The sequence below is a fragment of the Shewanella sp. AC34-MNA-CIBAN-0136 genome (assembly GCF_040309945.1).
In the GTDB taxonomy this organism is placed as follows: Bacteria; Pseudomonadota; Gammaproteobacteria; order Enterobacterales; family Shewanellaceae; genus Shewanella.
In genome coordinates, this window is sequence record NZ_JBEOPJ010000006.1 from 115,344 (window position 1) to 285,505 (window position 170,162).

The 170,162-nt window shown below is 41.7% G+C and carries 135 protein-coding genes, 1 rRNA gene, 2 pseudogenes and 1 riboswitch (1 of these 139 only partly in view); of the genes and pseudogenes, 81 read left to right on the forward strand and 57 right to left on the reverse strand.

Going from position 1 to position 170,162, the window contains the following annotated elements; translation table 11 throughout:
* The 5 genes in view from AAEY94_RS07885 to AAEY94_RS07905 are tightly spaced (at most 17 nt apart) and all read right to left on the reverse strand, a layout consistent with a single transcriptional unit that may run on beyond the window.
* A protein-coding gene (locus AAEY94_RS07885; RefSeq protein ID WP_350978278.1) for a bifunctional molybdopterin-guanine dinucleotide biosynthesis adaptor protein MobB/molybdopterin molybdotransferase MoeA crosses the window boundary here: on the reverse strand, positions 1-758 show its 5' end (the start). 1,060 nt of this gene lie to the left of the window's left edge; the window shows 758 of its 1,818 coding nt (coding positions 1-758); the start codon lies at positions 756-758; its stop codon lies off the left edge, out of view.
* 17 nt (positions 759-775) lie between these two features.
* Entirely contained in the window at positions 776-1,366 is a 591-nt protein-coding gene (mobA, locus tag AAEY94_RS07890) for a molybdenum cofactor guanylyltransferase MobA (RefSeq protein ID WP_011639329.1), read from the reverse strand.
* Complete coding sequence (locus tag AAEY94_RS07895) at positions 1,350-2,099, reverse strand: energy-coupling factor ABC transporter ATP-binding protein (protein ID WP_101088590.1); 750 nt, start codon at positions 2,097-2,099, stop codon at positions 1,350-1,352. Before AAEY94_RS07895 ends, mobA begins: the two co-directional genes overlap by 17 nt.
* Before the next feature lies 1 nt (position 2,100).
* Positions 2,101-2,808 (reverse strand): ABC transporter permease, encoded by a 708-nt coding sequence (locus AAEY94_RS07900; RefSeq protein WP_350978280.1) that lies wholly within the window; start codon positions 2,806-2,808, stop codon positions 2,101-2,103.
* Positions 2,805-3,569 (reverse strand): ABC transporter substrate-binding protein, encoded by a 765-nt coding sequence (locus AAEY94_RS07905; RefSeq protein ID WP_502959390.1) that lies wholly within the window; start codon positions 3,567-3,569, stop codon positions 2,805-2,807. The genes AAEY94_RS07900 and AAEY94_RS07905 overlap by 4 nt, the downstream gene beginning before the upstream one ends.
* Positions 3,570-3,922: 353 nt before the next feature.
* Here AAEY94_RS07905 and AAEY94_RS07910 point away from each other — a divergent pair, with 353 nt between their 5' ends.
* The gene (locus tag AAEY94_RS07910) at positions 3,923-5,311 is read left to right on the forward strand and encodes a sigma-54-dependent transcriptional regulator (protein WP_350978282.1); all 1,389 of its coding nucleotides are present in this window, start codon (positions 3,923-3,925) and stop codon (positions 5,309-5,311) included.
* 56 nt (positions 5,312-5,367) lie between these two features.
* The gene (locus AAEY94_RS07915) at positions 5,368-7,458 is read left to right on the forward strand and encodes a sensor histidine kinase (RefSeq protein WP_350978409.1); all 2,091 of its coding nucleotides are present in this window, start codon (positions 5,368-5,370) and stop codon (positions 7,456-7,458) included.
* A gap of 718 nt (positions 7,459-8,176) precedes the next feature.
* On the opposite strand, the pseudogene AAEY94_RS07920 reads toward AAEY94_RS07915, so the two are convergent.
* Together AAEY94_RS07920 and AAEY94_RS07925 are read right to left on the reverse strand one after the other, a co-directional pair.
* A pseudogene (locus AAEY94_RS07920) lies at positions 8,177-8,858 on the reverse strand (7-cyano-7-deazaguanine/7-aminomethyl-7-deazaguanine transporter).
* A 306-nt stretch (positions 8,859-9,164) separates the two neighbouring features.
* Positions 9,165-10,547 carry an isochorismate synthase gene (locus AAEY94_RS07925; protein WP_101088585.1) on the reverse strand — a complete coding sequence of 461 codons (1,383 nt, stop codon included), beginning with the start codon at positions 10,545-10,547 and terminating at the stop codon, positions 9,165-9,167.
* A 318-nt stretch (positions 10,548-10,865) separates the two neighbouring features.
* On the opposite strand from AAEY94_RS07925, the gene AAEY94_RS07930 reads away from it, so the two are divergent.
* Positions 10,866-12,059 carry a cyclic di-GMP phosphodiesterase gene (locus tag AAEY94_RS07930; protein WP_350978284.1) on the forward strand — a complete coding sequence of 398 codons (1,194 nt, stop codon included), beginning with the start codon at positions 10,866-10,868 and terminating at the stop codon, positions 12,057-12,059.
* Between the two features lie 28 nt (positions 12,060-12,087).
* Here the strand turns inward: AAEY94_RS07930 and AAEY94_RS07935 are convergent, their stop codons facing one another.
* The 4 genes from AAEY94_RS07935 to AAEY94_RS07950 are packed head-to-tail and all read right to left on the reverse strand — an operon-like array spanning position 12,088 to position 16,364.
* Complete coding sequence (locus tag AAEY94_RS07935; protein WP_350978286.1) at positions 12,088-12,519, reverse strand: group I truncated hemoglobin; 432 nt, start codon at positions 12,517-12,519, stop codon at positions 12,088-12,090.
* On the reverse strand, positions 12,519-13,361 hold the full coding sequence (locus AAEY94_RS07940; protein ID WP_502959388.1) for a DUF3034 family protein: 843 nt from the start codon (positions 13,359-13,361) through the stop codon (positions 12,519-12,521). Before AAEY94_RS07940 ends, AAEY94_RS07935 begins: the two co-directional genes overlap by 1 nt.
* Positions 13,361-15,691 (reverse strand): putative bifunctional diguanylate cyclase/phosphodiesterase, encoded by a 2,331-nt coding sequence (locus AAEY94_RS07945; RefSeq protein ID WP_350978288.1) that lies wholly within the window; start codon positions 15,689-15,691, stop codon positions 13,361-13,363. Before AAEY94_RS07945 ends, AAEY94_RS07940 begins: the two co-directional genes overlap by 1 nt.
* Position 15,692: 1 nt before the next feature.
* Positions 15,693-16,364, reverse strand: coding sequence for a methylamine utilization protein (locus tag AAEY94_RS07950; RefSeq protein ID WP_350978290.1), 672 nt, complete (start codon positions 16,362-16,364; stop codon positions 15,693-15,695).
* A 154-nt stretch (positions 16,365-16,518) separates the two neighbouring features.
* Here AAEY94_RS07950 and AAEY94_RS07955 point away from each other — a divergent pair, with 154 nt between their 5' ends.
* From AAEY94_RS07955 to ccoG, 3 genes are all read left to right on the forward strand, one after another.
* Positions 16,519-17,157 carry a paraquat-inducible protein A gene (locus tag AAEY94_RS07955; protein ID WP_350978292.1) on the forward strand — a complete coding sequence of 213 codons (639 nt, stop codon included), beginning with the start codon at positions 16,519-16,521 and terminating at the stop codon, positions 17,155-17,157.
* A 208-nt stretch (positions 17,158-17,365) separates the two neighbouring features.
* Positions 17,366-18,808 (forward strand): sigma-54 interaction domain-containing protein, encoded by a 1,443-nt coding sequence (locus tag AAEY94_RS07960; RefSeq protein ID WP_162024141.1) that lies wholly within the window; start codon positions 17,366-17,368, stop codon positions 18,806-18,808.
* 172 nt (positions 18,809-18,980) lie between these two features.
* Positions 18,981-20,444: a cytochrome c oxidase accessory protein CcoG gene (gene ccoG, locus AAEY94_RS07965; RefSeq protein WP_350978293.1), complete on the forward strand. Its 1,464-nt coding sequence runs from the start codon at positions 18,981-18,983 to the stop codon at positions 20,442-20,444.
* A gap of 148 nt (positions 20,445-20,592) precedes the next feature.
* On the opposite strand, the gene AAEY94_RS07970 is transcribed toward ccoG, so the two are convergent.
* A complete protein-coding gene (locus AAEY94_RS07970; protein WP_049763561.1) occupies positions 20,593-21,105 on the reverse strand; it encodes an aldolase/citrate lyase/malate synthase family protein in 513 nt (170 codons plus the stop codon).
* Positions 21,106-21,258: 153 nt separating this feature from the next.
* Here AAEY94_RS07970 and AAEY94_RS07975 point away from each other — a divergent pair, with 153 nt between their 5' ends.
* Complete coding sequence (locus AAEY94_RS07975; RefSeq protein WP_101088576.1) at positions 21,259-22,794, forward strand: DUF3612 domain-containing protein; 1,536 nt, start codon at positions 21,259-21,261, stop codon at positions 22,792-22,794.
* 76 nt (positions 22,795-22,870) lie between these two features.
* On the opposite strand, the gene AAEY94_RS07980 is transcribed toward AAEY94_RS07975, so the two are convergent.
* From AAEY94_RS07980 to AAEY94_RS08005, 6 genes are all read right to left on the reverse strand, one after another.
* Entirely contained in the window at positions 22,871-24,211 is a 1,341-nt protein-coding gene (locus AAEY94_RS07980) for a sensor histidine kinase (protein ID WP_350978295.1), read from the reverse strand.
* Positions 24,175-24,852 carry a response regulator transcription factor gene (locus tag AAEY94_RS07985; RefSeq protein WP_350978297.1) on the reverse strand — a complete coding sequence of 226 codons (678 nt, stop codon included), beginning with the start codon at positions 24,850-24,852 and terminating at the stop codon, positions 24,175-24,177. Before AAEY94_RS07985 ends, AAEY94_RS07980 begins: the two co-directional genes overlap by 37 nt.
* Before the next feature lie 43 nt (positions 24,853-24,895).
* Entirely contained in the window at positions 24,896-25,654 is a 759-nt protein-coding gene (locus AAEY94_RS07990; protein ID WP_350978299.1) for a COG4705 family protein, read from the reverse strand.
* Between the two features lie 25 nt (positions 25,655-25,679).
* Positions 25,680-26,489, reverse strand: coding sequence for a COG4705 family protein (locus AAEY94_RS07995; protein ID WP_335691784.1), 810 nt, complete (start codon positions 26,487-26,489; stop codon positions 25,680-25,682).
* A 287-nt stretch (positions 26,490-26,776) separates the two neighbouring features.
* On the reverse strand, positions 26,777-27,409 hold the full coding sequence (locus tag AAEY94_RS08000) for a type 1 glutamine amidotransferase (protein WP_182744920.1): 633 nt from the start codon (positions 27,407-27,409) through the stop codon (positions 26,777-26,779).
* Entirely contained in the window at positions 27,406-28,263 is an 858-nt protein-coding gene (locus tag AAEY94_RS08005) for a hypothetical protein (RefSeq protein WP_350978301.1), read from the reverse strand. The genes AAEY94_RS08000 and AAEY94_RS08005 overlap by 4 nt, the downstream gene beginning before the upstream one ends.
* A gap of 331 nt (positions 28,264-28,594) precedes the next feature.
* Here AAEY94_RS08005 and ardA point away from each other — a divergent pair, with 331 nt between their 5' ends.
* The 5 genes from ardA (at position 28,595) to AAEY94_RS08030 (ending at position 34,846) form a co-directional block, all read left to right on the forward strand.
* Complete coding sequence (gene ardA, locus AAEY94_RS08010) at positions 28,595-30,115, forward strand: acrylate reductase flavoprotein subunit ArdA (RefSeq protein ID WP_101088569.1); 1,521 nt, start codon at positions 28,595-28,597, stop codon at positions 30,113-30,115.
* A gap of 28 nt (positions 30,116-30,143) precedes the next feature.
* Positions 30,144-30,497 (forward strand): acrylate reductase cytochrome subunit ArdB, encoded by a 354-nt coding sequence (gene ardB, locus AAEY94_RS08015; protein WP_011639305.1) that lies wholly within the window; start codon positions 30,144-30,146, stop codon positions 30,495-30,497.
* Positions 30,498-30,828: 331 nt separating this feature from the next.
* On the forward strand, positions 30,829-32,073 hold the full coding sequence (gene dddY / locus AAEY94_RS08020) for a dimethylsulfoniopropionate lyase DddY (RefSeq protein ID WP_350978303.1): 1,245 nt from the start codon (positions 30,829-30,831) through the stop codon (positions 32,071-32,073).
* 40 nt (positions 32,074-32,113) lie between these two features.
* Complete coding sequence (locus tag AAEY94_RS08025) at positions 32,114-33,241, forward strand: hypothetical protein (RefSeq protein ID WP_350978305.1); 1,128 nt, start codon at positions 32,114-32,116, stop codon at positions 33,239-33,241.
* A 303-nt stretch (positions 33,242-33,544) separates the two neighbouring features.
* Positions 33,545-34,846, forward strand: coding sequence for an anaerobic C4-dicarboxylate transporter (locus AAEY94_RS08030; RefSeq protein WP_350978306.1), 1,302 nt, complete (start codon positions 33,545-33,547; stop codon positions 34,844-34,846).
* Positions 34,847-34,912: 66 nt separating this feature from the next.
* Here AAEY94_RS08030 and AAEY94_RS08035 read toward each other — a convergent pair whose 3' ends face one another.
* Complete coding sequence (locus AAEY94_RS08035) at positions 34,913-35,779, reverse strand: LysR family transcriptional regulator (RefSeq protein WP_162024128.1); 867 nt, start codon at positions 35,777-35,779, stop codon at positions 34,913-34,915.
* A 121-nt stretch (positions 35,780-35,900) separates the two neighbouring features.
* Between AAEY94_RS08035 and AAEY94_RS08040 the strand changes: the two genes are divergently transcribed.
* Positions 35,901-36,533 (forward strand): TetR/AcrR family transcriptional regulator, encoded by a 633-nt coding sequence (locus AAEY94_RS08040; protein ID WP_162024127.1) that lies wholly within the window; start codon positions 35,901-35,903, stop codon positions 36,531-36,533.
* A 60-nt stretch (positions 36,534-36,593) separates the two neighbouring features.
* Here the strand turns inward: AAEY94_RS08040 and gorA are convergent, their stop codons facing one another.
* The 3 genes from gorA to AAEY94_RS08055 form a co-directional block, all read right to left on the reverse strand.
* The gene (gene gorA / locus AAEY94_RS08045; protein ID WP_192116183.1) at positions 36,594-37,949 is read right to left on the reverse strand and encodes a glutathione-disulfide reductase; all 1,356 of its coding nucleotides are present in this window, start codon (positions 37,947-37,949) and stop codon (positions 36,594-36,596) included.
* 76 nt (positions 37,950-38,025) lie between these two features.
* Positions 38,026-38,571, reverse strand: coding sequence for a hypothetical protein (locus tag AAEY94_RS08050; protein WP_350978309.1), 546 nt, complete (start codon positions 38,569-38,571; stop codon positions 38,026-38,028).
* Positions 38,572-38,649: 78 nt separating this feature from the next.
* Complete coding sequence (locus AAEY94_RS08055) at positions 38,650-39,414, reverse strand: hypothetical protein (RefSeq protein ID WP_350978311.1); 765 nt, start codon at positions 39,412-39,414, stop codon at positions 38,650-38,652.
* Positions 39,415-39,781: 367 nt separating this feature from the next.
* Here AAEY94_RS08055 and prlC point away from each other — a divergent pair, with 367 nt between their 5' ends.
* The 4 genes from prlC (at position 39,782) to AAEY94_RS08075 (ending at position 43,766) form a co-directional block, all read left to right on the forward strand.
* Entirely contained in the window at positions 39,782-41,821 is a 2,040-nt protein-coding gene (gene prlC, locus AAEY94_RS08060; protein ID WP_192116180.1) for an oligopeptidase A, read from the forward strand.
* 281 nt (positions 41,822-42,102) lie between these two features.
* Positions 42,103-42,678 (forward strand): DUF2975 domain-containing protein, encoded by a 576-nt coding sequence (locus AAEY94_RS08065; RefSeq protein WP_350978313.1) that lies wholly within the window; start codon positions 42,103-42,105, stop codon positions 42,676-42,678.
* Positions 42,678-42,887: a helix-turn-helix domain-containing protein gene (locus AAEY94_RS08070; protein WP_011639279.1), complete on the forward strand. Its 210-nt coding sequence runs from the start codon at positions 42,678-42,680 to the stop codon at positions 42,885-42,887. The genes AAEY94_RS08065 and AAEY94_RS08070 overlap by 1 nt, the downstream gene beginning before the upstream one ends.
* A 15-nt stretch (positions 42,888-42,902) precedes the next feature.
* Positions 42,903-43,766, forward strand: a complete 864-nt coding sequence (locus AAEY94_RS08075; RefSeq protein ID WP_350978315.1) for an alpha/beta hydrolase — start codon at positions 42,903-42,905, stop codon at positions 43,764-43,766.
* A 63-nt stretch (positions 43,767-43,829) separates the two neighbouring features.
* On the opposite strand, the gene AAEY94_RS08080 is transcribed toward AAEY94_RS08075, so the two are convergent.
* The 4 genes from AAEY94_RS08080 to ribB all read right to left on the reverse strand — a co-directional run bounded on the left by AAEY94_RS08080 (position 43,830) and on the right by ribB (position 45,975).
* Positions 43,830-44,216 (reverse strand): VOC family protein, encoded by a 387-nt coding sequence (locus AAEY94_RS08080; RefSeq protein WP_350978317.1) that lies wholly within the window; start codon positions 44,214-44,216, stop codon positions 43,830-43,832.
* A 103-nt stretch (positions 44,217-44,319) separates the two neighbouring features.
* Positions 44,320-44,694 (reverse strand): DUF3703 domain-containing protein, encoded by a 375-nt coding sequence (locus tag AAEY94_RS08085; RefSeq protein ID WP_162024120.1) that lies wholly within the window; start codon positions 44,692-44,694, stop codon positions 44,320-44,322.
* A gap of 2 nt (positions 44,695-44,696) precedes the next feature.
* The gene (locus tag AAEY94_RS08090) at positions 44,697-44,960 is read right to left on the reverse strand and encodes a hypothetical protein (RefSeq protein WP_350978320.1); all 264 of its coding nucleotides are present in this window, start codon (positions 44,958-44,960) and stop codon (positions 44,697-44,699) included.
* A gap of 358 nt (positions 44,961-45,318) precedes the next feature.
* Positions 45,319-45,975 (reverse strand): 3,4-dihydroxy-2-butanone-4-phosphate synthase, encoded by a 657-nt coding sequence (gene ribB, locus AAEY94_RS08095; protein ID WP_182744069.1) that lies wholly within the window; start codon positions 45,973-45,975, stop codon positions 45,319-45,321.
* A 94-nt stretch (positions 45,976-46,069) separates the two neighbouring features.
* Positions 46,070-46,240: riboswitch (FMN riboswitch) on the reverse strand.
* A 275-nt stretch (positions 46,241-46,515) separates the two neighbouring features.
* On the opposite strand from ribB, the gene AAEY94_RS08100 reads away from it, so the two are divergent.
* Positions 46,516-47,046, forward strand: coding sequence for a thioesterase family protein (locus AAEY94_RS08100; protein ID WP_101088556.1), 531 nt, complete (start codon positions 46,516-46,518; stop codon positions 47,044-47,046).
* Positions 47,047-47,143: 97 nt separating this feature from the next.
* Positions 47,144-47,830 carry a DNA-3-methyladenine glycosylase I gene (locus AAEY94_RS08105; protein ID WP_350978322.1) on the forward strand — a complete coding sequence of 229 codons (687 nt, stop codon included), beginning with the start codon at positions 47,144-47,146 and terminating at the stop codon, positions 47,828-47,830.
* 17 nt (positions 47,831-47,847) lie between these two features.
* Here AAEY94_RS08105 and AAEY94_RS08110 read toward each other — a convergent pair whose 3' ends face one another.
* Positions 47,848-48,465, reverse strand: coding sequence for a TetR/AcrR family transcriptional regulator (locus AAEY94_RS08110; protein WP_350978324.1), 618 nt, complete (start codon positions 48,463-48,465; stop codon positions 47,848-47,850).
* A 96-nt stretch (positions 48,466-48,561) separates the two neighbouring features.
* Between AAEY94_RS08110 and AAEY94_RS08115 the strand changes: the two genes are divergently transcribed.
* From AAEY94_RS08115 to AAEY94_RS08140, 6 genes are all read left to right on the forward strand, one after another.
* The gene (locus tag AAEY94_RS08115; protein WP_350978325.1) at positions 48,562-49,671 is read left to right on the forward strand and encodes an MBL fold metallo-hydrolase; all 1,110 of its coding nucleotides are present in this window, start codon (positions 48,562-48,564) and stop codon (positions 49,669-49,671) included.
* 327 nt (positions 49,672-49,998) lie between these two features.
* Positions 49,999-51,147 carry an efflux RND transporter periplasmic adaptor subunit gene (locus AAEY94_RS08120; RefSeq protein ID WP_101088552.1) on the forward strand — a complete coding sequence of 383 codons (1,149 nt, stop codon included), beginning with the start codon at positions 49,999-50,001 and terminating at the stop codon, positions 51,145-51,147.
* A 9-nt stretch (positions 51,148-51,156) separates the two neighbouring features.
* Entirely contained in the window at positions 51,157-54,312 is a 3,156-nt protein-coding gene (locus AAEY94_RS08125; RefSeq protein WP_350978328.1) for an efflux RND transporter permease subunit, read from the forward strand.
* Between the two features lie 418 nt (positions 54,313-54,730).
* Positions 54,731-55,270, forward strand: a complete 540-nt coding sequence (locus tag AAEY94_RS08130; RefSeq protein WP_162024116.1) for a hypothetical protein — start codon at positions 54,731-54,733, stop codon at positions 55,268-55,270.
* Between the two features lie 304 nt (positions 55,271-55,574).
* Positions 55,575-56,270: a lytic transglycosylase domain-containing protein gene (locus AAEY94_RS08135; RefSeq protein ID WP_502959391.1), complete on the forward strand. Its 696-nt coding sequence runs from the start codon at positions 55,575-55,577 to the stop codon at positions 56,268-56,270.
* A gap of 91 nt (positions 56,271-56,361) precedes the next feature.
* Complete coding sequence (locus tag AAEY94_RS08140) at positions 56,362-57,723, forward strand: M28 family peptidase (protein ID WP_392341773.1); 1,362 nt, start codon at positions 56,362-56,364, stop codon at positions 57,721-57,723.
* A 150-nt stretch (positions 57,724-57,873) separates the two neighbouring features.
* Here the strand turns inward: AAEY94_RS08140 and AAEY94_RS08145 are convergent, their stop codons facing one another.
* Complete coding sequence (locus AAEY94_RS08145; RefSeq protein ID WP_101088548.1) at positions 57,874-58,719, reverse strand: 23S rRNA (adenine(2030)-N(6))-methyltransferase RlmJ; 846 nt, start codon at positions 58,717-58,719, stop codon at positions 57,874-57,876.
* A 130-nt stretch (positions 58,720-58,849) separates the two neighbouring features.
* On the opposite strand from AAEY94_RS08145, the gene AAEY94_RS08150 reads away from it, so the two are divergent.
* From AAEY94_RS08150 to AAEY94_RS08165, 4 genes are all read left to right on the forward strand, one after another.
* Positions 58,850-59,626, forward strand: coding sequence for a class I SAM-dependent methyltransferase (locus AAEY94_RS08150; RefSeq protein ID WP_335691895.1), 777 nt, complete (start codon positions 58,850-58,852; stop codon positions 59,624-59,626).
* A gap of 320 nt (positions 59,627-59,946) precedes the next feature.
* On the forward strand, positions 59,947-60,495 hold the full coding sequence (locus AAEY94_RS08155; RefSeq protein ID WP_350978332.1) for a TnsA endonuclease N-terminal domain-containing protein: 549 nt from the start codon (positions 59,947-59,949) through the stop codon (positions 60,493-60,495).
* A 338-nt stretch (positions 60,496-60,833) separates the two neighbouring features.
* Complete coding sequence (locus tag AAEY94_RS08160; protein ID WP_350978334.1) at positions 60,834-62,345, forward strand: TnsB C-terminal domain-containing protein; 1,512 nt, start codon at positions 60,834-60,836, stop codon at positions 62,343-62,345.
* Complete coding sequence (locus AAEY94_RS08165; RefSeq protein WP_350978335.1) at positions 62,342-63,379, forward strand: TniB family NTP-binding protein; 1,038 nt, start codon at positions 62,342-62,344, stop codon at positions 63,377-63,379. Before AAEY94_RS08160 ends, AAEY94_RS08165 begins: the two co-directional genes overlap by 4 nt.
* An 11-nt stretch (positions 63,380-63,390) precedes the next feature.
* Here the strand turns inward: AAEY94_RS08165 and AAEY94_RS08170 are convergent, their stop codons facing one another.
* On the reverse strand, positions 63,391-63,927 hold the full coding sequence (locus AAEY94_RS08170) for a VspR family transcription factor (RefSeq protein WP_350978337.1): 537 nt from the start codon (positions 63,925-63,927) through the stop codon (positions 63,391-63,393).
* A 221-nt stretch (positions 63,928-64,148) separates the two neighbouring features.
* On the opposite strand from AAEY94_RS08170, the gene AAEY94_RS08175 reads away from it, so the two are divergent.
* A complete protein-coding gene (locus AAEY94_RS08175; protein WP_350978339.1) occupies positions 64,149-64,460 on the forward strand; it encodes a helix-turn-helix domain-containing protein in 312 nt (103 codons plus the stop codon).
* Between the two features lie 66 nt (positions 64,461-64,526).
* Here AAEY94_RS08175 and AAEY94_RS08180 read toward each other — a convergent pair whose 3' ends face one another.
* The 7 genes from AAEY94_RS08180 to AAEY94_RS08210 all read right to left on the reverse strand — a co-directional run bounded on the left by AAEY94_RS08180 (position 64,527) and on the right by AAEY94_RS08210 (position 78,532).
* The gene (locus tag AAEY94_RS08180) at positions 64,527-65,600 is read right to left on the reverse strand and encodes a patatin-like phospholipase family protein (protein WP_350978341.1); all 1,074 of its coding nucleotides are present in this window, start codon (positions 65,598-65,600) and stop codon (positions 64,527-64,529) included.
* Complete coding sequence (locus tag AAEY94_RS08185) at positions 65,600-66,487, reverse strand: diguanylate cyclase regulator RdcB family protein (RefSeq protein WP_350978343.1); 888 nt, start codon at positions 66,485-66,487, stop codon at positions 65,600-65,602. Before AAEY94_RS08185 ends, AAEY94_RS08180 begins: the two co-directional genes overlap by 1 nt.
* On the reverse strand, positions 66,487-68,874 hold the full coding sequence (locus tag AAEY94_RS08190; protein ID WP_350978345.1) for a dynamin family protein: 2,388 nt from the start codon (positions 68,872-68,874) through the stop codon (positions 66,487-66,489). The genes AAEY94_RS08185 and AAEY94_RS08190 overlap by 1 nt, the downstream gene beginning before the upstream one ends.
* 117 nt (positions 68,875-68,991) lie before the next feature.
* On the reverse strand, positions 68,992-72,657 hold the full coding sequence (locus tag AAEY94_RS08195; protein ID WP_350978347.1) for a DEAD/DEAH box helicase family protein: 3,666 nt from the start codon (positions 72,655-72,657) through the stop codon (positions 68,992-68,994).
* 11 nt (positions 72,658-72,668) lie between these two features.
* Complete coding sequence (locus AAEY94_RS08200) at positions 72,669-73,871, reverse strand: restriction endonuclease subunit S (RefSeq protein ID WP_350978349.1); 1,203 nt, start codon at positions 73,869-73,871, stop codon at positions 72,669-72,671.
* Positions 73,868-75,475, reverse strand: coding sequence for a type I restriction-modification system subunit M (locus AAEY94_RS08205; RefSeq protein WP_350978350.1), 1,608 nt, complete (start codon positions 75,473-75,475; stop codon positions 73,868-73,870). Before AAEY94_RS08205 ends, AAEY94_RS08200 begins: the two co-directional genes overlap by 4 nt.
* Positions 75,476-75,745: 270 nt before the next feature.
* Positions 75,746-78,532 carry a UvrD-helicase domain-containing protein gene (locus tag AAEY94_RS08210; RefSeq protein WP_350978352.1) on the reverse strand — a complete coding sequence of 929 codons (2,787 nt, stop codon included), beginning with the start codon at positions 78,530-78,532 and terminating at the stop codon, positions 75,746-75,748.
* Between the two features lie 233 nt (positions 78,533-78,765).
* Here AAEY94_RS08210 and AAEY94_RS08215 point away from each other — a divergent pair, with 233 nt between their 5' ends.
* The 4 genes from AAEY94_RS08215 to cas6f are packed head-to-tail and all read left to right on the forward strand — an operon-like array spanning position 78,766 to position 83,754.
* Entirely contained in the window at positions 78,766-79,992 is a 1,227-nt protein-coding gene (locus AAEY94_RS08215) for a TniQ family protein (protein WP_350978353.1), read from the forward strand.
* Complete coding sequence (locus AAEY94_RS08220) at positions 79,986-82,082, forward strand: type I-F CRISPR-associated protein Csy2 (RefSeq protein ID WP_350978354.1); 2,097 nt, start codon at positions 79,986-79,988, stop codon at positions 82,080-82,082. The genes AAEY94_RS08215 and AAEY94_RS08220 overlap by 7 nt, the downstream gene beginning before the upstream one ends.
* 9 nt (positions 82,083-82,091) lie before the next feature.
* On the forward strand, positions 82,092-83,141 hold the full coding sequence (gene csy3 / locus AAEY94_RS08225) for a type I-F CRISPR-associated protein Csy3 (protein ID WP_350978356.1): 1,050 nt from the start codon (positions 82,092-82,094) through the stop codon (positions 83,139-83,141).
* 19 nt (positions 83,142-83,160) lie between these two features.
* Positions 83,161-83,754, forward strand: coding sequence for a type I-F CRISPR-associated endoribonuclease Cas6/Csy4 (gene cas6f, locus AAEY94_RS08230; protein WP_350978358.1), 594 nt, complete (start codon positions 83,161-83,163; stop codon positions 83,752-83,754).
* A gap of 432 nt (positions 83,755-84,186) precedes the next feature.
* On the opposite strand, the gene AAEY94_RS08235 is transcribed toward cas6f, so the two are convergent.
* A complete protein-coding gene (locus AAEY94_RS08235; RefSeq protein WP_350978360.1) occupies positions 84,187-84,960 on the reverse strand; it encodes a hypothetical protein in 774 nt (257 codons plus the stop codon).
* Positions 84,961-84,977: 17 nt separating this feature from the next.
* Positions 84,978-85,859: a BrxR family transcriptional regulator gene (locus AAEY94_RS08240; RefSeq protein ID WP_188923199.1), complete on the reverse strand. Its 882-nt coding sequence runs from the start codon at positions 85,857-85,859 to the stop codon at positions 84,978-84,980.
* A gap of 209 nt (positions 85,860-86,068) precedes the next feature.
* On the opposite strand from AAEY94_RS08240, the gene AAEY94_RS08245 reads away from it, so the two are divergent.
* The 7 genes from AAEY94_RS08245 to AAEY94_RS08275 all read left to right on the forward strand — a co-directional run bounded on the left by AAEY94_RS08245 (position 86,069) and on the right by AAEY94_RS08275 (position 93,467).
* Entirely contained in the window at positions 86,069-86,242 is a 174-nt protein-coding gene (locus tag AAEY94_RS08245; RefSeq protein WP_188923198.1) for a hypothetical protein, read from the forward strand.
* Between the two features lie 510 nt (positions 86,243-86,752).
* Entirely contained in the window at positions 86,753-87,670 is a 918-nt protein-coding gene (locus AAEY94_RS08250; RefSeq protein ID WP_350978361.1) for a zinc dependent phospholipase C family protein, read from the forward strand.
* A 3-nt stretch (positions 87,671-87,673) separates the two neighbouring features.
* Positions 87,674-88,072, forward strand: coding sequence for a hypothetical protein (locus AAEY94_RS08255; protein ID WP_350978363.1), 399 nt, complete (start codon positions 87,674-87,676; stop codon positions 88,070-88,072).
* A gap of 172 nt (positions 88,073-88,244) precedes the next feature.
* On the forward strand, positions 88,245-89,072 hold the full coding sequence (locus tag AAEY94_RS08260) for a nuclease-related domain-containing protein (protein WP_350978365.1): 828 nt from the start codon (positions 88,245-88,247) through the stop codon (positions 89,070-89,072).
* Positions 89,073-89,198: 126 nt separating this feature from the next.
* A complete protein-coding gene (locus AAEY94_RS08265; RefSeq protein WP_350978367.1) occupies positions 89,199-91,547 on the forward strand; it encodes a P-loop NTPase fold protein in 2,349 nt (782 codons plus the stop codon).
* A 274-nt stretch (positions 91,548-91,821) separates the two neighbouring features.
* Entirely contained in the window at positions 91,822-92,742 is a 921-nt protein-coding gene (gene yddG, locus AAEY94_RS08270) for an aromatic amino acid DMT transporter YddG (protein ID WP_350978369.1), read from the forward strand.
* A gap of 176 nt (positions 92,743-92,918) precedes the next feature.
* Positions 92,919-93,467: an HPP family protein gene (locus AAEY94_RS08275; RefSeq protein ID WP_101088546.1), complete on the forward strand. Its 549-nt coding sequence runs from the start codon at positions 92,919-92,921 to the stop codon at positions 93,465-93,467.
* Between the two features lie 184 nt (positions 93,468-93,651).
* Here the strand turns inward: AAEY94_RS08275 and AAEY94_RS08280 are convergent, their stop codons facing one another.
* On the reverse strand, positions 93,652-94,860 hold the full coding sequence (locus tag AAEY94_RS08280) for an MFS transporter (protein WP_350978371.1): 1,209 nt from the start codon (positions 94,858-94,860) through the stop codon (positions 93,652-93,654).
* Between the two features lie 103 nt (positions 94,861-94,963).
* Between AAEY94_RS08280 and AAEY94_RS08285 the strand changes: the two genes are divergently transcribed.
* On the forward strand, positions 94,964-95,752 hold the full coding sequence (locus AAEY94_RS08285) for an AraC family transcriptional regulator (RefSeq protein ID WP_350978372.1): 789 nt from the start codon (positions 94,964-94,966) through the stop codon (positions 95,750-95,752).
* Positions 95,753-96,111: 359 nt separating this feature from the next.
* Positions 96,112-97,515, forward strand: a complete 1,404-nt coding sequence (locus tag AAEY94_RS08290) for a methyl-accepting chemotaxis protein (protein ID WP_350978373.1) — start codon at positions 96,112-96,114, stop codon at positions 97,513-97,515.
* Positions 97,516-97,793: 278 nt separating this feature from the next.
* Here the strand turns inward: AAEY94_RS08290 and AAEY94_RS08295 are convergent, their stop codons facing one another.
* Positions 97,794-99,929, reverse strand: coding sequence for a TonB-dependent receptor family protein (locus AAEY94_RS08295; RefSeq protein ID WP_350978374.1), 2,136 nt, complete (start codon positions 99,927-99,929; stop codon positions 97,794-97,796).
* 886 nt (positions 99,930-100,815) lie between these two features.
* On the opposite strand from AAEY94_RS08295, the gene AAEY94_RS08300 reads away from it, so the two are divergent.
* Together AAEY94_RS08300 and mdoH are read left to right on the forward strand one after the other, a co-directional pair.
* On the forward strand, positions 100,816-102,495 hold the full coding sequence (locus AAEY94_RS08300) for a glucan biosynthesis protein G (RefSeq protein ID WP_350978376.1): 1,680 nt from the start codon (positions 100,816-100,818) through the stop codon (positions 102,493-102,495).
* A gap of 11 nt (positions 102,496-102,506) precedes the next feature.
* Positions 102,507-104,690 (forward strand): glucans biosynthesis glucosyltransferase MdoH, encoded by a 2,184-nt coding sequence (mdoH, locus tag AAEY94_RS08305; protein WP_350978413.1) that lies wholly within the window; start codon positions 102,507-102,509, stop codon positions 104,688-104,690.
* Positions 104,691-105,091: 401 nt separating this feature from the next.
* On the opposite strand, the gene AAEY94_RS08310 is transcribed toward mdoH, so the two are convergent.
* Complete coding sequence (locus AAEY94_RS08310; RefSeq protein ID WP_350978378.1) at positions 105,092-106,501, reverse strand: FAD-binding oxidoreductase; 1,410 nt, start codon at positions 106,499-106,501, stop codon at positions 105,092-105,094.
* 432 nt (positions 106,502-106,933) lie between these two features.
* Between AAEY94_RS08310 and AAEY94_RS08315 the strand changes: the two genes are divergently transcribed.
* Positions 106,934-107,923 (forward strand): AraC family transcriptional regulator, encoded by a 990-nt coding sequence (locus AAEY94_RS08315; protein ID WP_350978380.1) that lies wholly within the window; start codon positions 106,934-106,936, stop codon positions 107,921-107,923.
* 195 nt (positions 107,924-108,118) lie between these two features.
* Here the strand turns inward: AAEY94_RS08315 and AAEY94_RS08320 are convergent, their stop codons facing one another.
* Positions 108,119-109,006: a hypothetical protein gene (locus AAEY94_RS08320; RefSeq protein WP_350978382.1), complete on the reverse strand. Its 888-nt coding sequence runs from the start codon at positions 109,004-109,006 to the stop codon at positions 108,119-108,121.
* Positions 109,007-109,504: 498 nt separating this feature from the next.
* On the opposite strand from AAEY94_RS08320, the gene AAEY94_RS08325 reads away from it, so the two are divergent.
* A complete protein-coding gene (locus AAEY94_RS08325) occupies positions 109,505-110,938 on the forward strand; it encodes an MFS transporter (RefSeq protein WP_350978383.1) in 1,434 nt (477 codons plus the stop codon).
* Between the two features lie 19 nt (positions 110,939-110,957).
* Here AAEY94_RS08325 and AAEY94_RS08330 read toward each other — a convergent pair whose 3' ends face one another.
* Entirely contained in the window at positions 110,958-111,761 is an 804-nt protein-coding gene (locus AAEY94_RS08330; RefSeq protein ID WP_350978384.1) for a sulfotransferase family protein, read from the reverse strand.
* Positions 111,762-111,994: 233 nt separating this feature from the next.
* Between AAEY94_RS08330 and AAEY94_RS08335 the strand changes: the two genes are divergently transcribed.
* The 3 genes from AAEY94_RS08335 (at position 111,995) to AAEY94_RS08345 (ending at position 115,396) form a co-directional block, all read left to right on the forward strand.
* Positions 111,995-113,101: a Fic family protein gene (locus AAEY94_RS08335; RefSeq protein ID WP_350978385.1), complete on the forward strand. Its 1,107-nt coding sequence runs from the start codon at positions 111,995-111,997 to the stop codon at positions 113,099-113,101.
* 97 nt (positions 113,102-113,198) lie between these two features.
* Complete coding sequence (locus AAEY94_RS08340) at positions 113,199-113,423, forward strand: helix-turn-helix domain-containing protein (RefSeq protein WP_124018418.1); 225 nt, start codon at positions 113,199-113,201, stop codon at positions 113,421-113,423.
* Positions 113,424-113,425: 2 nt separating this feature from the next.
* Positions 113,426-115,396 (forward strand): DUF2075 domain-containing protein, encoded by a 1,971-nt coding sequence (locus AAEY94_RS08345; RefSeq protein ID WP_350978386.1) that lies wholly within the window; start codon positions 113,426-113,428, stop codon positions 115,394-115,396.
* A 341-nt stretch (positions 115,397-115,737) separates the two neighbouring features.
* On the opposite strand, the gene AAEY94_RS08350 is transcribed toward AAEY94_RS08345, so the two are convergent.
* From AAEY94_RS08350 to AAEY94_RS08360, 3 genes and pseudogenes are all read right to left on the reverse strand, one after another.
* The gene (locus tag AAEY94_RS08350) at positions 115,738-117,054 is read right to left on the reverse strand and encodes an anaerobic C4-dicarboxylate transporter (RefSeq protein WP_011639250.1); all 1,317 of its coding nucleotides are present in this window, start codon (positions 117,052-117,054) and stop codon (positions 115,738-115,740) included.
* Positions 117,055-117,275: 221 nt separating this feature from the next.
* Positions 117,276-118,484 (reverse strand): annotated as a pseudogene (locus AAEY94_RS08355) (winged helix-turn-helix domain-containing protein).
* A 330-nt stretch (positions 118,485-118,814) separates the two neighbouring features.
* Complete coding sequence (locus tag AAEY94_RS08360; protein ID WP_350978388.1) at positions 118,815-119,678, reverse strand: YicC/YloC family endoribonuclease; 864 nt, start codon at positions 119,676-119,678, stop codon at positions 118,815-118,817.
* Between the two features lie 177 nt (positions 119,679-119,855).
* Between AAEY94_RS08360 and rph the strand changes: the two genes are divergently transcribed.
* Complete coding sequence (gene rph, locus AAEY94_RS08365) at positions 119,856-120,569, forward strand: ribonuclease PH (protein ID WP_011639245.1); 714 nt, start codon at positions 119,856-119,858, stop codon at positions 120,567-120,569.
* 72 nt (positions 120,570-120,641) lie between these two features.
* Positions 120,642-121,283, forward strand: coding sequence for an orotate phosphoribosyltransferase (gene pyrE, locus AAEY94_RS08370; RefSeq protein ID WP_350978390.1), 642 nt, complete (start codon positions 120,642-120,644; stop codon positions 121,281-121,283).
* A gap of 84 nt (positions 121,284-121,367) precedes the next feature.
* Here the strand turns inward: pyrE and folE are convergent, their stop codons facing one another.
* From folE to coaBC, 6 genes are all read right to left on the reverse strand, one after another.
* Positions 121,368-122,018, reverse strand: coding sequence for a GTP cyclohydrolase I FolE (gene folE / locus AAEY94_RS08375; protein ID WP_101088524.1), 651 nt, complete (start codon positions 122,016-122,018; stop codon positions 121,368-121,370).
* Between the two features lie 178 nt (positions 122,019-122,196).
* Positions 122,197-124,173 (reverse strand): alpha/beta hydrolase family protein, encoded by a 1,977-nt coding sequence (locus AAEY94_RS08380; protein ID WP_350978391.1) that lies wholly within the window; start codon positions 124,171-124,173, stop codon positions 122,197-122,199.
* A gap of 439 nt (positions 124,174-124,612) precedes the next feature.
* Entirely contained in the window at positions 124,613-126,565 is a 1,953-nt protein-coding gene (locus tag AAEY94_RS08385) for an alpha/beta hydrolase family protein (RefSeq protein WP_259395427.1), read from the reverse strand.
* Positions 126,566-126,733: 168 nt separating this feature from the next.
* Positions 126,734-127,327: a nucleoid occlusion factor SlmA gene (slmA, locus tag AAEY94_RS08390; protein WP_011639240.1), complete on the reverse strand. Its 594-nt coding sequence runs from the start codon at positions 127,325-127,327 to the stop codon at positions 126,734-126,736.
* Positions 127,328-127,362: 35 nt separating this feature from the next.
* Complete coding sequence (gene dut, locus AAEY94_RS08395; RefSeq protein WP_162024098.1) at positions 127,363-127,821, reverse strand: dUTP diphosphatase; 459 nt, start codon at positions 127,819-127,821, stop codon at positions 127,363-127,365.
* Entirely contained in the window at positions 127,818-129,014 is a 1,197-nt protein-coding gene (coaBC, locus tag AAEY94_RS08400) for a bifunctional phosphopantothenoylcysteine decarboxylase/phosphopantothenate--cysteine ligase CoaBC (protein WP_101088684.1), read from the reverse strand. The genes dut and coaBC overlap by 4 nt, the downstream gene beginning before the upstream one ends.
* Positions 129,015-129,516: 502 nt before the next feature.
* Here coaBC and radC point away from each other — a divergent pair.
* From radC to argA, 4 genes are all read left to right on the forward strand, one after another.
* Complete coding sequence (gene radC / locus AAEY94_RS08405; RefSeq protein ID WP_101088520.1) at positions 129,517-130,194, forward strand: RadC family protein; 678 nt, start codon at positions 129,517-129,519, stop codon at positions 130,192-130,194.
* Between the two features lie 121 nt (positions 130,195-130,315).
* Positions 130,316-130,552 (forward strand): 50S ribosomal protein L28, encoded by a 237-nt coding sequence (gene rpmB, locus AAEY94_RS08410; protein WP_011639236.1) that lies wholly within the window; start codon positions 130,316-130,318, stop codon positions 130,550-130,552.
* Between the two features lie 6 nt (positions 130,553-130,558).
* Positions 130,559-130,732, forward strand: coding sequence for a 50S ribosomal protein L33 (gene rpmG, locus AAEY94_RS08415; protein WP_011494790.1), 174 nt, complete (start codon positions 130,559-130,561; stop codon positions 130,730-130,732).
* 478 nt (positions 130,733-131,210) lie between these two features.
* Positions 131,211-132,530: an amino-acid N-acetyltransferase gene (gene argA / locus AAEY94_RS08420; RefSeq protein WP_011639235.1), complete on the forward strand. Its 1,320-nt coding sequence runs from the start codon at positions 131,211-131,213 to the stop codon at positions 132,528-132,530.
* Between the two features lie 114 nt (positions 132,531-132,644).
* Here the strand turns inward: argA and rarD are convergent, their stop codons facing one another.
* On the reverse strand, positions 132,645-133,553 hold the full coding sequence (gene rarD, locus AAEY94_RS08425) for an EamA family transporter RarD (RefSeq protein ID WP_101088519.1): 909 nt from the start codon (positions 133,551-133,553) through the stop codon (positions 132,645-132,647).
* Between the two features lie 125 nt (positions 133,554-133,678).
* Positions 133,679-134,143, reverse strand: a complete 465-nt coding sequence (locus AAEY94_RS08430) for a thioesterase family protein (RefSeq protein WP_101088518.1) — start codon at positions 134,141-134,143, stop codon at positions 133,679-133,681.
* 199 nt (positions 134,144-134,342) lie between these two features.
* Here AAEY94_RS08430 and recQ point away from each other — a divergent pair, with 199 nt between their 5' ends.
* The gene (gene recQ / locus AAEY94_RS08435; RefSeq protein WP_350978415.1) at positions 134,343-136,190 is read left to right on the forward strand and encodes a DNA helicase RecQ; all 1,848 of its coding nucleotides are present in this window, start codon (positions 134,343-134,345) and stop codon (positions 136,188-136,190) included.
* A 4-nt stretch (positions 136,191-136,194) separates the two neighbouring features.
* Here the strand turns inward: recQ and AAEY94_RS08440 are convergent, their stop codons facing one another.
* Entirely contained in the window at positions 136,195-138,042 is a 1,848-nt protein-coding gene (locus AAEY94_RS08440) for a hypothetical protein (protein WP_192116153.1), read from the reverse strand.
* Positions 138,043-138,563: 521 nt separating this feature from the next.
* Here AAEY94_RS08440 and leuA point away from each other — a divergent pair.
* The 6 genes from leuA (at position 138,564) to glpK (ending at position 146,792) form a co-directional block, all read left to right on the forward strand.
* Positions 138,564-140,132, forward strand: coding sequence for a 2-isopropylmalate synthase (gene leuA / locus AAEY94_RS08445; protein ID WP_162024095.1), 1,569 nt, complete (start codon positions 138,564-138,566; stop codon positions 140,130-140,132).
* Positions 140,129-141,223 carry a 3-isopropylmalate dehydrogenase gene (gene leuB / locus AAEY94_RS08450; RefSeq protein ID WP_162024094.1) on the forward strand — a complete coding sequence of 365 codons (1,095 nt, stop codon included), beginning with the start codon at positions 140,129-140,131 and terminating at the stop codon, positions 141,221-141,223. Before leuA ends, leuB begins: the two co-directional genes overlap by 4 nt.
* On the forward strand, positions 141,223-142,635 hold the full coding sequence (gene leuC / locus AAEY94_RS08455; RefSeq protein WP_182744049.1) for a 3-isopropylmalate dehydratase large subunit: 1,413 nt from the start codon (positions 141,223-141,225) through the stop codon (positions 142,633-142,635). Before leuB ends, leuC begins: the two co-directional genes overlap by 1 nt.
* A 19-nt stretch (positions 142,636-142,654) precedes the next feature.
* Positions 142,655-143,260: a 3-isopropylmalate dehydratase small subunit gene (gene leuD, locus AAEY94_RS08460; RefSeq protein ID WP_182744048.1), complete on the forward strand. Its 606-nt coding sequence runs from the start codon at positions 142,655-142,657 to the stop codon at positions 143,258-143,260.
* 480 nt (positions 143,261-143,740) lie between these two features.
* Positions 143,741-145,093: an outer membrane protein transport protein gene (locus tag AAEY94_RS08465; protein WP_350978394.1), complete on the forward strand. Its 1,353-nt coding sequence runs from the start codon at positions 143,741-143,743 to the stop codon at positions 145,091-145,093.
* Between the two features lie 202 nt (positions 145,094-145,295).
* Positions 145,296-146,792 carry a glycerol kinase GlpK gene (gene glpK, locus AAEY94_RS08470; protein ID WP_192116152.1) on the forward strand — a complete coding sequence of 499 codons (1,497 nt, stop codon included), beginning with the start codon at positions 145,296-145,298 and terminating at the stop codon, positions 146,790-146,792.
* 12 nt (positions 146,793-146,804) lie between these two features.
* Here glpK and AAEY94_RS08475 read toward each other — a convergent pair whose 3' ends face one another.
* Positions 146,805-147,125, reverse strand: a complete 321-nt coding sequence (locus tag AAEY94_RS08475; RefSeq protein ID WP_101088510.1) for a hypothetical protein — start codon at positions 147,123-147,125, stop codon at positions 146,805-146,807.
* A 1,139-nt stretch (positions 147,126-148,264) separates the two neighbouring features.
* Between AAEY94_RS08475 and mraZ the strand changes: the two genes are divergently transcribed.
* The 15 genes from mraZ to lpxC all read left to right on the forward strand — a co-directional run bounded on the left by mraZ (position 148,265) and on the right by lpxC (position 165,283).
* Positions 148,265-148,723: a division/cell wall cluster transcriptional repressor MraZ gene (mraZ, locus tag AAEY94_RS08480; protein ID WP_059746825.1), complete on the forward strand. Its 459-nt coding sequence runs from the start codon at positions 148,265-148,267 to the stop codon at positions 148,721-148,723.
* A gap of 25 nt (positions 148,724-148,748) precedes the next feature.
* Positions 148,749-149,690 (forward strand): 16S rRNA (cytosine(1402)-N(4))-methyltransferase RsmH, encoded by a 942-nt coding sequence (gene rsmH / locus AAEY94_RS08485; RefSeq protein ID WP_350978396.1) that lies wholly within the window; start codon positions 148,749-148,751, stop codon positions 149,688-149,690.
* A gap of 14 nt (positions 149,691-149,704) precedes the next feature.
* The gene (gene ftsL / locus AAEY94_RS08490) at positions 149,705-150,019 is read left to right on the forward strand and encodes a cell division protein FtsL (RefSeq protein ID WP_101088508.1); all 315 of its coding nucleotides are present in this window, start codon (positions 149,705-149,707) and stop codon (positions 150,017-150,019) included.
* 11 nt (positions 150,020-150,030) lie between these two features.
* The gene (locus AAEY94_RS08495) at positions 150,031-151,779 is read left to right on the forward strand and encodes a penicillin-binding transpeptidase domain-containing protein (protein WP_101088507.1); all 1,749 of its coding nucleotides are present in this window, start codon (positions 150,031-150,033) and stop codon (positions 151,777-151,779) included.
* Complete coding sequence (gene murE, locus AAEY94_RS08500; protein ID WP_350978417.1) at positions 151,763-153,256, forward strand: UDP-N-acetylmuramoyl-L-alanyl-D-glutamate--2,6-diaminopimelate ligase; 1,494 nt, start codon at positions 151,763-151,765, stop codon at positions 153,254-153,256. The genes AAEY94_RS08495 and murE overlap by 17 nt, the downstream gene beginning before the upstream one ends.
* Positions 153,253-154,641, forward strand: coding sequence for a UDP-N-acetylmuramoyl-tripeptide--D-alanyl-D-alanine ligase (locus AAEY94_RS08505; RefSeq protein WP_350978399.1), 1,389 nt, complete (start codon positions 153,253-153,255; stop codon positions 154,639-154,641). The genes murE and AAEY94_RS08505 overlap by 4 nt, the downstream gene beginning before the upstream one ends.
* Positions 154,642-155,724: a phospho-N-acetylmuramoyl-pentapeptide-transferase gene (gene mraY / locus AAEY94_RS08510; protein WP_011639217.1), complete on the forward strand. Its 1,083-nt coding sequence runs from the start codon at positions 154,642-154,644 to the stop codon at positions 155,722-155,724. It begins immediately after the preceding gene.
* 22 nt (positions 155,725-155,746) lie between these two features.
* Positions 155,747-157,069 carry a UDP-N-acetylmuramoyl-L-alanine--D-glutamate ligase gene (gene murD, locus AAEY94_RS08515; protein ID WP_101088504.1) on the forward strand — a complete coding sequence of 441 codons (1,323 nt, stop codon included), beginning with the start codon at positions 155,747-155,749 and terminating at the stop codon, positions 157,067-157,069.
* Positions 157,059-158,273: a cell division protein FtsW gene (gene ftsW / locus AAEY94_RS08520; RefSeq protein WP_101088503.1), complete on the forward strand. Its 1,215-nt coding sequence runs from the start codon at positions 157,059-157,061 to the stop codon at positions 158,271-158,273. Before murD ends, ftsW begins: the two co-directional genes overlap by 11 nt.
* Positions 158,273-159,376, forward strand: a complete 1,104-nt coding sequence (gene murG / locus AAEY94_RS08525; protein ID WP_101088502.1) for an undecaprenyldiphospho-muramoylpentapeptide beta-N-acetylglucosaminyltransferase — start codon at positions 158,273-158,275, stop codon at positions 159,374-159,376. The genes ftsW and murG overlap by 1 nt, the downstream gene beginning before the upstream one ends.
* 1 nt (position 159,377) lies before the next feature.
* Positions 159,378-160,835 (forward strand): UDP-N-acetylmuramate--L-alanine ligase, encoded by a 1,458-nt coding sequence (murC, locus tag AAEY94_RS08530; protein ID WP_101088501.1) that lies wholly within the window; start codon positions 159,378-159,380, stop codon positions 160,833-160,835.
* A 121-nt stretch (positions 160,836-160,956) separates the two neighbouring features.
* Positions 160,957-161,727 carry a cell division protein FtsQ/DivIB gene (locus AAEY94_RS08535; RefSeq protein ID WP_101088500.1) on the forward strand — a complete coding sequence of 257 codons (771 nt, stop codon included), beginning with the start codon at positions 160,957-160,959 and terminating at the stop codon, positions 161,725-161,727.
* Positions 161,724-162,959 carry a cell division protein FtsA gene (ftsA, locus tag AAEY94_RS08540; RefSeq protein WP_101088499.1) on the forward strand — a complete coding sequence of 412 codons (1,236 nt, stop codon included), beginning with the start codon at positions 161,724-161,726 and terminating at the stop codon, positions 162,957-162,959. Before AAEY94_RS08535 ends, ftsA begins: the two co-directional genes overlap by 4 nt.
* 26 nt (positions 162,960-162,985) lie before the next feature.
* On the forward strand, positions 162,986-164,152 hold the full coding sequence (gene ftsZ / locus AAEY94_RS08545; protein WP_101088498.1) for a cell division protein FtsZ: 1,167 nt from the start codon (positions 162,986-162,988) through the stop codon (positions 164,150-164,152).
* A gap of 210 nt (positions 164,153-164,362) precedes the next feature.
* Positions 164,363-165,283: a UDP-3-O-acyl-N-acetylglucosamine deacetylase gene (gene lpxC, locus AAEY94_RS08550; RefSeq protein ID WP_011639209.1), complete on the forward strand. Its 921-nt coding sequence runs from the start codon at positions 164,363-164,365 to the stop codon at positions 165,281-165,283.
* A 4-nt stretch (positions 165,284-165,287) separates the two neighbouring features.
* Here the strand turns inward: lpxC and AAEY94_RS08555 are convergent, their stop codons facing one another.
* Complete coding sequence (locus AAEY94_RS08555) at positions 165,288-165,740, reverse strand: DUF721 domain-containing protein (RefSeq protein WP_101088497.1); 453 nt, start codon at positions 165,738-165,740, stop codon at positions 165,288-165,290.
* 27 nt (positions 165,741-165,767) lie between these two features.
* Between AAEY94_RS08555 and AAEY94_RS08560 the strand changes: the two genes are divergently transcribed.
* The 3 genes from AAEY94_RS08560 to AAEY94_RS08570 all read left to right on the forward strand — a co-directional run.
* On the forward strand, positions 165,768-166,667 hold the full coding sequence (locus AAEY94_RS08560) for a M23 family metallopeptidase (RefSeq protein ID WP_101088496.1): 900 nt from the start codon (positions 165,768-165,770) through the stop codon (positions 166,665-166,667).
* 58 nt (positions 166,668-166,725) lie between these two features.
* Positions 166,726-169,446 carry a preprotein translocase subunit SecA gene (gene secA, locus AAEY94_RS08565; protein WP_162024087.1) on the forward strand — a complete coding sequence of 907 codons (2,721 nt, stop codon included), beginning with the start codon at positions 166,726-166,728 and terminating at the stop codon, positions 169,444-169,446.
* A 652-nt stretch (positions 169,447-170,098) separates the two neighbouring features.
* Positions 170,099-170,162: ribosomal RNA gene (locus tag AAEY94_RS08570) — 16S ribosomal RNA — on the forward strand; the annotation flags it as partial.

Sequence of the window (170,162 nt, forward strand, 5' to 3'; positions counted from 1 at the left end):
GAGTTAGTTTGTTGAGGTACGTTTATTTCAGAAATAATATCATGTGCCAGTACGCGATTATCAATATCGAAAAGACTGACTAATTCAGTGTCCACAATAGGGGTAACTTGACTTAATACCGCCGCAACGCCTTGGGATACACTAATGCCATGTGGACTGTTTTCCGTATCGTCCATTTGAGCTGCTTTGCTCGCATCAATCGGCAAGCGGACCTCTTCTGCCTGCCAATTTTGTTGATAGTGTTGTACAAAATCAGCAATTTGCGCCACGTTGTTTAAATCTAAGCGCGTTAATGAATCAGGTACTGTGGTTTCATCACAACAGGCAATCGCAACGATATTGTCATCATGTATATGAATCAAAGGTTTATTATGTGCTGCACGGTGTAATTCAATTTTAGGTAATGCCAGTTTTTTAAAGCCTTCTACCAGTACGATATCGACTTTTTCTGCTTCAATTTGACGCAGTAAATGTTGTAATTGTGGGTCGTCATCAACAGGATCTTCAGTCATTAATGCCCAGCGTATATGAGACGCTACCAATACTTGCCTTGCCCCAGCTTTGCGCATTTCGAAACTGTCTTTACCCGGAACATCAACATCAAAATTATGATGTGCGTGCTTAATAACGGCTAAACGTAAACCGCGTTCAATTAAGGCCGGAATAAGCTGTTTAAGTAGAGTGGTTTTACCTGTGCCACTGTATGCACAAAATCCCAAAACGGGAATGGACAATGGATTAGAAAATAATGCTGTCATGAAGTACCTCTACTGAATTACTTGGCAATTTGCGTTGCTAACTGCTGTTTTTGTTCTGGTGTATTGATGTTAACGAATGCATTGGGTTGGTCAGCAAAACTTTCTACTGCCACTTTATGTTGGCGATACCAAAAATCAATTTTGCGCTCTCCCGCATCTAAAAAAGCCTGCATCGATGCTGCCAGATGTGGTTTTAGCAATAACACTACGGGTTGTTCATATTCACCATCACTAGCAACAGCAAGGTCGGCTTGTTGTTGCTCTAAAGCCGCTAATAACCTTGCTGTTAAGTCGGTTGGCAGCATAGGACAGTCACAAGGGACCACAAGTAAATAATCAGCTTGAGTCTGTTTTAAGGCGGTAACCATTCCAGCTAAAGGGCCTAAATAACCGCTGTCTTGATCGCTGAAAACGGTGTAACCCCATTGCTCATATTGAGCTTGGTTTCGATTTGCGTTAATCAGGATCTGATCCACTTGAGTCGACAGCTTATTAATGGTATGACAAATCATCGCTTGGCCATTGAGATCCACTAAGCCTTTGTCATTGCCGCCCATTCGTCTTGCCATGCCGCCAGCTAAAATCACCGCATCAATTTGTGGTGCCATAATGTAATTCCGTTGTGTGGGTATCATGTAAATCATCTGTTTGGGGTACATGAATACTGGTATGAATTGTGCGTTGCTTTATATGCCAATGTTGTTGACACAACGCGGTCAGGCCACAGGTTTGATGACTGCTAATTAGCAGTCCTGTGCCGTCTTGTTTGAGTTGATTAATCATCGCGAGCACTAAGCGCTGTGAGTGTTTATCCATATTCGAAATCGGTTCATCAAGCATTAACAGTTTAGGTTGTGCTATCCAAGCTCTGGCAATGGCAAGACGTTGTCTCTCGCCCCCCGATAGATCGCTAGCATTATGATTCAGTAAATCGGTGAGTTGAGCCATATGAATGGCCTGTTGGATCCGTTTTTTACGTTGTTCAGGCGCTAAAGCCCGCTGATCCAAGGCGTAGGTTAAGTTGTACTTTACTGTGCCTTCAAAAAGATAAGGATGTTGATGTAAATAAACCGCTTTACCTAAAAGAGATGACGGTCGCCACCACGTTTGAGGCGCAAAACCCTGGCTGGTGATCTGGCCTTGGTTTGGTTTAATCAATCCAGCGAGGAGTTTCATTAAGGTCGATTTACCCGAGCCATTGTCACCTTGCAGGTAAATGACATCACCTTGGCTAAAATGTAAATCAGTTGCGCTAAAGAGTCTCTGCTGATTAAAGGTTACCAGTAGGTTAGTTGCATGAATACTGGCCAAAGAGGTGTCTGAGTCATGTGATAATGTCATCTTAATGACTCCTTGGGAGGGCTTTGCCTCGCAATGAACCTAAGATGAAGTTTAACACTACCGCTAATATTAATAAGACTAATCCTAGCGCGATAGCTTGTGCAAAATCGCCTTTGCTCGTTTCAAGTGCTATTGCGGTGGGAATATTACGGGTGACATTCATAATATTACCCCCTACCATCATCGAGCAACCTACTTCAGTTAAAATGCGACTAAACGCTGCAATAATGGCGAGTAGTAAGGGGCCCCGCAGTTCACGACATAAGGTCCAAACCGCGCGTAGCCATGAGGCTCCTAATGTACGAGATGTTTCCCACGCTCTACGATCTACACTGGCAAAAGCGGCTTGCGACAATGCGATTAATACTGGAGCACAAATTAACATCTGTCCTAAAATCATTCCTTTTTGGGTGAATAGCCACTTTAAATCGCCTAAGACACCATTGCGAGTTAACAATAAATATACTAATAAACCAATCACGACAGTGGGAATGGATTGCAATGTTTGCACTAAATTAGTGACGATCCAACGGCCTTTGAAATGACTAAACGCGAGGATAAAACCTAACATCATCGACGGAACAATGGTGATCAACAGCGCGGCAAAAGACACCGAAAATGAGATGTTAATAATTGCCCACACATGTGGGTCAAAAGATAGCAGCAAACTAAATGCTTGCTGCAATAGGGCTAACCAGCCGTCACTCATTTTTTATAAGTTGCCTTAAACAATTGCTCTCCTTGCACTTTATAATTATTGATCATAGTTTGCGTTGCAGGGCTAATAAACCAATCGCTTAATGCTCTTGCCCCTTTATGATTCAAGTCTGGGTATTTTGTAGGGTTGATCAAAATAATTTGGTAAGGGTTAGCTAATTCCGCGCCACCTTCAAAACTAATATTAAGGTCTAGCTTAGCTTTATAAGCAATAAACGTACCGCGATCCGCTAATGTATAAGCCTGAAACTCATTGGCCATTAATAAGGTTTTACCCATGCCTTGCCCAACGGAGGTATAGCCGCTAAATTCAGGTTTAACGCCCGCATCTTTCCAAATGGCTAACTCTTTCATATTAGTACCAGAGTTATCACCACGAGAAATAAATTTACTTGGCTTATGAGCTATTTTGCTAAATGCTTCAATGGCATCTTTGCTCGACTTGAGCCCAGCCGGATCATTTTTAGGCCCTAATACAATAAAATCATTTTCCATAATTCCGCGAGGCTCAATACCATAACCGTCAGCAACAAACTGTGCTTCGGCTTCTGGAGCATGAGTCATAACAACATCAACATCTCCCTGACTTGCCAGCTTCAATGCTTTACCTGTACCCGTAGCAATCACTTGTACACTATAGCCTGATTCCGCTTCAAATTTTGGCAACAGCGCCCCAAGTAATCCTGAGTTTTCAGTACTGGTTGTGGTCGCTAACTTGATCACTTCATTTGCGAGTGCAGTTTGGCTGAACATTGCTCCACTGAGTACCGATGCCGCCAACAGAATACTAACGCTTGCTTTGAGTTTTAACATTGCCGCTCCTTGATATATTAATAATCATGATGTTCATACTGAAAACTTGTACAAAACATTAAGCCGTTTTGCTTAATTACTAATGCAATAAGCAAGTTAGATGCCAAGCAGTGTTAATGCAAATACAGTTCACGCATAAAATCGAAACTGTGAACTTGCTCCCAAGCTTTAATCATTTATCTTAGACAAATTGTCCCACGATCACTTTTCTGTGGTTCATAGTGACCAAGTGTTGTGATTTCGATGATACAGTAGTGAAAAGCGCGTCAAAATGTCCAAATAAGAGTCCATTTATGAGTCCAAATGAACATATTTCCCCAGTAAGCAAGACCACTATGTCGGTTCTTATCGTTGATGATGAGCCTGGCATGCGTAGTTTTTTGATGAAAGCCTTGGCAAAGAAGTTTGCCTTGGTAGAAACCGCCTCCACAATTGCCCAAGCAGAAGAATTACGCAGTCACGGCCATTTCGATTTATTGATTGTTGATATTCGATTGCCCGATCGTTCAGGTATCGAGTGGCATGAAGCGCTAGATGATCCAGATCGTCAATCAGATATCATTTTTATGACCGGTTATGCTGATATGGATGTGGCAATCAAAGCATTACGTGCTGGCGCCTCTGATTTCATTATGAAACCGTTTCACTTAGAACAAATGATTACCGCCGTTGACCGCTGTATCGAGAAACGATTGCTAAAGCGTGAAAATTTTATGCTAAGGCGAGAACTATCGCACGGACAGTCATCCACCATTATCGGCAACAGTGAAGCTATCCGTGATGTGAAAGAGGTCATTGAACGCATCGCACCGACTAACGCAGTTGTACTAATTGAGGGCGAATCAGGCACAGGTAAAGAGCTGGTGGCCAGACAATTACATCTACAGAGTGGCCGAAGTGGTGCATTTGTCCCAGTAAACTGTGGTGCCATCGCCCCTGAATTGTTAGCCAGTGAACTATTTGGCCATACAGCGGGCGCATTTACCGGGGCTAAAGGTAATCGTGAAGGGTTATTTAGTTATGCCTCTGGTGGCACGATATTTTTGGACGAAATTGGCGAAATGCCGATGAACATGCAAACCGCTTTACTCAGAGTGCTTGAGCAACGTGCTATTCGTCCTGTAGGAAGTGAAAAAGAAATCGATATTAATGTGCGCGTTGTCGCGGCCACTAATCGTTTATTAATTGATGAAGTTGAAGCGGGTCGTTTCAGACGTGATTTATTTTATCGTTTGAATGTATTGAACATTGTTATTCCATCTTTGCGCTCTCGGCCAGAAGATGTTGTTGAGCTGACTCATTACTTTACCTTGCAGTTGTCACAAGAGCTGGGTATTAAAGATGTTATTTGGAGTCACGAAGACCTACAAGTACTGCAACAGCATGATTGGCCCGGTAACATTCGTGAACTGCGTAATATGATTGAACGTTGCATCTTATTAGGCAAACCGCCTGCGGAATATTGGAAAAAACCAGTGTCAGTTATGGTGAATGATGCGATGGGCTACCCGTTAAATTGGCCATTAAAAGAAGTTGAAAAACAACATGTGACCAAAGTGGTCGATAGCCATAGTGGTAATAAATCTGCTGCCGCGCGAGATTTAGGAGTGTCACGAAAAACATTAGATAGAAAATTTAAAGATTGGCTAACCCATGAAAAACAAGGCCTTGAGGAAGAATAATAGTGGTGCATTCTACTGGTGTTTTTACGCGAGTTTTCGGTATTAGTTGGCTGCAAATGCAAGCCAAAGTGCGTTATCGGATTTTGTTTTTGACATCATTACCCATCTTATTAACCTTAATTAGCTTAGTATTTATTACCATTTACTGGAATGTTATATACACAGGTAAGCAATTGTTTATGAAGGTAAAGGCTGACTTGGTTGTCGCTAATAGTACCTTGGTGCAAGTGCAGGAACGCCAACAAGACAAGCTCGACTCGATAAGTGAATCATGGGATTTTCAACATGCATTTAGGCTAATAAAACACAGTGAGCAACAACCTAATCCAAGTGCGATAAGTGCATTAAATATTCTTTTGGCACAACAGAAAAAAGAGTTAGGGTTAGACTTTTTACGTTTAATTAGTGTTGCCGATGCCGCTGGAGATCCTGATTTACGTTTGATGTTACATCAAACCAAACAGAAGGTTTTTTCGGGTTTAATGGTATTGCCAGCCAAACGTCTCGAAAGAATTAACTCAGGTTTAGCAAAACAAGCTCAAATTACATTGATCCCGACATTACATGCTAAAAACCCTAAACAAACCATGGAAACCCGAGGTTTATTAAGTCGAACGCTACTGCCAATAGCCGATCAGTCGGGAAATGTATTTTGGTATTTAGATGGTGGGATGTTGTTTAACCACAATACCGACATAGTCGATAGTATTCGTGACTTAGTATACGGCAAAGGCACTTTGCCTGAACGTTCAATCGGTACCGTAACCCTTTTTTTGGATAATATTCGCATTAGCACCAACGTGCCTATGGAGTTGTTTCCAAAAGACAGCAATAAATCCAATAGAGCCATGGGGACCTTAGTGTCTGATGAGGTTTATCAGCAAGTACTGATGGAAGGTCAAACGTGGATAAATCGTGCCTTTGTACTTAATGATTGGTATATCTCGGGTTATCTACCTTTACTCGATGTTCGTGGCAAAAGGGTTGGGATGGTGTATGCGGGCTTCTCTGAGTCGCCTTTTTTACATAATTATTTACTCAATATTATCGAGCTCGGCACTATTTTAGTTTTCGTGTTATTGATTTCAGGGTTTTTAGTTTATCGCGCTGCTAATAGTTTACTTCAACCTATTGAATATATTCACCAAGTTGTTACCGCAGTACAGTCTGGTCGAAATGTCAGAATTGGTAAATTAGACATCAACGGTGATAACGAGTTGGCGCATTTGGCCGAGCAATTTGACCGAATGTTAGATCAGTTGCAGCGACGTAATACTCAAATTCAAGCGGCAGCAGAGCAGTTGGAAATAAAAGTAGAACAACGTACCCGCAGCTTGCAAGATAAAACAGAAGAGCTCGAACGCAATGTTGCGTTGTTGCATGCCACCAGACAGCAATTAGTGACTAACGAAAAACTGACCGCACTGGGCGAACTGATTGCCGGTATTGCCCACGAAATTAATAATCCTACTGCCGTTATCTTGGGGAACATGGAGCTATTAAAATATGAGCTGGGTGACAATGCTGCGATAGTCGAAGAAGAAATTGAATTGGTTATTCAACAAGTCGGTAGGATAACGACTATCATCCGTAGCCTGCTGCAATATAGCCGTCCTGGTGAGTTTAATGCGCCGATAACATTACAACCTGTGACGCCAATTGTTGAAGAGATGCTGTTATTAGCGCGTCACTCTATTGAGCAACAAGAAGTGAAGTTGATCAAGGAGTTTACGGCTACAGGTTCAGTAGAAGTCAATCGACCTCAGCTATTACAAGTGCTGATTAACTTAATGGTTAATGCTGCCCATGCGATTGAGAATAAAGGACGGATTTGGCTACGAACCTACGACTGGCTAGAAGACGGAATCGCTATTGGGGTAAAAATTGAAGTTGAAGATGAAGGGATGGGGATTTCGAAACAAGATTTGAGTCGTATCTTTGATCCATTTTATACCACCCGTAAAGATGGTACTGGTTTAGGGTTATCTCTGAGTTATGGGATTATTAAACGACTTGGCGGGATGATCGAAGTGAATTCGACGGTAGGCACTGGCACGATATTTACCATTGGGCTTTACCATAAAGCCAAAGATGATCAGCAGCTTGGGCCTTATGAAGGCCTACATTTTGGTGACAGTACACAGTAAAATACTTTACTAAATAGGCAAGAAATAGGCAAAAAATAGGCAAAAAAAAGCCGGGTGATTAACCCGGCCACAAAGAGTGTGTGAGCAATGTCGTGCTTGCGAACTCTGCAGACTAATTAAAGGTGATGAAGTCTCTATTTAGCAAACCGAGCTTTGGAACGCAAGTTAATAATAATCATTCTCATTTGTATTTGCAAGTGTTTATCGTCATAAATTTCATTTTTATATATAACTTCTTAAAATTATTAGGTTAGTCATTGATTAATAAGGAAAATATTTTCTCTATTAGCCTTTTGCCATTATATTTAGATGGGTTTATTAAATGAAACTATTTTTATGTGGATTTCAGCGTTGTTTAGCGTAATGGCAAATGGGTTTGTGCTGTCGGAATATACTATTAGCCTTACTAGAGCTACTGCGCAGAGATATAGAGTGAAGTTCTGTGTAAATCCGCTTTAATCTACACTATTTAGTTATATAGCCTCAGGTGAGAATCAAAACGGAATGTCGTCATCCCAGCTGTCGAAAACATTGTAAACGCCGCATCAATGTCGCTTACTGTCGGCATAATTAATTAAGCCGACAGTCGCTTTTATTGATTAACTGCTTATGTAAATCAAGCAATCATTTAAATAAACCTATTATCTAAATTAAACCTATTATCTAAATTAAACCTATCATCTAGATTAAACGTTTACGCAAATACTATGATGCTCACTTACTTGCTTACTTGGATAACTACGTTGTCATTATCGTTGCTGTTATTAAGTAGAATCTTGTCTTGCAGCACTTTTAGTAACACACCATAAGCGGGCAAAAACAAACCTAGGCTCACTATCAGCTTAAAGGCGTAATCCACAGTGGCTATTTCTGGCCAGTGTGTTGCCATAAACGCATCGTTTGAGGCATAAAACGCTACACTGAAAAATACTAAGGTGTCGACTAAATTACCGATTAATGTCGATGCTGCAGGTGCGACCCACCAAGCTTTGGCCTGACGTAATTTTGCAAATACAGTGATATCCATGAGCTGGCCAATTAAGTAAGCCACAAAGCTGGCAAAAGCGATACGAAATACAAAATTATTCCACTCAGCTAAAGCGCTAAACGTTTGCAATTGACCTTGATGAAACAATACGCCGACTAAATACGACACGACAAGTGCCGGTATCATGGCTTTGAGGATAATGCCTCTAGCGGCTTGCTGACCAAAAACTCTCACGGTTAAATCAGTCGCTAGATATACAAATGGAAAGCTAAAAGCACCCCCAAGTGGTGTGGTAGCTAAATAGCTGAAATGGCAGTTGGACAAGGTAGTTGCTTGCGCAAATAATTAAGATATGAAAACTGACTAATAGCATCAGTGCTCGGCGATATTTCGCCTGGGTTAACGTCAACATATTGTGGCCTTTTTAATTGGGTTAGCGCGGGGTGAGGGAACCCGCTATGAATTTAGTTAGCAGTAAGTACTTATGCTAACGAGGCTATTTAGCCGCCGTTAAAAAAATAAGCTTACGTCTGTTATAGAGATTATTATTATTGTAGTTTATTGGCCGAGTTTACGTTACACACATCCATTAGTTAGGCCATATTGAAGGCAATACCAAGGTGTTGGCAAACGCGGGGGCGGGATAATAGCATGTGCTTTGCACAAGCGAAAGATTTCGTCGAGGATAACGCTATTGGTTTTAGTTCGCTGAGGAAGATTAAAAGTCGATTAAAATAGACAGAACTGTGGCTAACTTATTTTCCAGTTCTTGCCATTCAGCTTCAGGATCTGAGCCTGCAACAATGCCTGCGCCAGCAAATAAATTGATTCTTCTCGGCTCTATCAGTGCACTTCTAATTGCGACTGAAAACTCTGATTCATGATGATTTAAATAACCACAAGCTCCAGCATACCAACCTCTTGCATAACCTTCACGCTGGCGAATAAAGTTCAGTGCAGCCTCGCGCGGTAATCCACCCACTGCGGGAGTTGGGTGCAGTGCGCGTAGTAATTCAAAATCACTAACACCTGGCTTTAACTGCGCTCGAATAGCACGGTGCAAATGTTGAATATGATTAAGCTTGAAAATTTTAGGTTGCTCATCAGCACCTACATATTGGCTTAACGGTGTGAGCACATCGACAATATGTTTTCTGACCAACTGATTTTCATGGCTATTTTTAATGTCATCTAATAATGCCTGTGCCAGTACATTATCTTCTTCTGGATTGAGCCCTCGGACAGTTGTTCCTGCTAATGCTTCGGTAAACAGTTCCTGTTGACGACGTAAATATAACCGTTCTGGTGAGCAAGAAATAAATGCGCGTTCAGGGCTAAATTGGAATCCAAATTGAAAACTATTCGGATTACGGCCTTGCCAACATGCTAGTACTGTCCACGGGTCAATATTGTCATCTACATCTATTTGGCTGTGGCGTGATAATACGACTTTAGGTGTTGAGTTGATAAAATTTGCTTGAGTGACTTGTTCAACTAACTCTTTCCAACGTGAAAAATTAGGTAAATCACTTCGACCCATTAATGTGAGTTTATTCGGCGGCGACAAAGGACGTGGCTTTTGCACCATTGCGATAGCATTTAGGGCAGATTGTATTTCGTCTTCAGGCTCACCATTTTCAAAATTAAGATTCACTAATACTCTGACGTGATTACCGCTACGGCGTAATTCAATTCTGGGTAATATAAAGTGCGCACGACCAAACTCAGGCCAACATTCTACAGTGCGATCAAACGCTAAACCGCCATAATAACGAATATCTTGATGATTGGTTTTATTGCGTTGCTGTTGATAAATTTGCGCTAGGGCATTGTCGTCAACTTGGTCGGCAAAATAAAACGTTTTGCATGAGCCTATGGCGGCGACATCTTCGTTTCTATCGCGGCCGTGCCAATAGATTTTTGGGTATATGGTTTGAGCGCTTAACCAGGATATTAATGGCAGCGCAGCAGTCTCTACAGATAACTGCACGATAGGGTCACAGATCGGCACATTGCGAAGTTGTTCGAGCTTAGTAATTAACTCGCTAAATTGTGATGAAAAAAAGTGACCAGCCAATCTATACCTCTCGTATAACAACATAAGAGTTAACGTTAATAAACCTATTAAATTGTGTCAATTGGCAAGATGAAAGCGTGTGATCTGAATTGCTAATATAGCGTACTCTTTACCAGCATCTTTGTACTGTAAATGATGCGGCAGCAAGTTACTCAATATCATCAACAACAGCTTGATTGTTTCTCGTTGAGGTTTTTTACAAAGATCGTGAATCGGAATGTGACCATACGGTAATATTTCCCTAAAAGAAGTAGGCGAACGAGCTAAAGTAGTTCAAAATATAGCTAGTATTATGTGAGCTAGATCCCGTTATTAAAGTTCTCTTTCGGAGTAATTGTTACAATGAATGATTCTGTGGAATCAAGCAATGTCATTAAAATCCCCATCGATAAACTTGCTTTAGGCATGTTTGTGACGGCAATAGATCATCAGCAAAGTAAGGTGGCTATTCGTAATCCCGGACAAATCAAACATCGTGATGCAATTTTAAAGCTGAAAAAAAATAACATTCTGCTTGTGTGGGTTGATGTTGATCGATCTTCAGATACTTGCGGGCTAAAAACAGCAGGTAAATCGAGCTCTGCTAGCAGTTTATTGGTACGTAAAGCGACCGTCACTCGAGATGGTCAACAAGTGCAGGCAAAAAAGCTACTTGCTGAAGCAAAAGGCTTAATTCAAAAAGTGATGTCGGAAACCTTCAACGGTAAAGCCATTGAAGTCAGTCAATTTGAAGATGTTGCCGACAAAATGATTGAGTCTGTTATGGACGATGCGGATGCATTTAAGTGTATTTCTGCACTGCGTACCAAAGATGCTTATTTGCTTGAACATTCTATTAATGTTGCCTTTTTATTGGTGACTTTTGGTAAACATCTTAAGCTTGATCGTGAACTGCTAAAGCAGATGGCTGTGGGGGGGATTTTGCATGATATTGGCAAAATCCAGGTCGATAACGAAATTTTGCACAAACCAGGTAAGCTAACCCCAGAAGAATTTGAGCACATGAAATTGCATCAGTTTTATGCAATTGAAATCATGAATGAAACAAAAGGCTTATCGCAAGTGAGTAAAGATGTGTGCTTAATGCATCATGAAAAACTCGATGGCCGTGGTTACCCTAATGGTTTAAAAGATGAACAAATTCCTCAACATGGGCGTATGAGCTGTATTGTTGATATTTTTGATGCATTAACTGCTTCGCGTTGCTACAAAGAAGCCATGAGCCCGGCGGCAGCGTTTAAAATTTTGATAAGCTTGACCCCATTTCATCTTGATCAAAAGCTTGTTTATGAGTTCATTCGCTGTGTGGGAATATATCCAGTCGGTTCATTGGTGCAGCTATCGGATGAACGAGTCGGAATAGTATGGGACTCTAAAGGGCGTGATGCGTTGCATCCTATTGTTAAGTGTTTTTATTTGATTAAACATAAGCGCTACACTGAAGTGACTATGGTTGATTTGCTTAAATCGGAATTGCATATTGAACGTGGCGTATCACCAAGTATGCTTGATGTCGATCCCAGCCAGTTTTACTAATCGGTTATCATCATAAACGGTTGCACAACTAATGTTCGATAATATCTTGATACAGTGGTGCTAATTTAGCCAGTAATGCATTGCGGGTTGCTAGTGGGATATGCTGTTGTTTAAGTGCTTCGATTAAATGACCCACAACGGCATCAAAGTCAGCTTGGCTAATGTGTAATCCAATATGTGCATCAAACATGGATGCACCTTGGTACACGCATTCACCGCCACTGATTGCACATAAATGCTCAATAAGCCGTTGGCGGAAAATCTGAATATCAGTTTGTTCAAAATGATGCAGAATGCGTTTGTCTTGGGATAAATGGGCTAGAAAGTCATCGGTAATCATACTGACGCCTTTATCTCCTCCCAGTTGCTGATATAGAGTTGTGGGTTGGCTTGCACAGGCAACAGACAGGAATAACAATGCGCCCAAAACGACGATATGATGTTTAATAATATTAACCATTACAGCGTTCCCTCTACAGATAAATACCACCCTTGCTGTTGCTCAAATCCGGCAATGCTGCCTAAATCAACATAAGCGCCTACAACAGAAAGGTGTTTATTAACAAACCAAGCCATAAAAATATCCTGCCAATCATTTTCTTCTGCAAAACCAAGTTGATCAGGCTTTTGTTTGTATTCATAACCCAGTGCAATATTATCGGTTAATAACACTGCAATAGAGGCTTCAGCTTGCAGTTGGTAATCGTTGTTCGTCGCAGTACCAAAACCAAGCAAACCAGTTTGGTTAGCTTTGGTTGCTCTGAGGGTTAAGTTAGTCACCAGATTACGGCCAGCAATGGCATCAAAATAGACTTTACTGGCAGCTAAATAGATATCAACTCCCCAGTCATCCCTTGCCCCAACAGCTTGCGGTAATGCAAAGTCGTCCACCCGTTTATATTGTAGCCCTAAGCTAATTTGTGGCATGGCGGTGTATAGCACTTCACCGGCTAGTTTGTATTTTACGCCAACAATATCTTGGACCAGTTTGCCGCCTAGGGTGTCTAGATCAAAAGTTTGCTTAGCAATACTGAGTTCAAAGCGGTTATCAATGCTTAAGGATGCGCCAATAGAATGTAAGGTAAAATCGTCAACATAGACGGCAGTATTCATTGCTGTGAAAGACCATTGGTCTGAGCTTGCATAACCATTAATGACTGCCCAAGGTACTATTCCTCCCCCAGCACTACCCTCAATAGTTGTGGCGCCACCAGTAGCGATTACTTTACTTGTCTCAGCGTGAGCAGAAGCACTGATGAGGCTTAATAGCACCGATAATAGAATGCACATTGGTTGATACATTAACGTGGCGTATCCTTAACTGGGGGCTGATTGTTAGATTGATTAAATTGCTGGAACCACACAATAAAATCATCTGCGTTAAGCGGTTTTGAATACACATAACCTTGAATTATATCGCAATTTAGCCCGCGCAGAATATTGATGCCTTCTACAGATTCAACGCCTTCAGCCACGACGGATAAATTAAGTCCTTTAATCAGTCTAATGCTGCTATCGACAATCATTAAATCAGTTGCATCAGTATGAATATCTTTAATAAAACTGCGATCAATCTTCACTTCATTAACGGGCAGTAACTTTAAGTAAGCTAATGAAGAGTGCCCGGTACCAAAGTCATCGATGGCAATGGCTAAGCCGATATTTCTAAACTGCTGTAAAACAGCAATCACCGTTTGTGCATCTTTCATCACAGCACCTTCGGTCACCTCTATCGACAGAGCGTTAATCGGTAAATTATTGCTAATCAGTAACAGTTCAATGTCTAACGGCAGCTGAGGATTAGTGAGATCATGGGCAGATAAATTAATCGCCACCGTCAGCGAAATACCTTGTTGCTGCCATTTAGCTAGCTGCTTAATGGTAGTATTTAATACCCAGTCGCTGATCATCGAGATATTACCTGAGTTTTCCGCTAAACGAATGAACTCATCCGGCGGGATAAACCCCAGTTCAGGATGCTGCCAGCGGATCAGGGTTTCTGCGCCATGGCAATGATTGCTCTGAATATTCACTTTAGGTTGAAACACCAAATGCAACTGCCCTTGTGCTAAGGCAATCGGTAAATCACGGATAATCATTAATTCACGTAAATAGCGTTCATCTTCACCTTGTTGATAAGTGGCTATGCCTAGGGATTCCACTCGGGCTTGATTTAATGCAATTTCAGCATGGCGAATTAAAGTATCAATATCATTACAGTCATAGTCACTGGATAAATCAACAATCCCTACCCGCACATTGACACTTATTTTTGAGCCCTGAATAGAAAATGGATTAGTTAATTGTCGTAGATAGTTATCAAGCTTTTCAAGCGGAATACTCGGTTGGAATAGCAACAAAAACGAGTCGCCATCCAAGCGCGATATTAGTTGGGCCGTTGGGGATAAGCTTTCTAAACGGCTGGCAAACAACACCAATAAATCGTCGGCATTGGCAAATCCAATGATGTTATTTAAATGGCGAAAGTTTTTAATGTCTATCATCACTAAGCTGCCATGCATTTTACTGAGCAGCAGGCTGAGTTGTTGTTTAGCGGCCAAGCGATTATATAAACCCGTGAGGTTATCGTGTTGTGATTGATAAACTAAATCGTTTTCGCGCGATTCAATATTTTCACGCATTATCGATAAGGTGTTGGCTAATACTTGTAACTCAGCGGGTGCACCTTTAATCGGCGGAGGGTTTTCACCTTGGCCGACTTTGCGAGCAAAATTAACTAATGCATAAATGGGTTTCGTTAAGCCGCCAGAAAACCAAGCGGCAATCATAAACGCCAGTAAACACGTTATCGCGAATATAATTAACATGTTATTGCGCAGGGCATCGTAATTTTGCTGCCACTTAACATTTGATTGATGTAGTACCGCCCACTGATGACCACTATTTTTATCTAACGCAATGGTGGTCGATAAGTAGTTTGATGGTATGTCATCGCTGACCTTATCCACTGTTTTTGCTAATAGGTTAATACGCGCTAAAACATCTTGTTGTTGAGCTTGGGCTAGGGTCGAGACAATTTCAATTCTGCCAGCGGACTGGTTGATAAAACTGATATCAATTCCGGTAATGGTTTTGGCTTGGTCTGCGACATTCTTGTCCATAGTGAAGCCCATGCCGACCCAAGCTATTAATGTTGGCGCTTTGACGGGTTGCAACACAAATTGGTAACTACTGTGGTCATAATTGAAAATTTCGAACGTGGTTGAGCGATTCTTGGTTAATGCAAATAACTCATCTACATTAGCTGCAGTGAGCCCTTGCAAGCTTGATGACAGTAGTTTTCCCTGTGGAGATAATAAAATAGCAGCGTCAGCATTAATGCGCCTGCCATGGTTGGCTAACACTGACGATATTGTATCTTGCTCGCCAGTGGCAACGGCGCGTTTAAAACCAAAGTCCGCACTGAGTAACGACAAACTTTGATTTAGCTGATCGCTTCGGTTCGATAACATTTCGACAAAAATATTGGAACCAATATTAAGGTTTTGAGTTTGCTGTTGGCGAAAATCTCGCTGAGTTGCGCTTAATACAAACAAGGCAGTGGTTAACTGCATTAAGGTCAGTATTAATAGGAAAGCTATTATCAGCCGGTTGCGAAAACTAGTAGGCATGCTATCCCGTGACATCGCTTGCTTGAGGGTAACTACCAAAGCCGCTAGGTGGCGACGATGGTTTATCTTGGTGTTCAACATCAATGCTAAACGTTAACTGATTATCGTCATTGCTTACAATGACCAAAGATGAAGGTGTTGCCGTTATTTGCCAAGGATGCCAAATTTTGGCCTGGTATTCGCCTGCAGGTAAATCTGTTAATTGGAGTTTACCTTGTGTATCACTCACCGAAAAATAAGGACTGCTGGCCACATAAATAAAGGCCTGCATGTAATCATGAATATTGCAGCCTATGGCAACTAAACCAGGTTTATCAAATGTAATCGGGTCTTCAGTTGTGCCTACATACAATTTTAACTCAAATTGTTTGGCTTCAGAAAATGAATAAACATGGTGCCGAGTGCGATCTAAATTAGGAAAATCAACCTTGGCACCTTGCGGCACTGCCAATACAAAAGGTGAGAACACTCGATTTTGTTGGCGCATTTGGTAAGGAGCTAAGGTCGATGGCGTTGTATTAGATGGTGACATAGAAATTAACTCTACCACGCTATCGCTTAGCATCACGCCTTGCGCATCGGTAACATTAATCGTCAAAGTAGCCGCAGTCACTGCCGCTGAAAAAAAATACGTTAAACACAACAAACATGTCGTAAATGGATTTATTGGCATGTATTGGCCTCATTATTAAGAGTGTAGCAAGAGTGCCGCGTAGTGGTTAATGGTCTACGTAATATGGCATCATAACCTACAAGAATCAAAATACAGCATCATCACAGCTTAATGCGACTATTTGTTTCGGTATACATCAGCAAACGAGGTGTTCATGAAAATGTATGTATCCATCAGTTTAGTACTGATATCGTTAATCCTGCTTATTCCCGGCGTGACAGAACCGATGTTAACGATAACAGGCACCATTGAAAAGTCGCAGTTAGTGGATACGGGTAAGGATATGTTAATCCAAGATTTAACGGAAGACTCTCGTGCTAATACCCGTGGAATATTGGATATTGCCGCCAGTATGTTAGGGCTAGATAAGCTAGACGGTGAAGTAGAGGTTTTTCGTAATAGCCGCAGTATCATTGATACCATTTCAGCACTATATCAGTCACATCATTTTGTCGTGGCCATGTTGGTCGGGTTATTCAGTATTGTGATCCCTGCCGTTAAGTTAATCACCATGCTCATATTACTGCTGCCAGTGCCACCCTTAATTAAGCAAAGATTGAGCAAAATGATCAGTGGTATCGGCAAATGGTCTATGGCCGATGTGTTTGTGGTCGCAATTATTGTGACTTACATGGCAGGTAATGCGTCAGCTGGAATGGGCGACATGCTTAAGACTCAATCTCAGTTTGAAATCGGTTTCTATTATTTTTTAGGTTACTGTATTTTTTCAATCGCCAGCCAGATGATGGTCGACATGACACAAATGCAAAAGTCGCAGAATACCGCTCGCTAATATAGACAACCGAGGCTACTAGATTTGTGAGCTGGCGACATTGAAATTCGACGTTAACGTAAAAAAGGCTTAAATCAGCTTATTATTTTGATGATTCATGGGAATCACGATAACAAGTCATTATGGTTAAGCGAAGTCGCGATATTTCGCGACTTATGTTTTACAATGGTTATAATGAGTCTATGTACTAGTAACCTTAAGATTGGCTATGACTGACTCTACAACCCCTGAATATATTGGCTCCGATCATTTTTTGCCTAAAAATACTCTGTTGCTTAATGCCATGACAGAGGGTGTGTATGGTTTTGATTTAGCCGGTAATGCGGTGTTCATTAACCCCGCAGCAGAGCAAATGACAGGCTGGAAAAGTGCCGAATTAATTGGCCGAAATATTCACGACTGCCATCATCATAGTCATGCAGATGGTAGTCATTATCCTCAACATGACTGCCCCATTTATCGCACCTTACAAGATGCTATTCCTCGGCAAGTGAACGAAGATGTATTTTGGCGCAAAGATGGCAGCAGCTTTCCGGTGTATTACAGCTCAACCCCAGTATATGATCAGCAACAACTCGTCGGTGTTATCGCGATATTTCGTGATGTAAGCATGCAAAAACATACCGAGCAATCATTGAGACAAGCATTAGCGCAAGTGCAGGCTTTGTCAGAACGGTTAGCATCAGAAAATCAATACTTACTCACTGAGCTACAAGGTCAGCAAGGCGCGTCAGGAATATCGGGTAACAGCCAACCTATCAATCAACTCATGCAACAGATTCACTTGGTCGCTAATACCGACAGTACCGTACTCATTTGCGGTGAAAACGGCACCGGCAAAGAGTTAGTTGCGCGTAACTTACACAGGCTAAGTCATCGTAAAGACCAGCCGATGGTGAGTGTTAACTGCGCCGCATTTTCGACCGCATTGCTGGAAAGTGAGCTGTTTGGTCATGAAAAAGGCGCATTTACTGGTGCTACAGCGCGACGCAAAGGCCGATTTGAATTGGCCAATAATGGCACCTTATTTTTAGATGAAATTGCCGAGTTGAGCTTATCGGCACAATCTAAATTGTTACGGGTGATTCAAGAGCAAAGCTTCGAGCGCGTTGGCAGTAGTGAAACCATTAAGGTCAATATTCGCTTAGTGGCTGCCACCCATCACGATTTAACCGCGCGAGTAGAGCAAGGCTTGTTTCGCATGGACTTATATTACCGCTTGAACGTATTTCCAATTACCGTGCCGCCGTTACGAGAGCGCCGCGAAGATATTCCGCAATTAGTCAGTGATTTAGTCGCATCACTGAGCAAAAAACTCGGTAAAAAAATCACTAAGGTGAGTGCTAAAGGACTGAAGAACTTACAGCAATATGCTTGGCCTGGTAACGTGCGTGAGTTGCAAAACCTAATCGAGCGAGAAATGATTTTATCGCAAAGTGGCCATTTACTGTTTAATACTTTACCTGTAGCGGTTGCCACACCGTTAGCTACCAGCACGTTAACCATGGCACAAGCCGAAGCCGCACATATTATTGCGGTATTAAATGCTAGCCACTGGCGTATTTCTGGCCCGTTTGGTGCTGCTGCAATGCTAGATATGCCGGCGAGTACCTTACGATCTCGAATGAAAAAGTTAGCCATTACACGCTAATTTTTATAATTGGTTTTATTAGGTCGCGATATATCGTGTAAAAAGTGATATATCGTGACATTATGCTATAAGTATTTTATTTTAATCTTTTTAAATCAAATAATTACAATTATATCTAAGTTGGCTTAGTCTTTGCTATAACAGGGCAATATTGTGTTATAGGAATACATTTATGCCCAAATCATCATCTCAAACTCCGGCAGCGACTGTGCCAGTTGATAAAGCTGCCGTTTCACAACGGATTCCAGTGGTGCAAATTGCTACGCCGTCGACAAAAATTCAGGTTCGAGAACAGAAGGGTGTATTTCAACGGCTGCGTCAGCACAGTAATACGTTACTGATTGCGATTTTTTTCATGATCCCATTTATCAATTACCAAGGCCGGCAAGCCATTCTGTTTGATGTCACCGAACAGCAATTCTTTTTCTTCAATATCACCCTGTGGCCACAAGATTTTACCGTTTTAGCGTGGTTTTTTATGGCCGCGGCTTTTGCATTGTTTTTTGTCACGGTTTACTGGGGCCGAGTTTGGTGTGGTTTTTTGTGTCCGCAAACCGCGTGGACTTTTATATATATGTGGGTAGAAGCCAAGGTAGAGGGCAATCATCATCATCGAGCGGCATTAGACAAAGCACCATGGTCACTGAATAAAGTGCGTAAACGAGTGACGAAGCATGCGGTGTGGATGGTGTTTGCCTTGCTAACTGGCTGCGGGTTTATTGGTTATTTTATGCCTGCACGCGAGTTGTATGTTGATATTTTTAGCATGAGTAGTGGTTTTTGGACTGGCACCTGGGTGTGGTTTTTTGCCATATGCACTTATTTAAATGCCGGCTGGATGCGTGAAATGATGTGTTTGCATTGCTGTCCTTACTCGCGTTTTCAAGCGGTGATGTTTGACGCCAACACTAAAACAGTGAGCTATGATGCTGATAGAGGGGAATCTCGTGGGCCACGTAAGCGCTCACAAAAAACAGAACTAGGTGACTGTGTAGATTGTAATTTGTGTGTTGACGTTTGCCCCACTGGGATTGATATTCGTAATGGCTTGCAATACGAATGTATTAACTGCGGTGCCTGTGTTGATGCATGTAATCAAACCATGGAAAAGTTTGGCTATGCACCCAATTTAATCAGCTTTACCAGCGAAAATGCCTTAAAAGGACAACCAAAAGCCAGCCTGTTGTCGCTAAAATCGCTTGGTTACGCCAGTGCATTACTGATCATGATTGTGCTGATTATTAGCGATTTAAGTCACTTAAGTCATATACAGCTCAATGTAATCCGCGACCGCCAAACCTTGTATCGTCAAGTGGGTATCGATAAAGTTGAAAACAGTTATCAACTTAAAATTCGCAATAAAACTCAACAAATGGCTTTTTATCAAATAAGTATCAGCAATGACGATCCCCAAAAGCAAACATTGCAAATAGTCACCGACAGTTTGATTGCGATAAAACCTGCAGAACAACTGGATTATCCGTTGACCCTCAGTGGCCGCCTGAGTAACCGCACGAGTGATAGCACCCAACAAACAGTGCAATTTAAGGTGACCCAAATTCAAAGTTTGGAAAATCCAACGCCAACGGAACCTGTAAATGAGATCTCGCAAACATCACGCTTCTTTTGGCCGTAATCTCAGTATCTCAGTATGGCGGCATAAACGCGTGTCGGCATTATTGGATGCTACGCAGCAAAATGGTTAAGTAACAAAAAGGCTTGTCGCATTATTAATGGGACAAGCCTTTTTTGCTAAACGTTCGCAGTGTAATCGCGATAAGCCATTAACGCTGATGTAACGCGTAGTCGCTACCATCTTTAGCGGTAAACACTTTACAGTTGCCTTCAGTTGGCTGACAGCCTGTGTGGATTAAGCTAATCCATTGCTTGTATGGCGTCGGCAAATTCTTAATTGGAATCGCAACTTGAATGTCTTCAATATTAGCCTGGTCTGTGGTGCCCATTTGTCCTTGGCGGTCGAAACAAATCTCAACATGGGTATCATTATTCTTTAATACAACAGATGTTGGTTCACTTTTGTGACCAGTCAGTGCCACAAATTGACATGGATTTTGTAAACCACACTGAGAGCCGTCTTTTAAAAATGCCAATAAGTGCGTGTAGTAAACTACATAGCTGCTGACATCTTGGTGCGAGCCTTCAGTTAATGGAAATTGTGCATCCAAAAAGTCTTTGGCGTTTGTGGTGCGATCCTGTTGATTCGTCGTTGCCACAAATTGCTCACCAATGAAGCGGTTAAGGTTTTGGGTGGCTGTTGCGCTTGCTTGAGTAGACATATTCATCGCCTTATTCCTCTTCGTATTGTTGTAGGTCACAAAACCTTTTTCAGTATTGTTTATCATTAAGCCTTGTTCGCAGCTTGATTTTTAGTCTATGCTATTTTTACAAACAATTTCACAATAAAAATTTTACAGTGTGAATTATACAAAATGAGAAATGATAAAAGCTTAATGCGAAAGACCCATTTTTTGGGCACAAAGATAAGAAACTTGCGTAAACGCAATAACTTAACCATGGAAGACTTGTCTGCTCGTTGTATGCGTGTTGACTCAGGTAACTCGCCGTCAGTGTCATACTTGTCAATGATCGAGCGCGGAAAACGTGTTCCAAGCGCTGATATGTTGGCGGTAATTGCAGTGGTTTTTCAAAAAGAAGTGGAATGGTTTCTTGATGATGTGCCAGAAGATGAAGCGATTACGCCTGAAAAAGGCAATAAAGGCGGCATAAGTGGTATGCCGCTAGAGCCGAGTTTTTTGTTCTCCAATGACATTCTGCAAATTGCCATCCCTGAAATGTTGTCGCAAACCGGCACCAGTGGCCGCCAATTTGCTCATTTACTGATCCGCGCGCACCAAGAGCATCATCAAAACCATTTTCCTGATTTAGAGCGTGCGGCCGAAGAAGTTGGCTTAAAACGTATGCCGCTTGCCACCGAAGATATTATCGATATTGCCAAGGGCATGGGCTTAAAAATTAAATGGATCGACCGTGCGCCTAAAGAAGTTATCAACGAAATGGGCTTGAGTTCTAAACAGTTGGTTACCTCATTTTTTGAGCCACCGGGAACCATTTATATCAGTAATATTCTGAAAAATAGACCCAGCAGATTGAGATATGACTTGGCCGTGCACATAGGTCATTGTGTGTTGCACAATAAAGACGGCTTAAAAAGTGTGATGATGTCTGGTCGCCGTGATGACTTTGATGATGCGCTGGTCCCTCAGTCAAACACCTTGAATGCACAAGATATTTTGCATGCGTGGCGTGATTTTGAATCAAGCTTTTTTGCGGGTGCTTTGCTGTGTCCTAAAGTGCCGTATCGGCAGTTACTTGACCGACATGGCTATGAGATTAGCGTGCATAAACAACTGCAAGTGTCAGCGTCTGTTGCTATGCGCCGCATGACGGTAGTGTCGCCTTATCCGCACTGGCATTACTTTGATGCCTACGCACCGGGTAAGCTAAAAGCGGTTTATCGTGGTAATGGCATTCCTTTGCCTTGGGGTAACATGCGCCTGGTAGAAGACCCTTGTCAGCACTGGGCTGTGTTTAGAATGATTAACGAGCCAGTCGCAGGCACGTCTGCGCAAATATCAATTTTAAATGTCGGTAATGAACCGCGTATTTATTGCTGTGAATCGATTAAGGTTGATGACTCGGCAGGTAATCCGCATGTGTTATGTGCGGGTATTGATTTAAATCCGGCGATTGAAGCGCAAGGCAAAGATGCGCAGTCGATTGCACATGAATTAAAACAAGCTTGCTCAACGGGCGGCGGCTCAATCATTATCCCCAAACATATCCAAAAGGATCTCATCAGTGTGGCGAAAATCCTTAATATTAACTGGATTGAGCGTGGGATTAAAAAAGATGCACAGCTAATTTGCTCGCGTGGAGCAGTGTGCCCACGTCAGCCAAGCTGTTATGCCGCAGGGCGTAATTTATGCGAGGGAGATCAAGGCTAATTTGACCTTTGTTGATGCCGCATCAGCATAAGTTGATGCGGTATAACAGGCGTGATTAAACGGCACCTCAATCCTGTTAAAGAGGAAACCGCACCGTAATACAAAGCCCGCAGTTATTGACAGGATCGGTTGGCGCTAAGCTAATTTTTGCGTCCATTTGCTGCACAATACTCGCCACAATCGCTAATCCTAAACCTGAGCCATATTCGTTACTGCCCAAGACTCGATAAAAGGGTTCAAACACTTTTTGAGCTTCATCTGTGGCGATACCTGGACCAGTGTCTTTGATGGTCATCTCAATGTATTGATCTGTTTTAGTAATGCTTAAATCAATTTTACCGCCATTTGGGGTGTAGCGAATCGCATTGTCGATAAGGTTGTGAATTAAGGTTTTTAAACGGACAGGATTGGCATTGAGTTCGGCGTCGTTATCTTGGCTAAAGCCCAAATCAATCTCTTTCGCTTCTGCAAGTGGGTACAGATCTTCAATCACCTCAACGAACACCATTTTTAACGATATTGTTTGAGGTTGTTGGACGCTGTTGTCTTGTTGACGCGCCATCGACAATAGTTGTTCTAGTAGATGAATACTGCGACCTATTCCGGCTTGTAGTGCATTAAGCTTCTGGCGCGCATCGTCCGTTAACTCTGTTTGCTGAAGACGTTGTGCCTGTAACGACAGTGCAGTTATGGGCGATCTTAATTCATGGGCGGCATCGGCAATAAAACGCTTTTGGCTAGCAATAACCTGGCTATTTTTGCTGAGTAAACGATTAATTGCCTCAACAAAGGGCACAATTTCACTCGGCAATTGAGTGGTGGGAATTAGCTGTAGGTCATGCTCAGTTTGACGGTCAACTTCGTGGGCTAAAATACTAATCGGGCCAAGAATTTTACCTAGAATATACCCCAGTAATAACAGTAAAAGCGGAATTAATACTAACAATGGCATCAGAGTATGCAGCGCGGTTTCAAACGCAATATCGTCACGAATAGCAGTATCTTGGGCGATGGCGATACGTTGAGTGGATGACAAGGTGCGAACAAACACTCGCCAAGATTGGGTGGCTAAATTAACCGTATGAAATCCATCGGTTAAATTGCTCGGCAAGGCTAGGGTATTTTGGTCTAAGGCATTACTTGCTGAGTTGCTACCCAATAACTGCACTGAAACCTGAAACTCCAACTGATCTTGGCTTAACGGGGTGAGTGTTCCGTTGTTTAGCGTAAGCGAGTAATGGTCAAACAGCACGGCCATTTGTTGCAATACATCATCTTGGAGCTCATGGGCTTCTTCAAAGGCACTGCTAAAGGTAAAGCTGGCGGCTATGATCGCAACAGACAAAATGGCTGCTGAAATCCAATAAGATAAGCGTGTTTTTAACGAATTACTGGGGCGTTTTTTGACACCATCCATCCTACACCTCTGACATTTTTAATGGTTTCTGTACCCAATTTTTTACGCAAACAATGAATTAAAAACTCTACCGCATTACTTTCTACCTCTTCACCCCAGCCATAAATTCGTTCTTCTAAATCACTTTTTGAATGAATCGAACCGGGTCGAATAAGCAATGTTTGCAGTAGGGCGAACTCGCGGTTAGACAGTAAAATATTATCTTGAGTGAGGGTTTTGGCTTCATGTGTGGCTGGATTTAGCCAAACAATATTATTGGTTAATTCTGATGTATGTTGGTTGGCATTGCGCCTTGTTACTGCACGAATGCGTGCCAGTAGTTCGGTTATATCGAAGGGCTTAACGAGATAATCATCGGCACCTAAATCGAGCCCTTTGACTCGGTCTTCTAGGTTGTCTCTGGCGGTAATAATGATCACCGCCAGTGCGGGATGCTGAGCTCGAATATATTGCATTACTTGTAAACCATCCAGTTTAGGTAAGCCAAGGTCGAGCAACACCACATCGTATTGCTGGCAACGTAAACTGTGCAGTGCCGCTTCACCATCGCATATCCAATCAACCGCATAGGCGACATCTTTTAAGGCGCTTTGCATGGCATCGCCAATCATTTTATCGTCTTCTACTAATAAAATACGCATAGCACCTCAATCGGACACAATGACACAAAGTGAAAAGTCTTGATTAATGATGTGTTGTCGCGGCTTGCTGCTTAAATAACATTAAACACAACACCATACCAAAGAGTAATGCGGCCGACGCACTAAAGCGACTAAATTCTAATCCACCATGACTAATGGGTTTATCTAAAAAGTCACCCACCACGGCACCTAAAGGTCTGGTTAAAATAAAGCTTAGCCAAAACAACAGAGTGCGAGATATTGAGCTCCAAAGATAGGCAGCTAATAACACTAATAACAGGCTACCAAAGATTAACGCACTGGCATCATAACCAAGGCCTGCACTGTCTACTGTCCAGTCGCCTAACGCTGTACCTAAGGTTTGTGACAGTAAAATCGTCACCCAATAAAAACATTCGGTTTTGGTATTGTTTATCGACTGATTAGACAGGCTACCTGCACTGACGTACCAAATTGAAAATGATACGCACAATAAGCTCACCAGTAATAATGTGCCGCCAGTATAGCCAATGCCTAAAGAGCGGTCGGCAAAGTCAGCCATCGTTGTGCCAGCCGTCGTTGTAGCGATAATGGTGGCCCAATAAATACTCGAAGAATACTGTTTACTGCGAATTTGTATTGCTACCGCTATCGCGAATAAACCGATAAAAATAACTGAGCTAACTAAATAGCCGAGGTTAAGCGACATCGATAACGCATCTCCTGCCGTTTCGCCTAAGGTGGTGGCCAGTATTTTTACCAACCAAAATATTAAGGTGACTTGTGGCACTTTAGTCAGCGCCTGCTTTTGTAGTGTGTCCATATCGATGCTCACTTATGTTGATAGATTATTGGCTTTTTTGCTGTTTGGTGCGAACGGTTAGGTATGCCACAAGTGCAATAATAATCACTAAAAACACAATGCTGGTGCTGGTGGTACCAAACCCTAGGCCGCCTTTACGAATGGGTTGTGACAGTAAGTCGCCGATAGATGCACCCAGTGGACGAGTTAATATATAAGCTAGCCAAAAGCACAATACGGCATTCGCCTTGAAGCGATAAAAGACTAGGCTTATCAGCGTAATTAACCCACCAAATACGATTGCCGACATGCCATAACCGACATTCATATCTTCCGACACCCAATCGCCCACAGCAGTACCAAGTGCGAAGGTAAATAGAATGGCCAACCAATAAAATAGCTCACGTTTAAGAGTGACAATGGAGTGGATGGATAAGGTGCGTTCTTTACTGAACCAGTATGCAAATGTTGCCGCTAATAATGCGCTAAACACCGCTGTCGATACCGGTAGAGGCACATCGAGTTTGTCTGTGAGAATGTCGGTGACTAAGGTGCCAAAAATACTGATAAGCACCACAACACTCCAATATGCACCTGGGCGATATTGGCTTTGTTTAAGTTGCACCAATAAGACGACAAGTAAAAATACTCCCATGATGATGCTGGTATTAATCATGCCTACGTGAAGATGGAAGCTAAGATAATCTGCTGCGGTTTCACCAACGGTGGTCGACATCATTTTGATGACCCAAAAAATCAACGTGATTTCAGGTACTTTGTTGAGCCAACCGTGTTGCGATGTATTGCTGCTACTTGGGGCATGACGGGTTACTGGTGTTATGACTATTGGTTTCATGTGGACTCCTGATCCAGTAGTGAAACATGCTGTAGTCATATAATGCCGAGCAATACTTAGCCCAAACATAGGGCTAAGTATAGAGCGACTTTTTTCGGTTATTTTTTAGCGATAGCGTTTGGCTAAGTTATTAGACTAAGACATTTAGATAAACCATTTCGTTAAGCACTTACGGAGGTACTTTCATCAAATACTTTTGTGAACCATTACGGCGCATTGATAATTTTTATGCAGTTCTAGGCGCCATATATTGCGCCATATATTGCGCTATAGATTACACCTAATTTTCAACAAAAGTGCTCAGTAAGTAGCTTAAAAAAGAACGGTTCGAGAGTATCTTGCATAGCGTGAGTGTGCGGTGTGTTAGTTACAGGGCACTCATCACCAAAATGACTGACGAGTTGCCCTATTTGCGCGGAATTCCATTCAGGATGAAACTGCAAACCAATAGCCTGTTGGTGGTGATACATTTGCACATTACACTGTGCTGAACGAGCCAGCGACACAATACTGTCAGGTAAGTTGATGGCTTGATAATGCCACTGCGGCACAGCCATTATCGTACCATCAGCAAAGGTTACCTCATGCCAACCCAGTTCAGGATTAGGCATATCAATGACTTGGCCACCAAGTTCAATTGCCAATAACTGCGCGCCCAAACAAATGGCCAATAAAGGGACTTGTTGAGTTAATGCCTGTTTAATTAATCTTGACTCGGTTTGCATCCAAACAGGGTTATCCACCACATTCATCGGCCCACCTAAAATAATTAATCCTCGGTAAGCATCGAGATTTTCGGGCAAAGATTCTGGTGCATAAAAACACTCAAGTTCGATACTGTGTTGTTTAGCCCACAGTGCCATTCTACCGACGCCTTCGGCAGGGTGATGCTGAAATACTGCAATAGTTTTGTGGATCATTTCAGTTCATCCAACTCTATATACACTCTTGAAACCGTAGTCATTGGACGAGTGATGTTTGGCTTTGTGTTTGGGGCCACTAGAGAAGTGTTTTTAGGTGTTGTGTCGGGCAATGCAGCACGAAGTTGGGCTTCATTGTTAAATAAGTTTGCCGTATCAATAGGAATAACAATTTCTGCGGGTAAGCTATTGCCGACATTATCGAGGCGTACAATGTGATCGGCATCGGGTCGAGTCGTCAGGCGTTTAACGAGAAACTGTACCTTATCGTCAGGGGTATTATTAACCTTAAGATAAGTATTGTTGCTGGTTTTTTGTTGCTCGAACTGAGTATCTAATTCATTGAATACTAACACCCTAGTCACGGTTAGCCCTTGGTTCTTCCATTGCATTTCACCGCCGCGTTCAAAATGGCCTTTAACAATATCAACGTTTAAATGTTCAATATGACTTGGATGAGCGGGAGATAGCATCGATAGGTCAAATTGTTGCGGCACTATGGTCCAAATCGGATATCCGCTAGCTGCCGATAACGTTAAGCCGTTGATTACCGCTGTGTTGATTTGAGGATCATCAAAAGTTAGCTGCAACACGACTTGGGCATTATGTGGGAGGTGAAACATCGGTAAATGCGAGGCAAATAAACCATATTCACTGCCAAACAATAGCATGCCGTGAAGTCCAACTCGAACTTGTGGCGTTACAGGGCTATTCGATGAGGTATCTACTTGTGTCGCGTTGGTAGTCAGTGGCAGTAGCATCAAAATGGCCAATAAACCCCGACTGAAATACTTGTAAACGCGGCGTATGGATAATGGCGAAAATAGTGTGGTGATATAGCGATTTAATAGCATATTAGCGGCTCTTCTGTGTAGATGGCAGATGGGGCCGTCCCCGATGTGAATACCTGTCGATGAAAAGTGGTGAATGTCAGGCTGAGGTCGTCCTCAATGGGTTAATCATATCGATTAAATATAGAATAAACCAGCTGTTATGCGGGGCGGTTCACAATGTGGACTCAATTCCAAAAGCAAGCTTATGCAGTAATTTCCTTGAAAGTCCTACCTACAATTGATTAGTCGATATTCGCTGTTATTTTCACCAAACATTAACAATAGTTCCCGTTTTGGAATTGATTCCATCGATATGATGAAGCGTCAATAATATAAAAAGGGGTGATAACCTATGAGCAATATAGATCTATTAGGGCGCCGTAAGTTTATTGCAGGTCTAGGTATTGCTGCTGGTGCAGCGATGGTAGCACCAGCAATGGCAGTGTCTGAAAAGGCAGATGGTGTTAAATGGGACAAAGAAGTTGAAATCGTCATTATTGGTTCTGGTTTTGCGGGGTTAGCTGCCGCAATCGAAGCCACCAAACATGGTGCAAAAGACGTTCATATATTTGAAAAAATGTCCTATTTTGGTGGTAACTCGGCGATTAACGGTGGGCTTTTTGCCGCACCAGGCACGCCGATGCAAAAGAAAGAAGGTGTTGAAGACTCGGTAGACAGAATGGTTAATGACCAATTATTGTCTGGCCGTGGCATTGCCGATGAAGGGTTATTGCGTCATGTCGCATCTCATGCGGTTGAAGCGTTACAAATGACCTTAGATGCAGGTTCTGAATACCATCCTTACTTACAACAACTAGGTGGTCACTCGGTTGCACGTACTTACCAAACCTCAGTAAGTTGTGGTGCTGGTATCACCCAACCATTGTACAAAGAGTGTAAACGTATTGGTGTAAACACCCACAATCGTTCAAAATTTGAAGGATTCCTCGTTGGTAATAAAGGCGAAGTTGTTGGTGTTAAAATGCGTCAAAATTATCACTTTGGCGAAGACCAGCCTGGTAAAGTCCTCAATATTCGCGCCAAACGTGGTGTGATTATGGCTACCGGTGGCTTTGCGCAAAACGTTGATTTACGTATGGCGCAAGATCCAACCTTAACTGCAGACGTTGGTTGTACCAACGCACCAGGTGCAACAGGCGAGGGTATGTTCGAAATGTTCCGTTTAGGAGCTATTCCTGTGCATTTGGCTCACATTCAATCAGGCCCTTGGGCTTCACCTGATGAAGGTGGCTTTGGTTATGTGTCTAACTATTCAATTTTCAACTTACCTCATTCAATTGCTGTTAGCCGCACAACCGGTAAGCGTTTCATGAATGAAATTGCCGATCGTAAAACACGTGCTGATGCTGAATTAAGTAACCGTGATGAAAAAGGCAATCCTGTACCACCACTGTTGATTTCAAGCTTTAAAGACTCTAAAGCACATCCAAATACCGAAAAAGTGATTAAGTACAATGTCGGTTGGAAGTTTGAAAGTCTTGAAGAGTTGGCAACACACTTTGGTGTCCCTCTAGCTGGGTTAAAAGCACAAATCGCTGAATACAATGGCTATGTAAAATCTGGCGAAGATAAGCAGTTTGGCAAAGATATGACGTTGGCGAAAAACAAAATGATCGAAGCGCCATTTACTGTCGTTCGCTTGTGGCCAAAAGTGCATTACTGCCAAGGTGGTGTAAAAGTTAATACCAAAGCCGAAGTAACAGATAGCTTTACTGGTAAGTCTATTACTGGTCTTTATGCCGCTGGTGAAGTGTGTGGTGGTATTCATGGCGTTAGCCGTTTAGGCAGTTGTTCTATCCCAGAATGTATGGTGATGGGCATGACTGCTGCTAGAAGTCTCATGAACGTTTAACCAGACCAGTGAACAAGAGGAATCATTAATGAAAAACTTTAATATTATACTTGGGCTGGTACTACTTGGATTAACCAGCTTATCAGTACAGTCAGCAGAGATCCGTGACTACCATAAAGAGGTTATCGGTAAAGACTGTAAAACTTGTCATGATAATGGCATCAAGCAGTTTCCATCTGATCAGTCCTGTTTGCAGTGTCATGATGTTGATGACTTAGCAAAGAAAACCGCCAGAAGTGAAGAAGACAAGTGGCAGAACCCACACAATAACCTTCACTATGGTAAAGATGTACCTTGCCAAGAGTGTCACAGCGAACATAAAACCAAACAACCATTATGCAGCAATTGTCATACGTTTAAGTTTGATAAGCATAAAGGGTAAACTAATTTAAATTGATATTAGTTTTAAAAGCCGCATATTAATGTATTAATATGCGGCTTTTATATTATATGTGATTGTTTTTTTCATTATTCATTATTAATTATTAATTTAGATTTTAACTTATTAGGTGTTAAGTTATTAGGTTTTAAGTTATTAGGTTTTAAGTTATTAGAAATTTAAGGTTGAACGCCTACAGTTTTTTAATCACTTTTTAAGTATTAATTGTATTTTTGTTGTTTATATTTGTTGTAAGTATGTTGAATGTAATTTTTTGGAATTAATTCCAAGGGTAATATCCATCCGTCTTAAATAATAAAGAAAGATGGATGATATGAAATATAATACCTTGTTAGTTATGATGTTGTTATCTAGTTCTGCTATGGCGAGTGAAATACCTAGTTTTTTAGATAAGAACGATGTTGATAATGCTGAGTTCACTTGTTTAGGAGCAGAATCTCAGTACGATAAAAATGATCAAAAATATGTCGATATTTTATGGAATGAAACACTGCAATATTTACAATCTTACGCGGTAGCATTAACCAATAGTGAAAATGGTCCATGTTTAAATTCAGACCAAGCAATGTACGATTCTACCGAAGGTGGTAAGAATATGTGCATCATGGATCGCAGAGACATGAAGCTATTAGTTAAAAACATTTATCAAGTTATTAATAATTCAGATAAAGCGAAAAAGTGTTTTGGCGCACGCCAAGACGTCGATTGGATTTACAGTCCTGGTGGTCAATTAGCTGAAAAATCCCCAGTAGCTAAATGGCTTAAACGTGCAACATTCGATTCCTTTTTTGACACAAAAGTCACTAATAAAGACGTGCGTAAACTCGGCAAAGAGTTTACTAAAAACTTTACTAAAATGGTAACGGGCGATGAAGTGAAAATGCCCTCAGCTTTCCCAACAGATATTAGTGCCAACGCATTACCTAACTTATGGGCAGCAGCAGGTTGGTACCCAATGTATGCTGAAGAAAGTAAACGCAATGATAAAAACTTCAACAACATTCGTGGTGGTTATGCCTATGCCGAAATTTTTGGTCACTGGGGACTATTACGCATAGACGAAATTAACGGAGAAAAGGTTGGTGCAGAAGTCGGTATGACAGTGCAATCAGTCGATACCTTATATCCCTATCATAACCATGCAATATCTGAAATTTATTACAACATGCGCGTGCCTGCGTGTGCGAATGAGTTTAAGAGCTTTGCCGTGCGTGAAGATTCACCGTTAATTAACACCGTTAAAGAAGACGACAACGTTAGACAAGTTCAGTTTGATGCAGGTCAACACAATGGGCAGACCATGTGGCTGTCGAGCAGTGCTGATATCGATCCGCTAATGTATTTTCATCAAAATACTATCCATGCCTTTGAAGTCGATGGCAGCTGCGAAGCTAAGCCAGAAGAGCGCGCTATAGTGTCTGTTTGGGCAAGAAGCAATGCCAACGACAAGCGTAATGACTATGGCACCACGCTACTTTGTGAGTCAGCTAAAAACCCCGGTACACCTGCTCATAAAGATGAAGTTATTCAATGTGACTTAACAAAAATCAAATGGTAACGGCCAAGTTATTAATTATCGAATTGGGAAATACAATAAAATGAAATTATTAAAGTTATCTTTATTATCTACTTTAGTATCGCTATGCATGGTTTCTTTTTACTCTACAGCACAAGATGTTGAAGATGGAATTAACGTATCCGGTACCTTAAGAGCTAATTATTCATATAAGCAATATAGTGATAGTTCTAAAGATAAATCAGGTGATTTAACCTTTGAGATGGCATCCGTTAAATTCAACGGTAAATTAGATAACTGGGGGTTATCATCTGAATATCGTTTTTATGATGGATGGGAAGCACTACGTTATGGTTATGCCTTTTATGATTACTCAGAACAATTGCAAATTCAATTTGGTATAAATCAAGTACCATTTGGTAACCCGGGTTTTATTTCAAATAGTTTTTGGTTTGGCGTACCGTATTATTTAGGTTTTGAAGATGATTATGATACAGGTATTAAAACGGTTTATTCAAATAATGGTTGGGGAACTGAGTTTGCGTTTTATAAAGGCGCTGAATATGGTGCCAGTCGTAATGAACGATATTCAACAGACTTATATTCTGGCCAAGTCAACGGCACTGACTATTACAATGAAGAAACTAACCAATTAAATTTACGCCAAACCTATGCGATGGAGTATGAAGGCGGTAAAACCGTGGTGGGTGCTTCGGTCGAGGTAGGGCAGATTTATAATAGTAATACTGGCAATAATGGTGACCGATATGCCGTCGCGTTACATCTCGACAGTAGTTATAAAGGTTGGGCGCTGCAGTTACAGGCAATGCAATATGAGTACAATGCTGCTGATGCGTTAGACGATAACAAGCTTGCGGTATCGGCTTACGATTGGCAGTACGAAATTGCGTCTAAAGCGCAAGCTTATAGCATAAACATTGCTAAAACGATCACTACCAGCTGGGGCAGTGCAAAAATCTATAATGACTTCGGCGTGGTAACCCCCGATGTTGACAATGAAGACTATGACAACAGCTATCAAAATGTTACTGGTGTTGCGTTATCTTCAGGACCAACATACACCATGATTGATTTTATTATGGGTAAAAATATGTATGCCTCTACGCGTGATAATGGTCATGTTGGCTTACCTGAAATGGGTGATAGCTGGGACCACCGCATCAATATCAATTTTGGTTACTATTTCTAATCGCTGGTTTTCATCGATAGTTCTATCGTTAGATAGTTACGTTTCACTTTTATCTCCCCTTAAATGCCAATCATTGATTGGCATTTTTATATTTCTACCCACATTAGCATCTAAGCGAAATTACATCATTGCAAGTTAACTGGCCAATAAACCTGCAGACAAAACACCTCTTTTGGCTTGCAATGCAGTTAATTGATCCACGTCTACATTCGTAAAATCTCAACAGAGTACTATCACGATCTCTAAAGCAGTAATCCCTGCTATTTCATTCAAGACATTTAGGTTTTAAATAGAGTTAACACTATGATGATATTAGAAATAATTATTGTGCTTGGGGCGATTTACCTCGGCGCAAGAATGGGCAGTATAGGGATAGGTTTTGCTGGAGGTGTAGGGGTATTAATTCTTACCGTTGGATTAGGGTTAACGCCAGGTGCTATCCCCATCGATGTAATGCTGATTATTATGTCGGTTATTACCGCCATAGCTGCGATGCAAGAAGCGGGTGGCATGGACTATTTGGTATCTATTGCTGAAAAATTACTACGTAAGCACCCGAAACACATTACTTTTTTAGCACCAATAGTGACTTACACTATGACCTTATTTGCAGGTACTGGTCATACAGCATTTTCGACGCTGCCTGTGATTGCTGAAGTAGCAAAAGAGCAAGGTATTCGTCCATCTCGGCCGTTATCTATCGCAGTTGTCGCCTCACAAGTGGCCATTACAGCATCACCCATTTCTGCCGCTGTGGTGTTTTTTTCGGGTATTTTAGAACCGTTCGGAGTTGATTATTTAGTGTTGTTGGCTGTGTGTATTCCATCGACGCTTATTGCTTGTTTAATCGGTGCTGCAGTTGCGTCGATACTTGGTAAGCCGCTAGCACAAGATCCTATTTATCAGCAGCGTTTAGCCTGCGGATTGGTGAAAACTCGTGGTGAAACTCAAGTGACGTTATTACCGGGTGCTAAGCGATCGGTAGGTATATTCTTAATTGCGATAGTGGCGGTAATGTCTTATGCCACTGCCATTTCTGACAAGGTCGGCTTAATTGTTAACCCTGTGCTGTCGCGCGATGTGGCGATTATGCTGTTTATGCTATCTGCAGCGGCTGCAATAACGTGGTTTTGCCGTTTAGATGCCAGCAAGATTTCTAATGCATCAACATTTAAGTCAGGCATGTCGGCGTGTATTTGTGTGTTAGGGGTTGCATGGTTGGGCGACACTTTTGTGTCTAACCATATTGACGAAATTAAAAACGTTGCAGGAACCTTACTTCAAAGTCAGCCTTGGCTGTTATCGGTAGCGTTATTTTTTGCCTCAATGTTGTTGTATTCACAAGGGGCAACCACTAAAGCGTTAATGCCTGCTGCATTGGCGATTGGAGTGAGTCCATTAACGGCAATAGCCTCATTTGCAGCGGTGAGCGCGTTATTTGTATTACCTACTTACCCAACGTTGTTGGCTGCCGTAGAGATGGATGACACAGGCTCAACGCGGATTGGCAAGGCGGTTTTTAACCACCCATTTTTGATTCCTGGCGTGGTGACAATTACATCGAGCGTGTTATTGGCCTTTTTGTTTGGCAGCCTAATGCTGTAAAGCATAGTGGAAACGATAGTAGATAGTAGATATGTAGAGCAGGCAGAGTGGTTGGCATGAGAACGGCTAGTCGAGTTGATAGCCCTTGTGCTCGACATTGGCTTTAATCAAATTAATCAGCTGTAACGTAGCGTAGGTTTGCGTATCTGGGTTGAGATAAAGCGATTCATTAAACATGGGCAGTATAGGTAATCCATGTTCAATCGGGTCTAGCACCTGCATTTGGTCAGTGATTCTAAATTCGGCTATTGGCGCAATCACTAAGTCATTCTCAACTGCCATGCATAAGGCTTGTGGTGATGGGGTCGACAGCAACACATTAATGGGCCGCATCGAGAGTCGATGGTTAGCAAACACTTGCGCTCTAATCGGGCAATTTTCTGGATACAAACCCATCAGGATCGTCTTGCGCTTATGAGCGTTGCCTTCGACCGCCGCAACCCACTTAAAGCGACGAGTAAAGAGTAATTCGCCGTTAGTCGGTAGTTGCCAATGGGTTGCGACAATGACGTCAAATTCCCCTTGGTGTAAGCGTTTGTATAAGTTACCACTTACGTCAGTGTCGATAACAAGCTCTATGTTAGTAAATTCGCGGATAAATTCTAATAAGCAGCTGCTTAAGTAGCACTTTATAAAGTCGGTGGGTACACCAAGGCGGATCACTTCACGGTTTTGGCAATCTTTTAACTCATCAATAGCCTGTGAATTAAGTTGCATCATTTTATAGGCGTAGTTAAGCAGCGTTTCACCAGACTCGGTCAAGGTCACGCCTTTGTTGTCTCTAATCAGCAAGGTTTGGCCGACACTTTCTTCAAGTTTTTTAACTTGTAGGCTAAGTGTTGATTGGGTTCGGCAAATTTTATCGGCTGCTTTAGACAAGTTGCCACATTCAGCAACAGCAATAAAACTTTCTAATAATTCTATTTTTAACATGGGCTATTGAATAAGTTCATAGTGGTATCAGTATTACTCAATAAAGGGTATCCACAAAGCTTGCTATAGTGTAAATGTGAACTGTTAACGCTTTATTAACCCAAATAAGATGAGGCCCGAAATGAGCAGCTGGGAACAACGTGGCAACTATCTGATAGAAGTATCACAACGTTGTTTAAAAGGGCATAAAACCTTTGATTTATGCCGCTCGCATTTAGTTCAAGCTAGCCAGATATCCAAAGGCACCATCTACAATCACTTTACTTCAGAGGCCGACTTAATTATTGCCGTTGCCTGTGCGGACTACCGTAATTGGCTGATGCAAGCTGAACAAGACACGCAGCAGTATAGCGATCCTTATTTACGGTTTATTTTTCATCATTGCCAACGTTTGTATCGTATTTTGTCTGAGCAAGCATTTGTCATTGCCCGAGTAGTTCCTAACGAGGCCGTTTTATCACAAGCGAGTGATTACTATCGTGAGCGCTTTGATCGCGTGCTTGAGCAATATAAACAGTGGAATGCACAAACCTTAACGGAAATTGGTGAGGTCAGTGGTTTTAACCGTAGTGAGTTACTGTGTGACTACTTACGCGGTGCGATGATCAATAGTGATGATGCGCAAAAGCACTATAACGATGCGGAAATGTACTATCAACATAGTTTTGCTATGACGCAACTTATGGGGCATTCACAAAAGCGTCCACCTAATATTAAGGTGTTTGTACAGTGGTTGGCTGACAAGGAGGCATAAAAAAACCGTGTTTAATAACACGGCTTTTTATTAACTATTAGTAACTTAACGCATAGTAACTTAACGCATGGTAACAAACTCTTCTGCGCCAGTAGGATGTATCGCAACAACTGAGTCAAAGTCTGCTTTGGTTGCGCCCATTTTCATTGCCACGCCAAAACCTTGCAGTATTTCATCCATGCCAAAACCGATACCGTGAATACCGACAACCACTTCATTATCACCCGCACAAACCAGTTTCATTTTGCAGGCTTGGCGATGTGCTGTAACAGCTGAGTACATAGAGGTAAACGTTGAGGCGTAAACCTTAATATTGTCTTGGCCATACTTTTCAGCGGCTTCTGGTTCAGTTAAGCCCATGGTGCCGATGGGTGGATGGCTAAATACCACTGTCGGAATTAAGCTATAATCCATTTTGGCATCAGGTATGTTGCCGAATAAACGTTCTGACAATAAACGACCCGCTTTAATCGCGACGGGAGTTAATTCAACACCGCCCGCCATAATGTCGCCAACACAATAAACACCTTTCGCGGTGGTATTTTGCTGCTCATCAGTAATGACATAGCCTTTAGCATCTAACTGCACATCGGTATTTTCTAAGCCGATATTGCCCGTTGATGGTGAACGACCAATAGCCCAAATTAGGCAGTCAATCGTTAAGCTTTGGTCATTTTCTAATAGTAACGTCAGACTACCATCAGCATTTTTGGTGACCGATTTAGGTACGCTGTGAGTATGAAGCGTTGGGCCATCGGCGGCCATAGCATCAACTAATGCGTCGGTCAAAATTGGGTCAAAGTTACGAAGTGGTGCATGCTTACGTACTAATAAATGTGTTTCGCTGCCTAGTGCATGTAATACACCCGCCACTTCAACAGCTATATAACCGGCACCCACAACGGCTACACGCTTAGGTTGTTCACGTAATGCGAAGAAACCGTCTGAGTCGATACCGTATTGTGCACCAGGAATGTTAGGAATTGTTGGTGCTCCGCCAGTGGCAACCACAATATGGTCGGCAGTGTAGTGCTCGCCATCAACTTCAATGGTGTTGTTATTAATAAAGCGACCATAGCCATTTAATAAGGTGACCTTATTGCTCGCAAATCCACGGCTATAAGCATCATGAATGCGACTAATGTAGGCTTCACGATTGTCGACTAGTGTACTCCAATCGAATTTATTGACGGTAACATCAAAACCATAGTCTTTGGCGTAGAGGTTCAGCGCTTCAGCGACATGAGCGCCATACCACATGACTTTCTTAGGGACACAGCCGACGTTAACGCAAGTGCCGCCAACGTGTTTTGCTTCAATAATTAATACTTTTGCGCCACGCATTGCTGCACGGTTTGCTGAGGCGATGCCGCCACTGCCTGCGCCAAGCGCGATATAGTCAAAATGTTGAGCCATGATGATCTCCACTAGTTTAATGTATCCATTGTAGGGGGGATTGTGTTTGCAATCTAGTCGTTAAACCAATGCATTGTTAACGTTTATGTTGGCATTCACCACGGTCAACGTTATTAGGGCCGCTGGTTGCACACTTAAGGCAAGCCCATTCATCTTCCCTAATATCAATTTCATCTTGATAATGACTAAATTGACTGTTTTGGGTCTGACGTTGTTTTTTCTGAAGATGTTTTATGCGGTTATTGAGCCAGCGACAACTTGGATCATTGGCGATTGTTTTACTGGCTATAGCCGTGTTGGTTATGGTGGAGTGCTTTGAGATTGATGAGCGCGTGTTGTTTTGTTTGGTTGTTGGTTTTTTGTGGCTTGGTTTAAGGTAAATATCGTCGGCTCGATATTCTAACGCTGAGCGGTGCTCGGTGGGGATAATAATCACATTACCTTGATGATCGGTCGCGTATTGCGACGGGAGTGAGTTGGCATTGTCATTGGTTAATGGGGGGCGTTTATCGGGCTCTTTGATAATTAGTTTGGTGAGCTCGCTGGCAAGTAATGAGGTACTGAGTAGCATCATCAAAACCGCAAATAATACAAATAGTATATTGATAAGTCGAGTTAACATAAGCTTCCTTGCTTGAGTTGAGGTGGCATCCTGTAGCCCCTTTAGTCTAGCCTTGGATTGCTAAAATGCTAGCAAAGCTTAAAAACTCAGTTTGAAATGCACCCCTGCATAGGTTTGATCTAAGCTGTCTTGAATATCGTCGGCACTGGCTTGTTGCTTAATGTCTCCTTGAGCGATGCTGTGGCTAATGTGCGCAGACAATGCCATTGAATCATTAAGTTTCTGTTCGGCTTCTAGTCCAAATTGGAAATGGTTAGCACCGTTGTGTTCTTCACTGCTGTATTGAAAATCAAACCCCTGAACAATGTAAGGTGTCAAAGTGAAGTGTTGAGTGATTTCCCATGGACTATGTATGCTCAGTTCAATGAAATAGCCGCCAGCTTCGGTTGCATAAGTGTAGTTAACCGCGGGTACAAACCACGTTAATCCATTAACCGTCAACGCGCCGAAAAATTCATTATCAGAACAGCGCTCATCGCCATAAAATTCTAAGCGCTGATAGCCTACTGTGGCATCAATATTATTAGTGAGATGTAAGGTATATTCTAACCCTAGGTTCCATTCCACATAGTTCACCTGGTCTGCTCGACCTACAATGGCATAAACAGCGAGGTCGTTTTGTTCAATATTGCCCACTGCCCATGCAATACCGCCATGATCTAAATTGTCACGACCTTGAGTGACGTAATTATTTTCCCAAGCAACATCAAACCCTGCAGTCGGCTGGTATTCTGCCGTGGCGAATGCTGACGAGGTTGTCAGTAAACACATCATCGTAGCCATTGCACAACAAAAGGCGCGGGCATAATGGTTGCGGTTTGATAGGCAAAAATCAAATTTCATGTTTATTGAGCTCATATCGAAAAATGGAACAGTGCTTTTAATAAAGCGAATGGTAGCCCTTTTAGTGGGAAAATAAATGATAATCAGTCTCGTTTGGGATCTGTCTGTCAATATTGATTGTGTAAATGAAGTGTAAAATTAAATTGGGATCTGAGTCACTCTATTTATTGAATAAACCAGCTAGGTAGTAGAGCTGGTTATACGTTGAATCAACGATAACATAGTCAAATTTGGCGATAAGAAGGTCAGATTATCGCCTCGAAACCGAGGTTATATTTATTAGGATAAATTGTTTTTACGCTTGAAAACGGCAACATTTAACCCAATATAGGCTAAATACTCACGCGACATATTTCGAGGAATCTTTATGAGCAATCCATTGCTAAGTAGCGCAGAATTACCAGAATTTTCAAAAATTAAACCTGAACACATTCAGCCTGCAGTTGAGCAAGCCATTGCCAAATGTCGTGAGACTATTGAAGTACTATTAGCAAAAAATAGCCAATACACTTGGGACAATCTCATTGAGCCTCTTGAAGACGTTGACGATGAGTTAAGTAAAATGTGGTCGCCGGTGTCACACATGAACTCGGTGATCAGTAGTGATGAATTACGTGATGCTCACGATGCTTGTTTGCCGTTGTTGTCAGATTACGGCACCTATGTTGGCCAGCATCAAGGTTTGTACGAGGCGTATAAATCGATTCATGAATCGACAGACTTTGCCCAGTTAACTCAAGCGCAAAAAATGGTGATAGAGCAGAGCTTACGTGATTTTGAATTGTCGGGTATCGGTTTGGATGACAGTCAAAAAGCGCGCTATGGCGAAATGGTTAAACGCTTATCTGAACTCACCAGCAACTTTTCTAATCAACTGTTAGATGCCACCGAAGCGTGGACTAAGCTTATTACCGACGAAGCAGATTTAGCGGGTTTACCTGAGTCAGCCATCGCCGCAGCTAAAGCTATGGCCGACGCTAAAGAGCAAAAAGGTTGGTTATTCACCTTAGACTTTCCGTCTTATTTACCCGTAATGACCTATAGCGAAAACCGTGAGTTACGCGAAGAGTGTTACCGTGCATTTGTCACTCGCGCATCTGACCAGGGCCCGAATGCCGGTGAGTTTGATAACACCAATAACATGAATGAAATTGTGGCATTGCGTCATGAGTTAGCCAATTTACTCGGTTTTGCCAGCTACGCAGATAAATCGTTAGCCACCAAAATGGCAGAAAATCCAGCACAAGTATTGGGCTTTTTAAATGAGTTAGGCGAACGGTCTAAAGACCAAGCGTCAACTGAATTAGCCGAACTGCGTGCCTTTGCCAAAGACCATTACAACGTGACCGAAATGGCCTCATGGGATTTGAGTTTTTACGCTGAAAAACTGCAGCAACACAAGTACGAAGTGTCGCAAGAAATATTGCGTCCGTATTTTCCAGAAGACAAAGTCTTGTCAGGCTTGTTCTATACCGTGAATCGCTTATTTGGTTTAACCATTAGCGAACAAAAAGGCGTAGACACTTGGCACAAAGATGTTCGTTTCTTCCATATTCATGACGCCGATAAAGTACATCGTGGCAGCTTCTACCTAGATTTGTATGCTCGTAGCGGTAAACGTGGCGGCGCATGGATGGACGATTGTCGTGGTCGCCGGGTTACCTCTACTGGTTTGCAAAAGCCGGTAGCGTATTTAACCTGTAACTTTAATGGTCCTGTCGATGGCAAACCGGCATTGTTTACCCATGACGAAGTCACCACAATGTTCCATGAGTTTGGCCACGGCATTCACCACATGTTAACCAAAGTGGATGTGGGCGGAGTGTCGGGTATCAATGGTGTACCTTGGGATGCAGTAGAGCTGCCAAGTCAGTTTATGGAAAACTGGTGCTGGCAAGAAGAAGCATTAGCGGAAATTTCTGGCCACTATGAAACGGGCGAACCATTACCAAAAGCATTGTTAGACAAAATGCTAGCGGCGAAAAACTTCCAATCGGGCATGATGATGGTGCGCCAACTTGAGTTTTCACTGTTCGATTTTAGAATGCACCACGAGTTTGACCCCGCTAAAGGCGTCGATATTCAAGGTATTTTAGACCAAGTTCGCAGCCAAATTGCGGTATTAACCCCGCCAAGCTTTAATCGTTTTCAACACGGTTTTGCCCACATTTTTGCGGGTGGTTATGCCGCGGGTTATTACAGCTATAAATGGGCCGAAGTATTATCGGCAGATGCGTTCTCGCGTTTTGAAGCCGAAGGTATTTTTAATGCTGAAACAGGTAAAAGCTTCTTAAATAACATTCTTGAAATGGGTGGAAGTGAAGAGCCAATGGAGCTATTTAAACGCTTCATGGGCCGTGAACCCAATACAGATGCTTTATTGCGTCACTGTGGTATTGCTGTGTAAACCAAGCAAAATACATGGTTAAAAAATTAACAGCATAAACGCGAGTTTATGCTTTTTTTTTGCTGTTCAATCGACAATAAGTATACCCATTTCGCACTAAATTCATCACAGCCAGTAAACTACAGCATCTACTTTAGGTATTAAATTCAACAAACTGATCTTGCTGTTCACGTTATATATATCGTTACGGCAAACTTAAAAATATCGTTTATCGATAATTTATTGCTGATAAAAGGTTTGTGTGTTAACTTCAGTTTAACATTAACCAGCTTAGAATGATCATGGATAGAATTGTCTCGTTAAGTAAATGGATTAAATTGCTGATTGTATTTTTAGCTTTATTACAAGTCACTAGTTATAGCAGCACTATGGTGTTCGGAGAATTCCAAGCGGGTGAATATGTGTTAACCATTGATTGGTGGGGTTGGTTTAGCAGCTATCTAGCTGTCGACTTTGGTACACCTTGGCAAGCTCTCGCTCAAAGCCTTTATGATGCGGGATTTCATCCTGGGATCATTCTGGGCAGTGTTGAAATTCTACCTTACCTGTTTATTTACTCTTTTCTCTACCAACTTTTTGGTCTGTATCAGCAAGGTCATGTGTTTACTCCACGTAACTTCCGCTGCTTGAGCCGTATTGCCTTAGTATTTTTAGTCTGGATTTTACTCAGCCTTTTCTACCCGATGATCATCGCATTTACATTGCACTTTAGTGGTACATCTAGTGCGGTACCTGTTTATTTTAGCCTTGGCAGTCAAGAATTAAAGTATGCACTTTTCGGAATGATTTTTTACTGTGTGGCATGGGTAATGAAGCATGCAACTGAGCTTCAAGAAGAGGCGGAGTTGACAATTTAATGGCCATAATTATTGAGCTGGATGTGATGTTGGCAAGGCGAAAAATGAAGTCCACTGAACTAGCTGAATTGATAGGTATAACCCCTCAAAATTTGTCGGTGCTTAGAAGTGGCCGCGCAAAAGCGATTCGGTTTTCGACACTAGACGCTATTTGCCAGCATTTACAATGCTCGCCAGGTGACATTTTAGTCCACAAGGACGATGAATAAATTAAGGACAATAATATGCAAAATTTGCTTAAAAAAATAACCACAGTAGCAATGTTAGGCACCACAATGCTGGTTACTTCAGGGTGTACTATGCGCCTAAGTGAAAGCACCTTTATTGCCAGCGATGAAGTCCCCACAGCCTTTACCGCTGAGTTTACTCAACAATTACAGCAGGCGATGCCTAATCATTTGATTACCCCAGTCAGCTTAGAGTCAATTGATCACGTTAAGTTAAATGGTTTTTATATCGATAACCCCAATAGCCTTACAACCTTGGTCTTTTATCAAGGCAACGGCATGAAAATCGAACCACATGGCCTGTCGGTACTGACCACATTATCAACGCTCAATACCGATATTTTAGTAATGGATCGTCGTGGATTAGGGGCAAGTGAAGGCCAACCAAACATTAACAATATTATTGCAGATGCACAGCAACAACTGGATTATTTACATCAGCAATATCAGCCTGAAAAAGTGATATTGCACGGTTACTCTCTAGGCAGTTTTATTGCCGCTGATTTAGCAAAAAATAATAAAATAGATGCGCTGGTTTTACACGGTTCAGCAACTAATGCAGACGACTGGGTTGATGAAAAAACACCGTGGTATATGGCACCGTTTATGACTTTGGAAATGTCAGAAGATTTTCGTAAAACAGATAATAAGCAAGTGGTCGCGCAATATTATCAAGGGCCATTATTAGTCATTGCGGCAGAAGATGATGAAGAAGTCCCGCCTGAACTGTCTGAAAAACTGTTTGTCGCTAGTCAGTCAGCCAATAAGCAGTTAATTATGGTGCCCAACGTTGGCCATCAAGGCATGTTAGACGATGCCAATACCATGAGTCAGTATCAAACGTTTATTACGGCATTGTGATTTAGTTTGTCTCCAAGTTAATTTCACATGGATGTGAACAGATTCATTAAGCCACAATAGTTGCTATTGACCTAAAGGCGGCTGCCATAATTCGACTTTATTACCTTCAGGATCGATGACCCACGCAAACTTGCCGTATTCAGATTCATCTATTTTATCGAGGACATTACAGCCTTCTGCTTTGAGGGCTGCGATGACAGCGTGAAGGTCTTCAACGCGATAGTTGATCATAAATGAGGCTTGGCTTGGGGAGAATTGGTCGCTTTTCTCTGAACTCACCGCCCAGATAGTGGTTCCACCTAAGGGCTTGTTATTTGAGTCGCTCCAAGAAAAAGCCGCGCCGCCCCATTCTTGAACATCAATGCCCAGATGACGCTTGTACCAAGCCTGCAATGCAGGTGCATCTTTTGCTTTAAAAAATATGCCGCCGATACCAGTGACGCGTTTCATGTGAACCTCCATATATCATGTTTAAAGCTGAAAACTAGTGATGGATTTAATATTCTTTAGGTCGTTATACCGGATGATTCAACTAAGGCATCTGTAAATCTTTCTAGCTCGTTGATATATCGTTTTTTACTTTCGCTATAATTACGGCATGCTCTGGCTTAATGGGCATAACTTTTACTGGGCTAACATTGCTACCGCCAGTATTTCCCGTTGGTACGCCTTTTATTGCAGTTAATAAAGCCGCCCCAATGATACGAATAATTTGACCGATGGCTTCGTTAATATCACGCTGTTTTATTGCCCAACGCAGCATTAAATAATGCACTTTTACATGCCAATAGGTTGATTCCTGCCCAAGCACGTGAGCATTCTCAAGGTATACAAATGAATCTGCAACATTACCTAAACGGTCGGATCGATCTGCTTCAGATAACTGCTCTTGCACGTATGGGGTGATGTTTTTGGTAAAATTATTCAATGTTATTTGCCCAACTTATTATCCTCAGTCGAATTTCTGTCGCTATTTTGTTGAACTTCAGGGTACAACCAGTTAAAAAATTGAGCAAAAAAATAATAAAGCGCTGTCATTAGGGCGGCATAAATACCGATATCAACAATACCCGGTAAGTCCGATAAACCAGTGAAGCTATCTTCCAAAGAATATTGCAGAAAACCTGCTACTGCACTGGAGCAAATTAGCGTTAAGTAAAGAGATAGTGTGCTAGTCGTATTCCATTTACTCATAATCGTCCTTTATTTCATGTTGACTAATTCTCAAGGGAATCCGTGAGGCAAATCTATTGCGGTTATTTATCCTGCTTTTTTTAGTCTGTAATGTAAAGTGTTGCATGCCCTAAGCATACTAGTTGAGTTCAAATGAGAGTGGGTGCAGCGATGACTCCTGGATAGTGACAGGGGCAACAGGGCGGTTATGGATGGCGAATATCGAGTCAAAAAAGTATTAACCCGCATGGTTTTATTGTCTACAACCAGCATGATTTCAAGCATAAAAAAAGAGGTGCTTTGCACCTCTTAATCGTGTTATTTCATATTCATTCACAACAGATAAGTGGCTGGTTATGAATGACGTATTAGTAACATATTACGCCAGCTTTAAATCATACTGGTTACGGTACATCACCATGTCTTCGATGGTGAGTACAGGCATGTTGTGCTTAAGGCCAAAGGCGATAATTTCTGGTGTTTTGGCCATGCTGCCATCTTCGTTGGCCAGTTCGCATAATACGCCAGCTGGCATTAAGCCTGCCATTTGCATTAAGTCGACAGTGCCTTCGGTATGACCGCGACGAGACATCACTCCGCCAGCGCGAGCACGTAATGGGAATACGTGTCCAGGATGAGCCAAGTCAGATGCTTTGGCATCGCGGTTTGCGGCAGTTTTAATGGTGGTCACGCGATCTTGAGCGGAAACGCCAGTGGTAACACCGTGCTTTGCTTCAATAGAGATGGTAAACGCAGTTTGATTGGCGCTGTTGTTATTAATAACCATCGGCGGCAATTGTAATTTGTTGGCGTGTTCGTCAGTTAAGCATAAACACACAATACCGCTGCATTCGCGGATCATTAATGCCATTTGGGCTGTGGTTAAGTGCTCGACAGAATAAATTATGTCGCCTTCATTTTCACGATCTTCATCGTCTAGCAATAATACGCCTCGGCCTTCTCTTAGCGCGGCTAGTGCGAGTTCTACTCGGGTGATTGGATCGCCAAATTCGGCAAGTAGTGATAACTGATTCATGGTTGTACTCCTAAAATGACCAGAATCAGGGCTTGTAAAGAGGGATATAAATCCAAAACAAATTGCATCAACAAGCCGGGGCTAATTGATGTATCTCTATTCTCTCTCATCCGGACTGTAACCGTCGGCTCTGGACTGTTAGACATTACTCATGAGTAAATACCTAAGTCACCAGATCTGCTGACCTCGACGAATCGAGCGCTCGCGGGCTCACTTTTTCAAGTTTACCGCCGGTGGGGAATTGCGCCCCGCCCTGAGAATTATAAACAATGTGTTTGCGCTGATTTGGCTGTAATCGACTCAACGACTACGGCGTTATTGTTAGTAAGTTACGTGAAACTCAGTTAACTCACTGTCAATTTAATCAAAACGCCTCGCTATGTTAATCAGTTAAGCCACAGATGAAAAGGGGGATAAGTCTCAAAAAGAGTAACAAATAAAGTGTAATGCCAATTTTGTGCTACCAAATACAGCTAAAGCCGCTTGCTCGCTGGTATGACCTTTGTTAGCCTGTCGCGCTTACATTAGGAGTAACCGTGCATGAATCTGTATTTTCGTATTATTTTGTTGTTTTTATGGCGAATAGGTCATTGTAAAAGTATTGGTTTTTTAGGCACTAGCCGAATTGATTATCGTGCTTTACCGTTAGATTGCGATATCAATATGCATTTAACTAACTCGCGTTATCCTGCTTTTATGGATTTAGCGCGCACCTATTTGATTGCCGAAATGGGTTTGATGAAACAGTTTCTAAAAAACAAATGGTTACCGATAGTGAATGCGGCAGAGTTTACTTATATCCGCGATATTAAGCCGTTTGAAAAGTTTACCATTGAAACTAAAATCGTTGGTTGGGACGAAAAATACTTTTATATTGAGCATCGTATGGTTACCGCCCGTGGTTTACATTGCATTGCGCATGTTCGTGGTGTGTTTGTATGTCGAGGTAAACAAGTGCCTATTGAAACCTTAATTGCTGCTGCCGGTTACACAGGTGACACACCTGAAATGCCTGCTGAAGTGGTTAAATGGAAACAGTTTTTACAACTTAAAAAAGAACGTAATATATAGCGTTAGTTGTTTTTGGTATCAATGTTAATGTTTAAAGATCAACAAGCCTTTATCTGCCGTATTGGCAGATTATTGCTTGGGTTAAAGGAGCTACGCGGTGGCATTAGAAAAGTTCAGTAATATTTGGGCGCGAGCATGTGAGCGTAAAGGCGGGCCAGCGGCAGTTAAGTCATTGCTGCCTGGCACTCTCGATGCCGATGAAATCAGCGAATATACTGATGCGCAGTTATTGTCTGTTATGAGTAAACGCGTGTTTCAAAGCGGCTTTGTGTGGCGAGTGGTTGACAATAAATGGCCTGCTTATGAAAAAGCCTTTTTTGACTTTGAACCAATGAAAGTGCTGATGCTGTCACCCGATCAAATTCAACAGCGAGCAACCGACCCAGTGCTTATTCGGCATCAAAAGAAAACTCAGGCGATTGTTGATAATGCTTATATGATCCAGCAGATTAATGCAGAACACGGCAGTTTTGCGGAATTTATTGCTCATTGGCCAAGCGATGACATTACTGGTTTGTGGCAAGTGCTTAAAAAGCGCGGCACCCGTTTAGGTGGCAATACTGGGCCTTATTTTTTACGTGCAATAGGTAAAGATACCTTTTTATTAAGCCAAGATGTGCAGTCATATTTAACTGCTCATAACGTCGTTGATGCTGGCTTTACATCGCAAACCGCTTTACGCCAAACCCAAGCTGCATTCAATCATTGGCAACAAGAATCTGGCATGAGTTTAGCGCATATCAGCCGTATTATTTCATTCGGTGTGGGTGATAACCGAGTGTAGAGTAGCCAACAATGTGCTTATGCCTGATAACGACATAAAAACATGGTAACGATGCTTGCGGCAATGTCATCTTTTTGTTGTTCGTTTAATGGCTCTTCGACTTGAAATATTAATGGCCAAAAACATTGGCCTTTAATCAAGCTTTGCACTTCTGTTTGGGCCCGTGCCACATTTTTTACTGTTAAGCGTCCGTCCAGCGTTGCTGCTTTAATCCAGCGCAAAATAGCCGTTTCTTCTTTAATTACCTTTTGTAATTCTTCTTGCATTTCAGTGGTATAAAACAGATGCCCAATCACCATTCGCGATACTTCAACGTGCTCTTCTGATTGAATGTAATCCATATCAAAACGCACCAACTGTTGCAGTTGTTCAGCCAAAGGTTGATGTGAGTCATATACCACAGAGGGTTGAGATAATGCTTGTTGCCATAAATCAGTCATCAAGGTCATCACCAAAGCTTCTTTGGTGGCAAAGTGGTTGTACACTGTTCGCTTAGACACTCCAGCTACTTCGGCTAATTTATCCATACTCGTTGCCGCAACCCCTAATTCTTTAAAGGTTGTTCTAGCTGCTTCAATAATCGCGGCGCGTTTAATCTGGCTGCGTGTTTGCTTTTCTGTGTTCATTGGTTTCATCTAATCAATCTTATTGTAATATTTTACACTGAGTAGTTTACTTTTCAATAAGGGATTATTAAACTACACCGTGTAGTTTACTTTTGGAAGCGATAGATGAAAATATTAATGAGTCTTTTAGTCGCGCTTGGTGCATTGATTGTGATTATTTTGATCAATAAATATTGGACTGAATCGCGTGGACATAAGACACAAATCTTCAGCAATACCGATAAAGTCTATCAAGCGGGTATTAGCAGCTTATGGCCAATTGCCAAAGCCTATTGGTCGACAAAGCGTCAAGCGCCCATTCCCCAAGGTGTGATCCCATTAGAAACATTAACCCCAGAGATATTGGCTCAATCGACACAAGATACCGTTTATCGTTTAGGTCATTCGACGTTATTGATGCGTCTTGATGGCGAATATTTATTGATTGATCCGGTATTTAGCGAGCGAGCATCACCGGTGCAGTGGGCAGGACCGAAACGTTTTCATCAATCGCCAATCAGTATTGCTGATTTACCGGCAATAAAGGCGGTGATTATTAGCCATGATCATTACGATCACCTCGATAGCGCTGCCATTGAGCAATTGGCTACCAAGGTGCAACATTTTGTTACCCCACTTAAAGTGGGTAAGTACTTAACGGCTTGGGGCGTTGATCCTATTCAAGTGACCGAACTGGAATGGTGGCAGTCTGTTGAATTAAATGGCTTGAGTATTACCGCGACACCAGCGCAACATTTTTCAGGCCGTGGCTTGCTTGATCGGAACCAAACCTTATGGGCGAGTTGGGTTATTCAAGGTTTACAACATAAGGTGTTTTTTAGCGGAGACAGCGGCTATTTTAATGGATTTAAAGAAATTGGTGAGCGTTATGGGCCATTTGATCTCAGCATGATTGAAACGGGCGCCTATAATGAATTGTGGAGTGATATTCATATGTTGCCAGAGCAAAGCCTACAGGCGCATATTGATGTTAAAGCAAAGGCAATGATGCCAGTACACAATGGCACTTTTGATTTAGCGTTACATGATTGGTTTGAGCCTTTTGAACGTATCAACCTGTTAGCTAAACAGCAAAATGTCACCTTGTTAACGCCAAAATTTGGTCAAGCGGTGATGTTAGCCAATCCGCAAGCTAGCGAGTTGTGGTGGCGTGCCATTATGCTTGAGCCACAAAAAACAGATGAATTAAATAAGGTTGTCATCAACAATAACTAAGTTAATGTATTAACAGCGAACGTAGGCATGGATAGTTAATCCATAAATTGACTTTACCAGCATGTTACCAGGTAGTGTATTTAATGACTTAATAGGTAATGTTTGTTTGATTACCTGCGTATCGATTACAGTTTGATAACATATTCAATATATTTAACTGAAACTTATTATTTATTTACAATTTATTCGCATTAGCTTAGTTGTTTGAATTTTATACCTATGCGATAAAGTACACAGAAAATTTAACAGTTTAATTTTAGCTATTTTCAAATGAAATTCCTCAAGACTGAGGTGTCATATTGAAAATAAATTGGAGTAGGAGCACTCATGCACAAAGCATTGAAAGTCGCCGCAGTTATTTCTGCTGCATTATGGATTACCGCATGTGGTCAAGGGGATGAAAATGCCCAGTCACAGCAACCGCGACCACCTACACCCGTTGGCGTGATGACAGTTGAAGCAATTTCGCAAGCGATTAAGGTTGAATTACCGGGTCGAAGCCGTGCCTTTTTAGAAGCTGAAGTGCGTCCACAAGTGTCAGGTATTATCACTAAGCGTGCTTTTACCGAAGGCACCGAAGTTAAACAAGGTCAATCTCTGTATCAAATTGATGCAGCCACTTATAAAGCGGCATTAGTGAGTGCAGAAGCCGATCTTGCTAGCGCAAATGCGGGTTTAGCCTCAGCAAAAGCCAAAGCGGCGCGTTATGCCAAATTAGTCAAAACCAATGCAGTCAGTAAGCAAGATTTTGACGAGACGGAAGCGTTATTTAAAGAAGCACAAGCTTCAGTAGCGGTAGCTAAAGCCGCTATTAATACCGCGACCATCAACACCGAATATACTGAAGTTAAAGCACCGATCTCTGGTCGTATTGGTAAGTCATCTGTTACTGCTGGCGCGTTAGTGACCGCTAATCAAAGTAATACCTTAGCGACAATTCAACAGCTTGATCCGATTAACATCGACATCGTTCAGTCAAGTGCACAATTATTGCGTTTAAAAGCCAATTTACGTTCAGGCCAGTTATTGAAAAGTGACAATGCTAAAGTGACCTTAATTCTTGAAGACGGCAGAACATACGATCAACAAGGTATATTACAATTTGCTGAAGTGAATGTAGACGAAACTACCGGTTCAGTGACGTTACGTGCCGAGTTCCCTAACCCTGACGGTACCTTGTTACCCGGTATGTATGTGCGTGCGCTATTAAATGCTGGCCAAGACCCACAAGCTATTTTAGTGCCTCAACGTGCCATTACCCGTAATTCCAAAGGCCAAGCGGTTGCAATGATAGTAAACCAAGACAGTAATGTTGAAATGCGCGTGGTACAAACCGCTGAAGTGATTGGTCATCAATGGCGTATTGTCGATGGTTTGTCTGTTGGCGATAAGTTAATTGTCGAAGGATTACAAAAAATCCGCCCTGGTGCACCGGTTTCTGCACAGGTGTTAACGGCTGACCAACCACAAAAGTAGGGAATCATTATGGCTCGTTTTTTTATTGATCGCCCTATTTTTGCGTGGGTGATTGCACTATTAATTATGCTTGCAGGTGTGTTAGCCATCAGAGGCTTACCCATTGCACAGTATCCAAGTATTGCACCGCCAACCGTAGTGATCAGTGCTTTCTATCCTGGTGCGTCTGCCAAAACCATGGAAGACACAGTCACTCAGGTGATTGAGCAGCGCATGACTGGGCTTGATCACTTACGCTATATTTCTTCAACCAGTGACAGTTTTGGTAATGCGAAGATTACCCTAACGTTTAATGCAGAGGCTGATCCAGATATTGCTCAAGTACAAGTTCAGAATAAGCTGCAAGCGGCTACGCCATTGTTGCCTACTGAAGTTCAACAGCAAGGTGTACAAGTTAACAAGTCCAGTTCTGGATTTTTAATGGTACTTGGTTTTGTGTCTTCTGACGGTTCGATGGGCAAAAGCGATATTTCTGATTATGTTGCTGCCAACGTTCAAGACCCAATGAGCCGTGTACCTGGTGTGGGTGAACTCACGCTTTTTGGTGCGCAGTATGCGATGCGTATTTGGTTAGACCCGTTTAAGTTAACTCAATACAAATTAACCAGTATTGATATTATTGCGGCAATACGTGAGCAAAATGCCCAGATATCAGCAGGACAATTAGGTGGTGCCCCCTCGGTTGCAGGTCAAGAACTTAACGCGACCGTATCAGCACAGAGCCGCTTACAAACCCCTGAGCAATTTAAGCAAATTATTGTTAAATCTGACTCATCAGGTGCCAATGTTTATTTAGGCGATGTCGCCAGAGTGGAGTTAGGTGCAGAAAGCTACGCAGTAGACTCATATTACAATGGTAAACCAGCGTCGGGCCTTGCATTCAAGCTGGCTACAGGCGCGAATGCGTTAGACACTGCAGAAGGCATTAAAGCCAAAGTTAATGAGATGAAAGAGTTTTTTCCTCAGGGACTTGAAGTCGTTTATCCCTATGATACAACGCCATTCGTAGAGCAATCGATAGAAGGTGTTGTGCACACATTGATAGAAGCCATTGTGTTGGTATTCTTGATTATGTATCTGTTCTTACAAAATTTTAGAGCAACGCTTATTCCTACCATCGCTGTACCAGTAGTATTGCTAGGTACGTTTGCGGTGCTATCAGCAGCAGGTTTCACCATCAACACCTTAACCATGTTTGCCATGGTGTTGGCCATTGGTTTGCTGGTGGACGATGCGATTGTGGTGGTGGAAAACGTCGAACGCGTGATGTCGGAAGAAGGCTTAAGTCCGCTGGAAGCCACCCGTAAATCGATGGACCAAATTACCAGTGCGTTAGTGGGTATTGGTTTGACCCTGTCAGCTGTATTTGTACCAATGGCATTTATGTCTGGGTCGACAGGGGTTATTTATCGTCAGTTCTCGATCACCATTGTATCGGCTATGGCCTTGTCGGTGTTTGTGGCAATTGTACTAACGCCTGCGTTATGTGCCACCATGCTAAAGCCTGTTAAAAAAGGCCATACTCATGCAGATACCGGTTTCTTCGGTTGGTTTAACCGTAAATTTGATGCCATGACATCACGTTATGAATCAAGTGTTGGCAGTATTTTAAAGCGTTCATTCCGTGTCATGTTGATCTACGTTGGTTTGGTTATCGCAGTGGCCTGGATTTTCTTACGCATGCCAACTGCATTTTTACCCGATGAAGACCAAGGTATCTTGTTTACCCAAGCTATTTTGCCAACCAACTCAACCCAAGAAAGCACGGTTAAGGTCTTAAAAGAGGTATCCGACTATTACCTTACCGAAGAGAAAGACCTCGTAAATTCAGTGTTTACTGTGGCGGGCTTTAGTTTTGCGGGTTCTGGTCAAAACATGGGTATTGCGTTTGTGAGCCTAAAAGATTGGTCCACACGTGAAGCGCCGGGTGAAGATGTTAAGTCGTTAGCGGGTCGAGCTATGGGTCGCTTTATGCAAATTAAAGAAGCCTTAGTGTTTGCCTTTGTGCCGCCATCAGTGATTGAACTTGGTACCGCAAATGGTTTTGACGTTTACTTAAAAGACTTAAACGGTCAAGGACATGCCAAGTTAATTGAGGCGCGTAATCAATTATTGGGCATGGCTGCGCAAAACGCTAACCTTGTAGGGGTTCGTCCAAATGGCCAAGAAGATGCGCCTATCTATAAAATTAATGTTAATCACGCCAAATTACGTGCTTTAGACATTGATATTAATAGTGTGAACAGTGTTTTGGGTACCGCGTGGGGTGGGTCGTATGTGAATGACTTTATCGACCGTGGCCGAGTTAAGAAAGTTTATGTTCAGGGTGAGGCTAAATACCGTATGCAACCTGGCGACTTAGACTCTTGGTATGTGCGTAACAATAATGGTGAAATGGTGCCGTTTTCGGCATTCGCATCAGGTTCCTGGGAGTTTGGTTCACCTCAGTTACAACGTTTTAACGGTGTGCCTGCGGTTAACATTCAGGGCGCTACAGTCCCGGGCTACAGTACCGGTGCGGCGATGGATGCACTTGAGAAAATGGCTGAGAAGCTTCCACCTGGCTATGGCTTAGAGTGGAATGGTTTGTCGTACGAAGAGCGTTTGTCGGGTAACCAAGCGCCTAGCTTATATGCGTTATCTATTTTAATCGTATTTTTAGTGTTAGCGGCATTGTATGAAAGCTGGTCGGTACCATTATCGGTCATTTTAGTTGTTCCACTCGGGATTATTGGTGCCTTACTGGCAATGAGTGCTCGTGGTCTGCCTAATGACGTATTTTTCCAAGTAGGCTTGCTAACCACGGTGGGCTTGGCGACTAAAAATGCCATTCTAATTGTCGAGTTTGCTAAGGAATACTACGAGAAAGGCTCAGGCTTAATTGAGGCAACCTTGCATGCTGTTAGAGTACGTTTACGCCCAATTCTAATGACCTCTTTAGCATTTGGTCTAGGTGTTGTGCCATTAGCGATTAGCTCAGGAGTAGGCTCTGGTAGCCAAAATGCCATCGGTACTGCGGTATTGGGCGGTATGATGACCTCCACCTTCTTAGGTATCTTCTTTGTGCCGTTATTCTTTGTGGTGGTTGAACGCATTTTCAGTAAGCGTGAAAAACCGACTGAAGAGGAAAATGAAAAAGTGGATAATGATAGAAAAGATATTTAATTTTTTACATTATTGATTGTCAAAAGCCCAGTTTTGCTGGGCTTTTTTGTGACTATTGTTTCTCGATAGATGCAGCTGCTAATAAATAGCCTTAATGGTGTTAAGTCAGCATTATTAAACGATATTTTGATTATTTGTGCAGGGGAAACTGTAAATGTGTTTAAAAAACACTCTTGTGCGAATGGTTTTAGGTAGTTGATAAAACTAAAGATTAAAATTTTAACTGTATAGTATTCAACCGTGCTAGTACTATTTTTTGTGTTATAGTTAAGATCTGAATCAAAACAGTTTATTAACATCTATTGGTGTTTGGCTTACTCTTTTGTGGTTTATTTTTAGTAAAGGTATCGCCAATAAAGATGAACTTTTGATTAAATAATGATTATGATAGTGAATAACAATAATAAAGGATGTCACCATGCAGGCGCTGTTTATAAGCCTCACTTTAGCCGCTATTCTGGCTTATCTTTGGTATGCCAGTTTACTTAAAAAACGCACTTCAGCCATTGAAGCGCTGAAAGTGATCGACTCAAAAATTGATAAAAGACTGACATTGTTTACCGAGCTATGTCAGGAAAAACCATCTTATCCACGCCCTTTAACAGATGACCAACAAGCCCAGTTGGAGCAACTAAAACTGTTACAGCCCGAACATGATTGGGAACAACCGATTGAAGAGTCAAATATGGCTGGTGGCTCTTTGTCGGTATCGATAGCCGCTTGGCAGCAGATTGATCAAGGTTTAGAAGCGCTATTAGCTACAGTGAATAAAGACAAACTGAGTGCGGATCAGCTCGCTGAATATATACAGCTAGAGCTCGACTTTGTGCACGCAGAAGACTTTTACCGTAAAGCCGTAGATGAGTTAAACAGTGGGGTTAAAATTTTCCCAGGTTCGGCGGTGGCAAAATTCGCCCGTATCGCGCCGATGCCTATATTCGATCAAGTGCAGGAATAGTCACATGACATGGCGTAATCGGCAGACGCTATTGGGTATCGCTACCTTGTTGGCTTGTGTTTGCATACCTGTGCAGGTACAAGCCAAGCAAGTGGTTTATCCTGCCGTGGAAGACGTTGAAAAGCCGCAAATCAAAGCTAAGTATATTCCTGAGCAAGCCGCAGCAAAAAAGCAGTTATCGTTACAGCAATCTCAAACTACCACAGCTGAAAATCACCCAGCGCCGACTATAGAAACATATAACGTGTTGAGTCGCCGCAACACTAAGCCTGTTGATGAGCAATCAATTAATGATCAGCTGTCGTTGAATGCAGGCTATGTAGGAAACAAACAGAAACCGCGTACCTTAACCAATAATTATGCGTTAACGAAAGCGGGCACAGTATCGAGTAAGCCTCGTGTTAAAGCCAGTTACTCCGAAAATGGTATTGTCAGTGATTTAGGCGTTGAAAAGCGTAAAGTGTTTCAATACAAACAAACCAATGGGGTGATGGTGTTTAGCGACCAACAACCGCTGGATGCAGACTATCAAGTGTTATTGTATGAATGTTTTGCATGTCGGGTCGATTCGGTTATCGATTGGTATAAGATCCCATTATTTCCCTCACATTTCGCCGCCGACGTCGCTTTAGCCGCGCGGCAGTATCAGCTTGATCCTGCACTTATTCGAGCAGTGATCCATGCAGAATCAGCGTTTAAAATTGGCGCATTATCCAAAGCAGGTGCCAAAGGCCTAATGCAATTAATGCCAGGTACTGCTAGCGATATGGACGTCGATGATCCTTTCAATGCTCAACAGAATATTCGTGGGGGCAGTCGTTATCTTGCGCAGCTATTAAGCCAATTTAACGGCGACATTGACCTTGCGTGTGCGGCATACAATGCCGGCCCAACGACGGTGATGCAATACCGCGGTATACCGCCCTATCCTGAAACACAAGCTTATGTGAAGCGCGTAAAAATATTATTAAAACGCTACCAAAAAGCATTAGCCAGTTAATTTAAGGTATTTATTAATGAACCATGTAATTCATAAAGTACAACCTAAGCGGGTCAAACTCAGTCGTAACAACGGTTATTGTTTAGCGGGTATGGCCGGGTTGCTGATATTGGGTGCTGTAACCGTGCCAGCATTTGCTGCCGACAAATCAACGTTTGTTGCCCCATCACAAGAAGATGTGCGTTTATACGACATTGCTACCGCACCACAAGCTAAGCGGATTGAACAAGATATTCGTACTTTAGTTGGCTTCGGGACCCGTCATACCTTGTCGGATACCCAATCTGATACCCAAGGTATTGGTGCCGCTAGGCGCTGGATTGAAGCTGAGTTTAATCGTATATCCAAAGAGTGTGGTGGCTGTTTAGAAGTGGTAACGGTTAGTGACACTGTTCAAGGTAAACGAATCGAAAATCCAACCGAAGTGGTTAACGTTATCGCGATTCAGCGTGGTAAAACGGATCCTAAGCGTGTGGTGATGATGAGTGGCGACATTGATTCTCGCGTTAGCGATGTGTTGGATGCCACCTCAATTTCTCCTGGTGCTAACGACAATGCATCGGGTGTGGCTGGGGCGCTAGAAGCTGCACGAGTATTATCAAAATATCAATTTAACGGCACTATCGTTTATGCTGCATTGTCGGGCGAAGAGCAAGGTTTGTATGGCGGCAATATTTTAGCTGACTATGCCAAAACGCAAAATTGGCAGGTTCAAGCAGTATTAAATAATGACATGATTGGCAATATATCTGGCATTAATGGCGTGGTGAATAACAGCAGTGTACGGGTGTTTTCTGAAGGCGTACGTTTTGCCGAAACCGCAGATGAAGCCAAAGAACGCTATTTTAGTGGCGGCGAAAATGATTCTGCTTCACGCAATTTAGCTCGTAAAATTAAATCGCTAGCCGACCAGTACATGACTAATTTAGAGGTGATGTTGGTGTATCGACTCGATCGTTTTGGTCGTGGTGGGCATCATTTACCGTTTAATCAGGCTGGTTTGCCTGCCGTGCGGATTATGGAAACCAACGAGAACTATAATCGTCAGCATCAAGATATACGGGTAGAAAATGGTATCGCGTATGGTGATGTGATTGAAGGTGTTGATTTTGGATTTACCGCCAAACTGACCGCACTTAATGCGCTAAGTTTAGCGTCACAAGCATGGGCACCCGCGCCACCAACCAAGGTGACCATTGCAGGGCAAGTATCGCCGAGTACCACCTTAAGTTGGGCCAGTAGTGACGATAAAACTGTTGTCGGTTATCGCGTATATTGGCGCTCAACAACGGTAGCGGAATGGACTCATAGCCGCTATGTCGGCAAGGTTAATCAGTTCACGTTAGATAATATGGTTATCGACAATTATTTGTATGGTGTTGCGAGTGTTGCCGCGAATGGCAATGTTAGCCCGGTGGTGTTTCCGGGTGCAGCAGGTGCATTCTTTAAATAACGCTCTGTAACAGCAATTAAAGATAACCAACAAAAATGCCCAAACCGTTGCAGCGGTTTGGGCATTTTGCGGTTTGGGCATTTTTATATAATCAATAATCAGCAATCATTCTTCACATAGCACAGCAACATAAACCCTGCGGAGGGTAAATTATTCGTCCACTTCCCACTTCACAGTAGTATGACCGTCAGCACGGCCTAATAGTGGCGTCAAATAATCTAATGCCTCTTTAGCCAATACATCCAATTGCCAAGGTGGGTTTATTACCCATAAACCCGCGGCCGTCATACCAAACTCGTCACTGTCAGCACTCACCGCTTGTTCAATACGCAGTTGTCTCTTAATGCCACTATTTTTTAGTAGCGTTAACATTGCTTCTGTTTGCTCACGTTTAACCACTGGGTACCATAAAAGAAATGTCCCAGTTGCAAAGCGTTTGTGGGCTTTAATGATGGCTTGAGCAACATCTTGATAGTCGGTTTTCATTTCATAGCTAGGGTCGATTAATATCACTCCACGACGTTCTAATGGAGGTACCGCGGCAATTAATCCCTGTAAACCATCACCTTTAATGACTTTGACTTGTTTGTCTTCCACAAAATAATCTGCTAGTAACTCATGGTCAGTACCGTGGAGTTCGTGTAACACCATACGATCTTGCGGACGAAGCTCAACATCTACAATAGCGGGTGAGCCAGGGTACACGGTTAACTCGCCATCAAACTCAGCGTTAAAGTGCTGCACAGTTTCAACATAGTTGGCCAATGCGGTGGGTAAATTAGCGTGGTCCCATAGCTTGGCAACACCCTCTAGATACTCTCCGGTTTTTTGGGCGAACTCATCGGTTAATGAGTAGGCACCAGCGCCTGCATGAGTATCGATATACACATAAGGTTTATCTTTTTTCTGCATGGCTTTTAATACTTGAATAAGCATAGAGTGCTTAAGTACATCGGCATAATTGCCTGCATGATAACCGTGGCGATAACTGAGCATGGGCATTTCCATTTACTAAATGAGACAGCAAAAACTGTGTAATAGCGACATTATAAGTTTTCTAGCGCGCGAGGTATAGGTGTTCACTGGTGATGGCTTTTGGCATAATGGCGTAGTTTCTTACATTGGCATGGTAATCATCTTGTTGCAGACACCTATCTTCTTTAATCAGCAGTATCCCTCATTAGTCGATATAGCCCAGCGCTGGCAGTTGGTGTGGGACAAAGACGCCGCTTTTGAATTGCGTTTCGAGCAAAACTGCTTGAGTTTACATAAGCGAGATGAGCCTAAGCTTGACGGCATTAGCGTTGACTTTGTGTCTGGTGCTGTGGCGCATCGACGTAAGTTTGGTGGTGGACGCGGTCAATCGATTGCTAAAGCTGTCGGGCTAAAGCAAGGCGTAACGCCCATCGTAGTTGATGGCACCGCAGGGCTTGGTCGAGATGCTTTTGTGCTGGCCAGCCTTGGCTGTAAAGTGATTATGGTTGAGCGTCATCCTGTAGTGGCTGCATTACTTGAAGATGGTTTACGCCGCGCTTATGAAGACGCCGAAATAGGCGAGTGGATGCGCGATTTGATGAGCTTATTTCACGGCTCAAGTATCAGCGCGTTAGCCGACGCCGCGAAGTCGTCTGGCACTGAGATCGATGTTGTTTATCTTGACCCTATGTACCCACACCGCGAAAAATCAGCCCTGGTTAAAAAAGAAATGCGCGTGTTTCAAACTCTGGTCGGCGCAGACTTAGATGCAGATGGACTGTTAGCACCCGCTATGGCACTCGCCACTAAGCGTGTGGTAGTAAAGCGTCCTGATTACGCAGAAGACTTGAATGGTGTTAAACCGAGTATGGTGTTAGCGCAGAAAAAAAACCGCTTTGATGTCTACGTAAAATCCGCGATGAAATAACGGTGGGTTTGGTGTCTTATATTCGCGACAATAAGTATGTCGCTGAACCCATACATTGACATAATGTACCCATAGTTTGACAAATTTAACCCATTCAATGACATAAAAATGGTTTTTGTAATTACATTACAAAAACCATCTTCTTTAATATCAGTGTCTTGAGCGATTAATAACCCATACATTGACAATTTTTTGCATATTAGTACACTAAACGTACTTTATTCGTGCGAATTTAACTCATGTATATAAGAAGCTTACGCAAACCATCACCGAACAAAAACGTATTTAAATTCGCTAGCGCAAAAGTTAGTGAAACGATAATGTGTGAGAGTTCATTAGAGTTCGATGCGTGCTTTCATCATGAATACAATGATTGTATAAAGGTGTTTGGTAGTCAGCCTGAAGGGTTTTATTACGATTTTGAGGGCAAAAAATTGCCTTATACACCTGATGCGATAGTTCACTTTATCGATGAGACTGTAAAGTTCCATGAATACAAACCTTATAGCAAAACATTCGATCCAATCTTTAGAGCTAAATTTGTAGCCAAGAAAGAGGCTGCTCAGGCCTTGGGAGCAGATCTTATTTTGGTAACAGAACGTCAAATCCGCGTAAATCCTATTCTAAATAACCTTAAAATATTGCACCGATATTCGGGTATATATGGCTTAAATACTATTCAAATTGAATTGCTTAAGCTTATAAAAAGAACAGGAAAAATAAGTATAAATGATGTCGCAATAAAACAGTCATTGTCATTAGGTGAGGCTAGGTCATATCTTTATTCTCTGATGCATAAAGGATTAATCAAGACCAACTTAAACCAGGACGATCTTACTTGTAACCCTTCGGTATGGTGCATTGAGTGATGGACTTCGAGGATGAATTCAGTGCATCTGAATTAGTTAAAAAGCCCGATACCCCCATTCAATATGTGAAACTAGAAGATGCAGCATTAGTCAAAAGAGACTTAGATACCTTTCCTGACTTTTTAAAAAACAAAGCGCTCGATAAATATCAGCTCATTGCCTTCATCGAAAAAAAAATCACTGGTGGATGGACTCAAAAAAATTTAGACCCAATTCTTGATACACTTTTTACTGCAAACATGGGCAAGCGACCTAACTGGCGAACGTTAGTCCGTTGGCGTAAAAGCTACATTGACAGTAATGGCGATCTTGCATCATTAGTCGCTAAGCGACACAAAATGGGCAACAGAACAAGTAGAGTTCAGGGGGATGAAGCATTTTTTGAGCAAGCACTGACTCGTTTTTTAGATGCTAAAAGACCTCGAGTATCTACAGCATATCAATACTATAAAGACGCGATAACCATTGAGAATGAAAACATTGTTGATGGACAAATTCCTATCATTTCTTACAAAAGCTTTAACCAAAGAGTAAAGTCACTACCTCCTTATCCTATTGCAGTGGCGCGGCATGGTAAATTTAAAGCAGATCAATGGTTTGCTTATTGCTCATCACATATACCCCCAACACGAATATTAGAGCGTGTAGAAATTGATCACACACCACTTGATCTAATCCTGCTTGATGATGAGTTATCTATCCCACTAGGCAGGCCTTATTTAACTTTAATCGTCGATGTTTTTAGTGGTTGTGTTTTGGGGTTCCACTTAAGTTATCGCTCGCCCTCATATGTTTCAGCAGCCAAAGCAATCGTGCATGCAATAAAACCAAAATCATTTGAAGGTCTTAATATCGAACTTAAAAATGAGTGGCCTTGCTTTGGTAAATTTGAAAACCTCGTTGTGGATAATGGGGCTGAATTTTGGTCAAAAAGTTTAGAGCATGCCTGTAAAGAAGCCGGTATAAACATTCAATATAACCCCGTTCGCAAACCTTGGTTGAAGCCATTTGTAGAGCGTTTCTTCGGGATGATAAACGAATGCTTTTTAACTGAGTTACCTGGTAAGACTTTCTCGAATATCCTTGCAAAAGAGGACTATAAACCTGAAAAAGACGCCATTATGCGCTTCTCTACTTTTGTTGAAGAATTCCATCGTTGGATTGTGGATATATATCATCAAGATTCAAACTCACGCGAAACGCGTATCCCCATCAAACAGTGGCAACATGGCTTTGATATTTACCCGCCATTAAAAATGAGTACAGAGGACGAACAGCTATTCACTGTTTTAATGGGCATTTCAGATGAGCGAACTTTAACCAGAAATGGCTTTAAATTTGCAGATCTAATGTATGACTCAACGGCATTGGCTGATTATCGTAAACGCTACCCACAAACTAAAGACACAATAAAAAAACTGATTAAAATCGACCCTGATGATCTATCAAGTATCCATGTATATCTTGAGGAATTAGGCGGTTATCTTAAAGTCCCCTGTACTGACAATAGTGGTTATACCAATGGCTTGAGCCTCCATGAGCATAAGGTGATTAAGCAAATTAATCGTGAGGTGATTCGGGAAGGCAAAGATATTTTGGGGCTAGCTAAAGCCCGTATGGCAATTCATGCGCGAGTTAAACAAGAGCAAGAAGCATTTATTGCATCCAAAACAAAAGCTAAAATTTCAGCAGTAAAAAAACAGGCTCAGTTAGCCGATATCAGCAATACAGGTCAAGGGACGATTAATTTAAATACAGAGGAACTAAACTCATTTTTACCTAATAAATCAGAAACTAAACAAATCAATGTTTTCGATAATTGGGATGATGATTTAGAGGCTTTTGAATGAAGACCTTGAGTTCTGCTCAGATTGAGCAATTACAAATATTTAGTGACTGCATTGTGCTTCATCCACAAGTTAAAACCATTTTTAACGATTTTGATGAATTAAGATTAAATCGTCATTTTCAATCTGATCAACAATGCATGCTATTAACGGGTGATACCGGTGTAGGCAAAAGCCATCTGATAAATCACTACAAAAAACGTGTCTTCGCTAGCCAGAATTACAGTCGTCAATCCATTCCTGTATTAGTGAGCCGTATATCCAATGGAAAAGGGTTAGATGCAACCTTAACTCAAATATTAATGGATCTTGAGTTGTTTGGTAGCCACCAAAGAAAAAAGCGTGGTTATGAGACTGACTTGACCAAAAAACTTGTCGGTAGTTTGGTTAGGGCAGAGGTTGAGCTGCTTATCATCAATGAGTTTCAAGAATTGATAGAGTTTAAAACCGTTCAAGAACGGCAATTAATTGCCAATGCATTGAAGTATATAAGCGAAGAAGCCAAGGTGCCTATTGTGTTAGTGGGTATGCCATGGGCAGTGCAAATTGCAGAAGAGCCGCAATGGTCATCTCGGTTAATACGCCGAAGAAAACTTGAATATTTTAGCCTTCAAAAGGACAGTAAGTATTTTCGTCAATATCTTATGGGATTGGCGAAATACATGCCTTTTAATGAGCCGCCAAAACTTGAAGCTACACATACCACAGTCGCATTATTTGCTGCATGTAGGGGTGAAAATAGAGCGTTAAAACACCTATTAACTGAATCATTAAAAATAGCTTTAATGGATAATGCTATAACTCTGGATAATCAATATTTAGTAGCAGCATTCAATAAATTGTGCTTATTTGATGACGTCGGTAATGAGCAAATACAGTTGAAAGATAATCCATTCACTCTGCCGATAGAGCAAATCAAAATATCTGAAATAACACGATATTCCACTTACAATCAAAACGCATTAGTGAGTAACGAGATGCTATCTGCAAGGCTATTTTCAGTCCCGGTTGCCCTAACTAAGTTACTGAGTAAATAAGCCATTCAGAACTAGTGCTGCCCATCATTCTTTAAGGCGCTTAAACAAGCCTCTACCGCTTTAATCTTTCCTATAAACATATAACTTTGATTTCGAGCTTCGACAATTCGTGGGTAAATTTTTTGCTCCATATTGGGTAGTTTATTGAGCAGCTTTTTTAGCTCTTCAGCTTCACTGGTTGAGCTAATGAGATCGAATTGGTATTGATGAAGAGTAGTATTGAGCAGATTGGAATGACTTGACACCGTATTAGTCCTTGGGCGGCCTATTGATTTAATATTATTATTTGTTGCTTGCAGGCGCGTTTTATCGAAAAAGCAGGTTTTATGATAAGTCGCTATTTTATCTTGATTATTTCTATGTAAAAAATTCTGCTTACACAGTTTACGTAATGTTCTATGAATCAACTGTCCCGCATCTCTATTACTGACTTGCGGACAAAAAATTAGATATCTTTTTTTTAAGTCATTAACCGTTGTTTGTTCAAAATTATCATCGATTAAAACGTTAAATAATACTTCATTAATACAGATCATTGACTTAGACACAATACTTACCAATTGTTAGTTATTTCAATAGTTAACATAATTTCTCATGACTTAAATTGTCATAAAATCTTATCTTTCATCTTCAGGGAAACAGCGAGTTATAGCCAATGTATTGGTTATAACTTGACAACAAGACCTAAAAGACTAAGGATTACTTAGTATACCTTAAGGGGAAAAACTAAGACAATCTAAGTTATCTAGGAATCAATAATAATGAACTCGTGTCAGAAAAACAGATCAACCCGCTGCCGCATAGGCTCAAGCAAGCTCGAACAGCTAAAGGCATCAGCCAGAAGCAACTTGGCATTCAATTAGGAATGGAACCAGGTACGGCAAGTGCACGCATGAATCATTACGAAAAAGGCAAGCATACCCCTGACTACACCACCTTAAAGGCCATGGCCGATGAGCTAGGTGTACCAGTGGCTTACTTTTTTTGTGAGTCAGAGAGTACGGCGGAGTTGCTGTGCTTGCTTGAAAAGATGACAGAAGAAGAAAGGGTTGTACTCGTGAAAAAAATTAAGGCCGATTAATTTGAATATATAAAGCAAAGGGAGTCTTTGAATTATTTTTGGGAGTCACCAGCAAGCATTCCTGCTTTAACTCTTGCTTTTCATTGTGTTTAAAGCCGACATTGAGTCAGAGAGTCGTCTATCGACAGCTTCACTAGCTTTATCGCTTTCTATAAGCAACTGTTTCGAAGACTTTAGATTATGCCTAGATTGGCTCAGTTCCAACACTTTTATTACACAAGCCTTAGCATCAACATAACCTTGCTCCATCCATGAGTTTATTTTCTCACTGTTAAAGCCAAGAATATCTTTCAAGGCCCCCGTAGTTCCTTTATCTCGGCCAAGTGAAGTTTGAGGGCGAATTTCCAAAATGGTTGTATCTGGGAAATCATGACGACTCCACAACGAACCATCATTTAAGTGAGTGACGATCACCATATTACAACCGGCATCTATAAGTGGTTGAATAGGCGTATTACCATGTTGTTTACTCCAGGTTCCTTGGCCTCCATCAGTGTAAACAGCATCATCAATTTCATGATTGCTAAATAAAATAGGAATAGCTGCTGATGCCATTAACATTTTGTGTTGCTGTTCTAGCGGTAAACTTTGGAGGTGATAGTACTCCGAATCTGGATTTTCAGTAATTCCAAACTCAGCACCAAGAATCCCCCCAAAGTCCATCAGTAAACCGCGACTTTTGAATACAGACACATAGAATGGTAAACCTGTACTTAATTTATCTAAGCAAAGGTATTTATCTAAAAGCTTCTTAAGTTGCTGATTACTTAATATTGATGGCTGTAAGCAGTCTTGTTCAGGGAAAAAGTGCCTAGTCGCTTTAGGCAATGCAGCAAGTAGTCCAGCAAACACTGGATTAAAACGAATACCGGCTGAAGCCAGTAAATATGGATAGACGTAAAACTTCATTTCAAGTGGTGAGTTATCAGCAAGATACTGCCAAATCTCTTCCAAATTAGCGATACCATCATCTAAAGTGTCAGCTGAAGCTAAAATAGCACCGTTTAGTGCACCAATACTTGCACCAGATATCGCATGTATGTCTATTTTTAGCTCTTTTAGTGCCTTCAATACACCAACCTGATAGGCTCCTTTTGCTCCCCCACCAGAAAGAACTAAACCAACTTTCATTTGATTCATTACGTTGTCCTCAATACTTCATCAATTAAAGCATCGGTAAATCGCTCTGCAGTACATATTCTGGGAACAGCCAAAGGTAATTCTTGGCTACCCACGAACAAACTACAAACGAATGGTGCACTGGTATTTTGGTAATCCTCTGCTAAATATTCGATAGCATGTTGATAATCTTGAGTCAGTAAGCTTACCGGACTCAGCCATCTCTGATAATCAACCCGAACATTTTTACATAGTTCAGTATCCTTGCGTATCTGAATGACCAGGCGATTACTTAAGTCGTCCAGCATTTGATCCACTTGATGTCGATCAGCTGTGCGGATTAATACGCCATAATCGCTCCAGTTCAATTCTTCCAAAGCTGCGTAAGTTCTTCCTGCAATGGATAAATGTTGGAAGTGACCTGCTTCCCATTGATTGAACACTTTGTTAACTTTTTGTGTCGCGGCAGCATCCAGCTCCACCTTGGCAATCCTTTGTTCTAATTGAAGGCATCGCTCTGAAAATTGGTGGTTTAATTGTTCTAGAGCTTTACGTGTATTAACTGCAAAGTCTGCTATATTTGCAACATTAACGGTCAGCTCATTCAATCTATTAGTAACTTTGCTAATAGCTTTAAAACCCAGTGCCACACTGTTATTTAAATCAGTTAACATATTCAATTGAGACTCAGCAATTTTGATGAGACTAGAATTAACTTCATGTTGACGTTGCCAGTCTTGCCCAGTAAAACCGTTATATAAGCGTTGATAAAAGTTTTTATGAGAGCGTTGAATACGTTCATGATCCTGAGCTACCGTAATGTTATTGGCAAAATCAACCACAAAACTTTCAGGTATCGCAGACAGTGTCTTACACACTTCGCTATTAATCGTAATTTTATCTTCCACTAGTGTCCTCCTTTGCTATGGGAGATACCAAGTAACTCGTTCACATCTTCTGCCAGTCCTTCACTATCTATATGTATTACATGAGCCTGCTTGCTATGTTTAACCAACCAAGACAACAATTCTTCCTGCTCAACTTTAGATTTTTTATGATCAGTAACACTTTGCATTAAATCCTGGCGAATCCTCTCTATGATGGAACTTAATTCACTGAATAGCTTTTTGACTTCAAGTTTGAGGGGGGCAACAATCACCAGAGAAACATTTGCGGATGTTTCTTTTAGTTTTTGATTCAATACATTCCTAATATGGCCTTTAACTTCTTCAATATCGATTTCAAAGTATTTTTCTTCTCTTTGATAACTCTCCCACCCCCAATCATCGGTATCGAACCAACTACACACTGTCCCCCAAGCACCACTTTTTCGACGCTGCCTAGTAACTGTTTTTGACTGCTTTTTAACATCTCCTAACTCTGTAGCGCTGAGTAAATCAATCGAACTAAGGATCTGAATATCTGGCATTCGGATATCCAACTTGAAATTACCGCTCTGTAGGTTATGTTGAATACTCTGAAGTAACTCTTCGCAATCCGTTTTAACTTGATTGTTCAGATAAGATTCGAAGTCACTAATTTTGGTTTGCAGTAGCTGGAATTGGTTTGCTGTAGAATCACTAACGATAGCATCCAAACTCCTACGAATTTTGCTAAGTAATTCTTTAGCATCGTCTTCATTATCAAACTGTATCTTTGGGCTGTTTGGGTCAAAGTCATTATTCTCTGTACTATCTTTTGCTTGTCCTAAAAGACTCAGGAGTCCCCATGTACCTTTTGTAGGCTTAGATTTCGAATTTTTAGCTTCAGCCTGAGTTTTTTCTTTCGCTTTTCCTTCTTTAAAGTAAAAGGTAATATCTCCCATAACCTTTTGTTTAATCGTTGCAAAAACATCAATGTAAGACTGTTCAAGATCGTTGGCAGATCTTTTTAATTTCAGATCTGTGTGTTCAGCTAAGCTAGTTAAGCGTTCGATATCCAGATTTAGATTTTTAATAAGCTCATTCAATTCATCTGTACTTGTTCTCAAGCCTGTATTACGAAGCTCTAAAAAGTTTTCCAAATCTCGAGCTGTACTATCAAGCTTACTTGCTGCAGCTATTAACGAAAGCACTCCTGCTTTTTTGTAGGAGTTCTGAATAACATGTTGTAAAGGCAATTCAAAGCCTGCTTTTTTCCATATCCCATCAGCCTTTTTTAGTACACTATCGCTATCATCTATATCGTCTAGCCAATCTTCACCAAACGCGATTTTACCAAAATCCTCTACCCAAGATTGCTTGATATCTAGGCTCTGGTTTAGTTTAACCTCCATCTTTGCTCGTGATGCTAAATAAGCACGACTTGCTGATACTGGATATACAGCTTCGTGTGCGACGGCTCCCGCCATTAAATTCTCAGACACATAGTGTTGAATTTGTTCTGCAGAATCAGCATTGCGGTCTCGCTGATCAAATTTGTTAACTAAAACAAATAAGCGATCGCCACAAGTTTCAGCAATATCTTGAAGTTCTTGTCTTACAACACCATCTGCATCTGATTTTAACTGGGTGTAGTCCAACACAGCGAGGATCGCGGAAGCTTTTTTAAGTTGGTCACGTAACATTGGTTTTAGATGTTCTTGACCAGCCTCATTTGGACCTGGTGTGTCTAGCAATGTTAATTTACCAACCTGCTCGGTGTAATTGCTTAAATGAGAGAACTCAATCTCAATAACAGGTAGCTCATCAATTTTGTTATAATGTACGAAGGGGAAATCGGTATTCGAGACAACACTGAAACGAACTAAGTCGTTCAACATTTTCAGAAACTCATAAATGTTTTCTTTACCAATATATTCCTTTTCAAAAGGCTTTCCACTTTCAATATGGCGTATCACGGGCTCCATATCTTCTTGATTTTCTATGCCAAATTTTGACTTACCCAGGCCTGACTGAAGTGCCTGTAAATATGCATTTAATGGCTGGTTATTTTGAAGATGTAAAATAGGCTCTTTCTGGCCAACAACATGTCGAATTAATGTTGGTAGTGCCGTCATCGGTCTATTCCGATTGGGCAAAATCTCTGTACCTACTATTGCGTTTATCGTGGTGGATTTACCAGCTTTCATCGTTCCCACTACCGCAATTACTAATTCTTGATTTTCTAGCTTAATTTTTTCGCCTTGCAATACCTCAACCCGATACTTAACAGACGTTTGATCAAAAGTCTGTTTATCTGCTTGCTGTGGCATTACCAAGCCTGAAACATTATCCAGCTCAGCTAAAAAATTGGATTCAATATTGATAAGCCTAATAGCTTCTTGTTGTAACAACTCAAAATTATGTCGATGCACTATTCGTTCCTTGTGTTAAATTAAACTGCATTGAAATATTACTAGTCAATATAGTGAGACTTCCTCTTTGTCTACAATCAAACCAAACTAGTCTAATTAAATAATTTATGTATTAAATCAAGCCGTCATAGGCTCTTCAGCCATAACCACTGCATTGGCATTCACTTTTCGTATCACCCCAAACAGCTCTACCACTTTGCCTTCGTCAAAAAAGCCGTAGGCGCTTTCGCCGTGGTAATCGGTAAATGGTGGTTCAAATATTTGGGCCATATCGAGTACGCCGTTGTGAACAAGGTAATCGATAACTTGGTCAACAAAGTTGATTTGCTCGGCATTGTAAATACCTTTGTCTAAAAAGCTGCTGAAGGCTTCTTTAGCAGCATTTAAGTCTAGCCCTACCAATTGGCGAATAAACGCGCCTAAGGGCTTCTCCTGCAATATTTGATGGCGATAAGCCTCTACGTCACTCATGCCGCTTGCATCCAGCAGTAAGCCATCGAGTACATCTAAGTCGGCTTGGGTGATCGGCTTATTACGCTTTAGCTTTTGAATGGTTAACTGATCTTGGTGGTCTTTAATATACAGCTCAATTTTTTTACGATATTGGGCTAAGTCCATAGTTGGGCTTTGATAAACAGCGGTAACATCATGAACGCCTTGTACGTCATCTTCAAAGTTGGTGTACACCACTTCTTTTTTGTCTTTGTCTAAGGCGAACATTAAGTTGCGCAAACGTTTACGGATGTCTTCTAGTGTCACGACATGAATATCTTGCCAAAACTCGTGAGTTTGTATGTCTTGGATTAACTTCAACTGAGCTTGTACAGCTGGAATAGATGTTTTTGCCTCCAGCTGCTGAGCAAACTCCATTACTCTTAATCGACTTGGTTCTGGCACCATACCTTTTTCTAGCAAGGCCAATTGCATGGTTAAGATGATATTGTCAAAACGGTTCGACAAATTATTGGGCTGTTCATCCTGATTAAAGGCTTCTGCTTCAGTTGGCAGTACAGACACATGGCTTTCTAGTTCAGTAAACTTGGCATCATCAATATTATCCCAATAAGTTCGCTCTAAAAATGGCTCAACTGCTTGGCGTTTTGGCCTAACAATAAAGTTATCTAGGTTCATACCCGTGACTTGGTGATGCAACATATCAAGCTGATAGTTGTTTAAGCTACGCGATAAATTACAGTCTTCTGGGTGCTTGTCTTGATAATTGTCATCTTGCAGGCGGTCATTTAGCAAAGTGCTTAACTGCACGCGTTTTTCAAACACCTGCTGCATAACTGGTTTTGCGATACCTACTGGTAAACCTTCTGGATTAGCATCAAAGTACTCAAAATTTTGGCAGTAATCGAACACTTTAAAGGTGGTTTTATGATTCTCCTTATCAGAGCCTGGGCCAAATAAGTTTAGGCATAAACGGGTGCCGCGGCCAATCATCTGTGTGAACTTGACTCTTGAGCGGATAACCTTAAAGAACACCAAATTAACCACTTCTGGTACATCAATGCCGGTATCGAGCATGTCTACTGAAATCGCAATTCGGCAGGTGGGGTTTTTGGGGTCAAAGTCTTTACGATTGTTTTCATCACCGCCAAACTCATCAATTAAGCTTTGCGCATAGGTTTCTTTAAAGGTAATTACCCGTGCTAGCTTGCCGGCCCATTTAGGGTAGTTCTTGTTAAACATCTTTTCTAAAAACACCGCATGGTCGTTATTAGAGGCAAATATGATGGTTTTACCAATCACGTCGCCACCTTCCACATGAATACCACCAAGTTCGTCTTTGCTCATTAATTGAGCAAACATCTTTTCGGCTGTATCTTCATTGAACAAGAATTTATTTAACTCTGACGATAATACCTCTTCGCGATCTTCAAGCTCAGTTCTGCTTTCCCAATCTTGTTTTTCTTCATCCGATAACTCTATGTATTTAATGCCTTCACGTAAAAACTTAGTCGCAACCGATATTTTGGTTGGCGGGACTAAGTATTTTTCGGCATAGGCGCTGGCATCTTCATAGGCGTAGGTTGGCATGCCTTTTTGTAAGTCAAAAATGCCGTAAGTATCTTTTTCAACTTCATCTTTTGGGGTGGCGGTTAAGCCTACTAACAAGCCGTCAAAATACTCAAAAATTTGCCGATACTTTGAATACACTGAGCGATGGGCCTCATCGACAATGATTAAATCAAAATGGCCCACGCCAAATGGGCGCTCATCTGCACCATGGTCGAGTAGGTTTTTCATGGTGGGATAAGTGGCAAAATACAAACGGCTTTCAATGCTGTCTTTGCTTTGGCCAGAACTTAACATAGCGCAACTCACGCGGGGTAATAGCCTAACAAAGTTCTTTTTCGCTTGAGTTAATAAGGCATTGCGGTCGGCTAAAAATAAGATGTTTTTAATCCAATCGTTTTTAACTAGCAAATCGACCAAGCTTATTACGGTACGGGTTTTACCTGTACCGGTAGCCATGACGAGCAGTGCCTTGCGCTGATGTTCTAATTCAAAGTCCTGCAAAATATGAGTAATTGCCGCTTTTTGATAGTGACGGTTAGTGATGTCGTTATTGATATCAAGATTTTCAGTTTCAACCAGCGGGGTGTCATTACCCGTCATAAAAAACGCTTTACGATCGCTGCGGCGCTTTATCATTAACTCAAGTTCAGCCTTGGTATAAAAACCTTGTACCTTACGTGGCGGATAAAAATAGTCATCCCACAAACGAGTTTCATAGCCATTGCTGTAAAATATCACTGGGCGCACGCCACACTGTTTTTGTAAGCAATCGGCATACAGTTTGGCTTGCTGCTGGCCGTCTTCTGGGCGGCGACTGGTACGCTTGGCTTCTACAACCGCCAGGGCGGTGCCGTCATCACCCCACAGCACATAATCCACAAACCCATTACCATTTGGGTTAGCGGTCGATATTGGCATACTGTTAACCGGATACTCGCGGTCTCGCGCTTGGTTTAATGGCCAACCAGCTTCATTAAGCAGGGCGTCGATTAAGTAATGTCGGGTTTCGGCTTCGTTATAGTCGTGGGTATCAAGCTGCGTTTCTGCGCTTTGTTTGGCTTTGGCTATTTGCTCAAGTAAAGCTTGGTTTTCGGTTTTTAACGCAGCGTTTTCATTCAGTTGTTGCTGAAAGTCTTCACGCTTAACGCTGTCACTTTCTGCTAATTGTTTTTCGAGCTCTTGCACCCGCTTAATACTGCTCATCGCCTTAGTCACAAGACTCGAATCAATGGGAAGCTTGTGGGGGATTAATGCTTCATCAAAAGGCTCAATGGTAAATTGTTGCCTGTCTAGCCCTGGCGTATAGGTGCGCACAAACCAATACAGCACATGGTGCAGCTCTTTTACCGATTGTAAGGCATCACGTTGCGGCAGTGCGCTTTTGCCGTGTACGGCCTCGTTACCGATTTTGATAATCAGTTTAAGCTTAGGGAACAAGTTACTGCTTAAGTTTTGCTTAAAACCTTGCTCATGGATCAGCGACATTAAGGTCGCATCATGGCGTGGGCGTGTCAGCCAGTTGTCTATGTCAAATACGGTTTCAACCATCAGCTCCAATGCGTTACGGGCATAAAAACCGGCAATGCGTGGGTCGCTTTTAATGTTGGCTTCTGCATTTTTAGCCCGCAGCTGTATTTCAGCACAACGAGTGGAATACAGATCATTGGCTGTTCCGCTTGCAATCGCCACATCCATAAAGTCAAAATTGCTAGCCCCATGAGCGCCGGTGGAAGCTGGAGGTTGGATCGTATCTGACATGTAAGTTCCTTTTACATCTTATTGGGTTTAGCGTTATCGAGATTAAGTTCGCCGTTGAACGCTTTTTGCATTAGGGCATTAAAATTTGCGTTCAATGCCTGATATTGCTTTTTATTATGAAGAGTCACTGAAGCTAATTTTCTCATATAATTTACAAATTCTTGTTGTTCAGCACGTTTCAATTTAGGTACAAAAAATGCCCTTATATGGTCGAGTTTCAAGCCTGGTTTAGTCTGACCGTATTGGGACTTCGCTATTTGTCGTTGTCCAAAACCATCTAGCGACATATAAAAAGAAAGAAACTCAGGTAACAAGGTATCTTTAAGTCTTATCAAAGCGACATGTTGGCTAATATGAGCATCTCCGAATTCAGGAGGAATCCATGAAACTCTCCCAATACGAGAACCTGTTATAGTCAATAAAACATCACCAGCTTCAACTTTTGTTCGTTCAGATTCCTTTCCTTCTGGTGGTGTAACAAAGGCTTTATCTTTGTCACCGATGTAATTCATTTGAACATCTAGAGAGCGAATGAACCTAGGTCCTTTATTAGAATAATACTTCGCCCAGCCTCGTGAACCGCTAGTTATAAACTCAATGTGTTGCTCTAACGCCTCATGTTCCTTTACATCACCAAACATCTCAATAAACACTGACTGGGCGAGGCTGTTTAGCTCTTGCTCCATTTGCAGGCAGTCTTTACGCAGTTGGTCGGCTTTTTCTAACACCGCCGCAATTTGCTTTTGGATTTCGAGTGGCGGGAGTGGGATTTGGAGATCATTGAAACTCGTAACATTAAAACTTGATTGATTAACTGAATTTTTTGTTATTTTAGGTAGTTGCTGCAAAAATGATGGACTGGACAGCATGTGAAAAACATACTGAGGAAAAGCTTTTTTCTCATCGACACGTAAACACAGTAAATTCATACCATGAATTACGTTTTTATTGTCACTTGTGAAAATAGCACATTTACCTAAGTGTTTTGTACTGTTGATATGGCTAATTAAAATATCTCCTTTTTGTAAAAGATACTTTTCATAGTTATCACACGAAACATCTGCATAGCCGCACTTTTCAAGATTAACTTCTTTATTGGCTATGGTTTCTATTCGTGTTATCGGATCGCCGCCAGCTCCATCCTGCTGCTTAATAGATGTTCCATTCCTAATAAATACGGAAAGTTTATTTAAAGCAATCATTTGTTGGATCACAGTAATTCCTCCAACTCTTGCACACCCTTTGCCATCTTCTCTTGCAGGGTTTTAATTCGCGCTAAAATTACTTTCGGTGAATCGTACTGTACTTCTTCATACACCACTTCTTTATAACGATTGAGGCTTAAATCGCAGTCGTTAGCGGTAATGCTTGCCACTGGCACCATAAAGCTTTGTTCGGTGGTTTTACGGCTGTGTTCTGGGCTGGCAAGGTTGGGCGTGCCGTCGGGATTAGTTAAGCTTAAATAACGGGCAATGATATCGGCGATATTACTTTGCTCGTGGGTCGGTTCGGCGCCATCCTTAAACAGTGGAGTACGTTTGTCGTCAAGCGAGAAACCATCGGCTTGCATATCATAAAACCACACCTTGTCGGTGCCGCCCGAATTGGTTTTAGTGAAGATTAAAATCGCGGTGCTGACACCGGCATAAGGCTTAAATACCCCTGATGGCAAGGAAATAACAGCTTCGAGCTTTTGCTCGTTAACGATTTTTTCGCGAATGCTTTTGTGGGATTTGGTCGAGCCAAATAATACCCCGTCTGGCACGATAACTGCCGCGCGGCCACCGACTTTTAGCATGCGTAAAATCAGCGCTAAAAATAATAATTCAGACTTTTCGGTTGGGCCTTTTGCTTTGACTTCAACTTGCGTTTCAACACCGTTTTCGTCAATTTCAGTTTTATACTTTGGTGCCACTTTTTTCGTGGCTGGGTTTTTGCCTAAGGCGCGCAGTAAATCAGGGGCGACGATGTCAAAATCGACCGAACCTTTAAACGGCGGGTTAGCTAAAATTAAGTTATAGGCTTCACTGATATTGGCATCGCCTTGGTCTTGTAAGCTGTCGCGATACAGTACACTTGGATTTTCAATGCCGTGCAGCAGCATGTTCATCGCGCCAATGCGCAACATGCTTTTGTCAAAGTCGAAACCAGTGAACATGGCATTATTCACATGTTTACGGTTTTCTGGCTTGTTGACCTCTTGCTTGTAGTTGTTTTCAACGTATTCAAGCGCCGCCATTAAAAAGCCGCAGGTGCCTGATGATGGGTCACAAATAGTGTCGCCTAATTTTGGCTGCATTAGCTCAACCATCATTTGGATTAGATTGCGCGGGGTGCGGAACTGACCATTGACGCCTGATTGCTGCAACTTGCTGAGTAGGTATTCGTATAAGTCGCCTTTGGTGTCTTTGTCGTCCATGTTGATGGCGCTAAGCAGTTGCACCACTTGGTCGAGCAACTTAGCTGAAGGTATCATAAAGATGGCGTCTTTCATGTGCTCGGCAAAGCTGCCTTCATTGTGCAGGGCTTTGATTTTAGGAAACACCTGATTTTGGACTATGTCCATCATCACGTTGGGGTCTTTATCTTTAAAGTTGTTCCAGCGCAGCGCTTGCTCGCCTGGGCCAAAGGTTGGGTTAGCAACAGGAATGCCAGTGGCTTGTGCACGACGCTCTGCGGTACGTTGAAGCTCGTCTAAACGGCGAATAAATAACAGATAAGAGATTTGTTCAATTACCGAGATAGGATTGGCGACACCGCCGGTCCAAAACATTGTCCACACTTGGTCTATTTGATTACGTATTTTGCCTGTTAACATTGATTCTCTCTTGGGCTTTGGCGTGGCGTGTTGATATGGCCACGTAAAAATGTACTTAGGTGTTATGCCATGAGGCTTAACACTTTTATTTACTTATAAGCGCTATCATATAAGGCTTATTAACCTGGGGTAAACGTTTAAAATTATATTGATTAAATATTAGTAAGTTATGGTTTTAATTTATGTTTTGGCTAATGCTTTTGGTTGATAGTTTAAGCCAGTCAACACAAAGACTGTATTGACTGATTTTGATTTAATGATGATAGCTTTTTAGTTTGTATGCCACCGTCCTAACCTTACATTATTATCACCTAAGGCATGTATTTCTATATTTGATGCTTGAGGAAACCAAATTTCATTTTGTAAAATATTTATGTTGAACTCGTCTTGAGGAAAGGTTTTTACCCAAGAGTTAGTCGTGGGCTGCCATTTATAATTGCAGGCTTTTAATAAATCTCTAATGGCAAAAGTCCCTCCTGTTTCAGCATACCCTCGATTTTTAACATGTACTGTAATTCTGCTGGCTTGCTCGTCTGTGGTAAAGGGGGGGTATTGCTGCCATTCGATATTTTGCATAAATGTTGAAGTTTGAATGTTTGTGAGGAATGGCGATGGCTCTTTTTTGTCGGTGATGATAAATAAGTTATTTTCGGCGCGGGTTAGTGCTACGTAAAGCAGCCTTCTTTCTTCATCAATAATCTGCTCTAGATTATTATCAAAAAGGCGGTGAAACACCCAATCAGGATGGACTAGTGGGTAATTACGTTTTATTAGCTCCATTACTATCACAGTTGGCTTTTCTAGGCCTTTGTATTTATGAGCGGTTGAAATAGTGATTTTACTGTGTAGGTTTTCTGGAAAGAAGCTGCGAATGAAAGTGAGATATCGTTCTAGCCCTTTGGTGTTGCCTAAATTAACTTTACTTGCTGCTTCAAAAATGTATCCATTGATGGCATTTTTGCGACAAATTAATACAACATCTTGTTCATTTTGTAATGATTGATTTATTAACCTAAGAACGGCAGGGGTTAGAATATCGCCACTGTGCTTTTCTCTTTCTAAGATTGTGGGTTCAAATGTGCTTAAATCAACCAAGTTGAGGGTGCATTCTGCGTGGCTATTGGTTTTTGCAGGCTGGCCGAGCCCTTGCATTAGTTTATTGCCTATATCAACGATGGGCAGAGGTGACCGATAATTTGTGGTGATGGTTAATTTTATTGGTGCATCAATGTAAGCCCCAATATTGCTGAAATATTCTAAGTTGGAGCCTGCAAATCCATTAATTGCCTGCCAGTCATCGCCGACACAGAAAAAGTCTGCTTGCGTTGCGATCTTTTTAATTGATTGGATTAACTCATTAAATAGCTGTGAGAAATCTTGGTACTCATCGACAAAAATATACTTTAAATTTGATAAGTTTCCTGTGAAGTTTTTAGTTTCAAAGGTGTTTTTGCCATTGCTAATTATTTGACTGGCTTTTTGTATTAGACCGTCAAAATCATCATTCCCCGTATTTTCTAGAGTGTTAAGGTAGTCAGCATAGAACTGAACTGCAAATTTAAGAAACGTTGACTCTACTTCAGAATCCGTTTTATAAGAGTGATACTTTGCTACTAAAGCAGCATGTGACAGCGATAGTTTCCTCGCTTTGCCGATAAAGGCGACCATAGCTTTCGTAAAGCGATCTATTGCTCTTTTTTTGCAGCGTTGCCATATTTCTTCATCTGGTAGTTTGTTACAGGTAAAACCATGTGATTTTAGATGTTCTGTAAGGGTATTTAAAAAATGTTGACTGCCCTGAGAGGTAATATCAGTTGGGTTATATGTAAGTAATTGCCAGTTTTTTTTATTAGTCCAGTACTGCTGTTTTTGTTGGCTCGATTCATCATAATCAGGGTCACCTTCTAGTCCAAAATATTCAATGATGACGCCACTTTTTGCTGTTGTGAACAGAGTGAAGTCTGGACGGTAGTTAATGCCGCTCCAATAGTGGTTTCGTTCATACTTGTAATCAATATCATGCTCAAACAGAAAATCGGCAATAAGCTTCTCTCCATAAGATTTTACATATTCACCTTTCAAAGAAAGCTGAGGTAACAAGCGTCGGTAATTTAAAAAATCTTCTCGATTTTGTTCAAATCCACCGGTAATAATTTTTTGCCAGTCTTCTTTAAAGTGAGCCATCATTAAATTTCTGATTGCGTATCGGTAGTTATCATTTCGAAGATAATCATCGATGATCCCCTGGGTTAAACTACTAAGCAAAGGGGTATTTTCACTGTCGTGAAGCGGAGGTTCTTCTGGGTGGACGATGGCATAAGCTAACGCATGGAAAGTAAAAGTGTATGGCAGTAATAAGTTTGCCTCTTGAACGATATGTTCTATGACTTTTGACTCACGTTGATCTGTGGTGTCACGTTTATTGATTTGTTTATTTTCTTTTAGTTTTTGTTGAACGTGTTGTGCCGCTGATGGGTATAGTAGTAATAGTAGTTTTTTACGTACTTCCTGAGCCGCTTTTTTGTTAAAAGCCAGTAGTAATAGTTCTTGTGGATGCACTCCACAGTGTTTAATTAAAAAATAAGCCCTAAGTACTAAAGTGGTTGTTTTGCCACTGCCAGCCCTTGCAAGTATCTGAATATTACCATTAACGGTTGCTACAGCGAGTGCCTGCTCGTCGTCTAGTTTCACAGCTTTATCGCTTGGTGGTAAATGTTTTGTAAGCCAACTTTTAATGAAATTTATGCGTAATTGATTGTAGTGTTGCTGTGACACCAGATGTTGAATATGTTCTTTGTAGTATTGATCCGCCTTTAGGTAATTTTTTTCAAGTATTTCAACTAAAGGCAAAAGGGTTAGTTGGCGTTTTTTTTCAGCAAGCTGCTCCAGCGCTATGCTTTTTCTCTCTGCATCTGCGATTTGTTGTTCTTCATTATTTTTTGAAGCCTTAATTTTTGCTGCTTGTGCGCGTTTAGCATCAGCAAATTGCTGATTGATTCTATCCCTTTCAGTGGATACTTTATTGACGTTTTTTCTTTTTAAGAGAAACGGGCTCACACATACCTCACATGAAAACACCTTAACTGCACAGGCAATATATAAACACTTAATTAACAGTAGTTAAAGGGTTTTTTCTACTCAAAGTAATCACTTAGTTAAGTTGATAGTTTTTTGTTCATGATGAGAAACCTTCAGTTATATAAATCGTTTTTTGAAATTGATTTTTTACACTTGATAACAAAAAATAGAAAGAGTAATGTTAACTAAGGATTACTTAGTTTTGGTGCGGTATGGCATTTCTATTTTCACCTAAATCTCGGGCTTTTAATGATGAGTCGCTTGAAAGTTACTTGTTGCGAGTAGTGGCTGAGAACTTTTTTGATTCATATGAGCAACTCAGTCTAGCGATTCGTGAAGAACTTCATGAGCTTGATTTTGAAGCCCACGGCGCTTTTCCTATCGATTTAAAGCGGCTTAATGTTTATCACGCCAAGCACAACAGCCACTTTAGAATGCGAGCTTTAGGCTTACTAGAGTCTTTGCTTGGTTTTCCGCAATTTGAACTTCAGAAATTGGCTTTGTTAAAGTCAGACCGTACGGTTATTGGCTTATCTGCTGTACACAAAAATGGTGTTGATATTCCACTGAGTTTTATTCGTTATCACTCTACTATGGGAGCAGATGCGATACCTGTTTGCCCCCATTGCTTATTTGATGAGCCTTATATTCGGCAGATATGGCATTTAACCCCCATAGAGGCATGTGCAAAACATAAATGTCAGCTGTTGCATCAGTGTCCTGAATGCTCAATTCCCATTAACTACATTGAAAATGAGTCGATTAGCCACTGTGTTTGTGGTTTTGAATTCGCAAAAGGGTGTGTAAAGCCTGCCAGTAATGATGAAGTTGAATTAGCGACTAAATTGATGAGTGATAAGGTCGATGAAAACCCATTATTTAAGTCAGTATCAATATCACAACGTTTTACTAGCTTGGCTTGGTTTCAGCGGCGGTATGTTAAACATGAGGATTTTCCGTTTAATGCCGCAGTAACTTACTTTAAAGCTTGGCCTCAAAATGTATTCGATGAATTAAATCTTATGACTTTGAGTGCTGATAATAAGTTGATTGATTTGTTTAACCGCACTTCCTTTAGGTTTATTTATGGCGAGTTAATTATGGGCCTGCCGCATATCTACCGCGATGAAAAAGAAACTCACTTTATTCGGCAAACAGTGTTGGAATTTTTAAGTCGTTTAGTTGCTGCGCATCCTAAATCGAAAAAGCCTAATGTTGCCGATATGCTAGTGAGTATTAGTGAAGCGGCTGTGATTTTAGGAACAACCCATGAACAAATTTATCGTTTGTATCAGGACGGGGTATTAAGCAGCTCGTTTAGACATAAAATGAAGTATCGAATAGATCCTCAAGCGGCTATTTTTTATTTAAGACAGGTTGTTGAATATAAAAATAGCTTTGGTTCATCAGACCAAAGGATGTACGTATCAGCATGGTAATTAAGCATTTAAGTGAGCTGTTACAAATTAAAGAGCTTGGTGAGCGGACTGAAGCGATAAGGCGTGGTTTTAGCTCATTTACTGACAGTGTCGACGTGACAGGATGTGAAAAAGAAGCGCTGATCATCCTAGTAAACTTAACCTTCCCTAAAAAAGCAGTGAAAGACGTACTGGATAAAAAGCATGCCAAAGCAACGTTGAAAGATGAATACCACCTCAATGAATGCATTAAGCAAGTTGAGTGGTTTCATACACACAACTTAAAATATCCTGATATCCGTGTGAGTAAGCAGCGGTTAATTACTACGCCTATAGTGCCTCAACGACAAGTGTTAAGCAGTGCAGACTGTAGCCCAACCTTAGGTTGGTCGAACAATAGCGCTAAAATAAATCTCGCTAAATTATTTGTGTGTCATTTTTATTGGCAAGGCCGATTAGTTTGTCTTGCCAATATTTTTTGTGGTGCGATATCTAAAGAATGGTTGTTGGCATTTAAAGCATTGGGTATCTCAGCTAAGTCACTGAATGTAATTAGTGCCCAAGTTCAACTAAGACTACCGCAGAGTGAGCTACCTTCGTATGTTGATAAATACTCAACTCAAGTCTTGATGCCATATCACGATAGCTATACTTCTATTACACCTGTTGTTAGCCATGGATTGCAAGTAGAACTTCAACAAGCTGCCTCTCGGCGAGAAGGGCGTTATACGCATTTAAACTACACCCGCCCTGGGGCTGTTAGTGAATTAGTGGCAGGCCTAGGAGGCAAGGTAAGGTGTTTAAATTATCCACCGAAAATATCAGACAATAAATCAAATTTTCATGAGTCTATGCTGACTAGATTAGAGCATGGTGAGAGCTTATTCGATCAGTACGCTTTGCTTAGAAATGAATTTTCCAAGGCATTGGATAAGCTTGTTGATAATTACGCCGAACTTGCGATTAAACAGCGAAGGCAAGCAAGATTAAACAGTTTAAAGCAAGTTAGACAATCGTTGATCGCATGGGTTGCACCGTTAATAGAAGGTCGCAAAGCTGTAGAAGAAAATGATGTTGATATTAAAGTTGGTTTGTTGAATCAAGGCGGTATCGAGGGGCAACTTTTAAATAGCCCTTATTCTGAATGGGAAAGTCTTTTATCACTGTTGTTTAGTCATTTGAATTTGCTGTTATCAAATTCGAATAAGACCAGGAAATATGCATACCACCCAGATTTGATGAAGCCCTTAAAAAGTCAATTACTCTGGATTTTAAAACAATTATCTAGATGTCCTACTGAAGTCACTGATGCTCAGCCATTAAAGCGATACTTGCACCTTAAAAATATAAATGTTTATGACGCGCAGTTGTTATCAAATCCTTATTGCTTTGGCTTGCCATCACTTACCGCAGTTTGGGGGATGATGCATAACTATCAACGTAAGTTGAATGAAATGTTAGGCACCACGATCCGATTTACTTCTTTTGCATGGTTCATTAGCCAATATGACTATACCAAAGGTACTCAATTACCTGAATTTACAATGCAAGGACGCAAAGAGAGTGAATTCCGTCGGCCTGGTATTATAGATAAGAGAAATGGTGACTTAGTTTTTGACCTTGTCATTCATATTGATGGCTACGAAGATGATTTAGCGAAACTGGATAACAATACTGCTAAATTGAAGGCTTGTTTTCCTTCTCGCTTTGCCGGAGGAACAATGCATGGTCCCTCAGTTAATGCAGATTATGAATGGTGTAAATTATATGAAAATGAAGATTTACTTTATTCAATACTAAGTCGCTCTCCTGCCCATGGTAAGTGGGTTATGCCAACAAAGCACTCTATTCATAGTGTTAGAGAATTAACACTACTATTAGAAAACAACATGTCACTTTGTCCTGTTATGGCTGGCTATATATTACTCGAGAAACCTAAATCAAGAGTGGGTTCTATCGCTCCATTACATAGCTATGGTGAACCTGTAATTGGACTTGTATCATGTGATTCTGCTATTGATATAAGGTTACAAGGTCAACTGAATTTTTACAGGCGAGCTTTTTGGTTCCTTGAGGCTAAAGAGCAATTTTTGTTAATGAAAAGAATCTAAGGAATGGCAATGGAGCTGAGTAATTTTTTAAAGTATGAGCGTTCACTACACCCAGGTAAAGCCGTATTTTTTTACAAAAAACCTGAGTCAGACTTTATTCCTCTAGAGGCTGATATTACACGTATTCGTGGTCAAAAAGCGGGTTTTACAGAAGGTTTTAATATAAGTTTTGAACCTAAAAATGTGGCCCCGCAAGATCTTGCTCATTGTAATCCGATAACCATTGAAGAGTGTTATGTTCCTCCAAATGTAGAGCATATTTATTGTCGCTTTTCATTACGTGTCCAAGCGAACTCTTTATCCCCAAATGCTTGTAATAACGATGATGTCATTGCGCTTTTAAAGCTATTATCTAAACAATTTAATGTTTGTGGTGGGTATAAAGAGCTTGCTACACGATACTGTAAAAATCTGATGCTTGGCACGTGGTTATGGCGAAATCAAAATTCTGGCGATACTCATATCTTGATTAAAACGAGTCTTGGTAATACATATCAAGTAGAAAATACTCGCCAACTAGCATGGGAAAGTCGCTGGAACGACGATGACTTGAAGACGCTGGAGCAATTAAGCATTGAACTCTCAAATGCTTTGACTGATCCGACGATTTATTGGAGTGCTGATATTACCGCTAAAATTAGCACGTCATTTTGCCAAGAAATCTTCCCTAGCCAAGTCTTTAATATGAAAGCCGACAAAGTTGATGTGACCAAAAACTTTTCAAAAGTTAAATGTTTGGATGGACGGTACGCTGTTAGTTTTAACTCAGTAAAAATTGGAGCCGCGCTACAGTTAATTGATGACTGGTGGGGCGATTCGAAACGATTGAGAGTTCATGAATATGGTGCAGACAAAGAGAATAATATTGCTAGACGAATGCCCAATACGGCATTAAATTTTTATTCGATCTTTATTAATGCAGAAAATTATCTAGAAGAATTAAATCAGCTCGATGCAAAAGATAGCCAGGCCATAAACCCTGATATTTATTACCTATTTGCTGTGTTGATTAAAGGCGGTATGTTTCAGAAAAAAGCAGAGGTAAAAACAGGTGAGTAACGCACAGCGATATTATTTTATGATTCGTTTTTTACCTAAAGAAGCCAATCTTGAGTTACTAACTGGCCGGTGTATTTTTGTTCTACATGGTTATGTCAGTAAGCATGACATAGCAGGTTTAGGCGTGAGTTTTCCGGCTTGGTCTGAAACATCAATTGGTAATGTTGTTGCGTTTGTTCACAGTGATGCATCAATATTAAATGATCTGAAACAACAGTCCTACTTTCAAGACATGCAAGATTGTGGTTATTTTAAAGTGAGTGAGGTTGAAATTGTTGCAATTGACTGTCCTGAAGTTAGATTTAAGCGAAACCAAGCAATCGCAAAAATGTTTGTTGGCGAAGCAAGGCGACGATTAAAACGTTTGGAAAAACGGGCAATAGCGAGAGGCGAGGCTTTTGAACCTAGTAAAAATACTGAGCCAAGAGAGCTTGATGTCTTTCATCGAATTGCAATGACTAGTCAGAGTACCGATCAAGATTATATTCTACATATTCAGAAGGTAGTGGCCGATAAACGGTATGAGCCATTATTTAACAGTTATGGCTTTGCCACTAATAAGTTACTTAGTGGGACCGTACCGGATTTATCATTTTTAACAGATAATGTTTAACCCTTTCTTTTTAAATTATTTTTACTATATGATTTTTATGCATATTTCCCATCTTGAAAATTAAATGGTCATTATTCTATTTGGATATTTAGTGGTTGATCTTATAGCATTTTATTTGGTAAGTTTATTGTGACCTGCCGAATAGGCAGCTGAAAATAAGACCTAAAACGGAGTTAAAAGTTATGAATAGTGACCTGCCGAATAGGCAGCTGAAAATTGATTAATGCAGCGTCAGAAATTCTAGGTTTTGTGACCTGCCGAATAGGCAGTTGAAAAAGAAGATAATCGTTTCGACGTATATGTTCGCTCACAAACTGCCGAAAAGGCAGTAAAAGCCTCCTCTTGTGTCACTGAGAGGAGGCTTTTTATTGGTTACTCATCGGTTATTAATTTAACCCATGCTGTGGTGGTATTTTGTATTGGTATAGGGTGTTATTTAGGATTTTGTGCACTAGCAGCAACTATTAATTTATCTATGATTTTATCGATCACTTTATCTAAATCTTGAAAGTCTAACTTGTTGCTAGCTCCCGATTTTAAAGCCTTTCTACATTTCGATACGTCACTTCTTCCACAATGTTTTGCAAGTAAGATTACATCTGTATCTAAGCTGGCTGACATATCTTTCAACGCATCTTTTTTCTGTTGTTTAGAAATATCGACTAACAAGTTTTTCATCCAATCTTCGGTCACCGTTGGAATCAATTCAGAATCTATTCTCTCAAGATATGTGTTTGTAAGATCAACTAAGGCTTCTATTTTTTCTTTGCCACGTAGTTGATATGCCAACACCGGTGCCACAGAAGCTAGTTCCATTAACGTATCTTCGAATTGTGGTAATAAGCGGGTTGATATATCTGTCTTAATTGCTGAATTTATATTATTGATATGACTTCTTATCATTTCGAATAATGTTCCTTCAATTTCTTCTTTCTTGACCAGCATACCTTTGCTTTGTAGGCGCTTTACAAAATATTCAATGTATTGGTCTGTTACTTCATCAACATCAAAAAGTGACACATTTATCGCGTGTCGAATCTCTAGAAGCAAATAGAGCACTTTTCTTGCACTTTTTTTGCTTTCAAATCTATTACGGTAAAAATACCCAGCACTACTCAGTATGGCAGTTATAAGAATGCCAACAATACTAATCAAAGCAATAATGACTTTTATATCAATATCCACAACCCAAGAATCTAACATCATCTTTATCCATTTTTGCCTTAATTTATCTTATGATTTTCGAAACCAGGTACAAAAAATCTTTGCTGGTTATGTAAGATAACTTCATTATTTTTTAACCATAAATGATATTGTTTGCCAACTAGTAAATTATCGGCGGGCGAGCAGTCAACATTCCAATGCCTGAGAAAATATCCCATTAAGGCCGCTTTTACAGTCACTCTATGTTCACCATTTTGCATCGCATAATCTAATTCAATAGAGCGTGGATTCTGCAATAATGGATGTGGTACCAAAACTAGCCTAACTTCGCTATTCCATTCAGTATCATTAGTTTTATTTTCATAGCTATTAACCTTACTTTTGATTCCTTTAACCTTTTCAATTCGAGTGATAACAAAATCAGAAAATAGGTCTTTTTCTCTGTCATAAGCTCTGAAATGCCATCTTTCCCCATTATTAACGACAGAGTGAGGAATAATGACTGCTCGGCGCTTCCCTGATCGAACAGAGTAATACTCAATTTCTATAGGAATAGCGCTAGCCATAGATCGCGTTATTGCAGAAACGATTTCAACCTTCGGTTTTGTAATCATTTCTAGAGTTTCACTACTCAAAAATCGTTCATGTGTTTTCTGAGTCAGACTTTGCCTTTGTCCCGTTAATTCTAACAATGCAACATTAACGTCAATTTCAAATTGTTGAGTAAAGCTACTTTGATTGTATAGGTATGCTTTGAGTTTGTTATCGTAAGTGCAATTATCAGGGCAGTACTTTTGATAGTCTATTAGATCTCTAGTTGCGGCAGCGTCACTAATTTGGAACCTTTCCTTCAATGTCTTCCTTGTAATTGTGCCTACAAATAATAAATTGAGTTCAATAAAAGCTAATCGCTCTTGACGATTTACAGGGAGTAATTGCATGTGCTTATGCCTGCTATTTTATAGATATTGACGATAAAATTAGCACTTATCCTAAATAATAACAACATCAAAATGATCTGGTGGTTACTTTTTCCACATCTTTATGCTTGCGATCTTTTTTTGATCCGATTATAATAAAATTAATGGAAACACTACATAGTGTGCCATTGTTAATTTATAACACAATATATACTATTTGGAGCGTGATAATGGCTGTTAACAAACCTTACGGTGATAATGCAAGAATTGGTGCTGTACGTGAACGTACTCAAGTATTCAATCCACAAACACAATTATGGACGAAACGTGATTCTGAAACGGGACAATTTATGAGTGTGAAAAAAACAGGAGGAGTCTATAAAGGTGTTACCAAAGAAAAATAAAAAGGCTTCAGCTATTAGTTAGCAGAAGCCTTTTAAGTATTGAGCTGGTGATAAATATTGCTACCAACAATAATTATCGACTCAACACTGGGAGGTCTCAAGTCAGTAAATACCTTAGGACCACTTTAATACGGTTACATCCTACAGGGTAGATGCTTCCAACTCAATATGCCAGAGCTCCCTCCTTTATATTTTTGGAGATTACAGCTATGTCTGGATCAAAAGTTGTCCGAGTATGCGCATATATGCGCTACCGAGCAGGTCAATGGGAAAATGTGTGCTCACATTTACGCTCATTACCACACTAACTATTTGTTAGAAATATGATAGGTTGTATGACCCTAGTGTTACTTGGGTCATACGACCTCCTAATGTGGCCAATATTATCTATTAATTCGGTATTAGATTATTAGAATTGCCAGCTTCAGTCATGTTTCCCCGAAATGTAGTGGCTTAGTTATTTTAGATTTGTGTGTAAATTTAATAAATGAATTTTGAAAAGGAGTTCTTATGCCTGGAGCATTTGCCCATATTACGGCAGTAAATCTTGCATCATCAAACAATGACCTATCTAAATTGGATATGCCACAAAAGGCAAAATTGATACTTTCTAGAGAGAAAAATTTCATGGAGTTAGGGTGTGTAAGCCCTGATTATCCTTATTTGAAAATCGGCGACAGTGAGCAGAATGAATGGGCTGATAAAATGCACTATGAAAGTGTAGATCTATTTATTAAAAAGCTTATTAACCTAACGAAGAAGTTATCAAATAAGGAACAGGAAAGGGCATTTGCATGGCTCTCTGGTTACGTAGCTCATGTTATTTGTGACATAACCGTTCATCCTGTGGTGCAATTAAGAGTTGGGCCTTATGAGCAAAATCAGAAAGAGCATCGGATCTGTGAGATGAATCAGGACACCTATATCTGGGGGCGTCTTAACCTTGGTGACATTGGTTTGGCTGATCGTGTCAGATTGAATATTGGTTCTTGTATTGATTTAAATGATTCATCTAAGCTGGATAGTGTCATTCATGGTTTATGGTATGACGCTTTAGAAACAGTATACCCAAATAAGTTTAGTTCTTCTCCTCCAGAAATTCATTCGTGGCATAAAGGATTCCAGCTAGTCGTGGACAATGTTGATGAAGGGCATAGACTTTTTCCGTTTGCTCGTCATGTAGCGGCTTCAGTTGGAATTCTTTATCCATCAATTGATGATCTTGATATGTCTTATATTCAAAACTTGAAGACTCCAAATGGGAGTATGGATTACGATGACATCTTTGATTTGGCGATAAAGAATGTTCAAAAATATTGGTGCTATTTGGCAAAAGCAGTTTTTGAAGATGGTGACGATAATATGTTTTTAAGTTGGAACTTAGATACAGGCCTGTCAGAAAATAAAACCCTTACCGCTTGGAGTTAACTGATGAAATTTATCGTATTTTTTGCATTGATGTTTTTATCCTTAAGTTGTTCTTGCACTGATAAATATGATGATGAGTCAATGTATGATTTAGCATCAAAGTTCAAGGATTTATCCCAAACAGTCGATGGACACCTTAAGTTCAGTGGTGAGCAAGTCGAAAATGGTGCTCAATTATTGTCTGAAATATCAAAGCAATATCCACAGTTAATTGTTCCTTTTAAAGATTTTACGATAATGGCGAAAATACAAAGTGGTAATGTAGTTCTGCTACTTTGTGATGAAAATATCGCCCTTATTGAGGATGCTGGTTGCAATGGTAAATTGGATGTAAACCATTGGATAGATGCTAAAGCTGATAGTTGTGAATTTACTATTGATAGTGCTCTGCTCTGCCAATGATTTTGTCGTTGCTTAAATATTTGGTCATCAAATTAGATGATTATCTATTACAATTTTCTTAGACGATCTGAGCTTAAGCAAACGTATTAAAATGGTAATGGGTCGTGAAGTGCCATTACACATAGGCTATAAGCAATTTCGTGTTACATAAGGAAATTGCATATCTTCATGAATGTCCATTGTTGATTTATCAGGCTATGGTTGCAAATACAGTAAGGATATTTCGGTGGATCTCATAGGGGTTTTGATTAGTGCTGCTTTTCAGGTTTGGTATATCTTTCCTGTAATTATATTGACTTTTATAATCAGAACTCCTTGGTTTAAAGGTGTTTTTGGTGAGTTTCAGGTCAACTTGATACTCAAGAAATTACCTAGCAACGAATATTACCTAATCAAAAATGTCACCTTGCCAACAAAAGAAGGCACCACTCAAATTGATCATATCATTGTGTCCCAATTTGGTGTGTTCATTGTTGAAACAAAAAACATGAAAGGATGGATTTTTGGCTCTGCTAACCAAAAGCTGTGGACGCAGAAAATTTTTAAATACTCATCTAAGTTTCAAAATCCAATTCATCAAAATTATAAGCATCTAAAAACACTAGAAGCGCAGCTTAATATCAGCATAGATGCACTCTTTTCAGTAGTTGTATTTATCGGTGAGAGCGAGTTTAAAACAGAGATGCCGGAGAATGTCACTCATGCAAGTGGTTGCTTATCATACATTCGTTCACATTCAGCTGAACTACTGAATCAACAGCAAGTTTTAGATGTCATCAAAAATATTGAATCAGGTCGTTTAGCGCGAGGATTTTCAACAAACCAAGCCCATAAAGCTCATGTTAAAGTGATCATTAAGCAAAAAACTACCGACAAGCTTTGCACAAAATGTGGATCAGATATGGTGTTACGTGAAGCTAAAAAAGGCCAAAATGCAGGATCTAAATTTTGGGGCTGTTCAAACTTTCCCAAATGTAGAGTTGTAGAAAAATTCAACTAACTGTCGCATTATGTTTGCCGTTGAAAAACATGGCTGAGAAGCGAAAAGTTACGCCGCATTATTTTAGTTATTTTAAGTGTTATTTAATGCCGTAGTTTAATAACACTTGATTGAAAAGGGATAAAAATGAATCAGATAGGGAAGTTCGTTGGGTCATATTTATGTAAGACTTTATTGCTTGCAATTTTTGCCACATCTATTGTTTATTTATTTTTACTATCCTCTATCTTGAGTGTTGTGGAAGATTTTACCCATTCCTTAGGTATTTTCTCACAGAGTATAATTCCATTTTTGGGCGGTTTTATCATTGCTGTGATACTTCATGATGTCAAAGCTGCAGGTCAGATTTTTCCTACGAGAAGACTCACTCTAAACCAACGATTATTATGTTTTTTATGCTTAATGCCTTTACCGATTTTTTTACTTGGTGCTTATCTTATATCTCTTGAAGTCGGGATAGTTACCATAGCGACAAAATGCATCTTTATTAGCTCTTTGTTGTTGCTCGTTATTGTTAGTCAACTCTTCAAGCAGTTATGGCGAGTGCAGCATGCAGTGATCATGTCTTTGTGTTTTCTCGCTTTTTGGATTCCTATCCACATATTGGAGTTTCTATTTTTCAGTGAAAATGGATCTGAATACTTAAACAGCCTCCTATGCTGGCTAATATTAATGACTTTTGGGTTAGTAATTGGCTACAAACTAAAACAGAGTAAAGAAACAACCAATGCTGAGACCGATATAGATTTATACAATCGAATCCCATACGTCACTCGAATGACACAGAAGCTTTATAAGGACAAAGGTAATATTGCGCTCATTGGTTCCTTTGGTAGTGGAAAAACTTGGATTGTAGAGCAAGTTATGAGCAATCTTAAGAATAACCACAAAGGTTGGATAACTGTAAAAATAGATGGTTGGGGCATTCAAGAAATAGCGATTTCTCAATCTATTATTAGTCATATCATAAAAGAGATATCGCTTCATGCTGATATGGTAGCTTACCTTGGTTTACCAAACAATTATCGTGATGCGTTGAAGGGGGCGGGTTCTGTTACTAGTATATTAAATGCACTTACTAACTCAGGTTTAGATCATGTAGAGCAGTTTGAACAAATTAATAGTCTTTTAGGCGCTTTAGAGCTGAATTTATTAGTTGTTGTCGAAGATATAGACAGAAACAAGAGTGCAGAAATCTTAGCTAATGAAGTTTCAAATCTATTGGCTCAATTAAGTAAAAATCAGAGAATTAGATTTGTTTTTTCAGTGGGCCACGAGCCACATTTCTCTGAAATGTTAATGAAATCTTGTGGCTTCTATGAATTCATTCCAGCCCCTAATTTTGCTGACACAATGAAAAATCTACTTAATTTAAGAGACAGCTTGATTCAATCCAACCCTGATTTATTTTCTAGCCATGAAGTTACTAAGTATGAAGGGAAGTTTTTAGATCATTGTGCTTCTTTGTTTGATACTCCTAGAGTGTTCAATAGATTTGCAGACAAGACCATCGAATCTTGGCGTACGTTACATGGTCAGGTTTGTATTGATGATTTATTGGTATTTAATACCCTTATGTACTGTAGCCCTTCGGTATTCATTGAGCTAGTAAGGGACAAATCAGTTGATAATATGTTTTCCAATCTCTTCGAAAACTACTTTCCGTCAGATGATACACAAAGTGTAGTTGATGAAGTCCCTCTCGAAGAGAAAAAGAGCAATAAGATGAGGGCTGAAGAAGAACTGATTGGTTATTTTACAAATAGTGAGCCATCATTTAATGATAGAAGTATCAGCCCGCAATCATTTAGATATCAAGGAGCTAACGATAAGCAAGGATACTTCAAGCTTCTAATACAAGGTTTTTCAGCAAATGCTGTAAAAGATAAAGACTATGTTGATGTTATTTCTATTAAACCTGACCAACTAGAGCACACCGAAAAAGCAAAAATAATGGAGTGGTTACTATCAAAAACTCACTTACCAAAGCTAGCGCAATTTATTGCTTGGCAACACAAAGAAACTCCTGAGATAGTGGTAGATTGGTTTGTATTGTTAGTTGTTTTGTCTCCGCAAAATCAGGTTCTCACATATGATGAATACTTTAAGATTCAGCATTTATATAGCGTTATTGAAGACGATTTTGGTTTCAATTATCCACACCTACATGCAAATATGCTAAATGCTTTATTTGAGTACGATTCTGTATATTTTTTCGTATATTTTGGATTGTGTGCGGATCAAGCGAGTGAAAAAAAATCAAGGGTGATCGCTGAACTTGTCGATTTAAAATCGTTTTCTGTGAGGATGTGTTCTGCGTTGAGAGATTGGGATAATAGAGCTCAAGACTTAATTACTCCCGACAAGATATTTCAAGATATAGAGAAATTTAAAATGTGTATTGCAGATGATGATTTAAAAAGTAATTTTGAAGTGTTTAAAGATAGTCTTAATTTTGACTCAAATTCAAATTAAGTAGAGATTGTGGGAGCTCTTAATTAGAGATAATCATTAGGGTTACAGAACTTAATAATACTAATTTTAATGTGTATGTGAAACTTTATAGTTAAACTCACACTCGTTTCTATCCAAAAGTTTGTTAGATAGAACATAAGCCATTTTGCTTTTCGTAAGAAAATAACATCCTCCCATAGATGTCTATTTTTTAGATGTTCCGATTTGTCAGACTACGGGTTTATTTTATGTCAAAGTATGGGTTAATCATTCAGCTAAGTGATTGTTATTTTATATGCGGTTATGTCAGTGTTTAGGTTCAGCGACAAAGTATACGTTTTATGGCGTTATTGCCATTTTGCTGTGGAGTACCGTCACGGCATTAATCCGCGATTTATCCGAATTATTTAGCCCCATTGCTGGCGCTGCAATGATGTATACCGTCAGTGCGTTATTTCTAATGTCGGTTATGGGAATACCCAAAATAAAAGATTACCCTAAACGATATTTATTTATCGGCGGCGGGTTATTTGTCACTTATGAAATCTGCCTCGCATTATCTTTAGGCATGGCCAATAGCCGACTTCAAGCAATGGAAATGTCGATTATTAACTACTTATGGCCTGCGCTGACGATATTGTTAAGTGTTATTATTAGTCGTAACAAAGTGAATGTTTTGGTTTACCCGAGTGTTTTGTTGGCATTTACAGGCGTTGCTTGGTGTATTGCTGGCGACCAAGGTATTTCACTCAGTCTGTTGTTAAGTAATATTTCGGACAACCCATTAACCTATTCTATGGCCTTTTCTGCGGCATTTATTTGGGCGATTTATTGTGTAGTCACTCAAAAAATCAGTAACGGGAAAAATGCCATTACACTGTTTTTTAGTGCGACAGCGACAACGTTATGGATACAATATTTTTTAAGTAATGAACCCAGTTTACACTTCACCTTACCATCAACTTTTACACTATTACTTGCTGGTATGGTAATCGGCACCGGTTATGCTTTGTGGAACCAAGCCATTATTGGTGGAAATATTATATTGTTAGGCACCTTGTCATATTTTACCCCAGTGTTTTCGACCATGTTTGCTTCTGTTTATTTGTCGATTTCGCTCACGGGGTCATTTTGGCAGGGCGTAGCATTGGTCACGTTAGGCTCTCTTATTTGTTTTTTAGTCACTAGAACCAAAAAACCGTCTTTATCTCATTAATATTCACATCATTAGATCATCACGAGATCACTAAAGTAGCATTACCTTATTTCCAAGAGGATTTTGGTTGGGTGTAATTGCAATTGTGTTTCTTTAGCGCTAATTTGCTGCTCGCAACCGTATTTCGAAGATCACACACTAATAACGCATCACTCTATTTCACTCGGATTAACATAATGAGATTCTATTTTACTCGCATGCGATCAAAGGATATTTGTCCTCCCAGGCAACCGCTTAAGAAAATTATTTGGTCATGGATTGGCGCATTTTGTGGTATTTATTTAGTTGCAGGCTTAGCGTTTTATACGGCCGCGAATCCTATGGGGAGCATGTTTGTAATAGGGTCTTTTGGTGCGTCAGCAGTGTTGGTTTACGGTGCCCCCTTAGCGGAGTTTTCTCAGCCCCGTAATTTAATAGGTGGTAGCGTAATATCAGCGTTAATTGGTGTTGCAGTTTATCAAGTCTTTACTGATTATATCGTGCTTGCCTGCGCTTTGGCTGTATCACTATCTATTGCGTTAATGTACTTTACCAGAACCCTTCATCCGCCCGGCGGTGCCACAGCATTGATTGCTGTTATTGGTGGTGAAAACGTTCATCAGCTAGGCTTTCTTTATGCCTTAATGCCAGTTTTTTTAGGTACAGTATTACTCCTGATCGTCGCGTTAGTGGTCAATAACCTTTCCACAGACCCCAAGCGTCACTATCCTGTTTATTGGGTGTAAGCGTCCGGTGCGGTAGATACTCTGTCGTGACCGCAACTCGTTTAGCTCAATGATTTACTTTTGAAGTGACCTACAACGTTTTCGGCTTGACCTGATGTTGCTCAATATCGTTTTTCTCCAATGAAGTTTGCTTGATCGGGATAGTGATATTAAGTGTATAACTCAGTAATCAAGCCGTGTATTTCTAGTTAACCGACTTATGTAACGTGGTGTTTCTGCCGCCACCTAAACCACATAGTGCACACAGCACACCAGCAATCGCACATAACCATAATGGCGCATCCCAACTGCCTGTTGAAGTGTGCAACGCGCCCGCTACCATAGGCCCAACGGCTGCCAGTAAATAGCCCACACTTTGTGACATACCAGAAAGCGATGCGGCTTGGTGCGGATCATCGGTGCGTAAACTAATAAACGATAGTCCCAAAATAAAACAGGCCCCAGAGCAAAACCCCAGCATTAGTGTCCATACAAAAGCAAAGTGAGGCATGTAAAGCAGCCCAAGTGCACTGCCTGCACTGAGTAGTGCCAAAATAAAACTTAGCGCGCTTTGATCTTTTAATTTTGCCAGTAACGGAATTAATATTAAGCCAGGAAGTGCTGTCGCAATTTGAAAGGCACCATGATACGCCCCCGCTTCAACGGCCGAGTGGCCGGTGTCGGTCAATATGCTTGGTAACCACGTAATGATGATGTAATTCAGAAATGAGTTTAGGCCTAATAACAAGCTAATTTGCCAGGCTAATAGATAGCGCCATACACTTTTCGAGGGTGCCGATTGATGTGCTGAATAAGTTGGTTTCGTGTGTTTACCCAGCTGAGCGGTCCACACAATTAAGCTGGCAACTGTGATGATGGCTGCCGAGCCCAGTGCCAGTTGCCAGCCTAAGCCATTGAGTTGACTAAGCGGAAATACCAGAGCCGAAAACCCACCTGATACCACTCCCATCGTGAGCACGTAGGCTGAGGTCATGAGCGCAATTTTAGTGGCAAAATCTCGTTTTATCAGACTGGGTAGTAACACGTTTGCAATTGCGATACCGACGCCAATAATGGCAGTACCAATGAGTAACATGGCTGATGAGTCGACAAATCGAGCTCCAATACCGAGCAATATCAGTATTAGCGCGGCAAACAAGGCATGTTCTAATCCTTGTTTTCGGGCAAAAAAAGCCGCCATAGGTGAAACAATCGCAAAGGCAATTAGTGGCAGAGTGGTTAAAAATCCAGCTTGAGATCCGCTTAGGCCAAAGTGACTAATAATTTGCTCCAGCACAGGAGCAATGCCGGTAAAAGGCGCGCGTAAATTAGCTGCAATAAGCAAAATTCCTATTACGAGTAATGCGCCAGAGAATCGAGACTGTGGTTTAGTATTGTCAGTTTTTAACGTCATTAGCTGCTTTAGATTTCACTTAATAATGGTTGCTAGTATAAAGATTTGTCGAACGATATAATTTAGAGATAGTGACATTAAATAACGAAAAACTGACAAAATTATGTTTGAAGCAATTGGCTGGGATGAAATAAAGAATTTTGAATATATGCCGCAACCCATTATTGCCAAGATAGAGCACGCCTGTGCCAGCCATGAGATCCCTTTACACACTCACCCTAAAGGCCAGTTAATTTTAGCTTTGCATGGTTATGTTACCTGTGAGGTATCGGCAAAAATGTGGATGGTGCCAACTCATAGCGCTATCTGGATCCCTGCAAATAAAGTTCACAGTAATCGCGCCTCAGATAATGCTGAGCTCTGTCATGTATTTATTGATGGCAGCATGCAAGGAATGCCGCAAAATACCTGTACATTGGCTATTACACCTTTAGTTAAAGAGTTGATGTGCGCGCTTGCTGGCAGCGATCAGCATTATCGTGTAGACAGTAAAACCGCACGGCTTGCACAGGTACTATTTGAGCAACTCATTGAGATGCCTATTCAACATTTAGACTTTGTTCTGTCTAAAAATGTGGTGATTCAAGCGATGAGCCAGCAATTGATAAATCAGCCTAACGATAGAAAAACACTGCCGCAATGGGCCAAACAATTTGCCTTAACAGAGCGTACATTGGCGCGACTGATCACAAAAGAAACCGGGATGACATTTGGAAAATGGCGCACTCAACTGCATATCATTATTTCACTACAAGCGCTTTCAGATAAACAGAGTGTGCAACAGGTGTCTGAGTTATTAGGCTATGAGTCGGTAAGCGCATTTATTACCATGTTTAAAAAAGTAATGAAAATATCACCGATGAAATACATGAACGAGTTAAATGCTTACTGATAATAAGTATGCACAAGTTGGCTAGGTGATTGTTATTTTGTGTTTAGCTATGTCGGTATTTATCTACATCTACATTTACTCCTTAACCAACAACGGTCGTCATACGACAACTTCAGCCGATTTTTTGAGCAAGGTTATCAATGTGTGATTTTTCAGTTGCATTAAGTGTCTTTTTTTCCGTTTTTTGCGTGATCTAGATGCCAGTTTTGTCATTTAGAAATACCTGCTAACGACAGTCATATATTATTTCTGATAATTGACCGAATGACGTCTTCTCTTATATCAATATTACCTGCTGAATAAGATAGGTGATGCGCCACTCTCGGTAATCACTGATCATTTTTATTGGAGATATCATCGTGAAACAAGTTGCATTTCGTTGGATAGATAAGTATTTAATTAACGTAAAATTACATGAAAATTTTCTTGTTCTTTTTTTTACGGCTGTGCTTGCCGTTGTTGTCATGGGCGTTTGTTTTGTCGATGCGGCGTCTTCACAAAGAACAGTAGAAGCACAAAAACAAGTGGATGTGATTGCCAAATTGGCATCGGCGACTCAGCTATCTGCATCTGATTTGGCGCCCTTACTGCAAAATACAGCGATTAATATTGGCCGTAATACAGATATATCCGCACAGGTTTCAGGGCTGGACTATTCATTGAGTTATGTTGATGACACTAGTTTTCTGACTGGGTTAGGTTTATGGCACATCACTGCCATTAGCTTGAGTTTATTGTTGATGTTTGTTTGCTCTTATTATGTAAATACCTTCATCGGTGGCAGTCTATTCGATATTTATGGAGCATTGAGAAGGTTAGCCGAGGGTGACCTTGCGTCTCGCATTGGTTACACACCTGCTCGTAATGAATTTAATTTGATTGCAAGAACCGTTGATAGGGTCACAGAACGTGAACATCTGTTGGTGAAAACCACTCAAGAAGCAGTTGCTTTGATCCAACAAATTAGTGCTCAGTTACGTGTTCGTAGTGATGAAAATACTCAGTTAGCCAGCGTGCAGCAAGACCGTATTGATTCGTTAGCGAGCGCAACGGAAGAGATGGCGGTATCGATTCGAGAAGTGGCTAGCCACGCGCAAGAATCATCTACACAAATATCGCGCGCCACTGAGAAAACCACACAAGGCCAAGCTCAGATTAAAAAAACCTTGGTTGAGATTAATCAATTAGCAGGGGAAGTTCGTGGTACCTCAGTTGCTGTTGCAGAACTTGATTCTAGCGCGACTGAAATTGGTGAGGTAATAGCAACAATTAATGCCATCTCTGATCAAACCAACTTGCTCGCCCTTAATGCCGCGATTGAAGCGGCAAGAGCCGGTGAGCAGGGGCGTGGATTCTCAGTGGTTGCAGATGAAGTAAGAACCTTAGCGGGTAGAACTCAAGCTGCTACGGTTGAAATTCAAAAAATTATTGAAACGCTGCAGACCAATAGTCATGGTGTGATGAACGTAATGGCTAAAACGGTAAAAGAAGCTGAATCAAGTGAACAGCTAATGACAAGTGCAAGTCAAAATATTAATGAAATAGCAGAGCAAAACCAGCATATTTCGGATAGAAGCTTGGAAATTGCAGCGGCTGCCGAGGAACAAGGGGCTGTGGCTGATAATATTGCCAATGATGTCGACTCTGTTAGAAGTAGCTCTATTCAAGTGATGGAGCTAGTGAATATGACGGCAAAGGAAATCGAGAGTTTGAGCCGTCAGGCAGATGTGCTGGAAGAGTTGATGAAGGATTTGATTGTTTAACGTTTATTGGGCGGTGTTATTTAGATTGGCTGCATGCATGTGTGTTGCTAATCTTACCGTGGCTGTAGTGGCCATCTAAATCTGCTCGGCGGCAATTCCGTTTCTATTTATCATTGATGAAAGAGCTGGATGTCCTCGTTTCGATAACCATTAAGACCATCAATACGACCATCAATAAAACAAAGCCTCAACATTAATGTTGAGGCTTTGTTGGTTTACAACATGCTGACTATTATTCAGTTAAAACTAAAGACATCCATCTTAGCAACCTTGCTCGATTAGAAGGTGTAACCGACATCTAAGCTCAGTGATCTTCCTGATGCAGGCACTCGTCCTGCAGGAGACACATCTAAGCCTCTAAAGTAGTATTCGTTATCAAATAGATTATTGACGGATAATCCCACTTTTAGGCCGTGATTATCTTGTTTGAAAAACTCAGTCCCAATATTGAAGTTAACCACGGTGTACGCTGGCACTTCACCCGATGTACCAGATACATTCTCTTCAACTGTGTTAGCCAGGTCGGCAAATGATTTGCTGTAATAAAATGCCATTAATCCTAAATCGACATTCTTAATACTGTATAAAGCGCTGGCAGAAAGTTGATGTTTAGACACATAAGCCAATTCGTTACCGGCAAATTCTCCATCAAGTTGTTCAGTATCTAAATAGTTGTAGGCACCCGTTAGAACCAGATCTGGTAGCGACATCGGTGAGTAAGTGCCTTCTAGCTCAATACCTTGATTACGAGTTTGGCCAATATTGACGAACAGACTAACGTCACCGTCGTACTCGATTTTATTTTCAAAATCGATACGGTAAGCGGCAATACTTAAGTTACTGCGTTCTGTTGGGGTAAAGCGTACGCCTGCTTCATAGTTCCAAGATAGCTCTGATTCTAGAGTTTGATCTTTAGGCCATAATTGCGAAATCTGCGGGGTTCTCAATGAGCGTTGAGCATTAGTATACGCAAACCAATTTGAACTGAACTCATAACCCAAGGTGATGCCAGGAAGCCACTCGGTTACGTGATTATCTTGGCTATAATCTTGGCCAACATTGGTGAAGGTCATGCGCACATCTTCATATCTTATGCCAGGGGTAACCGATAGTGTGTCGTCAAAGAATCCCACTTTATTACTCACATAATAGGCCATGGCATTGGTATCCATTTGCCAGTCACGCGGACGAGTTGCTGTTTGAGTCGATTTTTCTATGTGGTTGAGTTGGTAGCTAATGTCTTCATTAATATAACGAGCGCCAGCGATAATGTGCTGACTAATATCACCATCAATAAGCAAGCTTGCTGTTGGCTCAATGCCAAACACGGTAAAGTCGCGTGGAGAGTTACGCAGATGAGTAGCATCCTGGGTGGTATCACTCCAGCTAGTACCTAAATTACCGTCGGTGTCTTTGCTTGAGTCATAAAAATCCCACTGAAAATTACGTGAACTTTTATTACCAAATACTCTGAGATCAACCTCACCATAATCGATAACTTTCGAGTCATCGAGAACATGGCTGTATTTCAATGACACTCGTTTAGTATTGGCATTAAATTCATCATTAGGGCGTAGAGATTGCTCGCGATCAGCTTCATATGCGGCGGTATTTAAGGCACCTGGTAACTCAGAAAAAGCATCGTAATATTGCAGCGTGGCATCTAAGCTGTTTTGCCCATCGATATTCCATAGGGTCTTTAACATTAGGTTTTTAATGTCGGTTTCGGAGTGTTCACGAAACGATTCCCCTTTGGTGATGTTGCCATCAAAACGCATCGAAAAATCTTCATTTACTGCGCCGCCAGTGCTGATGCTGGTATCAAATAAGGTATTACTGTCACCAAAGAAGGTCATGCGTTCATTAACGCTAGTTTCCCAGTCGGTTGGGATTGACTTTGAAATGAGGTTAATCACGCCGCCAACGTTATTAGGACCGTACTGAATCGATGCTCCGCCGCGTGCTACATCAATTCTATCTATCATGAATAAGGTGGCAGGGAATAATGACTGGCCGGTGTGCCCATATGGCGCAAGTGTCATTGGGATTCCATCGAGTAAGAGCTGGGCGTAGCCACTGCGGCTGCTGTCTAGGCCTCGTACTGATATATTAGGTAAAACCCCTGTTCCGGTTTCATCTTTAATTTTAATGCCAGGGACTTGCTGTAATGCGGTGTCAATTGACCTCGCTGCAGTACGCTCTATTTGATCAGAGGTAATAATTGAGCGGTTACCGGTATAGGTTTTTAAATCTGCAACTTCAGAATTGCCTAATAAGCTCCCCGTCACCACAATGACTTCAGGTTTGGCTTCAGTCTGACTTTTGTCGTCAGCAAATGCTGCCGAGCTAGCAAAACTGGCTGCAATGGCCACAGCAATTGTGGTCAAAGTGAATCTGGACTTTTCAGTTAACATGCATATTCCCTATGTTTCGTTTGGTCTGTTTTAAAGTGATAAGTTGGCTGTAAACGTGTTAAAGACTATTCCCCCGATCTTCAGTAATCTCGATCGTCAGCAATCAAAGATGCTTTGGTGTAAACAAGTGCGATGTTTAAGCGTTTTATCGATGGCGCAATATGGAGTGTTTTTTGGCGGGGGGAGAAAGGGCTGAATTTACGATTTCAAAAATAGTGTCTTGGTTACTTGGTGCTAACTTCAATGAGCTGGAGGTAAACATAATGGTCAAAACATATTTTTGGTATTGATTTTGATAATTATTCTCATTTGAGCTAAGGCCGTCAAGGTATACACCAGTACTTATGGTGTTATTACTGTAGAACTCTTTGTTTCAATAAAGTTATTAAGATATATTTTATAATTTAATCAATGTGATGGGGTATTTTCTATTAGTTGCTTTTGTGAATGTAAACTTTTAGTAAATAGTCAGTCAGTGTGAACTTGGCGTACTAAATGTCATTGATAGCAGGGTAATTCACTCATACTCGTTTTTATCCTAAATAGAGGGGATTCTCTTCGGCCTGTGTTTTAATAAATAATTGTATTTAAAGGTTATTAAATATTGAGGCTACAATTATTCTATTTGCTGTGACCTAAATCAATAACCTGTAAATGTAATGTATAACAACACGGTCGTTTTCGCTCTCCTTGTGTGCTATTTGGATATATCAATAGATTAAAATGTTATAGCTGCTAATGAGATTTATTGATGAATACTTGTGCAAAATTTTGGCGTTCTGATATCGTTCGCGAAATAGAGCATAGGGTTGTGTACCAAGACATTTTGCCGCAATAACCGCTCTGAAACTTGCATATTAACGCTGTATTTTTTAGGTAGCCTATTATGGTTAGCTTACTGAGTTGTCGTACTTCGGTCTCATCTCACACTGTAAAAAAAGCGCTAACGCGTTTGTCGTTAGCCATGGCCGCAGGGCTTTGTTTTAATCTTGCTGCACAAGAATCCACTCCGCCTATTATTACACCCACATCGCCAAGTGTGACTATACCGCTGCAAACTTATGCAGATGAACAATCGACCGTTAAATCAGCTAATAATCTGAATACAGAAACCAAAGTACGTTTTGCCAAAACAGCTAACTTTGATTCTGATTCTGTGGTTAAGATTGCCCGCCGATTAGCGCAAAAACCGTATGCGGAACTTAAAGATCCATTACCGCCAGGGTTGGCTAAAATTTCCTACGATGAATACCGCGATATTCGCTTTAAGCCAGAAGCTTCTATTTGGAAAGCTGAAGGTTTGCCGTATCAAATGCAGCTCTTTCATCGGGGTTTTTATTTCCAAGACTTGATTGAAATTGCCCTAGTTGAAGGTAAGCAAGCCAACCATTTAGCCTATAACTCAGAGTTCTTTACTGCAGGTGATGTGTTAAGTCAGCGTTTACCGACCCAAGATATTGGCTATTCTGGTTTACGCATCCATTATCCACTCAATAACCCTGCATATTTTGACGAGCTTATGGTATTCCAAGGAGCGAGTTATTTCCGTGCTTTGGGTAAAGGCAGCGATTACGGCTTGTCTTCAAGGGGCTTAGCATTAAATACCGCTGAACCAGAAGGCGAAGAGTTTCCTATATTTCGTGCCTTTTGGGTTGAACGCCCAAACACCGACAGTAACTTAATTGTGGTGCACGCCTTGCTAGACAGCCCTAGCGTATCAGGAGCATATCGATTTTCTGTTAGACCCGGCGATAACACCCATATCGATGTGGAAGCGACCTTATTTCCACGCGTGGATTTAGTTAAAGTTGGCTTAGCGCCTAGCACCAGTATGTTTTTACATTCAATGAATGGTCGCCAAAACACCGATGATTTTAGACCCGAAGTGCATGATTCTGATGCGCTATTGATCTTAAATGGTCGCGGTGAACGTTTATGGCGTCCACTGGCTAATCCAAAGCAATTGCAAGTCAGTGCCTTTATGGACAACTCGCCTCAAGGGTTTGGCTTAATTCAGCGTGAACGTAGTTTTGATGCGTATCAAGATCTCGAAGCCCATTATGAGCGTCGCCCAAGTTTATGGGTTGAACCGGTCGGAAATTGGGGCGCGGGTGAGGTGGTGTTAACCGAAATTCCAACAGACTCTGAAATTCATGACAACATCGTCAGTTACTGGAAACCTAAACAACCTATCGCAGCCGGTAGCGAGTTTCATTTTACTTATCGGTTAATTTGGGGCAGCGAGCCCGAAGTTGATGATGGCACTGTGATTGTGGCCCGTACCGCCAGTGGCCGGGCTGAGATTGCTAAAGCCACACCGAGACGCTTGTTTGTTATCGACTATCAAGTTAAAGAAGGTAATAACGACGAAATCCCGGTCGCCAAAGTGCAGAGTTCTGCTGGGGCAGTAACCAATGTGGTGGTGTCTCGTCAGCCTAAAACCAATGGCTATCGTTTGGCGTTTGAAATGGATCCACAAGATGCTGAATTGATCGAGCTACGTGCTGAGCTGAAGTTTACTGGCCCACGCGATGTCGAAACTTGGCTTTATCGTTGGACGCTTTAAGCATGAACATGATGCAGCCTGATGCTGATATTAGTGCCGTCGACCCTATGTTGGTCGGTGGTGCAGCAATGCCGTTAGAGCGACCAGGCCCAATGGAACCGCAAAGTTTACGTGCGTTGTCCGAAGGCATGCCACGTAAAAGTATTATTGCCAATGGCGTAAAGTCAGACGGATTACGCCGTCTGTTAGTGGTTGGCAGCGCTTTTATCATGTCGGTTATGGCTATTTACGAGATGGTATCGGTGTTTAATGTCGGCGGAGTCACGCCACTTGAATACATCGTTTTAGTGTTGTTTGCGGTTAACTTTTGCTGGATTGCATTGGCATTTAGCGGCGGTATAGCCGGCTTTATTATGCTACTCAAAAAGCCCACGACAGAAACCGCCGAAAGCATAAAGCTGCATACCCGCACCGCGATATTAATGCCGACTTATAACGAATCACCCGATCGTGTTTTTGCCGCGGTCGAAGTGATGGCGATGGCATTGGTTGCATCCGGCGAAAGTCATGCGTTTGACTGGTTTATATTAAGTGACACGACCGACCCTGATATTGCGTTGGCAGAAGAGCAGGCATTTTTAATATTGCGCCATCAAGTGAGCAAAGATGCGCGGGTATATTACCGCCGTCGGCGTAAAAATGATGCCCGCAAAGCCGGTAATGTGGCCGACTTTTGTAAACGCTGGGGCGCTCGATACGACCATTTGTTGGTGCTAGACGCCGACAGTTTAATGGAAACCCACACTATCGTTAGTTTGGCGAGACGGATGCAGGCAGACCCTGATGCCGGGCTTATCCAAACTATTCCGTATTTAATCAATGGCAATACCTTAATGGCGCGACTACAGCAATTTGCTGCGCGAATTTATGGTCCGGTAATTGGTACAGGTTTATCTTGGTGGACCCACAAAGAAGGTAACTTTTGGGGCCACAATGCCATTATCCGCACCCAAGCTTTTATGAGCGCAGCAGGGTTACCCAACCTTGCAGGTAGACCGCCATTTGGTGGACATATCATGAGCCACGACTTTGTTGAAGCAGCCTTGATTCGACGTGCTGGTTGGAGCGTGGTCATTGCCGCAGACCTTCCAGGGTCTTATGAAGAATGCCCACCGTCTATTGTCGATTTAGCGGTGCGCGATCGCCGTTGGTGCCAAGGCAATTTACAACACTCACGGGTGTTGTTTAGTAAAGGATTACATTGGGTTAGCCGCTTACATTTACTCACGGGGATAATGGCTTATTTGTCATCGCCTTTTTGGTTAATGTTAATTTTGTCGGGTTTAATGCTGGCATTACAAGCGCACTTTATTCGCCCTGAGTATTTTACCGACCAGTTTTCACTATTTCCCACCTGGCCAGTAATGGACTCAGACCGTGCACTACGGTTGTTTTATATCACCATGGGCATATTGTTTGGTCCTAAAATTCTTGGGATCATATTATTACTGAAAAATAGCATCATGAGTAAGCAGTTAGGTGGCAGAGGCAAAGCCATTATTAGCGTGGTAGTTGAAGTGATATTGTCGGCACTGATTGCGCCAATAATGATGCTTATCCACTGCGGTGCGGTGATGTCTATTTTAGCCGGACGCGACAGCGGTTGGGCGCCACAACGACGTGACGACGGCAGTTTACCTTGGCTAACCCTGATTTATCGTCATCGTTGGCACATGTTAATTGGTGCGTTATTAGGTTACGCCGCAGTGCTTGATTCGCTTACCTTGTTGGCGTGGATGAGCCCAGCGCTAATTGGTTTATGGCTTGCAGTGCCGCTTTCTGCCATGACAGGCTCAGAGCGCTTTGGCTTATGGGTAAAAGGCCTAAAAATATTGGCAACACCGGAAGAGGTATGTGCGCCGAAGCTGAGCCTAGATTCACAACAACGCCGTAACGAATACGTTAACGCCATTGCAGAGCCGTGGACCTTATCAAGGCTATTGAAAGACTCAGAGCTAATGGATTTACATTTAGCCATTATTGACAAAAAACCGCATCGTTTGCCAGGTTCAGCGGTTGAATCACTCGAAGCCATTACTCGGGTTAAAGTACAAGAAGCACAATGTCAGCATGACATTGTAAAGCTGTTTACCCGTCAAGAATTGGCATATTTACTGGGCAATCCTTTACTGCTAAAACAATTACAAAAGCTCCCTGAGGAGTTTGTTATCGAGGGCTTAGTGTCTTTTTGTTAGGTGATTTTTGGGCGGTTTATCCCGCTCGGATAATGACCTACAAAATAAGATGGTGGATTCAATTCACCATTTAAGCGCTACATTGGTGGTAACGTGTCGTCGCACCCCCTTAAACGGACCCCTTTGTTAAACAGGGTTGGACAAGGCGTTCTGGCACGCAGAAACGATTGTTTAATCCGCCTCGGCCTAGATGTGAACGACACAGCGACGCTTTGTCGATTAAGCTGATAAAAAATCTATTTTACCAACAGGTTAGTTAACACACTTTGTCGTGCTAATGCCGTTGACCTTGCTTTTATTCATCACCCCGCCTTTGAAGGCTTAATTAGCGTAAGCCGAAAATATTGTTCGGCTGACGCTATTGCTTGCTAATTTAGGAGACTATATTTAGTGGATAATATTTAGGGGACAATATTTTGATTAATCCTAAATAGATTGGCGGGGTCGAATTGCTGTTTTATGCTTTTGAGCCGAGCAAAGTTCGAGCCATAGGCTTCGCCAATACTGTTGTTATCGCCTTCTGGGATAAAATTCACGTAAATACTGCCCATTGAATATTGAGTTAACTTTGCATGTAACTGCCGCGCCCATTGTCGACAAAGCTCGTCGTCTTGTGCATGTTGCCAGCGGGTGTGAATATTCATGGTGAAGTGTGCATCACGATTGAGCCAGGGCGTTTCGTGCGGCGCCACCTTTGTCATCGCCCCGCCAAGGTGAGCAATAAAAATTTCACACTCATCGCTGGGTAAGGTTTGGATGGCGTGTGCTATTTCGGTCACGGTTTCAGTGTTGAGCTGCGCCATATCAAGACTTTTCCAATAATTTCTGGCGCCTTCGGCTAACAAGGGATCAAATGCGGCTTGCCAATCAACAAACGGCATCGGCCCCACCACGTCGGCAATGGGTTGGCCAATTTTTCGAATTTCTGCTGTGGCAGCCTGACCTTGGGCAATATCGCCCACATAACACATAGCCAATACCACCACTTTTTTACCATGCCACTCTTCCGGTAAAAACGGTAAGGGTGGTGCTTTGCGCATCACCACCCAACAACTCAGTTCTTCAGGAGCCTTATCGATGGCGGCTTGATACTGTTGCAGCACGTTTTTCACATCATTAAAGGGGTGTACTACCATGCCAGCTAATACCTCTGGGCCAGCTTGATGCAAATTAAATTCAAATTCAGTGACCACACCAAAATTACTGCTTCCACCCCGTATTGCCCAAAAGAGATCCGCATGTTGGTTGGAATTAACCTCGAGTAGTTCGCCTGTTGCGATGACCAGCTTAGCCGAGCGCAGACTATCGATGGTTAAACCAAATTTTCGGGTTGTCCAGCCAAAACCACCGCCCAGGGTCAACCCCGCAATCCCCGTGGTTGAATTGATCCCAGTTGGCACCAGCAGACCATATTGTTGCGTCGCCTTGTCAACATCCGCTAAGGTTGCGCCGGGGCTGACTTTGACGGTTTGTTGTTGTTGGTTAACGATGACATCTGTCATCTTTTGAAAATCAATTACCAGTCCACCATCCGCTAATGCCTTACCGGCGATATTATGGCCGCCCGATTTTATCGCTAACAAAATGCCATGGGTACGGGCGAAATTGACAGCTTTGACCACCGCTTGTTCATCGCTAACGCGAACAAATAAACTCGGTTTTATATCAATCATGCCATTCCATAAGGCGCGGGCGTCATCATATTTTTTTGAGTCAGGCATGATGATCTCTCCCGATAGAGAGCTGTTAATGTCGCTTTTCTTTAAGGCTACAGCCGTGCCATCTATTTTTTTAAAACGTATTGTATTCATATGCTTATTACTCCTATCCATTACTGCTCTACTTCAAGATTATCGTTCTATATTCGAGGTTTTGAATAAGCTATAAACATCAGTGTTTACCCAGTCATTGCATAATGATGCCGAGATCAAAACCACCCAATCCAGTAGGTCATTGAATTTTATTTAATTGACCTTGAATACTGATTTTTACGGGGCAAGGCTTTGATAATCAGCAGTGAGCACGGTTATCTGCCCGCCATGTAAAAAGCATAGTTTATCTTGGGTGGTATACCGCGAATAGTGAATAGCCATTGCGCTTTAATTAATGTCCAATCGTCCATTTATTAACCTAAACTTTGAACGCGAGTAAAAAAATTGAGTAATGAAGCTCTCAATAAAACCAAATTGAACAAACAAGAATTGTGCAAAGCTAGCTTTTGCATAAATTAAAGGATGATTGATATGGATATATTGTCAAAAGTACTCGATACCATACATATAAAAGGTGCGCTCTATTTTGAAGTGGAAGCGGCAGAGCCATGGGTATTAGTTAATCCAACGATGAATTTAATTGGTTCTTTTATGTTGACCGAAGTAGAACATGTTATTCCTTTTCATATTATGTTGGACGGCAACGGCTGGGTAAAATCTGACAATAAGCTGATGGCACCATCAAGACTTGAATCTGGCGACGTCGTTATGTTTCCTAAGGGTTCAAGCCATTCCTTGACATCCAACATCAATAATTGGCAGGGAATAGCAGCGGATGCCCGTTTTTATCAACAAACTGCTGCAAAAAAACAACCGTTTACATTAGTAAAAATTGGTGAAGAAGGTGAGCGCTCAAAACTTATTTGCGGCTATATCGGTTTTAATGCCCAGCCCTTAAATCCGCTGTTAAAGACCTTACCAGACATGCTGGTGGTCAAAGAGCATGTGGGTAGTGAGGGGGTGATGAAGCAATTACTCGTTTCTACCTTAAGTGAAATGCGCAAGTCCAGTGAGGGGGCGCGCAATATTGTCACTAAGTTAAGTGAATTAATTTTTACTCAGGCCTTAAGGCAACACATGGAAAATCTTGCGGACACGCAGGGCCAAAGTTGGCTCGCGGCCATGAAAGATGAGCACATAAGCCGGGCGCTGATATTGATCCATCAAGAGCCGTTTAAAAAATGGAACCTAGCAATACTCGCTATTGAGTGTGGCATGTCCCGCTCATCACTGGCGGAGCGATTTAATCATTATGTTGGACAACCACCGATGCAATATATCAATCGCTGGAGAATGCAACTGGCTTCAAAGCTATTATCTGATGGCATGAGTATTGTGTGCGTTGCTGAGCACGTGGGTTATAGTTCAGAATCGGCCTTTCAAAAAGCCTTTAAACGTTATGTTGGCCTGACTGCTGGCGAATGGCGAGCCAAACAACAAAAAATGCTGACAAATAGTTAAATGACAAAACGCCAGTTAAGTTATTGCATCATGTAGATCATATCGTTATGGGTAGGCGCTTTGATGCGGATGAAGGCCGTACGGCCTAGTTTATTTTTATTGTGTCGTTTTGATTTAACCAAAATCACTGCAGTAAAAAAGCCCTGTCGGTTAATGTCGCCAGAGCTTTTTACCATTGACCACGTTACAACAGCATTATGCTTTTGGTGACGGGCACCCAAGATAGTCTTTTAGTGTTGCGTTAAATAAGGTGGCTTTTATGTCTACCGATAGATCTGTTGTGCTATTTGAAGTGGCACCTGCTTTGGGTAAATGTTGTAGCATATAATCAGGTGAGTAATCTGGTTCAGCCACCGTGGCGACCCATTCACAAGCTGTTTTTTTTTGTTCTGACGCAAGAAACTCCGCAAGCTTTTGCTCAAAATGTTGTTGTTCAAGAGCTGATAGCTTCCAAATAGAGTTTTTTTTAATTAACTCTACCACTGCGTGTGATGGCTTGTGGGTGACCCGTAGAGTATCAAAATACACATATGCGCCGGCTAAAAAATAGCCGTTAATTGCCGCGTTATAGTCTTGTGATTGTATACAAGCAGCAACAGAATGAAACAGCACAACAGGTGTTGTGTGATTATTCAATTGGCTAGGCATTAAGCAGTTTACTTCACTAGGTGGTTTAGCGTAATCAGGGATCACCACCGCGACTTCAGGTTCTGCTGGAGACGGCGTGCACGCCGGAATAAGCCTTTCATCTAATACTTTTATTTCCCAGTCATCTTTATTGCTAGGTCCATGCTGTGCGGATACGACGTAACGCATGCACTCTTTGGCTAATAGCGGATAAACTAATGTTGAAGAGGCTTTTTTGCTGCGTAGTGGTCCTGTGGTGCTTAGGTGTACAGTGTGATATCCCGGTTTAATATTTTTTGTCAGCTTACCGCTTTGAAAAGCACCATCAATGGCGATAATCTCAACATTATAATTGTCAGCATCTGATATCTTACTTTGACTACCATCAATCATGGCGTAAGGCGTCGACTGGCATCCTACTAAAACAAAACAACTGATAATTAAGGGTAATTTCATATTTTTTATACTTTCATTGTGAAATGGTGTATCTAATAAACACACTTTAAGGTGTTCAAAGTGTGTGACTTATTTGTTTATATTGATTTTATGGACAGGGACTAGATAACGAAAGGGCATAAAACCGCCAATATCAATAAGCGTACATTGCATTGAGTTAACTGACGAAGCACTTTCCATAGCACTTATTTTGTTTTACTAATGTAATTTTTTTGTTTCATTTTAGTCAAGGTAATTATTAACCTAAAGATGGCTCAGCGCAGGTTAAGCCTGAAGATATTGCTTGTTAAATTTTGCAGTAATACCAGCGCAGTGCGCACTTTAGCTTACAATCACAATAGCGGATTATGTGATCGCTATAGATTGTTAGCTGGGCACTTATCAGCCATACTTTTAAACATTAACGTTAACTTGAAACGTCAATTTGTGGCGTTAATCCGTGGCGTAAACTCATATCCTTAATCTGTTACTTATCAATGGCGTGCATTCATACCTCTTATGGCTTTAGAACCTTCATCTAGCAGCACTAATTCTTGTTCACGCAGTCGTGATAGATTGTCGTGGCTACGGTGTACCTTGCGCCGCAGCCAGCAAGAGGCGGTTGCATCGTCAACCATGACGGCCACCAGTGATAACTTTTTTAATGCTTATGCCATATTCTTAGGGGCTAGTTTAGGCCAAATGGGTTGGGTAACTGGCTTACCTCAATTGTTTGGCTCACTGGCGCAACTGTTGTCTGTGTGGTTAGCAAGCCACTTTAGCCGTCGGCAATTTATTGTGGCATGTGCAGTGTTACAAGCCGTAGTCGTGTTAGGTATGGGCGCGTTAGCGGCATTTAGACCAGATAATGCAGTGTGGTTATTTATTGGCTTAGCGGTGTTGTATCAAGGGTTTATCAACCTAATCCAACCGCATTGGCGTGCCTGGATGGGCATGATTGTACCGCAACGCCGACGAGGTGCTTTTTTTGCTTCACGTACTCGATTAACCATGATGGCCTCGCTGAGTGTGTTCTTTGTCGGCGGCGGTATTTTAACCTTAACCGACTCAATGCAAATGGCATGGTTGGGCTTTAGTTTACTGTTTTCGATTGCGGCAATGGGCCGGTTTACTTCAGCCTGGTTATTACTGCAAATGCACGACCCCGAGCCTAGGCTCGCCAAAGCGTCTGGGGTGTTTAAACAAACATTTGGTAATTTCCGCGAAGCATGGAAAGACAAAACTTTCCGCCATTACAGTTTATTTGTTGCGGGTATGCAGTGCATGGTTGCCATTTCGGCACCTTTTTTTGCAGTATACATGCTGGAAGAACTGCATTTTACCTATTTTGAATTTGTGCTTTCTAGTGTGGCCTCTATTTTTACGCAGTTTATTACCTTGCGATTCTGGGGCCGATTTAGCGATCTGTACGGCAATAGATTAGTGATGATCATTACCAGCTGTTTAATTCCTGGTTTGCCGTTATTGTGGCTTTTTTCCGACAACTATCTGTATATATTGGCGATTCAAGCCTTTTCCGGTTTAGCCTGGAGCGGCTTTACCTTAAGTACTGCCAATTACCTCTACGATATTCGACCTTTCCGTAGTGACTTTGCCATTTATGCCGCATTACAGGCGGCATTGAGTGCGGGTTTTGTGTTTGTTGGTGCGATGGTGGGGGGCGTCATTGCCTCGTATGCAGCAGAGTTTTTAATCTGGACAGGTTTAAACGCTTGGTTAACCAACCCCATATTTTTGGTGTTTATGGTATCGACCACCATGCGATCGCTGGTGGCATTGTGGTTTATTCCGCGCTCAGTTGAACCCAAAGCGCGCCCAAGGCCGCAATTACTGACACTTATTTTCCGCATCCGTGGTTTTAATGCCATATCGGGTGTCAGTTTAGATTGGTTAACCGTTGCTAAGAAAAAGCGTTCTAAAAATAAAGACTAAGAAAGGATAACTAACAATACTAATCTAGGCGGTAATCAAAAAACTTACGTTTATCTGGTCCAGAAACATTAGCGCTAATTTTGTTGGGGTGTTTATATTCATCCCAACTGGCCACATTACGGCCCATATTTAACTGTGGAAAGTTCAGTTGCGGAAAGTTAAGCTGTGGAAAGCTCTGCTGCGGAAAGTTTTGCGGCTGAGATTGAAGTTGTGGATATTGAAGCTGCCTAAGTTCAGCCGTATCGGGCTTTGGTAAATTGATAAATTGCAGCAATTTAGCAAAGCTTCCTGTCACACTAATATCAATGGCAATAAAGTCATCTCGCCCTGCAAAATAACTCATTGCTTGTTGCTGGTGGCGCTGATAACAGGCCGTTAAATGCGCTTCATCAAACACATCCTCAACCTGCCATATATCAAAGCTATGATTAAAGCTGCGCTTCATTACCGGATGAAAGCGGCCCTTGTCTTTATCTAAATGCACTAGCATTCTGCCCAGTAACATTTGTATCGACGGCAACCACTTATCTAACGGCCTATCTAAATAGACAAACTTAGCGTTGGGAAATAACTTATCTAATTGCTGATAATCACTAAAACACGGCGCATCAGATACCGCATCGGCCAACATAAACGCCTGCTTAGTAAAGGCTTGGTGGGCAACCGTTAATCCTTGTTCAAGCAACGCCACACTAACACTCGTGGTGCCCGTACGCGGCAGGCCAATAATAAACACTTTATTTGCCACAGTGGGTTTAGGCAAAGCGGCTTGATGCTTAGCGGTTTGTGGCGTTGTCGATACTTCAGTCAGCTTGGATGTCATTAATTACAGTCGCATAGGGTTATAGAAATTAAAGGTTATAGAGACAGTAAACGATTATACCGAAATGCCTGCCAAGGTGTTATCGAGCTTGCTAATGGGAGCCATGAGGCAATTAATCATTCTATTCGCCTCATTTGGTGAGGCGAATAAATTGCTATTTGCCTCATTTTGTAAGTAGAATAGCTTGGTATGTGCATCAATACAGTATTTTAGTCAGCTAAACAGGGGTTAATATGTGGATTTGGCAACAGCAAGAATGGCCAGAGTTTGTATGGGATAATGCTCGTATAAGTGCACTATTGAGGCAAATTCAATTTAACCAGGGTTTGCTGCTGGGTAAAATAGGTTCTGAATCCGCTAGTCAATGGACACTCGATACCATGCTGGCCAATATCGTTTATTCAAGTGCTATTGAAGGAGAAAAGCTTAACGCATTTTCTGTACGTTCCTCTTTGGCGAATAAGCTTGGCGTGAGTGAAGAAAAACCTTATCCCACCACGACGCAAACTGATGGTTTAGCTGATATCACCTTAGATGCGCTACAAAACTGGCAACAGCCACTTAGCCTAACGCGTATTTTAGATTGGCATGCTCTGTTGTTTCCGAGTAACCAAGCCGTGTTTAATCCTGTTATTGGCGGTAAGCTACGCGGCGATGAGCCTATGCAGGTGGTATCGGGGCGTTTAGACAAACCGACAGTGCATTTTGAAGCGCCTCCTCGAGATACGCTAGACCAAAGTTTAACGCAGTTTATTGAGTGGTTTAATCAATCACGAAAACAGGCTGACCTTGATCCGCTAGTACGAGCAGCCATCACTCATTTGTGGTTTGTCACCTTGCACCCGCTTGATGATGGTAATGGACGTATAACGCGTTTACTCACCGACTTAGCGCTCGCGCAAGCTGAGCATCGTTCTATTCATTTTTACACAATGTCAGTTAGTATTCTTGAGCGACGCAAAGCCTATTACGCAATATTAGAGTCTACCCAGCAAGGTGGCTTAGATATCACACCTTGGCTGCTGTGGTTTTTAGACACCTTAAATGACGCTATTCAACACACGCTCAATAGCATTGAGCAAACTACTGCTAAAACCCAATTTTTGCGTCGAGTGGACCAACGCTTACTCACTCCAGCGTTAACCACAGAACAAGTGAGAGTGCTAAATAGATTACTTGATGGTGACTTTAATGATGGGATCAGTAGTAGCCAGTATCAAAAAGTCGCTAAAGTCAGCCGCGCCACCGCCACCCGGCATTTGGCTCAATTAGTTGAGCAGCAATGTTTGGTCAAAACCGGCGCGGGCGGCAGAAGTACAAGGTATGTGTTGTTGGTGTGAGTTTACTATCATAACAATCTTAATATGTGACTTATAGTCCGTAGACTCATTGTCTACATGTTTGCATCATCATGAAAACCTTTTTTTAGGATTTTTCATGGAAGATTTGATACTAGTTTCATTTGGTGCCTACTTTAAAAGTTTAAGGGTTTCAAAGGGATTATCACAAGAACAACTTGCGCTAAAAGCTGATTTAGATCGGACATATATCAGTGGAATCGAAAGAGGGAAAAGAAATGTTAGTTTGATCAATATTGTCAAACTAGCAGAAGCTTTGGAGTTACCTCCTAAGCAACTTCTTGATTTTAAGTTCAAGGAATAAATATGTCTAACAGAGCATTTTATTCCGCACCTCTCGAACAGTTTTTAGTTGCTGACGCCTTGTCTATAAGTGGTGAAATATCCGCAGCTCATACTCAGCAACTACAGCATCAGCAATCCAGAGCTTGGGGAGCTGAAATAGATATACTCAAAAGAGAACTGAAATTATGTGGTACTGATAATACACATATCTTTTTTGAGTTTATGATCCCAAGAATGGGACGACGTGCTGATGTTGTTCTTGTGGTGAAAGGCGTCATCTTTGTTATCGAATTCAAAGTGGGTGCACAACAAATTAATCATGCCGATTTAAGGCAAGCCCATGGTTATGCACTCGATCTAAAAAACTTTCATAGTGGCAGTCATGATAAATTTATCGTGCCCATTTTAATTGCTACGAATTTAGCTAAACCAACATCCCAGCAAGCATTATTCAAATTAGACTTTGCATTTGATAACGTAGCTTCTCCGATTGCTATTCATTCAGGTCAAATACTTAATGCAATTAATCAAATAACTACATCTTTAAAGCAGGTTGAGTTTGATGCTAACCAATGGGCTACATCTGGTTACTTACCGACTCCAACAATCATCGAAGCTGCACAAGCTCTTTATGCCCAACATAACGTTGAGGATATTGCTAAAAGTGAAGCGGATACTCAAAATATCGGCCAAACAAGTCAGCAATTATTGCAGCTAATACACGACGCCCGTGAAAGAAAGCGCAAAGTGATTTGTTTTGTCACCGGTGTCCCTGGTGCGGGTAAAACACTTGTTGGATTAAATATTGCGAGTACTCATTCAAACCCAAAAGAGAAAGAGTATTCAGTATTCTTGAGTGGCAATGGCCCTTTAGTGTCGGTGTTACAAGAGGCCTTAGCTCGTGATCGAAAAGTAAGAACTGCTGATACAATGGCATCTTGTCGACGACAGACAGAGCAGTTTATTCAAAATATTCATAAGTTTAGGGACGATTCTTTATCCGGTGCGGTTCCGCCTGAACAGGTCGCAATATTTGATGAGGCACAAAGAGCTTGGAATAAAGAGCAAACTAGTAAGTTCATGCAAACAAAACGCAATCAAATAGGCTTTAATAAATCAGAACCCGAATATCTCATTGAAGTCATGGATCGTCACGAAGATTGGGCCGTAATTATTGCTCTGGTTGGTGGAGGGCAAGAAATTAATACCGGAGAGGTGGGGTTGTTAGGTTGGCTTAATGCACTAGACGAAAAATTTAGTCATTGGGATGCTTATTACTCTGCAGATTTACTAAATGGGGAATATGTGGCATCAAATTTAACCGCTAACCATTTATCAAAAGGAACAATCTTACCGTGTTTGCATTTAGCAACTTCGATGCGGTCATTCAGGGCGGAAAAACTATCAAGTTTTATTCATTACTTGATTGATGGTGATAGCGTATTAGCTTGGAAATTATTCACTACGTTCTCGCACTTATATCCTATTAAAGTGACTCGAGATTTAGACACTGCAAAGAAGTGGATAAAGTCGCAGAGTCGAGCTACTGAAAGTATTGGCATGCTTGCTTCATCCAATGCAATACGTTTGAAAGCGGAAGGTATTTTTGTAAAAAACAAAATTGAACCTAAAGATTGGTTTCTAGGTTCGCCGGAGGATATTCGCTCATCTCACTTCTTGGAAGATATTGCAACTGAGTTTGATGTTCAAGGTTTAGAGTTAGATTGGTGTTTAGTTGCTTGGGACGGTGATTTTCGATTTAAACCTACTGGGAAAGAACATTGGCGATTTCGCGGAAGTAAATGGGAAAAGCGCCAACAAGAACAAACTCAAATGTATTTAGAGAATTCTTACCGAGTGCTGCTGACTAGAGCGAGGCAAGGGATGGTTATTTTTGTTCCTAGTGGAGATGACTCTGATAAAACAAGGCTGTCTGAGTTTTATGATGACACTTTCGATTTCCTACAACGTTGTGGTATTACCGTTGTTTAGGATTATTTAATTCCATCAAAGCCTGCCATATAGGCATATGCAACTGTTGAAAACAGGATGTTTTCGTCAAGCCCCCATGGATGGGTTTACGGCGTGTTGCAGGGGACGATATGGTGGGCGGATTACCCCATGAACCTGTCGATAACTCATCAGATAATTGTAGTTTTCTAGGTCTTCGTTTTTAGTTCATCGGTCTTTAGGTTCTCAATGATTAAAAACAAAAATGGCAGCCACGTTGGCTGCCATTTTTTATTGATGCTAGCGACTTGTTTTGGTCAATTCACTAGCGGTTTATCGCTTTGTTCTTAGCTTAAAGCTCAAAGCCAAATTACAAGCTAGGGCTAGTTAATAGCCATCGATATAAAGTAACCCACAAATGTTGCGGTTACTACGCCAATAAAGCCTGGAATAATAAAGCTGTGGTTGAGTACGTATTTACCAATGTGGGTGGTGCCGGTTCTATCAAAACTAATTGCCGCTAAATCGCTTGGGTAGAATGGGAAGAAGAAGTAGGCATAACACGCTGGCAGTACACCAATTAATACTGGAGCTGGGATGCCGAGTGAATACCCTAATGGCAGCATTATAGTTAATACCGCAGCCTGACTTTTTAAGAAGATAGACGACACAAACATCGCAATAGCAAATGTCCATGGATACACGCTGACAATGTCGCTTACCGCGCTCACCAAATAGGTTTTATGGTGCTCAATAATGGTGTCACTCATCCATGCGATACCAAAAATGATAATGACCGCAGTCATACCGGCGGTAAACACGTTACTGGTGACAATTTTTTTCGGGGAGATATTGGTGGCGAGTAATATTACTCCACCGACTGACAACATCATAAATTGAATCGCTACCGACATGCTGACGCCAGCAGGCAGTATTTGCTTACTAAACATCGCCACCATGATAACGGCAAATATGCCCAGTAAAAATACTGTTAAGCCTTTCTTTGCTGTCGATTCGGCCTGGGGTGTTTGCACCTCATCTGCTTTTGGGTCGGTTAATGCTTCACGAAACTCATCATCTGTTAAACGTGCCTGAAACTCTTCATCTTTATCTAAATCTTTACCGCGCTTTAAGCTCCAGGTACACGCTACTAGTAAGCCTGTTAGTGTGGCGGGAATGGTCACCATGAGTACATCAAGTAAGTTAATATCTAGATTATTATCAACAGCAGTGGCAAGTACAACTGCTGCTGCTGCTGCAATTGGACTGGCAGTAATACCCATTTGTGATGCTACAGTTGCCATGGCTAATGGACGTTCTGGGCGGATGCCTTTTTTGTACGCCACATCGTAAATTACAGGAAGAAGGGGATAAACAGAATGACCCGTACCAACCAGAACGGTTAATGAATAGGTACACAGCGGGCCTAAAAAGACGATATGCTCAGGATGTTTACGTAATAGTTTTTCAGCAAACTTTACCAACAGCTTTAAACCGCCAGTGGCCTCTAACGTCGCCGAAGCCGCCACTACGGCTAGAATAATTAACATTACACTGATAGGTGGCGCACCTGGTGCAACGCCAAATACAAATGCGAGTACCGAAACACCTAACCCGCCCAATAAACCAAAGGCGATACCGCCATGGCGAATACCAACAAATATCACCGCTAATAACAGCAGCATGTGTATATAAAACATCGTGTTTTCTCCCCGCGTAGGTTTTTATGTAGGTTGTTATTATTTTTAGCCTTTTGAAGGTATCCCACTACATCTTTGGGGTTAGTGATGTAACTCAAGCTATTGAATTGGGTGTGGTAATAAATGTTTAAAACGTGAACAACATTACATACCGCTGCGTATATTGTGTTGCGTCACTTTTGTAGGGGAAGGGAACGGTATTCGAAGCACAAAGTATGCAGTTAACTACTCTGTTGATTTGCTTTGAATAACATTTTGGCAATCGTTTTATCGTTACATTGTATTAGCTGCCAACGCTGACAGTTGTTGAATGTGCAGTAGTGATTAATGGCCTCGAACAACGCAGACACAAAATGTGTTTTGTCATTTAATTCATCATGTTGATTCGTCAATTTTTGCGTTTCAATGTGCAGGTTTTGCAGTAACAAACATTGGTTTTTACGGTCGGCTTTTACATCCACGCGGCCAACAAAACCGTCACGCCATAGAATGGGCAGTGAATAATAGCCGAATTGGCGCTTAGCCTCAGGCACATACACTTCTATTTGATAATCAAACCCAAACCACAACTTAAGCTTTTGGCGTTGAATGACTAAATTATCAAACGGATTAAGTAGCCAGACTTTATTGGGAATAGCAGTGGGTAAGGTGAGCGTAGGTTGGTAGAAATAAACGTGTTGTGTATTGGCGCTGGAGTCGGTAAAGCTGGCGATATCACTTTGTTCGCACAGTTGCGCTAATGTTTGGCTGAGTAGCGGTTTGAGGCCTTTGCGTAAATATTGTATTTGCTGCAAATTACCAAAACCATGCGCCGATAAATAACGCTGAATCAAGTGTTGGGCAAATTCTGTATCGCTAGGTGCTGTGGTGTCGATGTGCTTGGGGAGTACTCGCTCTGTTAAGTCTTACACCTTTTGAAACTTGTCGCGCTTAGCAACCATTAACTCGCCTTGCATAAACAACTGCTCAAGCGCTTTTTTAGCTGGTTTCCAATCCCACCAAGTGCCATTTTTAGTGTCTGACTCATGGGTGAACTGACTGGCTTTTAATGGACCTTCGGCGCTAATACGGGCTTTAACTTCGCGCATGACTTTATGTTCTGGTTCAAACCAATGCTTACCACCTTGTTGTAATTGCTGTTTGCGATACAGGCTAAAACGGTAATCTTCAATAGGCAGATAAGCAGCCGCATGGGACCAGTACTCAAACACGGTTTTATCGCTCATTGCTGCATCTAACATGGTGGCAGAATATTCGGGCAGACGACTGTGTAATACATGATGATGCGCGCGTTCGACCACATTAATAGAGTCAATTTGCACATAACTTAATTGCCGGATAAGCTTTGGCAATGACTCCAAAGGCTGTAATAAACCTTGCTGCTGCATACTTAGCTGTAACCATTGTTTAGCTGATAAAGGGTTTGTCATTAAATGCCCTATATTGAATGGGTAAACAAATTAAAACACGAGGATAAGTGCCATTGTAGGTCGAATTTTATAGTAGTGTACATCTCGCTGTTTATGATAGGTCTCTATAAATGACGGCGAGAGAATGTTGATATCCTTCACACGCTTTAACGTGTAAATCTCACCTTAACGGTTACAGCGTGTAAGTTGTATTTTAATGCTTACAGCATGTAAGCCTGAGCTGTTTACTCATTAACATATTCAGCATTGGCTGAAAAATCCAAACCTAAAATCCAAAAAATTAAGCCCAGCAAATGCTGGGCTTAATGTTACTACGTCCAAGCTTTAAGCTTACTCGACGTTTTGGATCTGCTCGCGCATTTGCTCAATCAGTACTTTTAGTTCTACTGCGGCAGAAGTGATTTCTGCGCTGATTGATTTTGAGGCTAGGGTATTTGATTCGCGGTTAAACTCTTGCATCATAAAGTCTAGACGGCGGCCTTCGCTGCCACCTTTTTTTAGGATGCGACGAGCTTCAGTTACGTGAGCTTCAAGGCGGTCCATTTCTTCGGCAACATCTTGCTTTTGCGCTAATAACACCATTTCTTGCTCGATACGGGCAGGGTCTAATTCACCAGCAATATCGGCTAAGCGGTTAGTTAATTTGTCGCGTTGATACTGCATTACCGTTGGCATGTGTTCACGCACAACCTTCACTTGCTCCATTACGCCGTCTAAACGGGTCAGTAGCATGTCTTTAATCGCTTCACCTTCACGGCCGCGAGCTTCGATAAACTGATCGATAGCACTGTCGAACGCAATCATTAAATCGGCACCTACACTATCCATATCTTGCTCTGCTGCCGATAGCACGCCAGGCCAACGCAGTATATCTGTTAGGCTGAGTTCGCCTTGTCCGGCTTCTTGTTTTAACCAGTTTGCTGCACTTAATAGCTGTTTGGCTAAATCTTGATTCAGTTGTAATTCATTACTGCTGCTGTCGGCGAGTTCGTAACGTAAATTAACTTCGATTTTGCCGCGATTAAGGCGTTTACGTAAGCGGTCGCGTAAGACAGGTTCAAAGCTGCGAAACTGCTCAGGTAGGCGCAGGTAGGTTTCTAGGTAGCGCTGGTTGACTGAACGGATTTCCCATGAGGCGGTGCCCCATTGTGCTTTGTGCTCGATACGAGCGTAGGCTGTCATGCTTTGGATCATGAAGTGTCCTGTTATGTTATTTACGCGAATGTGAGTTGATTATAGCCGTTTTAGCGGATGGGATTAAAGGATTAGTCGATAGATTTGTGGCTTATCGCTGCTTACCATGGCATCTAACGGCGTGAAGCTCTATAATATGGGCTCAAATATGATATGAATTCGACTACAGGACTTTTCATGCGCCCAAGTAACCGTACACCAGCTCAAACTCGCCCTATCACTATTACGCGTTCTTTTACTGCACATGCTGAAGGCTCGGTTTTAGTTGAGTTTGGCGACACAAAAGTATTATGTACAGCAAGTTTCACTGAAGGCGTTCCACGTTTTCTTAAAGGCCAAGGCCAAGGTTGGGTAACTGCTGAATACGGTATGTTACCGCGTTCAACTCACAGCCGCATGGACCGTGAAGCGGCTCGTGGTAAGCAGTCTGGCCGTACTCAAGAAATTCAACGTTTAATTGGCCGTGCATTACGTGCAGCTGTAGACATGAAGTTGTTAGGTGAAAACACTATCGTTATCGATTGTGATGTGATTCAAGCCGATGGCGGTACGCGTACTGCGGCTATTACTGGTGCTTGTGTGGCGTTAGTTGATGCGCTTAACTGGGCTCGTGGTAAAGGCATTATTAAAGCGAACCCACTTAAGTTTTTAATTGCTGCTGTGAGTGTTGGTATTTACAAAGGCGAAGCGATCAGTGATTTAGAATACATTGAAGACAGCGCTGCTGAAACTGACATGAACGTTGTGATGACAGAAACCGGTAAGATTATTGAAATTCAAGGTACTGCAGAAGGCGAACCATTTAGCCATGAAGAGTTACTTGAGTTGTTAGTGTTAGCTAAAAACAGTATTCGCGAAATTGTCGATGTGCAAAAAGCGGCTTTAAGTTAATATGCTGTTGAAAAATGAGGACCGATTACGGTCCTTTTTTTTAATCTAAAATTTGATGAAAGAGGAATAACCGTGAAAGCCTATCAACGCGAATTTATTGAGTTTGCTTTAGCCCGCCAAGTATTACGTTTTGGTGAGTTTACCCTTAAATCTGGCCGTACGAGCCCGTACTTTTTCAATGCTGGATTGTTCAATACGGGTAAAGACTTAGCGCGTTTAGGTCGCTTTTATGCTGCGGCGTTAATGGACTCGGGTATTGAGTTCGATTTGTTATTTGGCCCAGCGTATAAAGGTATTCCGATAGCGACAACCACAGCTGTAGCGTTATGCGATCATCACGATGTGGATATTCCTTACTGCTTTAATCGTAAAGAAGCCAAAACCCACGGTGAAGGTGGCAGTTTGGTGGGCAGCGAGTTAAAAGGCAAAGTGATGCTGGTGGACGATGTGATCACCGCTGGTACCGCTATTCGCGAATCGATGGAAATTATTAATGCCCACGATGCTCAACTTGCGGGTGTGTTGATTGCATTAGATCGCCAAGAAAAAGGCAAAGGCGAGTTGTCGGCAATTCAAGAAGTGGAACGTGATTTTGGCTGCCAGATTGTGTCGATTATTAAGCTTGCTGATTTAATCAGTTACTTGTCTGAAAAGCCGGGTATGGAAGCAGAACTTGCTTCGGTTAGCGCTTATCGTGAGCAATACGGCATTTAATCTTATTCAGATTTAAACAAAAATGCAGCCCCTATATTATGAAATTAGGTGGCTGCATTTTTATTTGCGTGTTATTTACACACATTATTTTACTTGGTGTAAAAACTCGGCGCGGGTGGCTGGGTTTGATTTAAAAATACCGCCAAGTGCTGTAGTGGTAGTTGAACTGGTTGAGTCCATGACACCGCGAGATTTAACGCAGTAATGCACCGCATCCATTTTTACCGCAACGTCTTTGGTTTCAAGTAGGGTTTGCAGTGCCACTAACACTTGTTGGGTTAGGCGCTCTTGTACTTGTGGGCGTTGGGAAAAGAAGCGCACGATACGATTGATTTTAGACAAGCCAATAATTTTTGTGCGTGGCAAATAGGCCACCGTTGCGAAGCCATCTATGGTCACTAAATGGTGTTCGCAGGTGCTGGTAAGACTAATGTCTTGTACACGCACCATTTCATCAACACCCATTTTGTTTTCGATAACCGTGATCTTAGGGAAGTTTTCGTAATCAAGCCCTGAGAAGATTTCATCGACATACATTTTTGCAATGCGGCGTGGAGTATCAGCCAAGCTGTCGTCGGTTAGGTCGAGTGACATTAAGGTCAAAATTTCACGCATATGATGTTCAATTTTGACTTTACGTTGTTCAGGCGTGGAAGTTTTTGGCAACATCGGGGTTTCTAGCCCACGGTCTTTTAGTGCTGCTTGTACTTTTATTGCGGCTTCACTGAGTGCCATATATCCTCCAACTACTCGATATCACTGTTTATATGAGTGTACGTTAATACCCACTTGGGCGCCCGCTAAGGGACGAGGAGAATAACGCGATTTGCGCTAAATTAATACTGTAGGTAACAAAAAAGCCGACCCCGTTAGTCGGGTATCGGCTTTTTGTGGTTAAACGCTTAAGCGATATCTACTTTACGTTTAGGTTCTCTTTGATGAACTTAAGCATTTTGCCATAATACTCAGCCCGATTTTCATCGTTGTAGAAGCCATGACCTTCATCGTCTAATATCATTTTCTCAAATGGGTACTCATAAGCTTTCAGCTTTCTCTCTAGTGCTTCATATTGCTCAATTGGCGCTCGTTCATCTTCACCGCCATGTACAATTAATAGCTTAGCTTTTAGCTTGTCGATATTTTCTGATGGTGACATAGCTTTCAGGATAGCGGTATCTTGACCAAGTGCTTTTTTCAAATAACTTAAGCCCATCCGGCGATCTGAAACATCACCTTTATGGAACATTAATGCTAGATCATATACACCAGCAAAACCTACTGCGCATTTGAATAAATCAGGTGCAAGAATCGAACTCTGGAGTGCGCTATATCCACCAAAACTACCACCGACAATACAGATACGATCTTTATCGACTATGCCTTGTTCAATGACATAGTTAGTGGCATCAATAATATCGTATTGTATTTCAGCACCCCATTTCTTATATCCGGAAAATTCAAAGTCATCTCCATAACCACCAGAACCACGGAAATTGACTTGTAAAACAGCAATACCTTCTTTTGCAAGCATTTGGTTTTGTGGATCAAATTGCCACCAATCTCGAATGCCATGTGGACCACCATGGGGGTTTACCACTAGAGGTAAGTTTTTAGCGTCTTTGCCTTTTGGCAACGTCAGATAACCGTGAATAGTTTGTCCGTCTCGACTAGTAAATTTAATCGGCTTAACTTCAGCCATATCATCTGGTGTTAACCATTCTCTTGCTGAAACTAAATATCCAAGTTTCATTGTTTCAGCATCGAAAGTGTAATAATCGCCTGGATTGCGATCATTAAAGGCAAACACTATCCACTTATTACCATCGCGAGTTTGACTGACTAAATGCACTTGATGGCCGGGAAGGGCTACTATTAAATCTTTTAGAATTTTTGCTTGTTGATTGTCTGGATTAACAAAGGCATAAGTTGGGTATTCTGCTTCATATTCAACCGCATAAAGTTCTTTTGATACTTCACTAATCCAAAGCTGACTAGGATCGACTAATTCATCTTTTATTAGCGATTTCTTGTCACCGGTGGTGAGGTTAACAGTATAAATACCCAGTGTTTGGTTGTTAACTCGCCCCGCGGCATAGATTATGTTTGGATCCTTGGTAAATGCCACTGGAGTAAAATCATCTAGACCGAGATTAAGCTGATCAATATTAATCCAGTCGCCTGATTTATAATAAAAAGATTGTTCAATATCGTCTTTATTTGTACCTTTAACAAGCCTAACTTCGCCATCGTGATCAGTAATAAATTGTGAATAGCTAATAGGTGCGTAGGTAATTTTTCGGCGTGTGCCTCTATAGACATCAACTTTAAAAACAATATGAATGTTATCTGCTGTTGAAGTACTTCCAGCTCCCCAAGGCAGCGCTTGGACAAGCATGTATCTGTCATCATCTTGTAAAGGATCTAAAATAAATGCTGTACCGCGGTAAGGAGTTTTTTTCTTAATGCTTGAGCCAGTTTGCTGTTCGTTATTTTCGTAGCCAAAAAGATATTCAGCTTGAGAACCATCAGCGTTTACGGCCATTAGTTCACCGTAATACTGAGGATGATCATCCCAACCCTTTAAGTACTCTTTTTCAAATACAATACGGTCATCGTTTACCCATACATAATTTCCGACTTGGGCATTAGTACCAAATTGAATAGCATGGACAATTTTTAAGGTTTTTGCGTCTAAAATAATTAAAATACGTTTATCGTCATTGATTGTTTTTGCACTGATATAGTCACCACTAGGTGAATATTTAACATTGCTGTATTCAGACGATTTACTAAACAATTTTGCAGTTGTTAGTGTGTCAGATGCAAAAGATGATGTTATGAAGGCAGGGTAAAGTAATAAAGCCAAAGCGATAAGCTTGGATAGTTTCATTGTACATCCTTGTGGTTTGTTGTGTTTTTGTTTTTATTGTTGCCTATTTGTTTCTGGCGCAATTTTAAAATAAAAGAGTATTTATTTCAATCAAAGAAAGATTAAGTTGTATCAGTATTTTTATTCAGAAAAAACAACATGTGAGGTATAAAATGCGCAGCATAAATACAGTCCGTGTAATTAATGTTAAAAATGTAACGGTATTGCATTTAATTCAAGTGGTCGGAGCAATACGTACTCATTATTTATTCATTGAGATGAGGTGGAAATATGGACGTATATTACGACTTCCAATTTATGTTGATACCCGTTTGGTTGGCCTCTTTGCGCGGTTGAATTTGCTTGAAAGTCATAACGCAGGTACAAAAAAAGCCGACCCCGTTTGCCGGGTATCGGCTTGTTGATATAATATTTTTTAGCTCATTAGCTCATTAGCTCATTACGATTTAATGTTTAGGTTCTTTTTAAGAAATAGAAGCATTTTTTCATAATATTGGGCACGATTGTCATCATTGTAGAAACCATGGCCTTCATCATCCATCACCAGTTTTTCATAGGGATAATCATGTGCTTTAAGGGCTTTTTCTAGTGATTCTAGTTGTTCAATAGGCGCTCGTTCATCGTCACCGCCATGTACTAGAAGCAAGTTTGCTTTAAGCTTATCTACATTTTCTGAGGGAGACATCGCCCTTAGTACTTCACTATTTTGACCTAAAACATTTTTAAGGTAACTAGTACCCGAAGCACTATTTGCAATATCTCCTTCATCGAACATCAGTTCTAAATTATAAATCCCTGCAAAACCGATAGCGCATTTGAACAGATCGGGTTCAAGTATTGCGCTTTGCAATGCACTATAACCACCAAAACTACCACCAGAAATACAGATACGGTTTTTATCTACATAACCTTGCTCAATGACATAATGAGTGGCATCGAGAATGTCATATTGTACTTCTGAACCCCATTTTTGGAATCCAGCTTGTTCAAAATTTTGTCCAAAACCACCTGAACCACGAAAATTGACTTGTAATACAGCCATCCCTTGATTTGCTAGCATTTGGTTTTGAGTATTAAACCCCCATTCATCTCTTACTCCATGCGGACCACCATGGGGATTGACTACAAGAGGGAGGTTTTTCGCTTCTTTATCATAAGGTAATGTCAAATAACCGCTAATGACTTTACCGTCTCGGCTGGTAAAACTAATTGGCTTCACTTCTGACATTCGCGCTGGGTCGAGCCATTTCTTGGCAGAGGCTAAGTGTTGGAGTGTGATGGCCTTGGTATCAAATATATAATAATCACCGGGATTTCGATCGTTAAATGCCACCACGATGAGTTTTTCTGAATGACGAGTTTCGCTAACAATACGAACTTGATGGCCAGGTAATGATGCGAGCAACTGCTTTAGCAATTTTGAATGACTGTCTTCTGGATTGACGAAAGCGTAAGACGGATAACCATTTTCAAATTCAACTGCATAGAGTTTTTTGGTAGCTTGGTTTATCCAGTAATTACTGGGATCACTTTTGTCATCTTTAATAATTTGCGTTTTTTCACCTGTTTCTAGATTGATTTCATAAATCCCTAAGGTTTCGCCTTTTACCCGAGCCGCTGCATAAATACTGTTTTTATTTTCGGCAAAAGATATTGGGTAGAAATCATCCAAATTGAGTTTGAGGTTATCGGTGTTAAGCCATTCGCGGTCTTGACGATAAAATACTTTTGTTATGTTGTTTTCATCTTCGCCTGCAACAAAGCGTACTTCACCATCGTGATCGGTTAAGAATCGAGAGTAACCTATAGGCGAAGTGGTGACTTTTCTGCGGAACCCTTTGTATAAATCTACACGGTATACAGTCTGTGATAATTCATAGTTTAAAGAATTAGACTCATTCCATGGGATTGCATTGACGAGCATATAGCGGTCGTCATCGGGAAGGGGATCTAAAATAAATGCCGTTGCTCTTATGGGGGTATTTTTCTTCAGATGTGAACCAGTTTGTTGCTCGCCGCTATTAAAACCAAAAAGGTAAGTTGCTCTTGAGCCATCGGCATTAACAGCCATTAGCTCACCATAATACAGCGGTACGTCACTCCAACCTTTTAAATATTCTTTTTGCAGTACGATTCTTTCATTATTGACCCAAGCGTAATTACCAACTTGGGCATTGCCAGGGAAAAATATTGCGTGATGTATTTGTTTTGTTTTTGCATTTAATATTAGTAGCTTGTCTTTACCATTATGTTTGGTTATTGCACTAATATAGTCGCCTGTTGGAGATATTTTTACATTACTAAATTCAGCCCCTCGGCTAAATAGTCGTGCAGTAGAAAGGCTTTCAGCTGCAAATGCATGGGTGAATAGGCCACCACAGACAAGTAACATAATGGTTAGGTATTTGGTGAAAATCATGAGACATCCTTGTTTAATCGTTCGTTCTTACTTCGTTTTTATGTGGTATAAATATTCGATCTGATACGGTTTAAGGGTAAAGGAAGAGTCAGTAGCATTGGCAGCAAAAGGACCGAACTAGCATCCTTTATTGATGCGATATTAACTTCTTAGCAATTGCTGTTGAATAAACGTCCACTGTTCATCAAAGTGTTGTGTTGGCTTTTGTTTAAACTCACTGCGGACAAATTGTGAAATACGTCCTTCTGCAAAGGCTAGCAACAAGTTAGCTAAAATAGCTTCATCGATATTAAAGCCTACGCCTTCACGCAAGGTTTTTTCACGTAGAATTTGTTTGATGTGTGTTTCTATTTTGGCAAATAATACGTCAATTCTACTGCGTAAACGCTCGTTTTCACCTAGCAAGGCATCGCCATTAAGCACCCTTGAGATGCCTGGGTTACGTTCAGAAAATACTAATAGCAGGTGTAATACCAACTGGCAGCGGGTCATGGTGTCTTTTTCTTCGTCCATGATGATGTTTAAGCGTGATAAAATCGCATCTTCAATAAATTCGATTAAGCCTTCGAACATCCGCGCTTTACTGGGGAAGTGTCTGTACAGTGCAGCTTCTGACACGCCCACTTCGGCAGCGAGCTTTGCTGTTGTTATACGTTGACCTGGGCTGGTTTCGAGCATTTGCGCTAAGCATTGTAAAATATGCTCACGACGATTTATTTTAGGGCTTTCAGCCATTATCTGTTCCTTGGCTCAGTGACTACTTGAAAAGGTTATTTGGTGCCTGAATGACCAAAACCGCCTTCTCCACGATCTGAGCTATTAAACTCATCCACTACGGTAAACGTTGCCTGTACAACGGGTACAAACATCAATTGGGCTAATCGATCGCCAATTTCGAGAGTAAATGGTTTATCACTTCTGTTCCAACATGACACCATTAACTGTCCTTGGTAATCGGAGTCAATTAAGCCCACTAGATTACCCAAAACAATGCCATGTTTATGGCCCATGCCTGAGCGCGGTAAAATCACAGCGGCAAGGCCTGGGTCTGCCACATGAATGGCGATACCTGTTGGAATCAATACAGTTTGACTTGGCTCAATGACCATTACTGTGTCGATCATGGCACGTAAATCCATGCCTGCGCTACCGGGTGTCGCATAAGCTGGCAATGGGAATTCACTGCCTATACGTGAGTCGATAATTTTTAGTTCAATGGGTGTTTTCATGATTTTTTTAATTGTTTTTCTATCAATGTAAGTAATTGGCGCGCCAGTGTCAGTTTGTCTGTTGCGGGCAGTTGTTGGCTGCCGTCTTGCCAAAATACCTGTAGTGCATTGCTATCGGCATTAAAGCCTAAGCCTTGAATAGAAACATCATTGGCGGCAATCATATCAAGCTTTTTGCGTTGAAGTTTGCCACGGGCGTATTGCTCTACATCGTTGGTTTCTGCTGCAAAGCCTACAGTGAATGGACGAGGAGTGTGCTGAGCTACCGTGGCTAAGATATCAGGATTCCGCACTAGCGCAAGTTGCATTTGTTCAGCCGATTTTTTTATTTTTTGATCCGCAACGTCAGCAATCCGATAATCAGCTACTGCGGCGCAACCAATAAAAATATCATGTTGTTCAACCTGTTCCATCACAGCATCAAGCATTTGTTGTGCTGAACCCACATCAATGCGTGTAACACCTGCTGGGGTGGCTAGATTAACCGGACCTGAGACTAATGTGACGGTTGCGCCCATTTCCGCAGCTGCTTGGGCTATAGAGAAACCCATTTTTCCTGAGCTGTGGTTGGAGATATAGCGCACTGGGTCAATCGCTTCACGCGTTGGCCCTGCGGTAATGAGTAACTGATGACCTTGTAATATCTTGGGGCCAAAAAATTGTATCAGTTGTTCTGCCATCACCACGGGTTCTTGCATTCTGCCAGGGCCGACTTCACCGCATGCTTGATTACCTGAGGCGGGTTGCCAAATGGTAAAGCCTTTACGGGCTAAATTAGCCATGTTTTCTTGGGTCGCAATATTTTGGTACATTTGCTGGTTCATGGCAGGGCAAACAATGACGGGGGCGCTGGTCGCTAAACAGGTTGTTGTTAACAAGTCATCTGCCATGCCGGCATTAATACGTGCCATTAAATTTGCCGTAGCAGGTGCAAGCAATACAACATCAGCCCAACGAGCGAGTTCGATATGACCCATAGCCGCCTCTGCTGCGGGATCGAGCAAATCTGAGGCTACTGGATGGCCTGAGAGCGCTTGTATGGTTAATGGGGTGATAAACTCCATCGCGCTCTGAGTCATGATGACACGCACGTCTGCGCCACGCTCTTTTAATCGGCGGATCAAGTCTGCACTTTTATATGCGGCAATACCGCCACCAATTCCGAGTAATACTTTTTTATTTGTCAGCATGATGCACATTATCCGACTCAAACCTAATTGCGGCTAACAATATCACAAACCTATGACAATTTGCGCAGATCCAATCTCAAAAATATCGACCATACTGTGTAATACCAATCCTATTAAATATGTGATCTTTCAGCGGGAGTTCAAAGTGCTGTAGGCAAGGCAGATGATTGAAGCGAATAGTGATTCTATTTTGAAAACATCTAACGAAGCATAAAGTACTTTGAAACCCGCCAGAAAGGAGTCTCTCAGGTATTCCACTTCTGTGTTGCATCGATTTAAAAGGGAACAGCCATTTCTACATCAATGCGCCTTGAATTAAAAAACCTGAGAGACTCTGAACTGATCAGATATTTAATGAGATTGGTATAAGCAATTCGAACTCTATTTTTGAAAAAGACAACAATTCGTTATTGGTACTGTGCTTGCTGATTCTGTGTTGTTTTTGTTATTCAGAGTCGACTTAATGCGTTTAATGGCATCGCCACATTGAATATAAGGGACATTCATGGGAATTAAAGATTGGCCACAAGGAGAAGGACCGCGAGAAAAATTATTGCTCAAAGGTGCAGGGCATCTTTCGGATGCAGAATTGCTTGCGGTGATATTACGTAATGGTCTGGCAGGGCAAAATGCGGTCGATTTAGCCCGAAACATGATTAATCAGTTTGGTGGTTTGCGCAGTTTACTGAGCGCACCTAAAAGCCAAGTATGTAAATTAGCCGGTGTTGGGCCGGTAAAATATGCTCAATTACAGGCTGCAGCGGAAATTTCTAAGCGAATTGCTCATGAAAATCTACAAAGAGGGCAAATTTTGACAAATCCTGATTTAACTCGGGACTATTTAATGAGACAATTGGCAGACCGATCCTATGAAGTGTTCGCCTTACTATTGTTGGATACCCAACATAGAGTCATTCAATTTGTAGAATTATTTCGTGGCACCATCGATTCTGCTTCTGTTTATCCTCGCGAGGTTGTAAGCCTTGTTTTGGAGAAAAAAGCGGCAGCGGTAATTGTGTGTCACAATCACCCGTCTGGCATTGCAGAGCCAAGTCAGGCTGATCGGCGAATAACTGAGCGAATAAAAAATGCATTGGCAACCATAGATGTTTCTTTGTTAGATCATATGGTTGTAGGTGATCAGGAGATAGTCTCCTTTGCCGAGCGTGGGTGGATTGTATAAACACTGCTTGATCTTCTATGGTCAATCGTGTATAAAATGCGCCCTCTTTGTGCCTCGGGCGACGGCCATACGAGGCACATTAATGCTCGAGCGTTAAAAATTTGTTTTGGAGAAGATTGACATGTCAAGAGTATGCCAAGTAACTGGCAAGAAGCCAATGGTTGGTAACAACCGTTCGCACGCAAAAAATTCGACTCGTCGTCGTTTTTTACCTAACCTACAAAACCACCGTTTTTGGTTAGAAGAAGAAAAGCGTTTCGTGCAATTACGTGTATCTACTAAAGGTATCCGTATTATCGACAAGAAAGGTATTGAAGTGATTGTTAAAGAACTTCGTGCCCGTGGCGAGAAGGTATAATAGAAAATGGCTAAATCTAAAGGTAATCGTGAGAAGATCAAATTAGTATCTAGTGCTAAAACTGGTCACTTCTACACTACTGAAAAGAACAAGCGTAACATGCCTGAAAAAATGGAAATCAAGAAATTTGATCCAGTCATTCGTCAGCACGTTATGTACAAAGAAGCTAAAATCAAGTAATTGATTTTTGATTCTTAAAAAAGCCCCTTAATTGGGGCTTTTTTTATGCCTGTTTGAAAATAGTCTATACTGAATCGAACAATAATCAGCTGAGTAAACACCGTTAGTCAGGTTCTGAATTTAGTCTATACAGCAGTTGTTTATGTCACGAGGTGCATGGCTAATGTCATTGGATTTTATTGAGCCATTTCCGCATGGTCATATCGCCATTATGTTGAAATATTGCTATACAGATGTGATGCAAATATCATAATTAAATGCGTAAAGTATTATTAACGGCTAAAACAAGCTAACTTTTTGGCTGTAATGATTTTTTCATAATAAATTGAGACACTGTGTTTTACTTGAAGTGAAATAAAATGCTTTAAAAGTGAATTAAAATGCAATACCATTCTTTTTTGATACAGCAAACCGTCATGTGGCATTTATTGTCATCGTCATTAATGAACATCAAACCTATACCGAGGTGAATTTGCCCGTGAGAACCACTGAATTAGTTGATGGATTTCGTCATTCTGCACCCTATGTTAATGCTCATAGAGGTAAAACTTTTGTCGTTATGTTGGGTGGTGAAGCATTAGCGCACCCACAATTCCGCGGTATTTTAAATGATGTGGCTTTGTTGCATTCACTTGGGATTGAGGTGGTATTAGTTTATGGAGCAAGACCACAGATTGACGCAGGTTTAAAGGCGGCTGGAATTGAACCGGCATATCACAATGGTATTCGTATTACCGATGATGAAACCCTGAAGATTATCAAGCAGGTTGCTGGGGCGACTCAATTTGATATTACTGCTAGGTTGTCGATGAGCTTAGGCAATACGCCAATGCAAAATGCGCAAATAAACCTTGTGAGTGGTAATTTTGTTATTGCACAACCATTAGGTGTAGATGACGGTGTCGATTTTTGTTTAAGTGGCAAGGTGCGCCGTATTGATGCGCAAGGCTTACGTCGTCAATTAGACAATAACGGTATTGTATTAATGGGGCCAATTGCCGCTTCTGTTACAGGTGAAAGCTTTAACCTGACCGCTGAAGAAGTTGCGACCCAAGTAGCGATTAAGTTAAAGGCCGATAAGATTATTGGTTTTAGTGATACCAACGGCCTTATCGGTAAAAATGGTGAAGTGATTGCCGAGCTGATGCCGGACGATATTGAAGAAATGCTTAAGACGATGGCTGTAGATGACCATACTTCAGTTGGCACCGTTGCATTCTTAAAAGCCAGTATTGAAGCATGCCGCCGAGGTGTACCTCGTTGCCACTTAGTCAGTTATTTAGAAGATGGTGCGTTACTGCAAGAGTTGTTTTCACGCGAAGGGATTGGTACCCAAATTGTTACCCAAAGCGCCGAACGTTTACGTAGAGCGACTATTAGCGACATAGGCGGTATCTTAAACCTTATTCGCCCATTGGAAGAGCAAGGCATTTTGGTGCGTCGCTCACGCGAGCAACTCGAGATGGAAATTGAACAGTTTATGCTGGTTGAGCGCGACAACTTAGTGATTGGTTGTGCAGCTTTGTATCCGTTTGAAGAAGACAATGCGGGTGAGTTTGCGTGTTTAGTGGTTCATCCTGATTATCGCGATGCTGATCGTGGTAGCATTTTGCTTAATAACATTATTGGCCAAGCTCGCGTGCGTGGTTATTCACGTCTATTTGCGTTAACGACCCGTAGTATCCATTGGTTTTTAGAGCATGGCTTTAATATTGTTGATGTTGAAGAACTGCCGAATAAGAAAAAACAGCTGTATAACTATCAGCGTCGTTCAAAAATTCTTGCGTTAGATTTGTAGAAGTAACAAGGCCGTTAACACATAAAAAAGCCGGATGAGTATAAAATCATTCGGCTTTTTTGTGGGTGAAGCATCAGTGCTTTGAGTGACTTCATTTTCCCATTGTAGAGCTTATTATGCTGACGCTTTGGCTAAGGCGTTACGTCGTTGACGTTGCAATATCATGTCGCCAACAAAGATAACTAACGCGCCCCAAATAAATCCAAAGGTAATGCCTTTTTCGATATCAAACGGTTCATTAAACAGTTTTACCGCTAAGATGAACATGATACTTGGGCCAATATATTGGAAAAAACCTAAAATCGAAAATGGAATTCTGACAGCGGAACCCGCAAAACACAGTAACGGAATCGTTGTGACAATACCCGCAGCGACTAGGAGTAAATTCAGGTCGAGAGTGTTGGTTAGCATGCTCGTTGTCGAACTGTCTAAGGTGATGAATAGATAACCCAGAGCGATAGGTAACAAGATTGCTGTTTCGACTAATAAACCTGATTTTGCGTCAATATTAACTTTTTTGCGCAGTAAACCATAAAACCCAAAGCTGGCTGCCAAGGCTAATGATAAAAGCGGAATAGAGCCAAAAGAGATCAACTGCACTAGTACTCCTATACTGGCCAACGCCACTGCAACCCATTGCAATTTTCGCAAACGCTCACCCAGAAATACCATTCCCAATAAGACGTTAAACAGCGGGTTGATAAAATAGCCTAGGCTAGCATCGAGCATGTGGTCGTTGTTGACTGCCCAAATAAAAATCAGCCAATTAGCGGCAATTAATATTGAGGTGATCAGCAATATTAATAATTGCTTGGGCTGTTTTAAAATCAAACGTAAACGGCTAAATCCACCAATAAATTGCATCAAAATAACCATGAATATAAATGACCAAATGACACGGTGCATTAATATTTCGGTGGCAGGGACATGATGTAATAACTTGAAATAAAGCGGGGCAATACCCCAGATGGTGTAGGCGCAAATGGCGAGAAGCACCCCTTTACGATATTCTAAATCAGGCATAGTCAGTCAACAGTGGGGAGAACTAAAAGAGAGGGCGATTGTAGGTCGCCCCCTAGAATGACACAAGTGCTTAAGCGATTTCTTTTATCGCTAGAGTGTCAGTTATATATTGCGATAATGACCGTTTAGCCCACCATATATGTGCCAGTCCCAAATGCGATGTGAACACCTTGTTCATTGTGTAATTCCATCCGGCAAACGGATACACGATTACCAGAGCGAATAACCGTGCCAGTGCCAGTGAAGATTTCACCCCGACCGGGACGTAAAAAGTCGACCCGCATATCAATAGTGCCTAAGGTGGTTAAGCGTTGTTGTAATTCTTCAAGAGTCCAATCTTCTCTACTGGCAACTAGCCCGGCAAATACTGTCAGTCCGCCGACAACATCAAGTAATGTCGCAGTGACACCACCATGAAGAATATTTTGATGAATATTGCCGATAAGCTCGGGTTTCATTTTTATCACCACTTCAACCCCATTGATGTCGTAGTGTTTGATATCTAAACCGAGTAAATTATGAAATGGAACATGTTGATCAAAAACATCAGCAACTTGCTGTAAAGCTTGAGTTTGAATAGATGTGGTCATGAGCAATCCTTGTCGTTTTATTCTTATTATCGTTGTTATTTATAGGGGAGACTTACTGCCATAGAGTATTTAATCTAACCCTAAAGTGGCGTCGACTCAATCATCTATCTTGGATGAAAACAACGCAAAGGTGTTTTGGTTCAAGACATCTGTGGCTCAGTGCTTTAAAATGAGTGCCCTTTGAATGATGATGTTGTTAATGGATACTCCGATTTCGACCAATATTGCGTCCTCAGATGTGTTGACGACAGAGCAAGATGTACTTGCCGCGAGCCTGCAGCAAGTTTTTGGTTATCGCGCCTTTCGTGAAGGGCAGCGAGAAGTCATTGAGCAAAGTTTACAGGGCCAAGATACCTTAGTGATTATGCCTACCGGTGGCGGCAAAAGTATGTGCTATCAATTGCCTGCTATTGTGTTGCCTGGTGTGACCGTGGTGGTGTCGCCATTAATTTCGTTAATGAAAGACCAAGTCGACAGTTTACTGCAAAGTGGTGTGTCAGCTGCTTATCTCAATTCATCTTTACCGCGTGAGCAAAGTGCTGAGGTGTTACGTAAATTACATGCTGGTGAGATTAAATTGTTGTATGTCTCTCCAGAGCGACTTTTGCGTCCTGATTTTATTGAGCGTCTGCAATCGGTTGATGTTTCAATGTTTGCAGTTGATGAAGCCCATTGTATTAGCCAATGGGGCCATGATTTTAGACCTGAATATGCGGCATTAGGGCAGTTAAAAGAATACTTTCCTTACTTACCTTTAATGGCCTTAACTGCAACCGCAGATCATGCCACGCGTTTGAGTATTTGCGAGCGCTTAGGGGTAACCCCTTATACCTTGTTGTCGAGTTTTGACCGTCCAAATATCCGTTATACCGTGGCTGAAAAGCTTAATGCGGCTAATCAATTACGTCAGTTTCTAACTATTCAAAATGGCACTAGTGGGATTGTGTATTGCAGCAGTCGTCGTCGAGTTGATGAGGTGGCCGAGCGTTTACGCTTACAAGGATTTAATGCTCAAGCATACCATGCCGGTTTGAGCCAGGAAGAGCGTGGTAACGTTCAAGATAAATTTCTAAAAGATCAAATCGATATTGTGGTGGCTACGGTGGCCTTTGGCATGGGGATTAATAAATCTAACGTACGCTTTGTGGTGCATTACGATATTCCTAAAAGCATTGAAGCTTATTACCAAGAAACAGGCCGTGCAGGCCGCGATGGTTTAGATGCAGAAGCTTATATGTTATTTGATCCTGCCGATATAGGCCGGGTTAGGCATTTGATTGAGCAATCTGAACCTGGGCCTCAACAACAAGTCGAATTTCATAAATTGCATACCATGGCAGCATTTGCTGAAGCGCAAACGTGTCGTCGCCAAGTGTTGTTAAACTACTTTGATGAAGTGGCATCAAAACCTTGTGGTAACTGTGATATCTGTCTTGATCCACCCAAGCGATATGATGGTACTGAAGATGCGCAAAAAGTACTGTCTTGTATTTATCGTTTACAGCAACGTTTTGGTATCCACCATGTAATTGAAGTATTGCGCGGTTCAAAAGCGGCCAACATAGTGGATAGAGGCCATGATAAGTTATCGACATGGGGCATTGGTAAAGATAAATCAACTGAGTTTTGGCTCAGTGTTATCCGCCAATTAATTCATTTAGGTTTGATGAGTCAGGATATTACCCGCGGCTCTGCAATTAAGCTTAACCTTGCCGCAAGACCAATCCTTAAAGCTGAGTTATCGCTAATGTTAGCGGAACCTCGGATTCAATTGATTGATGTAAAGCGCAAACCCAATGGACGTGCACCGCAACAGTATGATCGTAAGTTGTTTGCTCGATTAAAATTACTGCGTCGCGAACTAGCTGAGAAAAATGACATTCCACCCTATTTAGTCTTTAACGACGCAACACTCGCAGAGATGTGTGCGATGCTGCCCACAAGCCCTGGCGAGATGCTCGCGGTAAATGGTGTTGGGCAGATTAAGCTTGACCGATTTGGTGGCGAATTTTTAGATGAAATTTCTGATTATTTGACCAAAGGTTAGTGATTTAGTTTTCATCATTAGAACTGTTTTTCTCTTGAGATTTTATTTTATTTAATTGATTTAATACTGCTTTTTTAACGAGTACTTCAAAAGTATCAAGTTGTTGTAAACTCGCCATACCAATATTTACTTTGAGCTCGGATTTCCATTCACCAAGTACTTGCTCTATTTGGGTTATGACTCTTGCCGCCCCCACTGACGATGCGTGTGGCAAGATAATAATGAGTTCATTAGTATTATGCCGAAACAATTGGTCTTGCTCTCTAAGTGTATTTTTGAGCCGCGGAATAATAAAGGGTATATCCTCAATATTGTTATTACTGATATTAATCAGTAGCATACTTAATTGATAGTGCCCTTGTTTGGCATTATCTAACATATTGTCTATACGGTGCTGCTGGCTTTCTTCTTGAGCATTCACATTATTGAGTCGCTGTGGTTTACGGGCCAAAAATAGGACTAATCCAACAGACAGTAACAAAATCATCAAGGCGGTAATGGTTAAATTTTGATTGATGTTGCTGACAGGTTTCTCTGGTGGTGTACTGGCTTCACTTTGTGCTGTTATTCTGGCTTTATACTGCATAAAGTGGGCATTGTTTAACTTGGCCGCAGCTTGTTTAGCGGCACCAAAACGCTGCACCTGAAATTGATAAGCCGATTCAAATTGATTTTGTTCAGCGTAATATTGACTGATTATCTGGTTAAACTCCTCTAAATCCGAAAATTGCTCAAGTTCAGTGGCTTGCTCAATAATTTCATTTAGCAGTGACAAGGCTTGGTTGTCTTTATGTTGTGCAAAATACACTTTGGCTAATGTACGCTTGATGCGCATGACGTAAATAGGCTCTTGGTATTTAGTGAATAGTTCTATGCTTGATAATGCGAGTTTTTCGGCGATGGTGTAATCACCAACATACAAATGAATTATCGCAAGCAAAGCATATTGGTTTGCCAAATCTCTTTCAGAGTCTATATTTGCACTGACACTTTCTGCTTTATTTAAAAAATATAGTACTTTGGCTTTATCATTTAGCGCTATGTTTATAAGCGCTAAATTGAGAGTTACTGTAGATTTTATTTTTCCAAAAAAAGAAATATCTTTATAAGCTGCTTCGGAAAAATGCAGTGCCTCTACATAATCACCCATAGAGAAAAATACATTAGATATTTCTGATTGTATAAATGAAAGCGGCAACAAGTACCAATGCTGAAATTGGTTTTGTGCTTCATCATAAATATCTAAGGCAAAACGCAAGTCTTCAATGGCCGAATTATAATTTTCTAGGCTAGTATTTTGTCTACTTCTGGCATAAAGGCTGTTTACAATCGCTTGTTTTTCAGAATAACGCTTGGCTAATCGTAACGCTTCTTCGGTGAGTTGTTGTTCTTGTAGCGTGTTGCCAAGGCTTTGGTGTGCATCGGCTTGGCACTGTATAAAGTAAGGGCGAGCGGTATCGTATTTAAACTGTCTGGCCTTCATTTCCCCTTGTTTTGCCAAGGTGATTGCCTGATTAAACTCACCAAATTCCAGCAAATTAAAGCAATGAAGTAGTGTTAAGCGCAGAGCATTTATATCGGTTAGTGGTTGTTTAGCGTGTTGTTGCTCGAGTGAATCAATGAGTATTTTGGCGTTTGCAGATCTTTGAGTATTAATATTGCTGATCACATCGAGTTGTTCTCGAGCGCTCAGTTGTTGAGTTTCGGCAATGATATCGGCTGAGAGTAATAAACGTTGCGATGGTTGAGCCAAAACTGCCGTAGTCGCTAAATATAGTGTGAGGCCAAAGATTAAAGCAAAAATGCGACTAAAGTTATATTCAATACTCTTTTTCGACAACATCATCGTCATATATCTACTTAACATGGGGTGATAGCAGTATACGATTATTTATATCCAGATACATAAAAATATAATCGATGCAGCAACTTAGATTGATGTTTATTTGCACTTTGAGAGGTAAGTTCATTAATTGAAAGCGAATCAATATTGGCTGATAATGTCGCTGGTTAACTGTAATGAAGCACTAGTACGCTATCATCTTTTTCACGTTGACCAAATTAGGGTTGACACAGAAGGCTGGTCGCGTTACATATTAGGCATAGACATATTTTGTACGTCAATCATTTAGCATAATTAGTTATTAAAAGTGAATACTAACGTCATGAATACACAATCAGCTTTACTCGGACTCCTTCTCCTCTCACGCACATCCTGCGCGGAGTCCTTTGTGTTACATGTAAAATAATTCATTAAACATACACAAACCCCGCGCTAATTGTCGCGGGGTTTTTTTTTAGCCCTTTTGAAATGAAGCCGTTGTGTACCTCGCAGCTAATTCAAATAAACATGATGGTCGATGGAGAAATTCGATGTCCAATAGAGTCATAATCTTTGATACTACCTTACGTGATGGTGAGCAAGCATTAGCAGCCAGTTTAACCGTTAAAGAAAAGCTACAAATTGCGTTGGCTCTAGAGCGTTTAGGTGTAGATGTAATGGAAGTGGGTTTTCCTGTTTCTTCTCCGGGCGATTTTAAATCGGTGCAGACCATTGCTAAAACCATTAAAAACAGCCGTGTGTGTGCGCTATCTCGTGCACTTGAAAAAGACATCGATGCTGCAGCCCAGGCTTTGTCGGTTGCCGATCAATTTCGAATTCATACCTTTATCTCTACTTCGACCATTCATGTTGAAAGTAAATTGAAGCGCTCTTTTGATGATGTATTAGAGATGGCCGTTAATGCGGTTAAATACGCCAGACGATTTACAGATGACGTTGAGTTTTCATGTGAAGATGCTGGTCGCACACCAATCGATAATTTATGTCGTATGGTTGAGGCGGCGATTAAAGCCGGTGCTCGTACCATTAATATTCCTGATACCGTAGGTTATACAGTGCCAAGCGAGTTTGGTGGCATTATCCAAACCTTATTTAATCGGGTTCCTAATATCGATCAAGCCGTTATCTCGGTTCATTGTCATGATGATTTAGGCTTGTCGGTGGCCAATTCAATTGCTGCAGTTGAAATGGGCGCCCGCCAAGTTGAATGTACTATTAATGGTATTGGTGAACGTGCCGGTAACTGTTCGTTAGAAGAAATCGCCATGATTCTTGCAACTCGCAAAGATTTGTTAGATTTAGACTGTGGTATTAATGCCAAAGAAATTCACCGCACCTCATCGCTAGTGAGTCAATTATGTAATATGCCGATCCAAGCCAATAAAGCGATTGTGGGAACCAATGCATTCTCTCATTCATCGGGCATTCATCAAGACGGTATGCTTAAAGCCAAAAATACTTACGAGATCATGACACCAGAAAGTATTGGCTTAAACCGTAATAATTTGAACATGACTTCACGCTCTGGTCGCCATGTGATTAAACATCGCATGGAAGAAATGGGTTACCAACAAACTGACTATGACATGGACAGTCTTTACGAGCAGTTTTTGACCTTAGCAGATAAAAAAGGCCAAGTGTTCGATTATGATTTAGAAGCATTGGTATTCATGGAGTCGCAAGCGCAAGATGACGATAAGTACCAGCTTCAGCACATGATGGTGCATTCTGATTCGACTGAAGGTGTCGCCACTGCCACGGTACGTATTGCGGTTGATGGCAACGATATTACTGAGGCTGCTACGGGCAATGGTCCTGTTGATGCAGCTTATAATGCCATTGCACGCGCAACAGAGCGTAAAATTAATATCACTAATTACAAGTTAAGCGCGAAAGGCGAAGGTCAAAATGCGCTTGGGCAAGTTGATATTACCGCAAAATATAATGAACAAATGTTCCACGGCGTTGGCTTAGCCACAGACGTCGTCGAAGCATCAGCTCAAGCGTTAGTACATGTGATGAACTTAGTGTACCGCGCAGATAAAGTGGCTGACTTTAAACAACAGATCCATAAAGAAAGGGAGTTAGGCGGCGTATGAGTTATCAAATAGCAGTTTTGTCGGGTGATGGTATTGGTCCTGAAGTGATGGCTGAAGCGCGTAAAGTGCTCAGTGCTGTTGAGACACGTTTTGGGCTGGATATTCAATACACCGAATTTGATGTCGGCGGTATTGCCATTGATAACCATGGCTGTCCTTTACCTGACGCGACTTTAAAAGGCTGCGAAGCCGCGGATGCGATTTTATTCGGCAGTGTCGGTGGCCCTAAGTGGGAAAATTTGCCACCAAACGATCAACCTGAACGCGGCGCATTATTGCCATTGCGCGGACACTTTGAGCTATTTTGTAATTTACGCCCAGCCAAATTACATGACGGCTTAGAGCATATGTCACCGCTTCGTAGTGATATATCAGCCCGTGGTTTTGACGTGTTGTGTGTCCGTGAATTAACTGGTGGTATTTACTTTGGTAAGCCGAAAGGGCGCCAAGGTGAAGGAGATGATGAAGAAGCCTTTGATACCATGCGTTATAGCCGTCGCGAAATTAGTCGTATTGCTCGTATTGCTTTTGAAGCCGCGCGTGGACGTAAAAATAAGGTGACTTCGGTAGACAAGGCCAACGTATTAGCCTGTTCAGTATTATGGCGCCAAGTGGTAGAGGAAGTTGCTAAAGACTTTCCGGATGTCACTTTAGAACACATCTATATTGATAACGCGACTATGCAGCTATTACGTCGTCCTGATGAGTTTGATGTGATGTTATGTTCTAACTTGTTTGGTGATATTTTATCAGACGAAATTGCCATGTTAACTGGCTCTATGGGGTTATTGTCTTCGGCAAGCATGAATAGCTCTGGTTTTGGCTTATTTGAACCTGCCGGTGGCAGTGCGCCAGATATTGCTGGCCAAGGTATTGCTAATCCGGTAGCACAAATTTTATCTGCTGCATTAATGTTACGTCACAGCCTAAAGCAAGAAGAGGCGGCAAGCGCTATTGAACGTGCAGTGACAAAAGCATTGGCAAGTGGTTATCTAACCGGTGAATTATTGGCTGCAGACAAACGCAGCGAAGCTAAGTCGACAGCGCAAATGGGTGACTTTATCACCCAGGCAATAAAGGAAGGTGTGTAATGGCCCAAGTGACAAGTAAAACCTTATATGAAAAAGTGTGGGACTCACACATTGTTGCCAGCCCAGAAGGTGAAGCGCCAGTTGTGTATGTTGATCGTCATTTAGTCCATGAAGTCACATCACCACAAGCATTTAGCGGTTTAAAAGTGGCAGGGCGTAAACTCCGCGCGCCACAAAAAACCTTTGCCACGATGGATCACAACACCTCAACGCGCAGCGCCAGTTTAGATGCGTTAAGCCCAATGGCGCGTACTCAAGTTGAAACACTGGCACAGAATTGTAAAGAGTTTGGCGTGCGCTTGTATGACATTCATCATCCTAATCAAGGCATTGTTCATGTAATGGGGCCAGAGCTGGGGATTACCTTACCCGGTACTGTGATTGTGTGTGGTGATTCTCACACCGCGACCCATGGTGCGTTTGGTGCGTTAGCATTTGGTATTGGCACATCAGAAGTTGAGCATGTGTTGGCAACCCAGACACTACGTCAGTTAAAAGCCAAGAATATGAAAGTTGAAGTGCGTGGCAAAGTAACCGATGGCGTGACGGCTAAAGATATCGTGTTAGCGATTATCGGTAAGCTTGGCATGGATGGTGGTACAGGTTTCGTGGTTGAGTTTTGTGGTGAAGCCATTGAAGCATTAACCATGGAAGGCCGCATGACCTTATGTAATATGGCCATTGAAATGGGCGCTAAAGCTGGCATGGTTGCGCCTGATGAAACCACATTTAACTATCTTAAAGGTCGTGAATTTGCGCCTAAAGATGCAATGTGGGAACAAGCTGTTGCAGCATGGTCTGAGCTTAAATCTGACGCAGATGCTGTGTTTGATGTCGAAGTGGTATTAGATGCCAACGATATTGCGCCGCAGTTAACCTGGGGCACTAACCCTGGTCAAGTCGTTGCGATTGATGGTGTAGTACCTAATCCAGAAACTGAAACCAACAGCACCAATCGCACCAGTATGATTAAAGCCTTAGAGTATATCGGCCTGACGCCTGGCACTAAGATGACTGACATTAGCATCAATAAAGTGTTTATTGGCTCTTGTACTAACTCGCGTATTGAAGATTTACGATCCGCTGCTGTGCACGCTAAAAACCGTAAAGTTGCAGAGGGTGTTGTGGCGATTGTGGTACCTGGTTCTGGCCAAGTGAAGTTACAGGCAGAGGCAGAAGGTTTAGATAAAATCTTTATTGAAGCTGGTTTTGAATGGCGTTTACCAGGTTGCTCGATGTGTTTAGCGATGAATGATGACCGTTTAGAAGCTGGCGATCGTTGTGCATCAACCAGTAACCGTAACTTCGAAGGCCGTCAAGGTCGTGGTAGTCGTACTCATTTGGTGAGCCCTGCTATGGCAGCCGCTGCAGCAGTAGCTGGTCACTTTGTTGATATTCGCAAACCTTACTAAACCGAGAGAGGAGATAAACATGCAAGCATTTACTGCCCATACCGGTTTAGCGGTAGCCATTGATAGCGCTAATGTCGATACCGATCAGATTATTCCTAAGCAATTTTTGTCTAAAGTCACCCGTGACGGTTTTGGTGTGCACTTATTTCATGATTGGCGTTACTTGGATGACGTTGGCGATCAGCCTAATCCTGATTTTGTACTTAATCAGCCACGTTTTAAAGGCGCTTCTATTTTATTAGCACAAGAAAACTTTGGTTGTGGATCGTCGCGCGAGCATGCGCCATGGGCACTAGCTGATTTTGGCTTTAGAGTGATCATCGCGCCGACGTTTGCCGATATTTTTTACGGTAATTCGATTAATAACGGTCTGTTACCCGTTAAATTAACATCGGCACAAGTACAACAATTAATGGATGAAGTGGCAGCCAATGAGGGAGCAAAAATTACCGTTGATTTACAAGCTCTCACAGTTACGTCACCTTCAGGAAGCGTGTTTGATTTCACTATAGTGGAGTCTGCTCGACATAAGTTATTGAATGGTCTTGATGCGATTGGTTTGACGTTGTCATTTGAACAACAAATCAGTGATTATGAAACTCACATACCTGCCTGGTTCGCATAATCGGCTATTTCGGAATGTTTGAGAGTACCGTTTAAATAGCATGAACTATAAATTAACAGCCTCTTGATGATGTCATCAAGAGGTTTTTTTGTTTTTAATTGTAAACGTTTTTATGTCACTATTTTGTAATATAAGTACTGGGTGGACTTATTTTAGATGAATATCGTTAATTATTTAAGCTCACTAGTGTGCCATATAAAGTTATTTAACCTAATGTTTTTAAATGATAAAAAATAACTTTTCCTTATGTGATGTTAAATCAGTTTACAGCTATACCGCTTTTAGTTTCTTTTTTATAGCTGAAAATTAAAAGTTTGATCATGATCACAATTTTAAATTCAATCACTCACTTCTTGTTCCGTCTCTTTACGCAGTTGCAAAGCTTTTTTGGATCAGTACACTGGCGGCTTCATTTAAATCGAGTTTTTGCTCTATAAAAGTCGATTTATGCAGTTTGAAACTAAGACACAGAGAATCATAATGAAAAAAACAGTGTTAACACTGGCGATTAGCGCCATTGTATTTGGGGCAACAACTCAAGTGAACGCGGCAGGTTTTCAACTTGCAGAATATTCAGCAACAGGTTTAGGCCGTGCATTTGCTGGTGAAGCGGCTATTGCAGACAATGCGTCAACTCAAGCGCGTAATCCAGCCATGCTAGCTTATCTAGAAGGCCGCCAAGTATCAGCGGGTGGCATTTATGTTATGCCAAATGTTGATGTGGTTGGTGATGTCGGCATTTCTTCACCGTTATTAGGCTCAGAGCCATTAGTGATTGGTGCTGACGCATATGATGTTGCTGATAATGCATTTGTGCCAAACTTTTATTATTCAAACCAGTTGAATGATCAATGGACTTGGGGTCTAGCGGTTAATTCAAATTATGGTTTAGCAACAGATATTCCGGTAGCGGATGCAGCGGCTATTTTTGGCAGTAAAACCTCAATTACCACTGTCGAGTTTAATCCCAATGTTGCTTTCCGCATTGATGACTCATTCACTGTAGGTGCTGGCTTACGTGTTGTGTACGGTGAAGGTGAAGTTAGTGCAACCGCTCCAGGTTGGATTGATGCGATTAAAGCTAATCCTAATTTACCTGCAAGCATCAATGCACGCTTACCTTCAGGTGGTACAAATTTAAAGTCAATGGAAGGTGATGATGTTGGTTATGGGTGGAAAGCGGGCGCGAGCTGGCAAATTAACTCAGCTAACCGTATCGGTTTGGCTTATCACAGTAGTGTCGATCTTAAATTAGACGGTCATGTATCTGGTGTGGCTTATAACGGTGGTCAAAATATTGAAATCGAAGGCTACTTACCTATTGAGTTACCTGCATTTGCAGAACTTGCTTCTTATCACCAGTTAACCGAAAACTGGGCAATGCATGCCAGTGTTAATTGGACCGAATGGAATGTGTTTGAGCAACTAGTGGCGTATTTCCCTGGTGATGTTAAGCCAGTAGGTGGCTTAGAGTCAGACGTAGTAAAAGAAGAGAACTTTAAAGATAACTGGCGTTATGCGCTTGGTACCACCTATACCCTTAATGACCAGTGGACATTACGTGCAGGTATGGCATTAGATACAACTGCGGTTGATGATCAGCATCGCACCACGACCATTCCAGATTCTGACCGTTTATGGTTCAGTGTGGGTACCGGTTATCAAGTCTCTAAAAATTTGAATGTTGATGTGGGTGTGACTTACATTCGCACTTATGGTGACGCACCCATTACAGAGACTCAGGGCCTACAAGATCTTGCAGCAGTTAGCTTCACTGGTGAAGCCACCGGTGATGTATGGTTAACAGGTGTGCAGTTAAGCTATAAGATGTAATAAGCTCTGCTAGTGTTGATATTTAAGGCCTCGCAGTTGCGAGGCCTTTTTATTTCTGATCTACAGTAAAATGATGAGGTTTTCTGTGAACGGGTGACAATTACTTGCATTAATTTTATATGTCGATGTACGATGTCACATTGGCTTATTAAGCAGATAAATCATATAAAAATAATAATGACAAAATGATATAGGAAATCAGATGGTTGCAAAAAAATACATTGTCGCGTTAGATCAAGGCACTACAAGTTCTCGTGCCATTGTGTTTGATCATCAAGCGAATATTGTCGCCGTGGCACATCGTGAATTTACTCAACATTATCCGCAAGCGGGGTGGGTAGAGCATGATCCGATGGAGATATGGTCTTCACAAAGTTCAGTTTTGGTTGAAGTGCTAACTCGCGCGGGCATTAGCCGTCATGATGTTGCCGCGATAGGGATTACTAATCAACGCGAAACCACGATTGTCTGGAACAAGCACACAGGTAAGCCGGTATGTAATGCAATTGTATGGCAATGTCGCCGCAGCCAGGCAATATGCCAACATCATAAAGCACAAGGTGCTGAAGATATGGTGCGCCAGAAAACTGGGCTGGTACTAGATCCATATTTTTCGGCGTCAAAAGTTGAGTGGATTTTAAACAATGTTGAAGGCGCTCGTGAACAAGCCGAAGCAGGTGATTTATTGTTTGGCACTGTTGATACTTGGTTGGTGTGGAAACTCACACAAGGTGAAGTCCATGTGACCGAACCGACTAATGCATCTCGGACCATGTTATTTAACATTCATGACCAGCAGTGGGACCAAGAGTTGCTTGATCTGTTTAACATCCCTCGGGCAATGTTACCTGACGTGAAACCGTCTTGCGCAATATACGGCTATACCGAATTGGCTGGCAATCATGTTCCAGTGGCGGGCATGGCTGGCGATCAACAATCGGCGTTATTTGGCCAATTGTGCATTGAGCCTGGGATGGCTAAAAATACTTATGGCACAGGGTGTTTTTTGTTAATGAACACGGGTGACAAAGCGGTAGAGTCTACCCATGGGTTATTAACGACCATTGCTATTGGCGCTGATACAAAGGTGAATTATGCCCTAGAAGGCTCGGTATTTATGGGCGGCGCGGTCATTCAGTGGTTGCGTGATGAGTTAGGTCTTATTGCCGATGCTTGTGACACCCAATATTTTGCCGACAAAGTAGATGACACTAATGGCGTTTACTTGGTGCCTGCATTTGTGGGTTTAGGTGCGCCTTATTGGGATGCCGATGCCCGAGGTGCCATTATTGGTTTAACCCGGGGAGCCAATCGGAATCATATTATTCGCGCAGCATTAGAAGCAATTGCATACCAGTCTCGTGATGTGCTTGATGCTATGAGCAAAGACTCTAATGTACCGCTAACACAAATTCGAGTGGATGGTGGTGCGGTAGCGAATGACTTTTTAATGCAATTTCAAGCCGACATTACTGGGGTAACGGTTATTCGTCCGCAAGTAACAGAAACCACTGCGATGGGAGCTGCATTCCTCGCTGGCTTGGCTGTTGGTGTATGGAAGTCGACCGATGAATTAAAAACCATGCTGTCTACCGAGCGGGAGTTTACCTCAACAATGGATATAGAGACTCGTGCAACCTTATATAAGGGCTGGCAGAAAGCTGTATCTCAAGTGAGCCCTAATGGTGAAGTTGGGTAAACGAAGTAAATATTACACTTCAATATCAATAAGCTGACTAGCGGTTTCTCCCCGAGTGGAGAATCGCTTATCCGTTTTCATTCGCCTCATTCGGCTACCTAGATTTTTTTTCTCATTAACCGTTCTAGGTTTGGCGCGTCTTTCTTGACGTGGCGCTTCCTGCCGTTGAATCGGCATTTTATGAGTAATGCTGGGGGGTAATTGTGACTGAGGCGCCTCGTGGCTGTCTGCACTTATCGCACTGGTATGTTTGACTTGTTCAACAATCCTCTTACGCTCACTCACTGCCTGTACAGGTCTAGCTAGCATGGCATAAATGCTGTCGATACTCATGTTGCTCTCCTGTGATGGTGAAATGAAGTTGGATGTTTATCATCATAACTGTTTATCGGCTTAATTTGATTAAAATTTAATCTTATTTAGATTTTGGATCGTTTAATTACCTCTTTCATACTCTTGGTTGACTGGCTCCCTGTTGGTATGGGTGTTATCAATTATGCTCATTTCATTATTTTTATCAGTTATTCAATGATGTACCAAGGGCAATAGAATAACGTTAACGTCGCGATGTTTTCCCATTTACGACCTCTAAAGGCATATTTCCGCGTCAATAGCTTATCTATTGCCTATTAATGCAACGAAGTTAACAGGACACAGCGTTGAGCAGATCGATATCGCTGTAGCGTAATTCCTTAAGTGATAACACTGCTTTTAACTGTTTATTGTTGAGTCATCATCACAGTACATCCCATTAAGGCATTAAGAATAATTAACTGTGATTGCGAGATGAATTGATAAAATGCTTGCCCTCAACATGCAGGGTTAATGTTATACATCGTGATGTTCTGCAATCGATTTTTGGTCGTTAATACTTAGGCATTGATGCTTAGTAATCGATGTTTAGCAGTTGATGTTTAGCAGTAATCTAATGATCAAAAGTTGTTTTAGCAGTGTTATTTAGCAGTGTTATTTAGATAGGCAATTTACCTGAGCAATACGATACAGAAGGTGAATAGAGAGGTGTTTTCGCCTCAATAATACTGATATTGAAGATGCTCGACAGGCATAAGCATAAAATAAAGAGCTTTTTTAAACGTAGAAAATCGACTCAGTCGACTATTTGTTGATTTTTAATGTGCTTAAAATTGAGCTGTTGAGCAATATTACGAGGTAAAGATGGAGCATTCGAACGATTAAATAACATTAATTAAAAAGATCGCGAGTCTATTTTAGCCGATAAAGTGACCGTTATGTCTCTGGTTTAACTCATTTACCCTGATTTTTAGCTGTTTTCCTATGACAGCTCTGTCATTCATCCCGCTTGATATTAATTTGCTGCTAACCCGCTTGGGGTCTGGATTTAATATATCTGTCCATTGCTTGACAACACTTGCATAGAGTCCCTAAACTTAGCATTTGTGGGAAGAAGTGGATCATTGTGGATCAAATGACAACATTAAGGGCTAAATAACGTGTTTCGTGGTGCCAGTGCAATCAACATGGATGCTAAAGGGCGGATCGCTATTCCAGCGAGATACCGTGATGCGTTACGTGTGGAGCATGCCGGTACTGTGATTATGACCGTTGATATTGACGCTGCTTGTTTGTTGATTTATCCGTTACATGAATGGGAGCAGATTGAAGCAAAGCTAAGATTGCTTTCTGATACCGATCCACTTGAGCGTTCCTTTAAACGAAAATTACTAGGTCACGCACAAGATTGTGAACTAGACAGCCACGGACGTATTGTGATTCCGCCGGCATTGCGAAGTTTCGCCAGTTTAGAAAAGAAAACCATGCTGGTGGGCTTACTGAATAAATTTGAATTATGGGAAGAGAGTGCTTGGCAGCAACAAATGGATGATGGCAATGCGCTCATTCAAAGCCAAGATTTAGCCAGCAATGAACGTCTGGCACACTTTTCACTGTAATGACCAAAAAGGTTAGAAGAACCCAATGAGCCAAGAGTTTTCCCATTTATCAGTATTATTGAATGAGACCGTTGATGGTCTCAATATCCAAAGTGATGGCATCTACATTGATGGCACGTTTGGCCGAGGTGGGCATTCGCGTCATGTATTAAGCCATTTAGGCGAAAATGGTCGTTTAATTGCAATTGATCGTGATCCGCAAGCCATTGAAGCTGCAAAACAGTTTGCAGATGATCCACGTTTTCAAATCGTACACGGTGGCTTTGGCCAATTAGCCGAGTATGTAGAGGAGCTTGGATTAACCGGTAAGATCAACGGCGTATTGCTTGATCTTGGCGTGTCATCACCACAGCTAGACGATGCAGAGCGTGGCTTTAGTTTTTTACGTGATGGTCCACTCGATATGCGCATGGACAATAGCCAGGGTCAAACTGCAGCTCAGTGGATAGCGCGTGCTGAAATTGAAGACATGGCATGGGTATTTAAAACCTACGGTGAAGAAAAAAATTCGCGTCACATTGCACGTTGTATCGCTGCCGATCGCGAAAAAACACCTTTTTTGCGTACCAAAGATTTAGCCGATTTAATCGCGCGCATCACTAAAAACAAAGAGCGTAATAAGCATCCTGCAACACGGGTGTTCCAGGCTATTCGTATTTATATTAACAGTGAATTAGAACAAATCGATCAAGCACTTGAAGGCGCATTAGCGGTATTAGCACCTCAAGGACGTCTATCGGTGATCAGTTTTCATTCGTTAGAAGACCGTATGGTTAAGCGTTTCATTCGCCGCCATAGCCAAGCTGAAAGCGTGCCATATGGATTGCCTATCATGGAAGCAGAGCTTAATAAATCGCGCAAATTAAAGGCGGTTAGTAAGGCACTAAAGCCTTCTGATGCAGAATTAGAGCAAAATCCACGTGCGCGTAGCTCAGTATTACGAGTTGCCGAACGTCTGGATTATTAACCACTGAGGGTAATGTGAGCCAATCACCATTAAATTTGCCTCGGATTGTGTTACATGACATTTGGCACCACAAGTGGGTATTGCTGTTGAGTATTTTGGTTGTGATGAATGGCGTAGCCGTCGTTTATACCAGCCATGTAACACGTAAGTTGATTACTCAATGGGATCAACTTCTACAAGAGCAAGATCGCTTAGATATTGAATGGCGAAACCTATTATTAGAAGAACAATCGCAATCAGAGCACAGTCGTGTGACTCGGATGGCAACCAAAGAATTAAATATGTCTCGGCCGCTTCCTAAGGAGGAAGTTATCATTCGAGTCCAGTGAGCATAGGGAATATGGCTAGACAAGCAAAGCAAAAATTAGGTCACGAACTTATTCCATGGCGTTTATACGTTGTGGTGGGGTTCGTTTTGTTATTATTTTGCAGTCTAGTTGCACGTGCGGCCTATATTCAAATTATTGAGCCAGATAAACTGCGTCACGAAAGTGATATGCGCACATTACGCACAACCAGCAATCAAGTTCAGCGAGGCTTAATCACCGATCGTAATGGCGATATGCTCGCGGTTAGTGTTCCTGTGCGGGCTGTGTGGGCTGATCCTAAACATGCTCATGATCAAGATGCATTTAAAGACATGCGACGTTGGCAAGCCCTTGCTGATGTTCTGCAGGAACCTGTCGATGTATTGGTCAGAAAAGTCAAAAACAATCCTAAAAAGCGCTTTGTATATCTTAAACGTCAAGTGACCTCTGCTGTTGCTGACTATATTGAGCAGCTTAAAATTGGTGGTATTTACCTTAAATCAGAATCCCGTCGTTACTATCCTGCTGGTGAAACGGCTGCACAGTTAATTGGTATCACTAATATCGATGATGTGGGCATTGAAGGCATCGAAAATACTTATAATACTTGGTTAACAGGAACACCCTCTAAGCAAAAAGTACGTAAAGCCCGCGATGGCAGTGTGGTTGAACGTTTAGATATCGTGCAAGAAGGCGAAAGCTCTAACGATTTAGTGCTCAGTATCGATCAACGTATTCAGCAGTTGGCATATCGTGAATTGAAACGTGCGACAGAAGTATACCAAGCGACTTCAGGGTCTGTGGTGGTCATCGATGTGACCACTGGCGAAGTGCTAGCGATGGTAAATACGCCTTCATATAATCCCAATGCCCGAGATAATTTACAGCCTCACCGTATGCGTAATCGTGCCTTAACTGACACATTTGAACCCGGGTCTACTATTAAACCTTTTGTTGTTGCAGCGGCTCTAGATTCCGGCACAGTGAAAGTAAATGAATTGATCTCGACATCACCAGGGTGGATGCGGATTGGTGGACGTCAAGTTCGCGATTCGAATAACTATGGTGACATGACGTTAGCCAAAATTTTGGTTAAATCGAGTAACGTGGGCATTAGTAAGCTGTCCTTGTCTATGCCTGTTGAACAATTACTCGGTACATACCAATCCATGGGATTAGGTAATTATTCGGGGATTAATTTAACCGGTGAAAGTGCCGGATTAATTCATAATCGCCATCGTTGGTCTGACTTTGAACGTGCCACCTTGTCTTTTGGTTATGGCTTTACCGCGACACCATTACAAATTGCACGTATGTACGCCACGCTAGGCAGTGGTGGAATACTTTATCCAGTATCGATTTTAAAGCTGAGACAGCCACCTAAAGGCGAGCAAGTTATTTCAAATAAAGTCGCCTATGACGTAATGGAAATGCTCGTTGGGGTGACTGAAACGGGAGGCACAGGAACCAAAGCACATATTGATGGTTACCCCGTTGCAGGTAAATCAGGTACAAGCCGTAAAGCCGTTGCTGGGGGGTATGGCGATGATTATGTCGCTTTATTTGCTGGTGTAGCTCCGGTTCATAAACCACGCTTGGCTATTTCAGTTGTGATTAATGAACCCAAAGGCGACAAATATTACGGTGGCGATGTTGCCGGCCCTGCTTTTGCTAAAATTATGTCAGGTGCTTTGCAAATGCTTAATGTAGAACCAATTTCAGAGCAGGAGGCTGTTCATTTGGCCACTGCGCGAGGAGCGCAGAATAATGTTATTAAATGATTTATTAGCGCCGTGGTTCCATTACTCTGGCCGCGAATCCATTAATGGGTTAACACTAGACAGCCGTGACGTAGAACGTGGCGGTTTATTTGTGGCGTTACCTGGTCATAAAGTCGATGGTCGAGTATTCATTCCTCAAGCGATTAACGCTGGAGCAACGGCGATACTGATCCATACCGATAATCCAGATGAACATGGCATCGTCGATCGTCTTCAATATACTGTGCCATTAGTGTTTTTTTGCCAACTAGGCCGCCAATTGTCGGCCGTTGCTGCTCAGTTTTACTTATCCAATAACCAATCGTTATCTTTGATTGGAATAACCGGTACCAATGGCAAAACTTCTGTAAGCCAAATTATTGCTCAAATTGTCCATTTATTTGGCCATCAAGCCGCTGTGATGGGCACATTAGGTAATGGTTTGTGGGGCCAACTTGTGGATAGTGGCAATACGACTGCTGATGCCATAACGGTTATGCGCCAGCTTAGTGAGTTTGCTGCTAAAGGCGCTGAACTGTGTGCTATGGAAGTGTCTAGCCATGGTTTAGTACAAGGACGAGTAGAAGCGGCACCATTTGATATAGCAGTGTTTACTAATTTAAGCCGCGATCATCTAGATTATCACGGTGATATGGATTCTTACGCTGCGGCTAAAAAACGCTTATTTCAATTTCCTAGTGTAAAACATGGTGTGATTAATATTGATGATGCCGTGGGCGAGAAATGGTTGACCCAACTTGCGAATGAAAAGAATAAATCATTCAGCATTCAAGGTAATTCTGCTGCCGACTTTTACTGTGATGCCATTGAATATCATGATGCAGGTGTCACCGCGACATTGCATTTTGTCGAAATTAATAGTGAAAAGTCAGCAAGTGTGCTGCTTAACTCGCCACTATTAGGTGCATTTAACTTGTCTAACCTCGTGGCAGCAATAGCTGTGCTGTATTTACAGGGCAAGCCAATGGCATCTATTTTGGCGGTGCTGCCGTTGTTGGTTCCTGTTGCGGGTCGTATGGAGCGTTTTTCATCTACTAACAGCGCGACTTTGGTTGTTGACTATGCCCATACTCCAGATGCAATTGAGCAAGCGTTAAAAGCATTAAGATTGCACTGCAAAGGAACTCTGTGGTGTGTATTCGGCTGCGGTGGCGATCGTGACAAAGGCAAACGTCCTTTGATGGCACAAGCCGCTGAGCAATATGCAGATAAAGTGATGATCACAAGTGACAATGCCCGTAGTGAAGATCCACAAACCATTATTGACGATATTTTACAGGGTATTAGTCAGCCTCAAAACGTGCTTACTCAAGTAGACCGTATTGAAGCCATTACCCATGTTGTTGCATTGGCACACGTTGACGATATTGTACTACTTGCTGGCAAGGGGCATGAAACCTATCAAGAAGTGGCAGGACAACGTATTGATTATGATGAACGCGCCTTAGCATTCAAGTTGTCTCAGGAGGCATCATGATTAGTGTCACTATGTCGGTATTAGCCCAGCATCTTAATGGCACCCTACACGGCCAAGACGGCGTGATTACGAGTGTCAGTACTGACAGTCGCAACATTCCAGCTCAATGTTTATTTATCGCGTTAAAAGGCGAGCGTTTTGATGGGCATGACTTTGTTGATACTGCGATTAAAAATGGTGCTGTAGCACTGTTGGTCGATCATCTATTAGTCGACCATCCTTTTGCCGCCGATATTGCGCAAATTGTAGTGGCCGATACCCAAAAGGCTATGGGCAAGATGGGAGCGTTTGTGCGCCAAACCGTGGCGCCTATTTGCGTCGCGTTAACGGGGTCAAACGGCAAAACCAGCGTTAAAGAAATGCTGGCCACTATTTTATCTCAACATCACCAAGTGTTATTTACCGCCGGCAATTTTAACAACGAAATTGGTGTGCCGTTAACTTTGCTACGGTTAAGTAAAGGTGATGAATATGGGGTATTTGAACTTGGCGCAAACCATCGTGGTGAGATCAATTACACCTCGTCGTTAGTGCTGCCTCAAGTCGCGTTAGTGAATAATGTCGGCAATGCTCATCTTGAAGGATTTGGTTCGCTGGAAGGTGTTGCTCAGGCTAAATCTGAAATTTTTAATCATCTTGCTCAAGATGGCACGGCGATTATTAATGCTGACGACAAGTTTGCAGACTTTATGCTGCAACAGTCGCAAGGGCACAAACACCTGCGTTTTAGCCGTGAAATGAATGTCGATGCCGATGTTACCGCAACAGACATAGTGGCAGATGCCAATGGTTGTTATCGGTTTACATTAACCTTTGATGGACAGCAAGAAGTGGTGCAATTGCCATTAGCGGGTCTGCATCAAGTGAGTAATGCTCTGGCTGCAGCATCTATGTGTATTGCTTTAGATATATCGCTTTACGACATCGCACAAGGCTTTGCTTTGCTTAAACCGGTAAAGGGTCGTATGCAACCCCATGAGCTTGGTCGAGTGTTATTAATTGATGATAGCTATAACGCTAATCCAACGTCAGTAAGTGCGGCGATTAATTGGTTGCAACAACGTGATGGATATCGTTGTTTAGTGCTGGGAGATTTAGGCGAATTAGGCGACAATGCTGCCCCTTTGCACGCCAGCATTGGATTACAGGTTAAAAATGCAGCCATAGAGTCGCTATTTTGTTGCGGCCAGTTGTCGGCAAATACCAGTGAAGCATTTGGCAGTGAACACTTTTGTGCTCAAGAGCCATTAATCGTGGCATTGCAAAAACAGTTAATAAGTACCACAGGTAATATCACCGTTTTAGTTAAAGGTTCCCGCAGCGCCGCTATGGAGCGAGTTGTGGACAGTTTATTAGATGCCTTTGGGCGTGGGGAGTTAGTGTAGATGCTGGTTTATCTAGCCGAGTATTTAACCCAATTTTATAGCGGGTTTAACGTTTTTTCATATGTAACGTTCCGGGCTATTTTAGGCTTGTTAACTGCATTGGTGTTTAGTTTGTGGTGGGGGCCGATTTTAATTAAGCACCTGCAAACGCTGCAAATTGGTCAAGTCGTTCGTGATGACGGTCCAGAATCACATTTCAGTAAGCGTGGAACACCGACAATGGGCGGAATTCTTATCCTTGCGGGCATTTTTATCAGTGTGCTGCTGTGGGGCGACTTATCTAATCGTTATGTATTAGTCACTTTATTTGTACTAGCCAGTTTTGGTGTCATTGGTTTTATTGATGATTACCGTAAAGTGGTTAAGAAAGATTCTAAAGGCCTAATTGCACGTTGGAAATACGCACTGCAGTCAATTGCCGCTTTAGTGGTTGCAGTGTATTTGTATAGCTCATCAACCATGGTTGGCGAAACACAATTAGTTGTGCCGTTTTTTAAAGATATTATGCCGCAACTGGGCTTTATGTTTATTTTATTAGCTTACTTCACCATTGTGGGTGCCAGTAACGCAGTGAACTTAACCGACGGCTTAGATGGTTTGGCGATTATGCCAACCGTAATGGTTGCGGCTGCGTTTGCATTAATCGCTTACTTATCTGGTCATGCACAATTTGCCAGTTATTTGCACCTACCTCATTTACCGTTAGCCGGTGAATTGGTGATTGTGTGTACGGCTATGGTCGGTGCAGGTTTAGGTTTTTTATGGTTCAACACCTACCCAGCACAAGTGTTTATGGGCGATGTAGGCTCATTAGCGTTGGGTGCTGCATTAGGTGTGATTGCTATTTTGGTTCGCCAAGAGATTTTATTAGTGATCATGGGTGGCGTGTTTGTGATGGAAACGGTATCGGTGATATTGCAGGTGGGTTCGTATAAGTTACGTGGTCAACGAATTTTCCGTATGGCACCTATTCATCATCACTATGAGTTAAAAGGGTGGCCAGAGCCGCGTGTAATCGTGCGTTTTTGGATTATCTCGTTGTTTTTAGTGTTACTGGGTCTCGCGACTCTAAAATTACGCTAAGTAATTAATCAAGGTCAGTATTATGCAAACTCAATATACGCACATTGTTTTAGGCTTAGGGGCAACAGGGCTCTCGGTCGTGCGTTTTTTAGTGTCTAAAGGCATTAAACCTTTAGTGATGGACAGTCGTCGTCATCCGCCGGGTGCAGATACGTTGGCACAAGAGTTTGCCGATATTGAATTATTGGCTGGCGGGTTTGATTGTCGTTATTTAGTTCAGTCTAGCCAAATTATCATCAGCCCTGGTGTGCCAATCGATACGCCTGAAGTGCGTGCAGCATTGGACATGGGAATTGAAGTGATTGGTGATGTCGAGTTATTTGCTCGAGAAATAGCAGACAAAAAACCTTGCGTTGTCGGTATCACTGGATCAAATGGTAAATCTACGGTGACGACATTAGTGTACGAAATGCTGTTAGCTGCCGGAAAATCGGTGGCGATTGGCGGTAATATTGGTACACCAGCGCTGGATTTATTACCTCAGAATGCAGACTTTTACGTACTTGAACTATCGAGTTTTCAACTTGAAACAACTCATTCATTAAATTGTATTGCGGCAACGTGTCTCAATGTTAGCGAAGATCATATGGATCGCTATAGTGACTTAAATACTTACCGCGAAGCAAAATTACGCTTATACCCACAAAGTCGCTTTGTGATGTACAACCGTGATGACGAGTTAACTTATCCGTTAGAGCCAATGAATCAAAATAATTTTGGTTTGGATGTGCCAGAAGGCGATGCATGGGGATTAAGTGATGGCAAGATTTTCCATGGTGACAGTGAAATTATTAATTTAATTGATGTGACCTTAATTGGTAGCCATAACCATGCAAACTTATTAGCTGCAATGGCATTAGCCGATGCTTGTGGTGTCGGTAAAGAGGCCATGATAGAAGTGGCTAAAACCTTTGTTGGTTTAAGCCATCGTTGCGAACTGATTGCCGTTAAGCAAGGTGTGTCGTATATCAATGACTCTAAAGCGACCAATGTTGGCGCGACAGTTGCCGCGCTAGAGGGACTTAATTCACACTTAGGTGATTTGTATTTGATCGCCGGTGGAGACGGTAAAGGCAGTGATTTTAGTCCGCTTATAGAACCGTTGAGCAATATTACCCAGCTTATTACCTTGGGGCGAGATGGACGCAAAATTGCCAAATTAAAACCAGGCACTATTGAAGTGACAACGATGGCAGAGGCCGTCGCCAAAGCCGCTGAATTAACATCGTCTGGTGACATAGTATTATTGTCGCCAGCATGTGCAAGTTTAGATATGTATAAGAACTTTATGGCTCGCGGTGATGATTTTAGACAGTGTGTGGAGTCGTTAGCCGATGGCGAATAACGAGCAGCAACTTAGCTTGTTTAAACGGGGCCTTAATTGGACTTTGCCCTCGTTATTATCAGATGACCATACACCGGGTATGCCGTTATACGACCGTAGCTTTCTAGTCGCGATTGTCGGCTTAATGTGTTTTGGCTTTGTTATGGTGATGTCTGCTTCAATGCCTGAAGCGACCAAACTGACTGGCGACCCGTTTTATTTTATGTATCGCCATGTGCTTTACCTTGTTGGCTGCGTAGTGATTGCTTTCGTGGTACTGAAGTTTGAAGTCAGCTATTGGGAAAAAAACAGCGGCATGCTGATGCTAGCGGTGTTGGTATTATTGATAGCAGTACTGTTTATCGGTACTTCGGTTAACGGTGCTCGTCGTTGGTTGTCTATCGGTCCTATTAGGATCCAAGTCGCCGAAATGGCCAAGTTTATATTTATTGTATACATGGCAGGTTACCTAGTACGTCGTCATGGTGAATTACGCGAAAACCGTAAAGGCTTCTATAAACCGATTGGGGTTTACGGTTTGTTCGCAGTATTGATTTTGTTACAGCCTGACCTAGGCACCGTGGTGGTGTTGTTTGTGTGTACGGTAAGCTTGTTGTTTCTGGCTGGCGCGCGCATTACAGACTTTATGGTGTTGATATTACTTGGCGTAGCGACCTTCGTATTACTGGTGCTATTCGAACCCTACCGTATGCGACGTGTGACCTCGTTTATGGATCCGTGGGAAGACCCATTTGGCAGTGGTTATCAGTTGACGCAGTCCTTAATGGCTTATGGCCGAGGCGATTGGTTTGGTCAGGGTTTAGGTAACAGTATTCAGAAGCTGGCTTATTTACCTGAGGCACACACTGATTTTATCTTTGCTGTTATCGGTGAGGAGCTGGGGTTTACCGGTATTATGGTGGTGTTATGCACATTATTTTTTATTGCTATACGTGCGATTAGATTGGGTAATTTATGTTTAAAAATGCAGCGCCCTTTTGAAAGTTATGTCGCCTATGGTGTTGGTATTTGGATTTGTTTTCAGACCGTAGTTAACGTAGGGGCCAGTATTGGTATGTTACCAACCAAAGGGTTAACCCTACCGTTTATTAGCTATGGTGGCAGTAGTTTGTGGATTATGACTGCTGCGGTGATGTTGCTTGTTAGGATAGATCATGAACGTCGAGTTAGTTTGGTGCAAGCCGTACAAGGGAGAACTAGTTAATGAACAGTAATATTAGTCGTTCTCCTAAGATATTAATTATGGCTGGCGGCACTGGTGGCCATGTTTTTCCTGCACTTGCAGTGGCGAAATATTTAGCTGAAAAAGGTTGGCAAATACGTTGGTTAGGTACTGCCGACCGAATGGAAGCGCGTTTAGTGCCTCAACACGGATTTGATATTGAATTTATCGATATTAAAGGTGTGCGTGGTAATGGGCTTATACGTAAGTTAGCGGCGCCATTTAAAATTATCCGTTCAATTATTCAAGCTAAAGCGGTAATTGATGATTTTCAACCCGATGTGATTTTAGGCATGGGCGGTTTTGCCAGCGGCCCAGGCGGAGTGGCCGGAAAATTGTCAGGTATTCCTGTCGTGTTACATGAGCAAAATGCGATTCCAGGATTAACCAATAAGTTGTTATCTAAGATTGCCAAAAAAGTGTTGTGTGCATTCCCCAATACCTTTACCAGTAGCGTCACTAATGTTGAGGTTGTGGGTAATCCCATCCGCCAAGAGCTGATTGAGTTAGGCGCACAAATTAAAACACCGCAAGCCGATGCGTTAAGAGTATTGGTGGTAGGTGGTAGTTTAGGTGCCAAAGTATTGAATGATGTCATGCCTGCTGTGGTGGCTCATCTGAGTAAATATCATTCTCTGACAGTTTGGCACCAAGTGGGCAAAAATAACCAAACAACAGTAAAGTCGAGTTATCAACAACTTGGCCAATCAGACAGTGTCAATGTTGCAGAATTTATTGATGATATGGAAGCCGCTTATCGTTGGGCCGATGTAGTGGTTTGCCGCTCGGGTGCCCTTACAGTGTCCGAACTGGCAGCCGTGGGTTTACCGAGTATTTTAGTGCCGTATCCTCATGCAGTGGATGATCATCAAACAGTGAATGCATCAGTACTTGTTGATGCTGGCGCAGGATTTTTATTACCACAAACCATTTTAAATGCAGATAACCTTGCTGAGAAATTGCAGTTATTTGCTGAAAATAGACAAGAACTAGCCCAAATGGGTCATAAGGCAAGAGGCGTAGCGGTATTAGATGCGACTCAACGAGTAGCAGATATTTGTGCCTCATTTGCGAGAAAGGGTTGAAATGACTAAGACAGAAAGATACGCACAGCTTCGTAGCATGATCCCTGAAATGAGACGGATTAAGCGCATTCATTTTGTTGGCATCGGTGGTGCCGGCATGGGTGGTATTGCGGAAGTGCTTGTGAACGAAGGTTATCAAATAAGCGGCTCAGATATCGCTATCAATAGCGTAACTGAGCGTTTGGCGAGTCTTGGCGCAAAAATCATTATTGGCCATCAGGCCCAAAGCGTTGAACAGGTTGATGTTGTTGTCGTTTCGACTGCCATTAACCCGCAAAATCCTGAGATTATTGCCGCTAAAGAATTACGTATTCCGATTGTACGCCGTGCAGAGATGCTGGCTGAGTTAATGCGCTATCGTCATGGTGTTGCGATTGCCGGCACTCATGGTAAAACCACCACGACGAGCTTAATTGCCAGTGTCTATGGTCAAGCTGGCCGTGATCCAACATTTGTGATTGGTGGTTTACTTAATAGCGCAGGTACCAATGCACGCCTAGGCACCAGTCGTTACCTTATTGCTGAAGCAGATGAAAGCGATGCAAGCTTTTTGCATTTGCAGCCAATGGTCAGTGTGATCACCAATATCGAAGCCGATCACATGGATACATATGGTGGCGACTTTGAGAAACTGAAAACCACTTTTATCGATTTTTTACATAATCTGCCGTTTTATGGCGTCGCAGTAATGTGTATTGATGATGAAGTGATCCGCGAAATTATGCCACGTATTGGCCGCCAAGTTGTGACCTATGGTTTCAGTGAAGAGGCTGATGTCCAGGCGATTAATTTTGCACAAAATGGTCACCAGTCAAGTTTTACGGTTAAGCGTCATGGCAAAGATAATGTTGATATTGTACTTAATTTGCCAGGTGAACATAACGTTCTTAACGCTTTAGCCGCGATTGCTGTCGCCAGTGAAGATGACATCGATGATAGTGCGATTGTACAAGCACTTGCAGAGTTTGAAGGTATAGGTCGTCGTTTTCAGCATTTAGGTGAATTTGAAACACCTAATGGCAGTGTCATGCTCGTGGACGACTACGGCCATCATCCAAGTGAAGTATTAGCAACGATTAAAGCAGCGCGAGCAGGTTGGCCAGACAAGCGTTTAGTGATGGCATATCAACCGCATCGTTACAGCCGTACGCGCGACTTATATGAAGACTTTGTCGATGTATTGTCGCAGGTAGATTGTTTATTATTATTAGATGTTTATGCAGCGGGTGAAGCTCCTATCCCGGGTGCCGATGGGCGCGCTTTATGCCGTTCAATTAGATTACGAGGTCAAATAGACCCTATTTTTGTCGCCAGTCCAGATCAACTAGCGGCAGTTTTACCTGATGTGTTGCAACATGGGGATTTATTTATGACCCAGGGTGCGGGTAATATTGGTGCTTTATCGAAAGAATTAGCTCAGAATAATTTGGGTTGTAAAGTGCTTGTAGAAGAGCAATAAAGTGATTGATTTTTCACCAATTATTGTGTGTGAAAATCGAGCTTTAAACCTTATGAATTGGTCTATATAATGACCGATCTTTTGGAGTTAACTCCGGAACAACGTCAGAGGCGGATTTAAGGTGTCGTGGAGCGATAAAGGGCGGCAACTAAAACATAAATTAGCTCGTGTTAATTGGTATTTTTGCACTGGTGTAGTGTTTTTATGCAGTGTGCTTGGCACCGTTGTTTGGGGTTGTGTGCAACTACACGAGTTGTTAAACGATGCTGATGCATTGCCTATTGAAGCGGTTGCTATTAAAGGTGAGCGAATTTATACCACCGATGACGAAATTAAAAATGCATTACAGTCATTAATGCAAAGTAGTTTTTTTAGCGCAGATGTGGTGGATGTACAAAAAGCATTAGAAGCATTGCCGTGGGTTTATCATGCATCAGTAAGACGAGAATGGCCGGCAAAGTTTAAGGTTACCTTACAAGAACAACAAGCTGTAGCGCATTGGAACGAAGTGTCTTGGCTTAATATTAACGGTGAGGTTTTTGATGCGTTTGCGCATTCAGAACATGATGCCTTACCCAAGTTATCTGGCCCAGAAGGGACAGAAATAGAAGTATTGACCAGCTACCAGCAGTTAGATGATTTATTGACAATAAACGAGTTTAAGTTGGTCAGTTTACGCTTAAGTCCTCGCCATGCGTGGCATGCTGTACTGGCTAACGGAATTGAAATAGAGCTTGGGCGAGAAGATAAAATGTCACGGATACAACGCTTTATTAATGTGTATCCAACTTTGAAGCAAAGTGAGAAACCAATTGCGACCGTTGATTTACGTTACGATACCGGGTTCGCCGTAGGTTGGGATGATTCAAAAAAGAGAGTCGACAATAAATGACCAAAAATCAGGAAAGAAACCTCATCGTGGGGTTAGATATAGGGACATCCAAGGTCGCAGTGATCATTGGTGAAGTATTACCTGATGGTGAGATTAGTGTCATTGGTTTAGGTAATCATCCTTCTCGCGGCATGGATAAAGGCGGCGTGAATGATCTCGACTCTATAGTGCGCAGTGTGCAACGGGCGTTAGATCAAGCCGAGTTAATGGCTGATTGCCAGGTTTCATCGGTGTACTTAAGTATTTCGGGTAAACATATTGCCTGCCAAAATGAAAATGGCATGGTGTCGATTAACGACGAAGAAGTCACCCAAGAAGACGTCGATAATGTAATCCATACCGCACGCTCGGTTAAGATCCCGACAGAACGTCGTATTTTGCATGTATTGCCGCAAGAGTATTCAATTGACGTTCAAGACGGCATTAAGAGCCCAATTGGTATGTCGGGCATGCGTATGGAAGCCAAAGCTCATATTGTTACTTGTGCTAATGATATGGCCAAAAACATTACTAAGAGTGTCGAGCGTTGCGGTTTAAAAGTAGATGATTTGGTATTTTCGGGCATCGCTTCTGCAGACTCTGTGCTCACAAATGATGAGAAAGATTTAGGCGTGTGTATTGTTGATATTGGTGGTGGCACAACCGATATTGCTGTATATACCAACGGCGCATTACGTCATTGTGCAGTTATTCCGGTAGCGGGTAACCAAGTCACAAGTGACATCGCCAAGATATTCAGAACACCGTTAACGCATGCTGAACAAATAAAAGTGCAGTTTGCCAGTGCCAGAAGTTCTACGGTAAGCCGTGAAGACAGTATTGAAGTACCGTCAGTGGGTGGTCGTCCTTCACGTAGCATGTCACGCCATACTCTGGCAGAAGTGGTAGAGCCAAGATATCAAGAATTGTTTGAGCTTGTTCTCAAGCAGTTACAAGATAGCGGTCTAGAAGATCAAATTGCAGCAGGGATTGTGCTTACTGGAGGAACGTCCTCGATATCGGGTGCCGTTGATATTGCTGAAGCAACCTTTGGTATGCCAGTTCGTGTCGCATCACCGCTACCAGTAAAAGGGTTATACGAATATGTTGATCAACCTATTTATTCAACAGGAATAGGGTTGCTTCATTATGGCGCAAGACGAGTCATCGAACGACAGTTCGAACGACCTGAGCGCCAAGGGGTTACCAGCTTTTTGAATCGGGTCAAAAGTTGGTTTAAGGGTGAATTTTAATAACGCAGACAAATGGAGATCAGACAATGTTTGAGATCATGGACACACATTCAGACGAAGCGGTGATTAAAGTCATCGGCGTCGGTGGCGGCGGCGGAAACGCGGTCGAACATATGGTAAAACACAGCATCGAAGGTGTTGAATTTATCGTTACCAATACAGATGCACAAGCACTACGTAAATCAAGTGCTGGTTCAACTATTCAGCTTGGTCGTGACGTGACTAAAGGTCTCGGTGCGGGCGCAAACCCAGATGTGGGCCGTCAAGCCGCTGAAGAAGATCGCGAGAATATTCGTGCAGCAATTAAAGGATCTGACATGATCTTTATCGCTGCCGGCATGGGTGGTGGTACCGGTACTGGTGCTGCTCCTGTTGTGGCAGAAATTGCCCGTGAAGAAGGTATTCTAACCGTTGCAGTTGTGACCAAGCCTTTTCCTTTTGAAGGTAAAAAGCGCATGGCCTATGCAGAACTTGGTATTGCCGAGTTAGCTAAACATGTGGATTCGTTAATTACGATCCCCAATGAAAAGCTATTAAAAGTATTGGGTCGTGGTACTTCATTGCTTGATGCTTTTGCTGCAGCTAACAATGTATTACTTGGTGCTGTTCAAGGTATTGCTGAGCTAATTACTCGTCCTGGTCTAATCAACGTCGATTTCGCCGACGTGAAAACCGTTATGTCCGAAATGGGTAATGCCATGATGGGTACCGGTGTTGCTCGTGGTGATGATCGCGCTGAAGAAGCTGCAGAAGCTGCGGTGGCTAGCCCATTACTTGAAGATATCGACTTAGCCGGTGCTCGCGGTGTGTTAGTTAACATCACAGCAGGTATGGATATCACTATCGAAGAGCTTGAAACTGTGGGTAACCACGTTAAAGCTTATGCATCAGACAATGCCACTGTTGTAGTTGGTGCTGTCATTGATCCAGAAATGAGTGATGAGTTACGTGTAACTGTTGTTGCTACAGGTATCGGTGCAGAGAAAAAGCCAGACATTCAATTAGTGTCTAAGCCTGTTGCTCGTCCAGAACCTGTTGTAATAGAGCCGCGTCCAGAACCTGTTGATGAAGTGATGACACAACAAAGTTACGCTGCGCCAAAAGGTAATGCTGTTCCGCAGCCTCAACCTGTACAGCGTACTGATGCTGACTATCTTGATATTCCAGCATTTTTGCGTAAGCAAGCTGATTAATACACGGATAAAACGTTATGTTTTTGCGTGATTAATGAGCGAAGTGTGCGAAAAAGGTTATTTTGCAAGCAGGTTTATACATTTACTCTGTGTTTGGCGTTTTTTTTGTGAAAAGCTAAATTTATGGTAGCATGTTGTACCAGTTATGCATGATAGCCTAAGGCTATTTTTGCAACTATTTGTTTAATATTGATATTTATGGGCGACTGAATGATTTTTCAAAGAACTGTTCAAAAAATGGTGAAGAGCACTGGGGTCGGATTACATTCCGGCAACAAAGTGACTCTATGCATTATGCCCGCACCAGTGAATACAGGGATTGTACTAAAACGTACCGATCTTAGCCCTGCTGTGTCTATCCCAGCCAAAGCTGATATGGTTCGTGAAACAACAATGTGTACCGCCCTTGTAAACGATGCTGGGATTAGAATATCAACCATTGAGCATTTGTTTGCGGCACTTGCCGGCTTAGGCATCGATAATGCAATTATCGAAGTCGATGCACCAGAAATCCCGATTATGGATGGCAGTGCAAGCCCATTTGTGTTCTTACTGCAAAGTGCAGGAATTAAAGAACAAGCTGCAGCTAAAAAATACCTAAAAATCATCAAACCTGTGCGTGTTGAAGATGGCGATAAATGGGCTGAGTTAAAACCTTTTAAAGGCTTTAGAGTTGATTTTAGAATTGACTTTGATCATCCAGAAATTGCTCGTAGTCAACAACACATGGTGATGGACTTTTCGACATCAGCGTTTGTGAAAGACATTAGTCGTGCCAGAACATTTGGTTTTATGCGAGATATTGAATACCTACGTGCGAATAATCTAGCACTAGGTGGCAGCATGGAAAATGCCGTTGTACTTGACGAATATCGTGTATTAAACCCTGATGGTCTGCGTTATGAAGACGAATTCGTTAAGCATAAAATCCTCGATGCATTTGGTGACTTATATGTTGCTGGTCATGCCATCGTCGGCGAATTTTCAGCTTATAAAACTGGTCATGCGTTAAACAACCAACTTGTGCGTGCATTACTTGCTCAGCAAGATGCGTGGGAGTTGGTAAGCTTTGATAAAGAGGCTGATGTGCCTGTCAGCTTCATGGTTCCAGGTGCGTTAGCGCACGTTTAATCAGTTAAGATTGCCTATTACGGCTGGCTAATGCAGCCAGCCGTTTTAGTTTTTCACCTAAAGAACCATCAACATGTGCAGCTAATGCTTCAATATGTTGTGCTGCAGTGGTGCTGATCACATTTTGATTAGGTTGAGATTGTGGTTTTGCTAAGGCAAGCCCAGGATTGACTTTCACCTCTATAGCGGTAAGCATCGGAAGTGTGTCAGTTTGAAGTTGTTTTAATAGCTTCTGCTTTTGAAAGTTTATTCTTGCAGCCCATGCTGCAGATGTCGTTTCAATAACAAGAACACCCTGGCGGATATTAGCAACTTTTAGCTGCTCTGCCACAGGACCATTTAACGTCTGTTTGACATAACGATTCAGATTATTAAGTAGTTCTGCTTTCTCGGCCAGTTCAGGCAGTCTCCCAGACAAATGAACTAAATTGCTGAGATCTTGAGGGGGCTTTTTCATATGATAATAAGATGGCTGAATTAGGCTATGAGTGTAACAGTTTTTATCCAAGGTCGAAATGGTGTAACGCGCTGGCAACCTAGTAAGCGTTGGTTACTCCTACCTATTATTCTGATGGCCACTGGCACAGGAATATATCAATATAGCACTGAGCGTTTTGCTAACCAACAAGCGAAAGTTGATGAAAATAAACAGCTTCGCCAACAGCAAAAGCAACAAGTGGTAGAACTCAAAACTGCAACAGAAACCCAGCTGGCAACCTTGGTTGCTCACGTGGCAAAAATGCAGGCCAAAATCACCCGACTTGAAGCCCTAGGGCAGCAAGTAGCGCAAAATAACCTCCTTGATGACCAATTTGATTTCTCTACAGAAGTCGGTATCGGCGGGTTAAGCGAAATCGGCAATGGTGTCGAATTAAGCCAACTTATCGATGAAATGAATAAGTTGGCATCTAGAATTGATAATAATAACGTTCAGCTATCACTACTTGAAACAGTAGCATCTAATCTCCATATAGATGAAGAGCGTTATATATCAGGGCGGCCAATCGATAAAGGTTGGTTATCTTCGCCCTATGGTTTACGAAATGACCCTTTTAGTGGCCGACGAACAATGCATAAAGGTATTGATTTTGCCGGCAAAGAAGGGGCAGATGTTACAACTACTGCTGCAGGCGTTGTAACATGGTCAGGAAGCATGCTTGGATATGGTGAGTTAGTCGAAATAGATCATGGTAATGGTCTTCGCACTCGCTATGGACATAATAAATCTCTGTCAGTAAACGTAGGTGACGTCGTTGCCAAAGGCGATAAAATTGCCAGTATGGGAAGCACAGGCCGTTCAACTGGCCCCCATGTGCATTACGAAGTGCTGCGTGGTAAACAACAAATAGATCCACAGAAATACGTTTACCGCAAAGCAAGTTAATAATATTAACGGTTAATGCGCTCAAATGAGCCAAACCTACAACAGATAAGTGATTAAGATGTTAGGCAAACTACTGACAAAAGTATTCGGAAGTCGCAACGACCGCACCCTGAAAAATCTTGGAAAAATTGTTATTCAAATTAATGCATTAGAAGCTGATTACGAAAAGCTTTCTGATGAAGAACTCAAAGCAAAAACGACAGAGTTCCGCACACGTTTAGAAAATGGCGAAACCTTAGATAACATCATGGCAGAAGCATTTGCTGTTGTACGTGAAGCATCAAAGCGTGTGTTCGACATGCGTCCGTTTGATGTTCAATTACTCGGCGGCATGGTTTTAGACAGCAATCGTATTGCTGAAATGCGAACCGGTGAAGGTAAAACTCTAACGGCAACTTTGCCAGCTTACCTTAACGGCATAACGGGCAAAGGTGTTCACATCATTACTGTGAACGATTACTTAGCTACACGTGATGCTGAGAATAACCGTCCATTATTTGAGTTTTTAGGTTTAAGTGTCGGAATTAACATTGCTGGCTTAGGTTCATTCGAAAAGAAAGAAGCCTACAACGCAGATATTACCTACGGTACTAATAATGAATTTGGTTTTGACTACCTTCGCGACAACATGGCGTTTTCTCCACAAGAGCGCGTTCAGCGACCATTGCACTATGCCCTTATTGATGAAGTCGATTCAATTCTAATTGATGAAGCCCGTACACCATTGATTATTTCTGGTGCGGCAGAAGACAGCTCTGAATTATACGCCAAAATTAATTTATTGATCCCAAGTCTCATCGCTCAAGACAAAGAAGACACCGAAGACTATGTTGGTGAAGGTGACTATAGTATTGACGAAAAGGGTAAACAGGTTCATTTAACTGAACGTGGTCAAGAAAAAGTTGAACAGCTATTAATTGAAAAAGGCATGTTAGCCGAAGGTGACTCGCTCTATTCTGCGACGAACATTTCGTTATTGCATCATGTTCATGCGGCACTTCGCGCCCATACCTTGTTTGAAAAAGATATCGACTATATTGTACAAGACGATGAAGTGATTATTGTCGACGAACATACAGGCCGTACTATGCCTGGACGTCGATGGTCAGAAGGCTTGCATCAAGCTGTCGAAGCCAAAGAAGGCGCTAAAATCCAGAATGAAAACCAAACTCTGGCTTCTATCACTTTCCAAAATTATTTCAGACAGTATGAAAAGCTTGCCGGTATGACAGGTACAGCAGATACCGAAGCATTCGAATTCCAACATATCTATGGTTTAGATACCGTTGTTGTTCCTACAAATCGCCCAATGGTTCGTAAAGATATGGCCGACTTGGTCTATCTTACCGCGCCAGAAAAATATGCAGCGATTATTAAAGATATCGAAGGTTGTCGTGAACGTGGCCAACCGGTATTAGTGGGTACTGTCTCTATTGAACAATCAGAACTACTTAACTCATTATTGAAAAAAGCTAACATTCCGCATAGCGTGCTCAATGCTAAGTTCCATGAAAAAGAAGCAGAGATTGTTGCTCAAGCCGGTAGTTTAGGTGCTGTGACTATTGCAACTAACATGGCTGGCCGTGGTACAGATATCGTATTAGGCGGTAACTGGAACATGGAAATTGAAGCGCTAGATAATCCAACGGCAGAACAGAAAGCTAAGATTAAAGCTGACTGGAAAATACGTCATGATGAAGTGCTTGCTGCAGGTGGTTTGCACATCCTAGGTACAGAACGTCACGAATCTCGTCGTATCGATAATCAGTTACGCGGTCGTGCTGGTCGTCAAGGTGATGCGGGTTCTTCACGTTTTTACTTGTCGATGGAAGATAGCTTAATGCGTATCTTCGCTTCAGATCGAGTATCTGGCATGATGAAAAAGCTCGGTATGGAAGAGGGTGAGGCTATTGAGCATCCTTGGGTATCACGTGCTATTGAAAACGCCCAACGTAAAGTTGAAGCTCGTAACTTTGATATCCGTAAGCAATTGCTCGAATATGATGATGTCGCTAACGATCAACGTCAAGTTGTCTATGCACAGCGTAACGAGCTAATGGATGCTGAAAGTATTCAAGACACTATCCAGAATATCGAACAAGATGTGATAAGTGGAATTGTCGATCAATATATTCCACCGCAATCACTTGAAGAACTTTGGGATGTACCGGGGCTTGAACAACGCCTTGGTAATGAATTTGGCCTAAAGCTAACAATTCAAGAATGGTTAGATCAAGATGATAATCTGCATGAAGAAACGTTACGCGAACGGATTCTAACGTCATGGAGTGAATTATATAAAGCTAAAGAAGAGATGGTCGGTGCACAAGTATTACGTCAATTTGAAAAAGCGGTAATGCTGCAAACACTAGATGGACTCTGGAAAGAGCACTTAGCTGCCATGGATCACTTACGCCAAGGTATTCATTTACGCGGTTATGCACAGAAAAATCCAAAGCAAGAATATAAGCGTGAATCGTTTGAATTATTCCAACAATTGCTTGAAACACTGAAAAATGACGTGATAAGTGTACTGTCTAAAGTACAAGTTCAAGCGCAGTCAGATGTTGATGAAATGGAGCAGCGTCGCCGTGATGAAGATGCAAAGATTAAACTGGCTTATCAACACGCAGCAGCAGAAGCATTAAGTGATACAGCAGAGCAACAAATAGAAGCGCCTAAAACAGTCATCCGAGAAGGTGAGAAAATAGGCCGTAACGATCCGTGCCCATGTGGTTCAGGACAAAAGTACAAACAATGTCACGGTAAACTCAGTTAACTCTCTGTTCACTATTGATGTTAGATAAAAAAGGTAGCGATTATTCGCTACCTTTTTTGTTTCTGGGATAATAAAACTGACTGATAAACTCACCCTTTGTGGATAACTTTGGGGGTAAATAGTGGGTATCATGTAGTTAAGTGCTCAAATGAATAAAAGATCATAAAAAGATCATTTTTTTGCACAAAAGCGCTTGCACTAAATCTTAAGCTGCCTATAATGCGCATCCACTGACACGGCATACAGCGAAAGCGAAAACCGGTTAGCGTTATTAACAACTACTTAGTGGTGTTAGTAACAGGCGAAAAGAAGTTTGAAAAAACACTTGACGCAATAAAGGGAATGCGTAGAATACGCAGCCCAAGCCAACGACCTAGCGTCTGACGGCGATGTCTGAAAAATCGACATCAAGCTCTTTAACAATTTATCAAGTAATCTGTGTGGACATTCACAGGTATTGAGTTATTCGAAATTGTCTTCTGTTCTTCGGAATGTTGGCAATCAAAAAATTACAACTCAATGCAACGATGAGTGTTCATAGTAATATGTACAAACATTATTTAGATTCTTCCGAGTCTAATTAATGAAATCAGAATTCATTGAGCCGAAAGCTTTGTTCTTATTTATAAGGATGAGGTTTTCAAAAGAACTTTAATTGAAGAGTTTGATCATGGCTCAGATTGAACGCTGGCGGCAGGCCTAACACATGCAAGTCG

What these genes read in the sequence shown, in the direction of transcription:
- radC (WP_101088520.1), top strand. Translation starts at nt 129,517, where the DNA reads ATGGGAATTAAAGATTGGCCACAAGGAGAAGGACCGCGAGAAAAATTA.
- ribB (WP_182744069.1), bottom strand. Translation starts at nt 45,975, where the DNA reads ATGAATCAGTTATCACTACTTGCCGAATTTGGCGATCCAATCACCCGA.
- AAEY94_RS08275 (WP_101088546.1), top strand. Translation starts at nt 92,919, where the DNA reads ATGAGATTCTATTTTACTCGCATGCGATCAAAGGATATTTGTCCTCCC.
- ccoG (WP_350978293.1), top strand. Translation starts at nt 18,981, where the DNA reads ATGCCCAAATCATCATCTCAAACTCCGGCAGCGACTGTGCCAGTTGAT.
- rsmH (WP_350978396.1), top strand. Translation starts at nt 148,749, where the DNA reads ATGAGCCAAGAGTTTTCCCATTTATCAGTATTATTGAATGAGACCGTT.
- dddY (WP_350978303.1), top strand. Translation starts at nt 30,829, where the DNA reads ATGAAATATAATACCTTGTTAGTTATGATGTTGTTATCTAGTTCTGCT.
- AAEY94_RS08255 (WP_350978363.1), top strand. Translation starts at nt 87,674, where the DNA reads ATGAAATTTATCGTATTTTTTGCATTGATGTTTTTATCCTTAAGTTGT.
- AAEY94_RS08505 (WP_350978399.1), top strand. Translation starts at nt 153,253, where the DNA reads ATGATTAGTGTCACTATGTCGGTATTAGCCCAGCATCTTAATGGCACC.
- AAEY94_RS07895 (WP_101088590.1), bottom strand. Translation starts at nt 2,099, where the DNA reads ATGACATTATCACATGACTCAGACACCTCTTTGGCCAGTATTCATGCA.
- AAEY94_RS07970 (WP_049763561.1), bottom strand. Translation starts at nt 21,105, where the DNA reads ATGTCTACTCAAGCAAGCGCAACAGCCACCCAAAACCTTAACCGCTTC.
- AAEY94_RS07950 (WP_350978290.1), bottom strand. Translation starts at nt 16,364, where the DNA reads ATGCCAATAAATCCATTTACGACATGTTTGTTGTGTTTAACGTATTTT.
- AAEY94_RS08280 (WP_350978371.1), bottom strand. Translation starts at nt 94,860, where the DNA reads ATGACGTTAAAAACTGACAATACTAAACCACAGTCTCGATTCTCTGGC.
- murD (WP_101088504.1), top strand. Translation starts at nt 155,747, where the DNA reads ATGCAAACTCAATATACGCACATTGTTTTAGGCTTAGGGGCAACAGGG.
- AAEY94_RS08025 (WP_350978305.1), top strand. Translation starts at nt 32,114, where the DNA reads ATGAAATTATTAAAGTTATCTTTATTATCTACTTTAGTATCGCTATGC.
- AAEY94_RS08250 (WP_350978361.1), top strand. Translation starts at nt 86,753, where the DNA reads ATGCCTGGAGCATTTGCCCATATTACGGCAGTAAATCTTGCATCATCA.
- slmA (WP_011639240.1), bottom strand. Translation starts at nt 127,327, where the DNA reads ATGGCTGAAAGCCCTAAAATAAATCGTCGTGAGCATATTTTACAATGC.
- AAEY94_RS08265 (WP_350978367.1), top strand. Translation starts at nt 89,199, where the DNA reads ATGAATCAGATAGGGAAGTTCGTTGGGTCATATTTATGTAAGACTTTA.
- ardA (WP_101088569.1), top strand. Translation starts at nt 28,595, where the DNA reads ATGAGCAATATAGATCTATTAGGGCGCCGTAAGTTTATTGCAGGTCTA.
- AAEY94_RS08145 (WP_101088548.1), bottom strand. Translation starts at nt 58,719, where the DNA reads ATGCTCAGTTATCGCCACGGTTATCATGCAGGCAATTATGCCGATGTA.
- AAEY94_RS08040 (WP_162024127.1), top strand. Translation starts at nt 35,901, where the DNA reads ATGAGCAGCTGGGAACAACGTGGCAACTATCTGATAGAAGTATCACAA.
- AAEY94_RS07915 (WP_350978409.1), top strand. Translation starts at nt 5,368, where the DNA reads ATGCAAGCCAAAGTGCGTTATCGGATTTTGTTTTTGACATCATTACCC.
- AAEY94_RS08130 (WP_162024116.1), top strand. Translation starts at nt 54,731, where the DNA reads ATGCAGGCGCTGTTTATAAGCCTCACTTTAGCCGCTATTCTGGCTTAT.
- lpxC (WP_011639209.1), top strand. Translation starts at nt 164,363, where the DNA reads ATGATTTTTCAAAGAACTGTTCAAAAAATGGTGAAGAGCACTGGGGTC.
- AAEY94_RS07935 (WP_350978286.1), bottom strand. Translation starts at nt 12,519, where the DNA reads ATGGTTAATATTATTAAACATCATATCGTCGTTTTGGGCGCATTGTTA.
- AAEY94_RS08140 (WP_392341773.1), top strand. Translation starts at nt 56,362, where the DNA reads ATGGCCGGGTTGCTGATATTGGGTGCTGTAACCGTGCCAGCATTTGCT.
- AAEY94_RS07905 (WP_502959390.1), bottom strand. Translation starts at nt 3,569, where the DNA reads ATGTTCAGCCAAACTGCACTCGCAAATGAAGTGATCAAGTTAGCGACC.
- ftsW (WP_101088503.1), top strand. Translation starts at nt 157,059, where the DNA reads ATGGCGAATAACGAGCAGCAACTTAGCTTGTTTAAACGGGGCCTTAAT.
- AAEY94_RS08165 (WP_350978335.1), top strand. Translation starts at nt 62,342, where the DNA reads ATGAAGACCTTGAGTTCTGCTCAGATTGAGCAATTACAAATATTTAGT.
- yddG (WP_350978369.1), top strand. Translation starts at nt 91,822, where the DNA reads ATGCGGTTATGTCAGTGTTTAGGTTCAGCGACAAAGTATACGTTTTAT.
- AAEY94_RS07980 (WP_350978295.1), bottom strand. Translation starts at nt 24,211, where the DNA reads ATGGATGGTGTCAAAAAACGCCCCAGTAATTCGTTAAAAACACGCTTA.
- glpK (WP_192116152.1), top strand. Translation starts at nt 145,296, where the DNA reads ATGGTTGCAAAAAAATACATTGTCGCGTTAGATCAAGGCACTACAAGT.
- AAEY94_RS08315 (WP_350978380.1), top strand. Translation starts at nt 106,934, where the DNA reads ATGGATATATTGTCAAAAGTACTCGATACCATACATATAAAAGGTGCG.
- csy3 (WP_350978356.1), top strand. Translation starts at nt 82,092, where the DNA reads ATGGAGCTGAGTAATTTTTTAAAGTATGAGCGTTCACTACACCCAGGT.
- AAEY94_RS08125 (WP_350978328.1), top strand. Translation starts at nt 51,157, where the DNA reads ATGGCTCGTTTTTTTATTGATCGCCCTATTTTTGCGTGGGTGATTGCA.
- mraY (WP_011639217.1), top strand. Translation starts at nt 154,642, where the DNA reads ATGCTGGTTTATCTAGCCGAGTATTTAACCCAATTTTATAGCGGGTTT.
- AAEY94_RS08430 (WP_101088518.1), bottom strand. Translation starts at nt 134,143, where the DNA reads ATGACCACATCTATTCAAACTCAAGCTTTACAGCAAGTTGCTGATGTT.
- AAEY94_RS08340 (WP_124018418.1), top strand. Translation starts at nt 113,199, where the DNA reads ATGGAAGATTTGATACTAGTTTCATTTGGTGCCTACTTTAAAAGTTTA.
- AAEY94_RS07985 (WP_350978297.1), bottom strand. Translation starts at nt 24,852, where the DNA reads ATGCGTATTTTATTAGTAGAAGACGATAAAATGATTGGCGATGCCATG.
- dut (WP_162024098.1), bottom strand. Translation starts at nt 127,821, where the DNA reads ATGAAAACACCCATTGAACTAAAAATTATCGACTCACGTATAGGCAGT.
- AAEY94_RS08115 (WP_350978325.1), top strand. Translation starts at nt 48,562, where the DNA reads ATGAAAATATTAATGAGTCTTTTAGTCGCGCTTGGTGCATTGATTGTG.
- AAEY94_RS08100 (WP_101088556.1), top strand. Translation starts at nt 46,516, where the DNA reads ATGAATCTGTATTTTCGTATTATTTTGTTGTTTTTATGGCGAATAGGT.
- AAEY94_RS08220 (WP_350978354.1), top strand. Translation starts at nt 79,986, where the DNA reads ATGGTAATTAAGCATTTAAGTGAGCTGTTACAAATTAAAGAGCTTGGT.
- AAEY94_RS07930 (WP_350978284.1), top strand. Translation starts at nt 10,866, where the DNA reads ATGAATGATTCTGTGGAATCAAGCAATGTCATTAAAATCCCCATCGAT.
- leuB (WP_162024094.1), top strand. Translation starts at nt 140,129, where the DNA reads ATGAGTTATCAAATAGCAGTTTTGTCGGGTGATGGTATTGGTCCTGAA.
- AAEY94_RS07900 (WP_350978280.1), bottom strand. Translation starts at nt 2,808, where the DNA reads ATGAGTGACGGCTGGTTAGCCCTATTGCAGCAAGCATTTAGTTTGCTG.
- AAEY94_RS08475 (WP_101088510.1), bottom strand. Translation starts at nt 147,125, where the DNA reads ATGAGTATCGACAGCATTTATGCCATGCTAGCTAGACCTGTACAGGCA.
- AAEY94_RS08295 (WP_350978374.1), bottom strand. Translation starts at nt 99,929, where the DNA reads ATGTTAACTGAAAAGTCCAGATTCACTTTGACCACAATTGCTGTGGCC.
- AAEY94_RS08235 (WP_350978360.1), bottom strand. Translation starts at nt 84,960, where the DNA reads ATGATGTTAGATTCTTGGGTTGTGGATATTGATATAAAAGTCATTATT.
- AAEY94_RS08050 (WP_350978309.1), bottom strand. Translation starts at nt 38,571, where the DNA reads ATGTTAACTCGACTTATCAATATACTATTTGTATTATTTGCGGTTTTG.
- AAEY94_RS08205 (WP_350978350.1), bottom strand. Translation starts at nt 75,475, where the DNA reads ATGTTAACAGGCAAAATACGTAATCAAATAGACCAAGTGTGGACAATG.
- AAEY94_RS08380 (WP_350978391.1), bottom strand. Translation starts at nt 124,173, where the DNA reads ATGAAACTATCCAAGCTTATCGCTTTGGCTTTATTACTTTACCCTGCC.
- AAEY94_RS08070 (WP_011639279.1), top strand. Translation starts at nt 42,678, where the DNA reads ATGGCCATAATTATTGAGCTGGATGTGATGTTGGCAAGGCGAAAAATG.
- AAEY94_RS08065 (WP_350978313.1), top strand. Translation starts at nt 42,103, where the DNA reads ATGGATAGAATTGTCTCGTTAAGTAAATGGATTAAATTGCTGATTGTA.
- rarD (WP_101088519.1), bottom strand. Translation starts at nt 133,553, where the DNA reads ATGCCTGATTTAGAATATCGTAAAGGGGTGCTTCTCGCCATTTGCGCC.
- AAEY94_RS07995 (WP_335691784.1), bottom strand. Translation starts at nt 26,489, where the DNA reads ATGAAACCAATAGTCATAACACCAGTAACCCGTCATGCCCCAAGTAGC.
- leuD (WP_182744048.1), top strand. Translation starts at nt 142,655, where the DNA reads ATGCAAGCATTTACTGCCCATACCGGTTTAGCGGTAGCCATTGATAGC.
- ardB (WP_011639305.1), top strand. Translation starts at nt 30,144, where the DNA reads ATGAAAAACTTTAATATTATACTTGGGCTGGTACTACTTGGATTAACC.
- AAEY94_RS07990 (WP_350978299.1), bottom strand. Translation starts at nt 25,654, where the DNA reads ATGGACACACTACAAAAGCAGGCGCTGACTAAAGTGCCACAAGTCACC.
- AAEY94_RS08120 (WP_101088552.1), top strand. Translation starts at nt 49,999, where the DNA reads ATGCACAAAGCATTGAAAGTCGCCGCAGTTATTTCTGCTGCATTATGG.
- AAEY94_RS07960 (WP_162024141.1), top strand. Translation starts at nt 17,366, where the DNA reads ATGACTGACTCTACAACCCCTGAATATATTGGCTCCGATCATTTTTTG.
- AAEY94_RS08495 (WP_101088507.1), top strand. Translation starts at nt 150,031, where the DNA reads ATGGCTAGACAAGCAAAGCAAAAATTAGGTCACGAACTTATTCCATGG.
- ftsA (WP_101088499.1), top strand. Translation starts at nt 161,724, where the DNA reads ATGACCAAAAATCAGGAAAGAAACCTCATCGTGGGGTTAGATATAGGG.
- AAEY94_RS08245 (WP_188923198.1), top strand. Translation starts at nt 86,069, where the DNA reads ATGGCTGTTAACAAACCTTACGGTGATAATGCAAGAATTGGTGCTGTA.
- ftsZ (WP_101088498.1), top strand. Translation starts at nt 162,986, where the DNA reads ATGTTTGAGATCATGGACACACATTCAGACGAAGCGGTGATTAAAGTC.
- rph (WP_011639245.1), top strand. Translation starts at nt 119,856, where the DNA reads ATGCGCCCAAGTAACCGTACACCAGCTCAAACTCGCCCTATCACTATT.
- AAEY94_RS08240 (WP_188923199.1), bottom strand. Translation starts at nt 85,859, where the DNA reads ATGCAATTACTCCCTGTAAATCGTCAAGAGCGATTAGCTTTTATTGAA.
- AAEY94_RS08330 (WP_350978384.1), bottom strand. Translation starts at nt 111,761, where the DNA reads ATGACATCCAAGCTGACTGAAGTATCGACAACGCCACAAACCGCTAAG.
- AAEY94_RS07925 (WP_101088585.1), bottom strand. Translation starts at nt 10,547, where the DNA reads ATGTTGTTATACGAGAGGTATAGATTGGCTGGTCACTTTTTTTCATCA.
- cas6f (WP_350978358.1), top strand. Translation starts at nt 83,161, where the DNA reads ATGATTCGTTTTTTACCTAAAGAAGCCAATCTTGAGTTACTAACTGGC.
- AAEY94_RS08110 (WP_350978324.1), bottom strand. Translation starts at nt 48,465, where the DNA reads ATGAAACCAATGAACACAGAAAAGCAAACACGCAGCCAGATTAAACGC.
- mdoH (WP_350978413.1), top strand. Translation starts at nt 102,507, where the DNA reads ATGCAGCCTGATGCTGATATTAGTGCCGTCGACCCTATGTTGGTCGGT.
- gorA (WP_192116183.1), bottom strand. Translation starts at nt 37,949, where the DNA reads ATGGCTCAACATTTTGACTATATCGCGCTTGGCGCAGGCAGTGGCGGC.
- AAEY94_RS08285 (WP_350978372.1), top strand. Translation starts at nt 94,964, where the DNA reads ATGTTTGAAGCAATTGGCTGGGATGAAATAAAGAATTTTGAATATATG.
- AAEY94_RS08300 (WP_350978376.1), top strand. Translation starts at nt 100,816, where the DNA reads ATGGTTAGCTTACTGAGTTGTCGTACTTCGGTCTCATCTCACACTGTA.
- prlC (WP_192116180.1), top strand. Translation starts at nt 39,782, where the DNA reads ATGAGCAATCCATTGCTAAGTAGCGCAGAATTACCAGAATTTTCAAAA.
- AAEY94_RS08055 (WP_350978311.1), bottom strand. Translation starts at nt 39,414, where the DNA reads ATGAAATTTGATTTTTGCCTATCAAACCGCAACCATTATGCCCGCGCC.
- AAEY94_RS08160 (WP_350978334.1), top strand. Translation starts at nt 60,834, where the DNA reads ATGGGCAACAGAACAAGTAGAGTTCAGGGGGATGAAGCATTTTTTGAG.
- leuC (WP_182744049.1), top strand. Translation starts at nt 141,223, where the DNA reads ATGGCCCAAGTGACAAGTAAAACCTTATATGAAAAAGTGTGGGACTCA.
- AAEY94_RS08335 (WP_350978385.1), top strand. Translation starts at nt 111,995, where the DNA reads ATGTGGATTTGGCAACAGCAAGAATGGCCAGAGTTTGTATGGGATAAT.
- AAEY94_RS07945 (WP_350978288.1), bottom strand. Translation starts at nt 15,691, where the DNA reads ATGCCTACTAGTTTTCGCAACCGGCTGATAATAGCTTTCCTATTAATA.
- AAEY94_RS08155 (WP_350978332.1), top strand. Translation starts at nt 59,947, where the DNA reads ATGTGTGAGAGTTCATTAGAGTTCGATGCGTGCTTTCATCATGAATAC.
- AAEY94_RS08320 (WP_350978382.1), bottom strand. Translation starts at nt 109,006, where the DNA reads ATGAAATTACCCTTAATTATCAGTTGTTTTGTTTTAGTAGGATGCCAG.
- AAEY94_RS08180 (WP_350978341.1), bottom strand. Translation starts at nt 65,600, where the DNA reads ATGAATCAAATGAAAGTTGGTTTAGTTCTTTCTGGTGGGGGAGCAAAA.
- AAEY94_RS08560 (WP_101088496.1), top strand. Translation starts at nt 165,768, where the DNA reads ATGAGTGTAACAGTTTTTATCCAAGGTCGAAATGGTGTAACGCGCTGG.
- AAEY94_RS08150 (WP_335691895.1), top strand. Translation starts at nt 58,850, where the DNA reads ATGGTAATCATCTTGTTGCAGACACCTATCTTCTTTAATCAGCAGTAT.
- AAEY94_RS08030 (WP_350978306.1), top strand. Translation starts at nt 33,545, where the DNA reads ATGATGATATTAGAAATAATTATTGTGCTTGGGGCGATTTACCTCGGC.
- AAEY94_RS08360 (WP_350978388.1), bottom strand. Translation starts at nt 119,678, where the DNA reads ATGATCCAAAGCATGACAGCCTACGCTCGTATCGAGCACAAAGCACAA.
- AAEY94_RS07975 (WP_101088576.1), top strand. Translation starts at nt 21,259, where the DNA reads ATGAGAAATGATAAAAGCTTAATGCGAAAGACCCATTTTTTGGGCACA.
- folE (WP_101088524.1), bottom strand. Translation starts at nt 122,018, where the DNA reads ATGGCACTCAGTGAAGCCGCAATAAAAGTACAAGCAGCACTAAAAGAC.
- AAEY94_RS08325 (WP_350978383.1), top strand. Translation starts at nt 109,505, where the DNA reads ATGGCTTTAGAACCTTCATCTAGCAGCACTAATTCTTGTTCACGCAGT.
- AAEY94_RS08385 (WP_259395427.1), bottom strand. Translation starts at nt 126,565, where the DNA reads ATGTTACTTGTCTGTGGTGGCCTATTCACCCATGCATTTGCAGCTGAA.
- murC (WP_101088501.1), top strand. Translation starts at nt 159,378, where the DNA reads ATGACTAAGACAGAAAGATACGCACAGCTTCGTAGCATGATCCCTGAA.
- AAEY94_RS08260 (WP_350978365.1), top strand. Translation starts at nt 88,245, where the DNA reads ATGTCCATTGTTGATTTATCAGGCTATGGTTGCAAATACAGTAAGGAT.
- AAEY94_RS08440 (WP_192116153.1), bottom strand. Translation starts at nt 138,042, where the DNA reads ATGACGATGATGTTGTCGAAAAAGAGTATTGAATATAACTTTAGTCGC.
- recQ (WP_350978415.1), top strand. Translation starts at nt 134,343, where the DNA reads ATGGATACTCCGATTTCGACCAATATTGCGTCCTCAGATGTGTTGACG.
- mobA (WP_011639329.1), bottom strand. Translation starts at nt 1,366, where the DNA reads ATGGCACCACAAATTGATGCGGTGATTTTAGCTGGCGGCATGGCAAGA.
- AAEY94_RS08310 (WP_350978378.1), bottom strand. Translation starts at nt 106,501, where the DNA reads ATGAATACAATACGTTTTAAAAAAATAGATGGCACGGCTGTAGCCTTA.
- leuA (WP_162024095.1), top strand. Translation starts at nt 138,564, where the DNA reads ATGTCCAATAGAGTCATAATCTTTGATACTACCTTACGTGATGGTGAG.
- AAEY94_RS08090 (WP_350978320.1), bottom strand. Translation starts at nt 44,960, where the DNA reads ATGAGTAAATGGAATACGACTAGCACACTATCTCTTTACTTAACGCTA.
- AAEY94_RS08215 (WP_350978353.1), top strand. Translation starts at nt 78,766, where the DNA reads ATGGCATTTCTATTTTCACCTAAATCTCGGGCTTTTAATGATGAGTCG.
- AAEY94_RS08000 (WP_182744920.1), bottom strand. Translation starts at nt 27,409, where the DNA reads ATGATCCACAAAACTATTGCAGTATTTCAGCATCACCCTGCCGAAGGC.
- AAEY94_RS08075 (WP_350978315.1), top strand. Translation starts at nt 42,903, where the DNA reads ATGCAAAATTTGCTTAAAAAAATAACCACAGTAGCAATGTTAGGCACC.
- AAEY94_RS07910 (WP_350978282.1), top strand. Translation starts at nt 3,923, where the DNA reads ATGAGTCCAAATGAACATATTTCCCCAGTAAGCAAGACCACTATGTCG.
- secA (WP_162024087.1), top strand. Translation starts at nt 166,726, where the DNA reads ATGTTAGGCAAACTACTGACAAAAGTATTCGGAAGTCGCAACGACCGC.
- murG (WP_101088502.1), top strand. Translation starts at nt 158,273, where the DNA reads ATGAACAGTAATATTAGTCGTTCTCCTAAGATATTAATTATGGCTGGC.
- AAEY94_RS07940 (WP_502959388.1), bottom strand. Translation starts at nt 13,361, where the DNA reads ATGTATCAACCAATGTGCATTCTATTATCGGTGCTATTAAGCCTCATC.
- AAEY94_RS08195 (WP_350978347.1), bottom strand. Translation starts at nt 72,657, where the DNA reads ATGTCAGATACGATCCAACCTCCAGCTTCCACCGGCGCTCATGGGGCT.
- AAEY94_RS08345 (WP_350978386.1), top strand. Translation starts at nt 113,426, where the DNA reads ATGTCTAACAGAGCATTTTATTCCGCACCTCTCGAACAGTTTTTAGTT.
- AAEY94_RS08350 (WP_011639250.1), bottom strand. Translation starts at nt 117,054, where the DNA reads ATGTTTTATATACACATGCTGCTGTTATTAGCGGTGATATTTGTTGGT.
- AAEY94_RS08035 (WP_162024128.1), bottom strand. Translation starts at nt 35,779, where the DNA reads ATGTTAAAAATAGAATTATTAGAAAGTTTTATTGCTGTTGCTGAATGT.
- AAEY94_RS08080 (WP_350978317.1), bottom strand. Translation starts at nt 44,216, where the DNA reads ATGAAACGCGTCACTGGTATCGGCGGCATATTTTTTAAAGCAAAAGAT.
- AAEY94_RS08005 (WP_350978301.1), bottom strand. Translation starts at nt 28,263, where the DNA reads ATGCTATTAAATCGCTATATCACCACACTATTTTCGCCATTATCCATA.
- rpmB (WP_011639236.1), top strand. Translation starts at nt 130,316, where the DNA reads ATGTCAAGAGTATGCCAAGTAACTGGCAAGAAGCCAATGGTTGGTAAC.
- AAEY94_RS07955 (WP_350978292.1), top strand. Translation starts at nt 16,519, where the DNA reads ATGAAAATGTATGTATCCATCAGTTTAGTACTGATATCGTTAATCCTG.
- AAEY94_RS08465 (WP_350978394.1), top strand. Translation starts at nt 143,741, where the DNA reads ATGAAAAAAACAGTGTTAACACTGGCGATTAGCGCCATTGTATTTGGG.
- AAEY94_RS08555 (WP_101088497.1), bottom strand. Translation starts at nt 165,740, where the DNA reads ATGAAAAAGCCCCCTCAAGATCTCAGCAATTTAGTTCATTTGTCTGGG.
- rpmG (WP_011494790.1), top strand. Translation starts at nt 130,559, where the DNA reads ATGGCTAAATCTAAAGGTAATCGTGAGAAGATCAAATTAGTATCTAGT.